Annotated in this window: 187 protein-coding genes, 7 tRNA genes, 3 rRNA genes, 1 other RNA gene and 1 other annotated feature (2 of these 199 cut by a window edge); of the genes, 58 read left to right on the plus strand and 140 right to left on the minus strand. The window is 49.2% G+C overall.

The features are described 5' to 3' along the window. The 19 genes from bamB to trmJ all read right to left on the minus strand — a co-directional run. A protein-coding gene (gene bamB / locus AC51G0_RS15120) for an outer membrane protein assembly factor BamB (protein WP_496299512.1) crosses the window boundary here: on the minus strand, positions 1-635 show its 5' portion. Its footprint begins 523 nt before the window's first position; only the first 635 of its 1,158 coding nucleotides appear in the window; it begins with the start codon at positions 633-635; its stop codon lies off the left edge, out of view. 12 nt (positions 636-647) lie between these two features. Further along, a complete protein-coding gene (locus AC51G0_RS15125; RefSeq protein WP_496299514.1) occupies positions 648-1,259 on the minus strand; it encodes a YfgM family protein in 612 nt (203 codons plus the stop codon). A 13-nt stretch (positions 1,260-1,272) separates the two neighbouring features. Beyond that, a complete protein-coding gene (gene hisS / locus AC51G0_RS15130; RefSeq protein WP_496299516.1) occupies positions 1,273-2,541 on the minus strand; it encodes a histidine--tRNA ligase in 1,269 nt (422 codons plus the stop codon). A 103-nt stretch (positions 2,542-2,644) separates the two neighbouring features. Then, entirely contained in the window at positions 2,645-3,760 is a 1,116-nt protein-coding gene (ispG, locus tag AC51G0_RS15135) for a flavodoxin-dependent (E)-4-hydroxy-3-methylbut-2-enyl-diphosphate synthase (RefSeq protein WP_496299518.1), read from the minus strand. A gap of 14 nt (positions 3,761-3,774) precedes the next feature. Next, positions 3,775-4,764 (minus strand): cytoskeleton protein RodZ, encoded by a 990-nt coding sequence (gene rodZ, locus AC51G0_RS15140; RefSeq protein WP_496299519.1) that lies wholly within the window; start codon positions 4,762-4,764, stop codon positions 3,775-3,777. Next, positions 4,754-5,509, minus strand: coding sequence for a type IV pilus biogenesis/stability protein PilW (gene pilW / locus AC51G0_RS15145; protein WP_496299520.1), 756 nt, complete (start codon positions 5,507-5,509; stop codon positions 4,754-4,756). Before pilW ends, rodZ begins: the two co-directional genes overlap by 11 nt. Before the next feature lie 75 nt (positions 5,510-5,584). Then, complete coding sequence (gene rlmN / locus AC51G0_RS15150) at positions 5,585-6,706, minus strand: dual-specificity RNA methyltransferase RlmN (RefSeq protein ID WP_496299521.1); 1,122 nt, start codon at positions 6,704-6,706, stop codon at positions 5,585-5,587. A gap of 234 nt (positions 6,707-6,940) precedes the next feature. Beyond that, on the minus strand, positions 6,941-7,369 hold the full coding sequence (gene ndk, locus AC51G0_RS15155) for a nucleoside-diphosphate kinase (RefSeq protein ID WP_496299522.1): 429 nt from the start codon (positions 7,367-7,369) through the stop codon (positions 6,941-6,943). An 83-nt stretch (positions 7,370-7,452) separates the two neighbouring features. Further along, a complete protein-coding gene (gene pepB / locus AC51G0_RS15160; RefSeq protein ID WP_496299523.1) occupies positions 7,453-8,730 on the minus strand; it encodes an aminopeptidase PepB in 1,278 nt (425 codons plus the stop codon). Positions 8,731-8,838: 108 nt separating this feature from the next. Then, complete coding sequence (gene pepB / locus AC51G0_RS15165; protein ID WP_496299524.1) at positions 8,839-10,128, minus strand: aminopeptidase PepB; 1,290 nt, start codon at positions 10,126-10,128, stop codon at positions 8,839-8,841. A 425-nt stretch (positions 10,129-10,553) separates the two neighbouring features. Further along, positions 10,554-10,754 (minus strand): Fe-S cluster assembly protein IscX, encoded by a 201-nt coding sequence (gene iscX, locus AC51G0_RS15170; protein ID WP_496299526.1) that lies wholly within the window; start codon positions 10,752-10,754, stop codon positions 10,554-10,556. A gap of 97 nt (positions 10,755-10,851) precedes the next feature. Further along, positions 10,852-11,190, minus strand: coding sequence for an ISC system 2Fe-2S type ferredoxin (gene fdx, locus AC51G0_RS15175; protein WP_128785759.1), 339 nt, complete (start codon positions 11,188-11,190; stop codon positions 10,852-10,854). Positions 11,191-11,192: 2 nt separating this feature from the next. Further along, positions 11,193-13,046 (minus strand): Fe-S protein assembly chaperone HscA, encoded by a 1,854-nt coding sequence (gene hscA, locus AC51G0_RS15180; RefSeq protein WP_496299527.1) that lies wholly within the window; start codon positions 13,044-13,046, stop codon positions 11,193-11,195. A gap of 38 nt (positions 13,047-13,084) precedes the next feature. Continuing rightward, positions 13,085-13,600 (minus strand): co-chaperone HscB, encoded by a 516-nt coding sequence (gene hscB, locus AC51G0_RS15185; RefSeq protein WP_496299528.1) that lies wholly within the window; start codon positions 13,598-13,600, stop codon positions 13,085-13,087. A 78-nt stretch (positions 13,601-13,678) separates the two neighbouring features. Then, positions 13,679-14,002: an iron-sulfur cluster assembly protein IscA gene (gene iscA / locus AC51G0_RS15190; RefSeq protein WP_496299530.1), complete on the minus strand. Its 324-nt coding sequence runs from the start codon at positions 14,000-14,002 to the stop codon at positions 13,679-13,681. Between the two features lie 18 nt (positions 14,003-14,020). Beyond that, a complete protein-coding gene (gene iscU / locus AC51G0_RS15195; protein ID WP_496299531.1) occupies positions 14,021-14,407 on the minus strand; it encodes a Fe-S cluster assembly scaffold IscU in 387 nt (128 codons plus the stop codon). A gap of 34 nt (positions 14,408-14,441) precedes the next feature. Then, positions 14,442-15,656, minus strand: coding sequence for an IscS subfamily cysteine desulfurase (locus AC51G0_RS15200; RefSeq protein WP_496299533.1), 1,215 nt, complete (start codon positions 15,654-15,656; stop codon positions 14,442-14,444). A gap of 31 nt (positions 15,657-15,687) precedes the next feature. Continuing rightward, positions 15,688-16,194: a Fe-S cluster assembly transcriptional regulator IscR gene (gene iscR / locus AC51G0_RS15205; RefSeq protein ID WP_496299534.1), complete on the minus strand. Its 507-nt coding sequence runs from the start codon at positions 16,192-16,194 to the stop codon at positions 15,688-15,690. Between the two features lie 112 nt (positions 16,195-16,306). Further along, a complete protein-coding gene (trmJ, locus tag AC51G0_RS15210) occupies positions 16,307-17,038 on the minus strand; it encodes a tRNA (cytosine(32)/uridine(32)-2'-O)-methyltransferase TrmJ (RefSeq protein ID WP_496301971.1) in 732 nt (243 codons plus the stop codon). Positions 17,039-17,281: 243 nt separating this feature from the next. Between trmJ and suhB the strand changes: the two genes are divergently transcribed. After that, positions 17,282-18,082: an inositol-1-monophosphatase gene (gene suhB / locus AC51G0_RS15215; RefSeq protein WP_496299535.1), complete on the plus strand. Its 801-nt coding sequence runs from the start codon at positions 17,282-17,284 to the stop codon at positions 18,080-18,082. Between the two features lie 334 nt (positions 18,083-18,416). On the opposite strand, the gene secF is transcribed toward suhB, so the two are convergent. The 6 genes from secF to AC51G0_RS15245 form a co-directional block, all read right to left on the minus strand. Then, positions 18,417-19,364: a protein translocase subunit SecF gene (gene secF / locus AC51G0_RS15220; protein ID WP_496299536.1), complete on the minus strand. Its 948-nt coding sequence runs from the start codon at positions 19,362-19,364 to the stop codon at positions 18,417-18,419. A 12-nt stretch (positions 19,365-19,376) separates the two neighbouring features. Continuing rightward, entirely contained in the window at positions 19,377-21,230 is a 1,854-nt protein-coding gene (secD, locus tag AC51G0_RS15225) for a protein translocase subunit SecD (protein WP_496299538.1), read from the minus strand. A gap of 25 nt (positions 21,231-21,255) precedes the next feature. After that, a complete protein-coding gene (gene yajC, locus AC51G0_RS15230) occupies positions 21,256-21,591 on the minus strand; it encodes a preprotein translocase subunit YajC (protein ID WP_496299539.1) in 336 nt (111 codons plus the stop codon). 22 nt (positions 21,592-21,613) lie between these two features. Continuing rightward, entirely contained in the window at positions 21,614-22,741 is a 1,128-nt protein-coding gene (tgt, locus tag AC51G0_RS15235) for a tRNA guanosine(34) transglycosylase Tgt (protein ID WP_496299541.1), read from the minus strand. Positions 22,742-22,994: 253 nt separating this feature from the next. Continuing rightward, positions 22,995-24,047 carry a tRNA preQ1(34) S-adenosylmethionine ribosyltransferase-isomerase QueA gene (gene queA, locus AC51G0_RS15240; RefSeq protein WP_496301972.1) on the minus strand — a complete coding sequence of 351 codons (1,053 nt, stop codon included), beginning with the start codon at positions 24,045-24,047 and terminating at the stop codon, positions 22,995-22,997. A 75-nt stretch (positions 24,048-24,122) separates the two neighbouring features. Then, entirely contained in the window at positions 24,123-25,247 is a 1,125-nt protein-coding gene (locus AC51G0_RS15245) for a S1 family serine peptidase (RefSeq protein WP_496299542.1), read from the minus strand. A gap of 217 nt (positions 25,248-25,464) precedes the next feature. Between AC51G0_RS15245 and AC51G0_RS15250 the strand changes: the two genes are divergently transcribed. Together AC51G0_RS15250 and AC51G0_RS15255 are read left to right on the plus strand one after the other, a co-directional pair. Next, positions 25,465-25,923 (plus strand): CBS domain-containing protein, encoded by a 459-nt coding sequence (locus tag AC51G0_RS15250; protein ID WP_496299543.1) that lies wholly within the window; start codon positions 25,465-25,467, stop codon positions 25,921-25,923. 14 nt (positions 25,924-25,937) lie between these two features. Then, positions 25,938-26,522 carry an acyl carrier protein phosphodiesterase gene (locus tag AC51G0_RS15255; protein ID WP_496299544.1) on the plus strand — a complete coding sequence of 195 codons (585 nt, stop codon included), beginning with the start codon at positions 25,938-25,940 and terminating at the stop codon, positions 26,520-26,522. Positions 26,523-26,709: 187 nt separating this feature from the next. Here AC51G0_RS15255 and aceA read toward each other — a convergent pair whose 3' ends face one another. From aceA to AC51G0_RS15270, 3 genes are all read right to left on the minus strand, one after another. Beyond that, on the minus strand, positions 26,710-28,017 hold the full coding sequence (gene aceA / locus AC51G0_RS15260; RefSeq protein WP_496299546.1) for an isocitrate lyase: 1,308 nt from the start codon (positions 28,015-28,017) through the stop codon (positions 26,710-26,712). A gap of 134 nt (positions 28,018-28,151) precedes the next feature. Continuing rightward, positions 28,152-29,765 carry a malate synthase A gene (aceB, locus tag AC51G0_RS15265; RefSeq protein ID WP_496299548.1) on the minus strand — a complete coding sequence of 538 codons (1,614 nt, stop codon included), beginning with the start codon at positions 29,763-29,765 and terminating at the stop codon, positions 28,152-28,154. 600 nt (positions 29,766-30,365) lie between these two features. Continuing rightward, complete coding sequence (locus AC51G0_RS15270; RefSeq protein WP_496299550.1) at positions 30,366-31,262, minus strand: hydrogen peroxide-inducible genes activator; 897 nt, start codon at positions 31,260-31,262, stop codon at positions 30,366-30,368. 131 nt (positions 31,263-31,393) lie between these two features. On the opposite strand from AC51G0_RS15270, the gene AC51G0_RS15275 reads away from it, so the two are divergent. Continuing rightward, positions 31,394-31,996 (plus strand): peroxiredoxin C, encoded by a 603-nt coding sequence (locus AC51G0_RS15275; RefSeq protein ID WP_265695657.1) that lies wholly within the window; start codon positions 31,394-31,396, stop codon positions 31,994-31,996. Positions 31,997-32,289: 293 nt separating this feature from the next. After that, positions 32,290-33,030: a copper homeostasis protein CutC gene (locus AC51G0_RS15280; protein WP_496299553.1), complete on the plus strand. Its 741-nt coding sequence runs from the start codon at positions 32,290-32,292 to the stop codon at positions 33,028-33,030. Positions 33,031-33,102: 72 nt separating this feature from the next. On the opposite strand, the gene AC51G0_RS15285 is transcribed toward AC51G0_RS15280, so the two are convergent. Then, positions 33,103-34,578, minus strand: a complete 1,476-nt coding sequence (locus AC51G0_RS15285; RefSeq protein ID WP_496299555.1) for an alpha/beta fold hydrolase — start codon at positions 34,576-34,578, stop codon at positions 33,103-33,105. 292 nt (positions 34,579-34,870) lie between these two features. Between AC51G0_RS15285 and ppk2 the strand changes: the two genes are divergently transcribed. Then, complete coding sequence (gene ppk2, locus AC51G0_RS15290; RefSeq protein ID WP_496299557.1) at positions 34,871-35,674, plus strand: polyphosphate kinase 2; 804 nt, start codon at positions 34,871-34,873, stop codon at positions 35,672-35,674. Between the two features lie 76 nt (positions 35,675-35,750). Here ppk2 and phoU read toward each other — a convergent pair whose 3' ends face one another. The 4 genes from phoU to AC51G0_RS15310 are packed head-to-tail and all read right to left on the minus strand — an operon-like array spanning position 35,751 to position 41,198. Further along, positions 35,751-36,461, minus strand: coding sequence for a phosphate signaling complex protein PhoU (gene phoU, locus AC51G0_RS15295; RefSeq protein ID WP_496299558.1), 711 nt, complete (start codon positions 36,459-36,461; stop codon positions 35,751-35,753). A gap of 11 nt (positions 36,462-36,472) precedes the next feature. Continuing rightward, positions 36,473-37,291 (minus strand): phosphate ABC transporter ATP-binding protein PstB, encoded by an 819-nt coding sequence (gene pstB, locus AC51G0_RS15300; RefSeq protein ID WP_496299559.1) that lies wholly within the window; start codon positions 37,289-37,291, stop codon positions 36,473-36,475. Positions 37,292-37,309: 18 nt separating this feature from the next. After that, positions 37,310-38,926: a phosphate ABC transporter permease PstA gene (pstA, locus tag AC51G0_RS15305; protein WP_496299561.1), complete on the minus strand. Its 1,617-nt coding sequence runs from the start codon at positions 38,924-38,926 to the stop codon at positions 37,310-37,312. A 46-nt stretch (positions 38,927-38,972) separates the two neighbouring features. Further along, on the minus strand, positions 38,973-41,198 hold the full coding sequence (locus AC51G0_RS15310; RefSeq protein WP_496299562.1) for an ABC transporter permease subunit: 2,226 nt from the start codon (positions 41,196-41,198) through the stop codon (positions 38,973-38,975). A gap of 262 nt (positions 41,199-41,460) precedes the next feature. On the opposite strand from AC51G0_RS15310, the gene AC51G0_RS15315 reads away from it, so the two are divergent. Genes AC51G0_RS15315 through ppx form a run of 3 tightly spaced genes read left to right on the plus strand, consistent with a single transcriptional unit; the run spans position 41,461 to position 45,600 of the window. After that, positions 41,461-41,964 (plus strand): glycine cleavage system transcriptional repressor, encoded by a 504-nt coding sequence (locus tag AC51G0_RS15315; protein ID WP_496299563.1) that lies wholly within the window; start codon positions 41,461-41,463, stop codon positions 41,962-41,964. A gap of 47 nt (positions 41,965-42,011) precedes the next feature. After that, complete coding sequence (gene ppk1, locus AC51G0_RS15320; protein ID WP_496299565.1) at positions 42,012-44,108, plus strand: polyphosphate kinase 1; 2,097 nt, start codon at positions 42,012-42,014, stop codon at positions 44,106-44,108. Further along, on the plus strand, positions 44,101-45,600 hold the full coding sequence (gene ppx, locus AC51G0_RS15325; protein WP_496299566.1) for an exopolyphosphatase: 1,500 nt from the start codon (positions 44,101-44,103) through the stop codon (positions 45,598-45,600). Before ppk1 ends, ppx begins: the two co-directional genes overlap by 8 nt. Positions 45,601-45,941: 341 nt before the next feature. Here ppx and AC51G0_RS15330 read toward each other — a convergent pair whose 3' ends face one another. The 5 genes from AC51G0_RS15330 to AC51G0_RS15350 form a co-directional block, all read right to left on the minus strand. After that, positions 45,942-46,907 (minus strand): PstS family phosphate ABC transporter substrate-binding protein, encoded by a 966-nt coding sequence (locus AC51G0_RS15330; protein ID WP_496299567.1) that lies wholly within the window; start codon positions 46,905-46,907, stop codon positions 45,942-45,944. A gap of 82 nt (positions 46,908-46,989) precedes the next feature. Continuing rightward, the gene (gene phoR, locus AC51G0_RS15335; protein WP_496299568.1) at positions 46,990-48,294 is read right to left on the minus strand and encodes a phosphate regulon sensor histidine kinase PhoR; all 1,305 of its coding nucleotides are present in this window, start codon (positions 48,292-48,294) and stop codon (positions 46,990-46,992) included. 76 nt (positions 48,295-48,370) lie between these two features. Then, positions 48,371-49,060, minus strand: coding sequence for a phosphate regulon transcriptional regulator PhoB (gene phoB / locus AC51G0_RS15340; RefSeq protein WP_496299569.1), 690 nt, complete (start codon positions 49,058-49,060; stop codon positions 48,371-48,373). Between the two features lie 176 nt (positions 49,061-49,236). Beyond that, positions 49,237-53,007 (minus strand): AAA family ATPase, encoded by a 3,771-nt coding sequence (locus AC51G0_RS15345; protein ID WP_496299571.1) that lies wholly within the window; start codon positions 53,005-53,007, stop codon positions 49,237-49,239. 284 nt (positions 53,008-53,291) lie between these two features. Then, positions 53,292-54,536, minus strand: a complete 1,245-nt coding sequence (locus AC51G0_RS15350) for an exonuclease SbcCD subunit D (RefSeq protein ID WP_496299573.1) — start codon at positions 54,534-54,536, stop codon at positions 53,292-53,294. A 154-nt stretch (positions 54,537-54,690) separates the two neighbouring features. Here AC51G0_RS15350 and rdgC point away from each other — a divergent pair, with 154 nt between their 5' ends. The 3 genes from rdgC to AC51G0_RS15365 all read left to right on the plus strand — a co-directional run bounded on the left by rdgC (position 54,691) and on the right by AC51G0_RS15365 (position 57,495). Then, on the plus strand, positions 54,691-55,602 hold the full coding sequence (gene rdgC / locus AC51G0_RS15355) for a recombination-associated protein RdgC (protein ID WP_496301973.1): 912 nt from the start codon (positions 54,691-54,693) through the stop codon (positions 55,600-55,602). Between the two features lie 238 nt (positions 55,603-55,840). Further along, positions 55,841-57,235, plus strand: a complete 1,395-nt coding sequence (gene trhP / locus AC51G0_RS15360; protein WP_496299574.1) for a prephenate-dependent tRNA uridine(34) hydroxylase TrhP — start codon at positions 55,841-55,843, stop codon at positions 57,233-57,235. Between the two features lie 5 nt (positions 57,236-57,240). After that, entirely contained in the window at positions 57,241-57,495 is a 255-nt protein-coding gene (locus AC51G0_RS15365; protein WP_496299575.1) for a YfhL family 4Fe-4S dicluster ferredoxin, read from the plus strand. Positions 57,496-57,611: 116 nt separating this feature from the next. On the opposite strand, the gene mepA is transcribed toward AC51G0_RS15365, so the two are convergent. From mepA to AC51G0_RS15435, 14 genes are all read right to left on the minus strand, one after another. Next, positions 57,612-58,436, minus strand: a complete 825-nt coding sequence (mepA, locus tag AC51G0_RS15370; RefSeq protein WP_496299576.1) for a penicillin-insensitive murein endopeptidase — start codon at positions 58,434-58,436, stop codon at positions 57,612-57,614. Positions 58,437-58,580: 144 nt separating this feature from the next. Next, a complete protein-coding gene (locus tag AC51G0_RS15375; protein ID WP_496301974.1) occupies positions 58,581-59,561 on the minus strand; it encodes a sugar-binding transcriptional regulator in 981 nt (326 codons plus the stop codon). A 581-nt stretch (positions 59,562-60,142) separates the two neighbouring features. Next, a tRNA-Asp gene (locus tag AC51G0_RS15380) sits at positions 60,143-60,219 on the minus strand. A gap of 14 nt (positions 60,220-60,233) precedes the next feature. Beyond that, positions 60,234-60,349, minus strand: a 5S ribosomal RNA gene (gene rrf, locus AC51G0_RS15385). Between the two features lie 306 nt (positions 60,350-60,655). Further along, positions 60,656-63,547 (minus strand): 23S ribosomal RNA (locus tag AC51G0_RS15390). A 348-nt stretch (positions 63,548-63,895) separates the two neighbouring features. Continuing rightward, positions 63,896-63,971: transfer RNA gene (locus tag AC51G0_RS15395), tRNA-Ala, on the minus strand. 36 nt (positions 63,972-64,007) lie between these two features. Then, positions 64,008-64,083 (minus strand) — tRNA-Val (locus AC51G0_RS15400). A gap of 31 nt (positions 64,084-64,114) precedes the next feature. Continuing rightward, positions 64,115-64,190: transfer RNA gene (locus AC51G0_RS15405), tRNA-Lys, on the minus strand. Position 64,191: 1 nt separating this feature from the next. Continuing rightward, a tRNA-Glu gene (locus AC51G0_RS15410) sits at positions 64,192-64,267 on the minus strand. A gap of 97 nt (positions 64,268-64,364) precedes the next feature. Then, positions 64,365-65,917 (minus strand): 16S ribosomal RNA (locus AC51G0_RS15415). The 16S, 23S and 5S rRNA genes sit together here with 5 tRNA genes alongside, the layout of an rRNA operon. Positions 65,918-66,327: 410 nt before the next feature. After that, complete coding sequence (locus AC51G0_RS15420; RefSeq protein ID WP_496299578.1) at positions 66,328-66,738, minus strand: type IV pilus modification PilV family protein; 411 nt, start codon at positions 66,736-66,738, stop codon at positions 66,328-66,330. Next, positions 66,728-68,011, minus strand: coding sequence for a hypothetical protein (locus AC51G0_RS15425; protein ID WP_496299579.1), 1,284 nt, complete (start codon positions 68,009-68,011; stop codon positions 66,728-66,730). The genes AC51G0_RS15420 and AC51G0_RS15425 overlap by 11 nt, the downstream gene beginning before the upstream one ends. After that, positions 68,011-68,646, minus strand: a complete 636-nt coding sequence (locus AC51G0_RS15430) for a prepilin-type N-terminal cleavage/methylation domain-containing protein (RefSeq protein WP_496299581.1) — start codon at positions 68,644-68,646, stop codon at positions 68,011-68,013. Before AC51G0_RS15430 ends, AC51G0_RS15425 begins: the two co-directional genes overlap by 1 nt. Next, a complete protein-coding gene (locus tag AC51G0_RS15435; RefSeq protein ID WP_496299582.1) occupies positions 68,624-69,211 on the minus strand; it encodes a pilus assembly FimT family protein in 588 nt (195 codons plus the stop codon). The genes AC51G0_RS15430 and AC51G0_RS15435 overlap by 23 nt, the downstream gene beginning before the upstream one ends. Before the next feature lie 73 nt (positions 69,212-69,284). Here AC51G0_RS15435 and AC51G0_RS15440 point away from each other — a divergent pair, with 73 nt between their 5' ends. Then, positions 69,285-69,761, plus strand: coding sequence for a type IV pilin protein (locus tag AC51G0_RS15440; RefSeq protein WP_496299584.1), 477 nt, complete (start codon positions 69,285-69,287; stop codon positions 69,759-69,761). Positions 69,762-69,824: 63 nt separating this feature from the next. On the opposite strand, the gene dnaJ is transcribed toward AC51G0_RS15440, so the two are convergent. The 3 genes from dnaJ to grpE all read right to left on the minus strand — a co-directional run bounded on the left by dnaJ (position 69,825) and on the right by grpE (position 73,810). After that, positions 69,825-70,973 (minus strand): molecular chaperone DnaJ, encoded by a 1,149-nt coding sequence (gene dnaJ, locus AC51G0_RS15445; protein ID WP_496299585.1) that lies wholly within the window; start codon positions 70,971-70,973, stop codon positions 69,825-69,827. Between the two features lie 88 nt (positions 70,974-71,061). Next, entirely contained in the window at positions 71,062-72,981 is a 1,920-nt protein-coding gene (gene dnaK / locus AC51G0_RS15450; RefSeq protein ID WP_496299587.1) for a molecular chaperone DnaK, read from the minus strand. A 208-nt stretch (positions 72,982-73,189) separates the two neighbouring features. Continuing rightward, on the minus strand, positions 73,190-73,810 hold the full coding sequence (grpE, locus tag AC51G0_RS15455) for a nucleotide exchange factor GrpE (RefSeq protein WP_496299589.1): 621 nt from the start codon (positions 73,808-73,810) through the stop codon (positions 73,190-73,192). 196 nt (positions 73,811-74,006) lie between these two features. On the opposite strand from grpE, the gene nadK reads away from it, so the two are divergent. The 3 genes from nadK to bamE all read left to right on the plus strand — a co-directional run bounded on the left by nadK (position 74,007) and on the right by bamE (position 77,495). Further along, entirely contained in the window at positions 74,007-74,888 is an 882-nt protein-coding gene (nadK, locus tag AC51G0_RS15460) for an NAD(+) kinase (protein WP_496299591.1), read from the plus strand. Between the two features lie 178 nt (positions 74,889-75,066). Continuing rightward, entirely contained in the window at positions 75,067-76,734 is a 1,668-nt protein-coding gene (gene recN / locus AC51G0_RS15465; protein ID WP_496299593.1) for a DNA repair protein RecN, read from the plus strand. A gap of 404 nt (positions 76,735-77,138) precedes the next feature. After that, positions 77,139-77,495 (plus strand): outer membrane protein assembly factor BamE, encoded by a 357-nt coding sequence (bamE, locus tag AC51G0_RS15470; protein ID WP_496299595.1) that lies wholly within the window; start codon positions 77,139-77,141, stop codon positions 77,493-77,495. Between the two features lie 68 nt (positions 77,496-77,563). On the opposite strand, the gene AC51G0_RS15475 is transcribed toward bamE, so the two are convergent. Further along, positions 77,564-77,893: an RnfH family protein gene (locus AC51G0_RS15475; protein WP_496299596.1), complete on the minus strand. Its 330-nt coding sequence runs from the start codon at positions 77,891-77,893 to the stop codon at positions 77,564-77,566. Further along, positions 77,883-78,317 carry an SRPBCC family protein gene (locus AC51G0_RS15480; RefSeq protein ID WP_496299597.1) on the minus strand — a complete coding sequence of 145 codons (435 nt, stop codon included), beginning with the start codon at positions 78,315-78,317 and terminating at the stop codon, positions 77,883-77,885. Before AC51G0_RS15480 ends, AC51G0_RS15475 begins: the two co-directional genes overlap by 11 nt. Positions 78,318-78,542: 225 nt before the next feature. On the opposite strand from AC51G0_RS15480, the gene smpB reads away from it, so the two are divergent. The 4 genes from smpB to yjjX all read left to right on the plus strand — a co-directional run bounded on the left by smpB (position 78,543) and on the right by yjjX (position 81,411). Further along, positions 78,543-79,025 (plus strand): SsrA-binding protein SmpB, encoded by a 483-nt coding sequence (gene smpB, locus AC51G0_RS15485; protein WP_496299599.1) that lies wholly within the window; start codon positions 78,543-78,545, stop codon positions 79,023-79,025. Positions 79,026-79,134: 109 nt separating this feature from the next. After that, positions 79,135-79,502, plus strand: a transfer-messenger RNA (tmRNA) gene (ssrA, locus tag AC51G0_RS15490). Between the two features lie 679 nt (positions 79,503-80,181). Next, positions 80,182-80,820 (plus strand): helix-turn-helix domain-containing protein, encoded by a 639-nt coding sequence (locus AC51G0_RS15495; RefSeq protein ID WP_496299600.1) that lies wholly within the window; start codon positions 80,182-80,184, stop codon positions 80,818-80,820. Between the two features lie 69 nt (positions 80,821-80,889). Continuing rightward, positions 80,890-81,411 carry an inosine/xanthosine triphosphatase gene (yjjX, locus tag AC51G0_RS15500; protein WP_496299601.1) on the plus strand — a complete coding sequence of 174 codons (522 nt, stop codon included), beginning with the start codon at positions 80,890-80,892 and terminating at the stop codon, positions 81,409-81,411. 98 nt (positions 81,412-81,509) lie between these two features. Here the strand turns inward: yjjX and trpR are convergent, their stop codons facing one another. Together trpR and sltY are read right to left on the minus strand one after the other, a co-directional pair. Then, the gene (gene trpR / locus AC51G0_RS15505) at positions 81,510-81,824 is read right to left on the minus strand and encodes a trp operon repressor (protein WP_496299603.1); all 315 of its coding nucleotides are present in this window, start codon (positions 81,822-81,824) and stop codon (positions 81,510-81,512) included. A gap of 81 nt (positions 81,825-81,905) precedes the next feature. Further along, entirely contained in the window at positions 81,906-83,837 is a 1,932-nt protein-coding gene (gene sltY / locus AC51G0_RS15510) for a murein transglycosylase (RefSeq protein ID WP_496299604.1), read from the minus strand. Positions 83,838-84,078: 241 nt separating this feature from the next. Between sltY and ettA the strand changes: the two genes are divergently transcribed. From ettA to AC51G0_RS15525, 3 genes are all read left to right on the plus strand, one after another. Next, positions 84,079-85,746, plus strand: a complete 1,668-nt coding sequence (gene ettA, locus AC51G0_RS15515; protein ID WP_496299606.1) for an energy-dependent translational throttle protein EttA — start codon at positions 84,079-84,081, stop codon at positions 85,744-85,746. 180 nt (positions 85,747-85,926) lie between these two features. After that, the gene (locus AC51G0_RS15520) at positions 85,927-86,304 is read left to right on the plus strand and encodes a PilZ domain-containing protein (RefSeq protein ID WP_496299607.1); all 378 of its coding nucleotides are present in this window, start codon (positions 85,927-85,929) and stop codon (positions 86,302-86,304) included. A gap of 12 nt (positions 86,305-86,316) precedes the next feature. Continuing rightward, a complete protein-coding gene (locus tag AC51G0_RS15525; RefSeq protein WP_496299608.1) occupies positions 86,317-87,309 on the plus strand; it encodes a M23 family metallopeptidase in 993 nt (330 codons plus the stop codon). Positions 87,310-87,374: 65 nt separating this feature from the next. Here the strand turns inward: AC51G0_RS15525 and radA are convergent, their stop codons facing one another. Then, positions 87,375-88,763, minus strand: a complete 1,389-nt coding sequence (gene radA, locus AC51G0_RS15530) for a DNA repair protein RadA (protein WP_496299609.1) — start codon at positions 88,761-88,763, stop codon at positions 87,375-87,377. Positions 88,764-88,909: 146 nt separating this feature from the next. Between radA and AC51G0_RS15535 the strand changes: the two genes are divergently transcribed. Continuing rightward, entirely contained in the window at positions 88,910-91,261 is a 2,352-nt protein-coding gene (locus AC51G0_RS15535; protein WP_496299610.1) for a PilZ domain-containing protein, read from the plus strand. An 82-nt stretch (positions 91,262-91,343) separates the two neighbouring features. On the opposite strand, the gene serB is transcribed toward AC51G0_RS15535, so the two are convergent. Beyond that, positions 91,344-92,294, minus strand: coding sequence for a phosphoserine phosphatase (gene serB, locus AC51G0_RS15540; protein WP_496299612.1), 951 nt, complete (start codon positions 92,292-92,294; stop codon positions 91,344-91,346). Positions 92,295-92,422: 128 nt separating this feature from the next. On the opposite strand from serB, the gene AC51G0_RS15545 reads away from it, so the two are divergent. Beyond that, entirely contained in the window at positions 92,423-93,037 is a 615-nt protein-coding gene (locus AC51G0_RS15545) for a YtjB family periplasmic protein (RefSeq protein ID WP_496299613.1), read from the plus strand. Positions 93,038-93,108: 71 nt separating this feature from the next. Here the strand turns inward: AC51G0_RS15545 and deoD are convergent, their stop codons facing one another. The 14 genes from deoD to ubiT all read right to left on the minus strand — a co-directional run bounded on the left by deoD (position 93,109) and on the right by ubiT (position 107,172). Further along, entirely contained in the window at positions 93,109-93,828 is a 720-nt protein-coding gene (deoD, locus tag AC51G0_RS15550) for a purine-nucleoside phosphorylase (protein WP_075762499.1), read from the minus strand. Positions 93,829-93,951: 123 nt separating this feature from the next. Continuing rightward, complete coding sequence (locus tag AC51G0_RS15555) at positions 93,952-95,172, minus strand: phosphopentomutase (protein ID WP_496299615.1); 1,221 nt, start codon at positions 95,170-95,172, stop codon at positions 93,952-93,954. Positions 95,173-95,182: 10 nt separating this feature from the next. Further along, positions 95,183-96,514, minus strand: a complete 1,332-nt coding sequence (gene deoA / locus AC51G0_RS15560; RefSeq protein ID WP_496299616.1) for a thymidine phosphorylase — start codon at positions 96,512-96,514, stop codon at positions 95,183-95,185. A gap of 188 nt (positions 96,515-96,702) precedes the next feature. Continuing rightward, positions 96,703-97,476 (minus strand): deoxyribose-phosphate aldolase, encoded by a 774-nt coding sequence (deoC, locus tag AC51G0_RS15565; RefSeq protein ID WP_496299618.1) that lies wholly within the window; start codon positions 97,474-97,476, stop codon positions 96,703-96,705. 420 nt (positions 97,477-97,896) lie between these two features. Further along, the gene (locus AC51G0_RS15570; protein ID WP_128785253.1) at positions 97,897-98,067 is read right to left on the minus strand and encodes a XapX domain-containing protein; all 171 of its coding nucleotides are present in this window, start codon (positions 98,065-98,067) and stop codon (positions 97,897-97,899) included. 594 nt (positions 98,068-98,661) lie between these two features. Further along, the gene (locus tag AC51G0_RS15575; protein ID WP_496299620.1) at positions 98,662-99,915 is read right to left on the minus strand and encodes a NupC/NupG family nucleoside CNT transporter; all 1,254 of its coding nucleotides are present in this window, start codon (positions 99,913-99,915) and stop codon (positions 98,662-98,664) included. Positions 99,916-100,132: 217 nt separating this feature from the next. After that, a complete protein-coding gene (locus tag AC51G0_RS15580) occupies positions 100,133-100,927 on the minus strand; it encodes a TatD family hydrolase (protein WP_496299621.1) in 795 nt (264 codons plus the stop codon). Between the two features lie 17 nt (positions 100,928-100,944). Beyond that, on the minus strand, positions 100,945-101,127 hold the full coding sequence (locus AC51G0_RS15585; RefSeq protein WP_496299623.1) for a DUF5363 family protein: 183 nt from the start codon (positions 101,125-101,127) through the stop codon (positions 100,945-100,947). Between the two features lie 20 nt (positions 101,128-101,147). Beyond that, on the minus strand, positions 101,148-103,232 hold the full coding sequence (gene glgX / locus AC51G0_RS15590) for a glycogen debranching protein GlgX (RefSeq protein ID WP_496299624.1): 2,085 nt from the start codon (positions 103,230-103,232) through the stop codon (positions 101,148-101,150). Positions 103,233-103,385: 153 nt separating this feature from the next. Beyond that, complete coding sequence (gene prfC, locus AC51G0_RS15595) at positions 103,386-104,966, minus strand: peptide chain release factor 3 (RefSeq protein WP_496299625.1); 1,581 nt, start codon at positions 104,964-104,966, stop codon at positions 103,386-103,388. A gap of 198 nt (positions 104,967-105,164) precedes the next feature. Then, on the minus strand, positions 105,165-105,611 hold the full coding sequence (gene rimI, locus AC51G0_RS15600) for a ribosomal protein S18-alanine N-acetyltransferase (RefSeq protein WP_496299626.1): 447 nt from the start codon (positions 105,609-105,611) through the stop codon (positions 105,165-105,167). Then, positions 105,601-106,002, minus strand: coding sequence for a DNA polymerase III subunit psi (locus AC51G0_RS15605; protein ID WP_496299627.1), 402 nt, complete (start codon positions 106,000-106,002; stop codon positions 105,601-105,603). The genes rimI and AC51G0_RS15605 overlap by 11 nt, the downstream gene beginning before the upstream one ends. Positions 106,003-106,157: 155 nt before the next feature. After that, on the minus strand, positions 106,158-106,661 hold the full coding sequence (locus AC51G0_RS15610) for a GNAT family N-acetyltransferase (protein ID WP_496299628.1): 504 nt from the start codon (positions 106,659-106,661) through the stop codon (positions 106,158-106,160). Next, entirely contained in the window at positions 106,651-107,172 is a 522-nt protein-coding gene (gene ubiT, locus AC51G0_RS15615; protein ID WP_496299629.1) for a ubiquinone anaerobic biosynthesis accessory factor UbiT, read from the minus strand. The genes AC51G0_RS15610 and ubiT overlap by 11 nt, the downstream gene beginning before the upstream one ends. Before the next feature lie 201 nt (positions 107,173-107,373). Here ubiT and AC51G0_RS15620 point away from each other — a divergent pair, with 201 nt between their 5' ends. The 3 genes from AC51G0_RS15620 (at position 107,374) to AC51G0_RS15630 (ending at position 111,436) form a co-directional block, all read left to right on the plus strand. Beyond that, positions 107,374-109,413, plus strand: a complete 2,040-nt coding sequence (locus AC51G0_RS15620) for a sensor domain-containing protein (RefSeq protein ID WP_496299630.1) — start codon at positions 107,374-107,376, stop codon at positions 109,411-109,413. A gap of 140 nt (positions 109,414-109,553) precedes the next feature. Then, a complete protein-coding gene (gene ubiU / locus AC51G0_RS15625) occupies positions 109,554-110,549 on the plus strand; it encodes a ubiquinone anaerobic biosynthesis protein UbiU (protein WP_496299632.1) in 996 nt (331 codons plus the stop codon). Positions 110,550-110,560: 11 nt separating this feature from the next. After that, entirely contained in the window at positions 110,561-111,436 is an 876-nt protein-coding gene (locus AC51G0_RS15630; RefSeq protein WP_496299633.1) for a U32 family peptidase, read from the plus strand. Positions 111,437-111,494: 58 nt separating this feature from the next. Here AC51G0_RS15630 and nlpI read toward each other — a convergent pair whose 3' ends face one another. From nlpI to rlmE, 15 genes are all read right to left on the minus strand, one after another. Next, positions 111,495-112,388 carry a lipoprotein NlpI gene (nlpI, locus tag AC51G0_RS15635; RefSeq protein WP_496299634.1) on the minus strand — a complete coding sequence of 298 codons (894 nt, stop codon included), beginning with the start codon at positions 112,386-112,388 and terminating at the stop codon, positions 111,495-111,497. A 166-nt stretch (positions 112,389-112,554) separates the two neighbouring features. Continuing rightward, the gene (gene pnp / locus AC51G0_RS15640; protein ID WP_496299635.1) at positions 112,555-114,678 is read right to left on the minus strand and encodes a polyribonucleotide nucleotidyltransferase; all 2,124 of its coding nucleotides are present in this window, start codon (positions 114,676-114,678) and stop codon (positions 112,555-112,557) included. Positions 114,679-115,017: 339 nt separating this feature from the next. Further along, positions 115,018-115,287, minus strand: coding sequence for a 30S ribosomal protein S15 (gene rpsO / locus AC51G0_RS15645; protein WP_496299637.1), 270 nt, complete (start codon positions 115,285-115,287; stop codon positions 115,018-115,020). 134 nt (positions 115,288-115,421) lie between these two features. Continuing rightward, positions 115,422-116,366, minus strand: a complete 945-nt coding sequence (gene truB / locus AC51G0_RS15650) for a tRNA pseudouridine(55) synthase TruB (RefSeq protein ID WP_496299639.1) — start codon at positions 116,364-116,366, stop codon at positions 115,422-115,424. Further along, entirely contained in the window at positions 116,366-116,770 is a 405-nt protein-coding gene (gene rbfA, locus AC51G0_RS15655; protein ID WP_496299640.1) for a 30S ribosome-binding factor RbfA, read from the minus strand. The genes truB and rbfA overlap by 1 nt, the downstream gene beginning before the upstream one ends. 111 nt (positions 116,771-116,881) lie before the next feature. After that, positions 116,882-119,641, minus strand: a complete 2,760-nt coding sequence (infB, locus tag AC51G0_RS15660; RefSeq protein WP_496299641.1) for a translation initiation factor IF-2 — start codon at positions 119,639-119,641, stop codon at positions 116,882-116,884. A gap of 25 nt (positions 119,642-119,666) precedes the next feature. Next, entirely contained in the window at positions 119,667-121,154 is a 1,488-nt protein-coding gene (gene nusA / locus AC51G0_RS15665) for a transcription termination factor NusA (RefSeq protein ID WP_496299642.1), read from the minus strand. Between the two features lie 23 nt (positions 121,155-121,177). Beyond that, positions 121,178-121,633 (minus strand): ribosome maturation factor RimP, encoded by a 456-nt coding sequence (gene rimP, locus AC51G0_RS15670; RefSeq protein WP_496299644.1) that lies wholly within the window; start codon positions 121,631-121,633, stop codon positions 121,178-121,180. A 181-nt stretch (positions 121,634-121,814) separates the two neighbouring features. Continuing rightward, a tRNA-Met gene (locus AC51G0_RS15675) sits at positions 121,815-121,891 on the minus strand. Between the two features lie 56 nt (positions 121,892-121,947). Next, positions 121,948-122,032: transfer RNA gene (locus tag AC51G0_RS15680), tRNA-Leu, on the minus strand. 11 nt (positions 122,033-122,043) lie between these two features. After that, complete coding sequence (gene secG / locus AC51G0_RS15685; RefSeq protein WP_496299645.1) at positions 122,044-122,376, minus strand: preprotein translocase subunit SecG; 333 nt, start codon at positions 122,374-122,376, stop codon at positions 122,044-122,046. A gap of 201 nt (positions 122,377-122,577) precedes the next feature. Beyond that, entirely contained in the window at positions 122,578-123,915 is a 1,338-nt protein-coding gene (glmM, locus tag AC51G0_RS15690) for a phosphoglucosamine mutase (protein WP_496299647.1), read from the minus strand. A gap of 71 nt (positions 123,916-123,986) precedes the next feature. Beyond that, positions 123,987-124,823 (minus strand): dihydropteroate synthase, encoded by an 837-nt coding sequence (folP, locus tag AC51G0_RS15695; protein ID WP_496299649.1) that lies wholly within the window; start codon positions 124,821-124,823, stop codon positions 123,987-123,989. 78 nt (positions 124,824-124,901) lie between these two features. Next, positions 124,902-126,854 carry an ATP-dependent zinc metalloprotease FtsH gene (gene ftsH, locus AC51G0_RS15700; RefSeq protein ID WP_496301975.1) on the minus strand — a complete coding sequence of 651 codons (1,953 nt, stop codon included), beginning with the start codon at positions 126,852-126,854 and terminating at the stop codon, positions 124,902-124,904. A gap of 49 nt (positions 126,855-126,903) precedes the next feature. Beyond that, positions 126,904-127,533, minus strand: a complete 630-nt coding sequence (gene rlmE / locus AC51G0_RS15705; protein WP_496299650.1) for a 23S rRNA (uridine(2552)-2'-O)-methyltransferase RlmE — start codon at positions 127,531-127,533, stop codon at positions 126,904-126,906. 140 nt (positions 127,534-127,673) lie between these two features. Between rlmE and yhbY the strand changes: the two genes are divergently transcribed. Then, complete coding sequence (yhbY, locus tag AC51G0_RS15710; protein ID WP_299018866.1) at positions 127,674-127,970, plus strand: ribosome assembly RNA-binding protein YhbY; 297 nt, start codon at positions 127,674-127,676, stop codon at positions 127,968-127,970. Between the two features lie 107 nt (positions 127,971-128,077). On the opposite strand, the gene greA is transcribed toward yhbY, so the two are convergent. Then, the gene (gene greA / locus AC51G0_RS15715; protein WP_496299651.1) at positions 128,078-128,551 is read right to left on the minus strand and encodes a transcription elongation factor GreA; all 474 of its coding nucleotides are present in this window, start codon (positions 128,549-128,551) and stop codon (positions 128,078-128,080) included. A 484-nt stretch (positions 128,552-129,035) separates the two neighbouring features. Between greA and AC51G0_RS15720 the strand changes: the two genes are divergently transcribed. Next, positions 129,036-130,037 (plus strand): porin, encoded by a 1,002-nt coding sequence (locus tag AC51G0_RS15720; protein ID WP_496299652.1) that lies wholly within the window; start codon positions 129,036-129,038, stop codon positions 130,035-130,037. Positions 130,038-130,143: 106 nt separating this feature from the next. Continuing rightward, on the plus strand, positions 130,144-131,553 hold the full coding sequence (gene dacB, locus AC51G0_RS15725; RefSeq protein ID WP_496299653.1) for a serine-type D-Ala-D-Ala carboxypeptidase: 1,410 nt from the start codon (positions 130,144-130,146) through the stop codon (positions 131,551-131,553). Positions 131,554-131,724: 171 nt separating this feature from the next. Here the strand turns inward: dacB and AC51G0_RS15730 are convergent, their stop codons facing one another. The 10 genes from AC51G0_RS15730 to murJ all read right to left on the minus strand — a co-directional run bounded on the left by AC51G0_RS15730 (position 131,725) and on the right by murJ (position 146,513). Beyond that, a complete protein-coding gene (locus AC51G0_RS15730; RefSeq protein WP_496299654.1) occupies positions 131,725-132,579 on the minus strand; it encodes a magnesium transporter in 855 nt (284 codons plus the stop codon). 535 nt (positions 132,580-133,114) lie between these two features. After that, the gene (gene carB / locus AC51G0_RS15735) at positions 133,115-136,339 is read right to left on the minus strand and encodes a carbamoyl-phosphate synthase large subunit (RefSeq protein WP_496299655.1); all 3,225 of its coding nucleotides are present in this window, start codon (positions 136,337-136,339) and stop codon (positions 133,115-133,117) included. Between the two features lie 17 nt (positions 136,340-136,356). Continuing rightward, positions 136,357-137,496 carry a glutamine-hydrolyzing carbamoyl-phosphate synthase small subunit gene (carA, locus tag AC51G0_RS15740; protein ID WP_496299656.1) on the minus strand — a complete coding sequence of 380 codons (1,140 nt, stop codon included), beginning with the start codon at positions 137,494-137,496 and terminating at the stop codon, positions 136,357-136,359. Positions 137,497-138,063: 567 nt separating this feature from the next. Further along, positions 138,064-138,873, minus strand: a complete 810-nt coding sequence (gene dapB, locus AC51G0_RS15745) for a 4-hydroxy-tetrahydrodipicolinate reductase (protein WP_496299657.1) — start codon at positions 138,871-138,873, stop codon at positions 138,064-138,066. Between the two features lie 128 nt (positions 138,874-139,001). Next, positions 139,002-139,943: a 4-hydroxy-3-methylbut-2-enyl diphosphate reductase gene (ispH, locus tag AC51G0_RS15750; RefSeq protein WP_496299658.1), complete on the minus strand. Its 942-nt coding sequence runs from the start codon at positions 139,941-139,943 to the stop codon at positions 139,002-139,004. Between the two features lie 12 nt (positions 139,944-139,955). Beyond that, a complete protein-coding gene (fkpB, locus tag AC51G0_RS15755; RefSeq protein WP_496299660.1) occupies positions 139,956-140,390 on the minus strand; it encodes an FKBP-type peptidyl-prolyl cis-trans isomerase in 435 nt (144 codons plus the stop codon). A gap of 99 nt (positions 140,391-140,489) precedes the next feature. Continuing rightward, positions 140,490-141,020 (minus strand): signal peptidase II, encoded by a 531-nt coding sequence (lspA, locus tag AC51G0_RS15760; RefSeq protein WP_496299661.1) that lies wholly within the window; start codon positions 141,018-141,020, stop codon positions 140,490-140,492. After that, a complete protein-coding gene (gene ileS, locus AC51G0_RS15765; protein WP_496299662.1) occupies positions 141,020-143,866 on the minus strand; it encodes an isoleucine--tRNA ligase in 2,847 nt (948 codons plus the stop codon). The genes lspA and ileS overlap by 1 nt, the downstream gene beginning before the upstream one ends. Continuing rightward, on the minus strand, positions 143,863-144,834 hold the full coding sequence (gene ribF, locus AC51G0_RS15770) for a bifunctional riboflavin kinase/FAD synthetase (protein WP_496299663.1): 972 nt from the start codon (positions 144,832-144,834) through the stop codon (positions 143,863-143,865). The genes ileS and ribF overlap by 4 nt, the downstream gene beginning before the upstream one ends. A 119-nt stretch (positions 144,835-144,953) precedes the next feature. Then, the gene (murJ, locus tag AC51G0_RS15775) at positions 144,954-146,513 is read right to left on the minus strand and encodes a murein biosynthesis integral membrane protein MurJ (protein WP_496299664.1); all 1,560 of its coding nucleotides are present in this window, start codon (positions 146,511-146,513) and stop codon (positions 144,954-144,956) included. Between the two features lie 209 nt (positions 146,514-146,722). Between murJ and rpsT the strand changes: the two genes are divergently transcribed. Next, positions 146,723-146,983 (plus strand): 30S ribosomal protein S20, encoded by a 261-nt coding sequence (gene rpsT / locus AC51G0_RS15780; RefSeq protein WP_128785288.1) that lies wholly within the window; start codon positions 146,723-146,725, stop codon positions 146,981-146,983. A 68-nt stretch (positions 146,984-147,051) separates the two neighbouring features. On the opposite strand, the gene AC51G0_RS15785 is transcribed toward rpsT, so the two are convergent. From AC51G0_RS15785 to nhaA, 4 genes are all read right to left on the minus strand, one after another. Continuing rightward, positions 147,052-147,357: an ArsR/SmtB family transcription factor gene (locus tag AC51G0_RS15785; protein WP_496299667.1), complete on the minus strand. Its 306-nt coding sequence runs from the start codon at positions 147,355-147,357 to the stop codon at positions 147,052-147,054. 107 nt (positions 147,358-147,464) lie between these two features. Then, complete coding sequence (gene nhaR, locus AC51G0_RS15790) at positions 147,465-148,352, minus strand: transcriptional activator NhaR (protein WP_496299668.1); 888 nt, start codon at positions 148,350-148,352, stop codon at positions 147,465-147,467. 114 nt (positions 148,353-148,466) lie between these two features. Further along, positions 148,467-148,742 carry a hypothetical protein gene (locus AC51G0_RS15795; RefSeq protein ID WP_496299669.1) on the minus strand — a complete coding sequence of 92 codons (276 nt, stop codon included), beginning with the start codon at positions 148,740-148,742 and terminating at the stop codon, positions 148,467-148,469. Between the two features lies 1 nt (position 148,743). Beyond that, entirely contained in the window at positions 148,744-149,901 is a 1,158-nt protein-coding gene (gene nhaA / locus AC51G0_RS15800) for a Na+/H+ antiporter NhaA (protein ID WP_496299670.1), read from the minus strand. 484 nt (positions 149,902-150,385) lie between these two features. Between nhaA and AC51G0_RS15805 the strand changes: the two genes are divergently transcribed. Continuing rightward, positions 150,386-151,528, plus strand: coding sequence for a Na/Pi symporter (locus tag AC51G0_RS15805; RefSeq protein ID WP_496299671.1), 1,143 nt, complete (start codon positions 150,386-150,388; stop codon positions 151,526-151,528). Between the two features lie 120 nt (positions 151,529-151,648). Here the strand turns inward: AC51G0_RS15805 and AC51G0_RS15810 are convergent, their stop codons facing one another. From AC51G0_RS15810 to rppH, 5 genes are all read right to left on the minus strand, one after another. Next, positions 151,649-152,500: a thymidylate synthase gene (locus AC51G0_RS15810; protein WP_496301976.1), complete on the minus strand. Its 852-nt coding sequence runs from the start codon at positions 152,498-152,500 to the stop codon at positions 151,649-151,651. Between the two features lie 119 nt (positions 152,501-152,619). Continuing rightward, positions 152,620-153,426 (minus strand): prolipoprotein diacylglyceryl transferase, encoded by an 807-nt coding sequence (lgt, locus tag AC51G0_RS15815; protein ID WP_496299673.1) that lies wholly within the window; start codon positions 153,424-153,426, stop codon positions 152,620-152,622. A 66-nt stretch (positions 153,427-153,492) separates the two neighbouring features. Beyond that, positions 153,493-154,296 carry a sulfite exporter TauE/SafE family protein gene (locus tag AC51G0_RS15820; RefSeq protein ID WP_496299675.1) on the minus strand — a complete coding sequence of 268 codons (804 nt, stop codon included), beginning with the start codon at positions 154,294-154,296 and terminating at the stop codon, positions 153,493-153,495. 6 nt (positions 154,297-154,302) lie between these two features. Then, a complete protein-coding gene (gene ptsP, locus AC51G0_RS15825; protein ID WP_496299676.1) occupies positions 154,303-156,561 on the minus strand; it encodes a phosphoenolpyruvate--protein phosphotransferase in 2,259 nt (752 codons plus the stop codon). A gap of 283 nt (positions 156,562-156,844) precedes the next feature. Then, on the minus strand, positions 156,845-157,366 hold the full coding sequence (rppH, locus tag AC51G0_RS15830; RefSeq protein WP_496299677.1) for an RNA pyrophosphohydrolase: 522 nt from the start codon (positions 157,364-157,366) through the stop codon (positions 156,845-156,847). A gap of 846 nt (positions 157,367-158,212) precedes the next feature. Between rppH and mutH the strand changes: the two genes are divergently transcribed. Continuing rightward, positions 158,213-158,884, plus strand: coding sequence for a DNA mismatch repair endonuclease MutH (mutH, locus tag AC51G0_RS15835; RefSeq protein ID WP_496301978.1), 672 nt, complete (start codon positions 158,213-158,215; stop codon positions 158,882-158,884). On the opposite strand, the gene AC51G0_RS15840 is transcribed toward mutH, so the two are convergent. Then, a complete protein-coding gene (locus AC51G0_RS15840) occupies positions 158,876-159,178 on the minus strand; it encodes a DUF6482 family protein (protein WP_496299679.1) in 303 nt (100 codons plus the stop codon). The two genes, mutH and AC51G0_RS15840, sit on opposite strands and share 9 nt — an antisense overlap. 192 nt (positions 159,179-159,370) lie before the next feature. Here AC51G0_RS15840 and AC51G0_RS15845 point away from each other — a divergent pair, with 192 nt between their 5' ends. After that, the gene (locus tag AC51G0_RS15845; RefSeq protein WP_496299680.1) at positions 159,371-160,405 is read left to right on the plus strand and encodes an NADP(H)-dependent aldo-keto reductase; all 1,035 of its coding nucleotides are present in this window, start codon (positions 159,371-159,373) and stop codon (positions 160,403-160,405) included. A 264-nt stretch (positions 160,406-160,669) separates the two neighbouring features. Here AC51G0_RS15845 and AC51G0_RS15850 read toward each other — a convergent pair whose 3' ends face one another. Together AC51G0_RS15850 and AC51G0_RS15855 are read right to left on the minus strand one after the other, a co-directional pair. After that, positions 160,670-160,915, minus strand: a complete 246-nt coding sequence (locus tag AC51G0_RS15850; RefSeq protein WP_496299682.1) for a YjiS-like domain-containing protein — start codon at positions 160,913-160,915, stop codon at positions 160,670-160,672. A 417-nt stretch (positions 160,916-161,332) separates the two neighbouring features. Then, positions 161,333-162,211, minus strand: coding sequence for a LysR family transcriptional regulator (locus tag AC51G0_RS15855; RefSeq protein WP_496299683.1), 879 nt, complete (start codon positions 162,209-162,211; stop codon positions 161,333-161,335). A 181-nt stretch (positions 162,212-162,392) separates the two neighbouring features. On the opposite strand from AC51G0_RS15855, the gene AC51G0_RS15860 reads away from it, so the two are divergent. Next, positions 162,393-162,821: a PACE efflux transporter gene (locus tag AC51G0_RS15860; protein ID WP_496299684.1), complete on the plus strand. Its 429-nt coding sequence runs from the start codon at positions 162,393-162,395 to the stop codon at positions 162,819-162,821. A gap of 35 nt (positions 162,822-162,856) precedes the next feature. On the opposite strand, the gene AC51G0_RS15865 is transcribed toward AC51G0_RS15860, so the two are convergent. The 8 genes from AC51G0_RS15865 to xerD all read right to left on the minus strand — a co-directional run bounded on the left by AC51G0_RS15865 (position 162,857) and on the right by xerD (position 173,169). After that, a complete protein-coding gene (locus AC51G0_RS15865) occupies positions 162,857-164,194 on the minus strand; it encodes a sigma-54-dependent transcriptional regulator (RefSeq protein WP_496299685.1) in 1,338 nt (445 codons plus the stop codon). Positions 164,195-164,422: 228 nt separating this feature from the next. Then, entirely contained in the window at positions 164,423-165,697 is a 1,275-nt protein-coding gene (locus tag AC51G0_RS15870; RefSeq protein ID WP_496299686.1) for a dicarboxylate/amino acid:cation symporter, read from the minus strand. 420 nt (positions 165,698-166,117) lie between these two features. Next, positions 166,118-166,540 (minus strand): hypothetical protein, encoded by a 423-nt coding sequence (locus AC51G0_RS15875; RefSeq protein WP_496299687.1) that lies wholly within the window; start codon positions 166,538-166,540, stop codon positions 166,118-166,120. Between the two features lie 173 nt (positions 166,541-166,713). Continuing rightward, complete coding sequence (lysS, locus tag AC51G0_RS15880; RefSeq protein ID WP_496299688.1) at positions 166,714-168,219, minus strand: lysine--tRNA ligase; 1,506 nt, start codon at positions 168,217-168,219, stop codon at positions 166,714-166,716. Between the two features lie 32 nt (positions 168,220-168,251). Further along, positions 168,252-169,350 (minus strand): peptide chain release factor 2 gene (gene prfB, locus AC51G0_RS15885; RefSeq protein WP_496299689.1). Its coding sequence is split into 2 segments (ribosomal slippage): positions 168,252-169,274 and positions 169,276-169,350, totalling 1,098 coding nucleotides; the frame shifts between segments, so codons are not numbered across the junction. A gap of 235 nt (positions 169,351-169,585) precedes the next feature. After that, positions 169,586-171,310, minus strand: a complete 1,725-nt coding sequence (gene recJ, locus AC51G0_RS15890) for a single-stranded-DNA-specific exonuclease RecJ (RefSeq protein WP_496299691.1) — start codon at positions 171,308-171,310, stop codon at positions 169,586-169,588. A gap of 119 nt (positions 171,311-171,429) precedes the next feature. Continuing rightward, positions 171,430-172,152, minus strand: a complete 723-nt coding sequence (gene dsbC / locus AC51G0_RS15895) for a bifunctional protein-disulfide isomerase/oxidoreductase DsbC (protein WP_496299693.1) — start codon at positions 172,150-172,152, stop codon at positions 171,430-171,432. Positions 172,153-172,314: 162 nt separating this feature from the next. After that, positions 172,315-173,169 carry a site-specific tyrosine recombinase XerD gene (gene xerD, locus AC51G0_RS15900; RefSeq protein WP_496301979.1) on the minus strand — a complete coding sequence of 285 codons (855 nt, stop codon included), beginning with the start codon at positions 173,167-173,169 and terminating at the stop codon, positions 172,315-172,317. 296 nt (positions 173,170-173,465) lie between these two features. Here xerD and fldB point away from each other — a divergent pair, with 296 nt between their 5' ends. Beyond that, positions 173,466-173,984 carry a flavodoxin FldB gene (gene fldB, locus AC51G0_RS15905; RefSeq protein ID WP_496299694.1) on the plus strand — a complete coding sequence of 173 codons (519 nt, stop codon included), beginning with the start codon at positions 173,466-173,468 and terminating at the stop codon, positions 173,982-173,984. A 66-nt stretch (positions 173,985-174,050) separates the two neighbouring features. Here fldB and brnQ read toward each other — a convergent pair whose 3' ends face one another. Further along, complete coding sequence (gene brnQ / locus AC51G0_RS15910; protein WP_496301980.1) at positions 174,051-175,316, minus strand: branched-chain amino acid transport system II carrier protein; 1,266 nt, start codon at positions 175,314-175,316, stop codon at positions 174,051-174,053. Between the two features lie 440 nt (positions 175,317-175,756). Between brnQ and AC51G0_RS15915 the strand changes: the two genes are divergently transcribed. Next, positions 175,757-176,473 carry a tRNA1(Val) (adenine(37)-N6)-methyltransferase gene (locus AC51G0_RS15915; RefSeq protein ID WP_496301981.1) on the plus strand — a complete coding sequence of 239 codons (717 nt, stop codon included), beginning with the start codon at positions 175,757-175,759 and terminating at the stop codon, positions 176,471-176,473. Positions 176,474-176,656: 183 nt separating this feature from the next. Beyond that, complete coding sequence (gene srmB, locus AC51G0_RS15920; RefSeq protein ID WP_496299695.1) at positions 176,657-177,928, plus strand: ATP-dependent RNA helicase SrmB; 1,272 nt, start codon at positions 176,657-176,659, stop codon at positions 177,926-177,928. A 108-nt stretch (positions 177,929-178,036) separates the two neighbouring features. Here the strand turns inward: srmB and yaaA are convergent, their stop codons facing one another. After that, positions 178,037-178,813 carry a peroxide stress protein YaaA gene (gene yaaA / locus AC51G0_RS15925; RefSeq protein WP_496299696.1) on the minus strand — a complete coding sequence of 259 codons (777 nt, stop codon included), beginning with the start codon at positions 178,811-178,813 and terminating at the stop codon, positions 178,037-178,039. Positions 178,814-178,922: 109 nt separating this feature from the next. After that, positions 178,923-180,353: an alanine/glycine:cation symporter family protein gene (locus AC51G0_RS15930; protein WP_496299697.1), complete on the minus strand. Its 1,431-nt coding sequence runs from the start codon at positions 180,351-180,353 to the stop codon at positions 178,923-178,925. A gap of 532 nt (positions 180,354-180,885) precedes the next feature. Here AC51G0_RS15930 and AC51G0_RS15935 point away from each other — a divergent pair. Next, on the plus strand, positions 180,886-181,068 hold the full coding sequence (locus AC51G0_RS15935) for a DUF3545 family protein (RefSeq protein WP_496299698.1): 183 nt from the start codon (positions 180,886-180,888) through the stop codon (positions 181,066-181,068). 83 nt (positions 181,069-181,151) lie between these two features. Here the strand turns inward: AC51G0_RS15935 and AC51G0_RS15940 are convergent, their stop codons facing one another. From AC51G0_RS15940 to nfo, 4 genes are all read right to left on the minus strand, one after another. Further along, positions 181,152-181,685: a hemerythrin domain-containing protein gene (locus AC51G0_RS15940; RefSeq protein ID WP_496299699.1), complete on the minus strand. Its 534-nt coding sequence runs from the start codon at positions 181,683-181,685 to the stop codon at positions 181,152-181,154. A 123-nt stretch (positions 181,686-181,808) separates the two neighbouring features. Beyond that, positions 181,809-182,489 carry a uracil-DNA glycosylase gene (gene ung, locus AC51G0_RS15945; RefSeq protein ID WP_496299700.1) on the minus strand — a complete coding sequence of 227 codons (681 nt, stop codon included), beginning with the start codon at positions 182,487-182,489 and terminating at the stop codon, positions 181,809-181,811. Between the two features lie 101 nt (positions 182,490-182,590). Beyond that, positions 182,591-182,719 carry a hypothetical protein gene (locus AC51G0_RS15950; protein ID WP_496299701.1) on the minus strand — a complete coding sequence of 43 codons (129 nt, stop codon included), beginning with the start codon at positions 182,717-182,719 and terminating at the stop codon, positions 182,591-182,593. Between the two features lie 199 nt (positions 182,720-182,918). Next, on the minus strand, positions 182,919-183,764 hold the full coding sequence (nfo, locus tag AC51G0_RS15955; RefSeq protein ID WP_496299702.1) for a deoxyribonuclease IV: 846 nt from the start codon (positions 183,762-183,764) through the stop codon (positions 182,919-182,921). 363 nt (positions 183,765-184,127) lie between these two features. On the opposite strand from nfo, the gene grcA reads away from it, so the two are divergent. Further along, complete coding sequence (gene grcA / locus AC51G0_RS15960) at positions 184,128-184,505, plus strand: autonomous glycyl radical cofactor GrcA (protein ID WP_496299703.1); 378 nt, start codon at positions 184,128-184,130, stop codon at positions 184,503-184,505. A gap of 172 nt (positions 184,506-184,677) precedes the next feature. Here grcA and thrC read toward each other — a convergent pair whose 3' ends face one another. Genes thrC through thrA form a run of 3 tightly spaced genes read right to left on the minus strand, consistent with a single transcriptional unit; the run spans position 184,678 to position 189,384 of the window. After that, on the minus strand, positions 184,678-185,964 hold the full coding sequence (thrC, locus tag AC51G0_RS15965) for a threonine synthase (protein ID WP_496299704.1): 1,287 nt from the start codon (positions 185,962-185,964) through the stop codon (positions 184,678-184,680). A gap of 2 nt (positions 185,965-185,966) precedes the next feature. After that, on the minus strand, positions 185,967-186,923 hold the full coding sequence (gene thrB, locus AC51G0_RS15970) for a homoserine kinase (RefSeq protein WP_496299705.1): 957 nt from the start codon (positions 186,921-186,923) through the stop codon (positions 185,967-185,969). 1 nt (position 186,924) lies between these two features. After that, on the minus strand, positions 186,925-189,384 hold the full coding sequence (thrA, locus tag AC51G0_RS15975; protein ID WP_496299706.1) for a bifunctional aspartate kinase/homoserine dehydrogenase I: 2,460 nt from the start codon (positions 189,382-189,384) through the stop codon (positions 186,925-186,927). Between the two features lie 85 nt (positions 189,385-189,469). Then, positions 189,470-189,584, minus strand: a sequence feature (Thr leader region). A gap of 284 nt (positions 189,585-189,868) precedes the next feature. Here thrA and aceK point away from each other — a divergent pair. Together aceK and AC51G0_RS15985 are read left to right on the plus strand one after the other, a co-directional pair. After that, positions 189,869-191,584 carry a bifunctional isocitrate dehydrogenase kinase/phosphatase gene (gene aceK / locus AC51G0_RS15980; protein WP_496299707.1) on the plus strand — a complete coding sequence of 572 codons (1,716 nt, stop codon included), beginning with the start codon at positions 189,869-189,871 and terminating at the stop codon, positions 191,582-191,584. Between the two features lie 180 nt (positions 191,585-191,764). Further along, positions 191,765-192,226, plus strand: a complete 462-nt coding sequence (locus AC51G0_RS15985; RefSeq protein WP_496299708.1) for a hypothetical protein — start codon at positions 191,765-191,767, stop codon at positions 192,224-192,226. A 74-nt stretch (positions 192,227-192,300) separates the two neighbouring features. Here AC51G0_RS15985 and AC51G0_RS15990 read toward each other — a convergent pair whose 3' ends face one another. Then, complete coding sequence (locus tag AC51G0_RS15990; RefSeq protein ID WP_496299709.1) at positions 192,301-192,801, minus strand: putative 4-hydroxy-4-methyl-2-oxoglutarate aldolase; 501 nt, start codon at positions 192,799-192,801, stop codon at positions 192,301-192,303. 36 nt (positions 192,802-192,837) lie between these two features. Continuing rightward, complete coding sequence (locus AC51G0_RS15995) at positions 192,838-193,242, minus strand: DUF3293 domain-containing protein (protein WP_496299710.1); 405 nt, start codon at positions 193,240-193,242, stop codon at positions 192,838-192,840. 394 nt (positions 193,243-193,636) lie between these two features. Between AC51G0_RS15995 and arcA the strand changes: the two genes are divergently transcribed. After that, entirely contained in the window at positions 193,637-194,356 is a 720-nt protein-coding gene (gene arcA, locus AC51G0_RS16000) for a two-component system response regulator ArcA (RefSeq protein WP_496299711.1), read from the plus strand. 63 nt (positions 194,357-194,419) lie between these two features. On the opposite strand, the gene AC51G0_RS16005 is transcribed toward arcA, so the two are convergent. From AC51G0_RS16005 to mnmL, 4 genes are all read right to left on the minus strand, one after another. Next, positions 194,420-195,022, minus strand: a complete 603-nt coding sequence (locus AC51G0_RS16005; protein WP_496299712.1) for a hypothetical protein — start codon at positions 195,020-195,022, stop codon at positions 194,420-194,422. Then, entirely contained in the window at positions 195,019-197,400 is a 2,382-nt protein-coding gene (arcB, locus tag AC51G0_RS16010; RefSeq protein ID WP_496299713.1) for an aerobic respiration two-component sensor histidine kinase ArcB, read from the minus strand. The genes AC51G0_RS16005 and arcB overlap by 4 nt, the downstream gene beginning before the upstream one ends. Positions 197,401-197,548: 148 nt before the next feature. Then, positions 197,549-199,432, minus strand: a complete 1,884-nt coding sequence (locus tag AC51G0_RS16015; protein ID WP_496299714.1) for a GGDEF domain-containing protein — start codon at positions 199,430-199,432, stop codon at positions 197,549-197,551. Positions 199,433-199,571: 139 nt separating this feature from the next. Then, the gene (mnmL, locus tag AC51G0_RS16020; protein ID WP_496299715.1) at positions 199,572-200,504 is read right to left on the minus strand and encodes a tRNA modification radical SAM protein MnmL/YtqA; all 933 of its coding nucleotides are present in this window, start codon (positions 200,502-200,504) and stop codon (positions 199,572-199,574) included. 616 nt (positions 200,505-201,120) lie between these two features. On the opposite strand from mnmL, the gene gltB (AC51G0_RS16025) reads away from it, so the two are divergent. From gltB (AC51G0_RS16025) to AC51G0_RS16060, 8 genes are all read left to right on the plus strand, one after another. Then, the gene (gltB, locus tag AC51G0_RS16025) at positions 201,121-205,668 is read left to right on the plus strand and encodes a glutamate synthase large subunit (protein ID WP_496299716.1); all 4,548 of its coding nucleotides are present in this window, start codon (positions 201,121-201,123) and stop codon (positions 205,666-205,668) included. Next, the gene (locus AC51G0_RS16030) at positions 205,661-207,133 is read left to right on the plus strand and encodes a glutamate synthase subunit beta (protein ID WP_496299717.1); all 1,473 of its coding nucleotides are present in this window, start codon (positions 205,661-205,663) and stop codon (positions 207,131-207,133) included. Before gltB (AC51G0_RS16025) ends, AC51G0_RS16030 begins: the two co-directional genes overlap by 8 nt. A gap of 436 nt (positions 207,134-207,569) precedes the next feature. Next, a complete protein-coding gene (gltB, locus tag AC51G0_RS16035; protein ID WP_496299718.1) occupies positions 207,570-212,033 on the plus strand; it encodes a glutamate synthase large subunit in 4,464 nt (1,487 codons plus the stop codon). A gap of 14 nt (positions 212,034-212,047) precedes the next feature. Further along, the gene (locus tag AC51G0_RS16040) at positions 212,048-213,460 is read left to right on the plus strand and encodes an FAD-dependent oxidoreductase (RefSeq protein ID WP_496299719.1); all 1,413 of its coding nucleotides are present in this window, start codon (positions 212,048-212,050) and stop codon (positions 213,458-213,460) included. Positions 213,461-213,858: 398 nt separating this feature from the next. Further along, complete coding sequence (gene mtnN / locus AC51G0_RS16045) at positions 213,859-214,557, plus strand: 5'-methylthioadenosine/S-adenosylhomocysteine nucleosidase (protein ID WP_496299720.1); 699 nt, start codon at positions 213,859-213,861, stop codon at positions 214,555-214,557. Next, positions 214,557-215,513, plus strand: a complete 957-nt coding sequence (locus tag AC51G0_RS16050) for a cobalamin biosynthesis family protein (RefSeq protein WP_496299721.1) — start codon at positions 214,557-214,559, stop codon at positions 215,511-215,513. Before mtnN ends, AC51G0_RS16050 begins: the two co-directional genes overlap by 1 nt. Next, positions 215,514-216,335, plus strand: coding sequence for a vitamin B12 ABC transporter substrate-binding protein BtuF (gene btuF / locus AC51G0_RS16055; protein ID WP_496299722.1), 822 nt, complete (start codon positions 215,514-215,516; stop codon positions 216,333-216,335). It begins immediately after the preceding gene. Positions 216,336-216,455: 120 nt separating this feature from the next. Beyond that, positions 216,456-217,067, plus strand: coding sequence for a trimeric intracellular cation channel family protein (locus tag AC51G0_RS16060; RefSeq protein ID WP_496299723.1), 612 nt, complete (start codon positions 216,456-216,458; stop codon positions 217,065-217,067). A 272-nt stretch (positions 217,068-217,339) separates the two neighbouring features. Here AC51G0_RS16060 and tyrS read toward each other — a convergent pair whose 3' ends face one another. After that, positions 217,340-218,527, minus strand: a complete 1,188-nt coding sequence (tyrS, locus tag AC51G0_RS16065; protein WP_496299724.1) for a tyrosine--tRNA ligase — start codon at positions 218,525-218,527, stop codon at positions 217,340-217,342. A gap of 129 nt (positions 218,528-218,656) precedes the next feature. On the opposite strand from tyrS, the gene shyC reads away from it, so the two are divergent. Continuing rightward, positions 218,657-219,976 (plus strand): peptidoglycan DD-endopeptidase ShyC, encoded by a 1,320-nt coding sequence (shyC, locus tag AC51G0_RS16070; protein ID WP_496299725.1) that lies wholly within the window; start codon positions 218,657-218,659, stop codon positions 219,974-219,976. 95 nt (positions 219,977-220,071) lie between these two features. On the opposite strand, the gene erpA is transcribed toward shyC, so the two are convergent. Both erpA and clcA read right to left on the minus strand, forming a co-directional pair. Further along, the gene (erpA, locus tag AC51G0_RS16075; protein ID WP_128785343.1) at positions 220,072-220,413 is read right to left on the minus strand and encodes an iron-sulfur cluster insertion protein ErpA; all 342 of its coding nucleotides are present in this window, start codon (positions 220,411-220,413) and stop codon (positions 220,072-220,074) included. Between the two features lie 60 nt (positions 220,414-220,473). Next, complete coding sequence (clcA, locus tag AC51G0_RS16080) at positions 220,474-221,877, minus strand: H(+)/Cl(-) exchange transporter ClcA (protein ID WP_496299726.1); 1,404 nt, start codon at positions 221,875-221,877, stop codon at positions 220,474-220,476. Between the two features lie 254 nt (positions 221,878-222,131). Between clcA and hemL the strand changes: the two genes are divergently transcribed. The 5 genes from hemL to AC51G0_RS16105 all read left to right on the plus strand — a co-directional run. Continuing rightward, entirely contained in the window at positions 222,132-223,430 is a 1,299-nt protein-coding gene (hemL, locus tag AC51G0_RS16085) for a glutamate-1-semialdehyde 2,1-aminomutase (RefSeq protein ID WP_496299727.1), read from the plus strand. Between the two features lie 542 nt (positions 223,431-223,972). Beyond that, a complete protein-coding gene (locus tag AC51G0_RS16090; RefSeq protein WP_496299728.1) occupies positions 223,973-225,058 on the plus strand; it encodes an AI-2E family transporter in 1,086 nt (361 codons plus the stop codon). A 122-nt stretch (positions 225,059-225,180) separates the two neighbouring features. After that, positions 225,181-226,200, plus strand: coding sequence for a 16S rRNA (guanine(1207)-N(2))-methyltransferase RsmC (gene rsmC, locus AC51G0_RS16095; RefSeq protein ID WP_496299729.1), 1,020 nt, complete (start codon positions 225,181-225,183; stop codon positions 226,198-226,200). Between the two features lie 334 nt (positions 226,201-226,534). Then, positions 226,535-229,921: a hybrid sensor histidine kinase/response regulator gene (locus AC51G0_RS16100; RefSeq protein ID WP_496299730.1), complete on the plus strand. Its 3,387-nt coding sequence runs from the start codon at positions 226,535-226,537 to the stop codon at positions 229,919-229,921. A gap of 687 nt (positions 229,922-230,608) precedes the next feature. Further along, positions 230,609-230,686: the 5' portion of an ABC transporter substrate-binding protein gene (locus AC51G0_RS16105; protein ID WP_496299731.1), read on the plus strand. 1,602 nt of this gene lie beyond the right edge of the window; only the first 78 of its 1,680 coding nucleotides appear in the window; its start codon is at positions 230,609-230,611; the stop codon falls past the right edge of the window.

Below are 230,686 nucleotides of genomic sequence, written 5' to 3' on the forward strand. Positions count from 1 at the left end.
AATGCACCAGCAAGTCGACCATTGGCCTGACCCCAGAAGATACCACCGGAAATTGCAACCGGTGAACTGTCACCGCGCAATGTCAGGTTCGGCACCTCGCTGCTGAGCTGCCACTTAGGCTCACCGCTATCAGCGTCCAACGCCTGCAAGATCCCACGGCTGGTATTTACCACTACCAGGCCTTCGTCTACAAGAGGTTTGGCAAGCACTTCACCTTCAACAGTGGTACGCCAAGCTTCCTCACCCGTCTCTTCATCAAGCGCAATGACTTCGGCATTCTCGGAACCAATAAACAACTTGCCGTAAGACAGGGCTATCCCACCTGCCAGCTTCGCCGTCACCTCGGTTTCTAAATCCTGCTCCCAGAGTGTGTTACCCGTTTCTGGATCGAGCGCTTTCACTACCCCATTACGGTCGGCAATAAAAATCTTGCCGTAGCCCACTGCCGGGGTCAGTTTGGAAAAATAATGCCCGACACCATCACCTACAGTCTGAGACCAGTTTTGTACCGGTGAAAAAGAACTCTCTACCTTTGGCAACGGTGCCATCTGAATAGTCTCTTCTTCTCCGGCACAGCCGGCAAGAATGCCGACTGCCAATGCGACGGATACGGCTTGCTTCAACACCTTTTGCATACGTATCAACCTTTACTGCGCCAGATCGTCAAGTTTGATCTGCAGCGCAGGCGATGTGCCCAACTGCTGTGCCTGCACGTAAGCGTCACGCGCAGCTACGACATCACCTTTTTGCAATAACACGTCACCACGTAGCTCGGCGACCTTGGCCTGCCAGCTTTCAGCGGATACCTTGTCCAGCTCAGCCATCGCCAGGTCAAATTTCTGCTGCCCAGCATAGATCCGAGCAAGGCGCGTCTGCGCAACCGGCAAGATCGCTTCGTCCTGGGTATTACCAATCGCCCAGCTTAGCTGTTCGACTGCCGCATCCAACTCACCCAGTTGTACCTGGGCCTTGGCTAGCTGAAGGGCCGCCAACACTGAATATTGGCTGCTTTCATGAGCAGTGATGAAAGCCTGAACATCCGCCACAGCGTCTGTGCTACCGCTTTCCAGACGGGTAATCACCTGAGTATAAGCATCAGATGCCTGCTCTTTGGCTGCCTGCACTTCACCCTGGTAATAACGCCAGCCGTACAGGCCACCCAGACCAATCACAGCGCCTAGAACAACGGCTTTACCGTTCTCTTTCCACCAAGCCTTAATCTGTTCAACCTGTTGCTCTTCTGTGATGTTGACGTCCACTTCCTGTCCTCTCTTAAATCAATTCTGCAAGCTTCGCTGCTACGTCATCCTGTGCCATGGTAGTTTGCTCACCACCACGAAGATCTTTTACAACCACCATATTCTCGGCAACTTCATTCTCACCAAGAACAAGTGCGATAGCAGCACCAACATTGTCGGCACGTTTAAACTGTTTCTTAAAGCTACCACCACCGAAATGGTTCATTACGCGTAGGCCCGGTACTTCTTCACGAAGTTTCTCAGCCAGCTTCATGCCCGCCATCATGGTGCCTTCACCAGCCGTCACCATGTAGACATCAACCGAGCGGCGTACGTCCGTTAGCTCCAAGGTTTCCATCAGCAAGACTAGACGCTCAAGGCCCATCGCGAAACCAACCGCCGGGGTTGCTTTACCACCAAGCTGTTCAACCAGGCCATCATAACGGCCACCAGCACATACCGTGCCCTGGGCACCCAGGCTTTCGGTGATCCACTCAAAAACAGTGCGGTTATAATAATCTAAACCACGTACAAGACGTTCATTTACTTGGTATTCGATGCCAGCAGCGTCTAATAGTTCACATAAACCCGCAAAATGTTGCTTAGATTCTTCATCCAGGTACTCCGACAGTTTAGGTGCATCAGCCAAAATCTCCTGTACCGCAGCATTTTTACTATCAAGAACACGCAGCGGGTTGGTGTGCATGCGACGCTTACAATCGTCATCCAACACATCCATATGCTGTTCAAGAAATGCCACTAACGCTGTGCGGTAATTGGCACGAGCGTCTAAAGAGCCGATTGAATTCAGCTCTAGACGAACATGCTCAAAAATACCCAGCTCACGCCAGAAACGCGCCATCATCATGATCAATTCAGCATCGACATCCGGGCCATTTAAGCCAAACACTTCGACACCAAACTGGTGGAACTGACGGTAGCGACCTTTCTGCGGGCGTTCGTGACGGAACATTGGACCTGTGTACCACAGACGCTGCTCTTGGTTGTACAACAGGCCATTCTGGATTCCCGCACGTACACAACCTGCCGTCCCTTCTGGACGCAGTGTCAGGCTGTCACCATTACGGTCATCGAATGTGTACATTTCCTTTTCGACGACATCCGTCACTTCACCGATTGCACGCTTAAACAAATGCGTTGATTCAACGATCGGCATACGGATTTCATTGTAGCCGTATGCGCTCACTACTTGCTTAATGGTACCTTCCACTTTGTGCCAAAGAGGAGATTGCGTTGGTAGGCAGTCGTTCATGCCTCGAATTGCTTGAATTTGTTTCGCCACGTTTGTTCTCGTTAACCGATGGGGAATTGAATCGAATATATAGGTTCTAGCAGAAATAGTGAACCACGCCCTGATATTCAAAGCGTGGTTCAGGGTTATTTCGCTATTCTTCCGTTACATCAATGCGATTATTGACATCTAACATTGAGGCTTTTGCTCTGATTTTGGTTTCTAGCTGGTCGATAACATTATTGTTATCAAAACGCTCTTTCTGACGGACACCGTCTTCATAGAAAGCACTTTTGCGATTACCGCCAGCAATACCAAGATGGGACACTTCCGCTTCGCCCGGGCCATTGACCACACAGCCAATAACAGAAACATCCATAGGAATAGTAATATCTTCCAGCCGTTGTTCCAGCTCGTTCACCGTCCCAATCACATCAAATTCCTGACGTGAACAGGTTGGGCAGGCAATAAAGTTAATACCGCGGGCGCGAATACGCAGTGATTTGAGGATATCAAAGCCGACTTTGATCTCTTCAACCGGATCCGCCGCCAATGATACTCGTAATGTATCACCGATACCCTCGGACAGCAGCATACCCAGGCCAACTGCTGATTTCACAGAGCCGGCACGCAAGCCCCCCGCTTCGGTGATACCCAGGTGCAATGGCTGCTTTATTTGTGCCGCCAGCTTGCGGTATGACTCGACGGCAAGGAATACGTCTGAGGCTTTGACGCTGACTTTGAACTGATCAAAGTTAAGGCGATCTAAGATATCAACATGGCGCATTGCCGATTCCACCAACGCATCTGGCGTTGGTTCACCGTATTTCTGCTGAATATCTTTTTCCAGCGAACCACCATTAATACCAATACGGATCGGGATGTTCTTATCACGAGCACAGTCAACAACAGAACGAATACGGTTTTCGTTACCAATGTTACCTGGATTAATACGCAAACAATCAACGCCGTATTCCGCCACTTTCAGGGCTATACGGTAATCAAAATGAATATCAGCAACCAACGGAATGTTAACCTGCTGCTTAATCACTTTAAACGCTTCTGCTGCGTCCATGGTGGGTACTGAAACGCGGACGATATCCGCACCGACATTTTCCAATGATTTGATCTGCGCGACAGTAGCTTCAACATCAGTCGTACGCGTGTTGGTCATCGACTGAACAGCAATTGGTGCGCCATCACCAATAGGGACATCCCCGACATAGATCCGGGTAGACTGGCGACGTTTAATTGGAGACTCGTTATGCATTACATTCACTCTGTTTACTGCGGCAGCTTCAATCGGGCTACTTTACCAACCGGGAACTTGCTGAGATCAACCGGTTCACCTTTATAGCTTATTTTAACAACACCTGGCGCACCTAGCACCAGTTTAAATGGCGCGGTGCCATCTAAATTCAGCACATCACCCGATTTCTTGATCCCGGTATCGAGTCGCTTGCCATTGGCGTCACGGATATCCACCCAGCAATCACCGCTGAACGTGATTTTTAAGTCAGATTCGATAACCGCTGTTTCAGCATCTTCTGCGCTTGCACTCGGGGTCTGGAGGGCTGCTAGGCTATCAGCACTGTCGGTTTCCTCAGCCACCAGCTCGGCATCCGGTTCACTGAAGCTATCATCGAAGCTTACACCAGGCTCTACGGGCTCAGAAACAGCGACAACATCCATCGAGCTTGGCTCAACCGCTTCCAATGCAGTTCCTTCTGCTGCCGCACTTATATCCGCAGCTGACAGGTCAGTGCTGATAGCAGTAGCCGTGTTCGCGCCAGCCAGAGATTCATCCAACGGCTGGCTCTGCTGCCCGGCAAGCTCCTGAACCTCAGCTTCAGGCTCCATTTGTAAGCTCTGCCACCACCAAACGCCCGTCAGGCCAATAAAAATAATCGCCAACGCCCAGGTCAGGCGCATAATACGGCTATCATGGGCCTCTCGCTTGGTGCGGCGCGAAAAGCTCTGCATTTCATGTTCCTGGGGCTGAGCATGGCCATGCAGATCCAGCTTAGCCAGCACATCGTCTTCATCCAGGCCGACAAACTTGGCATATGAACGCACATAGCCACGTGTAAACGTGGCCAGCTGTGACTTTTCAAAATGATTGTCTTCGATGTCATTGATCACTGAGAGGCGCAGCCTCAAACGGCTGGCAATATCCTTCTGTGAATAACCAAGCTTCTCACGAGCCTGACGTAGCATATCCCCCGGACGAATGACTTCTTCTGTTGATAGATCTTCGTTCTGTTCAGTATTCATTGGCTAGATATTTTTGATATTGCTGTGAGTTAGGGTACTGGTCTTTAAGCAAGCCTGCATATTTTTCAACCTGAGTCTGGCGTCCTGCACCATGTTCAAGCTGAATCAGAAGCCATAGGCTGTCCGCTTTATACCCGTACCTCTTATTAAATTTAAAAAGCATGACGCGCGCATCTTTCAAATTCTGAGAGTCTATTTCCAGCTGCGCCAGCTGCAACATTGATTTCGGCCGATAAGGATTATAGGCCAAGGTTTTTTCAAAATAATCCTTGGCTTGCTGCTTACCTCCGCTCTTCAGGCTACAAAAAGCGGCATTTTCATAACTGGCCGAAGTCAGGTAATAATAAGGTTGTTTAATGGCTTTCTCGAAAGCAGCGATAGCTTCATCATAACGCTGCTGACTACACAAGAATACACCATAGTTATTCTGAACATCGCCATTTTTTGGCGAGTCGCGCAATGCCTGCCTATACATAGCTTCAGCAGCATCAGGTTCATCGACTTGCTGGTAGTAGTATGCCATTGCGTTTTGGGCCCGATAATATCTCGGGGAATAATCGAGCGCCAGCTCTAGGTTATCACGGGCACGCTGCCATTGCCCGGTTTCCAGATAACTAAGGCCAAGAGATATCCTGGCCTCAGACGCTTCAATATTATCAATTTCGTTCTTATTGCCAGCTTCATCGACTGTGACACAGCCAACTAACAAGCTACACAATAAAGGGTACATCGTCCACCGTACCATATTTTCCCCAAGCCAACGTCCATGTTTTACCAATACCAGGTAAAGCCGTAAGCAACCTGGTATTGATATCTGTAATTAGACTGCTTTTACAGGGATTTGTTCACCCTTTTGTTGCTTGGCTTGTGTCCGTTTCGTGCGGTCAATCACATCGCCGACCAATTGTCCGCATGCAGCATCGATGTCATCACCGCGGGTCTTACGGACTGTCACGGTAAAGTCATACTCCATTAAGGTTTTCATGAAGCGATCGATACGCGAGTTGCTTGGTTTTTTGTATGGCGAACCCGGGTACGGGTTGAACGGGATCAGGTTAATCTTCGCCGGGGTATCTTTCAATACTTCAGCCAGCTGACGAGCATGATCCATATCGTCATTCACATGATCAAGCAGGATGTATTCAACCGTTACCCGGCCGCGGTTAGCATTGGACGAGGCAATATACCGGCGGACAGAGGCCAGGAAGTCATCAATATTCCAGCGGTCATTGACCGGCATGATCTCCGAACGCAGCTCATCGGTCGGTGCGTGCAACGAAATGGCCAGTGCCACATCAATGTTGTCCGTCATCTGATCAAGACCTGAAACAACACCTGACGTCGATACGGTTACGCGACGCTTTGACAGGCCAAAACCAAGGTCATCAAGCATGATCTCCAACGAAGGGATCAAGTTTTTCATATTCAGCAGCGGCTCACCCATCCCCATCATCACCACGTTGGTGATTGGACGACGGCCGGTCTCTTTCTCGATACCGATTTCTTTTGCTGCCCGCCATACCTGGCCGATAATTTCCGATACGCGCAGGTTACGGTTAAAGCCCTGCTGGGCCGTTGAGCAAAATTTACATTCCAGCGCACAACCTACCTGGGAAGAGACACATAGCGTTGCGCGGTCTTCATCCGGGATATACACCGTCTCAACATCCTGATCACCAACACGCATCGCCCACTTGATAGTACCGTCAGAAGAGTGCTGGGCTTCAGATACGTAAGGCGCACGAATTTCAGCAACGCGCTTTAGTTTTTCACGCAGCTTCTTGTTGATGTTTGTCATCTGATCGAAATCGTCACAACCGAAATGATAGATCCACTTCATGATCTGATCAGCACGGAAGGCTTTTTCACCAAGCTCGTCAGCGAAATACTTTCGCAGACCCTTGCGATCGAAATCCAGCAGATTAGTTTTGACTGTTGTCATCGGTTGTTGCCTCACTAAATAATGACTGATTCTGCGCCTTGGCAACCTCAAGTAGGGTGGTTGCATGTAACAGGACAATTCAAGGCGCGAAATTGTACAGTCTTTGCCTGTTGGTTTCCACTTGTTACCTATAGGGATATATTAGCAGGCAGGCTTTCTCGCGCCCGAAAAACAAAACGGGAAGCCAAGGCTTCCCGTTAATAAACTGTTTTGGCTAAATTTTAACCACCGCCTTTACCCACGTGGGCAAATTTCGTCATCGGCAAAGAAATACGCAATTTCACGTGCTGCTGATTCAGGGCTATCTGAGCCATGTACTGAGTTATGGCGCATGCTCAGTGCAAAGTCGGCACGGATGGTACCGCATGCTGCATCTTCCGGATTGGTTTTTCCCATCAGTTCACGGTAACGTGCAATCGCACCTTCACCTTCCAGTACCTGTACCAATACCGGGCCAGATGTCATAAAGGCCACTAGGTCATCAAAAAAGGGTTTGCCTTCATGCTCGGCATAGAAGCCCTGGGCTTTTTCTGCATTCAAGTGCACCATCTTGGCGGCAACAATTTTCAGGCCTGCATTTTCAAAGCGCTGGTAAATCGCACCAATCAGGTTACGCTTCACTGCATCAGGCTTAACGATGGAAAATGTTCTTTCAATTGTCATTATTATTCTTCCTTTTGAATCAGTTCATCAATGTGACGTGAGATCAAGGCAGGCTCGAGCAACTGGCCTGCCCTCACAAAACTCTACAGCAGCAAGGCTGCAATATTGGCAACACCCAGCCCTGTCGCACCGGCAGCCCAGCGGCTGTCTGCGCTATCCCGGAAACACGAGGCCAGATCGAAATGGATCCAGCGACTTGCATCGGTATCGACAAAGCGTGACAGGAAAGCAGCCGCATTGGATGCGCCGCCCATTCCACCGCCTTTCTGCGCCCGGCTGTTCGCCGTATCGGCATAATAAGACGGGCAGTTGGCCTGGTGCCATGTTTCCAACGGTAGCGGCCAGGCTGGCTCATTGACCAGCTCGGACAGCTGCTGCGCTTTTTGCAACAGCTCTTTATCCAAGCCGAACAACGCATTGTAGTCGGTGCCTACCGCCATCATCGCCGCACCGGTTAATGTGGCGGCATCAATGATCAGCGGCGCTTTGGTCTCACTGGCAGCGATCAGGCCATCTGCCAATACCAGACGACCCTCAGCGTCAGTATTGACCACTTCTACCGTCAGTCCATTCTTGTACGTTAACACATCGCCAAGCTTATAGGCGTTACCCGCGACCATGTTTTCTGCGCAACATAAGATCAACTTCACACGTTGGCGCAAACCTTGCTCTATCGCATAACCCAGCGCGGCGGTCACCGTCGCAGCACCGCCCATATCGCACTTCATAGTGACCATGCCGGCACTGGATTTCAGGCTGTAGCCACCTGAGTCAAAGGTAATACCCTTACCCACCAGGCAAGCGGCAACTGGCGCATCGGCCTCGCCCGTCGGGTTAAAGTCCAGAGTTAGCATGACAGGAGGTCGGCTACTAGCACGGCCTACACTGTGGGTTCCGATCCAGCCCTGCTCCAAGAGCTTGTCACCCACCAGTAGCTCATGGCTGATTTTATCGCCTGCAATGGATGACAAAAATTCAATCGCGTCGTTGGCGAGCTTTTCCGGGTACATATCTTCCGGTGTCGCATTGACAACCTGGCGTACCCAGTCGTTACTGTGGCGGCGGGCGTTAAGTAGTTCCAGCTCATCTTCATCAATCGACGCCCACTTCAGCTCAACCGGCTGCATGGTAGCCGCAAAACCGCAATAAAATGCCCACTGGCGCTCATAGCTCCAGCCGTCACCCTCAAGGCTAGCCTGAGCTGCCCCCTGGGATTGCAGCTGGCGAGCGGCCTGCTGAATACGGCGTAGCGGGTAATCACCGCTAAAATGGATCACCGCGCCATCTTCTTGATAAGACAATAGCGCTTTCTCACCCCACGCACCTGCGCTTGGCTCCGCCGAAAGTGTAATCCTTAACATAAACACCCTTTCCGTTTTTCAATGACACATCACCGCAGCGGCTACACGGCGGTGACTCGGTATCAATCAATATAGTGACGTTCTATTACTTATTCTTCATCACAAAGCTTATTCTTCATCACAGAGAATGTTTGCCAGGGTACGTACCCCCATTCCCGTCGCGCCCGCACACCATTTGTCGTTGGCCGATTTACGGTAGGTACCGCTGGCATCAATGTGCATCCAGCCATTCTTGTAGTCTTCAACAAAGTAGGACAGGAATGCGGCTGCGGTACTCGCTCCCGGCATGAAGTCCCCCATCGACACGTTCGACAGATCGGCAAAGTTGGATGGCATCATGCCACGGTGGTGCTCTGCCAGCGGCAATGGCCATAGGCCTTCCAGCTCATCACTGGCAGCCATCAGTGCCTGCTGCGCCAATGCATGGTCAAAGCTGAACAGTGCGTGGTAATCATTACCCAGTGCATTCTTTGCCGAACCGGTCAGTGTTGCACAATCGATGATCACCTCTGGGTTTTGCGAGCTGGCGTAAATCAGGCCGTCAGCCAATACCAAGCGACCTTCGGCATCAGTATTGAGGATCTCAACGGTTTTACCATTTTTATAGGTAATGATATCGCCCAGCTTAAATGCACGGCCAGAAACCATATTTTCGGCGCAGCACAGGATCAGCTTAATACGCTTATTGGTGCCACGGGCAATAGCCAGGGCCAAGCCGCCAGTGGCTAGCGCAGAACCGCCCATATCAGCCTTCATTGCCGTCATACCGGCAGACGGCTTCATGCTGTAGCCGCCTGAGTCAAACGTAATACCTTTGCCTACCAGGCAAGTATGCACAGGGGCATCGGCATCACCTGTCGGGTTATAATCCAGGCGTAACATCGCCGAAGAACGCTCTGAACCACGGCCCACGGTGTGGATACCGTTCCAGCCCTCATCAAGCAAGTCATTACCCTTGATGATTTTATAAGTGACATGCTCAGGTGCCAGCGATTTGATAAATTCACCCGCGCGGGAAGCCAGTTGTGACGGGCGAACAATTTCAGCCGACTGGTTGATAATTTCACGCACCCAGTTTGTCGCTTTCAGGCGAGCCTGAAGCTCGGTTTCTTCTTCCTCGCTCAGCCCGCTCCAGCTGACATCATTACCCGGCTTGGCATTGCGGTGGCCCTGGATAAATGCCCAGATCGCTTCCAGATCCCAGCCATCCCCTGCCAACATGACCTGCTTGATACCTTGTCCATCCAGTTTCCGGCCTGCTCGTTGGATAGCAGCAAGCGGATACTCATCGGTAAGGTGGACTACGGCACCTTCGGACTCGAAAGTCACCAGTGCATTTTTACCCCACTTCTCATCGGCTGCTTCCTGGGATAGAAAAACGAACATATTGGCAGACATGAATTACTCCTTGGGTTCTGCTATTCACATCAATGCATAGGCCATTGCGCTGTGAATACAACTATTAGGGCTCAGCCGTCTTTGAAAACCGACTCATCCCCGGTTTCTGTATCGTGATTGAGTAACAAAGCGATGACATCACTGTTACCATACCTATCAGAAGTTATGGGGGCATAGTCTGGCATTACAAGGGAGTGACTGACTGAATAATAACAATGTAGGCTATTGAGCCTGTGAATTCCCAAAGTTGTGGTTGATCGTATTACGAAAAACCTGATATTTAGAAATTTTTGTTACTGTGCCTTGGTGTCTCAAAATAAACAAGCTGTTTACATCAAGATTAAGAGCAAGATCGTGTTGCAGATGACACTAGTTGAATAGTGTTTGGAGAAGTTACATTAGGGGTGCCAATATCAAGAGATGGATCAATTCACCTCTTCAATCCAGCACATTTGTACCGCTTCTAAAATACGTTCGTTACAGTGTTCAGGATCGTCATCGAAGCCCTCTAGCTCCAAGATCCATTCCCGTAGATCGGTAAACCGAATGGTTGTAGGGTCAACATCTGGGAATTGTTCAGCCAGTTCAATCGCCAACTCTTGCGAGTCAATCCATTTAAAGCCCATAACATTCACCTTTTATCACCCAACGACGGATACTTAATTGTAGCCTGTCTGCCCACATCAGGAACAACGATGAACAGACAGGCCCAGTCCTAGAAACTTAGTGGTTTTCTGAAGCCAGGTTAAGGGTATATTTCGGAATTTCTACCACCAAGTCTTCATCTGCCACGACTGCCTGGCAACCCAGGCGCGACTCAGGCTCAAGCCCCCATGCCTTGTCCAGCATGTCGTCTTCCAGCTCCTCACTCTCTTCCAGTGAGTCAAAACCTTCACGAATGATCACATGACAAGTCGTGCAAGCACAGGATTTTTCGCACGCGTGCTCAATACCAATACCATTTTTCAGCGCAACATCCAGTACTGTTTGACCGCTCTCGGCTTCCAGTACAGCGCCCTCAGGGCAAAGATCTTCGTGGGGTAGTACAACAATTTTAGGCATGCCTAAACCTCATCAATCGATTGACCGGCCAATGCCTGACGAATGGACTGATCCATTCGGCGAGAGGCAAATTCCTGGCTAGCTTTATCTGTTTTTTTAATACCTTCTTCAATCGCACGCGGGTCACTACCCTGGCGCAATTGAACAAGTTCCATCATGACTGCTTCCAGCTCGTCACGCTCTTCTTTTGTCAGCAGCGTATCACCGTCTGCTGCCAGCGCTGTAATTAAGCCTTCCAAGACACGGTCCGCTTCAACCTGTTGCTCAGCCAGGGTACGGGCGTCTTTATCTTCCTGTGCATGAGTCATCGACTCACTGATCATAGTGGCAATCTCATCGTCGGTAAGGCCGTAAGACGGCTTCACCTGAATCGACGACTGAACTTCACTACTTTTCTCCATCGCTGTTACTGATAGCAAGCCATCAGCATCAACCTGGTAGGTGACACGAATATGTGCCGCACCAGCTGCCATTGCAGGAATACCGCGAAGTGTAAAGCGTGCTAGTGAACGGCAGTCGCTTACCATTTCACGCTCACCTTGAACAACATGCACAGACATTGCCGTCTGGCCATCTTTGAAGGTGGTAAATTCCTGGGCTCGGGCAACAGGGATAGTCGTATTGCGAGGAATGATTTTCTCGATCATGCCCCCCATGGTCTCGATACCCAGTGACAGCGGGATAACATCAAGCAACAACATATCCGCGTCCGGCTTGTTACCGGCCAGAATATCGGCCTGGATAGCTGCACCTATGGCAACGACCTGATCCGGATCGATCGATGTCAGCGGCGCCTTACCAAAGTAATTGCCCACCATCTCACGCACCATCGGAACACGAGTCGAGCCACCCACCATTACGGTTTCGATGACTTCGTCAATTTCAATCGCCGCATCTTTGATTGCACGGCGGCATGCCATCAGGGTTTTCTTGACGAGTGGCTGGATCAGCGAATTGAATTGCTCACGGCTAACCGTTCCCTGCCAACCCAGTACATCAATACTTGCTTCGTCAGCATCACTCAAGGCAATTTTGGCATCAGTTGCAGCATCATGCAGTGCACGTGACTGCTGCGGTGTTAACTTGCCGTCGAAGCCTGCTTGCTCGGCAATCCAGCCTGCCAGCAAGTGATCAAAGTCGTCACCGCCCAGCGCAGAATCACCGCCGGTTGCCATCACTTCGAAAACACCCTTCGACAAGCGCAGAATAGATATATCAAACGTACCGCCACCCAGGTCGTAAACCGCGATAACACCTTCCTGGCCAGAGTCCAGGCCATAAGCAATCGCCGCAGCCGTTGGCTCATTGAGCAGGCGCAGTACATTCAAGTTCGCCAGCTTCGCCGCATCTTTGGTACCGGCACGTTGGGCATCGTCAAAATAAGCAGGAACGGTAATGACCACTCCTTCCAGATCGCCACCGAGAGTCTCTTTGGCGCGTTCACTCAGCGATTTTAGGATTTCTGCCGACACCTGAACCGGATTCACTGTCCCGTTACGGGTCACAAGCTGAGGCAGGCCATTATCGGTTGCCTGGTACTGATACGGCAGCTGCGGATAGCGCTGCTGAATATCAGCCAGTGAACGGCCCATCATACGCTTCACGGAAAAAATCGTGTTCTCAGGATCCTGCTGGGCCAGATCTCTGGCGTCTTGGCCAATCAGCACAGCGTCCTCGCCGTAATGCACAATCGACGGCATAATCGACCGGCCCTGCGCATCCTGCAACGTTTCCGGAACGCCGCTGCGAACCGCAGCCACGAGAGAGTTTGTGGTACCCAGATCAATACCCACCGCCAGTTTATGTTGGTGCGGTGCTGCACTTTGACCTGGTTCAGCAATCTGTAACAGTGCCATTATCGTTCCTGTGGAGTTAGTGCTGGAGTCGGGAAAGCTCAGTCGAGCAAAGTCTCTTCAAGACGCTCAACCTCATAACGCAGCTTATCAATAAATTTTAGCTTGCGCACGGCATCGGCCGCTTGGTCCCAGCTTTCATTATTTAATAATTGCTCAAGATCCGTCAGCTGTGATTTATAGAGCGCCGAAGCCTGCTGTTCGAAGTCAAACAGCGCAGTTTCAGGATCACTGGCATCTGGGATTTCTTCAAGAGCTTCACGCAGCTCCATCTGCTGCATTAAAAACTCAGGGTCTTGCAATGTCTTGTGTTCGCCGCGAATGTCCACATGTTTCTCTGATAGCATGTACTCTGCACGAGAAATGGGATTTTTCAGCGTTTGAAAGGCATCGTTAATTTGCGCGGCTTTTTGAACGGACATTAAACGGTCACGTTCCGAAGCGGTCGCGAAATTATCGGGGTGGAAACAACGTTGCAGTTCCCGGAACTGAGTTGAAAGAAGGCCACCATCCAGTTCAAATTGGAAAGGTAGCCCAAATAATTCGAAATGATTCATAATGCGTCTGGTATCTATAAAAGACTAAACCTGATTCCTATGTGTAAGCACAGTAACCAGGTTCAGTTAGAACAGCGATTAGACGTTGAAGCTTTCACCGCAACCACATTCGCTTGAGACGTTCGGGTTGTTGAACTGAAAACCTTCATTTAGCCCTTCTTTGGCAAAATCCAGCTCGGTACCGTCGAGGTAAACAAGGCTCTTAGGATCAATAATGATCTTTACGCCCTTCTGTTCGAATACCTGATCCTCTTCATTCAGTTCATCAACGAACTCAAGGACATAAGCCATTCCTGAACATCCTGAAGTACGGACACCTAAACGCAGGCCGATGCCTTTGCCTCGGTTCTCTAGGAAAGTAGCTACGCGACTTGCTGCCGCTTCAGTAATAGTAATGGCCATACAACAACCCTCAGGAAATTAATTTTCTTCGTGCTTCTTTTTGTAATCGCTAACAGCGGCTTTAATTGCATCTTCTGCAAGAATCGAGCAGTGAACTTTTACCGGCGGCAGTTCAAGCTCTTCAGCAATCGCTGAGTTCTTGATTGAAGCCGCTTCGTCTAAGCTCTTGCCTTTCACCCACTCGGTGATCAGCGAGCTTGATGCGATAGCCGAACCACAACCATACGTTTTGAACTTCGCATCTTCGATGATGCCTTCTTCAGTCACTTTGATCTGAAGTTTCATTACATCGCCACAAGCCGGTGCACCCACCATGCCGCTGCCGATGTTTTTGTCGTTTTTGTCAAATGAGCCCACATTACGCGGGTTCTCATAATGATCGATGACTTTTTCGCTATATGCCATGATATATCTCCTCGAATACGTTATGACCGCAAGGTTAGTGGTGTGCCCACTCGACTGTGTTTAGGTCAACACCTTCTTTATACATATCCCACAACGGAGACATTTCACGTAGTTTTTCAACCGCACCGCGGATTTGCGAGACGGCATAGTCTACTTCTTCTTCCGTCGTGAAGCGACCGAAAGAGAAGCGAATTGAGCTATGTGCCAGTTCATCTTCCAGACCCAGCGCACGCAATACGTACGAAGGCTCCAGGCTTGCTGAAGTACAAGCAGAACCAGAAGAAACCGCAAGATCTTTCAGTGCCATCAGCAGAGATTCACCTTCAACGAAAGCAAAGCTGATGTTTAGGTTATTAGGTAAGCGCTGCTCCAGTGAACCATTGATGGTCATGGCTTCGATGTCTTTGACACCTTCTAGCAGACGGTTACGTAGCGCTAGGGCATGCTGGTAGTCTTTATCCATGTCTTCTTTAGCAACACGGAAAGCTTCACCCATACCTACAATTTGGTGAGTCGCCAGGGTACCGGAACGGAAACCACGTTCGTGGCCACCACCGTGCATCTGTGCTTCTAGGCGAATACGTGGCTTACGACGCACGTAAAGGGCACCGATACCTTTAGGACCATAAATTTTATGCGCAGACAGTGAGATCAGGTCAACTTTCATTTCCTGAACGTCGATTGGTAGCTTGCCGGCAGATTGTGCTGCATCCACGTGGAAAATCACTTTCTTCTCACGGCACATCTCGCCAATGGCCGCGATATCCTGAATCACACCAATTTCATTGTTCACATGCATGATAGAAACCAGTACCGTGTCTTCACGCATGGCATCACGCAGTTTAGCCATGTCAATCAGGCCGTTTGATTCTGGCTCAAGGTAGGTAACTTCATAGCCTTCACGCTCTAGCTGACGGCATGGATCCAGAACTGCTTTGTGCTCTGTTTTACAGGTAATAACATGCTTACCTTTTTTGCCGTAGAAGTGCGCAGCACCTTTGATCGCCAGATTGTCAGATTCCGTTGCGCCTGACGTAAATACGATTTCGCGCGGATCTGCATTTAGCAAATCAGCAACATTTTCACGTGCCGTATCGACTGCTTCCTCTGCCTGCCAACCATAACGGTGAGAACGAGAAGCCGGATTGCCGAAGTTACCATCCATAGTCAGGCATTGCATCATCTTCTCAGCAACACGGGGATCTACTGGGCAAGTAGCGGAATAATCAAAATATATTGGCAGTTTCATCTTCATCTCCGAAAACACGGACGTCTAGTCTCTAGGAGCGAACATCGACACCTATCGTGGCGCTGTCGTGTGTATTATTATTTCCAAATGATGTTTTCTGTCGTTTCTGATCCTGACGACCAGAGATTTCTTGTACATCATTGTCTTTCATCAGCTCGCCAAGAGTGATGTTGTTCAAAAAGCCGCTGATACGGGAGCTCAAGTCATACCACAGGGTATGCGTCAAGCAGCGTACACCACCCTGACAATCCCCTTTTCCATGGCACTTGGTGGCATCAACCGATTCATCAACAGCAGCAATAACCATCCCTACTGCAATGTTGTCCGCATCTTCTCCCAGGCGGTAACCACCACCGGGACCACGAACGCTAGCGACTAGGCCAGCCTTGCGCAGGCGAGAGAAAAGCTGTTCCAAATAAGACAGTGAAATCCCCTGACGCTCTGAAATATCAGCCAGAGGGACAGGACCATCTTGAGAATGCAGGGCCACGTCCAGCATGGCTGTCACTGCGTATCTTCCTTTTGATGTCAATCTCATAACACACCGCTACCCACTAATATGTATGGGAGGAGTGTCGCATACCCGACTAAAACGGTCAAGTATTTACCTGACTGTTTTAGTCAAGCTTTTAACCATACGGTTTATGCGTCTATTTATCTCGGCTTTCTAACGATTTTTCAACTGAGGATAAGATACCTCGCAGAATATTCAGCTCCTGCTGCTCTGGGCGAGCACGGGTAAACAGTCGACGAAGTTTCGCCATCACCATTCCCGGATGTTTCTTATTAATAAATTGGGTCTGCGTAGTCACTTTTTCAAGATGCTCGTAGAACATTTCCAGCTCTTTGGTACGAGGGTATTCTTCTACTTTGGTTTCGCCAGCGTACTTTTGCTGCTCAAGAAAAGCCATGCGGATCTCGTAGCTGACAGTCTGTACAGCCATCGCCAGATTCAGTGAGCTGTAATCAGGGTTAGCCGGAATATACACATGACAATGGCACTTTTGCAGCTCTTCATTGGTCAAGCCAGTACGTTCGCGGCCAAATAAGATGGCTACATTATGCTGGCTAGCTTCTGCAATAGACTTCACACCGCACTCTCGTGGGTCAAGCTGTGGCCACTCCAGCGTACGAGAGCGCGCACTTGAGCCAACCACCAGGCCACAATCGGCAATAGCCTCATCCAGTGTCGAAACAATGGTGGCATTTTCCACAATATCAGCAGCACCTGCCGCCAAGGCGTAAGATTTCTCATCAATTTCACAGGCAGGATCAACCAACACTAAGTTAGTCAGGCCCATGACTTTCATCGCACGGGCTGCCGAGCCGATATTGCCCGGATGAGAGGTACCAATTAAAACAACACTGATTTTATCTAACATGAAGAAGCTATTTTCCGACGAATTCTCAAAGCGAAAGGATTTTAACACACCCATCCTAAAAATGGAGAAAACATGTAAAAACATTATATCTATGACCAGATAATTATACCTTTCAGTACTACTATGTCGGTAATCATGTCGGTAATAGTTACCTCGAGCAAAAAATAACCACTTCCTTTTTGCACTGGCTCTGATATACTCGCCGCCGCTTTTTAGTTCTTTAACATCCGTTGGGAAGATCCTATGCATCCGATGCTTAATATCGCCATTCGCGCTGCGCGAAAGGCTGGTGACCATGTCATTAAATCACTAGAAAAACCTCAAGGCATTGAAGTTGCCAATAAAGGTAATGATGTTGTTACCAACATCGATCATGAAGCTGAAGCTATCATCATCGAAACAATTCTTAAGTCTTACCCTGATCACTGCATCATTGCAGCAGAGTCTGGTACTAAAGAAGGCCGTGACAAAGAGTGTCAGTGGATCATCGACCCAGTGGATGGCACCAAAAACTTCGTTCGTGGTTACCCTCATTACGCTATTTCAATTGCACTACGCATGCGTGGTCGCACTGAAGTTTCTGTAGTTTACGATCCATCTCGTAACGAACTATTCACTGCAACACGTGGTGCAGGCGCTCAGCTTAACAGCCAACGTCTTCGTACTTCTCAACCACGTGATCTAAGCGGCACTATCATTGCTACTAGCCAGCCTTTCTCTGCTAAACAGCACCTAGAAGGTTACATGAAAGTTCAATCAGCAGTCGCTGTTGAGTGTGACGACATGCGTCAATCTGGCTGTACTGCTCTTGACCTTTGCTACCTAGCAGCTGGCCGCGTTGACGGTCTGTTCAAACTAGACCAGAAGCCTTGGCAACTAGCCGCTGGTGAGCTAATTGCACGTGAAGCAGGTGCTATCTGTACTGACTTTACCGGTAACACTAACTACCTGACGTCTGGCAACATCGTTGCTGGTAACGCGCGCGTAGTGAAGCCAATGCTTGCTAAGATCCGTGAACACGGTAACGAAGCAATGGCTAAGTAATCGTTTTTAACGGTTCAAAAATTTGAAAGCCCCGGCAGCAATGCCGGGGCTTTTTTGTATCCGTTTCAGTTACGAGGGGCTAGAGGCGAGTATTGAGACAAGGGTCCTATGGTCCTATGGTCCTATGGTCCTATGGTCCTATGGTCCTATGGTCCTAAGGTCCTAAGGTCCTAGCTCCGAGTCTCGCAAGTAAGTCCAGCTCTGCCTTCCTAAAAACTCGAATCTGATTACTCGATACGTCTTATCCATAGGGCCACAGGACCGCTCTATTCCGCTTATAAAAAAACGGAGCCTTTCGGCTCCGTTTATCATTCAGCAAGAATCCACTCCGCCATTACGGCATCGCATCAAACTCTTCACCTTCTTTGTCTACTTGCGGTGGCATCAGGTGCTCACGGGTAATACCCAGTTTCAGCGCCAGTGCCGAAGCGACGTAGATAGATGAGTAGGTACCGACAGTGATACCGATCAGCAGCGCCGCTGCAAAACCGTGGATCATGCTACCGCCTTTCAGGAACAGGGCGATAACCACAAACAAGGTCGTAGCAGAGGTGATCAGGGTACGGCTCAGCGTCTGGGTAACCGAGTTGTTCATCACCTCGATAGGCCCGCCCTTGCGCATCTTACGGAAGTTTTCACGGATCCGGTCGAAGACAACAATGGTATCGTTGAGCGAGTAACCGACAACAGTCAGCAACGCCGCCACAATCGTCAGATCAATTTCAATCTGAGTAAACGAGAAGATACCAATGGTGATGATAACATCGTGGGTAAGTGCCAGTACGGCACCTGCTGCCAAACGCCATTCAAAGCGCATTGATACATAAAGCAGAATACAGATCAGCGATACCAGGATCGCCAAACCACCCGCTTCAGCCAGCTCGTCACCGACATTCGGACCAACGAACTCAATACGACGCATTTCAACACTCTGGCCGGTACCGACTCTCAGGGCATCGATGATCTGATTGCCCAGCTTCTCACCCTTTGCATCTTCACGAGGCTGCAGACGAACCATGACATCACGGGCCGTACCAAAGTTCTGAACAATGGCATCACCAAAACCTGCACTTTCCAGTGAGTCTCGGATTTTAACCAAATCGGCAGGCTGTTCGAAGCCGACTTCAATCAGCGTACCGCCAGTAAAGTCCAAACCCCAGTTCAGCTTTTGGGTCGTCACCGTACCAATTGCCGCGATAATCATAATCATCGAAAGGATGAATGCCCCTTTCGACCAACGCATAAAGTCGATCACTTTATCCGCTTTCATTATTTGAAACATGTCAGCGTCTCCTTAGATCGACAGCTTGTTAACGCGCTTACCGCCGTAGACAAGGTTAACCATCGCACGGGTACCGACAATCGCCGTAAACATCGACGTCAGGATACCGATAGACAGGGTAACAGCGAAGCCTTTGATAGCACCTGTACCCACAGCAAACAGGATGATTGCGGTGATCAAGGTGGTAATATTGGCATCGGCAATAGTACTGAATGCATTCGCATAACCCTGTTGAATCGCCTGCTGAGGGCTACGCCCTTCACGAAGCTCTTCACGGATACGCTCGAAGATCAGCACGTTGGCATCGACGGCCATACCGACAGTCAGGACAATACCGGCAATGCCTGGCAGGGTCATGGTTGCGCCCGGGATCATCGACATCACACCGATAATCATCACCAGGTTCATCAGCAACGCCATATTGGCGAATAGACCGAATCGGCGGTAGTAGACCAAGGTGAACAGCATGACGGCAATCATGCCCCAGATCATCGCCTGGATACCCATGTCGATGTTCTGCTGACCCATTGACGGACCAATCGTGCGCTCTTCAACAATCGAGATAGGCGCAATCAATGCACCGGCACGCAGCAGCAGTGCCAGGTTGTGTGCTTCAGCCTGCGAGTCGATACCGGTAATACGGAAGTTACGGCCCAGTGCTGTTTGAATAGTGGCCTGGTTAATCACTTCTTCGTGTTTTTCCAGGATCACCTTGCCGTTAGGATCGCGTTCGCCGCTGTCTTTATACTCGGTAAAGACCGTTGCCATCAGCTTGCCCACGTTATTGCGCGAGAAGGCTGTCATCTTGCTGCCACCTTCGCTATCTAGCGAGATGTTTACCTGAGGACGACCATACTCATCAGCACTAGAACTTGCATCAGTAATATGGGAGCCCGACAGAATGATGCGCTTCTTCAGCACAGCTGGACGTTGATCACGGGTGTATTTCACTTCGCTGCCTGGCGGTACACGGCCAGAAGCAGCGGCTGCCAAGTCGGCAGTACTGTCAACTTCACGGAATTCCAGTGTTGCTGTCGCACCCAAAATTTCTTTTGCACGCGCGGTGTCCTGGACGCCTGGCAGTTCAACCACAATACGGTTGGCACCCTGGCGCTGGACCAGTGGCTCTGCTACACCAAGCTCGTTAACACGGTTACGAAGAATCGTGATGTTCTGATCAACCGCATAATTGCGAATTTCCTTCAGACGCGCCTCGGTAAACTGAGCAGAAAGCACAAAACGGCCATTGCTGTCGTTGTCGCTAAACAGCATGTCCGGATGAAGCTTAGCCAGCTCGGTTTTAGCCTGAGCCAACTGCTCGCCATTACGCAGGCGAACCTCTACTGAGCTATCCGTTTTGCTGATCGCACGGTAGCGAATTTTTGCCTCACGCAACTCGGTACGGAAAGTCTCTTCCTGCTGACCCAGCAATTTTTCCATCGCTGCGTCCATGTCTACTTCCATCAAGAAATGCACACCGCCGCGCAGGTCAAGGCCCAGTTTCATTGGGGTTGCGCCGATGGATTCAAGCCAGTCAGGAGTAGAGGCTGCGAGGTTAAGTGCAACAACAAAGTCGTCGCCAAGCTGTTCGTTGAGAATATCGCGGGCACTGATTTGGGTATCAGTATCGTTAAAGCGGACCAGTACAGTACCGTTTTCGAAAGCGACAGATTTATAGGAGAGCTGATTTTGTTTTAAATCTTCGGTGACTGCATCCAGCGTCGACATATCTGCCGAGGCGCCACGCGCCCCGGAGATTTGAATTGCTGGATCTTCACCGTAAACATTGGGAAGTGCGTAAAGCAAACCGATGAGCAGTGTAAACACCACCATCAGGTTCTTCCACAAGGGATAACGGTTTAACACTGCTGTGATCCTTTAGAGCAAAAAATTACAGAGATTTCATTGTGCCTTTCGGCAGCACTGAAGAAACGAAATCTTTCTTGATTGTTACTTCAGTCGTATCATTCAGCGCAATTACGATGTAGTCGTTCTCTTCAGAAACTTTAGTGATTTTACCCACTAGGCCACCGTTGGTTAGCACTTCGTCACCTTTCCCCATGGAAGACATTAGGCTCTTATGATCCTTAACGCGCTTCGCCTGCGGACGGTAAATCATGAAGTAAAAGATAACTGCGAACAGACCCAGCATAATGAAAAGCTGCATACCGCCGCCTTGTGGTGCACCTTCAGCTGCGGCATGTGCCTGAGAAATGAAAAGACTCATTTATTAACGTCCTCGTTTATTGTTAAGCGTTTTTCAACGGTGGAACTTCACGGTCACGACGCGCGTAGAATTCTTCTACAAATGCATCGAAACGATCTTCTTCAATCGCCTTACGGATACTTGCCATCAAACGCTGGTAGTAACGTAAGTTGTGGATTGTGTTAAGGCGCGAACCTAGAATTTCATTACACTTATCCAGGTGATACAGATACGCCTTTGAATAGTTGCGACAAGTGTAACAGTCACAGTGCGGATCGAGAGGGGTTGTATCCGTTTTATGTTTCGCATTACGGATCTTGATCACACCACCGGTCACAAATAGGTGGCCATTACGGGCATTTCGGGTCGGCATCACGCAATCGAACATGTCGATACCGCGGCGAACACCTTCAACCAAGTCTTCTGGTTTACCCACGCCCATTAGGTAACGTGGCTTATCTTCAGGCAATTTAGGGCAGGTATGCTCCAAAATACGATGCATATCTTCTTTTGGTTCGCCAACCGCCAAACCGCCTACAGCATAACCGTCAAAACCAATGTTAGTCAGGCCTTCAACAGAAACATCACGCAAATCTTCATATACACTACCCTGAACAATACCGAATAGTGCATTTTTGTTTTCTTGTTTGTCAAAATGGTTACGGCTACGCTGGGCCCAGCGCAGTGACATTTCCATCGACGTCTTCGCTTCGTCATGTGTTGCCGGGTATGGCGTACACTCATCGAAGATCATTACGATATCAGAACCCAAATCGTACTGGATTTCCATCGACTTCTCAGCGTCCATGAAAATCTTGTCGCCGTTTACCGGGTTGCGGAAATGAACGCCTTCTTCGGTAATTTTACGAATATCACCCAGGCTGAATACCTGGAAGCCACCTGAATCGGTCAGGATAGGTCCTTTCCACTGCATGAAGTCGTGCAGATCACCGTGCATTTTCATCACTTCCTGGCCCGGGCGTAGCCACAGGTGGAAAGTGTTACCAAGGATGATCTGGGCACCGGTATCCTGGACTTCTTCCGGAGTCATCCCTTTAACGGTACCGTAGGTACCTACAGGCATGAATGCTGGTGTTTCAACCGTACCACGTTCAAACTGCAGGCGACCGCGACGAGCACGTCCCTGAGTTTTATCTAATTCAAATTTCACAAAGCCTCCAAAAGCCAGAGAAACAATCTGACGTCAATTCCCTGTTAGGGATTCAAGCACAAAAGGCCATTTGCCTGATGTACGTTTTGCATTTCTCGCCACGCCATAAAGCCTAGCGGAAGAAAATAAAGAGTCATGACAAATCACTATCCGATCTGTCTTCAATATATTGCCGATGCTATAGAGTCGACAAAGGCTGCAATTTTATCAAAAGCAGCCTTAAGAGACACTGACTTAACAACCTAAGTTCAGTTTATTTGTTCTTGCGGGTGATAAACATGGAGTCACCGTAGCTAAAGAAACGGTATTTGTTGTCAACCGCCTGCTGGTAGGCATTCATTGTATGCTCGTAACCAGCAAAGGCACTGACCAGCATGATCAGCGTCGATTCCGGCAGGTGGAAGTTGGTCACCAGTACATCCACCAGCTGGAACTCATAGCCAGGGAAGATGAAGATATCAGTATCGCCGAAGAACGGCTTCAGCTCAGTGCCTTTTTTCACGGCATCCTGAGCGGCACTTTCCAGTGAACGTACTGAGGTCGTACCTACAGCCACCACACGGCCGCCATTGGCTTTGGTTTCGTTGATCGCTGCAACCACCTCTTCCGGCACTTCGACGTGTTCGGCATGCATGTGGTGGTCATCGATGTTATCAACCCGTACAGGCTGGAAGGTTCCAGCGCCGACATGCAGGGTAACGAAGGCAAAATTAGCACCTTTGGCCTTAATCGCCTCGAGGATTTCATCATCAAAATGCAACCCCGCCGTCGGTGCCGCGACCGCCCCCGGCTTGGCGTTGTAGACCGTTTGGTAACGTTCTTTGTCTGCATCTTCATCCGGGCGGTCAATATAAGGCGGCAACGGCATATGGCCAACCTCTTCCAGGATTTCCAGCACCGTCTTGTCGCTGTTAAAACGAATTTCAAACAGTGCATCATGACGTGCTACCATTTCTGCCTGGTAATCATCGTTCTCACCCAGCAGTAACTCATTGCCCGGCTTAGGCGCCTTAGAGGCGCGAACATGCGCCAGGATGCTCTTGTCATCCAGCATACGCTCAACAAGGACTTCCAATTTACCGCCTGACGCCTTGCGGCCAAATATTCGGGCAGGGATCACACGGGTATTATTGAACACCAGCAGATCACCTGGCTGAACCAGATCAAGCACATCTTTAAACCCTTTATGCTGAACCTCACCGGTGTCACCGGTCAGCTGCAGCAAGCGGCTAGCAGTACGCTCGGGTTGTGGATAGCGAGCAATCAGCTCGTCAGGAAGGTCAAAGTGGAAATCAGAAACTTGCATCATTCGGGCCCTAAATTACAGCAGGCAGCTAGTATAGGCTGCCCTACTGCAATATCAAGCAAAGATGATAGCGGATCAAGAACGCGGCAATGCTCTATGAACGATAGAAGTGCCATGTCGTCGCATGTACCCGGCAACCAGCAACAGCCACAAGGCTCCCCAGCCAGTCATGCCGCCGCTATCGCTGCCGTTGGAAGAGCTAGGAACCGCAATACCAGAACCGGCGTCGCCAAAATCACTGTCAAAAGGGTTAACCTCAAACACAGGGACGGCCTGGGTCCGTACCGACATCCCGACCTCACCCTCAATCCAGCCCATGTAGGCAGCCACTTCGGTGTACACTCCCGGCACATCACCAGCACAACCATTACCAAAGCTCACCAACCCGACAAGGCGCAGGCCAAAGTCACTGTCACCTGCGGCCTGCGGGTCTTGCCAGACCAACGGGCCCCCTGAATCGCCGAAACAACTGTCCCGAGCCAGATCCGGTGACACCGAGCCTGCACAAAGAAAAATAGGATAGTCACCGGTGTTAATGTTTGAGCCCCAGTGGGAATCGCAGGTCGTGTCAGGTACGCCGGATAGCAATGTCTGTCTCAACCCTGTAGATCCAGAGTTTGAATCAAGTGGATCTGTGGTGCCCCAACCGGAAACAAGCAAATTCCCAGGCCGTTCGCCATTTGCAACCCATCCGTTTGCAAAGGCGTCATCTGCCTGGTCTTGCGCAGATCGATTGGCCATCTGAATCGGGATAGCAGAGTTTGGCAACGAGCTAGCCAGTTTTAGAAGGGCAATATCATTGGTAAAGCGAGAAGAGTTATAAGAGGGATGAATAACAATTTCACTGACAGAGACTGCATTCAAATTGTTGGCAGAGAAGATACTGGTAATCCCCCCCCAAACTTTAATATTCCCGGCGGTGACAGCCGTTGAGTTATGGCGGAGGCAATGTGCCGCCGTTAACACCAAATCCGCACTGATCACGACACCGCCACAGATGAAGGTGCTCTCCCTCCCCTCTCCGTCGGGAAAGGTCAGGTTCAAATAGGCCTGCCAAGGGATTTCATTGGCGGCGGATTCAATCCCACCGATGATTTTGGCAACCACCGCCTTTTCGCTATCTATTGCTTCTGCAGCAACAGTATGAAACGGTAGCCATACCACCCAATATAACAACAACCTTAACAATAACTTACACATCAAGTCATACCCACATGGAATGTTGTTTATTGATTATATGACACAATCTCACTATTAACCTCACAGATACACATATGAAACATTGTTATAACTTGTGAAATATTTGACTAGGGTCATAGGTAGCGAGGCCAGGATTAGCTACATTCAAAGAGCAAGCTAAGTAAAACCAGTGAGTTGACGATAAATGGATTAATTACTAGTCGCTACGGAGGCTTATATGTTTACTGTCTCAGATATGATGACACCGCACCCGCACACCCTAACCTCTACTCATACTTTGGCCGATGCGAAAAGACTCATGGACGATAAGGGGATCCACCATGTTCCCATTACCGACAAAGATAATCACCTAGTTGGCCTGGTTAGTCAGAGAGATATCCTTTCTGCTCAGGAGTCCAGCCTTGAGCAGATACGTAAATCTAGCTTCATTTCCGCCCTCGATATTCCGCTGGAAAAATGCATGCACCAAAACCTAAGCAGTGTGGAAAGGCATGCCGGACTAAAAGAAGCTGCAACCTACATGCAAAAGCATAAAATTGGCTGTTTGCCTGTTTTGCACCACAATAAACTGGTCGGGATCATTACCGACTCAGACTTTGTGTCTATTGCGATTAACTTACTTGAGATACAGGAGGAAGTGGAGCCGACTGACGAAGGTGACACCAGCCTCTACTAGGGCCATGGGATGGTATGAATTTTCTTGCCCACTTGCACCTTGCCGATCGCTGCCACAGCCATCTGGCGGGAAATTTATTGGCTGATTTTGTCCGCGGTGATCCTTATAACCAATTCACTAAAGTGGTGGCTGATGGGATCAAGCTACATCGATTTGTCGATAGCTATATAGATGCAATGCCAGAGGTGCTGCTCTGCAGGCAGCTATTCTCCACGAGCACGCGGCGGGTCAGTGGTATCGCCTTAGATATTGCCTGGGATCACTTTCTCGCCAAACACTGGCAGCAGTATCATACGCTTCCCCTTGCTGACTTTGTTGAACACGCCAAGCACCAGGTTGACCAATATCAAGAGAACCTGCCTGATAGCTACCGTTTGACAATGTCGCGTATGTGGCAGCAACAGTGGTTATTGCAATACCGCGAACAGCGCACAATTACCACCGCATTGGAAAGAATGGCACTGCGACGCCCCAAGCTATACCAACTGGCAAACTGCCCGGTACTGATTGACAGGCATTACGGAACACTCGAGCAGCAGTTTCAGGCGATTTACCCGCAAATTATCCAGGCCGCGCAAACCTATCGGTCTGGGCAATAATTTTATACCTGGCTTTGGATCCCTTCTAACCTGTTCCCAAACAGCCCTCAAAAAAAAGGAGCGCTAAGCGCTCCCAAGGTCATAACATAGGAAGAAGAGTTTCTCATGTTATGCATCGCATCAATGTTGTAGCAATAACTACGGATAACCCAAAGATAACAACAAATTGCTAGGATAAAGCTAATTATTATGAAAACTGGTCTTCTTCTGTCGAGCCGGTCAGCGCCGTCACAGAAGACTGGCCGCCCTGAATGGTATTGGTCATCTTATCGAAATAACCGGTACCCACTTCCTGCTGGTGAGCAACGAAGGTATAGCCTTTGTCTGCTGCTTCAAACTCAGGACGCTGCACTTTCTCAACATAATGGCGCATACCTTCACCCTGTGCATAAGCATGGGCTAATTCAAACATGTTAAACCACATGTTATGAATACCTGCCAAGGTGATGAACTGGTATTTGTAGCCCATATCTGCCAGCTCCTGCTGGAACTTAGCAATGGTTTCAGAATCCAGGTTCTTCTCCCAGTTAAATGATGGCGAACAGTTGTAAGCCAGCAGCTGATCCGGGTATTGCTCATGGATAGCTTCAGCGAACTTGCGCGCTTCTTCCAGGCACGGTGTCGCCGTTTCACACCAAATCAAATCGGCATATGGTGCATAGGCCAGGCCACGGGCAATCGCCTGGTCAATACCGGCACGCACTCGGTAGAAGCCTTCAGCGCTACGCTCACCGACAATAAAATCTTTGTCATACGGGTCGCAGTCTGAGGTTAGCAAGTCAGCGGCATTGGCATCGGTACGGGCAATAACCAATGTCGTTGTACCGGCCACATCAGCCGCCAAACGGGCTGCCACTAATTTCTGTACGGCTTCCTGGGTTGGTACCAGTACCTTACCGCCCATGTGGCCACATTTTTTCACCGAGGCCAGCTGATCTTCAAAGTGGACACCCGCCGCGCCGGCATCAATCATATTGCGCATTAGCTCATAGGCATTCAGTACCCCACCAAAGCCCGCTTCGGCATCAGCCACTATCGGCAAGAAGTAATCAATACCCTCTTCCGGGTTGCTACCGTTCGACCACTGGATCTGATCGGCGCGGCGGAATGCATTGTTAATACGGCTCACAACGGCTGGTACAGAGTCGACCGGATACAGCGACTGATCGGGGTACATAGTTGATGCTGTATTGTTATCTGCCGCGACCTGCCAACCTGACAGGTAAATCGCTTCAATACCGGCTTTGGCTTGCTGGACCGCCTGACCACCGGTCAACGCGCCCAGGCAATTTACATATCCCTTTTTCGACGAGCCATTGACCAGTTCCCAAAGCTTATCGGCACCACGCTGGGCAATGGTATTGGCCGGCGCAAATGAACCGCGCAGGTTAATGACCTCTTCCGCGGTATAGGTACGCTTTACGTTCTTCCAACGTGGATTCTCTGCCCAATCTTTTTCAATAGCTTCGATTTGTTGCTGGCGAGTCAATGTCATAATGATGTCCCTCGTTTCATTTGGCGATAATCCGTTTAACGTATTCGTTATCGGTAGACTTTCTTTTCTCAGGCTTCTTCAGGCACTGCCAACAACAAAACAAGCAGTTACCTGTTTCTTTTTCTAGTATTCTGTTACTTCAGATATTCATATCCGGACAAGGTCAGGAAGTTCATCAGCTCATCACTGGTCGTTAGCTGCGACATCAGCACCGCCGCTTCCTGGTATTGCCCCTGATTAAATATCTCAGTACCTAACTCCTGTTCCAGTACTGTCATTTCTTCATTCAACATCTGCTCAAATAAGGCTTTAGTCACCACCTCACCATTGCTCAGCGCCTTACCGTGCTTGATCCACTGCCAGATAGAGGCCCGGGAGATTTCTGCTGTCGCGGCATCTTCCATCAGGCCGTAAATTGGCACACAACCATTGCCCGAAATCCAGGCTTCAATGTACTGCACCGCAACACGGATGTTATGGCGCATCCCTTCTTCGGTACGATCCCCGTCGCAAGGAGCCAGCAGCTCTTCCGCCGTAATGGGTGCATCGTCTTCACGGCTGACATCCAACTGGTTCTGGCGATCACCTAAGGTCTCGTCAAAAATGCTCCGGGCCGTATCAGCCAAGCCAGGGTGTGCAACCCAGGTGCCATCATGGCCATTAGTGGCTTCCAGCGACTTATCGGTCTGAATTTTGTTGAGTACCCATGCATTGCGCTCCGGATCTTTCGATGGAATAAAGGCGGCCATTCCCCCCATTGCAAACGCGCCTCGACGGTGGCAAGTGCGAACCAGCAGTCGGGAATAGGCATTCAAAAACGGCTTTTCCATGGTCACAACCTGACGGTCAGGCAAAATCCGATCAGGATGGTTTTTCAGTGTTTTGATATAGCTGAAAATGTAATCCCAGCGCCCGCAGTTCAAGCCGACAATATGATCTTTGAGGCTATAGAGGATCTCATCCATCTCGAAGACTGCCGGCAACGTCTCAATCAGTACCGTGGCCTTAATCGTGCCTCTTGGCAGGCCGAACTCATCTTCGGTAAAGCTAAATACCTCACTCCACCATGCTGCTTCCTGGTAGGCCTGCAGTTTAGGAAGGTAGAAGTAGGGGCCACTGCCTTTTGCCAATAACTGCTTGTAGTTATGGTAAAAGTACAAGGCAAAATCAAATAAAGATCCGGGAATTGGCTCGCCCTGCCACAACAAGTGCTTTTCTGGCAGATGCAGCCCGCGAACCCGGCAAATCAGAACGGCCGGATCATCACTCAGCTGATACGCTTTACCTGTTTCAGGGTTGGTATAAGAAATCGTGCCATTCACTGCATCGCGCAGGTTTCGCTGACCTGCCAGTACTTCGTCCCAAGCCGGTGCAAAGGAATCTTCGAAATCGGCCATGAAGACTTTTACATTGGCATTCAGGGCATTAATCACCATCTTGCGATCAACCGGCCCGGTAATTTCCACCCGGCGATCCTGAAGATCATCAGGGATGTTGCGAATCGTCCAATTACCTTCACGAATATGGGCCGTATCCTCAAGAAAATCGGGTAACCCCCCAGCATCAATAGCCAATTGACGTCGCTCACGAGCAGCCAGCAGCTCTGGGATACGTGAAGCAAAGCGCTGCACTAACTGCTCCACAAACTGAAAGGCTTCTTCATTTAAAATTTCTTTTTGCTGTTCAGTTAATAGTGTTTGCAAAGATAGCTTTACTTCATGGTTAGGTGGAGTCTGTGTATCCGTCATCTTACGCTCCCTTACGGCCTGTAACTTAATCACTACTTTTATCAGCAGTCATTCCAGGGTCATTCAGTTGTTAGTTGTCTTAACGCCTTATTTACGTTGCCGCAACAAATTAACAATTGCAAATATAATCGTTCATAAAAGCAAAACCGCACCGCCACCAAAGCCATAAATAACAATAGCTTACGCAATATAGAGTAATAACTCAAAACACTGAATTAAAACAATTTTCAGGGAAAAGCTCGGTTTTTAGTGCTAAAGAAGAATCCAAGCAAAAATGTAACTAGTTACGTAATTAAATTACACAACTAGAGAATTCAAACCTGCGTGTAAAAAGGCGTTTCAAACACAAGTCGCTATTTATTTGTGATTTATATAGTTGAATAACATACAGTTATGAGTGGGGTTAGAGTGTTTTTTATACAGGGATAGACCAGTTGCTTACTCAATTGGTTTCATTTATTCGCAAAGCGAAACAAAATAAATCTACAAAATACCTATTTTTCAATAAGAAACAGCCCGATTGAAAATATCGAATTAATCTATTGGAGTGGTATAAAGTGCTGACAGAATAGAAAATCTGCCAGCACACTGTTGGAACGACTACAAAAGTCCTTCAACAATCTCGGCAAGGCGGTGGAAGGTACGGCTGCGGCTTGAGGTTGGGCGCCAGACTAGGCCAATTTCCCGGTATGCCTCTTGACCTGGGGGATCAATAACCACTAAATTCTGGTTATCCAGTATTCCATGATCAATCGCCATCTGTGGAATAAAGGTAGTACCCAATCCGTTCGCAACCATTTGAACTAAGGTATGTAGGCTGGTTGCAGTAAACGGGTTGATCTTCTCCTTACTGGTTAACTTGCAGGCAGAAACCGCGTGATCAGTCAGGCAGTGTTCTTTCTCTAGCAAAAATACCGATTCATCCGGTAAGTCAGCGTAACGTAATGGGACATTGACATGTTCAGCCTGGTTTTTACTAATCACCATCTTAAAGGCATCACGCCCAACTAGCTGACTATGCATACCATTAATCTCAACGGGCAAGGCCAGAATAAGTACGTCCATTTCGCCATTGCGCAATGCAGCCAACAAATTGGTGGTCGTATCTTCCCGTAGCAATAAATTCAGGCTCGGGTGCAGGCGGTTCACCTCCTGTACCAAGTCACACAGCAGGAAGGGGGCAATGGTTGGAATACAGCCAACCCTTAGCTGGCCGTCCATACCATCACCAGTACAGTTCGACAGCTCCATCAAGTCTTGGCTTCGGGCGAGCAGTTCTCGGCTTCGGATCACAACGTCTTCACCCATAGAGGTAAACACAAGTGATTTGTTGTCCCGCTCAATAAGCTGGCAGTCAATTAACTCTTCAAGGTTTTGAACCCCCGAGCTCAATGTCGACTGGCTGACGAAACACTTCTTGGCAGCTTCGCCAAAATGCCGGGTTTCAAATAAGGTAACTAAATAATGCAGTTGTTTGAGAGAAGGAAATTTGTTCATCGTATTTTTCGATTACATCAATCTATTTATTCCGCTTTTTTCAATCTAACAGTTTCGCTATAGTTTGTCTCGTCCAAACACGGAGCCAACCGAAAAGGTCGGCGACAACCGAATATTTTAGGAGCACCCAAATGGTACTAGTAGGTCGTCAAGCACCAGATTTTACTGCTGCAGCTGTTCTAGGTAACGGCGAAATCGTTGATAACTTCAACTTTGCAGAGTTTACTAAAGGTAAGAAAGCGGTAGTTTTCTTCTACCCACTAGACTTCACTTTCGTTTGCCCATCTGAGCTAATCGCTTTTGACAAGCGTTTCGAAGATTTCCAGGCAAAAGGTGTTGAAGTGATCGGTGTTTCTATCGATTCTCAGTTCTCTCACAATGCATGGCGTAACACTGCTGTTGAAGACGGCGGTATCGGTCAGGTTAAGTACCCTCTAATCGCTGACGTTAAGCACGAAATCTGCAAAGCGTACGACGTAGAGCACCCAGAAGCAGGCGTTGCTTTCCGTGGTTCTTTCCTAATCGACGAAGACGGCCTTGTACGTCACCAAGTAGTTAACGACCTACCACTAGGCCGTAACATCGATGAAATGCTACGTATGGTTGACGCGCTAAACTTCCACCAGAAGAACGGTGAAGTTTGCCCTGCACAGTGGGAAGAAGGCAAAGCTGGTATGGATGCATCGCCAAAAGGTGTTGCTGACTACCTATCTGAGCACACTGCAGACCTATAATTCTTCTTATTGAAGGATTAACAACACCATGCTCACGGTGTTGAGGCAACAAACGCAATAGCGTAAAGCCAAAGTCAGCCAATAGGCAAAAAAACGATGAGGCCCGGACACACCGGGCCCTTTTTTTATCGACAGTTCCCAAACTTATCGCTTCTCGCTTCTCGCTTCTCGCTTCTCGCTTCTCGCTTCTCGCTTCTCGCTTCTCGCTTCTTAATGATTGTTGATCTGATTAATCCCCCAGCAAGCAAAGATCCACTACACTGCTTTCACCTTCATTAGCCTTGATAACCACAATGAAAATTGATCATATCGAAGTCTGTATCGACAACATCGAGTCACTGCACTATGCGCAGCAAAGTGGCGCAACCCGTATCGAACTCTGCTCATCACTGGCACTTGGCGGTTTGACCCCGAGCATGGGCTTTATGAAACAAGCCGCTAGGCTTTCGGCAATTCCTGTTTATGCCATGATCCGCCCCCGCCAGGGAGATTTCTTATTCTCGGGTGATGAGGTAGAAATCATGCTGGCAGATATTCATGCCGCCAAACAAGCAGGCTTACAAGGTGTGGTCGTAGGTGTGCTCTCCGCCCAAGGCCAAATTGACAGCAATATCTTACGCAGCTTGATGAAGGAGGCTCAGGGATTGGGCGTTACGTTCCACCGAGCTATCGACCAATGTGTCGACCCAATGGCAGCCCTTGACTGCATCATCAACGCTGGCTGCGAGCGGGTACTCACTTCTGGCATGCAGGCCAATGCCCTAGCGGGTGTCGATATGCTGGCTAAAATGGTCAATTACTGTGGCGATAACCTCAGTATCATGGCTGGTGCCGGAGTAACGGCTGAGAATGTGGCTGACATTATCCAAAAGAGTAAAGTAAAAGAAGTTCACCTTTCAGGAAAAAGTACACGCCCAAGCCAAATGGTTCAGTACGCAAACCAGGCCCATATGGGCGATGCCGACATTGATGATTTCAGCATCCCAATCACTTCAGCTGAAAAAATTTCAGCCGTCATACGTACGCTAGCCTAGTGAGTCAACACAATGAAAAAGCCTGCATTTTTGCAGGCTCTACTTTACATTTTCACTTAGCTATCAGTGCAATTACCAACCAATGACATCTTTTGCCGGGTGCGGAGCATCCGCTTCAACCGAAAACAACTTGGTAGTGGCAGATGGCGGCGCATCACAGGTCTGATCGGCAATCTTGCTATCGGGCTCAAGCAGATAGGCCGTTGTATTCTGATCGATACAAGCGATGTTACTGTAACTAAATCCATGATCAGGGTAGTTATTAATGGTTACCACTGACGCTGAAGAACCAAAGCTTGTCGCCATTTCTTCGGCCCATTTATAGGGTGTTGCCGGATCATACTGACCACCGATAATCAGGATCTGCTGGCCGCCCAGCGCCACCTCCATATTCGTTACTGCAGCGATCGGGTCGCGTTGTGCCGACCAGCCTTTGCATAGCTCAGCTGTCTGAGCATAAGTAACAAAACCATACAGAGAAGAAGCACCCATATAGCGAGTTAGCGAGGCATCTATTTCACTCTCGCTGAGTGGGGTTCTCTCATCGGTACAGACCACAGCTTTAAATAGCGCATTTCCCCTGAGATCATCTGCCTGGCTCGAATTACGATAATCATAAGAACTGCTTGATGTGAGCAACAGCTGCCATTTCAGCGTAGCTGCCTTGTCATAATCTAATAAGTCCACCAGGCCACTTTGAATATTCTGCCAGTCGCCCGAGGTCTCTCTCGCAACCGTCAAGTCTAGCGTCGAGATCCCTTCCTCAAGGCTTAGGCTACGGCTATCATTACTGGCCTGATATGATTTGTGAGCAAGCAGAGTGTCGACTATTGTCTGGTAGCGTTGATTTCGGGTTATATTATGGCCTAGGCGGAAGTCTGCAATTTTCTCAAAACCCGCTGTGTTGCCAATCCGGATATCGACATTGTTTGCATCCGTTGGTGACATTGGCGAATCAAGGACAATTGCACGGACCTTGTCAGGGAAGGTGTGTGCATACAATGAACCCAGGCGGGTTCCATAAGAGTATCCCAGAAACGTCAGCTTATCGTCACCAAGATGACTACGCAGCCTATCGATATCTCTTACTATGGTATTACTGCCTAAGTAGGGAGCAACCTGCTGGTAGGTGGCTGTACAGTCACCTGCCACCGCACAATCCGTCAGCTCTTTGGCAAACGCACTCTGCCCGGCACCACGCGGATCAATACCGACAATATCAAAGCGATTCAAAATATCCTGCGGCAAATGAGAAGCAGCCATCGTCCCCGCCCCTTGCACCGCTTCTGCACTCGGGCCGCCAAAGTTAAGGATCAATGCACCAATTCGATTTGATGGATCATGAGCTTTATGCACCCCATAATAAATGTCAACCATCTCACCATTGGGGTCATCGTAATCTTTGGGTGCTTTCATAAAGCTGCACGTCATATTTGCTGGACACGTTTGCGTACCATCAGCCCGGCTATTTGCAAACTTATCATCACTCCCACTGTTACAGCCCACCAATGCAAGACATGTTAACAATCCTGACATTAACCTATACATCTTAATTCCTTTATTCTTGTATTTATTGACTACGTCATAAAGTTACGGGTAAGAATTCTCAACAACGAGCACATCAGACCACATAATAATACATCGTGCAATTACATTTATTTCAAATACCTTCATGGTTAAAAATTTTTACTAAATATTCTCACGAACCCTTTCATCGTTTCCCTTCTCTAGCTCCCATTCGGAAACAATCACGGCAGAGTTAACTCGTCATCACTTTAAATCGGCATTATTATTAAGAAGATGTAAGCAACTATGATACCCCTTAGGAATGGAGTGCGGTATGGCCAATAGTAACCCCGTTAAAAGACTCAAAAAGAAAGATTACGAAAAAGAGCTCGAACGATTACAGGTTGAGTTGGTAAAACTGCAAGAATGGATTAAGCACAGCGGATTAAAGGTTGTTGTCATTTTTGAAGGCCGCGATGCCGCAGGGAAAGGCGGGGTCATCAAACGGATCACCGAAAAGCTAAACCCTAGGGTCTGCCGTATTGTTGCCCTGCCAGCACCGACCGAAAAAGAAAAAACCCAATGGTACTTCCAGCGCTATGCCGCCCACCTCCCTTCTGCTGGCGAGATGGTGCTATTCGACCGCAGCTGGTACAACCGTGCCGGGGTTGAAAAGGTTATGGGGTTTTGCACTGACGAGGAATACGAAGAGTTTCTCCGCTCATGCCCCGAGTTTGAACGCATGCTGCAACGATCCGGGATCATCTTGTTGAAATACTGGTTCTCAGTATCCGACGAAGAGCAAGAAGCACGATTCCTTGAGCGTATTCATACGCCGATAAAACGTTGGAAGTTCAGCCCGATGGATCTTGAATCCCGTGATCGCTGGGCAGAATACTCAGCAGCCAAAGACAAGATGTTTGCCTATACCGATACCAAACAGTGCCCGTGGTGGGTGGTTAATGCCGATGAGAAAAAGAAAGCTCGAATTAACTGTATCTCACATTTGCTTTCTCATATTCCCTATGAGGAAATCCACTACCCACATATCGAGCTTCCTGATGTCAACAAAGAAGGCTATGTAAGGGCTCCGGCTGATAGCCAGACATTTGTACCCAACCTGTTTGCCAAAGAATAACGCAGCCATTAGCTAAAGGCTCACCATCATCAATCCCGGCTTAGCAACATAAGCCGGGATATCACTGAATAGCCCATTACTTCAGAATATTCTCAATTTCTTCCTGACTGGTATGGCGGATATCTTTACCTTTCACAAAGTAGATAATGTATTCGCAGATATTCTGGCACCGATCACCGACTCGTTCAATTGAACGGGCAGACCACATTACCTGGAGCACATTTGGAATAGAGCGTGGATCTTCCATCATATAAGTCATCAGCTGGCGAATAATTGCTTCATATTCGCGGTCAATCCGATCATCTTCCTGATATACCTCAATCGCGGCTTTGACATCCATCCGGGCAAAGGCATCGAGCACCTCATGCAACATCCTGACCGCATGCTGTCCCAAGGCTTCCAGTGAAACCAGCAAGTTGTATTGCTTGTTGGTAAAGTTCTCCAACGCTACCTTGGCAATACTTTCTGCCACATCACCAATACGCTCCAAATCAGTGATGGTCTTGATAATCGCAATGACCAAACGCAAGTCACTGGCCGTCGGCTGTCGCTTGGCAATAATGCGGGTACAGGCTTCATCAATCGCCACTTCCATCGCATTGACCTTGTGGTCATCTTTGATCACCCGCTTAGCCAGCTCGGCATCTTGCTTGTGCATTGCTTTAAGCGCATCGGCGAGCTGCTGCTCCACCAAGCCGCCCATCGCTAACACATGAGTACGGATACTTTCCAGCTCCGCATTAAACTGGCCGGAAATATGGCGACCTAGACTTAAGTTATCTAACATGATCTGATCCCTTAGCCGTATCGGCCAGTAATATAATCTTCAGTACGTTTTTCTTTTGGGGTGGTAAAAATATCATTGGTGTTGGCATATTCCACCAGCTCGCCCATATGCATGAAGGCGGTATTGTCCGACACCCGAGCGGCCTGCTGCATATTATGGGTAACGATAATCACGGTATATTTTGCCTTGAGCTCATTGATCAGCTCTTCAATGGTCAGGGTCGAAATAGGATCCAAGGCCGAGGTCGGCTCATCCAACAGCAGAACTTCAGGCTCAATCGCAATCGCACGAGCGATCACTAAACGTTGCTGCTGCCCCCCTGACAAGCCAAAGGCATTTTCATGTAGGCGATCTTTGACTTCGTCCCACAACGCTGCACCGCGCAGTGAGTTCTCGACCGCATCATCCAGTACCCGGCCATCTTTGATGCCCTGTAGGCGCAAGCCATAAATCACATTCTCATAAATGGACTTAGGAAACGGATTCGGACGCTGGAACACCATACCAACCCGGCGCCGCAAAGAGGCGACATCAACCCTGCTATCATAGATATTGTGTCCATGCAGCATGATCTTGCCTTCAACGGTGCACCCTTCCACCAGCTCATTCATCCGGTTGATACAGCGCAGCAAGGTTGACTTGCCGCAGCCAGACGGGCCGATAAAGGAAGTGACCTGGCCTTTGGCAACCCGCATATTGATATTGAACAGTGCCTGGTGATTACCGTAGTGCAGATCCAGCCCTTCAATCGACATCGCGGTTTGCTCTTCGGGTAACGAGGCTAAATCTATTGGCTGAAATAAGCCCATTGTCGAATTAATTGAAAACATATAAGTTCCTGAGTCCCGTTACTGTTCCAAAGAGCGGTATTTTTCACGTAAGTGGTTTCGAATGCCTATTGCCGTCAGGTTTAGCCCCACAATCACCGTCACCAACAAAAATGAGGTCGCATAGACCAAAGGCCGTGCAGCTTCGACATTCGGGCTTTGAAAACCGACATCATAAATATGATAGCCAAGGTGCATGAACTTGCGGTCCAGGTGCAAGTAGGGGAAATGGCTATCAACGGGCAAAGTCGGTGCCATTTTTACCACCCCAACCAGCATCAACGGCGCAACTTCGCCCGCCGCTCGGGCTACCGCTAGGATCAACCCTGTCATGATCGCCGGGCTGGCCATTGGCAACACGATACGCCACAGTGTTTCTGCCTGAGTGGCCCCGAGCGCCAGCGAGCCATGGCGTACCGAGTTCGGAATTCTCGCCAGGCCTTCCTCCGTAGAGACAATCACCACAGGCAGCGTCAAAATCGCCAATGTTAGGGCTGACCATAAAATACCCGGGGTACCGAAGGTCGGCGCGGGCAGCTGTTCTGAGAAAAAGACATCATCAATGGTGCCGCCAACCATATAGACAAAAAAGCCCAGGCCAAAGACCCCATAAACAATCGACGGCACACCCGCCAGGTTGATCACGGCAACCCGTATCAACTTGGTAAAACTATTCTTTCCTGCATATTCATGCAAATAGATCGCTGCCATCACCCCAAGCGGTGTCACAATCACACTCATCAGCAGTACCATGAATACAGTACCGAAAATTGCCGGGAAAACACCCCCTTCGGTATTCGCCTCTCGGGGATCATCACTGACAAACTTCCCGATCTGGCGCCCCCAATGTACGATCTTTTCAGCAACGGTTAAGTCATTTGGATACCAGATATCCAATATCTGCTCGAGCGGTAATTTGACCGTGGTTCCCAGCATATCACGAACCAGTAGGGCATCTTTTCCCAGTAGCTGACGCAAGCTAAGCAAGCGCTGCTCAATCTGAGCATATTGCTGCTCTAGCTGACGGCGTTGGAGGGCTAACCCCGGCGGCTGATCACCAAGCTGACGCTCTTGCTGACGTAACTGCTCCAGCTGGTGGTTAATCGCTGCAATTTCAGTCTGCTGCAAGGTCTTAATTTCATCTCGGACCTGCTCGGCCGCCAACAGCCCTTGCGGCAAAGCCGTAAGCAACTTGCTCTCACCATCATCAATAAAACTGATTGGATAGCCGTAAAACTTACCGTTTTTGATCCGGTCGATCACCGCAATATTATGCGCCAGCGAACGGCTTTCAATCTGTGTTTCAAGCAGGGTAATAAAATCAAGTTCCACCCGCTCGCGATTGCCCGTCTTGATCAGGTAACGAAGTACCCGCTCATCGTCCATGGCTGACACATCCACGCCAGCTTCAGCTAACTGTTTCACCGATACCGACTTTGTCTCATAGATCTCGCCGATAATGACCTGTTTGTTACCGTTGATATCAACATCAAACTGATACACAGGTGCCGGCCAGAAGTAGCTCAGCCCCTTCCAGCCTATCAATAACAGCAAGCCCAATACGGCAACCAGGCTCAAGCTCACCGCCCCAGCAGTCAGCCATATCCATGGAGAGCCCGATCTAAACCAATTTACCATCACTTAATACGTTTCATTTTATCTAATCTAATAGTGGGTATTCACATTACAGTGAGCTATATTTTTCTCGCAAACGTTGCCGGACAAGCTCTGCTATCGTATTGAAGATGAAAGTAAATACAAACAAAACAAACGCAGCCAGGAACAATACTCGGTAGTGCGAGCTACCGACCTCAGTCTCGGGCATCTCAATGGCTATGGTTGCCGACAAGGTTCGCAACCCCTCGAGTATATTCCAGTCCATAATCGGGGTATTACCGGTCGCCATCAAGACAATCATGGTTTCGCCCACCGCCCGGCCAAGGCCCATCATAATGGCAGAGAAAATTCCCGGGCTGGCTGTTAGCAAAACGACACGGGTCAGCGTCTGCCAGTGCGTCGCCCCCAGAGCCAGTGAACCACTGGTCAGGTGCCCTGGTACCGAGAACACCGCATCTTCCGCAATCGAGAAGATCGTAGGAATAACCGCAAAACCCATCGCAATGCCAACGACCAGTGTATTGCGTTGATCATAACCAATTCCCCATTCATTGGTGAGGTACATACGCATATCACCGGCAAATAGCCACTGCTCAATATACGGGCTTGCTTCAAGACAGCCGTAACCGAGCAGCACAATCATCGGCATCAATAACACAATATGCAACCCATTCGGCATGCGGTACCGCCATTGCCCAGGCAGCAGCGACCAACCAACCCCCATCAACAGCATCATCAGCGGAAACGCTATGATGATCAGTATAATGCCAGGTAGGTACTCCTCTACGATCGGTGCAAGCCAAATGCCCGCCAAAAAGCCTAAGATCACTGTTGGCAAAGCCTCCATGATCTCGACGGTTGGCTTTATCACCCGACGCATTTTTGAAGACATGAAATAGGCCGTATATACCGCCCCAGCCAACGCCATCGGGATCGCGAAAAACATCGCATAAACCGCGGCTTTGAGGGTTCCAAAGACCACAGGAACCAAGCTGAGCTTCGGCTCAAACTCATCGCTGGCGGAAGTCGACTGCCAAACATATTCCGGCTCAGGGTAGCCTTCATACCAAATTTTTTGCCACAGCGATGAAAAGCCGATCTCCGGGTGACGGTTATCAACCTTGTAGAGCTGCCAGCTATCACCATTGACCGCCAGCAAGCGATCAGCTCGGGGAGAAATCGAGAGCCAGTCAGGTACCTCTGAAAATAGCGGCTCGCTGAAGATATGGCCTTTAACCGTAGTGTAATACGCCGATAACGTGCCATCTTGCTGAACGGCAAAAAAACCTTTGCGGGCATACTCAGGTATAAGCTGCGCAACCGGACTCTCTGTTAAAGCAAATCGCCGCGCATTAACCAATGTCCGTTTACCATCACGAAGTACCTCGAACCACTGTGAAACCGAATTGTCACTGGCCGTGATCAGCAGGGAATTGGCCCCTGACATTAGTGTCAGCTGCTGCGGTACGCCTTGAGCCGTACTGACATCAACAACATCACGAATTTTCGAGTGCTCCCCATCAAGTGTGACCACGTAGAGGTTATCACCACTCAAAGCATACAACGTCCGGCCATCCGGTGTCACAGCCAGGGTACTAAGTACATCAGGTAGTCCTTCAATCAAAAACGACTGTGACAGCCACTCTGACACCTGGCCTGGCAAGCCATCCTGATGGCGGAATGTCATCGCCCTCACCCGGTGATCGGCGGTAGTACCCACCACCACGGCACGATCTTCGCGCAGTGACACCGCAAGCTGAGTAATAGGCTGGCCTAGGGGATCAAGCTGAAGCGGGTTCTTCCCAAGAGGGTACGTAATATCAGGGCTTGTATGCTTAGCATTGCCAGAAAACGTGACCCTGAAGGTCGGCTTAAAGACCACAACCTCACCCGACAGCCCACCATAGGCAAACACTTCTTCACGAGGTAATGTACGCGCAAAACTGGCAGGCTTTACCAAAACGCTATGCTGGCTGATCCGCTCTCCGGCATCCTGCTGGGCCAAACTAACGAAAGTTAGGTTGCCCTGCAAAGACAGCCGATAAGCAATATTATTCTGCTCGTTGAGATAAATGGCAGCAGGCTGGTCAGTAAAATTGATAGAAAATGCTTGCTTGGGGGTCACTTTCACCGATGCAAAAATCGGCATAATGACATAAAGCAAATAGAAGAAAATCAGCACTAAAGTAATAAGGACACTAATACCACCAGCGGTCACCCCATAGCGCGCGAGAGTATCTTTTACCCGACGGCCAGGACTGTCTCCCCTCAAAAATGCACTGGCGTCTGCCATTATTACCTCAAAAAATTTATAAGTTTATCAATAATATTTCTTTTAGATGACAATTATATGACAGCCTGTATGGATCAGGCCAATACTCCTTTTTCTTCCCCGGGGCAACCTACTAGAATGACATAAATCTGCAACAAAATATCACTAATCTTAATGATTTATGACCTTATACAGATTTCACTGGCCGTTCTTTCGTTGCACCTGGACAGATAGTGCACATGCTCACATAATGAACAAGCCTACTGCGAAAAAGGAAGTCGTTATGAAGCACCTCGTTATTACTGTTATTGGTAAAGATCGCCCTGGTTTAGTCGAAGCACTCTCCGACACGGTATACCAGAATCACGGCAATTGGCTGGCCAGCAGCCTGAGTAAACTTGCCGGGCAATTTGCCGGGATTTTACAGGTAGAAGTTGCAGATCAATATATCCCGGTATTAAGCCAGGCCCTATCAAAAATTGATGCGTTGCAGATCCATGTTGTCGAAGATGACAGCAAGACTATCCCTGTTACATCACTGCACCACCTCACCGTTACCGGCAATAACCGCCTTGGGATTGTCAAAGAGGTAACAACCAAACTCAACCAGTTAGGGGTCAATATCAACAAGCTCAAAACCGATACCCAAAGTGCACCCAACTGGGGTTACCCTCTTTTCACGGCAAACTTTCAGCTTGAGCTACCTTCGGAGCTTGAAGTGGAGGTTGTTCAAGAAGAGCTGGAGAAACTGGCTGATGATCTCAACATTGATATCGACGACAACTAACTAACCTGAGACACAATTTTAGCCAAGAGCTTATTAGCAGGAATACAATGAGCACGGAATCTCTCTATATTGAAAAAGAATTAAGCTGGCTATCATTTAATGAACGTGTTCTTCAAGAAGCGGCAGACAAATCGGTGCCGCTGATTGAGCGCGTCCGCTTCCTGGGAATTTTTTCCAGCAATACCGATGAATTTTACCAAGTTCGCTTTGCCGATGTGAAACGCCAAATACTGATCAGCCAGGAGCAAGGCGGTGATGACAGCGCCAAGCAACTGCTCAGTAAAATCCAGAGCCGAGTCCTGAAACTCAACCAGGACTTCGATAGCCTCTACAATGAGATTTTGCTGGAAATGGCGCGGCGGCATATCTTCCTGGTCAATGAGCAGCAACTTGATGACCATCAGAAGAGCTGGCTGCGCAAGTACTTCCGCAATGCTATTCTTCCTCACGTTACCCCTATCCTACTCACTGAAGATATCGACCTGCTGGAGTTTCTAAAAGATGAATACTCCTACCTGACGGTCGAGATCCAGCGTGGAGAGAAAAAGGGGTTCGCATTGATCGAGATCCCGACCGATCAGCTACCACGTTTTGTTCAGCTGCCAGAAGCTAAGGGAAAAAGGCGCAAGACACTAATTTTGCTGGATAATATTATCCGTTTTTGCCTCGATGATATCTTCAGCGGCTTTTTCGAATACGATAGCCTGGCTGCCTATTCCATGAAGATGACCCGGGATGCCGAGTATGATCTCAGCCTGGAGGTAGAACACAGCTTGCTAGAGCAAATGTCTGAAGGTTTGAACCAACGCCTTACGGCAATGCCTGTCCGCTTTGTTTATCAGCGGGACATGCCGGGTGACATGATTGACGTGCTTTGCGGGCTGCTGAAAGTCTCCAGCTATGACAGTATTATACCAGGTGGCCGTTACCATAATTTTAAGGATTTTATCGGCTTTCCGAATGTTGGCCGCAGCTATCTGGAAAACAAATCGTTACCACCGATTGATAGCTACCATTTTACTTCTGCCCGCAATGCTTTCGACGCCATTAAGGCGCAGGACATACTGCTGTACTACCCGTACCATACCTTCAATCATATGACCGAGCTGGTTCGCCAGGCCGCCTATGATCCTAAAGTCCGCGGTATCAAAATCAATATCTACCGGGTCGCGAAGAACTCCCGCATCATAGAGTCGATGATCGATGCTGCTAACAATGGTAAGCGGGTCACTGTTGTTGTTGAGCTACAGGCGCGGTTTGATGAAGAGGCGAATATCGTCTGGGCCCGTCGCCTGACCGAAGCCGGTGTGCACGTTGTCTTTGGTGTCCCGGGGTTAAAAATCCACTCCAAGCTATGCCTTATCACCCGCCGAGAAGGCGACAAACTGGTTCGCTACGCCCACCTTGGTACGGGTAACTTCCATGAAAATACCGCGCGAATCTATACCGACTTCTCGCTCATGACCTGTGATGATGAAATCACCAATGAAGTTCGCCAGGTGTTCGGTTACATCGAAAACCCGTATCGTCCGGTAAAATTCAAGCACTTAATTGTCTCGCCACGCAACTCCCGGTCACGCCTGTATGATCTGATAGACCGCGAAATTGCCCATGCCAAGCAAGGCCTGCCATCGGGTATTACACTTAAGGTGAATAATCTGGTCGATAAAGGTTTGATTAACATGCTTTATCAGGCCAGTAGTGCCGGGGTGGCCATCAAGCTGATTGTTCGCGGGATGTGTGCGCTGATCCCTGGCATCAAGGGGATCAGTGAGAATATTACGGCAATCAGTATCGTCGACCGCTTCCTGGAACACCCGCGGGTCGTGGTGTTCGAGAACAACGGGGATCCTGAGGTGATGATCTCGTCTGCCGACTGGATGACCCGTAATATCGACAACCGAATCGAAGTTGGCTGCCCTATCAGGGATCCGGCACTGAAAAAGAAAATTATCGATATCCTTAATATTCAACTGACCGATACGGTCAAAGCACGGGTCATCGATAGAGAGATGAGCAACCAATACGTGCCCCGGGGTAACCGACGTAAGATCCGTTCACAAATTGCGATCTATGATTATCTGAAGCACTCTGAAAAGCAGCTTAGAAAAAAAGCCGAAAAAGCGATGGTTCACCATGATTGAGAATGCACGCCCACGAGAGATTGCAGCGATAGATATAGGCTCGAACAGTTTCCATATGGTCGTTGCCCGAGTTGTCGGACAAAGCCTACAAATTATCAGCCGCCACAAGCAACGCGTTCATCTGGCTTCCGGGCTGGATGAACACCACAACCTCGATCAAGCCGCCATTCAGCGCGGCTTGAATTGTTTGGCGATGTTTGCAGAACGCCTGCAGGGTTTTGACCCAGAAAATGTCCGTATAGCCGCCACCTACACCCTGCGCCAGGCCTTGAATGCCCATGTTTTCCTCAAGCGCGCCGAAGGTATTCTTCCCTATCCTATTGAGATCATTCCGGGCACCGAAGAAGCCCGCCTGATCTACCTCGGCGTCGCCCATACCCAGCCGGAAAATGGCCGCAAGCTGGTCATCGACATCGGTGGTGGTAGTACCGAACTGGTTATTGGCGAAGACTTTGACACCCACTTGCTATACAGCAAACACATGGGGTGTGTCAGCTACAACCAACACTACTTTGCCAAGGGAAAAATCAGCGCAAAGAATATGGCCGCGGCCAAATTAGCCGCGCAGCAGAAGCTGGAAAGCATAGCCAACCAATACCGCAAGCAAGGCTGGCAATATGCGGTTGGCTCATCCGGTACCATCAAGGCTATCCGGGAGGTACTGGTTGGCCAGGGCTATAGTGACGGCAGAATCACGGGTAAGCGCCTGAACCTGCTGACGGATAAAATCCTCAGCTACAAGAGCGCTGAAGAGCTGGATTTACCCGGCTTGAGTGATGACCGTAAACCTGTCTTTGCCGCGGGAGTAGCAATACTCAATGCCGTCTTCAGTTCATTAAAAATTGAGGAGATGACCTTCTCGGATGGTGCACTGCGTGAAGGATTACTGTACGAAATGGAAGACAGGTTCCGCCACAGTGATATCCGTACCCGGACAGCCAGTGCAATGGCGATGCAATACAATGTCGATATGGCCCAGGCGAACCGGGTCAAAGACACCGCTGAATACCTATATAGCCAAATCGAACCTCAGCCAGGGCTGACAAAATCAGAGCTATCGACCCTGCTCAGCTGGGGGGCGTTGCTTCATGAAGCCGGGCTGAGTATCAGCTACCCGGGATTCCACCGTCATTCTGCCTACCTATTACGCTTTAGCACAATGCCGGGGTTCAACCTGGAACAGCAAACCGTGCTCGCCACCTTAGTCCGCTTCCAGCGCAAAGCACTGAAGCTAGATGAGATGCCAGAACTCAGTATCTACAAACGTAAGCACCTGTATCCGCTGATCCGAACCCTGCGTATAGCCGTTGCGCTTAATGGCCAGCGCAGTGAAGATCCCCTGCCGGCGATTACGGTTGAAGCCGATAAAGAAAGCTGGCAGCTCAGCTTGCCCGAGGGCTGGGAAGAGAGCAATAAGTTACTCGCCGCCGATTTACAACAAGAACAAGAGTACTGGGCCAAAGCCGGCTGGCAGCTGGCCATCACCTCTTAACCCTACACCGAAGCTAGCACCAAAAAAGCACAAAGCCGGGTCATCGCCCGGCTTTGTCGTATTATTGTATATACCCAAGCTACTTCAAGATGCAGGATTCAGAGTGATATCAGCATGTCCAGTTCAAGGAAAATGGCGGCAGGAATGGTGGCCCCTTTCGACGTTATTTGACATAGAAATGGGCTTGCTGAATCACTCCCAAAGGGCGAGTTGGCTGGGCTGGTATGCTTTGTTGCTGCTTTTTAACGTAGAGCCACTATGTTTTCAAATCAGCGCCTTGCCTACCAGTCCAGCCATTCTCGCTGAAACGAGCATCTTGAGGTAGTTTGGGTATACAAGTATTACTCACTCAACCCAAGCTTCGCCAAATCCACTGCGACCATCGAGGCAGAAAGCGGCACATAACCATCTTTTTCAACCATATCCTGGCCAAACCGCGACAAAATAAACTTGATGAACTCAGCTTCCAGCGGAGCCATAGGTTGGTTCGGGTGCTTATTAACATAAATATACAGGTAGCGGGCGAGCGGGTAGCTTCCATTTAGCGAGTTTTCAATTGAGGCCTCGACATAATCATCGCCTTCCCTTGCCACCGGTATGGCTCGGATCCCCGTAGTTTTATAGCCGATCCCCGAATAACCAATCGAGTTCAGCGAGCTCGACACTGATTGCACAACAGACGCCGATCCCGGCTGCTCGTTGACATTATTCCTAAAGTCTCCCTGGCATAGGGCACGCTGTTTAAAATAGCCATAAGTTCCCGATACCGAGTTTCGCCCAAACAGCTGGATATCTCGGCTAGCCCAAGTACCCGTCAGGCCAAGCTGCCCCCAGCGGGTAATAGACTCGGTGCCTCCGCAACGCAAAGTACGGGAGTAGATGGCATCCAGCTGGGCAAAGCTGATCCCCTGCAGCGGGTTATCTTCATGGACAAAAACGGCCAGCGCATCAATCGCGACCCTGATCGCTGTCGGCTTGTAACCATACTCATGCTCGAAAGCCTCAACTTCTTTGGCTTTCATCATCCGGCTCATCGGCCCCAGCTGGGCAGTGGCTTCGGTCAATGCCGTTGGAGCCGTCGAAGAGCCAGCCGCCTGTACCTGCACATTCACATTGGGATAGAGGCGATTGAACTCTTCTGACCAATAGGTCATCAGGTTCGCGAACGTATCCGATCCGACCGATGACAGGTTACCTGAAATACCACTGATCTTGTGGTATTGGGCAAGTTCAGTATCGGCAGCAACGGCTCCCCAGCTAGTGATAAGTGCCAGTAAGCATCCCAGTTTACAGAACATACTTGTCATAAGTTACGGTGATCCCTCTTAAGATAGTAAACGGCAAAAGCGGCCCGAGGGCCGCTATCTTCAATGCCAGTTGCTCACCGACTTAGGCAGCTTCAGCCACCAGCCGTTGGGGCAAGGTAAAGGAGAAGGTACTGCCTTCACCGACTACGCTTTCTATTTCCAGCTGTGAGTCATGGTGGCTCAGGGCATGTTTCACGATAGCTAAGCCTAAGCCGCTACCGCCGGTTTCTCGTGAGCGCGCTTTATCAACCCGGTAGAAACGCTCCGTCAGGCGGTGAATATGCTGCGGCTCAATGCCGTCACCACTATCGGTCACTTCCAGCCTTGGGCCTGCGGCCGACAAATACCAACGTACCGACACTTCGGCATTCTTCGGGGTATGCTTCACTGCATTGTAGACCAGGTTCGAAATCGCACTACGCAGCTGATCTTCATCACCCAGTATCTTCAATGAATTGTCGACCTCAAAGGTAAACAAGTGCTCATTCCCACCACTGAGGGAAATCGCTTCTTTTTCAAGGATATCAAGCATTGACGGTACATCAATCGTCTCTTCTAGCTCAATATTCGGGGCTGCCTCAATCTTGGACAGCGTCAACAGCTGCTCAACTAATGAGTTCATGCGCAGCAACTGCTCTGTCATCACACCATGGGCCTTGTCCCACATCGGGCCTGCCAGCATCTCAGGATCTTTCGACATTTCCAGGTAGCCTTGCAGTACCGTCATTGGCGTACGTAGCTCATGGGAGACATTGGCGAAGAAATTGCGGCGCATGCCTTCTAGCTGTTTGACCTGCGAAACATCTCGCACCACCATCAGGTACTCGCCTTCGGTGTAATGCATGATCCGCAGCTCTAGCGTTCGGTCATAATTGAGCGGAGAGGTAATTTCCAGCGGAGTCTCGAAAGATTGCTTGGCTAAATAGCGGACAAAATCCGGGCTGCGCAGCAGGTTGCTGATCGGCTGCCCGGCATCATCCGGCCAGCGGAAACCCAACAAATGCTGAGCCAGTTTGTTGCACCAGACAATATTCCCTTCGCTGCGAAAGACAACAACTGCATCAGGAAGGGATTCCGCACCATTGCGGAAACGGCGGATCAGTGTCGCCAGCTCTTTGCGGCGACGCCGGTTACGCTGCTGCAAACGGTAAATGCCATTGAACAGTGGCTCCCAGCTGCCTGAGCCGGATGGCGGCGTCAAGCTACGCTCTTTCCACAGCCAGTCGGACATTTTCAGCTGATTGTGAAAATGCCAGATCAACTGGATCCAGGTCGCGACCAGTAAAAACCAGGGCATATAACCAAAGACCAGACCCAATCCTATCCAGGGCAAGTAGAAAAAGGCCAGTTCCCAAACCAGCTTTTTCCACGACAGCCGTTCAACCATCTACAACTCCATTTCAACGGAAGCTTCGCTCGCTCCCGTTCTTATTTCAAGCTCAGTGTTATCGATTAAAAACCGGTTACAGCCGGGTTGAGAAACGGTATCCCGCCCCACGTACAGTTTGTACCATCTTGTCATGGCCACCCGTTTCCAATGCTTTTCGCAGACGACGAATATGAACATCGACAGTACGGTCTTCAACGTACACATTGGTCCCCCAGACATTGTTCAACAGCTGTTCGCGGCTATAGACACGCTCTTGGTGCGTCATAAAGAAGTGCAGCATCTTGAACTCAGTCGGCCCCATGTCCAGCGGCTCTTCGTTGGAGGTAACACGGTGAGATACCGGATCCAGCTTCAGGCCATGCGCATCAATGACATCATCTAACGACGTTGGTGATACGCGGCGCATCACCGCCTTCAAACGAGCCATCAGCTCTTTAGGAGAAAAAGGCTTGGTAATGTAATCATCAGCACCGACTTCAAGGCCGCGGACTTTGTCTTCTTCTTCACCACGGGCAGTGAGCATGACGACCGGGATCTGGCGGGTCAGCTCATCACGCTTGAGGTGCTTGATCAGGTTAATCCCAGATCCGCCTGGTAACATCCAGTCTAATAGTATTAGCTCCGGATAAGGTTCGCAGATCTTCTCCAGCGCAGTATCGTAATCTTCGGCCTCAATGGGCTCATAGCCCTTTTGTTCGAGAACAAAACACAACATCTCGCGAATTGGTGCTTCGTCTTCTACAACAAGAATCCGTCTTACCATAGTGATTTATACCTAGTAGTTGTTGTCTGTCGAGCGCCATTATGTGTTCTAATTATGACACTTTTGTGACCCGACGCGATAAAAGCGTAACCATTTGACTATCACTTTAAAATGCAACCAATCCCTTATTGCGCCGCCATGACTCTAATTGTATCAGCCAGTTAGCGCTAAGGGGTTTAACCTCTAATAGAGATCTGGCTTCTGCCTCCACCTTGCGCTTCAACTGCCACCTGTACACCGATCCGCTCGACCATGGTGCCGACATGCGAGATCACCCCGATTTGACGCCCATCAGCCTGCAGGGCATCAAGACAAGCTAAGGCCATCTCCAGGCTATCGGGGTCCAAGGTGCCAAAACCTTCATCAATAAACAGTGAGCCCAGCTGACGGGTATCAGCAGCCAATGACGCCAGTGCCAGGGCAAGTGCGAGCGAGACCAGGAAGCTCTCACCACCAGACAATGATTCCACACTACGTACTTCATCGCCCATATCGTGGTCGATAACCTGCAGGGCCAATGGGCTCCCCGGCACGGGTTGAAGCGCATAACGGGGGGCGAGATCCTGCAGGTGCTCATTGGCCAAGATCACTAGTTGCTGCAGCGTCAGGCCTTGTGCCAATGTACGGAACTTGTTACCGGTCGCCGAGCCGATGAGCTCGCTCATTTGCAGCCAAAGTTCAGTCTGCGCCTGCTGGGCAGCCAGTTGCTGGGTTAATTCACCCGACTGCAGCTCGGCGTTGAGGGCCTGATCTAAACGTTGGCGTTGTTGATAAAACTGCTCATCAAGTGCATCTTTTTGCTGGTTCCAATCCGTGGCCACCTTCGCTTGCTGTGCAATATCATCCGCTATCCCATGATCCTTGAACCAACTGCGTGAAAATGCCGCCAGTTCTTGATGCTCAATCACCGCCTGCTCACGCTCCACCAGCACAGTTTGTGCTGACGATACCCCCTGCTCGATAGCTTTTAACGTTTCACGCTCACGGACTAGCCAAGCGTCACCTTTGCTCAGGCAATCAGTCAGCTGCTGCTCACTCAGCCCCAGTTTGTTTTGCCAATCCAACCAACGCTGAGCCAATGTTTGCTGTTCGCCCAGGGCATCCACTTGTTGCTTTTTCGCACTGTTAAGTTCAGCCTCTGCCGCGGCTTGTGCCTCACCACATTTACGTTGAACGGCCTGTATTTCAGTTAACGTATCTTGCTGGGTATTCAGTACCTGCTTATGTTGGCGTTCTAACTGCTGCAGGTTTTGCTCACCAACGAGAGCTACCCGCTGCTGCCAGATTTTTTGGATCTCTTCCTTCAGCAACTCAGTTTTCTCGCTACCCTCAGAGATTTGTTTCTGGATGTTTTGCAGTGATGTTTCCACCTCGGCAATTTTAGGTGCGAGCTCCGCTAACAGCTTGTCGGTTTCCTGCAAATCCTGCTGATTGGCCGTGTACTGACGGACATCGACATCAAGCAGCTGGAAAAACTGTTCTGAGCCCAACTGTTTCAGTTGTTCAAGCCAGGTATCACTGCCATATTGCTCATTCAGGGCGCAGGCACGTGCCGATAGAATATCTTGCTGGATCGTACTTTGCGCTTCCAGTGATTGCAGCCTCTCTTGCCATTGGGTCGATGCCTGAGCCAAAGCATGCTGCTGCTCTTTAAGCCCGGCCTCTTCCTGCTGAATTTGCTGCAACTGTGTTTGTAGCTGGCGACCTCGCTGGATCTGTTGCTGGCGCTGCTCACCGTTTTGTTGCAGTGCTTTTAATTCACGCTCTGTTTGCTCTACCTCTTGCTGCCATTGCACTAACTGCTGCTCCAGGGTTTGGACATCAGTCTGCAAAGTCAGGGGTTCAGACAGATTTAATGAACCCAATACCGCTTCATATTGGGTATATAGATGTTCAATAGCAGTGTTAAGCTGCTGCCGCTGGTTATTAAAGCCAGCAATTCGTTGCTGATCGTTAGGAATAAGCTGCTGCAGATGACGACGCTCAGCCTCCCCTTCTTGAAGCTGCTTGGCTAGCTCTTCTAACCGCTGCTTTTGAGCCTGCAATAGCCCATCAACAACAGGGATTTCACTGGCATAAGGATGATCGAGAGAGCCACACAGAGGACAAGCATCATCAGGTTGTAGCTCATTTCGGTAATCCTCCAGATTCATCACCGCGCGGCTTTGCTGCAGCATACGCTCAACTTCGTTATGTTGAACCGCCAACGTCCCTAGCTCAGGGGTAAGCGTTGCCAGACGTTGCTCTGATAGCGCAATAGTGCTCTCTAGTTCAGACTGTTCAAGCCGATACTTTTCAGCCTGCCACAGCAACGATACCCACTCTTTGGCACCAGACATAACTTGTCGAAGCACATCTCGGTGTTGCTGCTTTTCCGCATATTGATTGCGCTCTTGAGTTTGCAACTGCTCTAATGCCACAAGATCGAGCTGTTTATTTTGTTCTTCACAGTCCGCTTTCTTTTTCAGTTGTGCTTGTAACTGCTCTTCAATCGTGGCTTGTTGCCGCCCGTGGTTTTGCTGTTCAATCTCTATCTGCTGTTTTTCTTTGCTTAGTTTCGATCGCGAACGATGCGCTGAAAGATATTGCTCAAGGTTATCTTTAACGGAGGCATACTGCTCAGCGACAGCTTTAACATCTTGGTTTTGCTCAAGGATGATCGACAACCGCTGCTGGCGCTGCTGCTGCATCAATTGTTGCTGTTGAACCTGCTGAAGTTGTTGCTGCTGCGTCGCTGCAAAGTCATTTTGTTGCTGCAGCTCTTTTTCCCGCTCACTTAACTGCCCGCGTAAACCATCAGCTTGCTGATCCCACTTCGCGGCATCTTTAAGTTTGGGCTCTAGCTGATCCCATTGCCGCTGGAGTTGGCTCAATGCTTCTTGGGCCGTTGCTGCTCGTAAATCTGCTTCGGCTAACTGCTGTTTCTCTGTTACCAGTGCAGCTTCTGCCTGGGTCAGCGCTTGTACCAATTTTGCCAGCTGTGATTGTGCCTGTTGCAGCAATGAGAAATCACTGTTTGCCGGCTGCGCTTTTTCAATCAGGGCCAACTGTTCATAGCGAGGTTGCGCAGCAACCATTTGCTGCTTGGCTTCCGAGCATTTTACCTGCGCTTCAGCCACACGCTCCGCGATGGCTTTTTCTGTTTTTAGTGTTTGCTGATGCTGCTTAAATTCATTCAGCTGCGCTTCTAGCCGCTGCACCTGCTTTTTAAGCTGCTCAATTTGCTCAATCAGCTGCTGCTTATCTTCATCAGACAGCACGGCAATCTCACCCAGCTTGTCTTGTAATTGAGTCAGCTTTTGTTTTTCTTCTCTTGCACGCTCATAGGCGGCAACAGAAAGACGGCCATAAACTTCACCACCCGTCATTCGCTCAAGCAGGGCGGCACGTTCATCTGCCCCGGCTTTTAAGAAAGCCGCAAACTCTCCCTGCGGCAACATAACCGCGCGGCGAAACTGCTCAAACGACAGTCCGATCAAGCGCTCCATTTCGACCTGTAGCTCTTGCTTTTTCCCAGCAAAGCGCTGGCCGGTTTCCAGGCTTTCCAGCCATTGCTCCGAGGCCTGGATCCGTCCTTCTGCACGGCCTCGGGCCCTGCGAACATGCCAGTGTGCACGCCAATGACTACCGTCATTGGCGATAAAATCCACCTCGGCAAAGCCCTCAGCCTTACCGCGGGACAAAATACTGCGGACATCATTGGCCTTGATCCGGCTAGCATCATCATCGCGGCCAATCTCCGCATCATTTTTCTTGTTCGACTGCAGACGGGGGATCCGATCGAACAATGCCAGGCAGATAGCATCGAGCAGGGTCGACTTACCCGCCCCGGTTTTGCCTGTAATGGCAAATAACCCGGCCTCGCCGAGTCGGCCATGGGCAAAATCAATCTCAAATTTGTGCTGTAAGCTGGCAAGGTTCTCGCCACGTAGCGCTTGGATTTTCATTATTGCTTTTTCTCACTACTAGGGCCTGTTTATCTTTCCTCGCCACACCTGTAGAGACTAAAAAGGTCTTCAAACAAGGCACGAAGAATGAGGTTTAGCCCGCTAAATATGTTCTGAGTAACGCCGTATGAAACCTTTTTAGCCTCTACCCAGAGGGCTGGGGCTATTTTTCCCGATCACTGCGTTGTCGAAATATCAATATAGATAGCTATGATTGAATTCCTCCGCCTTGTCATCGGAAAATATCGCCTCCAGCAGGAAAGGCGATGAAAGGTCAACAGGCCCTATGATTTAGCCACTTCACTGTCTTCAAGCTGGAACAACAAACTCTCAAATGCCGCCGCCATTTCCTCATTCGGCTCGCCGTCATACTTTTTGGCCCAGCTCAACGCAAACACCTGCTGGGGCGACACATCTGACAACCGACGATGGCCCCAATTATCCTGTTGCTCCTGTTGCTGGTAATGCGGGGTGATTTTGGCCAGCCTTACGGCTTTGCCTTCCAGTGCCTGCAGCACTTTTTCGCGCAATAGTGCCTGCGGCTTATCAAGCAGAACATGTACTTCAAGCAGCGGTTGCTGCTCACGGGGGACTTCCTCGGCATCCAGTGCAGCCAGTTCATCCAGCACCTGATCCAATGTCGCCGGCGAGGCAGGTATTTTCAACATGTCCACTACCCGAGGGATCGAAATCGGCTCAATATCAACTACTTGCTCGCCATCAAGTTCAACGACAACCACCTGGTGCTTGTAGCCCCGCTCTGACATCGACAAGGGTAAGGGTGATCCGCTGTAGCGAATATGCTCCTGCTTGGCGACCCGTTGCGCCAAATGCAGGTGACCCAGGGCAACATAGCTAATATCATCGGCAAAAATCGATGCCGGTAACGCATGCTGGTTCCCCCCCAGTACACGGCGTTCCGACATTTCAGACAGCTTTCCTGAAGCCATAAAGGCATGGCCCATCCCGATCAGTGCCTGTTCAGGGTTTCTTTGTTCACGGGCAACCTGGGTCATTTCGGCATACAAGGTTTCAACCCCCTTGATCAGGCGGTCATCACTTTCACTAAGATCTTCCGTACGCAAATCAGCACTGCGCAGGAAAGGCACAGCCAGTACCCAAGCACTCTGTTCACCAGATTTATTCGTCAGCGGCACCAACATCCGCTGATGGTCAAGCTGGCCATCCTGATCACGGTGAATACCACCAACCATATGTAAATCAAACGCTTTTAATAGCTCGTGCGGGGCATCGAGTTTGCTTGGCGAATCATGGTTACCACCAATCATTACCACATCCAACTGAGGCATCGTTTTAGCCAGGCGAGCCATAAAGCGATATAACATTCGCCAGGCACTCGCAGGCGGGTTGGCGGTATCAAAAATATCGCCCGCAACCAGCAGCGCATCGATCTGCTGTTGCTCTAGCGTATCAGCCAGCCAGTCCAGAAAAGCCTGATGTTCATAATCACGGTTATAGCCATGCAGCTGGTGGCCCAAATGCCAGTCGGAGGTATGGAGGATCTTCATTATTGGTGTATATGCCAGTCAGGAAAACTGGAACGATTGTACCCTACAAAATGGTTTTCCCAAGCTGTTCGGCCACAGAAAAATTGCGACAAAGCCAGAGCAATGCAATAAGATTGACAGCCAAATGCACAACCTAGGATTTGTAACTACCATGATGTGGTTTAAAAACATACTGACCTACCGCTTTACCCGAGAGATCGACCTCAACCCTGATCAGATTGAAAAGCAACTGGAAGAGTTCCGCTTTACCCCTTGTGGTAGCCAAGATATCCAAAAGTTTGGTTGGGTACACGCACTCGGTAAACATGGCGATATGTTCACACATGTAGTGGGCGACAATATCCTTGTCTGTGTACGTAAAGAAGAAAAAATGCTGCCAGCATCGGTAATTAAGGAATCCCTTAATGCCAAAGTAGAAATGCAGGAACAAGAGCAGGGTCGTAAGCTGAAAAAAAGCGAAAAAGACACCATCAAAGATGAAATCGTGATGGATTTGCTACCTCGCGCATTCAGCCGTCACTCGCAAACCTACGCGTTGATCATGCCGAAAGAAGGTTTCATCATCGTCGATGCCGGTAGCTACAAAAAAGCGGAAGACTTATTGGCACTATTGCGCAAATCAATTGGCTCTCTACCTGTTGTTCCTGTAACACCAGAAAAACCGGCTGAACTAACCATGACGGAATGGGTGCGTTCAAATACCTCACCAAACGGCTTTACCGTGGGTGAAGAGGCAGAGTTTAAAGCCATCTTAGAAGATGGTGGCGTGATCCGCTGCAAACAGCAAGACCTGAGCTGTGATGAAATTCTTGCGCACATCGAAGCCGATAAACTGGTGACTAAACTGGCAATGAACTGGCAAGACCGTATCGACTTCGTCCTTGAAGCGGATCTTGGCATCAAACGCTTGAAGTTCTCTGATGAAATAAAAGATCAAAATGAAGATATCGACCGCGAAGAGATCGCAGCTCGTATCGATGCCGATTTATCATTGATGTGTGGTGAATTCTCAGCCTTCCTGCCAAATGTATTTGATGTGCTGGGCGGCCTAGAAGCAAAAGAATAAAAATCTGAAGCTAGATTAATAGGGGCGAGTTCCGAGTAGCGAAATAACTCTCCGTCACTGACTTGCCCTTTCTTTGTGCATCCCAACTACCAGCTAGCTACCTTCTCGCCTCCCGATTCACGCTTCCCGCTTCTTTATCATTGCCTTTGCGGTACTGATCACAGTAAAATCCCGCCTCACATCCGTATCCCCTGCAGATACGGCCTGATTTGGAATCAGACACTGGAATATAAGAGCTATGTTTAAACCTGAATTGTTATCGCCTGCCGGCAGCCTGAAAAACATGCGTTATGCATTCGCATACGGCGCTGATGCTGTCTATGCTGGTCAGCCACGTTACAGCCTTCGTGTACGTAACAACGAGTTCAACCACGAAAACCTAAAAATCGGTATCGATGAAGCCCATGCCCAAGGCAAGAAGCTTTACGTGGTCTGTAACATTCAACCACATAACTCGAAGCTTAAAACCTTCATCCGCGATCTGAAGCCAATCGTCGAGATGGGCCCTGATGCCCTGATCATGTCTGATCCTGGCCTTATCATGATGGTACGCGAAAACTTCCCGGAAATGCCAATTCACCTTTCAGTTCAGGCCAATGCTGTTAACTGGGCAACCGTGAAGTTCTGGTCAACCCAGGGCGTTGAGCGTGTGATCCTGTCGCGTGAACTGTCGCTAGAAGAAATCGAAGAGATCCGCGAACACTGCCCAGAGACCGAACTGGAAATCTTCGTTCACGGCGCACTATGCATGGCTTACTCAGGCCGCTGCCTGCTGTCTGGCTACATCAACAAGCGTGATCCGAACCAGGGTACATGTACTAACGCCTGCCGTTGGGAATACAAAACTGAAAAAGCGACTGAAAACGACGCAGGTCAGATTGTTGAGGTACAGGAAGCTTCAACGGTACAAATGCAAGAAGCGGAAGAACGTCCTGACAATACGCTTGGTCTTGGCAAGCCAACTGACGAAGTTGTGCTATTGAGCGAAGCTCATCGCCCTGAAGAAAAAATGGCGGCATTTGAAGACGAGCACGGCACCTACATCATGAACTCCAAAGACCTTCGTGCTATTCAGCACGTTGACCGTCTAACCAAGATGGGCGTTCACTCGCTGAAGATCGAAGGCCGTACCAAATCATTCTACTACTGTGCACGTACTGCGCAGGTTTACCGTAAAGCGATTGATGATGCAGTAGCCGGTAAAGAATTTGACGAAAGCCTGATGGGTACGCTGGAAAGCCTGGCACACCGTGGCTACACCGAAGGCTTCCTTCGCCGTCATACCCATGATGCTTACCAGAACTATGACTATGGCTACTCTATCTCTGACTCCCAGCAGTTCGTTGGTGAATTCACAGGTAAACGCCGTGGCGACCTGGCTGAAATCGAAGTGAAAAACAAATTCATCGTCGGTGACAGCCTTGAAGTTATGACACCGAAAGGTAACGTGATCTTTAACCTTGAGATGATGGAAAACCGTAAATCAGAGTCGATTGATGATGCGAAAGGCAACGGCCACTTCGTCTTTATCCCTGTTCCGCAAGATATGGGTCTGGATTATGGCCTGCTGATGCGTAACCTTAATACTGGTGAAAATACCCGTAACCCACACGCACCAAAAGACGGTAAGTAATCGCTATGGCACTACTTATTACCAGTAAGTGCATCAACTGTGACATGTGTGATCCTGAGTGCCCTAACGAAGCGATCACCATGGGCGCAGAGATCTACGAGATCGATCCGGATCGATGCACCGAATGTAAAGGACATTACGACAAGCCAACTTGTCAGTCAGTTTGTCCTATTACCAACTGCATTATTACTGACCCGGACCATGTTGAGACTGACGACGAACTACTTGAAAAGTTCGTCACCCTACAAGGTCTCGCTTAATTGTCCGAGTGACCAATACAAAAAGCGCCGTAGGGCGCTTTTTTTTGCTTGTTTATACTGGAACCATTCTGGAACTGCCCCAGAACCTACCGGAACTGTCCCAGAACCTACCGGAACTATTTTCTCAAAAGGGCTAAACATTGCTCTGGCGGTTTGGGCGGTTTTTTCTTTGTTTTTACCACTTTCTTTTTGGCCTTTTCCGACTCTGGTTTAGGTTTCCACGAAACGAGTTCTGCTCCGCAGCCATCGCCAATCGGTGGTGCCTGCTGGGGTTTGCAATTATCATCACCTTGCGGGCAATGCAGTCTGACATGGAAATGGTAGTAATGCCCCCACCAAGGGCGCACTTTGCGAAGCCATGCTCTATCAGTCCACTCGCGCGCGCAGAGCTGCTCCTTAATCACCGGGTGGACAAAGATACGGGCAACCCGCTCATCGACTGCAGCCAGCTGTACCAACAGGGATTGTTCTTCGCCCCAGTTTTCCTGATTGATTTTATAATCCTTGATATGAACCATTGGCAATGGCTGCACATCAATCAGCTGCTCCTGGGACAAGGGTCCGTCGGTCAATTTAAGCCAGATATCGGCATCGAGGCCTGTCTGATGGCTGGCATGACCGGAAGAAAACCGGCCACCACGAGGCATAGCAATATCGCCAACCAGAAGCTGACCGAGGTTTAGCTGCCGAACCCCGTTAGAGAGATCATGAAGAAATTGAATCATACTCTGATGGCCATAATAGCGCTCACGGTGCGAGCGCATGACCTGGTAGCCATCACCTTGCAACGGCAAATCCTCACCGCCAGCCAGGCAACCGTTATTATAGGTACCGATGGATTCAGACTTCCCCGTACTTGGCGAGCTTATCTTCTCCCAAGGACTGGCTCCAACAAATTCGATAGGCACCAGCCATAGCAGTATCAACAATAAAAATCTCAATGCTACGCCCCTTATCAATCAACGTTCGAGAAAAATAGCTAGCCCCAAACCATTTAAAAAGCATAGCAACCAATTTTCTACGCGCACAAATAGAAAAGGCTACAAACTTGCAGCCTTTATCACCTATCCACCACAGCCAAACGGCTACTTCATCTGCTGATCCAGATTCAGTATCGTCAGGGCGTTGCTCACACTGGTTGCCAGCACATCCACAATTCCTGAACGCAGGGCACCAAGCAGAGCCAGCGCCTTGCTGTTCTCAGCTGCTGTCACAACCACGGTCGGAATATGGCGTAGCTCTTCCATACTCAGGCCAATCACCCGATCACTCATCATGGTATCGGCTTTCTGGCCCTGACTATCAAAAAAGTCATAACCCGCGATATCACCTACAACGCCTCGACGAATACGGGCTTCGACAATCTCTTGCGGAGTAAACCAGCCTAGCTTGACCATATGGCTGTTCTCGTTCATATCCCCGACACCGACCAGAGCAACATCAGCACGACGGGCACGGTCCAAGGTTTCCTTGACCGTACCGTTTTTCATGAAGGCTTCTTTAACCTTGATGTCTTCGACATAAGCCGGTGCATACAGGGTTTCACTGATCCCGTCATATTTCTTGGCAAGTTGACGACAGATATGGTCAGCATTAATTGCATTCCCCGAGCGATGGGTACCACCAATACCACATACAAAGCGGCACTTACGATGCGGTACTACCCCGACATGATTGGCTATCGTGGCGATATTTCGCCCCTGCCCGACAGTGACAACCATATCATCGGTTAAGGTTGATGCCAGATAGCTAGAGACCAAGCTTGCGACTTGCTGGCGCTGAGTTTCATCATCCGGTTGATCCAATGCAATCAGTGCGCGTTTTAAATTGAACCGCTCTATCAGTTGCTGCTCGAGTTTTTCACTGAACACCGGGTGATACTTGACGGTGATCTCAACCACCCCTTCATCACGTGCCCTGCGTAGTAAGCGGCCAACTTTGGCCCGCGACATCCCAAACTTTTTCGAGATTTCTTCCTGCGTGGCCCCATCCTGATAATAAGCAATGGCAATCTCCGTCAGCAGATCGCTATCAACATGGGTATTGTCATTGGTGGCTACTGTCATCACCTTTCCTTTCATGCTCTGCATGCTTTAACCATTGCGTCTATCTTACCTTGAAGCACTTTATGGTGCGAGCGACATCCCTCTATCGCGGGAGTACGCCATGCTGCAGCCTGAACAAAAGTCATTACCTCTTGGTTTGATATCTGGTAATAAACGGGAAATGTACAGTCATACCAATCTGGATAAGTAGATGGTCGATTTTTCATGTGGAAAAATTGCCAAATACAAGGCGGAAATTGCAGTAACTAGTGGTTCTAATTACAAAATTTTCAACGCAGTAGTTGGTGATTTTAACCATGAAAAATGACCAGATATTTATTTAGGTTGGTATCAGATAGCAATCTAGGGGTAAATCCTTCAGATGTAAAAAAGCCCAAGCCTTTCGTCGGGGACGCCTAGTCTTGGGCTTAGTATAAGTGGCGGAGCGGCTGGGGTCGCGATCGACCGGGACTCGAACCCGCGAATGCCTTCGGCAGCGTGACAGGCCACTGCTTTCAAGGTAAATAGGCTAACCAACTGAACTACCGCTCTTGTACTGACATACAAAAAATCCCCAGCATTTCTGCTAGGGACTTAATGATTGGCGGAGTGGACGGGACTCGAACCCGCGACCCCCGGCGTGACAGGCCGGTATTCTAACCAACTGAACTACCACTCCGCACTAAATTTAAAGCCTGGCGATGTCCTACTCTCACATGGGGAGACCCCACACTACCATCGGCGCTATTACGTTTCACTACTGAGTTCGGCATGGGATCAGGTGGGTCCATAATGCTATGGTCGCCAAGAAAATTCTTTTGAATATATTCCGCTGGCTATAAAGCCCGCTAGCTACGTTAAGTTGCTCTCTCGCTCAGTCATTTAGCAGGCTAAACTCCTTCGCTCGACTCACAACTTGTCTTGCTATCGAACTTTATTCCGGCGCTACCTTAGGTAGGCGGAATATCTTCATAATCTGGAAATATCTGACTTGTTCTCAGCACATCATTCAAGTGTTCGTGGAGTCCATACCTACATGGATGTAGGCAATACTGATAATCGTCTTGGTCCGGCATTCCGGGAACGATTTCAGTGAAAAACCCCTTGGGTGTTGTATGGTTAAGCCTCACGGGCAATTAGTACAGGTTAGCTCAATGCCTCGCAGCACTTACACACCCTGCCTATCTACGTCGTAGTCTCCAACAACCCTTTAGGATACTTAAAGTATCAGGGATGACTCATCTCAGGGCTCGCTTCGCGCTTAGATGCTTTCAGCGCTTATCGATTCCGAACTTAGCTACCGGGCAATGCCACTGGCGTGACAACCCGAACACCAGAGGTTCGTCCACTCCGGTCCTCTCGTACTAGGAGCAGCCCCCTTCAATCATCCAACGCCCACGGCAGATAGGGACCGAACTGTCTCACGACGTTCTAAACCCAGCTCGCGTACCACTTTAAATGGCGAACAGCCATACCCTTGGGACCGACTTCAGCCCCAGGATGTGATGAGCCGACATCGAGGTGCCAAACACCGCCGTCGATATGAACTCTTGGGCGGTATCAGCCTGTTATCCCCGGAGTACCTTTTATCCGTTGAGCGATGGCCCTTCCATTCAGAACCACCGGATCACTATGACCTGCTTTCGCACCTGCTCGAATTGTCATTCTCGCAGTCAAGCGGGCTTATGCCATTGCACTAACCTCACGATGTCCGACCGTGATTAGCCCACCTTCGTGCTCCTCCGTTACTCTTTGGGAGGAGACCGCCCCAGTCAAACTACCCACCAGGCACTGTCCGCACCCCCGATAAGGGGGCGACGTTAGAACATCAACACTACAAGGGTGGTATTTCAAGGACGGCTCCACCATATCTAGCGACATGGTTTCAAAGCCTCCCACCTATCCTACACATGTAGGGTCAATGTTCAGTGCCAAGCTGTAGTAAAGGTTCACGGGGTCTTTCCGTCTAGCCGCGGGTACACAGCATCTTCACTGCGATTTCAATTTCACTGAGTCTCGGGTGGAGACAGCGTGGCCATCATTACGCCATTCGTGCAGGTCGGAACTTACCCGACAAGGAATTTCGCTACCTTAGGACCGTTATAGTTACGGCCGCCGTTTACCGGGGCTTCGATCAAGAGCTTCGACCGAAGTCTAACCCCATCAATTAACCTTCCGGCACCGGGCAGGCGTCACACCGTATACGTCATCTTTCGATTTTGCACAGTGCTGTGTTTTTAATAAACAGTTGCAGCCACCTGGTATCTGCGACTCCCAGTAGCTCCATCCGCAAGGGACTTCACCGCCAGGAGCGTACCTTCTCCCGAAGTTACGGTACCATTTTGCCTAGTTCCTTCACCCGAGTTCTCTCAAGCGCCTTGGTATTCTCTACCTGATCACCTGTGTCGGTTTGGGGTACGATTGCTTACAACCTATCGCTTAGAGGCTTTTCCCGGAAGCATGGCATCAATGACTTCACCGCCGTAGCGGCTCGACATCGGGTCTCAGCCTTAAGTATTCCCGGATTTACCTAAGAATACAGCCTACACCCTTGAACCAGGACAACCGTCGCCTGGCCCACCTAGCCTTCTCCGTCCCCCCATCGCAGTTATAAGCAGTACAGGAATATTAACCTGTTTCCCATCGACTACGCCTTTCGGCCTCGCCTTAGGGGTCGACTTACCCTGCCCCGATTAACGTTGGACAGGAACCCTTGATCTTCCGGCGAGGGAGTTTTTCACTCCCTTTATCGTTACTCATGTCAGCATTCGCACTTCTGATACCTCCAGCAAACCTTACGATTCACCTTCAACGGCTTACAGAACGCTCCCCTACCCAATGCAGTAAACTGCATTGCCGCAGCTTCGGTGTATAGCTTAGCCCCGTTAAATCTTCCGCGCAGGCCGACTCGACCAGTGAGCTATTACGCTTTCTTTAAATGATGGCTGCTTCTAAGCCAACATCCTGGCTGTCTGAGCCTTCCCACATCGTTTCCCACTTAGCTATAACTTTGGGACCTTAGCTGGCGGTCTGGGTTGTTTCCCTCTCCACGACGGACGTTAGCACCCGCCGTGTGTCTCCCGGATAGTACTTACTGGTATTCGGAGTTTGCAAAGGGTTGGTAAGTCGGGATGACCCCCTAGCCTTAACAGTGCTCTACCCCCAGTAGTATTCGTCCGAGGCGCTACCTAAATAGCTTTCGGGGAGAACCAGCTATCTCCAGGTTTGATTGGCCTTTCACCCCTAGCCACAAGTCATCCGCTAATTTTTCAACATTAGTCGGTTCGGTCCTCCAGTAAGTGTTACCTCACCTTCAACCTGCCCATGGCTAGATCACCTGGTTTCGGGTCTAATCCTAGCAACTTATGCGCCCAGTTAAGACTCGGTTTCCCTACGGCTCCCCTATACGGTTAACCTTGCTACTAAAATTAAGTCGCTGACCCATTATACAAAAGGTACGCAGTCACACCACGAAGGTGCTCCTACTGCTTGTACGTACACGGTTTCAGGTTCTATTTCACTCCCCTCACAGGGGTTCTTTTCGCCTTTCCCTCACGGTACTGGTTCACTATCGGTCAGTCAGGAGTATTTAGCCTTGGAGGATGGTCCCCCCATGTTCAGACAGGATATCACGTGTCCCGTCCTACTCGATTTCACTAAAAGCGCGCTGTCGGCTACGGGGCTATCACCCTTTACTGCTGTGCTTTCCAGCACATTCGCCTAACGCTCAACTAGCTTAAGGGCTAATCCGGTTTCGCTCGCCGCTACTGCCGGAATCTCGGTTGATTTCTGTTCCTCGGGGTACTTAGATGTTTCAGTTCCCCCGGTTCGCCTCGCTACGCTATGTATTCACGTAGCGATACTGGCTTATGCCAGTGGGTTTCCCCATTCGGAAATCCCAGTCTCAGGTGGCTTTTACTGCCTAAACTGGGCTTATCGCAAGTTAATACGTCCTTCATCGCCTCTGACTGCCAAGGCATCCACCGTGTACGCTTAGTCACTTAACCATACAACCCCAAGAGGTTTCGTATGTTCAAACAACCAAGGTTTGTGTCTCTCCTTCTCTACATGAAAGAGCAGGGAGACATTGGTTTTTCGCCGGACTCTACACAAGACACTTGAATGTGTTTGCTTGAGAACTCGTTTCATCTCTCGATGAAACATTTAATTCAATCTTACAATACTTCGTAAAATGAATTTACTAGTCAGCTTTCCAGATTGTTAAAGAGCATGTGTTTCGTTATCTTCAAAAAGATAAAAGATCCACTTTCTAAAAACTTTCATCGACACAAAATCGACCCAACGGCAGTATTTCGCCATTGAATCTGCGTTTCGTGCAGAAAATATTTAGAGAGTGGTGGAGCTATGCGGGATCGAACCGCAGACCTCTTCGCTGCCAGCGAAGCGCTCTCCCAGCTGAGCTATAGCCCCATAATGGGTTCTTTTTTCTTTAGATAAAGGAAAAAGTGGTGGGCGATACCGGGCTCGAACCAGTGACCCCCTCCTTGTAAGGGAGGTGCTCTCCCAACTGAGCTAATCGCCCACGATAGTTTTAATTCCTTCGTGAGAAAGAATGGTGGGTCGTGCAGGATTCGAACCTGCGACCAATTGATTAAAAGTCAACTGCTCTACCAACTGAGCTAACGACCCTTGGCGTCCCGTAGGGGAGTCGAACCCCTGTTACCGCCGTGAAAGGGCGGTGTCCTAGGCCTCTAGACGAACGGGACTAAGTGTTTCTATTCAAGTTGTTGGGCAACTTGAATGCTCTCTACATTTCGACCAAGCAATCTGTGTGGACACTGCATAAAACAGCAAGTCTTTAGGTAAGGAGGTGATCCAGCCCCAGGTTCCCCTAGGGCTACCTTGTTACGACTTCACCCCAGTCATGAACCACACCGTGGTAAACGCCCTCCCGAAGGTTAAGCTATCTACTTCTGGTGCAGCCCACTCCCATGGTGTGACGGGCGGTGTGTACAAGGCCCGGGAACGTATTCACCGTAGCATTCTGATCTACGATTACTAGCGATTCCGACTTCATGGAGTCGAGTTGCAGACTCCAATCCGGACTACGACGTACTTTGTGGGATTCGCTCACCATCGCTGGTTGGCAGCCCTCTGTATACGCCATTGTAGCACGTGTGTAGCCCTACTCGTAAGGGCCATGATGACTTGACGTCGTCCCCACCTTCCTCCGGTTTATCACCGGCAGTCTCCCTGGAGTTCCCGCCATTACGCGCTGGCAAACAAGGATAGGGGTTGCGCTCGTTGCGGGACTTAACCCAACATTTCACAACACGAGCTGACGACAGCCATGCAGCACCTGTCTCAGAGTTCCCGAAGGCACGAAACCATCTCTGGTAACTTCTCTGGATGTCAAGAGTAGGTAAGGTTCTTCGCGTTGCATCGAATTAAACCACATGCTCCACCGCTTGTGCGGGCCCCCGTCAATTCATTTGAGTTTTAATCTTGCGACCGTACTCCCCAGGCGGTCTACTTAACGCGTTAGCTCCGAAAGCCACGGCTCAAGGCCACAACCTCCAAGTAGACATCGTTTACGGCGTGGACTACCAGGGTATCTAATCCTGTTTGCTCCCCACGCTTTCGCATCTGAGCGTCAGTCTTTGTCCAGGGGGCCGCCTTCGCCACCGGTATTCCTTCAGATCTCTACGCATTTCACCGCTACACCTGAAATTCTACCCCCCTCTACAAGACTCTAGTCTGCCAGTTCAAAATGCTGTTCCGAGGTTGAGCCCCGGGCTTTCACATCTTGCTTAACAGACCGCCTGCATGCGCTTTACGCCCAGTAATTCCGATTAACGCTCGCACCCTCCGTATTACCGCGGCTGCTGGCACGGAGTTAGCCGGTGCTTCTTCTGTCGCTAACGTCAAGGCATGCAGCTATTAACTACACACCCTTCCTCACGACTGAAAGTACTTTACAACCCGAAGGCCTTCTTCATACACGCGGCATGGCTGCATCAGGGTTTCCCCCATTGTGCAATATTCCCCACTGCTGCCTCCCGTAGGAGTCTGGACCGTGTCTCAGTTCCAGTGTGGCTGATCATCCTCTCAGACCAGCTAGGGATCGTCGCCTTGGTGAGCCGTTACCCCACCAACAAGCTAATCCCACCTGGGCTAATCTTAGCGCGAGAGGCCCGAAGGTCCCCCTCTTTGGCCCGTAGGCATTATGCGGTATTAGCTATCGTTTCCAATAGTTATCCCCCACACTAAGGCATATTCCCAGGCATTACTCACCCGTCCGCCGCTCGCCGCCCAACAAATCCCCCGAAGGTTCAATGTTGTCGCTGCCGCTCGACTTGCATGTGTTAGGCCTGCCGCCAGCGTTCAATCTGAGCCATGATCAAACTCTTCAATTAAAGTTTTGTTGTTTCTTTCGAAACGGCTCAATGAATACTGATTGAGTTTCCATTACTAGAAGCTAGTAACGAGAACTCGAATTGACTGTGCCGCTTTCTTATTTTCACTTTTTAATAAAAAGTGAAACAAAAAAGCAATCGAACTATTTCTAGCTCTTGGTCACTCAGTTCATTGATAAATCTTTTGACTAATCATTTCACGAGTGCCCACACAGATTGCATGGTCAAATTGTTAAAGAACGTTGTTGCCTCAGCTATCTAACGAGTAGTTTGTCGTGACAACGGAAGCGAATTATAGGGAGATATTTGGTAGTTACAACAGTTTTTTGAAGAAAAAACGCCAAGCGGGCAAACTTTAACCAAAATGCGCAAAACTGTATAGAGCGGCATCACAGATAAAGGGGCAACAGTTAATCAAACTCACTATATTTAGAGATAACTGTATCTAAAGCTACTGACTGGTTATTGTTCCATCGATCTGTCCAGCTAACAGTAACATTAACCTTTTTGGTTCCAGCAACTGGAGTATCATCATTTACAGTGACAACTCTAGTTACTGTCGAACCCGCCATTGATAGAGATTCAGTCGAATTAACAATCGCGCTATACAGTATTGTACCTATTGCAGCACTTTGTGAACGTGTTCGAAAATGCTCTAATTTCTCTTCTGCTAAATAGAGGGCATCGATACTACGCAGCGCACTTTCAGATTTCACTTCCATATAGGTTTGCAGTTTTACCAACCCCAAAACACCAATAGACAATACAAGTAACGAGATGAGTACCTCAATGAGGCTAAAGCCTTTAAAGTTAGATGTCATTCCATGATCCCTCAATCCATCGAACTTTCTTAAACTTATTTAAGGGTTTTTCTATCAGATTACGGTTGTACAAAAAATTCATTGCACTTCCAAAAACAGCGTATTGGCCAGGTGCATCCATAACATACCCACCTGATGGCATAAACGCTCCCGATTGATAGTACGATACTTTATCTAACGGCACTGAAGAGTTAATAGGTAAATTTTTATGGGATGCCATATCAGCCCAAATATCAGGATGAGGTGAAAATATAGTATTAAAATGATATATCATTCCTGGAAACTTATGAGCACCACGAACTGATAGTATTCCATCTTGAATCACCAAAATTATCCCATCAATAGATGGTGTATCAGCTATAGCTTGATCAATAACCTTAAATGCATCATCACTTTCATTTAATTCACAAGTTCCATCAACCCAAATAAGATCAAACTTATCTTTTATCGCTCCAGCAATTTTTTCCCCACAATTTACAAGTTTTTTATATTGAACACCTCCAGATAAGGTTGTAACCATAGTGCCATATAACAGCTTAAAGTCTTTACTATCCTTAATATCTTGCCAATTTGATCGAGGAGTAGAAAACACATCTTGAAATGGATCAAAATCAGGATCATATAAAACATCTCGCTTGTCATTACCCAATGTTCCAGACCAGCTTCCAGAGCCTATCGTCGATTGATACCCGGACGCACATGATTGTCCAGCTGGAAAGTCTGTATAAGGTGGCTCAGAACCGATAAAACCTTGGTTGATCAAATGACCAAAAACATCAACGGTTCCTTTAAAGCGTAATATCGTACATTGCCAAGTATTAGTATTCGATATTTTTGTACCTGGATCTGGAGATAATGTATATGATCCACTAAAAAAAATATCAGAACTACTTTTTAACACCCCTGAAGTCCCGCTGCCGCCAGTAACAAAGTTCTTTTTGATAATCTTGACTGCATCATTTACATTTGAATTTGAAGCTAGCAAGTAAGGTCCGACCCCACTAATATCTAAACCAGATAACTGTAAAGGAGTCTTACAATTATCGTCCAATTTTAATTTAGCTTCATTAACATCTTTTAATATCATTACTTGTGTAAAGCCACACTCCACCCCACCTTCAGCCAACCAATGAGCTTTTCTTGCTAAAACTTCATTCTGTGTCCTCTTTATTTGATAAAATAAATTTTTATACGACGCCAGTGAAAACAGTAGCGAAACAACTAACAGCATCACTGTAACTAATAAGGTCGCCATTCCATTTTGACTTTTCATTAATTCCAATTCCTTGCCTTAACGCTTGTCTCAACAGTTTTTGAATAACTGCTATTTTTTAATGATGCCGTTAGACTGATGTTCAATAATGTTGAACTAGCACTGGATGACGCCAATAATGTTGGTGTAACGCTAAAATTAGTTATTGTTATATGAGATAAATCAAGCAATGTCGATGTCTTATTACCACTCCCACAAGTGGCATCCGTTTGCATTACCGCACCTGCTTTAGGAACTGTATCGACACACATTTGAAGTGATTTAGGTGAACCAGTCTTTAAACGAAACTTGACGATACGCCACTTGGCATTCTCATCTTCATAAATATAACTAACAGCATCGTTTGTTGATGGAACAACAAAGGTTGAAGTCGAACCTGATAGCACCAGCGATCCTGTATTATTGGCGTTAAATCCCGCGCGTTGTACATCATTTTTTATCAAACGAATGGCGTCGTTCATACCTTGGGCTAACATCAACTGCTTGGTTCGCTCTGCAGCTAAGTTGTAGCCAGAGAGAAAAACAGCCCCAACAGAACCAAGCACAATCAATCCGAGACTGGATGCAACCAATAATTCAATTAGTGAGAAACCACGCTGCATTACCAAGCGTTTAGCTACATTTTTCATAGCCATAATAGCCTCCGGTTATTCCACAGGTTTTAATTCGGCCAGATACCTGATTAATCAATACCTTCAAATCTTTATTAGCCACGGTATAAAATTGATAAGCGACCTGATTACTCGAGGTAGCCCTCACCGGATCAATGGAATAACTTTTAGAACCTGAAGTGACTGATGTATATACCTTCGAAAAATCCTTTCCATCAAGTAGGAGAATCGCGGCATTCCTTGCCAAGTTACGGCTTGTTACTGTTGTGGTTGCATTGGTGACTGCAATCACCCACTCACCGTCATTTTTGTAAACAGTTTCGTTGCCATCATCCCGAACGAAATGAACTTTCAACTCTTCATTTCTCATCACCGCTTCAGATTTTGCCTGAACCAATAACCACTTTATTTCTGTCGCGAGTCGTTTAACCTTGTTGCTCTCAATTAACGAACTAAAGGAAGGGGCTGCCGCAGTGGCCAGTACCACCATTACAGCGATGACAATCAGCATCTCGAGCAAAGTAAATCCATCAACGCTTTGGCCGTTGTTGCGCATGAAAAGTAATCTGATGAATGTTTCGCGAGCCATTCCCCAATTCCCTTTGCAAACATCGTGACAGTTCAATATCACCTTGATTTATATGCTATCACCACAGCAAGATATGTTTGATTTAATTAGAAAAGTTATCGAGCTAACTCTAAAAAATACGAGATATAAAGAAATGGTGAAACAAAAAGGCGTGACACTAATCGAATTGCTAGTCGCTATCGCCGTGATCGGAATATTGACGACAATCGCCTACCCTTCCTACCAAAACCATCTTAAAAAAGGCCATCGAGCTCAGGCAATGACCGATATGATAAAGATTCAATTAACGCTGGAAGAAGGCTATACCCAAAGTAGCAACTACGACTACAGCATTATCAGTGGCGGGACATGTAGCTTTTGCGAGTCAGACATTAATAGATATAAGCTGGATATTGATTCATCGGGAACGGGAATGAACACCTATAAAATCAAAGCTGTTCCCAAATCAGGAACGGTACAAGCCGATGACAACTGCGGAACGCTTTCCTTAAACGCAGCAGGGATTGGAGAGGCTAAAAAAGACGGGAAATCAGTAAACGGGTGCTGGTAAAGACAATTAACCTACAAAAAAGCCGACTTTCGTCGGCTTTTAATAATCACATATGACAAGCTACTAACCCGTCAAATCATCAAAGAACTTCTTCACACCATCGAAGAAGCCTTCAGATTTTGGCTTGTGCTTCTTTGCAGCTGATCCACCCAGGGTATCTTCCAGCTCTTGCAGAAGTTCTTTCTGACGTGAGCTCAGGTTAACCGGCGTTTCAACCACCAGCTTACAAATCAGATCGCCCACCGTACCACCACGAACAGACTTCACACCTTTAGCACGCATACGGAACATGCGGCCGGTTTGGGTCTCTGACGGTACTTTCAGGTTTACACGGCCATCTAAAGTCGGCACTTCAACTTCGCCACCTAGGGCTGCCATTGTAAAGCTGACCGGTACTTCGCAATATAGGTTGCTACCATCACGCTCGAAGATATGGTGCTGGGCTACGTGAACCTGTACGTACAGATCGCCTGCTGGTGCACCAAATTCACCCGCTTCACCTTCACCAGATAGACGGATACGATCACCCGTATCAACGCCAGCCGGGATCTTCACAGATAGAGTCTTAGTTTCTTCCTTACGGCCTTGGCCGTGACAGGTACCACAAGGCTCTTTGATGATCTTGCCGCGACCATGACAGTGCGGACAAGTCTGCTGTACGGCAAAGAAGCCCTGGCGCATTTGCACTTGGCCTTGACCATGACAGGTGCCACAGGTTGTCGCTGACGTACCTTTCTTAGCACCAGAACCGTCACAGGTATCACAACCAACTAAGGTTGGGACACGGATTTCCTTAGAACAACCACGTACGGCTTCTTCTAAGGTCAGTTCCATGTTGTAGCGCAAATCAGCACCACGTTGCGCACGTTGCTGGCCACCGCGACGACCACCGCCACCACCGAAGATATCGCCGAACACATCGCCGAAAATATCGCCAAAGTCTGCGCCGCCACCGAAGCCGCCACCGCCGCCGCCCATTCCGCCTTGTTCAAAAGCAGCATGGCCATACTGATCGTATGCGGCTTTCTTTTGAGGATCAGTTAAGATCTCATAAGCGGTTTTAACTTCTTTGAATTTTTCTGCAGCCTGATCATCACCCTGATTACGGTCGGGGTGAAACTTCATCGCAAGGCGCTTATAGGCCTTTTTAATATCACGTTCTGACGCGTCACGGCCAACGCCAAGAACTTCGTAAAAGTCACGTTTTGACATACTTAACTGTCACCTGCCTGAATACAACTACGGGCGCAAGAGTACTCCTCTAACGCCCGTGCGAAAATAAGATTATGAATTAACTATCTTATTTTTTATCGTCTTTAACTTCTTCGAACTCAGCGTCAACAACATTTTCGTCTTGTTGAGCTTTCTGCTCGCCTTCACCGGCTTGTGCCTGCTGAGCTTGAGCTTGCTGCTGAGCGATTTCCATTAGCTTCTGAGAAGCTTCGATTAGCGCTTGAACTTTTGCGTCAATCGCTTCTTTATCTTCGCCTTTACGTGCTTCTTCTAGTTCAGAAATAGCGGCTTCGATTTTTTCTTTCTCATCAGCAGGAAGTGCTTCACCCGCTTCTTCGATTTGCTTGCGCGTACCGTGAACTAGCTGGTCAGCTTGGTTACGTGCAGTTACTAACTCTTCGAACTTCTTGTCAGCTTCTTTGTTAGCTTCTGCTTCTTGTACCATTTTCTCGATATCTTCATCGCTCAGGCCGCCAGAAGCTTGGATAGTGATCTTCTGCTCTTTGCCTGTGCTCTTATCTTTTGCAGATACGTGAAGGATACCATCTGCATCAAGATCGAAAGTCACTTCGATTTGAGGCATACCGCGAGGAGCAGCCTGGATACCTTCAAGGTTGAACTGGCCAAGTGACTTGTTGTAGGTCGCTTGCTTACGCTCACCCTGTAGAACGTGGATTGTAACCGCGTTCTGGTTGTCTTCTGCAGTTGAGAATACCTGATTTGCTTTTGTTGGGATCGTGGTGTTCTTCTCGATAAGTTTAGTCATTACGCCACCCATGGTTTCAATACCAAGAGATAGTGGAGTAACGTCTAGTAGAAGAACGTCTTTCACGTCGCCTGCAAGTACGCCGCCCTGAACTGCCGCACCAACAGCAACAGCTTCATCTGGGTTCACGTCTTTACGTGGTTCTTTGCCGAAGAATTCAGTTACTTTAGCCTGAACCATTGGCATACGAGTCTGACCACCAACTAGGATAACGTCAGTGATATCGCCAACAGATAGGTCTGCATCAGCAAGAGCAACTTTTAGCGGCTCAAGAGAACGCTGTACTAGATCTTCAACAAGAGACTCAAGCTTCGCACGAGTCACTTTGATGTTCATGTGCTTAGGACCTGTTGCATCAGCAGTTACGTAAGGTAGGTTTACGTCAGTTTGCTGTGCAGAAGACAGTTCAATTTTCGCTTTTTCAGCCGCTTCTTTAACGCGCTGCATTGCAAGAGGATCGTTCTTAAGGTTGATGCCTTGCTCTTTGTTGAACTCTTCTACCAGGTAGTTGATCATGCGGTTATCGAAATCTTCACCACCAAGGTGTGTATCACCGTTAGTTGCTAGAACTTCAAATGTTTTCTCGCCTTCAACTTCATCGATTTCGATGATTGAGATATCGAACGTACCACCACCAAGGTCGTAAACAGCGATAGTGCGGTCGCCGCCTTGCTTATCAAGACCGTAAGCTAGTGCAGCCGCTGTTGGTTCGTTGATGATACGCTTAACTTCAAGACCTGCGATACGGCCAGCATCTTTTGTTGCCTGACGCTGTGCATCGTTGAAGTAAGCAGGAACAGTGACAACTGCACCAGTTACTTCTTCGCCTAGGAAGTCTTCAGCCGTTTTCTTCATTTTCTTAAGAACTTCAGCAGATACCTGAGGAGCCGCCATTTTCTGGCCTTTTGCTTCTACCCATGCATCGCCGTTATCTGCCTTAACGATTTTGAAAGGCATGATTTCGATATCACGCTGAACTTCTTCGTCTTCAAAACGACGACCGATCAGACGTTTGATAGCGAAAAGCGTGTTTTCAGGGTTTGTTACCGCCTGACGCTTAGCTGGCTGACCAACTAATGTTTCACCATCTTGGGTGTAAGCAACAACAGATGCCGTTGTACGCTCACCCTCTGCATTTTCAACTACGCGTGGTTTTTCACCATCAAGTACTGCTACACAAGAGTTAGTTGTACCCAAGTCAATACCAATGATTTTACCCATCAGGCTTTCTCCGAAATTCGTTTAGTTCTACTTACCAGCTCTACATATGCGAGCAAGCGGTGCGGACTCTACCGCAGAAATTAATTTACGATGTCGTATGACTACTAGATAAGGGCAGTCATTTTGTTTTCAAGGGCAACATCGAAAAAAAATCAAAAAAATAAAAACCCGCGTTTACACCACGGGCTTCTGTTAGCAAAGGACCGACTTACGCCTGGGTATCCACGTTACCTGCAGCCGCCTTAGATACCATTACCATTGCCGGACGTACAACACGGCCGTTAAGCTCGTAACCTTTCTGCATTACCAGCATCACCGTATTTGGCTCATGCTCAGCACTTTCCTGGATCGACATCGCCTGGTGGAACTCAGGGTTGAAAGCTTCGCCAACCGGGTTGATTTGCTTCAGGCCAAACTTCTCGACAGTGTCAGTCATTGTTTTCAGCGTCAGCTCAACACCTTCTAGCATTGGCTTGATCGCTTCATCACTCTTGTCAGACATCTCGATAGCACGTTCCATGTTATCGATAACCGGCAATAGCTCTTCAGCAAACTTGTTCAGGGCGAATTTACGCGCCTTGTCGACTTCTTGCTCGGTACGGCGGCGCATATTTTCAATATCTGCGCGAGCACGCAATACACTGTCTTGCTGGTCTCGTACCTTCGCTTCGCTAGTTAGCAGAGCAGCTTCAAGTTCTGCGATACGCGCAGCCTGAAGCTCTTCTGCAGTCATTTCTACTACTTGTTCCTCAGCAGATTCAGTTTCAGCTGCATCCACAGTGTCTTGCTGCAGCTGTTCGTCCTGTACTTTTTTCTCTTCGTTGCTCATGCTTTCGCTTCTCCGCCAAGATAATATTGTTCGTCGATTGAATGGAAAAAACACACAGGTTCCACCCAGAAAAAACGTTCATGCGCATATTATGGGGATGAAGTTCAATGATTCAAGCCGAGATCGCTCACAAAGCGCGACAAGTATCCAATCCTAGCGCTATACTGGCTCCACTATCATCTGTCGGATCAAGGACATGAAGCGCATTTTTCAGACAATCGCGTTAATTGGTAAACCGAGAAACCCTGACGCCCTGCAAACTCACAAAAGTCTCTATGACTGGTTAGTCACCAAAGGCTATGAAGTCTTGGTGGATCACAGGTTAGCCAACGACCTGGACGTTCCACAATCGTCATTATGCGATCTGCTCACTATTGGTGATAAAGCCGGCCTGGCAATTGTTGTCGGCGGTGATGGGAATATGCTCGGTGCCGCCCGGGTACTTTCTCGCTTTGATGTGGCTGTGATCGGTGTGAACCGCGGCAATCTCGGTTTTCTAACCGACCTTGACCCCGACTCCTTTGACTCAGAGCTCGAGCGGGTATTGGAAGGTGAGTTCATCACCGAGAAACGCTTCCTGCTAGAAGCGGAAGTGCACCGTCACGGACAGATCAAAAGTCGAAACGCGGCATTGAACGAAGCAGTTTTGCACCCTGATAAAATTGCCCATATGATTGAGTTCGAGGTATACATCGACGACACCTTCGCCTTCTCTCAGCGCTCAGACGGCCTGATTATCTCGACCCCAACCGGTTCAACCGCGTACTCGCTTTCAGGCGGCGGCCCGATTCTGTCACCGAGCTTAAATGCGATTTCCTTAGTACCTATGTTCCCGCATACGCTGTCATGCCGGCCGCTAGTTGTTGACGGCAACAGCAGGATCAAGCTTCTGGTGTCACCAACCAATGGCAGCACCCTCGAAGTCAGCTGTGATGGGCAGGTCTCTCTGCCTGTCAGCCCCGGGGACGAAATCCATATTTACCAAAGCCCCGATCAGCTAAAACTGATCCATCCGAAGAACTACAGCTACTACAACGTGCTGCGAGGAAAACTAGGCTGGTCAAGCAAACTGTTCTAATTGCTCCCCTATCCCCTTATTACTAAGCCAGCTTCACGCTGGCTTTTTTATTCCCGCAATTCAAAACCTTAACCAATATCAAAGTTTCTCAAGAAAAACTTCATCCAGCACCTTTACTGTATGTAGATACAGTATATACTGTATGAAAAAACAGGTGTTGATTTAAACAGGTGAACGCATGCTTGCGCATATGACGATCTCTAATTTTGCTATTGTCAAAAACCTTGAATTTGAACTGAAATCGGGAATGACCACCATCACAGGTGAAACCGGTGCGGGTAAATCTATTGCGATCGACGCACTCGGTTTATGTTTAGGAGATCGGGCTGATGCCGGTATGGTTCGGCCGAGTGAAGACAAAGCTGAAATTTCAGCTGCCTTTTCGCTGCAGAACAACCAGGCGGCCCGCCGCTGGCTGGAAGACAATGAATTAGTCGACGGCGAAGAGTGTATCCTGCGCCGGGTGATCACCAAAGAAGGCCGCTCCCGCGGTTTCATCAACGGCAGCCCTGTACCCGCCTCACAGCAAAAGGCCCTCGGTCAGCTTTTGATCAACATTCACGGCCAGCATGCGCATCAACAGTTAATGCGTGCCGAGTACCAACAGCAAATGCTGGATCAATATGCCGGCCACCATCTATTGATGGAGAAAACCCGCAAGGCTTATCAAATCTGGCGTCAGGCCAACAATGAACTAAAGCGCCTGACACAGAACCGGGAAGAAAATGAAGCCCAGAAACAGCTAACCCAATACCAGGTCAAAGAGCTCAATGAACTGGCGTTGGCTGAAAGTGAGTTTGCCGAGATCGAAGAAGAGCATAAACGCCTGTCAAACAGCGGAGAGCTTGCCGTATCAAGTCAGACAGCCCTTTCTGTCCTGTATGACAGCGATGAAGGCAACGCCCTGCAGCTACTTCAGATGGCCAGCCAGCAAGTAATTAGCCTTGGCGAAATGGACAGCAACCTCAGTGCTATTCCACAAATGCTCGATGAAGCCATTATCCAGGTTCAGGAAGCGAGCCAGGAGCTTCGCTGCTATCTGGATAACCTTGACATGGATCCACAGCGCCTGATCTATCTTGAAGAGCGCCTGGCCAAGATCATGTCCCTGGCCCGCAAGCATTATGTAATGCCAGACGAGCTATACCAAAAGCACCAAGATCTACTAAAAGAGCTCGATGAGCTTGACTGCAGCGACGAGCGCCTGGAAGAGATGGCCGAGCAGGTAGAAGTCCAGCGCCAAAAGTTCCTGGCCAGTGCCGAAAAGCTCAGCAAGAGCCGCCAGCGTTATGCCAAAGAGCTGGATAAGAAAATTTCCGACAGTATGCACCAACTAAGCATGGAGCACGGTATTTTCAAAATTGATATCCAAAGCGATGCCGATGGTATGCTCAGCCCGCTAGGCTTTGACAACATAACTTTCTTGGTCTCCACCAACCCAGGCCAACCACTCCAGCCTTTGGGCAAAGTGGCATCAGGGGGTGAGCTATCTCGTATTTCTCTGGCAATTCAGGTTATCACGGCCCAAAAAGTGGAAACACCAAGCTTGATTTTCGATGAAGTCGATGTCGGGATCAGTGGGCCGACTGCAGCCATTGTCGGAAAGATGCTACGCACCTTAGGAGAATCAACCCAGGTAATGTGTGTCACCCACTTGCCTCAGGTTGCGGGTTGTGGTCACCAGCAAATGTTCGTAGCCAAGAAATCAACCAAAGGCCAGACAGAAACCAACATGTACCCGCTTAATGAAGAGGCCCGCGTTTCCGAGCTGGCACGCCTGCTAGGTGGTAGTGAAATTACTGAAAGAACCCTGGCCAATGCAAAAGAACTGCTGTTTGCGGCCTAATACCAAATAGAATAACAATCTGACCTATCAGCGAAAATGCAAAGATTCAGATACACGGCGCTTGATTGAAGGTGTATTAATATCCATCAAAATCAAGCAACACAGTAGCTGAGACTTTGCAACTCGCCCTTCGGGAGCGTCCCAGCCGCTCGATAGCTTCCCCAAATTGTTTTGATGTAGAACCACTATATCTTCATCAATTTAGGTTGCTCTCAAACGGCTGGATACGCTCTGATTGGCTCAGATTGCTGTTCTGTTTGGTATTTATGGAATAAACTTAATCCGTGATGCAACTATTTAGCTAGCTCACAGTCTCAATTACAGTTTTTTTCTTAACCGCTTTTTTACTTCTGCTCAGAGCTTGTTTATCATCGCAGCAGTAAAAGCGAATTTGCCGGGATGCTATGAGTTGGAAAAACATTGCTGCACTAACACTAGCGGTAAGCCTGTTAGGTGGCTGTTCAGTCGTTGAACGACTGGTCTATCGAATCGATATCAACCAGGGTAACTACCTTGATCAAAATGATATCAATACCCTTCGCTACGGTATGAACAAAGAGCAGGTGAGCTATGTTCTGGGATCACCGATGTTGGTTGAGCCCGAATATCCAAATACCTGGTACTATGTCTATTACCACAAGCCAGGGCACGATGAGCCGGTTCAGAAAAACTTAGTCTTAACCTTTGATGCTCAGAACCAGCTAACTGGCCTGTCAGGGGATTACCAGTCAGGTCCAAATTTTATGGACCCAATTAACTGATACCCATAAAAAAGCTCGCAGATGCGAGCTTTTTTATTTATTCCAATTCTATCCACACAGCTATGCCGCTAGGCTTTTTGCGCCACTTTTGCTTCCAAGGCTTCCTGCTTGGCTTGTTCAGCACGCTTACGGCGGATCTCTTTGGGATCAGCTAGCAACGGGCGGTAAATTTCAATCCTGTCACCATCTCGGACTGTGGCATTGAGCTTCACATTGCGACTGTAAACACCGACCTTATTTTTCTTCAGGTCAATTTCCGGGTACATCTCCAGCACACCAGACTGTTCAATAATTTCATGCACCTGGGTATCAGGCGTGATCGCCAGTTTAATCACTCGCTGGGCCTGAGGCAGCGCATACACCACCTCAACATGGATCAACTTGTCTTCAGAAGTCATAGATCTCTCTGGCTCTTTGGGTAAACGCACTCACCATATTGCTGGTTAGATCACGGAACACCTTACCAAAAGCCGCTTCCACCAGCCCATTGGTAAATTCAAAATCCAGCTTTAGCTCGACCTTACATGCTTCGGCATCCAGCTCGGTAAAGTGCCATCCGCCAACGAGTCGCTGGAAAGGTCCTTCTACCAACTGCATGTCGATTTTATTCACGCCGACCAATTGATTACGGGTGACGAAGGTTTTCTTTATACCAGCTTTGGAAACATCAACAGATGCCATCATATGCTCATCAGAACTTTCTAATATTTTGGTCCCTGAACAGCCCGGCAAAAAAGCAGGGTAAGACTCAACATCATTAACAAGTTCAAACATTTTCTGCGCACTAAACGGAACCAGTGCTGAGCGACTAATCTGAGGCATAGTTTCTCCTTTACCCATCATAAGTGCCTCTACTCGCAAGTATTTACCAACATAAATACCAAAACCTATGAGAAGAGGTTGGCCAATGATACCATTACTCGGCGATCAGCCAAAATTTGTGCAAATTTGTTCGCTTGAGGTTAACAAAATACTCAGCGACATTTGCACTTCGACCAAGTGATAATCTCATCAGCTTGGGACAGCAACAGATAGAAACGAGTAATTATGGCAAAGAAAAAACCAAGCAAGCCAGGTAGCAATACCATTGCGAAAAACAAAACAGCCCGACATGAATTTGCGATCCAAGATGAATACGAAGCAGGCCTTGAACTACAAGGCTGGGAAGTCAAAGCTATTCGTTCTGGCAAAGTGAATATCTCTGAAAGCTATGTCTTTCTACGAAATGGCGAAGCCTTCATTTCAGGCATGACCATTACACCGCTCAATGCTGCGTCTACCCATGTCGTGGCCGATCCGACCCGCACCCGTAAGCTACTGCTAAACCGTCGCGAAATCGACAAGCTAACGGGAGCCGTAAACCGTGAAGGCCAGACCATCGTTGCCTTATCTATGTATTGGAAGGCATCATGGGTTAAACTAAAAGTAGGTACAGCTCGCGGTAAGAAGCTTCATGATAAACGTGCAGATTCTAAGAGCCGTGACTGGGAACGTGACAAGCAGCGAATCATGAAGCACAGCGCGAGATAGATTCAATGCACGCTAAGTGATGGATTTTTATTCAGTTCTACGTCTAGAAAGGTTAATTCCGTTGACGGGACAGTTTAATATGCTACTATCCATCTCGTAACAAAACTCTGGGGCTGATTCAGGATTCGACAGGATTGTGAAGGCTTGTGGAGCATGCCGTGGGGCGGTTGGCCACGTAAAAAGCCGCAAAAAAATAGTCGCAAACGACGAAAACTACGCACTAGCAGCTTAATAACCTGCTAGAGCACTTCTACCCTAGCTTCCGCTTGTAAGACGGGGAATCATAGAAGTTCAAACCCAAACGAGATAGCGAGGGAAGCTTTGACTAGAGAGCTGAACCGCGAAATAGAATTCTGGTTAGCTATTAAGTGGCGTGTCTATTCGCAGCCTGGTAGTGAATTTAAAGATAGACTAAGCATGTAGCGCCTATGGTTGGATTGATTTTGGACGCGGGTTCAAATCCCGCCAGCTCCACCAAACGTTTGGAAAGGCCGCCGATTTATCGGCGGCCTTTTTGTTTATGCACTACCCAATATGCCGCTTCAGCATCACACATATAACTAATTGGAGATAAAAAATACCGCTATAATGGCTAATACATCAGGGCTAGCTGCACTCTGTTTGTACATCAACCAACCCTTCGCAACTCCAGTATACCCAGGCAGCATTTCACGCTGTATTCCTGGCCAAACAAAATATTACCGCTCACCTTATATAAAGCTAACAATACCAAACCGAGAAGATTTATACCCTCCACTTGTGAACCACGCATCTCAACAACAACCAAATAACCGTTAGCATGACTAATCCTTTGTTATGATGAGAACATATTTATCAATAAAAAATAAATACATTTCAAAACAGTTATTTAGTCTTTAATAGTGTATTAGCTCTACAGCACTCTTCTAGATAGAAAAAAAATGCCCTGACAATAGTTGATCTTGCTTCCAGTTTAATTCTTAATCAAAATCTTATTTCGCTTTCAGAATTTTGTTCCATTTTTTACCCATCACTACAAATAGGTATATTCCTTTAACGAAATCAATCGCACTTTTTATGCTTCATAGCTTCCTTAAAAACCGTTATCAGTAAAATAGTTTATGACTTTTAAGAATGCCTTTTGCATTTAACTACTGTGAGCAGGAAGCTAGAGATTATGGAATATTTAGAGAGAATTAAGCGCTTAGCCAAAATCCAGGGGATCAGCCAGAAACAACTTGGCGAAGCTCTAGACCTTCAACAAGGGACTATGAGCCGCAAGCTTTCCGGCAAATACGGTATCGAAGTACGTGAACTTGAAAAAATCGCGCAGACACTGAGTACTTCAATTAGCTACCTTCTTACCGGGCAAATTGATACGGGTACCCAAGCTACGACGGCCATTTCAAGCGAATCGGCTCAGGGCTCAACCAGTACCTACATCCCTATCATTCACCGTAAAGATTTCATCTCCTATAGCCAAGGTGGCTCGGTGGATGTTGTTAGCAAACGAGCGATCCCACAGCACCTTGATCGTGAAGAATGCCTGGGGCTGCTGGTCGACAACGAAAACATCGCACATTGCGCACCGGTGGGTAGCTATGCCCTGGCGACACGCCAGGCCTCATACCGTCCGAAGCAACCTGTTTTTGCCTCGGTACGTGGCAGCGAGCCTGACTTTTACCACATGACACAACTGGCTGACGGCGTTGTGTTCTCAACCTCCCAGCCTGATTTTCCTAACTTATTTGTGAACAACGACGAGTTCCAGATTCACGGGTATATCATTCAGTCTGACTGGGCATACGACCGCTAAACTTTTGTATCATGGTTTGCGTGACTTCATGCTGGCAAACCGTAAAATAGCTGGGGTGGAGGTAATCGTATGTCATCAGTTATCGTCGCCTCAGCGAACCCTGCCAAAATATCTGCAGTCGCTGAGGCTTTTTCAGCCGCATTTCCAGAACAAACATTCTCTTTCGAGGGGATCAGTGTCGCCAGTGAGGTTCGCGATCAGCCAATGTGCGCTGACGAAACCTTGACCGGTGCCCGCAACCGGATCACGAACGCCCGCCATCAATGGCCTGGTGCTGACTATTACGTCAGTATTGAAGCCGGTATCGACGGTCAATTCACTTTTGCCTGGATGGTAATAGAGAACGCGACTCAGCGAGGTGAAGCACGTTCTGCCTCATTGCCGTTGCCACCGACAGCTCTGGAAAAGGTTCATCAAGGCATCGAGCTGGGAGATGTCATGGACGAGATGTTCAACCAGCGCAACGTCAAACAACAAGGCGGGGCGATTGCCATGTTAACCAACCATAAGCTCAGCCGCAGCTCGGTTTACCAGCAGGCATTGATCTTGGCTTTGATCCCGTTTATGAATCAGGCGCTATTTCCGGCTTGATAGAAAATGGGGATTGGGCACAAATAAAAAACCCTGCCGATTATGGCAGGGTTGCTTTATTTCAACGAATCAGTACACATGTACCTAAAACCGTTCGCCTACTTGATACTTTGTTGCTGCAGCAATTCCGCCAACCAAGCTTTCGTTGCTTCATCATGATGCTTCAACTCATTTGACCCGCGGGTAATTGTCGCAACACCGACACCTAACAACTCACTGATCTTACGCTGGCTTCGCTCACCATTTAATAGCTCATAAAAAATATTAACCCTGGAGAGCAAGACAGTTCGCTCGTCCGGCGTCAGTAGCAACTTCAGCAAGGTATCATCTTTTTGCTCAGTCGCAGCCTGACGCAAAATATCAATCACCTGCTGCCAGTCAGTAAATTCTGGTGTTTCTGGAGTGGAAGACATTTAAACCTCATCAATGAGTACAGTTCTCTGCCCGGATTCTATCGTGTTCTTGGTGCACAACCAAGCAGCGGCGCTGCAACCTCAATACTTTGTCTCTAGTTCATTCGATTTCAGCAGCGGATTCTTTTTACCTGTCAGATCACCATAATAGACTTCAAACATCAAAATGTTCTGCACATATCCCCGGGTTTCGGTAAACGGAATCGCTTCTATAAACTCATAAACATCTAGTTGACCATCCGTTTCCTGTCGCCAGCGCTTTACCCGGCTCGGACCTGCGTTGTAAGCCGCAAACGCAAAGATACGGTTGTTATCGTAGCGCTCCAGCATCATCTTCAGGTACCCGCTTCCCAGGCGAATATTAACTCCGGGATCAAACAGGCTTTTCTTGCCTTTATAGTTACGTCCCAATTTTTTCGCGGTCTCTTTCGCTGTGGCAGGCATAAGCTGCATCAGGCCGCGGGCGCCAACAGGCGATACGGCCTCGGCATTGAGTGCACTTTCCTGGCGGGCCAGTGCCATCATGGTCGTTGCCGGTAAGCCACGTTTCTTGCTGAAAAAGTCAAACCACCATTTATGGGCGATGGGGAAACGCAATTCGACATAGTCCCACAGCTGTCCTGAAATCGTCGCCTGTACCGCGAGGTGGTGCCATTTGTTGGCCGCGGCATAAGTTGCCAGCATGACAACCTCATCATTATCCATACCATCAAGTAGGTAATGCCATTCACGGTTGGCCGCAAAAAGTTTCTCTAGGGCAATCAACTCCTTGATACGCTTTAGTGTCTTTCCATACTCTTTGGTCAGAGCCTTTGATGCACTGGGACTCTTGACAGGATAAACGACAGGCTTACCCAGTACCGTCGCCGCCGCCGCACTGTAGAAATCCCGCTGACCAAGGATCGAACGGTAAAGCTCCTTGGCAGCTTTGTCCTTGCCCTGCTTGGCCAACAAGTTGGCCTGCCAGAATGTCCAGCGAGTGGTCTCCCTTGCCTGCTGTGGCAGGCGTGCTATCCAGTGTGCTGTTGCTGTCCAGTCTGCCTCTCGGATTGTTACCCGGATCCGACGTTCCAGCAGCTTAACATTTCGGCTAGTTGCCAGTTTATTATCTCGCCAGCTGAGTAACTTCTTGTCATCGGTCGAAAACAGCCGGCTGGTGGTATAGTCAGCGAGCTTCTGCCGTTTATCCTTGGAAAAATGCTGGCCGTCCATGGTGCGCTGGTATTGCTTGACCGCCTCTTTGACATCATCCCTAACCAATCGCTTATAGGCTAATACCGTCAGGCTTTGGTTAAATGGAGTAACTTTGCTGCGCTTAGCAAAGCTTGCCACCAATTCAGGGCTGTCATACAGATCCAATACGGCTTTCCCCCCAGCCTTTCCACTGCCGGAAAGCTGCTTGTTCAGGTATTTGAGCCGATTTCGGTTTCCTTCTTCGAAGACCAGCAACATCCGATCAAGGATCAGGGTATTGCTTTTCTGGCCTGCCTTCTGCCATTTGGTTAACAAGGGATCACAGGCATCACTCAATGACTTGCCTGTCAGCCATAAAGACTCAGCCCCCTGCCAAGCCACCTCGGTATTGCCCAACTTGCTTTGAGCATAGTAATAATGGCACTTCAGTACCTCCCCGCGGGGTGGCATCGGCTGTACCTCAACAAAGTTTTGCCAACGCTCGGTATCGGCCAGGTATTCAAGATAGCGGGATTGGATGGTGGTACTAAATGGCAGGCTCTTGTATTCAGTAATAAAGGCTTCTACCTGTGCCGGTGTCTTCTTAAACAACAGGCGAGAAAAAGCACGATAGTCGAGATAAGGACTGAGGGGATAATCATCCAGCTTAGCACGCAGCTGGCGATACGCTTTATCATTGTCCTCTTCCAATGCAACACCAGCTTGCTCGTACCATTCACGTTGCTGCTCTAACGAGGCGGCCAGGCAAACCGGCCCGGCTAGTATACTTGCTGTTATTATGGCAACCGAGCATGCCTTACGGATAAAATAGCAAATCACAACACAATCCTATTCTGGCCCCTGCATGGTTCCAGTCGATACATTCAGCCAACAACTATGCCTTTAATTGCATTTCCTGCCTAGCGCTGTTTCATGACATCAGATCAGCGAGTGATAACAGCATCCAAGATCAGACTGGTATTTATTCATCTTAAACGCTAATTATGAACAATGCTGTTAAACTTATGTCCAGAACAGGTAAAATACCCCCCTCCCTTTAGATTAGAGATTGCAAACGGATATGGCTGAATACGTCTATACCATGTCGCGCGTGGGCAAAATTGTTCCGCCTAAGCGCCAAATTCTGAAAGATATTTCCCTTAGCTTTTTCCCTGGCGCCAAGATTGGTGTTTTAGGCTTGAATGGTTCCGGTAAATCAAGCCTGCTTCGCATCATGGCAGGGATCGATACCGATATCGAAGGTGAAGCCCGTCCACAGGCTGGCCTTAAAGTGGGCTACCTGCCCCAGGAACCAGTGCTGGATGAAGAGAAAACCGTCCGTGAGGTGGTTGAAGAAGCCGTCTCTGACGTGAAAGAGGCACTCACTCGCCTTGATGCAGTTTATGCCGCTTACGCCGAGCCTGATGCTGATTTCGATGTACTGGCAAAAGAGCAAGGCGAGCTAGAAGCCTTGATTGAAACTAAAGACGGTCATAACCTTGAGATGCAGCTGGAGCGTGCCGCTGATGCGCTGCGCCTGCCTGAATGGGATGCACCGGTCAAATTATTGTCTGGTGGTGAACGCCGCCGTGTGGCAATTTGCCGCCTGCTACTCGACAAGCCAGACATGCTGCTGCTTGACGAACCGACAAACCACCTGGATGCAGAGTCTGTGGCTTGGCTCGAGCACTTCCTGGTTGACTACAGCGGTACTGTTGTGGCGATTACCCACGACCGCTACTTCCTTGATAACGCAGCTGGCTGGATCCTGGAGCTTGACCGTGGTGAAGGTATTCCATGGGAAGGTAACTACACCTCTTGGCTTGAGCAGAAAGATGCCCGTCTGAAGCAAGAAGCGTCACAAGAAAAAGCTCGCCAGAAAACCATCGAGAAAGAGCTTGAGTGGGTTCGCCAGAATCCTAAAGGCCGTCAGGCGAAATCGAAAGCGCGTATGGCTCGCTTCGAGGAACTTAACACCAGCGATCACCAAAAACGTAATGAGACTAACGAACTGTTCATCCCGCCGGGTGAGCGTTTAGGTGACAAGGTTGTTGAAGTGAAGAACCTGACCAAATCATTTGGTGACCGTGTTCTGATTGATGACCTGTCCTTTAGCATGCCTAAAGGTGCGATTGTCGGTATTATCGGTCCAAACGGTGCGGGTAAATCTACCTTATTTAAGATGCTAAGTGGTACCGAGCAGCCAGACTCAGGAACTGTTGAACTGGGTGAAACAGTCAGCCTGGCGTCAGTTGATCAGTTCCGCGACAGCATGAACGACAACAATACGGTGTACCAGGAGATTTCTGAAGGGGCGGATATCATCCGCATCAACAACTTCGAAATCCAGGCCCGTGCTTACGTCTCTCGCTTTAACTTCAAGGGTAGCGATCAGCAGAAGCGCATCGGCGATCTGTCTGGTGGTGAGCGTAACCGTGTTCACCTGGCCAAGCTGCTTAAAGCTGGCGGTAACGTACTGCTACTCGATGAGCCTACCAATGACCTGGACGTGGAAACACTGCGAGCGCTTGAAGAAGCACTGCTAGAGTTCCCGGGCTGTGCAATGGTGATCTCGCACGACCGTTGGTTCCTTGACCGTGTGGCGACCCATATCCTGGACTACCGTGACGAAGGTCAGGTTAGCTTCTTCGAAGGTAACTATACCGAGTACACTGACTGGCTGAAAAAGACACTTGGTGCCCAGGCTGCAGAGCCTCACCGTATCAAGTACAAGCGTATTGCCAAGTAAGGTATCGCCCTTTTTCATCAAAGGGCTGCTCATGCAGCCCTTTTTATTGTCATTTCATCACGTTTGGGATCATTTCAACTAATATCACTGCTGGACTAGCACATTTTTGTGATCCGATTCCTGGAGAAATATCGCATTTCTCATTACACTTAAGTGACTAAAAAACCAAAAAGTATTGTTATGGCTGAACGACGTCACTTTATCCGTATCCTCTACCGGACTCCTGCAAAGCTACAACAGGCGCAGGAAGTATGGTCTGCGGAAGTCCGTGATCTTTCGTTACAGGGAATTTTACTGACCTGCCCACCTGACTGGACTCCCAGCCAGGACAAGCGCTATTCCGTCAGCTTCTGCCTGCATGACAGTGAGATCGAACTGAATATGGATACTCAGTTAGTGCATCACGACAGCGACTACCTACGAATGCAGATCCTCCATATCGATATCGAAAGCGCCAGCCACCTAAAACGCCTAGTCGAACTGAATATCGGCACGGATGAACTATTACATCGAGAACTAGAACAACTGGCTGATTTAAAAAAGCACCTTAACGAGTAGTAGTCATTTACCATGTCGGAAAATATCTGTCTCTCGGTCTCAGACCACCGAGGTACCTCTCATTATTTGATCAACCGCTTTAAGAAACGCTACCTGGCCTTGTCCATGAGCCTCTTGCTGGCCGTCATTACGGCGGGCAGCTACAGTGTCTATAACCTATACCAACAAAATCTTTTTTCTAGCCAAAAGCTTAACCTGCTAAACATTCAGACAAAGCAACTCACAGCTTCCCTGTCTGAAGAAAATGCAGCCAACCAGGCCCTTACCCTGGAGCTAGCGGCAAAAAAAGCAGCACTCAATATGCTGACTCGACGTATCGACGATGTCGAAACCATACTCGGCCTGCAAACCGGCGACGGCGACGACCTTCCGCTGGAGCAGCGGGTCGACAGTGCTGCAATCAGTTCTGCGGTCAGGGGAACCTTGTTCCGTTTGCTCCCCAATGGTAGCCCAACACCCGGTATTCGAATGTCATCCGGTTTTGGTACCCGGATCCACCCGGTTACCGGCAAGCGCAAACGTCACCGCGGGCTCGACTTTGCCGCCAATACCGGTACGCCCATCTATGCGCCAGCTGACGGGGTGATTGAAGTCATCCGGCCTAGCAGCAAAGGATCGGGCAACTTTTTAAAGCTGAACCACTCGCTGGGGTTTGCCACCACCTACTCTCATATGAAGAAGTTCAATGTCAAACGCGGTAAGTTTGTTCGCAAGGGGGATCTCATCGGTTGGTCAGGCAATACCGGTTTGTCCACAGGGCCGCATTTGCATTACGAAATTCGTTTCCTTGGACGCGCGCTCAACCCGCGCCCGTTTGTGGAATGGACACCTGATAACTTTGACTCGCTGTTTGAAAAAGAAAAAACGGTGCAGTGGGCTTCCCTGCTGGAGATGATCAATAACGTTGTCTCAATGCAGGTACAGCTAACCCATGTACCGCAGCCGTTACTGCCAATTGACACGGCAAGCAACCAACCGCTAGCCACTGTACAGCGCAAGCTTTGAGACTAACCAGAAGTTAGCCTAAAACAAAAAACGAGAGCCAAGCTCTCGTTTTTTATCACAACTCGCTACATGGCAACCCGCTCAAAAGCCGTTAATGCTTCTTGCAAGTCTTCCACCGCAATGATCTCAATTCCATTCACCTTACGGCTGGCATTGGCTTTTGGCACAATGGCGCGAGTAAAGCCCTGTTTGGCAGCCTCTCGGATCCGTTCAATCCCGTTGGCAGCCGGACGAATATCGGCATTTAGGCCTATCTCACCGAATACCAGTACATCCTGCGGGATCGGCGCATTCTTGAAGCTTGAAAAAATGGCCAGCAACACCGCAAGATCAGCGGAAGTTTCCTCAATCTTAATCCCACCGACACAGTTAACAAAGATATCCATGTCAGAAAGCATTACTCCGCCATGACGCGCCAATACTGCAATCGACATAGCCAAACGGTTTGAATCGTAACCGACGGTCAGACGGCGAGGGTTTTCCGTAACGGAGTTATTGCATAGTGCCTGCACTTCCACCAGCAAAGGTCGGGTCCCTTCCCATAATGTGGTGCACACCGATCCGGCATGGTTCTTGTCGGAGCGGCTTAAGAAGATTGCCGATGGGTTTTTGACCTGCTTCATACCCGTTTCCGTCATCGCAAAGAAACACGATTCGGAGTCGGCACCAAAGCGGTTTTTCGAGGTCCGTAGTACCCGGAACTTTTCATCCGACGTCGATGACAAGGCAAACAGGCCGTCAACGATATGGATCAGCTGCATCGGACCGGCCACATTGGAGTCTTTGTTAATATGGCCAACAATCACAAACGTCACCCCTTCGGTCTTGGCAAAGCGGGTCAGGGCTGCAGCCGACTCTTTCACCTGGCTTGGGCTGCCCGCTGCCGACTCATTGTGGGCAACGGTCATGGTCTGGATCGAGTCAATAATCACAAACTCAGCTTTTTGCTGGGTAATATGATTCAGCACCTGCTCTACCGATGTTTCTGCTACTACATGGATCTTATCGATATTCGGCGTACTGAGACGGATGGCTCGCTGGGAGATCTGATGGATAGATTCTTCACCCGAGACATACAAGGCCGACTTGCCTGCCGCCACTGCCCCAATACTCTGTAACAGCAGCGTCGACTTACCCGCGCCAGGATCACCACAGAGCAATAAGACAGAGCCTGGTACAATACCACTGCCCAGTACCCGGTCGAGCTCGGAAATCCCGGAGCTAAAGCGAGGCAGATCTTTGCTTTCAACTTCAGACAGCTTCTGGATTTTAGTTGCCGCCCCCGCATAGCTGCTCGTCGCGGCCTGTACACCGCTACCGATCGCAGAGCGGGTTTTCGGGATAGTAAACTCAGTAATTGTGTTCCAGGCAGCACAGGCGCTACACTGCCCCTGCCAACGAGGAAAATCCGCACCACATTCGCTGCACACATAGGCACGCTTTGTTTTGGCCATGTTTCACCTTAACTCTTGATCACCAGCACACTATTTGCCTATGGAATACCACAACTGGTACTTCCAGCAATAAAACCTGATGACAAACTAAACTTTTGCTGCAAAATGCAGATAATAAACTACGGACTAATGTATCAGAAAAAGCTATGTTGCTGGACGACTATAAAGGATTGATAGAACAACTCATCCCTGTCTATGACAGTGAAGACTTTGACGACGTCTTTCAAATGATGACCCTAGAAGCCAATGGCCCTACCCGGCTCCAAATAAAAATGGAGCTAAACCGGATCATGGCACCTTGTCATCAGCTCGTTGATCTTCGCGGCCGGGTAAAGGGAGAATGTCGCCCGTACGAATTGAACGGCCTGAAGCACTGGCTTGATGACGTAGCGATCAATACCTACCACAAGCGGATTAAAGTGTTTGGCGGGAAATACCGGGTTGGGCTCTACGAAGCCCTGATGAATACCCGTAACAACTTCCGGGTACTTCATCATCAGCAAAAACTGGAAACAAAAAAAGAAGAAGCCCCACAACGCGATACCCAGTTCGATGCCAACCTGATCCGTTTTGGCCACTACCTGACCCGTGGCGAGAACCGCCTTCAGCTCACGACTCAAGTTAACCTGGCATTGCCTTTCAACCAGTCCGTCCATGGCATTACTTCTGATCTCTCTTATTCCGGTGCCAAATTTAAAGTCCCTTCAGCCTTTAAATACAGCCTGGGCCAGACTATTGTTGCCAAATTTCCGAAAATGGCAGAAAACTTCAATGATCCCCGGTTAAACCAAGGTACCGAATACCGGATCCTGGGTATTGACGACAACAAGGAAAACGACAGCTTTAAATGGTTGCGGCTAAAAGCCATCGGCGATAACTGTGCAATAAGGGAAGCTATCGATCGTAGCCAGCAAATTACCCAGCACCGTACCCGACGAAACCATGAAGACAAAGTCATCCAGGTTCGAACTAAAGGTTACGAGCACTGCTTTCTCAAGCACACAACCAGCATGCCGCTGTTCTTTGCCGGAAACGAATTAAAATATTGCCTGCTAACAAACCATAACCGCCATATATGGGACGGCTGGCACGATGAAAGGAACCAACCCGTCATCAATCACCTGCTTTCCAAAGATCGAATGGCAACCCTTGGCAAAGCCGGTCTCAAGCAATGCAGCACACTGATCTATAGCTTCTCTCATGAGCACGATGGAAAAAGCTATTTCTACTCAGCAGCCCTGCCTGAAATGACGATGGAACAGCGCCACCTGTTTTGGCATGTTGGTGCCGTAAGGCACAGCTGGCGAGTCACCCGCCTGACGGTACATCCTATCGGCGAAGAAGATTTACAGCGATTGCAGGATATTGCCCCGGAGATGTTTGATCAGCTCAGCAAGCTTACCCATATCGGGGTCTTGCAGGATCTGAGTAATGAACACGCCCAGCAAGACTACCGCCTGCCGATGAAACCCAAATTGCCAGGCAAGACACTGCAGGTATTCCGTCATCAGCGAAACCCGGTTTCGACAGCCAAAGCGATCTACTTTGATCCTAAACCTCAGCGAAGTGAGTCGCGTTTTAAATTCAAGACCCCGATTGAGCTGCATCATCCTGACTTTCCGGCGATAGCCGGCATCACTCTGGATTTCTCTATCCGCGGGCTGAACCTTAACCTCAAGCGACCTTTGCCGATCAAGCGCGGTGATGAGGTCACGATTAAGTTTGTTGAGTTACAAAAGCTTGATAAGCGAGCCTCGCTTAGCCAGATGCCGTATAAAGTTGTGAGGGTAAGCCCGGACTTTACCAATATCCAGCTAACCACCAGCAGTGGTGACAGTGCTTTGAAGGGAGAGCAGTTTTTACGTCGCCTGATCCAGCACAACGAGAGCAAATTTAAAGTATTGGAAGAAATTCTGCCAACAGGCGAACTATTACTGGCGATGCATCAGATGTTGCTGACTCGCCTCAACACCATTCCTTACTTCACGGAAAAAGTCGACCATAAAATCAAGGTCAAAGCGATTGGCTGTAACTTCCCCATGCCGCCCTTGCCTAAACTATTCAACCAAGTCGCCGGGGGAAAAGATTTTTCACTCGAGCCCATCTTTAAAAACAGGCTCAAGCGGATGCTGGCTGAAACCATGCGCCCGGTTGAGATCCGCCAGCCTTATATCCATGAAATGTACCTGTGGATCGAGAAGAAAGGCGGCAGCATTACCCGGCTAGAGAGCAAGCTCTTAGATGAGTTTGACAGCATTGATGAACGGGTCAATTTCATCAAAGGTGCCAAGGAAAAAGGAGAGTTCATGGCGGTTCGAGTGACTGCTGTGCCTGTATTGAACCCAATGACGGCTTTAACTGGCATTGAACTCGGAGAACTGGCTCGCATGGCACTACACCGTGCACGGGCGCTGGAAGTGGAGTTTAACTCGCTGATCGGTTGTGGCGAAATGTACGATATTACCGATGAGGTATTGGTGCGGTTGGAGATTGGGTAGCCCCTAGAGCCTTGTTTTCCTAGTGCCTAGGAACCGCTCTTCCTAGGCACCAGGTTCCAGGAACCCGCCCCTGCTTCTTCCCCTACCAGCTAATCCCCTGCGGCATCAGTGACGCCGACAGAATACACATCACACCACCGAGGTCCGCATAGCGGATCACACTTGGCGCTTCCGCTTCTACCTTGGGTTTGGCATGGTAGGCGACACCCAGCCCAGCGGCTTTAAGCATCAGCAAATCATTAGCACCATCACCGACAGCAACGGTATTATGCATTGCAACCTCATACTGCTCAGCTAGTTCACCTAAAATATCCGCTTTCACCTGGGCATCAACCACATCACCCACTACCTTGCCAGTAAGCTTACCGTCCACAATCTCTAGGGTATTCGACTGGGCATGGTCTAGGTTGAGCGCTTCTTTCAGGTAATCGGAAAAGTAGGTAAACCCTCCTGAGGCTATCGCCACCTTCCAGCCATAGTGATGAAGTGTCTTCACCAACTCCCGCAGCTCCGGCATCATTGGTAATGTCGATCGTACGCTCTCCAGAATAGCCTCATCAGCACCTGACAGTGCCGCAACCCGCTGGCGTAAACTCTGTTCAAAGTCGAGCTCGCCCTGCATCGCCCGCTCAGTCACTTCGGCGACCTGATCGCCAACTCCAGCCAACACCGCAATCTCATCAATACATTCAATATCAATGGCCGTGGAGTCCATATCCATCACGACAAGCCCTGGTTCAGACAGATCTGGCAACTCATTGGTACAGACAAAATCAAGCTGATAGCGGATCAATACCCCTTCTAACAAACTTGAAAGTTTATTGCGGATCAGCAGCGCATCATACGATCCCACCTTCCATGCTGCGACTACCACCAGTTCATCACCGGCATAGTTACCTATATCAGTAATAAGCTCAGGTGTGATCTGCCGACCATAAACCAGTACGTTAGCTTGCTTTCGCGCCAAGTTAGAGGCTGAAATGATGTCAGGAAAACGCTGCTGGAGCGAAGTATGTTTTTTAACAGTTAGCACGTTTGCACATCCATGTTTAAGATTGATAATAATAATCCACTGCTAACAAAGTACCCTATTGCAATTTATTAGGGCAAGCCCCAATATGGCTTTCGTGCATTTCGGCTTTGATTCCAATATACGTTGATATGATGATACTCAAAAAAACGCGGTTACAACGAACATGGCAATTTCTCGTACTTATTATCTGCTTAGGCGGATTAATTGCCATGCTGGAATATGGTTCGGATTTAAATATTCGCAGCTATCGCGCACTCAGCGAACAAACCCAGTCACTATCACGCATTGTCGTTCGGCAAGCAGCATCTACTGCTGCCAAAGATGTCCTCGATAAAAACCAGGACAAACTTCAGGCATTGATCCAACAGCTCTCCGACGAGCCACTGATCCTTGATGCCAGCATTTATGATCTGGAAGGTATCTCGATTGCCAAAACAGAAGAAGCGATGCCATTAGAGCAGGTAACCGGTATTTCAACCCCCTTATCAGTCGCCAGCTTTGGTCGCCAGCAAATTGTTGAGCCGATTATGGCAGAGGGTCAGGTAGTTGGCTTTATCCGTATTACCTTAGAACACGGCAAGCTACTCGAGAATGCAGCCAGTCAGATTGAATACATGACCAATACTATCCGTGGGTTGATCCTGGCAGCATTGTTTATTGGCTTCCTGCTCGCCTATACCTTCGGTCGCCGTAAAGATATCTGGCACTTCCCGTTCTTGCTGACATCGAATGCGAAAGACTAGGTTCCTGGATGAAGACATAAAAAAAGACGGCCGAAGCCGTCTTTTTTCGCTTGTTATACTAGCGCGTGTGCTTATTCAGCATCACCTAGTAGAACAGATTCCAGTGCGATTTCCATCATGTCGTTGAACGTCAGCTGACGTTCTTCAGATGTAGTCGCTTCACCACGTAGGATGTGGTCAGAAACAGTACAGATAGTCAGTGCTTTAGCACCGAACTCTGCTGCCAGGCCGTAGATACCCGCAGCTTCCATCTCAACACCAACGATGCCGTATTTCTTCATTGTCTGGAAGAAATCGAAATCTGGGTTGTAGAATAGGTCTGCAGAGAAGATGTTACCGACTTTAACGTCGATACCTTTCGCTTTCGCTGCTTCTACTGCGTTTTGCACCATGCCGTAATCAGCCAGTGCTGCAAAATCGTGATCGCCGAAACGAATACGGTTAACTTTAGAGTCAGTCGACGCGCCCATACCGATCACAACATCACGTAGGTTTACATCGTCACGTACCGCACCACAGCTACCAACGCGGATGATTTTCTTCACGCCGAAGTCTTTAACCAGTTCAGTCGCGTAGATTGAGCATGAAGGAATACCCATACCGTGACCCATTACAGAGATCTTACGGCCTTTGTATGTACCTGTGTAACCGTACATGTTACGAACATTACAGACTTCTTTTGCATCATCTAAGAATGTTTCAGCAATATACTTGGCACGTAGCGGGTCACCCGGCATCAGAACTACGTCTGCGAAATCACCCATTTCTGCATTAATATGAGGAGTAGCCATCGTTATTTCCTTACATTTATCCGTTGGATTGATTCTATCCAACATCAATTATCAAATCGAAAGGTGCTGTTTCGAACTATAGAAACTATAGAACGAAACAGCGACAGGGATACATTTACGTGATTACAGGAATGACTTACCGTATTCCATATCCGTTGTTCCGAAGTACTCAGCCAGGCTCTGGCCGATATCGGCAAACGTCTCACGGCGGCCTAGCGAACCAGCTTTCACTTTAGGGCCGGTAACCAATACAGGGATGTGCTCGCGTGTATGGTCGGTACCTTCCCAAGTTGGATCGCAGCCGTGGTCGGCAGTCAGGATCAATACATCATCTTCCTGAAGCAGCTCTAGGATCTCTGGTAGTCGCTTATCAAAGTACTCCAGGGCCGCAGCGTAACCTGCAACATCACGGCGGTGGCCGTAGGCTGAGTCAAAATCAACGAAGTTAGTGAACACAAGTGTGTTGTCACCCGCTTCTTTGATCTGCTCAAGTGTTGCTTCGAACAGCGCAGGAATACCGGTAGCTTTCACTTTCTTAGTGATACCACAGCCTGCATAGATATCAGAGATCTTACCGATAGACACAACATCACCGCCTTTCTCGTCAACCAGCTTTTGCAACACTGTCGTTGCTGGTGGCTCAACAGAAAGGTCACGACGGTTACCGGTACGCTCGAACTGACCTTTGCCAGCGCCAGTGAACGGGCGAGCAATCACTCGGCCGATGTTGTACTCTTCTAGCTCTTCGCGAGCAATCTGGCAAAGCTCCATCAGGTTATCTAGACCGAATGTCTCTTCGTGACAGGCAATCTGGAATACAGAATCCGCTGAAGTGTAGAAGATTGGCTTGCCGGTTTTCATGTGTTCTTCACCCAGGTCATCTAGCACCTGAGTACCTGATGCGTGGCAGTTACCCAAGAAACCTGGCAGGCCGGCACGCTCAAGAATGCGATCGGTCAACTCTTTCGGGAAGCTGTTTGAGTGATCGGTAAAGTATCCCCAATCAAACAGTACGGGTACACCCGCCATCTCCCAGTGACCTGACGGAGTATCCTTGCCTGAAGACAGCTCTTTGGCATGGCCATACGCGCCAGTGATTTCAGCAGCCGCGTCCAGACCTTCAGGGAAAGTACCTGATGACTCTTCACACGCCTTACCCAGGCCTAGTTTGTTTAGGTTAGGTAGGCGAAGCGGGCCGCTACGATCGCCATTGTCAGCTTCGCCACGGGCACACTGCTCGGCAATATGGCCAAGGGTGTTTGAACCTACATCGCCGAAGTCAACGGCATCTTCTGTGGCACCGATACCGAAAGAATCAAGAACCAGGATAATTGAACGTTTCATTTTGACTCCATTAAACATCTTCAGGGCGAACGCGACGGTAAACCTCAGGGGTCGGCTCTGGCTTCTGCTCTGAAATCGTGATGTTCTCACGAACAGCCTTCGCAGCTTCTTCCCATTGCGCTTCGGTACGAGCATGAATAACAGCTAGAGGGGTATCAGCATTCACTTCAGTACCCAGTGCAACCATATCGCTCAGACCAACTGCATAGTCGATAGTGTCAGTTGCAACACGACGACCGCCGCCCATACCTACAACCGCCATACCCAGACCGCGAGTATCCATCGCATATGCATAACCTGTGGTCTCTGCATAAACAGGTTTCACGATTTCTGCTTTGTCTAGGTAGTTGTCGTAGTTTTCCATGAAATCTACCGGGCCACCAAGACCTGCAACCATCTTACCGAAACACGCTGCTGCTTTACCGTTATCCAGTACTTCCTGCAGTTTCGCGTTCGCTTGTTCCAAATCAGTAGCCAAGCCACTGTTTACAAGCATTTCGGCACACAATGCCATGGTCACGGCAAATAAGCGAGGGTTACGGTATTCACCGGTCAGGAACTGAACGGCTTCACGCACTTCCAGTGCATTACCCGCAGTAGAAGCCAGTACCTGGTTCATGTCTGTTAGCAGAGCTGTGGTCTTAGTGCCAGCGCCGTTGGCAACAGCAACAATCGATTTTGCCAGCTCTTCTGACGCTTCGTAAGTCGGCATGAATGCACCAGAACCTACTTTCACGTCCATCACTAGCGAACCTAGGCCTGCAGCCAGTTTCTTCGACAGGATGGAAGCGGTGATCAGCGAAATGTTATCAACCGTTGCGGTTACATCACGGGTTGCGTATACACGCTTATCCGCAGGAGCAAGATCACCAGTCTGGCCGATAATCGCCACGCCAGCGTCTTTAGTCACCTGACCAAATACTTCGTTGGTTGGCGTGATGTTATAGCCAGGAATAGACTCTAGCTTATCCAGCGTACCGCCAGTGTGGCCTAGGCCTCGGCCTGAGATCATTGGTACGTAGCCACCGCATGCTGCCACCATAGGGCCAAGCATTAGCGAGGTTACGTCACCGACACCACCGGTTGAGTGCTTATCTACAATCGGGCCATCAAAGTTCATGTGGCTCCAGTCGATAACCATGCCTGAATCACGCATTGCACAGGTCAGTGCGACACGCTCGTCCATGGTCATATCGTTGAAGTAGATAGCCATTGCAAATGCCGCGATCTGGCCTTCAGATACGGTATCTTTGGCGATGCCTTGGATAAAGAAATTAATTTCGTCTGCAGATAGCTCGATGTTGTCGCGTTTTTTTCTAATGATTTCTTGTGGTAAATACATGGTATTCCCCAATCAGATAAAGTGTAGGGCAGATGACAATTTACCTTGCGAAGTTATTCACTTAGCACCGCAGTATGATTCTCAGCCGCACAGGTGCCGCTCGCGCCGCAGCTGGGCAAGAACCAAACAGTAAATAGTCACGGGTAAAATAAATAAGGTGGCAATAAATGCCACCTTATAAGATGCGATTAGTAGCCGCCTTCAGCAGCTTTTTCGCCTTCACCTAGAGTGTGAAGTAGGTTAGCTAGTAGGCTCGATGCACCAAAACGGTAGTGCATGTTGTCAGCCCACTCGGCACCGTGGATGCTGTCAGCCATATCTAGGTATTGCTGTGCATCTTCTGCGGTACGAACGCCACCTGCAGGCTTGAAGCCAACAGTTTTCGCTACGCCCATCTCTTTGATCACGTTCAGCATGATCTCAGCGTATTCTGGCGTGGCGTTAACAGGTACTTTACCCGTAGATGTTTTGATGAAATCTGCACCCGCTTTGATTGAAATCTCAGATGCTTTTTTGATCAGCTCTTCTGTTTTCAGCTCACCAGTTTCGATGATCACTTTCAGCAAAATGTCACCACATGCTTCTTTACACTGCTTAACCAGCTCGAAGCCAACTTCTTCGTTACCAGCCATTAGGGCACGGTATGGGAATACTACGTCTACTTCATCAGCGCCGTAGGCTACAGCAGCTTTAGTTTCAGCTACCGCAATCTCGATGTCGTCGTTACCGTGTGGGAAGTTAGTAACAGTTGCAATACGGACTTCTGGTGTACCTTGCTCACGCAGCTGCTTTTTAGCAGCAGGAATGAAACGTGGGTAGATACATACTGCTGCTGTGTTACCTACAGCGGTTTTAGCGTTCTTACACAACTCGATCACTTTCGCGTCAGTGTCGTCGTCGTTCAGAGTGGTAAGATCCATTAGTTTAAGTGCACGTAGTGCAGCAGCTTTTAAATCGCTCATGACTATCTCCAGTCCAGTTATTTTCTACCAAGCTTATAGAAACTGTTCCATACGCTTGACGGCAATCTGTTGCTATACCGTCAAACGGCCCGCTTACAGCGAACAGTTAGATGAGCGGACTTGGTTCCTTGAAGACTCAGGGAAACAATGCGAGATTGCCCACCTGATTGATATCCTTTTCACCGCGCAAGATGCTCAGGTAACCTGAGCACTTGCAAGTCGTGCCGTCCAGCAAACCGTGACAGTACTTCCATCACGACGGGGAAACGCTGAAACAGCAATCGTCAGTTAATGATGGTGCTCACGTATAATACCAAGCTCCGATACAGCTCACCATCAAAGTCGTGTTTCCAGTGGTGGATAATGTGTTTACCGCAAGAAAAAACTGTAAACAATTGTTATTACTTAAATAATCATTACTCAAGTAAAGAAACGTTCCACGATCCACTGATAAGCAATCCCCCCTGCATACACTCCAAAAATTCCCATCACTCCGGACAGAACAGGTGGTGCAGGTATCGGCAGTTTTATTGCTGAAAATAAGACCCCAACAATGAATCCTGCCATCAGCGCCAGTATGACTTCACTCATAACGTTTCTCTCTGTCTTTACAGCACAAAGAAAAGTGTAGCCTGCTGGTTCTGAGGTGTCGCTTGTAACGTAGAATGATGGTAGCAAAGGAAGATCACAGAAACCGGAGCGCAATCGATTTTATGATACAAAATTTGAGCTTGTTGCAGAGTTTTTACTGGATCTGTTGATCGGGTGTGAGGGGCTGGATGCTAGCTCCTAAAACCAAGGGGAAGTGTCGAAGGGCTAGTGGCGAGAGCCGAGTTATTATTACTTAGACCTATGGTCCTATGGTCCTATGGTCCTATGCTCCTATGCTCCTATGCTCCTATGCTCCTATGCTCCTATGCTCCTATGCTCCTATGCTCCTATGCTCCTATGCTCCTATGCTCCTATGCTCCTATGCTCCTGCAAGTAGATTTTGCTCTAGTTAAGAACCAAGCTCTTCTGTTTTTTTCGTTACTCAAATCTAGTTACTCGAAAGAACTTATCCATAGGGCCCCACGGCCACAGCCACTCTTTCTCGGAACTAGAACTTAGGTTCGTGAACCTAAAAAACAAACAAAAACGCCACAGCTAGGCTGTGGCGTTTTTTTATATTGAACCTGTCTGTAATTATAGGGACAAGAACAGACCTGCAATTGTTGCAGACATTAGGTTAGATAGCGTACCAGCTGCTACAGCTTTCATACCGAAGCGAGCGATGTCGTGACGACGACTTGGTGCTAGACCACCCAGACCACCTAGTAGGATTGCTACAGAAGAAAGGTTAGCAAAACCACATAGTGCGAATGAAATGATAGCTTTAGTTTTCTCAGAAAGAACAACTTCAGCGGCTTCACCTAGGTATGGTGCAAAGTTCAGGTAAGCAACGAATTCGTTCACAATCAGTTTCTGACCGATGAAAGAACCAGCGACAGTTGCTTCTTCCCATGGCACACCGATTAGGAATGCAAGAGGAGAGAACACATAACCAAGGATAAGTTCTAGTGTCAGCTCAGGCATACCGAACCAACCACCAACACCACCTAGTAGGCCGTTGATTAGTGCAATAAGACCGATGAATGCTAGTAGCATTGCGCCAACGTTTAGCGCTAGCTGCATACCAGAAGATGCACCCGCAGCAGCTGCATCGATGACGTTAGCAGGTTTCTCATCTGCATCAGTATCACCAGCAAGTTGCTCGATTGGCTCTTCAGTTTCAGGCTTGATGATCTTAGCGAATAGTAGACCACCAGGGGCTGCCATGAATGATGCCGCGATTAGGTACTCTAGAGGAACACCCATTGATGCATAACCCGCTAGTACACCACCAGCAACAGATGCAAGGCCACCACACATTACTGCAAACAGCTCAGATTGAGTCATTTTTGGTACGAACGGACGGATAACCAGTGGAGCTTCCGTTTGACCAACGAAAATGTTAGCTGTCGCAGACATTGATTCCGCACGAGAAGTACCTAGTGCTTTTTGTAGACCACCACCCAGTGCGTTGATGACAACCTGCATCACGCCCAAGTAGTAAAGTACACTAATCAATGCAGAGAAGAATACGATAACAGGTAGTACACGCAGGGCGAATACGAAACCGCCACCACCGAATACTTCAAACATTTTATCTGACGTCAAACCACCAAACAGGAAGTTAATACCGTCATTACCGTAGCCAATTACATTAGCTACACCTTGAGACATGCCGTACAGCACGTCACGACCTACAGGTACATATAGTACAAATGCACCTAACAAAAATTGGATGGCAAATGCACCACCAACAGTACGTAAATTAATAGCTTTACGGTTATCAGATAATAGAACAGCTAGCGTTAGCAGTACTACGATCCCAACCAGGCTCATAAACACGCTCATAGTTTATGGCTTCCCTTTAGTTAAGTTTGGCGTCTCGACAATTCGGCTCATTAAGAGTCCGGCGGCATTATACTAACGCGGCGACCGATAAAGTAATGCCGTCATCACACTTTCCAAGGAAAGGGAGTGAAAGTTTAATCACAAACGTGACATAAATCACAAAGGAAAAAGCAGCTCACGCAACCGATTCGCGCAATCGTTTTTTTATCGATCTAGATCACATCGAAAGTTGAAAAAGTTCAGCTGTGGTTAAGCTCGTCGCTTTCTCAATTTCCGACTCGGATTCCTCTCTGAGATCAACTAATGATTGCATAATATTGCATAACCTATCAGGGCGATTAGGTTGCCCCTGATAACCAGCAACAGGCATATCTGGTGCATCGGTCTCCAGCATCAACGCTGCCAATGGCAGTGCTGCTATTGTATTGCGAGTTTTATTGGCGCGGCGATATGTAATCGTTCCACCTACACCAATTTTGATACCTTGATCGATGATCTGATTGGCTTGTGAGAGGCTGCCACTGAAACCATGGTAAACACCACCAGCAATCGGTGAATTTTGTCTCAAAGCTCTCAGTAGCTCCGGAAAGGCTTTTCGGCAATGAAGGATGACAGGTAAACCGTAGTGGTTTGCCAGCTTCAGCTGTGCCGTCAGCAATTCAAGCTGTTGATCCCTATTGGCACCCGCAATGGCAAAGTCTAACCCACATTCGCCAATCGCAACGCATTTAGGATCTTTTTTTTCACTTCCTCCGATGACCTCTTCCAGTTGCGCAGTCAACAAGGACAAGGCTTCCCGGCTATGTTCCTGGTTGAAGAACGGATGCAGGCCGAGGGCATAGTATAAATTACCGTACTGCTGGCAGAGAGCCCGGACCGCCAGCCAGTTACGTTCGCCAACAGAAGGAACAACAATCTTGCCGATCCCGGCGCTTCGGGCTAGCTCAAGGTAATAGGCAGGGTCTGAGGCAAAGGGTTCAAAATCAAAATGACAATGACTGTCAATCAGCATAATTACTCTCGCTATGCTTAGCGTTGTTCTGGCTTTTTACACACATTCTGTTGAAGATGTGCAGCCCGTAGAGACGGGTGACGAGCATCGTCTTCATCGTATCGTACAGGTGCACAGCAGCGGCGGTTTTCCGGGATAAACCCCATTTTCTCACACCACTGATCGTACTTGGCGATCCCTTTCTTTAGCCATCTCAGCATCGACGTCCCCTACCTAATGATTAACTAGTTGATTTCGCAATCATGACGATCATACTACGTCCTGTCGCCAAAATGGTATCGTGCACAAACTTTGGCGCCTGCTCGATAGTATAGATGTCACGGGGGCTTTGCTCTGCGGTATTGACCAGCATATGCCAATCTCTGCTCTCTCGGTTCGGCAAAGTGAACACCAGCGGATCCCAATAGGCATTGCAGATAATATAGAGCTCATCTTCGCTGATGGGGTGGATCACTGTCGATGCCAGAGAGTGGCCATGTTCTGACCAATCAGGCTGATTAGGCTGAAGGCCATGCCAGTTGATCCCGACGTTCTCAAGTACCGAGCTCAGTGACATATGCATATTCCAGTCGATCGTTGGCTCAGTCCGCCGAATTTGGTTCATCAGTGTCACAAACCGCAGCATGTCGGCATGTTTATCGACTAGACGCCAATCAAACCAACTGATCTCATTATCCTGGCAATAGGCATTGTTATTGCCCCGCTGGGTACGTCGAACCTCATCCCCCATAGATATCATCGGTGTTCCCAGTGACAACAGAAGCGTCGCCAGCATGTTTTTGCACTGGCGGTTTCGCAAGGCCTCAACCTCAGCAATATCAGTTGGCCCTTCCACGCCATAATTATTCGACAGATTATGATTATCACCGTCGCGGTTGGCTTCGCCGTTATCCCAGTTACGCTTTTCGCTATAACTCACCAAGTCATTGAGGGTAAAGCCATCGTGGGCACAAATGAAGTTCACCGAGCGGTGCGGCGAATGACGGTCGCTACAGTAAATGTCGGGCGATCCCAAGGTCCGGGACGCAAAGCGGCTAATACAACCACTATCTCCACGCCAAAAAGCCCGCACATCATCACGAAACTTCCCGTTCCATTCATTCCAGCGATCGCCAATAAATGACCCGACCTGGTAAAGGCCGGCAGCGTCCCAGGCCTCGGCAAAGATTTTGGTACTGCTCAGGATCGGATCCGAGTCAATAGACCATAACAAGGGCGGCTCTTTCATTGGGTTCCCAAGGCTGTCTCTTGCCAGCACGGAAGCAAGATCGAAACGAAAGCCATCTACCCGCATTTCAGTCACCCAGAAGTGCAGGGCGTCAATGATCATCCGCCGCAAGACACTGTGATTGGCATTACAGGTATTACCGCAACCGCTGTAATTCGCATACTGGCCATTTTTCTTATCCACAATGTAGTAGGCACCATTTTGCAATCCCTTGAAACAAAACGTCGGGCCGCCCTCGCCACCTTCTGCCGTATGGTTGAAAACCACATCCAGGATCACTTCAATGCCCGCTCTGTGCAGCTCTCTTACCAAGGTTTTGAATTCGGTAATCGCCGCTAGCGGATCTTTTCCGACGCTGTAACCGGCATGAACGGCAAAAAAATTAATCGGGCTATAACCCCAATAGTTTTGCCTGCCTTCTGGCGCATCATCAACATCAAACTGCTGGATTGGCATCAGTTCAACCGCCGTTACTCCCAGCGATTTAAGGTATGGGATCTTTTCGATAACACCGGCAAACGTCCCCCGTTTTGCCACTTCGACACCCGATGTCGGGTGTTTGGTAAATCCCCCGACATGCATTTCATAAATCACGGTATCGGTCATTGAATGGCGCGGAGCCTGCGTGCCCTGCCAGTCAAAGGCTCTCTGATCAACCACGACGCTTTTCATCCCGCTACTCATATTTGAGCCGGGACCAATCGCTTTCTCACGGCGGTAATGGCGACCAAAGCAGATCGCCTGACTGTAGGGGTCGATGAGAATTTTTTCTTTATCAAAGCGCAGCCCGGATCCGGGCTTCCAGGGACCATCAACCTGAAAAGCATAGACCTGGCCATGGCCGATATTCGCGACAAACAAGAACCAGTAATGCCCCCGCTTATGATGCAAAGGATCAAGCTCAAACGAGAGAAATGGACTTGTGGCATCTTGGCTGCCAAACAGGTGTAATACCACCCGGGTGGCATCTTTGGAGTAAAGGCTAAAATTCACCCCCTGCTCTTTGATCGTGGCACCCAGCGGGTAAGGTTCCCCTGGCCAGGAGTAAACATCTTTGCCAGCAGCTAATTCCATCATCCTTCCCCTTTCGATACGCAACATAGGGAATATTAGACCGGAGAAGATATATTGAAAGAGAGCCATGTCTGATCCGTAAAAAAGCATAAAAAAAGCCGCCACAATTGTGACGGCTTCTTACTTTTGGGCGGGCGTTCAGTCCATTAGACTCAATTAGTGCTCGCGGGTTGCTCGGAAATCGATATCCGGGAAACGCTCTTTAGCCAAATTCAGGTTAACCATTGTTGGCGCAACATAACTAAGGTTATCACCGCCATCCAACGCCAGGTTCTGCTGGTTTTTGCGCTTGAACTCTTCCAGTTTCTTTGTATCACCACACTCAACCCAGCGCGCTGTTGCAACATTAACGCCTTCGTAGATAGCTTCTACGTTGTACTCGGCTTTCAAACGCGCAACAACCACATCAAACTGAAGTACACCTACCGCACCAACGATCAAGTCGTTGTTTTGCAGCGGGCGGAATACCTGTACCGCACCTTCTTCAGATAGCTGAACCAGACCTTTAAGCAACTGTTTCTGCTTCAGTGGATCTTTCAGGCGAATACGACGGAACAGTTCTGGTGCAAAGTTTGGAATACCGGCGAACTTCAAGTTTTCACCCTGGGTAAAGGTGTCACCAATCTGAATCGTACCGTGGTTATGTAGGCCAATGATGTCACCTGCATAAGCCTTTTCCGCACGAGCACGGTCACCAGCCATGAAGGTTACCGCATCGGAAATACTCACGTTTTTACCCGTACGGACATGGTTCATTTTCATGCCTTGGTTGTAAGTACCCGATACAATGCGCATAAAGGCAATACGGTCACGGTGCTTCGGATCCATATTTGCCTGGATCTTGAACACGAAACCTGAGAATTTCTCTTCCGTCGCCTCGACATCACGCTCGTTAGCCTTACGCGGCAACGGTGCCGGAGCCCACTTGGTCAGGCCATCAAGCATATGGTCAACACCGAAGTTACCCAGTGCGGTACCAAAGAACACTGGCGTTAGCTCGCCACTTAAGAATAACTCCTGGTCGAACTCGTGCGATGCACCAATAACCAATTCCAGCTCTTCACGAAGCTGCTCGGCCAGTACATCACCAATCGCTTCATCAAGCTCTGGATTTTCCAGGCCTTTGATAATGCGCTGTTCTTGAATCGTGTGGCCCTGGCCAGTGCTGTACAGGATCGATTCGTCGCGGTGGATGTGATAAACACCCTTGAATTCTTTACCACAGCCGATCGGCCATGATACTGGCGCACACGCCATGTTCAGTTCAGTTTCGACTTCATCGAGCAATTCCATCGGATCGCGGATATCACGGTCCAATTTGTTCATGAAGGTCACGATCGGCGTATCACGCAGACGGGTTACTTCCATCAGCTTACGAGTACGATCCTCGACACCCTTCGCGGCATCGATCACCATCAGACATGAATCCACCGCTGTTAGCGTGCGGTAGGTATCTTCCGAGAAGTCTTCGTGTCCCGGGGTATCGAGCAGGTTTACCAGGCAGTCGTTGTACGGGAACTGCATTACCGAGGTGGTGACCGAGATCCCACGCTCTTTCTCCATTTCCATCCAGTCTGACTTGGCATGCTGGTTGGAGCCACGGCCTTTAACCGTACCGGCTTTCTGGATCGCGTTTCCGAATAACAGTACTTTTTCGGTGATGGTTGTTTTACCCGCATCCGGGTGAGAAATGATCGCAAACGTACGACGTTTGTTCACTTCAGGTAGAAAAGACATAAGCGTTGATAATCCTGTGAGAGATTTCAATAATCGAGCAACAGCCCATCAGATCATCTGCAATGGGCTGCCAGGCTCCTAAATGGGTACCTAACTAGGTTCCGTCACCAGCACAGCGTGATCGTGGGAGCCTTAAAGATGGCGGAATTATACGCAAACTCCGCAGAAAGAAACAGCAGTAAGCCGCAGGCAGAGCGGCTACATGATCAGATACGTCATGATCAGCGCATCCTCACGCCCGGTTTCAGCCGGGTAATAGCCAACCCGACGGTTTATCTCATTGAAGCCAAGTGCTTCATATAACTGATAGGCCCGGGTGTTACTGGCTCTAACTTCTAACCAGATCTCTTCGGCATTTATCGCCGATAGCTGGTCAATAAAGCCTTCTAGCAAAAGTTTGCCATACCCCCTGCCCTGACAGGCTGGATCGACAGCAATATTCAGCAATGTCGCCTCTCCGGCTACATTCTGGCCAAAGCAATAACCAACGAGCTTACCGTCAACCTCTAGGATAAAGTTTGCGGCAATCTTACTCGGTGCTTTACGGATCATCGACTCCGCCCAAGGAAACGCATGGGCGGCCTGCTCGATGCGCCAAACATCGTCGAGATGATGTGGCGCCAGGGAAACAATTTTATGAGTCATAGGAACAAATCTGTTGCCATAAGGCTTTTTTACTTGCTGGGTTAGTATGCATTTGTTTTAGTGATACTGATGTCAGCAGCTGGCATCCCGCAGGATGTGCTACTTGGCACCCGGCCAACCAGCACCAGGTCAAATGATGCTCCCTGATCTGATCCAGCGCCTGAGGCGGTAATAGCAAGGCCTGTTCGGGGCTGAGCTTCATACTCTTCAGGATCCGGCCAAATAACCAGCTGTCATGATCATCCAGCTCGTCTGGACAGACAAACAGCAGCTTACAGCTCTCTGGAAGGTCAATCACAGGTACCTGCATATCAGGGAAGAATGACGGCTTTCTTACCTGCCAGTAAGTTAGGCCCATCTCCTGCAATACCTGTATATCTCTCTGGTTCATCGTATTACCATTTTCAGTCTGGTGGCATCACTTCGGCAGGCGATCCTACCAGATCCTGGCGCTAAAATAGAGCCGTCTCAGCCTGAATAATTATCTGGCCCCATAAAAAATACCACCTTCAGGTGGTATTTTCGTCATTCAATCACAGCGTACAGTTACATGTCTGAGAATTCAGCACTGTACTCCACCAGCCCGTTTTTTCCATCCAGGCTGCCAGGGATCAGCTCCAGCACCATAAATGCCTCATCAGGCACCGGCCAGCTACATTTCAACCCATGCTCGGAAGCTTTTACAAAACCAACCTTCGGATAGTAATCGCTATGGCCCAACACAACAGTCACCGGGTAGCCGAACTCTGCCAGTATGCTTTTCGCCTCTTCCATCAGCGCTAGGCCTATGCCCTGGCGTTGGTATTCAGCCTTCACTGCCAAAGGCGCCAGCCCCTGCCAGTTATCATCTTGCCCATCGACCGTCACCGGGCTGAAGAACAGGTGTCCGATCAGCTCACCTTCATCGCTGCATGCCACCAAAGATAAAGTCCGGTTGCCATTTTCCCGCAGCTTCATCACCAGGTTTGCTTCCGCCTCGGTATCAAAGACGGCTTTCAGCAAGTGGTCGATAGGAAGGATATCCGCCGGCGCTTCGGTTCTAATGAGCATTCATAACCTCTTTATCAGCAATCATGTCCTGCATCCCTTTCTGGATGAAGTCTGCTGATTGCTGCAAAACAAATTTAACGGGTGCCGGAAGCGAGTCCAGATCGATACTGTCCATCAGGTTCTTCACTTCCAACCCTAACTCGGTATCGCCTTCGATACGAAGGCGACGCTGGAAGAAGAGTGTATCAGGATCTTCCTTGCGTGCGGCAATTAATACCAAATCATTACATTCCCCGCTGAAACTCACATCTTCCTGTTCAGCGTGTTCCGAGACGACCAGTTGCTCATCTTGGTAGCTGATATACCAGCACAAGCCAAGATCCCTCACTTCTACTTTCAGCCAGCGATCCTCCAAAAACTCGAAATCACCATCTTCCAGTGCTTCTTTGAACACCATGGCCAGGCCATCAAGCATGACTTTTTTCTGAATTGCAAAAGGGGTCAGTTTGGCTGGCACGCGGATCAGTGCCGGGCCATGCTGCACCATGTGCTTTCGTAGTTGAGCAATCACTGTTTGTTTTCCTGTCTCTGTCGCAATTATTGACTGATTGTATGGCAATTAAGGGGGGGCTTTTTATGCCTTGAGTCAAAAAAAACGTTTCTGTGGGCGCAAAGTTTGGAATTACAGCTTTATCACGGGTTATAGTACGAAGCACTTATTAAACGGCTCCACCCTGCCGGAGTCCAATGCATACGGATATACGCACCTTCAATGCCGACTGAGCAACTCAACTACTGGTTCCCGCTGCTGACCGATAACAGTCCTTTTCTGTTTGCAGTGATAGACCCGAATCATAACTACCTGGTCGTCAACAACCGCTATTGTGAAGTCAGCGGCCTTGAGCGCGAAGAATTGGTAGGTCGGAATGACAGAGATATTCTCGGCCAGGCATTCTACGACTCCCTGCGCCCCTATTACGAGCGGGCATTCAATGGCGAATCTGTCGAAGGCGAGGTCGTTCTCAATGACAACCGCCACGATACCAGCATGCATTTCAGCCTGGCCCCGCTTCGTGACAATATAGGTAATGTTTCCTATATTGTCTTGCATTCCGCCGACACGTCAGAACGCCAGGTGCTGGTAAACTCGCTACAGGAACTTGAACACCAACTCACCCAGCTCAATGAATTGATCACCGATGGCAGCTGTATCGTCGAAGGGGATATCATTATCTCTGCGAACCAAACCGCGGCTAACCTACTGGGCTTTGAATCCCCGCGAGATCTCATCGGCGAGGAGCTAGGACGCCTGCTAATCGACAACAGCAGTCAGCGTATTCTGGGGGAGCAAATCAACCAGCTGGGCAAAAGTGAACAGCGTCAATGCCAAACCAGCCCGCGATGCAGAACTGACAAGGCGTTACAGGTATCGGCCTCCGATATCACCTTGCTGGGATCGCCAGCCAAACTTATCCTGTTGCAAGATGCATCCGAGCGCATTGTACAGCAGGGTCAGGTTGAGCAGCTGGTTCACACCGACCCACTGACTGGGCTATACAACCGTCACGGTTTCAGCCGTCGCCTGGAACAACTGATCAACAATGAAAGCCCCTTGGTCATGATCTATTTGGATATTGATAACTTTAAAAATATCAATGATTCACTTGGCCATCACATCGGAGATCGGGTGCTGCAGGAAATTTCCCAGCGCCTACGCCGCCTGCTACCGGAGACCGCGATTATCGGCCACCTGAGCGGTGACGAATTTGCCATCATCCTACCGGAACCGGAGCATGACCGAACCGGCGAGCTGATCTCGCAACAGATCATTGCCCTTATCAACCAGCCGTTTGACCTACACCACTTCAGCAAGCACCTGGCCTGCTCGATAGGCATGGTTAGCTATCCTGGTGATGGCAATGATGCCCGAATCCTACTGCAAAATGCTGATACGGCCATGTATGAAGCGAAAAACCGCGGCCGTAACCGACTGGTTAAGTTCAGCGAAGAGATGAACAAAGAAGCGCGGATGCAGCTATGGCTGGAAATCGAATTACAGAAAGCCCTACAGCAGAACGGGCTTGAGGTCTGGTACCAACCCAAAGTCAATGCCCGCGATTTTGCCATCGAAGGTGCAGAAGCCCTGGTGCGCTGGAAGCACCCGGTAGAAGGGTACATCAGCCCTGCCCAGTTCATCCCGGTAGCAGAGCGTTCCGGTCTGATTGAGCAGCTTGGGCAAGTAGTGATGAAAGAAGTGTTCACCACGGTTCGAAAATGGAAGCAACAGGGCCTATTAACCGGCCGGGTTGCCATCAACCTCTCGCCACAACAGTTTGGCAATCCTAACCTGATCAATTTCGTCGACAAACTCAAGAAGGCAACTGGTGTTAACCCCAAAGACATCACATTTGAGCTGACCGAAAGTGCTGTGATGAGTGATGGGGAACATACAATCCAGATGCTCAATGCCATCAAGAGACAAGGGTTTGCCCTCTCGATTGATGACTTCGGTACCGGGTATTCATCACTGTCTTACCTGGCCCGCTTTCCGCTTGATGAACTTAAGATTGACCGGGCATTTATCAAAGATATCGAAACCATTCCCAAGCAGGTGACGCTGATCGAAAACATCATCAACCTGGGCAAGGCGCTGAGTATGAGTATCGTGGCCGAAGGGGTCGAGACCCGCCAGCAGGCAACCTTGCTGTCTAACTTGAACTGCGACTATATTCAGGGCTTCCATTTCTACAAGCCACTACCTAAAAATGAGCTTGATGCCATTTTACTCAAGCACAGCCGCCACAAGGATTAGCCTAAGGCAATAATCGCTATAAATGTGAACAAAAAGTTGCCTTAAATCAACAAAACCTGCCTGATATCAAAACAAGGGGGCATCAAGCCCCCTAGTATTTGCGCCATTACTTTCATTCCCACACTGGTAGATATAATAATATGGAGCTACTTTGCCCCGCCGGTAACCTTCCGGCGCTGAAAACTGCCATTGATAACGGCGCGGATGCGGTGTACATCGGCTTTAAGGACGACACCAATGCCCGCCATTTTGCAGGCTTAAACTTTACAGGTCGTAAACTAGAGAAAGCCGTGCAGTATGTGAAAGATCATAACCGAAAGCTGCATGTGGCACTGAATACCTTTGCTCATCCGGACGGTTTCGAGCGTTGGAAAAAAGCCGTCGACAATGCGGCTGCGATGGGGGTCGATGCCCTGATTGTGGCCGATATTGCCGTACTGGATTACGCGGCAACCACATACCCGGATCTTGAGCTGCACCTATCAGTACAGGCTTCGGCAACTAACACTGCCGCAATTGATTTCTACAAGCAGAACTTCAATGTCCAGCGCGTGGTCCTGCCTCGTGTCTTGTCGATCCACCAAGTCAAGCAGCTGGCCCGCAATACCGACATGCAACTGGAAGTCTTTGCATTCGGTAGCCTGTGTATCATGTCTGAAGGCCGTTGCTACCTGTCTTCCTACATGACAGGCGAATCACCGAATACCGTGGGCGCATGCTCACCCGCCAAGTATGTTCGCTGGCAGGAAACCCCACAAGGGCTGGAATCACGCCTCAATGACGTACTGATCGACCGCTACGAGGCGGGAGAAAATGCCGGTTACCCGACATTGTGCAAAGGACGCTTCGAGGTTGACGGCAAACGCTACCATGCCCTGGAAGAGCCAACCAGCCTTAACACCCTGGAGATCTTGCCAGAGCTGTTCAAGGCCAATATTGCCTCAGTAAAAATTGAAGGTCGCCAGCGCAGCCCTGCCTATGTGGAGCAGGTCACCCGTACCTGGCGGGCGGCTATCGACCGCTACCTGGCTGATCCGGAAGGCTACCATGTCGAACCGGCATGGAGTGCCTGCCTGGGTAACGTATCAGAAGGCAAGCAGACCACTCTCGGCGCTTACCACCGTAAATGGCAATAAAGGAGAACACTATGAAATACTCACTAGGCCCGCTCCTTTACTTCTGGTCAAAGCCTGATGTCGAAGCCTTCTACCAGCAGGCCAAAGACGCCAATACCGATATTATCTACCTGGGTGAGACGGTATGTTCAAAGCGCCGTGAAATGCGGCCTGCCCACTGGATTGATATCGCCAAAGAGATCTCGGCAACCGGCAAGCAGGTGGTCCTGTCGACCATGGCACTGCTAGAAGCACCAAGTGAAGTCAATGTAATGAAAAAGTACATTGATAACGGTGACTTCATCGTCGAAGCCAATGATGTCTCGGCCATTCAGATGGCGTACGAGAAAGGCATTCCATTTGTCGTTGGCCCGGCCGTCAACTGCTACAACGCCCAAACCCTGAACCTATTTTTGAAAAAAGGCATGGTCCGCTGGTGTATGCCTGTTGAACTGTCACGGGAATGGCTGCAAAACGTGGTAAACGAGTGCGAAAAAATGGGTATTCGAGATCAGTTTGAAACTGAAGTCTTCAGCTATGGCTACCTGCCACTGGCCTACTCGGCACGTTGCTTCACCGCCCGTGCCGAAGACCGAGCCAAGGACGACTGCGAAACCTGCTGCATCAAGTACCCGACCGGGATCACCGTCAACAGCCAGGAAGCGCAGAAAGTCTTTACCCTGAACGGTATCCAGACCCAGTCTGGCTACTGCTACAACTTGATCAATGATCTCAAGGGTATGGAGAACTTAGTCGATGTCGTGCGCCTAAGTCCGCTAGACACCGGTACCCTGTCGCTCGTGGATACATTCCGCAGCAATGAGCAAGGCGGTACTCAGCATAAGCTGGAAGGCGGTCACCAATGCAATGGTTATTGGCATAACCTGGCAGGCTTGGATATCGTATAACTATCAGTAATGAATAAAAAAAGCCGCGTACGCGGCTTTTTTTCTATTTCACTCAGCGTTATCCGGCTTCAGTCGGCTGCTCGATATTTGCTTCTGCCATCAAACGGCTCAGCTCCAACAGCGAAAAGCGGTGCTCGACAAACTCATACACATTGCCTGCCAACGCTAACTTATACAGCAATAATGCAGACTGGAAGTCCTTGTTATAGTGGTACACCTTGGCCATATAAAAGTACGCTTCGGTCAAGCGCTGGGCCAACATGTCATTATCTTCACTTTCAGTAGTGATCTGGCCTAGGAACTCACCTTCTGTGATCTCCCCCAAATACAACCGGGCAATCTGCCACCCCCAGTCCTGCTTGTCACTCACGTTATAACGTTGCTGCAGTTTATCTTTGGCTGTTTCTGGATCCCTTTCCAAATCAACCAAGTACAGCCAGATCACCCGGTAGGGATCATTGACGTTCTGCTGGTAGTGGGCAATCAGATCTTCATGGGCTAACTCATAACGCCCGCCGTAGTACAAGGCTATTCCGCGGTTACGCTGGGCAAACGGATGGCGAAGGTTTAGCTCGAGTGTCGAATCAAACGCTTCATAGGCAGCATCAAAATGGGCACTCTGGGTAAAATACACCCCGAGAATATTAAATACATCGGGCTGATCCGGCTTAAGCGATAATGACTGGTTGAAATCAAGACGGGCAAGATCACGCAGGCCAATGCTGTCATGCAGTAAGCCGCGTTCGTAATAGACTTGCGCCAGGGTGTTGTTATCAAGGTCATTACGCTTAAGTAGCTGATCAATACGTGCCAGCTGGATTTGCTGCTGGATAGTTGGCTGGAAAGGCACCGCCATCGGGGGGTGGGCCCAGTTCGACTGAGGGGCTGTGGTACAGCCGGCCAACATCATAATCATCGCAATGCATGCGATTTTTAACCTGTTTGCAATCAATGCAATTCTCCCTGAGGTGAATACAAACTGACGAGTCTTCTACTAGCTTATACCATCAATGCGAAGAAAGCGGCTATCGTTCAAGGTTCAATAGACACCTAAGTAACTCATGGGTATAAAAAAGGGGCTTAACAGCCCCTTTATAACATGCTTTTTAAAGAAAGACTTAAGCTTCTGGCTTTTCGTCTTTAGCCGCTGCTGGAGCTTGCTCAGCAACTGCTTCTTTCATGCTTAGGCGAATACGGCCCTGACGGTCAATTTCAAGTACTTTAACCTGAACTTCCTGACCCATCTGTAGGTGATCAGCCACTTTCTCGATACGCTCTTGAGCGATTTGAGAAATGTGTACTAGACCTTCCTTCGTACCGATAACAGATACAAACGCACCGAAATCAACGATACGCATTACTTTACCCGTATAGATACGGCCAACTTCAACATCAGCAGTGATTTCTTCGATACGACGGATTGCTTCTTTCGCAGCAGTACCTTCTGTCGCAGCAATCTTAACGGTACCATCGTCTTCGATTTCGATTGTTGTACCAGTTTCTTCCGTTAGAGCACGGATAACTGCACCACCTTTACCGATAACGTCTTTGATCTTCTCAGGGTTGATCTTCAGCGTATGAATACGAGGAGCAAACTCAGAGATATCATCACGGTGAGTACCGATTGCATCGTCCATCACGCTAAGGATGTGCTTACGCGCGCCTTTAGCTTGGTTTAGAGCGATCTGCATGATCTCTTTAGTAATACCTTCGATTTTGATATCCATCTGCAGTGCAGTGATACCGTCGTCAGTACCGGCAACTTTAAAGTCCATGTCACCAAGGTGGTCTTCGTCACCTAGGATGTCAGAAAGAACAACGAAGTCGTCGCCTTCTTTAACAAGACCCATCGCGATACCCGCAACAGATGCTTTGATTGGCACACCAGCATCCATAAGAGCCAGAGACGTACCACATACAGAAGCCATTGAAGATGAACCGTTAGATTCAGTGATTTCCGATACAACACGTACTGTGTATGGGAATTCATCAACAGATGGCATAACTGCAGCAATACCACGCTTAGCCAGTTTACCGTGGCCGATTTCACGACGCTTAGGCGAACCAACAAAACCAGTTTCACCTACACAGTATGGAGGGAAGTTGTAGTGCAGAAGGAAGTGATCTTTCTTCTCACCCATGATGCTATCGATGATTTGTGCATCGCGTTGTGTACCTAGTGTTGCAGTTACAAGCGCCTGAGTTTCACCACGAGTGAACAGAGAAGAACCGTGTGTACGAGGAAGCACACCGGTACGTACGTCTAGCGCACGAACCATGTCTTTTTCACGGCCGTCGATACGTGGGTTGCCAGCGATGATGCGGCTACGTACAACGTTTTTCTCTAGAGAACTAAGCATACCGCGGATTTCGCGCTCATCTAGTTCTTCGTTTTCGCCAAGAAGCGCTTCAACAACTTCATTCTTGATTGCGCCAACTTGATCGTAACGTGCCATCTTCTCAGTGATCTGGTACGCGTCAGATAGGCGTGCTTCAGCTTTCTCAGCAACAAGTGCCTTCAGCTCAGTGTTAACTGCTGGTGCAGTCCAGTCCCATGCAGGAGTGGCTACTTCAGCGGCAAACTCGTTGATAGCATTGATAACAACTTGCTGCTGATCGTGACCGTAAACGACCGCTTGTAGCATCTGCTCTTCAGATAGGCGGTCAGCTTCTGACTCAACCATAAGAACGGCGTCTTGAGTACCAGAAACAACTAGGTCTAGACGGCTTTCTTCTAGCTCAGTGTTGCTTGGGTTTAGAACGAATTGATCGTTAACGTAACCAACACGTGCAGCACCGATAGGACCGTTGAACGGTAGGCCTGAAATTGCAAGCGCCGCAGACGTTGCGATCATCGTGATCATGTCTGGGTTTACGTCTGGGTTAATAGAAACCACAGTTGCAATAACTTGCACTTCGTTTTTGAATGCATCTGGGAATAGCGGACGGATTGGACGGTCAATCAGGCGTGCAGTCAGTGTTTCGCCTTCAGAAGGACGACCTTCACGCTTGAAGAAACCACCAGGGATTTTACCTGCCGCGTACGTACGCTCTTGGTAGTTAACTGTTAGTGGGAAGAAGTCCTGGCCTTCAACAGCCGCTTTCTTACCAACAACAGATACGAATACAGATGTATCGTTCATGCTAGCCATAACAGCTGCAGTTGCCTGACGAGCCATAACACCAGTTTCAAGGGTAACCGTGTGGTTACCGTACTGGAAAGTCTTTACGATAGGATTCACGTGAATTTCCTTAAATTTAATCCGCTTTCTATTTGCGTCGTTAAGTATATCTGACACAAGGAAAAGCGTCATGTAATGAAAGACACTTTACGGTGATTTCACGTATCGCGACTAATGAAAATTCTCACGGAGAAGAAGAACTGTCATTAGCCGCGACCTGAAGGTCGACGAAAACGACTCGCGAACTCACGGTGTAATAATGTCAGTGATAGCTCATCAATAACTCGCTACAGGAACATTCAATCAGCAATGACTATGCCGCAATCGGATGAAGCGGTAGAAAGGGTTATCAATGAACAAAAAGAAAGGAGCCATAAGGCTCCTTTCTCAAAAGCAATCTTAGCGGCGTAGGCCTAGACGCTTGATTAGGTCTTGGTAGCGATCTAGGTTCTTACCTTTAAGGTAATCTAGAAGCTTACGACGACGAGAAACCATACGTAGCAGACCGCGACGGCTGTGGTGGTCGTGTTTGTGGTTAGCAAAGTGACCTTGAAGGTGGTTGATTTGTGCTGTTAGCAGGGCAACCTGAACTTCAGGAGAACCAGTATCGTTTTCGCACTGTGCGTATTCTGCAACGATTGTTGCTTTAGTTTCTGCATTCAGAGACATAACTCATTCCTAATACAAAATGTTTCTAATTTGTGCCAGCCAATCTCTGATTCAGCCGGCACCCGAGCCGCGAATTATACGTGGAGCCAACCGCGACTACAAGGGCAGAATCAAATTAAAGGAAGGCTTCGCCCTTAGTCTTGCTTGTTCGCCATCACGCGCTTCGGTGCCAGCATACCTTCTTGGTCAATAACACCAACGCCGATGAACTCACGTTGCTCGCCCACAGTAATACGAACCAGGGTCCCCGTTTCAGGAACACGACCGGCTTGAACCGGATTACCGTTTAGAATGTATACTGCCAACGCAGGCAATATGTTCACTTCCGGCAAGTCCTGTACCGCACTATCTGTCGGCAGCAGTAGCGGATCAAGTAATTCGCTTGGGGAGATTTCCTGCTCATTGGCTTGATCAAGCAATACCTGTAACTGCTCCAACGTCACAACACGTTCCATTGGATAGTTAGACACGCCTGTACGGCGCAGGTAAGTCACGTGCGCGCCACAACCTAGCATTTCACCCAGATCATCAACAATAGTACGGATGTAAGTACCTTTCGATACATGCAGCTCCATCTCTACTTCGTTGTTGTCAAAGCGAAGCAGATCGACAGAGAACACCGTGATCTTGCGTGACTCTCGAGGTACCTCGATCCCTTCACGGGCATACTCATAGAGTTTACGCCCTTGGTATTTCAGTGCTGAGTACATAGACGGAATTTGATCCGTTGTACCGCGAAACTTGGCGATGCAACGTTCCAGCTGACCACGATCAACTTTCACTTCACGAGTTTCGACCACTTCGCCGTCTGAATCCGAGGTATCGGTACGCTCACCCAACTTCGCAATGACACGATAGCGCTTGTCTGAATCGAGTAGAAACTGAGAAAACTTCGTCGCTTCACCAAAACAGATTGGCAGCATACCGGTAGCCAGAGGATCCAGCGCACCGGTATGACCCGCTTTTTGCGCAAAAAAGATACGCTTTACTTTCTGCAGCGCATCATTCGAGCTAAGCCCGGTTGGTTTGTCGAGTAGAATAACCCCGTCAACTGGACGACCCTTACGACGACGAGCCATTACTTATCCTCACCTTCTTCTGCGTCATCTTCATCAACGCGACGCTCGTTGTCATCACGTACTGCGTTAGAAACAAGGTTAGAAATACGCATACCTTCAGTCAGAGACTTATCAAAGATAAACGTTAGTTCTGGTGTCACACGCAGGCGGATTTGCTTCCCAAGTAGTGAGCGGATGTACGGTGCCATCTCACGTAATACTTCAAGGCTGCCTTCAGGCGTTTGCTCACCGATCGTTAGAAAGGTTACGTAAACTTTTGCGTACCCCATATCACGAGATACTTCAACACTTGAAATGGTTGTCATGCCCACGCGTGGGTCTTTTAGTTCGCGTTGCAAGATAACAGCAAGTTCTTTCTGTAACTGCTGAGCAACACGTTGAGTTCGACTGAATTCTTTAGCCATTTATTCTATCTCTCTAAAAAGAGGGCTCTCTTTAACAAGAATGCTCTGTTGAAAGAATGGGGAGCCGAAGCTCCCCATTGGATTGTATCTAAAAATCAACTACTTTGATGATTAGTCCAGAGTACGTTGAATTTCAACAATCTCATAAACTTCGATCTGGTCACCAACGCGAACATCATTGTAGTTCTTAACGCCGATACCACACTCGTAGCCATTCTTGACTTCAGCCACATCATCTTTGAAGCGACGTAGTGATTCTAGCTCACCTTCGTAGATAACAACATTATCACGTAGAACGCGGATAGGGTTGCTACGCTTGATGTTACCTTCGGTAACCATACAACCAGCGATTGCGCCAATTTTAGGTGACTTGAACACATCACGAACTTCAGCAAGACCAATGATTTCCTGACGGAATTCAGGAGCAAGCATACCGCCCATTGCTGACTTAACTTCATCAATCAATTGGTAGATGATTGAGTAGTAGCGTAGATCTAGGTTTTCATTCTCAATCATACGACGAGCTGGAACATCAGCACGAACGTTGAAACCAAGAATAATAGCGTTAGATGCTGCTGCAAGTACTGCATCAGTTTCTGTGATACCGCCAACACCAGAACCAACAACGTTCACTTTCACTTCATCTGTAGACAGTTTCAGTAGTGAATCAGCAATCGCTTCGATAGAACCCTGTACATCAGCTTTCAGTACTACGTTCAGTTCAGCAACGTCACCTGCAGTCATGTTAGAGAACATGTTTTCAAGTTTCGCTTTCTGCTGGCGTGCTAGTTTAACATCGCGGAATTTACCTTGACGGTAAAGCGCAACTTCACGTGCTTTACGCTCATCACGTACAACAGTTGCTTCGTCACCAGAGGCAGGTACACCTGAAAGGCCAAGGATCTCTACCGGAATAGAAGGACCCGCAGAGTCGATGTCTTGACCTAGCTCATCGCGCATTGCACGAACACGGCCGTGCTCTAGACCACAAAGAACAATATCGCCCTTACGTAGCGTACCAGACTGAACTAGAACAGTTGCAACTGGACCACGACCTTTATCAAGGCGAGATTCAACAACAACACCGCTCGCCATACCTTCTTTAACTGCTGTCAGCTCAAGAATTTCAGACTGAAGCAAGATAGCTTCTAGCAAGCCGTCAATGTTAGTACCTTGTTTCGCAGAGATGTGAACAAACATGTTCTCACCGCCCCACTCTTCAGGGATAACATCGTACTGAGCCAGCTCGTTCTTAACGTTGTCTGGGTTAGCGTCTTCTTTATCGATCTTGTTCACAGCAACAATCAGAGGTACACCGGCCGCTTTTGCGTGCTGGATTGCTTCAATTGTCTGTGGCATCACGCCATCATCTGCCGCTACAACTAGAACAACGATATCTGTCGCTTGAGCACCACGAGCACGCATAGCAGTAAACGCGGCGTGTCCCGGAGTATCAAGGAAAGTGATCATACCGTTGCCAGTTTCAACGTGGTATGCACCGATATGCTGCGTAATACCACCGGCTTCGCCTGAAGCAACGTGCGCTTTACGAATGTAATCAAGCGTTGATGTTTTACCATGGTCAACGTGACCCATGATTGTTACAACAGGTGCACGAGATTCAGTAGCTGCATTCTCGTCACGATCAGACATGATCGCTTCTTCCAGTTCATTCTCCTTACGAAGAATAACTTTGTGACCCATTTCTTCCGCAACCAGCTGCGCTGTTTCTTGGTCGATTACCTGGTTAATGGTAACCATAGCGCCCATTTTCATCATCGCTTTGATGATTTCGGTCGCTTTCACTGACATTTTGTTTGCCAGTTCAGAAACAACAATGGTTTCACCGATTACAACATCAGATTTAGCAACTGTTGCTGTCTTATCAAAGCCATGTTGCATTGATGACGGTGCGTTAACCTGTGGTTTCTTCTTGCCACGGCCACGCTGGTTACGTCCGCCACGACCTTTATTACGGTCATCAGCTTTAGCTGCTGGCTTTTTCTTCTTACGACGACCGCCTTCTTCTTTACGATCTTGCTCATCTTCCGCAGCGCGGGCATGAGTTGACGTCGTAACGTGGTAATCTGTTTTTTCCATACTTGTTGTAGCCTGATCAGGTTTTGACCAGTTTTTCTCGTTTTGTTCTGCCATTTTGCGTGCCTCTTCTAGCTGGCGCTGACTCTCTTCTTCGGCTTTACGCTTGGCTTCCTCTTCCCGGCGACGTTGTAGCGCCTCAGCATCATTTTTAGCCTGTTGGTCAGCGACGGCGCGTTTAGCTTTTTCTTCAGCTAAGCGCTTGTCCTCAGCGTCACGATCCGGCTTATCCTCAGCGTCACGTTTAGCCTTGTGTTCTGCATCTTGTTTAGCTTTTTCTTCAGCTAAACGCGTATCTTCAGCTAAACGCTTTGCTGCTTCATCAGCTTCACGTTTTGCCTGCTGTTCCGCTTCACTCTTGGCAGCCTCTTCAGCTGCATGTTTAACGGCTTCTTCAGTTTCACGCTGAGCAACATCTTCTGCTTGGCGCTTTGCTTCTTCTGCTAAGCGCTGCTCTTCTTCAAGCGCAGAACGTTTAACGTAGGTGCGCTTTTTACGCACCTCTACTTGAACACTTTTATTCTTGCCGCCAGAACCCGAGACACTCAGTGTGCTACGAGTCTTGCGCTGCAGAGTAAGGCGTGTAGGAGCCTCGCCAGTACTGCTGTCACCACCATGTTCTTTCTTAAGGTGAGATAGCAAAGACTGTTTTTCCTGTTGGCTTACGCTTTCTTCAGCTTTCTTGCTGATACCAGCATCGGCAAACTGTTGAAGCAAACGATCAATCGGAGTACCAATTTCCTCGGCTAATGCTTTAACTGTAACCTCTGACATGCTGCTCCTCCCTTGCTTTTAAAATTTACGCTTCGTCGCTGAACCAGCAAATATTACGCGCAGCCATAATCAGCTCACCCGCTTTAGCTTCGTCCATGCCTTCGATGTCGGTCAGGTCATCTGTGCCCTGATCCGCCAGATCTTCAAGCGTGCTTACACCCTTCGCAGCCAGTTTGAACGCCATTTCGCGCTCAAGGCCGTCAAGGCCAAGCAGGTCATCAGCAGGTTCTACACCTTCAAAAGACTCTTCTTGAGCAAGAGCAAGCGTTGTCAGCGCTTCTTTAGCACGGTTACGAAGTTCGTCGACCATATCTTCATCAAGACCGTCAACGCCCATTAGTTCATTAACTGGTACGTAAGCGATTTCTTCAAGTGTTGTGAAACCTTCTTCAACCAGTACAGTTGCGAAGTCTTCATCAATATCAAGATGCTTAGTAAACACCTCAATAGATTCCTGTGCTTCTTCCTGATGCTTTTTCTGCAGGTCTTCTACAGTCATTACATTCAGTTCCCAGCCTGTAAGCTGAGAGGCCAGACGCACGTTCTGGCCACTACGGCCGATTGCCTGAGCAAGGTTATCCTTCTCAACAGCAATGTCCATAGTGTGGTTATCTTCATCCACGATGATAGAGCTAACTTCTGCCGGCGCCATAGCGTTGATAACATATTGTGCTGGGTTCTCGTCCCAAAGCACGATATCGATACGCTCACCGCCGAGTTCACCAGAAACCGCCTGAACACGTGCGCCACGCATACCAACACAAGCACCCACAGGGTCAATACGCTTATCGTTGGTTTTAACTGCAATTTTCGCACGAGAGCCTGGATCGCGAGCCGCGCCCATCAGTTCAATCAGCTCTTCACCAATTTCCGGCACTTCGATGCGGAATAGCTCAGTTAGCATCTCTGCCTTAGAGCGTGTCATGAACAACTGGAAACCACGCGCTTCAGGGCGTACGGCGTAAAGCAGGCCGCGAACACGGTCACCCGGACGGAAGTTTTCACGCGGTAGCTGATCATCACGCTGGATAACCGCTTCAGCGTTGTTACCCAGGTCAATGATAACAGCATCACGGTTTACTTTTTTAACAACACCAGTGATTAACTCACCTTCGTTGTCAATAAACTGTTCTACAATTTGAGCACGCTCAGCTTCACGTACTTTCTGTACGATAACCTGCTTCGCTGTCTGGGTCGTGATACGGTCAAACGTTACAGACTCAATCTCATCTTCCACGTAACCGTCAAGCTCGATAGTTTCATCATCGAACTGAGCCGCTTCCAACGTGATTTCAAGGGTAGGCTGAGTGACTTCCTCAACAGCCTTCCAGCGACGGAAAGTTTCAAACTCACCGGTTTTGCGATCGATAGCTACACGAACTTCGATCTCTGCTTCGTGTTTTTTCTTCGTCGCTGTTGCTAGTGCGATCTCAAGAGCTTCGAAAATACGCTCACGAGGAACTGCTTTTTCGTTGGATACCGCTTCAACGACAGCCAAGATTTCTTTGTTCATTTCTAATGCCCCAATTTTAGCGGTTAGAATTTTGGAACCAGGTTGGCCTTGGAAATATTGCTCAGCGCAAACGTTTCTTCATTGCCATCAACTTTCACAGTGACCAGCTCGCCTTCAACAGCAATGATGTCACCTTTCCACTTACGGCGATTGTCCATCGCCATTTTTAATACCAGGCTGACCTCGTGGCCAATAAATTGCTGGTAATGTGCAGCTTTGAATAGCGGCCTTTCAAGACCAGGGGAAGATACCTCCAGGTTGTAAGCCACAGTAATAGGATCTTCTACATCCATTACCGCACTGATTTGGCGGCTAGCCTCGGCACAGTCATCAACAAAAATACCGTTCTCATGATCGATGAAAACACGCAGTGTTGAGTGCTCGCCTGCACGGATAAATTCCAAACCGACTAATTCATAGCCCAAAGCCGTTACCGGCGCTTCAAGCAGTTCGGTTAATTGCATCTCTAAAGCTGTCAAAACAACCCCCTGGAAACAAAAAAAGGGCACTAAAGCCCAGTAGATACCTGAATGGTCATTTTTCAGATAATAAAAAACCCCGAATTACGGGGTTTTTTATCACTGGACCCTGATTGCCACAGCGCTTGGCTATGACAGAAAAAACAAACTTCCTTAATAGAATAGTCGCTTTTTCGGAAAGTGGTTGCGGGGGCTGGATTTGAACCAACGACCTTCGGGTTATGAGCCCGACGAGCTACCAAGCTGCTCCACCCCGCGTCCGTAATCTGAGCCAATTATATCGCTCAGATGTTACTCTTTCAAGTAACGAATAATGGTGCCGAGAAGGGGACTTGAACCCCTACACCTTGCGGCACTAGCACCTCATGCTAGCGTGTCTACCAATTTCACCATCTCGGCTAAATCTTTAATTACTGAGGAATGTCACTGTTAACGGGTGCACTCTCAGTTTTTTCTACAACTTGCTCAGTCACTGGAGCGCTTAGCTCATCCCAGCCACTGGTTTCCTTCGCTTGCTTAGCACTAATGTTGCCAAGAACAAGACTGATTGCAAAGAAAACAGTTGCACAAACTGCAGTCATTCGGGTCAGGAAGTTTCCAGAGCCGCTTGCGCCGAACAGGGTTCCTGATGCGCCAGCTCCAAATGAAGCTCCCATATCTGCGCCTTTACCTTGTTGAACCAAAACCAGGCCAATAACACCAAGCGCAGCCAACAGATAAATCACAAGTAGAATTTCGTACATGGGTTCCACCTATGGTTAAATTGTTGTGCCGGCTTTGCTGAAGCAGTGCCAGCGCGCCCCCTTCAATTAAGGAGCGAGTGAATACTAGCGAAACCCTAAACCTGTGACAAGTAAAATTTCACCAAAAAGCTATAACAGTGAATTACTTGACCAAGTTTTAAACAAAGCCGACTATAAAAACACCTTTTCTGGCGTATCCAATCAGCAGTTATCTTTAACTGCCTGAGCAATAGCCAAAGCAGATTCTTTAACTAAATCAGCATCTTCACCTTCAACCATTACGCGGATCAAAGGTTCGGTACCCGATTTACGTAAAAGTACACGGCCACTATCACCCAGTTTAGCTTCAACGGCAGCCTGTGCAGACAATACCGCATCTGATTCCAGCGGATTAGAATCACCCGAGAAACGCACATTCTCCAGTACCTGTGGGAACATGATCATGCCATCAGAAAGTTCTTTCAGTGACATCTTGCTACCAACAATCGATGCCATCACCTGCAGGCCAGCCACAATACCGTCGCCTGTCGTGACTTTATCGAGCATAATTACATGGCCGGAGTTCTCGGCACCAATCAGCCAGTTGTGCTTTTTCAGCTCTTCCATCACGTAGCGGTCGCCAACTTTGGCACGGACAAATGGAATCCCCAGGTTCTTTAATGCCACTTCCATACCCAGGTTAGTCATCAGGGTACCGACAACTCCACCTTTCAGCTCGCCGCGGCGAAGGGCATCACGGGCTATGATATAAGCAATCTGGTCACCATCAATCTTATTACCTTCTTCATCTACCATGATCACACGGTCGCCGTCACCATCAAGAGCAATACCAAAATCTGCTTTTTCTTCTAGTACCTTGGCCTGCAGTGCTGCAACGTCTGTCGCCCCCACTTTGTCATTGATGTTGGTACCGTTTGGCTCGCACCCCATAGTGATCACGTTTGCGCCTAGCTCATTAAACACATTAGGGGCAATGTGGTAGGTTGCGCCGTGAGCACAGTCAACCACGATCTTATAGTCTGCCAGGCTCAATTCAGATGGGAATGTACCTTTGCAGAACTCAATATAACGACCTGCCGCATCACCGATACGGTGCGCCTTGCCCAACATAGCGGATTCGACGCAAGTCAGCGGCTTATTCATCTCTTCTTCAATGGCCAGTTCAATCTCATCCGGTAACTTGGTACCTTCTGAGGAGAAGAACTTAATTCCGTTATCGTAATACGGATTATGCGAAGCTGAAATTACAATACCGGCTTCAGCGCGGAAAGTCCGAGTCAGGTATGCAACAGCAGGCGTGGGCATTGGGCCTGTGAATGCAGCCTGCAGGCCAGCCGCCGCCAAGCCAGCTTCCAGAGCTGACTCCAGCATATAGCCAGAAATTCGGGTATCTTTACCAATGATCACTTTTTTTGTGCCCTGCTTAGACAGTACGCGACCAGCCGCCCAGCCCAGTTTCAGCACAAAATCAGGGGTGATTGGCGCTTGCCCAACCAAACCGCGAATACCATCGGTACCAAAGAACTTACGTTCAGCCATTTTCAGCTCCTAGCAATTAATAATTCTTTTTCTGCTGTATCCCAAGCAAAGCAATCACCGAAAACTTTTGGTTATTGCTTCGTTTGGGATAACGTCATTCGACACACTTTTAAGACATCTACGGTTTCTTGTGCATCATGAACACGAATAATCTGAGCGCCCTTCATAGCGGCAATCGCCGCACATGCCAGGCTTCCAGCCAAACATTCGGCAGGTTTTTTATCAAGTAACTTAAATATCATTGATTTACGTGACATGCCTACCAGCAGAGGTAAACCAAATTGATGAAATTTATCCAAATGTGCGAGCAGCTGGTAGTTATGTTCCAGGGATTTGCCGAAACCATAACCGGGATCCAGCAATAACTGCTCACGACGAATACCTGCCTGCTCGCAGGCCGTTATTCGCTCTGCCAAAAAGTCACTGATATCGGTGATCACATCTTCATATTTTGGCTGGGCCTGCATTGTACGCGGTTGACCTTGCATATGCATTAAACAAATCGGCACCCCGGCCTGCGCCGCGGCCTCTAATGCCCCGGGATCTTGCAGCGCCCGGACATCATTAATTAAATCTGCCCCGGCGCCAACGGCCTCGGTCATTACCTGGGCTTTGCTGGTATCGATGGAGATCCAGCAATCAAACCGCTGGCGAATCGCTTCAATCACCGGTACGACTCGCTCAAGCTCATCGGCGAGCAGGACATCGGCCGCACCCGGACGAGTCGACTCGCCACCAATATCAATAATACTTGTTCCAGCCGCCAGCATCGCCTCAACATGATAGAGCGCATTATCAAGGCGGTTGAATTTCCCCCCGTCAGAAAACGAGTCCGGGGTAACATTGAGGATCCCCATCACATGGGAGTAAGAAAGATCGAGCGTTTTATCTTTACTGGTCAGAATCATTGCGGTGTCCATTTATTACCAACCACTGCATAAAAAAAACCCCGAGACAGCTCGGGGTTTTATTTTCAAGAACAACGATTACGCTTGTGGCTTATCGTCTTCTTTATTTTCAGTCTTCGGTGCTTCTGCATTGTCAGACGCTGGCTTTTCTTCAGCCGGAGCTTCAGTCTCTTTCTCAGCATCAGAGGCCTTTAACGTATCGCCTTCGTCAGTCCAGCCTTTCGGTGCACGGATTTCAGCTTTACGGGCCATCAGATCGTCGATCTGGCCTGCATCGATTGTCTCATACTTCATCAATGCATCTTTCATCGCATGCATGATATCCATATTCTGACTCAGAATTTCACGCGCTCGCTCGTAGTTACGATCAACCAACGCTCGAACTTCAGTATCAATGGCACGGGCTGTTTCGTCAGACATATGTTTAGTCTGTGTTACAGATCGGCCAAGGAATACTTCACCTTCGTCTTCAGCGTACAGCAGCGGACCTAGCTTGTCAGAGAAGCCCCACTGGGTCACCATCTTGCGTGCAATATCAGTCGCACGTTCGATATCATTCGATGCCCCTGTTGATACTTTCTCTACGCCGTAGATAAGCTCTTCTGCCAAACGGCCACCGTAAAGGCTAGAAATCATTGATTCCAGGAATTCACGCGAATGGCTGACACGGTCTTGCTCAGGCAAGTACATTGTCACACCCAATGCGCGGCCACGAGGAATAATAGAGACCTTGTAGACCGGATCATGATCAGGAACCAGGCGACCAATAATGGCGTGGCCTGCTTCATGGTATGCCGTAGACTCTTTCTGCTCATCCGTCATCACCATGGACTTGCGCTCGGCACCCATCATGATTTTGTCTTTCGCCAGCTCGAATTCCACCATAGATACCACGCGCTTGTTACCACGCGCAGCAAACAAGGCAGCTTCGTTAACCAGGTTAGCCAGGTCAGCACCTGAGAAGCCTGGTGTACCACGGGCGATCAATGACGGTTTCACGTCACCATCTAGCGGCACTTTACGCATGTGGACTTTCAGGATCTGTTCACGGCCGCGAACATCCGGAAGGCCAACAACCACCTGACGGTCGAATCGACCAGGTCGAAGCAACGCTGGGTCCAGTACATCCGGGCGGTTCGTTGCAGCAATAACGATAATACCTTCATTGCCTTCGAAACCATCCATTTCAACCAGCATCTGGTTCAAGGTCTGTTCACGTTCATCGTGACCACCACCCACACCAGCACCACGCTGACGGCCGACGGCATCGATTTCATCAATGAAGATGATACAAGGCGCAGCTTTCTTCGCCTGCTCGAACATGTCACGGACACGGGATGCACCCACACCAACGAACATTTCTACGAAGTCAGAACCAGAAATCGTGAAGAACGGTACTTTCGCTTCACCGGCAATCGCTTTTGCCAGCAAGGTCTTACCGGTACCAGGAGGACCAACCATCAAGACACCCGTTGGGATCTTACCACCCAACTTCTGGAAGCGGCTCGGATCACGCAGGTAATCCACCAGCTCCTTCACGTCTTCTTTCGCTTCGTCACAACCTGCAACGTCGCTAAAAGTCGTTTTGATCTGATCTTCACTCATCATGCGGGCTTTAGATTTACCGAACGACATGGCACCTTTGCCACCGCCGCCCTGCATCTGGCGCATGAAGAAAATCCAAACACCAATAAGAAGCAGCATTGGGAACCATGAAATGAAGATTGAAGCCAGCAGGCTTGGCTCTTCAGGAGGTGTACCCATCACCTTCACATTAGCGTTAATGAGGTCGTCTAATAACTTTTGGTCGTTGTAGACAGGCAGATAAGTGACGTATCGCGTGTTATCACGTTTGTATACGGTGATTTCACGATCATTGAATCGCGCTTCCCTTATCTGATCCTGACCGATTTCACGGACAAAGGTTGTATAGTCGACTTGACGGCCAGCACTATCACCGGGCCCGAAACTCTGAAATACAGACATCAGAACCACAGCGATGACCAACCACAAAATCAAGTTTTTTGCCATGTCACTCAAGGTGTTAACCTCGCGATAACTTAAAGATGAATTTAGGGTACTACAGTTTGTAACCTGTAGCTACAATATAGACCTCACGAGAGCGATCTCGTGATGAATCCGGTTTACGAATTTTGACCACTTTGAACATGCTACGTACGTCAGCCAGGTACTGGTCAAAGCCTTCACCTTGGAAAACTTTTACCGCAAAGCTGCCATTCGGCGCAAGTACTTGCCTACACATATCTAATGCTAGTTCAACAAGATACATTGCTCTAGGTTGATCTGCCGCCTGGTTGCCACTCATGTTAGGTGCCATATCTGAAAGAACCACATCAACCATATCTGGCTGAATACGTTCAAGCAGTGCATCTAACACAGCCTCCTCACGGAAGTCACCCTGCAAGAAGCTCACTCCCGGCAAGGAATCCATAGACAAGATGTCACAGGCAATAACCTGTCCATCGTCACCTACCACTTCAGCGGCATACTGCGACCAGCCTCCCGGTGCCGCCCCCAGGTCAACAACAGTCATCCCGGGTTTTAGCAACTTATCCTTATTTTGAATCTCTTCTATTTTAAAGATAGCGCGAGAACGGTAGCCTTTCTTCTGGGCTTCCTGAACATATTTATCATCAAAATGTTCTTTCAGCCAACGTCCGGAGCTACCCGATTGTTTTTTTCGACTCATGATTTACCTAATGAGTTAGCGTACTTATAAAGTATACTCGACCACTTTGCAGTGACGTATACTAAACAAATTAGTCTTCTAGACTAGATGGCGTTAGAATACCCCGTTTTCAACCCTTGTTATCAAAAAATAGAGTCATCATGAATCTAAGCACCAAACAGAAGCAATACCTAAAAGGCCTTGCTCACAACCTAAAACCTGTTGTCCTTATGGGTGCAAACGGTCTGACTGAAGCGGTTCTGGCCGAAATCGAACTCGCGCTTGACCACCATGAACTTATCAAAGTTAAGGTCGCTGCCGAAGAGCGTGAAACTAAAGTTTTGATCGTGGATGCTATTATTCGCGAAACTAAAGCTGAAAAAGTACAGGTTATCGGTAAGACGCTAGTGCTTTACCGCCCAAGCGAAGAGCGCAAAATCGAGCTTCCTCGCAAATAAAAAAGGCCGCCGACGCGGCCTTTTTTACACCGGGATAATGGCATGGAACGCCACTATTTGCTGCCAGCCGTTACATTCACTAACAATAAAACCGCTTCTACTGCCAGTTAAAGGTATTCAACTTCCGCAATTTCGAATTCTTTTTGACCACCAGGAGTGGTAATGACCACTTCATCCTCCTGCATTTTGCCGATCAGGCCGCGTGCAATCGGTGAGTTGACAGAAATTCGGCCAGCCTTAATATCAGCCTCATCATCACCAACAATCTGGTACTGAACTTCATCTTCGGTATCAACGTCAATCAGCGTCACCGTCACACCAAAAATCACCTTACCGGTGTTTTCCATCTTGGTCACGTCGATCACCTGAGCCACAGAGAGCTTGTACTCAATATCACGGATCTGCGCTTCACAGATCCCCTGCTCTTCACGTGCGGCATGGTACTCTGCGTTTTCCTTCAGATCACCCAGCTCACGTGCTTCACCAATCGCCTGAGAGATAATAGGGCGACGCTTCATTAACGTTTCCAGTTCATCGCGCAGCAGTTTCTCGCCGCGCACTGTCATTGGAACCTTATCCATAACTTACTTACCTCAAAGCCCTTTCAGTGCCTAGCACTTTTTTGAGCAAAAAAAAGCTAGCCCAGCACTATCGCTGAACCAACATCGTTAATAGGGAACAGAATTCATTTTAAACAAAGATGAGCAAGAGATCACCCTGGATACTATCTCAAGCTATTTAAGACTTTTCTTACTACAGGAACATAATGAATATTAATGTGTAATTGGTCACAAATATAACCAATATTACAAAATAAGTACCACATAAAAATCTCAATCAACTTCTAAAGACAACTAAAAGTTCACTTCTGCCACGAACTTTCCATCCTGAACGTAACCACCTGAAAGGCATCAATATTAATAACCAAAAAACACCAAAAAGTATTCCCAGAAAGTATTTTTCAGTTTTTTTTACTAACGATTGACGTCCAAATACCAGTAAAAAGAACACCATGCATTTAGCACTCTCATGCATACAACAAAATAATTCCAAAAGGATTCGACAATGAACAAGAAACTGATTGCTTTGGCAGTAGCAGCAGCATCCATCTCTGGCGCAGCAACCGCTGCAGAAGTTTACTCTGACGAAGCTTCTAGCCTAGCAGTAGGTGGTCGTTTTGAAGCTCGTATGGTGATGGCAGATAACGACGCTGGCGACAGCAAAGTTAGTGATGCAACTCGTGTACGTGTAAACATCGCTGGTAAAACAGATATCACTGAAGACATCTACGGTATCGGTTTCTGGGAAGGCGAATATACAGACGGTAACGAAGTCAACAACCGTCACCTAAACGCTGGTATCGGCGGTGAGTTCGGCCAGGTTCGTTACGGTAAAACTGACGGCTCTCTGGGCATGCTAACAGATTTCACTGATATCATGTCTTTCCACGGTAACGAAGCAGGTAACAAGCTAGCTGCTGCAGACCGTACAAGCAACAACCTTGCTTACGTTGGCTCTTTCGACCTGGACGGCAATAACCTGACCGTTAAAGCTAACTACGTGTTCACTGGCGAAAACGAAAACGATGCTGGCAATACTTACGATGTTGACGGTTACTCTGTGGCAGCAATGTACGCAATGGACATGGGCCTAGCATTCGGCGCAGGTTACGGCGAGCAAGACGGTCAAGCTGCTCTAAACACTGAAACAGGTAAGCAGGCATTCGGTGCTATCTCTTACACCTTCGGTGACTTCTACCTTGCAGGTCTATACCAGGATGCAGAAAACACTGAAGTACACGGTGCAAATATCGAAGAATCTCAGGGCTACGAATTAGCAGCTGCTTACACCATGGGCAAAACTGTATTCATCGCGACATACAACTACCTAGAAGACTCAGACAACAACGTAGATCTGCGCGACTCTATCGCTGTTGACGCAACTCACTACTTCAACAAGAACTTCCGTACTTACGCATCTTACAAGTTCAACAACCTGGACAAGAAAGACGTAGGCTCAGCGGCTGCTTCTGACGAGTTCGTTCTAGGTGCACGTTACGACTTCTAATCCTGGTTGGATTACTAGCGTTACATGCTAATAAAGGCGCAGATCTTCGGGTCAGCGCCTTTTTGCTATAAGATACTTTCACTACTTTCTTATGGTCTTTTACTTGATGTTCCGTGCTCTTCCCATATTGCTTGGCCTACTGCTTAGCCAGCCAGCACTTGCCAGCTTTTCCCCCCAGCCAGCTATCGGCCAATTACCCAGCGGTCACGATGCTGCCCTGGTTGTTATCAATCCGGCAACGGGCAATGTGCTTTATTCCCAACGCGAAAACCAGCTCCAGGCCCCCGCCAGCACCCAGAAACTGATCACGGCGCTGGCTGCCAAGCTCTACCTCGGCGATGGCTTTCACTTTACTACCGACCTAGAAGTTGACCAGCAAGATATCATTATCCGTTTTAGCGGCGACCCGACCCTATCTCGCCAGCAGCTGGCTACCCTGCTTGCACAACTAAAAAAACATAAACGCGCCACCATTAAGGGCAATATTATCCTTAACGGTTCAGTATTTAGCGGCTACGAGCGCGCACCGGGCTGGCCTTGGGATATTCTCGGTGTCTGCTACAGTGCGCCATCAAGCAGCATTTCACTGGAGCACAACTGCGTACAGGGCGCGCTGTATAGCAATAAAGCCCTGGGCCAAACTACCCGAGCCAATGTGCCAGCCCACCAGCCGATTTCCGTCACTAGCGATGCCCTCATTGTCAGTAAGGAGCAACAAAAAGCCCGTTACTGCGATCTGACACTGAACGCGGCCCCAGGCAACAACTACCGGATAAGCGGGTGCTTACAGCAGCGAAAACAGCCCCTGCCTTTGAACTTCGCTGTGCAAGATACCGTTGACTATACAGCCGCGGTTATTCGCAATGAGCTAAGGCGAGCCGGGATCCGCTTTGACGGCGAGATCGTGCGAGACGACAAGGCCAGCGGCAAACGTATTGCCCGCCATACTTCCAAGCCACTGAACGAGCTGCTTGATACCATGGTCAAAGAGTCGGACAACCTGATTGCAGACAACCTGACAAAGACCATGGGCCAGCGCTATTTCAACCAGCCGGGCACCTTCAACAACGGGGTGGCGGCTATCAAAGCTATCTTAAGTGAGAAAGCGGGCATTGATTTAAGTAAAGCAGTATTAGTCGACGGTTCCGGGCTATCGCGCAACAACCGCCTGACAGCTAGTCAAATGATGGAAGTAGTTACTTACCTCTACCAGCATGACAAACAGCTAAACTTGCTGACCACACTACCTATTAGCGGGCAAAGCGGCACCCTGCGCTATCGCCAGAGCATCCGCCACCAGCCTCTGCAAGGCAACATTGTGGCCAAGAGCGGCTCGCTGTTTGGAACCTATAACCTTGCCGGTGTCATCAAGGCAAAATCAGGCCAAGAGCTGCTGTTTGTTCAGTTTGTAACCAACTACCACCCGCAAGAGCCTGCCGAGGATGCGCCGAAAGTCGACCCACCGATCATACGGTTTGAGCGGGCACTGTATCGGGCGTTGTACGAGGGTTTCTAGAGGCGAGAAACGAGTAGCAAGAGGATCCAATTCGGCACTTGTTACGGGTACTATGGCTCTATAGGCTGATGTAAAAAGCGGAATACTCAAGTACTCCGCTCTTCCATAGGACCACAGGGCCGCTCTTCTCGCTTTTTCTAGGAACAAGGAACCAGGATCTCGTCCCTTATTTTAAGCTAATCCCAACATCCAATTCACCGTGGTGAAGTAAATCATCATCCCGGTAATATCGACTACCGATGCCAGCACCGGACTCACCAATACGGCCGGATCAAGCCGGCAGGCGCGGGCAATCATCGGTAACACACCGCCAACCGTCGTAGAGAGTACCACCTGCAAGGAAATTGCCATCCCGATCGCCAGGGCGATATCATGCAAGTTCATGCCAATTGGCAAGGCTGTGCTGTCACTAAACATCATCACCCTGCCGACAATCACCGCGGCCAATACCACTGCAATCACAATCGCCACCCGAAACTCTTTCCACAATACGGCAGCCCAGTCACGGCACCGTATCTCTTCCATGGCCAGTGCCCGCACCACCAGGGTGGCCGCCTGGGAACCGGTATTGCCCCCTGCCGCGGCAATAACTGGCATATAGATCGCCAGCAATACCAGCTGGCTCAGGGTGTCTTCATAATGGGAAATGATCAGTCCCGAGACAATGCCTAGCAGTGCTAATCCGACGATCCAGCCAATACGTTCGCGGACATGGCTAAATACACTGTTTTTCAGGTAGTGTCCGGCAGGCTCTGCCTCTGAGCAAATCAACCCAAGTCCATTGGCCAAGTGACGCATACGGACTTGTTCATCCATCTCATCCAACAGATCTAGCAAGGTCTGGACATGACGAAGCGGACATTCATGTAATACCGCAATGGCTTCAGAAATAGGCATTTTTGCCAGCAGTTTAGCCTGCTCGTCAATACCGTATTTTAGAAATGCATTGCGTACAGCCAGAACATCGTTCTGAGCCAGATTTTCTGTTGCAGTTACAGCCTGAGCTGCAAAGTTCATTACCGCCATGGCGAATCTCCCGATTGGCTATGCCCGTCCGCAGGGACGAAGCATGGGTAACGACCACCTGAATGGGGCTATACACCAGAGAGAACGTGCTAGAAACTACCGACGCATGACTACAAAATAGTACGTATATGCCGACAGCTAAAAGCCTGTCATTCACTGCTAAATTAGCGACATTCTATATTGAGAATTAGGCAAGAAAACCGGGGAATGGTTTGTCAAAAAAGAGGTATCAAAGAAGAGAAGATACAATAGACATACTATTCCGAACCCTGGGCGGGATCGGAACTACAGGAGACCGACACCGCTAGCGGGTTTGATTTTCCACCTTAATACTCGGGGGATGGTCGGTATCGTTCATTTAAGTCTCCAAAAAAATTTATCGCTTATGCGACGCAGCCAATTGTACGCAATTCAGTTTCCAGTTCAAGCGGTAAACGCAGCTAATTTAACACAAAGTATTACTGATGGATTTTTCTTGATAAAAACAAAACAGCCCGCACTAAGCGGGCTGTTTGATGCTATCGAATACCGACAATTAAGCGTTGTTTAAACGCGCATGTAGCTCTTGAACTGACGTCACCTTGTTACGGTCATCTGCTGTCCATGCCATGCACGTTGCAAAGGCCGCATTCAGTGTTGTGGTGTAATTCACTTTCTCAGCCAGAGCGCCGCGACGAAGCACCTTCGAGTCTTCAATTGCCTGACGGCCTTCGGCGGTATTTACGATATAGGAGTACTCATTGTTCTTGATACGGTCAAGAATATGAGGACGGCCTTCGTGTACCTTGTTCACCAAGCGAGGGTTGATGCCTGCTTCACCCAGCACAACCGCTGTACCGTGGGTAGCATCCAGCTCGTAGCCTTGTTTTACCAGCTTAGAAGCCAGATCAACCACACGCTGCTTGTCGTTTCCGCGAACTGACAGCAGTGCACGGCCTTTCGCCTGCTTCTCTTTACCGCAACCAAGCTCCGCTTTAGCAAATGCTTCTGCGAAAGTATCACCGACACCCATTACCTCACCGGTAGAGCGCATTTCAGGCCCCAATAATGGGTCAACACCCGGGAACTTGTTAAATGGCAGAACCACTTCTTTGACGGAGTAATAAGGTGGAATGATCTCTTTGGTAAAGCCCTGAGACTCTAGAGATTGCCCCGCCATGACTCGAGCAGCAATTTTCGCCAGTGGTGCACCCGTTGCTTTCGATACGAACGGAACTGTACGCGCGGCACGTGGGTTCACCTCAATCAGGTAAACTTCGTTATCCTTAACTGCGAACTGGGTATTCATCAAGCCGCGAACACCTAGCTCAAACGCTAGTTTCTCAACTTGTTGACGCATCACATCTTGGATTTCTTTACTTAGCGTATAAGCAGGCAGTGAACATGCTGAGTCACCAGAGTGAACACCCGCTTGCTCGATGTGCTCCATAATACCGCCGATTACCACACGCTCACCATCACAAATCGCATCGACGTCAACTTCAACCGCGTCGTCAAGGAAACGGTCAAGCAACACTGGTGATTCGTTAGACACACTTACCGCTTCGTTAAAGTAACGACGCAGATCGCTTTCATCGTATACGATTTCCATCGCACGGCCACCCAATACATAAGACGGACGAACAACCAGTGGGAAACCAATTTCTTTCGACTTCTCAACGGCCTGTTCCATCGTCGTCACGGTGGCATTTTCAGGTTGCAATAGGTCTAGACGCTCAACGGCGGCTTGGAATCGCTCACGGTCTTCTGCGCGGTCAATGGCATCAGGGCTAGTACCAATAATTGGCACACCTGCCGCTTCTAGGGCACGTGCGAGTTTCAGTGGCGTTTGACCACCGTACTGTACGATGACACCTTTCGGCTTCTCAACACGGGCAATCGCCAGTACATCTTCCAATGTCACAGGTTCGAAGTACAAACGGTCTGATGTGTCATAATCGGTAGAAACCGTCTCAGGGTTACAGTTAACCATGATGGTCTCGTACCCGTCTTCACGTAACGCTAGCGAGGCGTGAACACAGCAGTAATCGAATTCGATACCCTGGCCGATACGGTTTGGACCGCCGCCCAAGATCATGATCTTGTCTTTTTCGGTAGGGTTAGCCTCACACTCTTCATCATACGATGAGTACATGTAAGCCGTATCTGAAGAAAACTCCGCCGCACAAGTATCCACACGCTTATATACCGGATGAATATCATGCTGGTCACGTAGTTTGCGGATTTCGCTCTGTGCTACACCCAGCAGTTTCGCCAGACGCTCATCAGAGAAGCCTTTGCGCTTCAGTTGACGCAGCTCTGCTGCGTGAAGGCCAGCAAAACCATTGTCTTTAACTTGCTGCTCAGTCTTAACGATATCTTCAATCTGAACCAGGAACCAACGGTCAACATTGGTTAGGTTGAATACGCCATCGACAGACATACCGGCACGGAATGCATCGGCGATATACCAGATACGCTCTGCACCCGGCTCCTTCAGCTCATGGCGAATTTGCGTCAAGGCATCTGGCGCATCCAAATCAACCATTTCATCAAAACCTGTTGCGCCGACTTCTAGGCCACGTAGTGCTTTGTGTAATGATTCCTGCTGGTTACGACCAATCGCCATTACTTCACCCACAGACTTCATCTGGGTAGTTAGACGGTCGTTGGCACCGGCAAATTTTTCGAAGTTAAAGCGAGGGATCTTAGTCACAACGTAGTCGATGGTTGGCTCGAACGATGCGGGTGTTGCGCCACCCGTGATGTCATTCATCAGCTCATCGAGAGTGAAACCAATCGCTAGTTTTGCTGCAATTTTAGCAATCGGGAAACCCGTTGCTTTTGATGCGAGCGCAGAAGAGCGTGAGACACGCGGGTTCATCTCGATGATAACCATACGGCCATCTTTCGGGTTGATACCAAACTGAACGTTTGAGCCACCGGTTTCTACGCCAATTTCACGCAGTACCGCTAGCGATGCATTACGCATCAACTGGTATTCTTTGTCTGTCAGTGTTTGAGCTGGTGCAACCGTGATTGAGTCACCGGTATGGACACCCATGGCATCGAAGTTTTCAATCGCACACACGATAATACAGTTGTCGTTCTTGTCACGAACCACCTCCATCTCATACTCTTTCCAACCGATTAGCGACTCATCGATAAGCAGCTCATTGGTTGGCGACAGATCAAGGCCGCGAGAGCAGATTTCTTCAAATTCTTCTTTGTTATAGGCGATACCGCCACCAGTCCCCCCCATCGTGAAAGATGGGCGAATGATACAAGGGAAGCCAACCATATCGAGAACCTTATGAGCCTCTTCCATGGTTTTCGCGGTATCGGCACGCGGACATTCAAGACCGATAGATTTCATTGCTTTATCAAAGCGTGAACGGTCTTCCGCTTTATCAATCGCATCCGCCGTTGCACCAATCATTTCGACATTGAACTCTTTCAGCACGCCGTGCTTTTCAAGATCCAATGCACAGTTTAGTGCTGTCTGACCGCCCATCGTCGGCAATACTGCATCTGGACGTTCTTTTTCAATGATCTTACGTACAACTTCCCAGTGGATTGGCTCGATGTAAGTCGCATCCGCCATATCAGGGTCAGTCATGATTGTTGCCGGGTTAGAGTTGACTAGAATAACTCGGTAACCTTCTTCGCGCAGGGCTTTACAGGCTTGCGCACCCGAATAGTCAAACTCACACGCCTGACCGATAACAATCGGGCCAGCACCTAGAATCAGAACACTTTTAATGTCAGTACGTTTTGGCATTTCTTACTACTCCCGGCTTAGGCGCTGTGCTTCTTGATTAATTCGATAAAGTGATCAAATAGTGGTGCTGCATCATGTGGACCCGGGCTCGCTTCTGGGTGGCCCTGGAAACTGAATGCAGGCTTGTCGGTACGATGGATACCTTGAAGTGAGCCATCAAACAGGGATTTGTGCGTTGCACGTAGATTGTCAGGCAGTGTGGCTTCATCAGCGGCAAAACCGTGGTTCTGGCTGGTGATCATCACTACATCGCGGTCAATATCTTTAACCGGGTGGTTAGCGCCGTGGTGACCAAACTTCATTTTTACTGTTTGAGCGCCACTTGCTAGTGCAAGGATCTGGTGACCAAGGCAGATACCAAAGATTGGTAGGCCTTTGTCTAGGAATGCTTTTGTCGCTTCAATGGCGTAAGTACATGGTTCTGGGTCACCAGGGCCATTCGACAGGAAAACACCATCCGGGTTCAGCGCCAATACGTCTTCAGCCGACGTCTGGGCAGGAACAACCGTCAAGCGACAGCCACGGTCAACCAGCATACGCAGGATATTGCGTTTAGCACCGAAGTCATAAGCGACGACATGGTATGGCAGCTCGCTATCATCTTTCGCTTCAGGCAAACCATTTTCCAGTGTCCATGAACCTTGCTTCCACTGGTAGGTTTCTGCCGTTGTCACTTCTTTCGCCAGATCCATGCCTTTCAGGCCCGGGAATTCTTTGGCTTTTGCCAACGCCAATGCTTCATCCAGGTTGTCACCCGCCATGATGCAGCCATTCTGCGCCCCTTTTTCACGCAAAATACGCGTTAGCTTACGCGTATCAATGTCGGCGATACCGACAATGTTTTGTGATTTAAGGTAGTCAGAAAGGGAAAGTTCATTACGGAAGTTTGAAGCTAGCAGGGGAAGATCACGAATTACCAGGCCTTGCGCGTGGATTGAGGAGGATTCTTCGTCTTCGGAATTCGTTCCGGTGTTGCCAATATGGGGATAGGTAAGAGTCACAATCTGTTGTGAATAAGAGGGGTCAGTGAGAATTTCCTGATACCCCGTCATCGAGGTGTTAAAAACAACTTCACCAACGGCCGAACCATCTGCCCCAATGGACACGCCGCGGAACACTGTCCCATCTTCAAGGACTAACAGCGCAGATTTGCTCAAGACAACCTCCAAAAAAAATAATAATGCAATTAAAACAGATAAACTTGCAATTACCCATTCCATACAAAGTCAAAAAGCGAGTCAAGCTGAATTTTGACAAATTCCGCGCAGTCTAGAGATCACAGCGTATACTGTCAAGAAATCAGCAAAAATAAATTCGCCTTTTATCCATCTTACACCACAAACACAGCAAAAGCGCAAAAAGAACAAGCTTTCCCTACTTTTCATAAACTACAAATGACACCCGATCTCATTTTATCGTTTGCCTAATCACACCCCCAAGCGATAGCAACAAACTGAAACAAAAAAACGAAAAACACCAAACAAAAGGTGTAATTTTAAAGGTGACAGCACCACAAAAGGCTCAAGCACACAAAATCAACAGTAAAGACAGGTATCAGGAAAGAAAATGTAAGTAATGAAAAAACAGAGATAAAATCGAAAGTAGAAGTCACTGTTTATGCACTTATGAAAACAAAGTGCATATAAAGCCGCCTTCTCAGGAGCTAGCACATGCTAAATCTGAGAAGGCAGCCAAACGGGCAGGCCGCAAGACTGGCTGGCTAGTTATAATTCATCCAGCCCAAGTACATCATGCATGGTATAAAAACCTGGCGTCTTATCATTCAGCCAGGCTGCCGCACGTACCGCACCATTGGCAAAAGTCATCCGGTCAGTTGCTTTATGAGTGATTTCCACCCGCTCGCCAATATCAGCAAACATTGCGGTATGCTCACCGACAATGTCACCAGCGCGGATCGTTGCAAAACCGATTTCATCACGGCTGCGCTCCCCGGTGATCCCTTCCCGGGCATAAACGGCAACATCACTGAGTTTGTTACCCATTGCCCCCGCAATTGCTTCACCCATCCCAATCGCCGTTCCCGACGGGGCATCAACCTTATGACGGTGGTGCGCTTCAATCACCTCGATGTCGCAGTAATCACCCATCACCTTGGCCGCTTTCTCCAGCAGTTTAAATACCAGATTGACCCCTACACTGTAGTTTGGTGCCATAACAACCGGAATTTGCTCTGCTGCTTTGTCAATTAACACGCGCTCTTCATCACTAAAGCCCGTTGTCCCGATGACAATTTTCTTACCGTGCTGCTGGCAGAATGCAATGTTCGCCAGGGTGGCAACCGGCGCGGTAAAATCAATCAGTACATCAAAATCATCTTTCGCTGCCACTAAATCATCAACTATTGTGACAGACAGGACGCCCACGCCAGCCAACTCACCGGCATCGGCACCGACTAATGTCGAACCGCTTCGTTCTGTGGCAGCGCCAAGTGATGCCTGCTCTGAAAGGTGTGTCGCTTTAAGCAGCTGACGGCCCATACGTCCTGCTGCGCCAGCAATCGCAATTCTTACCATTGCGCTATTTCTCCCTGGTTCTGTATCTTGTTGGATTGGTATTGCTTCAATGTAGCCTTTTGGTGAATATAAAAAAAGCCCCAGCATTCGCTGAGGCTTCAATTTCGGTGCAATTAAACGTCAGCTACTTACACATTTTTCACTTGTAGTTCGCGAGGCACTTCGAAGAACATATTTTCTTCACGGCCTGTCAGCTCTTCAACCTCTGCGCCGCTCAGTTGCTGAATACGGGCAATGATCTGATTAACCAACTCTTCCGGAGCTGATGCCCCCGCAGTAACCCCTACGTTGTTTTTTCCTTCAAGCCAGACTGGCTGTACGTCTTCCGGGCAATCGGTCAAAAATCCTGGGGTACCCAGCTTTTCTGCCAGCTCACGCAAACGGTTTGAGTTCGAGGAGTTCTTCGAGCCCACCACAATCATCACGTCAACCGCCTGCGCCATTTCACGTACGGCATCTTGACGGTTCTGCGTCGCGTAGCAAATATCATCTTTGCGTGGCCCCTGAATATCCGGGAATACCTCACGCAATTTATCGATCACATCGGCTGTCTCATCAACCGACAAGGTAGTCTGGCTGACATAGTGCAGGTTTGTCGGGTCTTTGACCTCTAGCTTGTCGACATCTTCCGGCTTCTCAACCAGATACATGCCGCCCGCTTCGCTGGCATACTGCCCCATGGTTCCTTCCACTTCAGGGTGGCCAGCATGGCCGATCAACACCACTTCCATATTGCGGCGGCTTGCGCGAGCCACTTCCATATGCACCTTGGTAACCAATGGGCAGGTCGCATCAAATACCGTCAGCTGGCGGGCTTTCGCTTCATTGCGCACCGCCTGCGACACACCGTGAGCAGAGAAAATCACAATATTGTCATCAGGCACTTCGTGCAGCTCTTCGACAAAAATAGCACCACGCTGCTTGAGTCCCTCGACGACAAAGCGGTTATGAACCACTTCATGGCGGACATAAATGGGCGGTTGATACATCTCCAGTGCACGCTCAACAATACTGATGGCACGGTCAACGCCGGCACAAAAGCCGCGAGGATTGGCTAGTAAGATTTTCATTGCTAACAGCTCTTAGTTTTCTATGGTCACAACGTCGACATCAAAAGTGACGCGTTGTCCCGCTAGAGGGTGATTGAAGTCAACAGTCACCGAGTCACCGACAACTTCAGTAATAATTCCTGGGATATCATTTCCATCAGGGCCAGCAAAGGCAATGATGGTTCCCACTTCAGCTGGTGCATCTGCGCCAAACTTGGTCAAATCAACATGGTGAATGTTATCAGGGTTAGAGTTGCCAAAGGCATCTTCAGGCTCCAGTACAAAACTGCTCTGCTCGCCTGCCGCTAATCCCAATAGGCATTTTTCAAAGTTATCCGTCAGGCTACCGTCGCCCATCCGAAATTTTGCCGGCTTTCCCATTGCCTGGGTTGAATCTGCTACCGAGCCATCTTCCAGCTTAATGGCAAAGTGCATCAGAACTTCACTGTTTTCCGTAATTACCGACATGTAGGGTCCTTTTGAATGTTGTATTTATTGCACCCATTTAACAACAAAGCGCCGCCCGTATCAACGGACAGCGCTCAGGGTTATAACATGTCACCGCTTTTAGCGGTTAACTGGTTGTTTCTTCTTGTCGGTAATAAAACCTTCCAAAATAATCAATCCAGCACCGATACAAATAGCGGTATCTGCGATATTAAATGCCGGCCAATGATAAGTACCGACATAAAAATCGAGAAAATCGACCACGAAGCCATGAAACAGACGGTCAAATAAATTGCCGAGTGCACCACCAATGATCAAGGCATAGGCGCTATTGGCCAGCTTGTGTGATGCTGGCGCTCGACGCATCCAGTACACCAGCAGGCCACAGACACCCAACGCAATCGCCGTAAATAACCAGCGCTGCCAACCTCCTGCATCACTCAAAAAGCTGAATGCCGCACCGTAGTTATGGACATAAAGCAAATTAAAAAATGGCAGCAGTTCAATACGGTTAGGCCAACCGTATTCCATGGTGTTCATCACCAATAACTTACTACCAATATCAATGATGAACACCAGAGCCGCCAGCCATAGCCAGCGTACTCCCGATTGTTTCAGCGATAGCCCTTGTTTAGGCGATAACTTGGTCATTAGGCAAACTTACGCTCTTCGCCTTCGCCGTCGATGTTGCTAACACAACGGCCACAGACTTCTTCATGGCCTTCGATTGTGCCGACATCAGCAACATGGTGCCAACAACGGTCACACTTCGCGGCTTCAGACGCATTAACGGTAACAAACAGGCCTTCAACATCAGTGTCCTGAGCGCCTTCCGGCTTGCTGTCGGCAACCACAACTTCTGCTTTAGAGGTTAACAGAACAAAACGCAGTTCGTCTTCCAGCTTGTTCAGCTTCGCAGCCAGTGCTTCATTGGCATGCAGAGTGATTTCAGCCTGCAGCGCACCGCCGATCACTTTATCTTTACGTGCACCTTCAAGCAATTTGTTCACGGCACCACGTACTTGCTGGATTTCAGCCCAGAACTCGTTGCTTAGCTCTTCACCTTCAGCAAGGCCAAACAGGCCATCGAACCAGTCGCCAGTGAATACAAACTTATCACGCTGGCCTGGCATTTCATTCCAGATTTCATCCGCAGTGAACGACATAATCGGAGCCATCCAGCGAACCAGTGCTTCAACGATGTAGTACAGCGCCGTCTGACAGCTACGCTGTGCATGGCCACCACTCTTCGCGGTGTACTGACGGTCTTTGATCACATCAAGATAGAATGAACCCATCTCAATAGAACAGAATTGCATCAGGCGCTGAGTAACAGTATGCAGGTTGTACTCGTCATACGCCTTGATGATTTCTTCCTGTGCCGCCATTGCACGACCCACTGCCCAGCGGTCAAGTGCAACCATCTCTTCCGGTGCAACAAGATCTGTTTCCGGGTTGAAGCCACTTAGGTTAGCCAAGAAGAAACGAGCTGTATTACGGATACGACGGTAAGCATCGGCAGAACGCTTCAGGATTTCATCAGAAACCGCAACTTCACCGGTGTAGTCCGTTGAGGCAACCCACAAACGCAGGATATCAGCACCCAGTTTATTGGTGACATCTTTCGGCGCAACAACGTTACCGACCGATTTAGACATCTTACGGCCCTGGCCATCAACCACGAAGCCGTGGGTCAGTACTTGGTTGTAAGGCGCTTTGCCTTTCATCGCTACCGATGAGATCAGTGAAGACTGGAACCAACCACGGTGCTGATCCGAACCTTCTAGGTAAAGATCAGCTGCATTACCGTTATATTCTTCGCGGCTGTCTACGACAGAGAAGTGAGTCACACCGGAGTCGAACCATACGTCCAGGGTATCGAGTACCTTCTCGTAGTTTGCCGCATCTTCTTCACCCATCAGTTCAGCAGGATCCAGATCCCACCAAGCCTGAATACCTTTTTCTTCAACCAGTTTCGCGACTTGTTCAATCAGCGCTGGTGAGTTCGGGTGAAGATCTTGAGTTTCTTTATGAACGAACAGTGCAATTGGCACACCCCAGGTACGCTGGCGCGAAATACACCACTCAGGGCGACCTTCAACCATACCTTCGATACGGCTCTGCCCCCACTCCGGCATCCACTGTACTTTTTTAATTTCTTCTAGTGCTTTTGCACGTAGCCCCGCCTGATCCATCGATACGAACCACTGCGGTGTCGCACGGAAGATGATCGGCGTTTTGTGACGCCAGCAATGCGGGTAGCTGTGCTCATAAGCATGGTGATGCAGAAGTGCACCGTGCTCTTTCAGCGTTTCAACTACAGCATCATTGGCTTTAAATACGTGCTGGCCTGCAAACAGCTCTGTATCCGGCAGGTAAACACCATTACTGCCGACAGGGTTAGCCACTTCAAGGCCGTACTTTTGACCAACAACGAAGTCTTCCTGACCATGGCCCGGTGCTGTGTGAACACAGCCAGTACCTGATTCAGTGGTTACGTGATCGCCCAGAATTGCGGGTACATCAAAGCTATAGAACGGGTGGTTAAAGCGCATCAGCTCCAACTCGGCACCTTTACAGAAACCAAGGTTGTGGAAATGCTCGATACCCGCACGATCCATCACCTCTTTGGCTAGCTCGGCAGCCACAATCAGGCGCTGAGGAGGCAGTTCGCTTTCAGAGCCGCCTTCAGTTTGGATCAGGACATATTCCAGATCGTCACGGATAGCTACTGCGCGGTTTGCTGGCAGTGTCCAAGGTGTTGTGGTCCAGATAACAATCGAAACATCACCCTGGCCTTCATGGCCTTCTGCACAACCAAACTTAGCAATCACAGCCGCTTCGTCGATGGCTTTGAATTTCACATCGATAGATGGCGATACTTTATCTTTGTATTCAACTTCTGCTTCTGCCAGTGCCGATCCACAGTCAGTACACCAGTGAACAGGCTTGAAACCTTTCAGTAGGTGGCCTTGATCCGCAATTTTACCCAGAGAGCGAATGATGTTCGCTTCTGTTGCAAAATCCATTGTGCGGTACGGCTTATCCCACTCACCTAGTACACCCAGGCGGATGAAGCTTTCTTTCTGACCTTCTACCTGGCCAGCCGCATAGGTGCGGCACTTCTCACGAAATTCAGCCGCCGTCACTTTGTGACCCGGTTTGCCGACTTTCTTCTCTACCATCAGTTCGATTGGCAGGCCGTGGCAGTCCCAGCCAGGAATATAAGGTGCATCAAAGCCAGAAAGAGTCTTTGACTTAATAATAATGTCTTTAAGAATCTTGTTTAGTGCGTGACCAATGTGAATATCACCGTTGGCATAGGGAGGGCCATCGTGTAATACAAAGGATTTTTTACCCTTCTTGGCTTTACGGATCTCACCGTAAAGATCTTCATCATACCAACGCTTAAGCATTGCAGGCTCACGGTTAGCTAGATTGCCTCGCATCGGAAACCCTGTTTCAGGCAGGTTCAGGGTATCTTTATAGTCGCTCATTGATTCTCGATTCCGTTACTTGGGCGAAGTGGGACATTATTACGCTCAGACAGCCACACCCGTGCTGTTTGAGCATCACGCTCTATTTGCGCTTTGAGCGCATCAAATGATTCAAATTTAATTTCGTCACGCAGCTTATGGTGCAGCACAACTTCAATCTGACGTCCGTAGAGATCAGACTTAAAATCAAACAGGTGTACTTCAAGTTGTTGCCGTACACCATTTACCGTTGGCCGATGACCAACATTGGCAACTCCCGGTATAGGAGTACCATCGACACCGAATACCTCTACCGCATAGACACCGGACACCGGTGATACACGGCGCTTCAGAGGTACATTCGCGGTCGGAAAACCGATTGTGCGGCCGAGTTTACGACCATGGGATACCCGCCCGCTAATACTATACGGGCGACCGAGCATGGACTCAGCCTGCTGCAAGTCATCGCTTGCCAAGGCCTGACGAATTGCCGTACTGCTGACTCGCTGCTCTAACACACAAAAGCTCTGAGTACTGACAACCGTAAAACCAAACTCTTTTCCGGCTGCTACCAGCATAGCAAAATCCCCGCTACGGCCTTTGCCGAAGCGAAAATCATCACCGACAACCAGAAACTTAACACCCAATTGCTCTACCAACAAGCGGCGAACAAAGTCTTGCGCCGACATATGGGCAAAATGGGTATTAAAATTGACACAAAGCAAACGTTCAACGCCTACTTGCTTCAGCTGCAAGTACTTATCGCGAAAGCGAGTCAGCCTTGCTGGCGCCTTGTCACCCGCGAATAATTCCATAGGCTGTGGCTCAAAGCTCATCACCGTTGCCGGCCACCCGAGTGCCCGCGCTTTCGCCAGCACCTGACGCAACACCGCCTGATGACCTAAGTGAACACCATCAAAATTACCAATCGTCAACACGCTACCGTGATGCTCTGGCTTGATATTATGTATACCCCGGATTAATTCCATGCGCCGCTTTAATTTTCGCAGAGTGAAAAACTGACGGATTATATACTACTCTGAGCCCATCATACCAATCTGAATCTGATTCTGACTATGCAATCTCATTTATCAGGACCCAGAACAACTTAACCCTCGACTTTAAGATGGTGCAGGCGAATACCCAGCACCAGCACAGTCATCAGATAAGCCACCGCCCCGACAGCAATCAACCCAGCCAGCCACAGTATCCGGTAGCTCAGTGACCAGGCCAGCCACTGACCCATGGCCGGGAGCAGCCATAGTAAGGCCGCAACCATCACCGCTCCAGCCAACGCCAGGCGCAGCACAAACAGCAGGGTTGTCTTTGATACCTTGTAAACCTCTGCGCGGTGCAGGCCACGGTAGAGCAAGGCGGCATTGACCAACGCAGACAGTGCTGTAGCCATTGCCAGGCCGATATAGCCATATAAGTAAGCAAATATGGCGTTAAACACCATATTGGTCAGCATAGCGATAATGCCATAACGCACTGGGGTTTTGGTATCCTGACGGGCGTAATAACCCGGTGCCAGTACCTTGATTAGCATAAAGTTAAGTAAGCCGGATGCATAGGCCAGCAATGACAGCGAAGCTTGCTCGACATCCGCTGGCGAGAATTCACCACGCATAAACAGTACCATTAGCATCGGCTTGGCCAGTACCATTAGCCCCAACATGGCCGGAATACCCAGCAGCAGCACCATCCGTACCCCCCAGTCCATGGTGTGGGCAAAATGCTCATTGCTTTGCTCAACATGCTTGCGCGACAAGGCCGGCAAAATGACCGTCGCAATCGCAATACCGAACAGGCCAAGCGGAAACTCCAGCAAGCGGTCCGAGTAGTACAGCCAGCTGATCGAGCCGGTCATCAAAAAGCTCGCGATAAAGGTATCAAACAACAAGTTGATCTGGCTGACTGACACCCCAAACAATGCAGGGATCATCAAGGTGCGGATTTTTGTCACTCCAGGATCGTTCCAACCCCATTGCGGTTTTACCAACATTCCCTCTTTATATAGGAACGGTATCTGGAACAAAAACTGGATCAAGCCGCCGATAAAGACCCCGATAGCCAGGCCGATTTCCGGTTGCTCTAAGTGTGGAGCGACAAACCAGGCACAGCCAATAATCGCCACATTGAGAAACACCGGGGTAAACGAAGACACCGCAAATTTACCCAGCGTATTGAGGATCGCCCCCGACAGCGCAACAAACGTGATGAACCATAAATAAGGAAAGGTAATTTTCAGCAGCAGGCTAGCCAGTTCAAATTTCGGAGCCGACGGCCCATCATTTAACCAGTCGATAAACCAGCCCGCACCGAACAGCGCGGTCACCACCCCGGAACCGAGTACACCAAACAGGGTGACAATAGACACGAGAACCCCCAGCGTACCGGACGCCCGTGCAATCAGCTGACGGGTCTTATCTATATCTTCTGAGGCATGGCATTCGGTCAGCACCGGTACAAACGCCTGGGAGAAAGCTCCCTCGGCAAAAAGCCGGCGTAAAAAATTAGGAATTTTGTTGGCAAAGAAGAAAACATCGGCCGCTGCCCCCGCTCCCATTAGGTTAGCCACCACCACATCTCGCACCAAACCCAGCACCCGAGAGACCAAAGTCATAGTGCTGACTATCAGTCCAGAGCGCAAAAGACGCTTACTCACAAAAAAAACCTCATAAAGATAGCCCAGAAAGGTGACTTACAGGGCGAAAAGCTGGTAAAATCTGCCGCCATATTAACCGTGTTAATCCGCAAGTGCCAACTCTGTTGGTTAGGCGGTTATTTGCACAAATCATTTGACAATCTTTGGTTTTGCAGGCATAGTCCTCGGCCTTAAATTGTCACCGTACCAAGAATTTGGGAGTTACACCCTTGGCAAATATCAAATCTGCTAAGAAACGTGCTATCACTTCTGAGAAACGTCGCCAGCACAATGCTAGCCGTCGTTCAATGATGCGCACTTTCTTCAAAAAAGTTATTACTGCTATCGAAGCTGGCAATAAAGAAGCTGCTTCTCAGGCGTTCGCTGAAATGCAACCTGTTATGGATCGTATGGCTACTAAAGGCCTGATCCACAAAAACAAGGCTGCACGTCATAAAGCACGTCTAGCTGCGAAAATCAAAGCTCTTTAATTGAGAGTTGCGATTTAGCATTAAAAAAACCGGCTTTCGCCGGTTTTTTTATGCCTGAAAAATGAAGGTTATGCTTCCTCTGCCCCACAGTACATTTTATGAAGCAGCTGAATCATGGCCCGGACTTCTTCGCTCTTTAAACGGTAGTAAACCGTTTGAGCGACTTTTCTGGTATCTACCAGCCCGTCACGCCTTAGCCATGCCAAATGCTGAGATAATGCAGACTGACTCAAACCCAGCTTTTCGCTCATCATCCCAACCGACATTTCCCCTTCGAGCAAATAGCACAGAATAAATAAACGTCGTTCATTCGCCATGGCTTTCAGTAATGCTACGGCCTTGGGGGCATTTTGCTCCATTTGCTGCAGTTCCATACTTCCACCATTTATAAATTTAAGTTAATGCTAATGTACTTAATTTAATCAGGGTTTTCTAGCCATCCGTGTTGAATTTTCGTGTTGAAAGCCAAAAAAGCGCAACACTATTTAAACAACTTCCCAAAATCCGCCTCGCAGATCTTCTTTACCGCCGGGTGCATAATCATCCGCTCGGCAAAAATCACGTAATACTCTTCCTTAATTTCCTTCACCCGCTTCACTTCACGGATCGTATTGGACTCTTCGATTTCAACTGCATAGATAGAAGGCGCAACAAACATTGACTCATGATAAGAACCAAACGCTTTCATCAAGGCCGCATCGTCAAACTCGCCAAGAATGTTCGGGGTGATCCCCTGCTGATCAAACCAATGGTGCAACTTGCGCCCCATTGCCGTACGACGGCCCGGTACCAGCAATTTGTAATCTTCAATACAAGCGGGGAAATTCACTACTTTGTCCGAGGCAGAACAAAAGAAGCTCATGGTCGATTCGCCTAGCTTTTTACTATACAGCCCCGGGCTTTGTGTTGAGTCAACCGGGCAGTCGGAGAGGATCATATCCAGTTTGTGCTGAGACAGCTGCTCGAGCAACATCTCATGGGTAGACTCATAGCAGCGCAAGTGGATCCGCTCATCTTCTGGTACCCCCTCCAGCAGCACCTTGCTGACCAGCCGCTTCGATAGCGCATCCGCAACCCCGACCTCAAGCAGCTGATTTTCCCGTTGGGTATAGTTAATGATATCTAGCATCTCATAACTCAGGTCAAACATCTTGTCAGCATATTTAAATACCAATTGCCCCAACTCGGTTGGCTCAATATTGCGCCCGACCCGTTTGGTCAACTTGCCTTTCAGCCGCTCTTCCAATGCCCGGATCTGGCCCGTTACCGTTTGGGGAGCAAGAAACAACGCATCTGCCGCTTTGGTAACAGAGCCTTGTTTGCAAACCATCCAGAAATAATAGAGGTGGTTGTAATTTAGATGAGACATCCTGTTTTGCTAACTTCCCAGATATAAAAAACCCCAGACGCGCAGCTTACGCTGTGCCTCCGGGGTCTTCAATAGTTATCATTAAGGGAATGATCTGTCAGAGAAGCATCTTTGTCAGTTTGTTGACTGAGTCGACTTTTTCTCTAGCTGAACCGTTTTACGGTAACGCTCTCCTACACGCTGCTCCAGGGCGCGGGAGCGGAAATCATCTTTCTGCTCGAGCATTGCCGTAGTATCAACGCTAGCCTTACCGTGGCTAAGGCCGGCCAGGTAGGCCTGACAAACTTCCGTATTCATATTATTGATGCAGCTGTCATACTCAGAATATTCAGACGCCGTGATGGCGGCTGAAGATACCAGTAATGCAACGCTTAGAAGATAACGCTTCATATTAAGCCTCCATTTTGGGCAGGGCACGGCTCAGTAAGAAATAACCCAACACCGCAGATACCGTTGACCCCAACAAAATCCCCAGACGCGAGTAAGTGCTGAAGTCTTCTGGTGCGCCGACAAAAGCCAGCGACGAAATAAAGATAGACATCGTAAAGCCAATACCACACAACACAGATACGGCAAAGATGTGCGTAAAACCAATACCATCCGGTAACTTCGCCATACCACTTCTCACTGCTAGGTAACTGGCCGTAAAGATCCCCAGCGGTTTACCGATAAGCAAGCCAAGAGCGATACCCAGTGGCAGCATGGATGTCAGGCTAGATACCGATACACCTTCCAGTGAGATACCGGCATTGGCAAAGGCAAACAACGGCAGAATCAAGAACGCGACATAGGGATGCAGAGCATGCTCGAGGTGCTTGAGTGGTGAGTGTTTTTCAGAGCAGCCATTTTCACCCGAGAGCGGTATAGCAAAGCCAAGTACAACCCCGGCTAGCGTGGCATGCACCCCAGACTTCAGCACGCTAAACCATAAGATAAGGCCAACGACTAAATACCAGGACAGCTTAGTCACATTTCTGGCATTCATTACAAACAGTGCCGTCGTTGCTGCAAATGCCACTGCCAATGCCAGCGTTGATAAGTCACTACTGTAAAACAGAGCAATGATCACAATAACGCCAAGGTCATCAATGATAGCCAAAGCAAGCAAAAAAGCTTTCAAGGCAACCGGAACACGGCTACCCAATAGCGCCATAACACCTAGCGCAAATGCAATATCTGTCGCGGCAGGGATCGCCCAGCCTTTAACCGCCATCGGATCGGCAAAGTTAAAAGCCACATACACCAATGCCGGTGCAAGCATGCCACCTACCGCGGCAATTGCCGGGAAGATAGCTTTCTCTTTGGTATTGAGCGCACCCTCAATCAGCTCTCGCTTCACTTCCAGGCCGATCAACAAAAAGAAGACCGCCATCAGGCCGTCGTTGATCCAGTGTGAAACTGACAGGCCGGCAACATAAGAATGCAGCGTACCGTTATAGAGCGGCTCCAATGGCGAGTTCGCGGTCATCATTGCGATCGCGGCTGCGATAATCAAAACAATACCGCCAGAGGACTCTAATTTGAGAAAATTACGAATTGCATCGGTCATCGACCGTAACTCCTTTGCATGAAACAAATATCACAACGAATGTGTAAATTTAGTTTAGTCGTCACACTCCTAATGTGAGAAATCGTTTGTTTAGAGATAAAACATCGGAAAAACCGAGCAATTTGACTGGTTACTGAGTAATATCCGCACAATAAATATTGGACAGTCATAAAGCGTCATATTAAGTACTGCCTAATCACTCAATAACTGGAAAAATCCGCTCTTTTTAGCCAATAAAATAGTAAAAGATCCCGACTCAAACCATCTTTGCAATCAATGCAAATACCCCACTAAAAACAACATCTTAAATATGATGGTAAAGTAATAATTACACTTTAAATTGGCCTAGCTGCTCGCAAATTGAGCACAAATTTACTTTATGACAGCCAGTGTCATATTTCTGAAATATTCGATCTCTACCATCGCCACCAGATTTCAAAAATATGAAACCCAAACGACATATTCCTGTCATGGAGAAATGATTATGACTACCCAAGCCACTACTGCTGAGCCAATGAACAGCTCTATGCGCTGGGTCCGCTGGGCAAACCTGGCGTTCATGCTTTACGTTCTACTTGTTGCTGTCTCTATGGTCAGCAGCGGCTTTAAATGGTCGGTAGGTGAACAAGCTAAAACGCTGTTTGAATTTGCTTCCCACCCGGTTGCCGGTCTGATGATTGGTCTGGTGGCGACATCGCTGATTCAATCGTCCAGTACGGTTACTTCCATTATTGTTGGCCTTGTGGCTGGTGGTCTGCCTGTTGAGACGGCGATCCCAATGGTTATGGGTGCTAACATCGGTACGACGGTAACCAACACCCTAGTAAGCCTGGGTCACGCTCGCTGCAAAGAAGAATTCCGCCGCGCATTTGCAAGTGCAACTGTCCACGACTTCTTCAACCTGCTGGCTGTTACTATCTTCCTTCCGCTGGAAATGATGTTTGGCCTGCTAGCAAAAGTGTCTTCATGGTTGGTTTCTCCTATGATGGGTGCTGGCGATATGAGCATGAAGGGACTGAACTTCATGAAGCCACTAACTAAGCCTGCTGTCGAAGTGGTTAAAGGCCCGCTGGAAGCAATGGGCAATATGGGCGGTGTGGTTCTAATCTTTATCGGTATTGCTCTTATCTTCGTTGCCATTACGGCAATGGGTAAGCTGATGCGTAGCCTAATGGTTGGCCGTGCCCGCGAAATCCTGAAAAGTGCCATTGGCCGCGGTCCGCTCCACGGCATTGCATCAGGTACAGTTGTTACGGTTCTGGTTCAGTCTTCTTCAACGACAACTAGCCTGATGGTTCCGCTAGTAGGTACTGGTGTTCTGAAAGTACGTGATGTCTACCCATTTACCCTGGGCGCAAACATCGGCACCTGTATCACAGCACTGCTGGCAGCAACGGCAATCTCTGGCGACAACGCTGTATTTGCTCTGCAAATTGCACTGGTACACCTAACGTTCAACGTAATGGCGACACTGTTTATCTTCGGTATCCCTTTCCTACGTGAACTACCTCTGAAGGCTGCATTCGCCCTGAGCGAGCTTGCAACCAAGAACAAAGCGGCAGTTGCTGGTTACCTGGGCCTTGTATTTATCGCTATCCCTGGCTCAATCCTGGCGTTTACAGCGTGATACAGCCAACTACCTAAAATGAAAAAGCCCCGCAGTGCGGGGCTTTTTTTCGTTCTGAGTAAGGGGTTGCGACAACAAATATTTCAGAGCTGGAATATTTCGTTACTCAGAGCAACAGTTTTATACAGAAAAAGGGTACTTGATCGGTTCGTGGTGCTGGTAACCCACCACGTCAAAATCATCCATTGTCACCCAGGTTTCCAAATCTTCCAGGCTCTTGATTGCCGGGTTAATAATCAACTGTGGTGAGTCAAACGGCTCGCGTTTAAGCTGAACATCACGCATCAGCGCCAGTTGATCTTCATAGATATGGGCATTGATAATTTTATGGTAAGCCTGGCCCGGTTTCTTACCTGTGATCTGCGCCATCAGTGCAAGCAGGGTATAAACCTGGATCTGGTTAAAGTTAAGGCCTAGCGGTACATCACAAGAGCGCTGGTAACTGGTGAGATATAAGGTATCTCCCAGTAACGAAAACGTATGGGTATGCATGCAAGGACGCAAACACCCCATATCAAACTCGCCCGGGTTATAAAACGTCAGAATTTCACCGCGATCATCAATTCCCCGGGTTAAATCATCAACAATTTTGCGCAGCTGATCGATGGTCGAACCATCCGGCTTCTGCCAGCTTCGCCCCTGCACGCCGTACACTCGGCCCATGTCATCATGGCCTTTACGGTGCGGATTATTAAGCCAGGCTTCATTATCATTGGCATTCATATCCCAGGTTTTGGTACCTAGGGTGCGAAAATCTGCAGCGTTGTCGTAGCCTCGAATATAGCCCAGCAATTCTGCAATCGCCGCTTTCCAGAAGCTCTTACGCGTCGTGATCAGTGGGAATTGGTTATTTGCCACATCATAAGTCAGATCAGCATTAACAACGGTAAGGCACCGCTTGCCGGTTCGCTCATTTTCAATCCAAACACCGTCATCAACAATCCGCTGACAGAGCTCCAAATATTGTTTCATCATCCCACCCGTTTATATCTGAGCTGTACCAGTAAGGTACACATTGCGCCTGATTTTATCAGAATACAAAAAAGGCAGCACCTTGAAGGTGCTGCCTTGATAATTCAACGCCTCTAGGGCTAGGCCGTCTTATTGCTTGGCTGAGTTTTATACGCCCAGAGCATCAGCAGCAGGCCACCGATAACCATCGGCAACGACAAGATCTGCCCCATACTGATCCAGCCACCAAACAGCCCCAAATGCGCGTCCGGTTCGCGGAAGTACTCGATGATAAAGCGGAAGCTGCCGTAGCCAAGCAGGAACAGACCCGATGCAGCACCCGCAGGACGCGGCTTGCGAATAAAGATATTGAGAATAATTAGCAAGACCAAGCCTTCGAGGAAAAACTCGTAGAGCTGCGACGGGTGCCGTGGTAGCGGCCCGCCGGTCGGGAAGACCATCGCCCACGGCACATCTGTGGTACGTCCCCACAGTTCGCCATTAATAAAGTTACCCAGACGTCCTACACCCAACCCAAACGGTACCAACGGGGCCACAAAATCAGCCACGTTGAAAAAAGTCCGCCCCTGTTTATGTGCGTACCAGAACATCGCGGTGATCACCCCCAGCAAACCGCCGTGGAACGACATGCCGCCAGTCCAGACTTTGAACAAATAGAGCGGATTGGCCAAAAACAAGTCGAAGTTATAAAAGAGCACATAACCAATACGCCCACCCAGAACAACCCCGAGGAAACCGGCAAACAGCAAGTCACTGACCTGCTCACGAGTCCAACCGCTGCCCGGCTTGTCTGCCCGGCGGTTTGCCAGCCACATGGCAAAAACAAAACCCATTAGGTACATCAGCCCATACCAGCGAATTGCCAGCGGACCAATCTCAATCAAAATTGGATCTATGTTTGGAAACGTCAAATAACCTTGGCTCATTCAATCAATCTCAGAAAATAGGGCAAGTTCTAGGTTCAAGTACTACTGACTCACCGCTTTAAGCAATTATCCCAAAAACATCTTCGCGCTGATAAACAGCAAGAAGACAGCAAATATCTTTTTCAATGTCATAGTCGGCAAACGGCTGACCAATGCGGCCCCATAGCGGGTTGTTACCATTGACGTCATCACAATACCAGCCAGCGCTGGCAGGTAAACATAACCAATGCTCATCGCTGGCAGGGTCTCGTCGCCTACACCTGCGGCAATGAAGCCAACCATACCGGCAACTGCAATTAAAGCCCCCGATAACGACGCACTACCAATGGCTCGGTGCATTTCAACACCATGCCTATTGAGGTACGGCACCGTCAAGGAGCCTCCACCAATGCCAGCCAAACTCGATACAACCCCAATCACCCCGCCACTACATACCGTCGCCATCGGACCCGGCAGTGATCGTTGGCTAGTGGTACGCATCGAAACCAGCATTTGTAGTGCCAGTAACAGTACTATTACGGCAAATATTCTCGGTAGCAATTCCGAGGGTACCAACTCGGCAATAACACTGCCACCTAAGCCACCGATGACCACGCCAGGAGCCAGTGACTTCACAATCGAGAAATCCACATTGCCCAGCTTGATATGGTTTCGGGCAGACGAGCCAGAGGTCAGTACAATACTGGCGAGAGATGTCGCCAGCGCAATATGCATCACTAATCCATTCTCAATGCCCGCCTGTGGTAACAGCCAGGCCAGAGCCGGAACCACCAGCAAACCACCGCCAATACCCAGCAACCCCGCCAGCAAGCCGACACAGCTTCCTAGCGCGAGACACATGGCAAATAGCCATAACACGTTATCTATCATTTTAACCTACTGCTTACCTGCACGGATAAATCCGCCTAATCCGCGCTCGTCAACGAACTCGGTTGTTTTACTGCGCACATCATCAGCGAATGTCGCCTGCAAAGCAAATCGACTCAGCTGCTCCATCTCACTGACCGAAATATGGCGCAAAATATACTTAATCCTGGCGACATTACGGGTATTCATACTCAATGAGCGGTATCCCATTCCAACAAGCAGTAGCGCGCCAACCGGATCACCGGCTAACTCACCACAGACACTGACCGGAATATTCAATACCCTGCCAGTATCGATAATATGCTTCAGCGCATGGAGTACCGCCGGGTGTAATGCATCATAGACACTCGCAACCCGGGAATTGTTCCGATCAACTGCCAGTAAATATTGGGTCAAGTCGTTACTGCCGACAGAAATAAAATCGACTTTTCCTTTCAGTGCCTGCAGCTGGTATAAAATTGATGGCACCTCAATCATGATCCCAAGCCTTGGCCGCTTCAGCACCTGTCCGTGTTCTTTGGCATATTTCGCCACTTCTCTATAGGCGCGGTCAATCAAGGCTTTCGATTCGTCAAGCTCGCCAATACCGGATATCATTGGCAATAAAATATCCATATTATCCAGCCCGATGCTAGCTTTGAGCATCGCCCGGACCTGGATCAGAAAAATTTCAGGGTGATCAAGGGTAAAACGTATCCCCCGCCAACCAAGGAAGGGGTTGTCTTCTTCAATGGTCAGATACGGCAAAGGCTTGTCACCACCGACATCCAAGGTCCGCATCACCACCTGTTTATCGCGGTAGGTCGATAGAATAGCCCGGTACTGCAACGTCTGCTCTTCTTCCGAAGGAAAGCTGCGTTGCAATAAAAATGGCACTTCTGTTCGATAGAGCCCGACCCCATCAACCCCCTGGTTCACAGCAATACTGGTGTCGGCACTTAGCCCGGCATTAAGGTGGATATGAACGCGCTGGTTATCCTGCGTGTAAGAGGCCTTTCCTAGCTCCCCTTCCACCGTTTGTGTCAGCTCATTCTCTTCCTTAAGCAGACGATTATACTCGGCGAGCACATGCCGGTTAGGGTTGATCAGGAAGTCCCCCCGGTATCCGTCGACGATCACCTGACAGTTGTGAACCTTCTCTGGAATAAAGTCGACGCCCATAATAGCAGGCAAACCCAGGGCCCTTGACAGGATAGCGGCATGAGAGTTCGCAGCCCCTTCCTGCGCGACAACCGCAGCCAGCTTATCCCTGGGAATGCTGGCCAGCATGGCAGCCGTCAATTCGCGGGTCAGCAAGACAACCGGCTCATCCCACTGATGCTCGACCACATCGTCGTTATGAAGAAAAAACAGCAGACGCTGGCCCAGCTCACGAATATCCTGTGCCCGCTCTTTGAGGTAATCATCTTTCATGTTGGCAAAGCGATCGGAGTAGGCTTCGACAACCTGGCGAATTGCCCATTCAGCCTGATCGCCACCCGCAATCTTGGCAAACAGATCCTTTCGCAGCATTGGATCATTGAGTAGGTGGCTGAACAGATCAAAAATCGCCAGCGTTTCTTTGTGCAGCTCGCTGTCGAAACGCTTTCGCAAACGACGGAATTCCGCGCTCGCCAATTCAATCGCAATGCTTAGTCTTTCCTGCTCCGCTTCAAGATCTAAGCAGGATGCCGGCAACACCTGCTCCAGCCGCGGTTGGTTATCATCCCACCAGGCACGGGCCACGGCCACCCCGGTAGAAGCGGCTGACCCAATCAGGTGCAGGCCATCACGTTGATCAGGCCACATCCCCTGCGCTTTCGCATGGGCTAAGATCACCGCTAGCTGGGCAGCCAGCGTCACCATGAAAGACTCTTCACTTTCATCAAATTCGCGCCGTTGGCGCTGCTGAATGACCAGCACACCCAAGACCTGACGCTGGTGAATAATAGGGGTACCAAAGAATGAGCCGAAAGACTCTTCACCAATACCGGGAAGGTGTTTGAAATGAGGGTGATGGCAAGCATCCGCGACATTGATTGGCTCAGCACGGCTACCCACCAAGCCCACCAGGCCTTCATCAAAGGCTAGCTCTATCTGGTAATGGGGCTTTGTCAGTCCCTGTGTTGCCATCAAGGTATATTGCCGGCGCTGATGATCGGCAATATAGACAGAGCAACATTCTGTTTTCATTGCCCGGCAGGTGCTGACAACAAGCTGATCGAGCGCCTCAATTAACGTTGGAGCGCTTGCGACTTTCTCAACAATCTCTCTAAGCTGCGTCAGCATAATAAACCCAAGGGTCTGTTGACCTTTCAGCGCCACACCTGTAGAGACTAAAAAGGCCTTCAGGCAAGACACGAAGAATGCGGTTTAGCCCGCTAAATAAGTTCTGAGTAACGCAGAATGAAGTCTTTTTAGCCTCTCCCCGAAGGGCTGGGGCTATTTTCCCCGCTAACTGCGTTGTCGGAATGTCAATATAGATAGCTATGATTGAACACCTCCGTCTTGTTATCGTAATAAATCGCCTCCAGCAGGAAAGGCGATGAAAGGTCAACAGACCCTTGTTGAATTATCCTCGCTTGCCTCTGCGCTTCACCTTGCGCTCTTTTCTTTCCTTGAATGGCATAGCCATCGCTGCAAACTCTTTTAGCGCCCGTCGATACACATCACGCTTAAAAGACACGACCTGGCGAACAGGGTACCAATAACTCACCCAGCGCCAACCATCAAACTCAGGCGTGCTGCCACGCTGCATATTCACCTTTGACTCATCACATTCCAGGCTGAGCAAAAACCACTTTTGCTTCTGCCCGATACAAACAGGTTTAGAGTCCCACCTTACAAGACGTTTAGGTAATTTATAACGAAGCCAGTGTCGGCTTGACGCTAAAATTCGGACATCTTTTTTAGTAAGCCCTACTTCCTCATACAGCTCCCGGTACATGGCCTGCTCTGGGGTTTCCCCTTCGTCAATGCCGCCTTGCGGAAACTGCCAGGAATGTTGTCCATATCGTCGAGCCCAGAATACTTGGCCATGGCTATTACAGATCACGATCCCTACATTAGGGCGGTATCCATCGCCATCAATCACTGGACGACCTCAAGTATAAATCTCTATTAACAGTGATTTTTTCACAGACGATGCAACGGGTAAACAAACATTCTAATTAATAACCGTTTTTTCCTACTTAGCACTCAGTTTCTGGATAACTTTAACCATTTGGCCAATTTATAAACAGGAAAATGAGACCCACGCCACATTTATACACGCTTTCTGTGGATAGATTTGTGAAGAAGCTCAATTACAGCACTACTTAAGCTTTTACGAGCTTAAAAGCAATCACTCACAAACACTCACAACATAGATTAAAACTAAATAAAAACAATAAATTGAATTATCACACAAAAAGGAAAATCGTATTTATGTAAAGATCATTACCTGATGAAAAACGGATCGGTTAAAGATCAACCAATAGTCGCTTTATCCACATCAAACCGCCTTGCCCGCTGCTTTCTTACCCACCAATATGTTCAAAATCCCCACAAACACCTGGATAAATAACCAGATAGTGATAAATTAAAATAATTACCCAAATATCCTGTGGATATCTTTGTGAAAGATCCTTACATTCTTCTTGTATAACCCAAACTTTCGCTCGCCAGGCCTGGTTCAGCCATTACCCAATAACAACAAAAATACATTAAAATCAAAACCTTACAACTAGCATCAATACAGTTTACCATTGATCTTTATACTACCCGCCCTGGGATCGTGTGATTTTCGACCATTTTAGCGATATACCATCATTGAATCATTTCATCTTGTCGGGCATTTCCGCTCTTCAGATCTTCTTCCATACTATTATCAGCATAGAAGTGCTGTGGTAGTATGCCCGGTTCCAGCGACTATTCGCATGATAATGGCTCTCTAATTGATATGCGTCCAACGCCCCAGACTGAACAAGAACTCCTAAGCCGAGCCCATGATCTGGCAGGCCTTACGCTAGGTGAACTAGCCCAACAAGCTGGCCTTATTACACCTCCGGATCTGAAACGAGACAAAGGCTGGGTGGGACAGTTACTGGAATGGCATCTCGGTGCAACCGCAGGGAGCAAACCTGTCCCTGATTTCACCGAGCTGGGCATCGAACTGAAAACGATCCCGATTGGCTACAACGGCAAGCCGCTAGAAACGACCTTTGTCTGTGTTGCACCGCTTATTGGCCTTCAGGGCCTTAGTTGGGAGAACAGCCATATCCGCCATAAACTGGCCAGGGTATTATGGATCCCCGTCGAAGGAGAGCGGGATATTCCCCTGGCAGATCGCCATGTCGGCTCCCCTTTGCTATGGAGCCCATCTGCCGATGAAGAACAACGGTTACGCAGGGACTGGGAAGAGTTGATGGATATGATCGTACTCGGGCAGGTCGAACAAATCACGGCACGCCATGGTGAAATCCTGCAGCTACGTCCAAAAGCAGCAAACAGCAAGGCACTGACCGAAGCTTATGGTGCCAATGGCCAGCCGATCAAAACTCTGCCTCGCGGCTTTTACTTGAAAACCCACTTTACCGCAGAGCTGCTAGAGCGCTATTTCATATTACAGTGAGATCGTCATATCTTCCTGGCAGTCTGACATCTTGCCATCCGGAGAAAACTCATCATAGGGATCCGTGACACGTAATATTACCGATGTGATCCCCAACGGACGAAGCAAATCTTTCACCTGCTCGATAGACTGAAAACGAACCATTTCGTCATTATCATCTTTTAGGGGCTCAAGCTGATGCTTAAACTCGACTTCCATTAAATAGTCTGAGCAACCAGCATAGCTGGTCACAATGCATTTAGGGACTTTGCCATCATCCACTTTAAGCCAATGCTTCAACTGCGATAGTTTCATTACATCTCCTTGTATCCTGACTGCAAGTTAATCATTTATTTTGCTCTGCCAGTGTATAACTATGTGTCACGTTATCTATATCAGCAAGATGTAATTGATAAATTAATAACTATTTCGGTTCTGATTGCCACCTTCTCAGCCTTCCAAAGACAGGTTATATTCAAAAGATAGCAACCAGTCCAAGGAGGGCTAATGGAATACCATAAACTCCCCCATTCCTCGCTAGAAGTCAGTAAAATTTGCCTCGGTACCATGACCTTCGGCGAGCAGAACAGCGAAACGGAAGCGCATAACCAACTAGATTTTGCTTTTGAACGCGGTGTAAACTTTATCGATACCGCAGAGATGTACCCAGTTCCGCCCAAACCCGGCACCCAAGGGCTTACCGAAAGCTATATTGGCAGCTGGCTAAAAAAATCCGGCAAGCGCGATAAAGTGATCCTGGCCACCAAGGTAGCAGGCCCGAGAGGCCTCCCCTATATCCGTGAAAATATCGCCTTGGATCGACGCAATATTCACGATGCCATAGAAACCAGCCTCAACCGTCTACAAACCGATTATATCGATCTCTACCAGCTCCACTGGCCTCAGCGGGAAACCAACTGCTTTGGCAGCCTTAACTACCAATACACAGAAGACCACTCCGGTGTGACGATCACCGATAGCCTGGAAGCACTGGCTGAATTAGTCCGGGCCGGTAAAATCCGCTATATCGGGCTGTCTAACGAAACGCCGTGGGGGGTGATGTCATTTCTTCGCCTGGCAGAGAAGCACGATCTTCCCCGTGTGGTCAGCATTCAAAACCCGTACAATCTGCTTAACCGTAGTTTTGAGGTTGGCTTGTCTGAAATCAGCCATCATGAAGGGGTGGAATTGCTCGCTTATTCCCCACTGGCTTTCGGTACCCTAAGCGGCAAGTACCTCAATGGAGCTCGGCCGGAAGGTGCCCGCTGCACCCTGTTTGAACGATTCTCGCGTTACTTCAATCCGCAAGGTGTTGCTGCTACTCAGGCCTATATCGATATTGCCAACAGGCACGGGCTGGATCCTGCCAAAATGGCACTCGCCTTCGTCAACCAGCGTCCCTTTGTCGCCTCCAATATCATTGGGGCGACAACCCTTGAGCAGCTAGACGCCAATATAGACAGTATCAATCTCACGCTTGGCAGCGAAGTGCTGGCCGATCTGGAAGAGGTGGGGATCACCTATTCCAATCCTTGCCCATAAGTGCGGAACCGGGCCTAGCCGCATAAAAAAGCCCCCGTCAAACGGGGGCCCAAAAAACATTAGCTCAACCAACGTAGGTAGACACCGATGTTGATATCTTTCAACGGTATCGGATCTCCCCTTCGCTCTCGAGACGAGTTCCGTGGCAAAGCGTTATAATTGGTTACAACGCCTGTCAACGCTCAGATTGAGCCTGCGGCCTGGTTTCAGGCCTGCTCCGGTCATCGCGCCTTACTCATCGCGTTTAAGAGTAAGGCGCTGTCATTATGTCACGAGTCGCGATTTATACCCTCGTCTCAGATGACGTACCATGCGGCCGGCCTTGTCTGATCCAAGGTAGTTTTCAACACGGTGATCTTTACCTACCCCGATATCCTGCAGCAGGTGCTCAGAGAGCTGAGGCAGGTGAATACGGATCCGGCGGTGTTCCCGACGCCAGGTGGCGTCTTCACGATGAACATCAAGACGAATTAACAAAACGGCGATACGTAAATAGACTGATTGGCGCATAATAGTGCTCTCCATTAGATAGATTATCGGAGGGACACAGATACTGCCGTTTCAAGCTGATAACTTAACTAGCCGCGGCAGGTATCCGCGGCCCATTTACACAGCGGATTGCTGTTATTGGTTGGTGTGCTTCAAGACATCACCAGCAGGACGCAGACATTTCAACATACTGATAGTCATCATGTTTTCCTCCTGGTAATAAATAAGAAAAGGGATAAAGTTGGGTTAATTTTAACCAGCCAAACGAATAAAACAAGCATATATTAGCACCTGAATGCATAAAACCACTTTATGCTAGCTTTGTTATTTTAGGTGCCCAGATCCCCCATAAACTGACCCGACGCGGTTAAAAATGCAGCATAAACCAACAATCATAAAATGGCATGCAAAATAAAATTATCTTTCTATCTCAGTCGATTACAATTTAATTGCTTTTAATAGCAGCAACAGTTCCTGTGCTGCCTGGCCCAGTGGTTGCTGGGTAGACCAGGCAATATCGACGCCCTGTTGCCAAGGCTGGGTTTCAAACTCAAGCGCCAAGCGCGTCAAGCTCCCTGACTCTATGACATCCCTGACCATTTCGGCAGGCAAGGCTGTCCAGCCAATACCGCTACTGACCAACTGCATGGCTGATATCGCATTTTCAGTTCGCCAAACGGCATCGGCAACCCGCCACCTTTGTTGATCCTGACCGTAGCGCCCCGTTAGCAAGATCTGTCTCTGTTGCTGCAGATCCTGCCAGGTCGGCTGCGCCACTTGTGCCAATGGGTGGCTTGCAGAAGCAATACACCACATTTCCAAGGTGCCCAGCCCATAAACTTCAAAACCGGGTTGCAGCAATTCAAGCTGGAGCATAACGGCAATTTGTGCCCGCCCTTCCGCCACTAGCTTCAGCACATCACCTTCCCCTGCACTGAGGATCTCAACCTCAACCTGAGGGAAACGCAATTCGAACAACTTCAGCTGATCTGCCATCGCCTGGGTCATTGCCATCGACTCCACCACTAAGGTAACTTTCTGCTCGATCCCCATCTGATAACTATCTGCAGCGGCCAGCAAAATACCGCACTCGTCCAAGATACGCTTCGCCTTGACCATCAACGCCGTACCATGAACAGTCAGAACGGGAGTTCGGCCGCATCGCTCAAAAAGGGCTAAATTTAAATCAGCCTCCAGGTTAGCCACCGCGGTACTCACCACCGATTGCGCCTTGCCCAACCGCCTGGCCCCGGCCGAAAATGATCCGGCCTCGGCGGCAGCTACAAAAGCCTCAAGCTGCTCAATCGAAAATCGCACTGATACTTCTCCTCGCTTCTTGCTTCTTGCTTCTTGCTTCTTGCTTCTTGCTTCTTGCTTCCCAAGATGGCCTATCTGTTTTAGCGATAGCACCTAACTTAATAGTATCAATAATTTCGTTAGAATAAGCCCCATCAACAAGCTTTACTTGATCACCATATCAACCATAGAGAAAACCATTATGCGTTCAACCTTAGATCGAATTCGTCATGCCATCGGTTTTGAACTGATCGCCCTTGTCTGTATCGTATTGCTCCTGAGCCAGCTCTTCGGTTTCGATGCGCATAAAATTGGCACGCTTGGAGTTGCCTTCTCCCTCTTTGCTACTGGCTGGAACTTTGCCTACAACTTGCTATTTGATAAGGCAATGATGAAATACACCGGCCAGCTCGAAAAACAAGTCAAGCACCGGGTCGTTCATGCTCTTGTGTTTGAGATCAGCCTATTATGGTTCACCCTGCCTGTTATTGCCTGGTGGCTGAACATCAGCTTGGTCGATGCCTTTATCATGGATATCGGACTGGTTGTTTTCTACCTGTTCTACACCTATGGGTACAATCTGGCCTATGACAAGATCTTTCCCTTGCCAGTCAGTGCCGCATCGGCCTAAAAAAAGCGCCTCAGGGCGCTTTTTTTTACTGACAATCAGCTTTGCCGGTATGGCCGGGGAGGCGGCACCAAGTCATGTTTGTTCAGCAGGCGATACATCGTCGCCCGCGACACGCCAAGCTCACGGGCGGCCGCTGAAATTTGTCCTTTGTTATTTTCCAGCACTGTCAGCAACGCACTGCGTTCCGACTCTTCTCGGATCTTCTTCAGGCTCTGCTTATCATCGTTCATACGGGGCAGGTCAAGATGATCGGCTTCAATAGTTTTACTTTCTGTCAGCAAAATAGCCCGCTTAAGCTGACTGATCAGCTCACGGACATTGCCCGGCCACGGGTAACTCAACAGCAGCTTTTTTGCCTCTTCCGACAAGGTCTTTGCCATACTGTTGTACTGACGGGAAAATTTCAGCAGCAAGTACTCAGCCAATAGCAATATGTCCTCTCCCCGCTCACGCAGCGCAGGTACTGCCAACCCGAGTACATTTAGCCGATAGTACAGATCTTCGCGAATTTTCCCCTCGGCCAACAGCTCTTCCAGCGGATAGCGGGTTGATACGACCAAACGAAGATCTGACTGAACCTGACGGCCACATACTGTAGTAAAACAGCCATCCTGTAAAAAACGCAGTAGCTCTTGCTGCCGCTCATCACTAAGCATTGATATTTCATCAAGAAACAACACCCCCTTATCGGCAGCCGCAAAACAGCAGCGGCAGGATTCGGCTTGGTTACCCTCATCGATTAGCCAGGAGGCATTGACCGCTTCGCAGCTTATACCGACAAAGGCTGCCTTGGCTCTGGTTGACGCCTGGTGGATTGCCTGAGCAACCAGCTCTTTCCCTGTACCAATCTCCCCCTGCACAAACACCGGCATATCTGCTGCAGCCATACGTTTTACCTGATGGCGCAGTTTCTTCATTGCCGCGGTATTGCCTTGCAAACCGTGTTGGCCAAACTGTCCAAGCTCGGGCCATACCTTTCGCTCCAATTGCAGCATACCTAGCTGATGGCCAATGGTTTTCAGTAGCTGGGACTCCGGCACAGGCGAGGTAAAATAGTCGATACAGAAGTTCACAATAAACTGACAGATCGCCTCGGTATTAAGCTGCTCCTCACGTACCAATGCCAGCCAGCGAGCTTGCTTATTACGGTTGACCACCCCAGCAATACCATTGAGGCTGAAATTGTCCTGGGTAAGGTCGACAACACCAATGCAGGGGCCAACTTCCAGTAACAGTGATTCAGCAGTACGAAGATCATAGCAGCGATAGCAGCGCCATCCCGCCTGTTCTAATGTCGTTATCCAGGGTATGTCATTGCCCCCTAGAACGATTAATGTTCCCAGGGCTGAAGCGCGCTTCAATTCTGTCTTCATCCTTCACCGCCTTTCCATCTGCCAGTACTCAAACATCTCACCCGGTTGCTAACGACCTCGGCGTATTGTTGCAAAAGCCATTCCTTATTTGATGATAAGTCGCTCGCTTAAAATGATGCAACTTGTTTACTATTATAATTAATATCTTGGTAAGGGTTTCACATTATTTATCGTGCCAAAACGCAAAAAGCGCCCGAAGGCGCTTTTAAATCATCATCTTAGTGTGAATTAACTCACTGTTACTGTCTCGGCTGGAGCGTCGCTCTCTTCTACACCAATCTCATTTTCGCTTTTCGCTACAATGGTATTGACTGCTGTATCACCGACTACGTTAGAGCTGGTACAGAACATATCATTGATACGGTCAACCGCGGCTACAATCGCCAGGCCTTCTGGTGGCAGGCCTAGTTGGTGAAGCAAGACACCGACCATCACAACACCGCCACCTGGAACACCACCGGCACCGATAGACAGTAGCAAGATAGTCAGGCCTAGGGTGAATAGGTCAGCGCTGTTGATTGGCTGGCCAAAAGCGTTAGCGACAAAGATAGTTGCCAGTGCGATGTAGATAGACACACCTGACATGTTCATGGTCGCACCTAACGGTACACCGAAACCTGCAACTGACTTCGACACACCAATCTTATCCGTCAGGGTACGCATTGTAACTGGAATAGTTGCGTTCGAGCTTGCTGTTGATAGCGAGAACAGGATCTGCTCACGGGTATGGCGTAGGAACTGAGAAGGTTTGATACCCGTTGTCAGGCCTACCATCATTGGATAGAAGAAGAAAATCCAGAATACCAGCATCGCAACAACCAGCGCGACATAACCTGCTACCGACATCAGCGTGTTAGCATCTAAGGTTGCACCTAGCTGAACCATCAGGGCAAATACACCGAATGGTGCCAGGCTCATCACCAGGCCAACCAGCTTCATCATGATTTCGTTTGCCATCTTGAATGTCTTGATGGCAGGGCCACCACGGCTATCAAGTGCCTGAATTGCAAGACCTGTCAGAATCGCCATGAAGATAATCTGCAGCATATCTCCACTTGCAAAAGCTTGTACTGGGTTGCTTGGTACGATGTTAACAATCAGTGAGAAAATATCAGGGGTTTCAGTCGTTGTCAGTGTAACAGTTTCTGATACCGTACCGGCGAGGTTCGCGTCAGCGCCTGGCTGGAAAATCATCCCAACCGTCAGTGCTGCGGTGATCGCAATGATGGTATTAATAATGTAAAGACCAAAGGTTTTACCACCCAATCGACCAAATGCCGTGATGTCTTTCAGATCAACGATACCGCAAACAATCGAGACATAAACTAATGGCACGACCAATAACTTGATCAGTGATACGAACATACCGCCAGCACCTTCTGCCAGGCCAAGTACATAGGTATCCATCAATGTAACGCCGTTAAACAGGTACTGAATCGCGGTACCTAATATCAGACCAGCAAATAGGCCTGCGAATATCTTTCCTGATAGCGATTTCTTCATCGTCCATCTCCAGTAGGTTGTGCTTGTTTAAGTTTCGCTTACTTCCTGTTCCCACTGTTCCTCGTGGGTTGGGCGACATTTTACACAGATGAATCCGACTGAAAAGAACAATTTTTACAATTTAACTACAAACAGCACACAAAATTAAACACTGTTAGATCAGACAAATCACAGAACAACAAACTAAAACATATATAAATCTGTAACTTATCGACAGGGGAAATAGAACAATATTCGCAGAATATCGTTCTGTTTATGAGGGCAAAAATTACTGGTAATGTGAATTTAATCACACACAATAATCCACTATAGGAATAAAAGAGGAATAATTTCCACTATTGGAAATTACGGTAGGGAGCAGGAATAGTCCATCAACTCTTGGCAACACCATCTCGTTGCCAAGAGCAAAGGTGAATAAATTTAGCTTTCGATTGAGTGGGTTAACTTCTGACAGGTATCTTGGGTTACAACATCGGTCACAAAACCACGACCACCTGAATACCAATAGCGTACTCCCAGCCCCTGATCAATCACAGGACCAAATTTCTCACATACATATGGAAACATCTCTTTCTGTGCTTCAAACTTATTGGAACCCCACTCCCAGCGGGGATTAGGCAAACGAAACACTATCGTCAGCAACGACTTCTCTTCATCAAACTGGAAAGTCTGGACGCCACCGCGAAAAGGCGTGGAAGGCAAATCATTAAGTTCATTTAGCTTCGCTTTATATTCAGCGGGCAAGCTTCCCAAATAATCAGAGGGTGGCGGCGTCAGCTTGGTTGACATACAACCTGACAGTAAAACAGTTGCAATGGCCAATGACGCAATACGGTACTTCATTGTAATCCCTTCTCTTGTTGTTATTCACGGGCGAATTGCCCCCCCCCCAGCAATAATACATCACTCAAATGCAACAAGAGACACCAATAGAAATTAAACCATTGATTAGAATCACAAAACAAAAAGCCACCCGATGGGTGGCTTTTAAAGATGGTGTGATACCTTAATAGGTATTAGCCATTTTGAGGACGCATTGCCGGGAACAGGATCACGTCACGAATCGTGTGCGTGTTGGTAAACAGCATCACCAGACGGTCGATACCGATACCCTGACCTGCCGTTGGCGGTAGGCCGTGCTCAAGCGCTGTGATGTAATCAGCATCGTAGTACATGGCTTCGTCATCACCGGCATCTTTCGCATTAACCTGTGCTTTGAATCGCTCGTCCTGATCCTGTGCATCGTTAAGCTCAGAGAAGCCATTGGCCACTTCACGGCCACCGATGAAGAACTCAAAGCGATCTGTAATGAACGGATTATCATCATTACGACGTGCCAGTGGAGAGATGTCCGCAGGGTATTCTGTGATGAAAGTCGGCTGGATTAGCTGCGGCTCAGCCGTTTCACCGAAGACTTCTTCCAGTAGCTGGCCACAAGTCCAGAAGCTTTCAATCGCGATGCTCAAAGACTCAGCCAGGTTACGCATGAAGTCGATGTTGCGAACATCGTCATAGGTCATTTGCTGAATAGTCGCATTGTCTGGGTTGTACTGCTTAATCGCATCCAGCATGCTAAGGCGCGGATAAGGACCAGCAAACTCTACAACTTCATCGCCGTATGGCATGCTTGAAGAGCCAAGTACGTCAGTCGCGATCTTGGTAAGCATTTCTTCCGTCAGATCCATCAGATCGTTGTAATCTGCATACGCCATGTAGAATTCCATCATGGTGAATTCAGGGTTATGACGAGGCGATAGACCTTCGTTACGGAAGTTACGGTTAATTTCAAATACACGCTCGAAGCCACCAACAACTAGGCGCTTCAGGTATAGCTCAGGCGCAACACGCAGGAACATTTCGATATCTAGCGCGTTGTGATGAGTGATGAACGGACGTGCTGTCGCACCACCCGGGATCACGTGCATCATCGGCGTTTCGACTTCCATGAAGTCTTTTTCTACCATGAAGTTGCGGATTGCAGAAACGACTTTAGAGCGGATCACAAACGCTTTACGAGAATCGTCATTCACAATCAGATCAACGTAACGCTGGCGGTAGCGCATTTCCTGATCAGTCAGGCCGTGGAATTTCTCTGGCAGAGGACGTAGTGCTTTGGTCAGCAACTCGTACTCGCTCATGTTCACGTAAAGATCACCTTTACCTGACTTATGAAGCTCACCCTTCACACCGATGATGTCACCGATATCCAGGCCAGAATATTTTTCTTTTAGGTCTTTTTGAACATCTTTGGCTGCATAAGCTTGAATACGGCCAGATACGTCTTGAATCGCCAGGAAAGGACCGCGCTTAGCCATTACACGGCCAGCGATAGCAACGACGTTGCCCGCTTCTTCCAGCTCTTCTTTTGACATTTCGCCGTATTTAGCCTGCAGGTCTGCCGCTAGGCTGTCGCGACGGAAATCATTCGGGTGGCCATTTGCTTTACAGTTCTCGCGGATCATATCCAGTTTCGCGCGACGCTCGGCAATCAGCTTATTCTCATCTTGTAATTGATCAGTCATGGGGTAACCTTTAAATTTTTAACCGAATTCGGTTACAGACCTGATTTCAGGCTAGCTTCAATAAAACGGTCTAAATCGCCGTCAAGTACCGCTTGGGTGTTACGATTTTCCACCCCGGTACGTAAATCTTTAATTCGGGAGTCATCCAGTACGTAGGAACGGATCTGGCTGCCCCAACCAATATCAGACTTCAAGTCTTCACTGGCTTGCTTCTCAGCATTTTGTTTTTGCATCTCAAGCTCAAACAGTTTCGCTTTCAACTGTTTCATCGCCTGATCTTTGTTCTTGTGCTGAGAACGGTCATTCTGACACTGCACCACGGTATTGGTAGGTAGGTGAGTAATACGTACCGCAGATTCGGTGGTGTTAACGTGCTGACCACCCGCGCCCGAAGCTCGGTATACGTCAATACGTAAATCAGAAGGATTAATATCGATATCAATGTTGTCATCAACTTCCGGATAAATAAACGCAGAAGCAAATGAGGTATGACGGCGACCACCGGAGTCAAACGGTGATTTACGCACTAAACGGTGAACACCCGTTTCGGTACGTAGCCAGCCATACGCGTACTCACCACTGATACGAACAGTTGCTGACTTCAAGCCAGCCACATCGCCTTCAGAGACTTCGATTACTTCAGTCTTAAAGCCTTTCGCATCAGCCCAACGTAAGTACATACGTAGCATCATTGATGTCCAGTCCTGGGCTTCTGTACCGCCCGAACCTGCTTGTAGATCGATATAACAATCAGATTCGTCATGATCACCCGCGAACATACGGCGGAATTCAAGCTTCGCAAGCTTGGCTTCCAGCTCTGCCAGTTCAGGCTCTATCTCATCAAACGTTTCTTGATCGTCTTCTTCAATCGCCAGCTCAAGTAAACCTTCAACGTCTTCTACGCCTTGGTCTAACTGATCGATTGTATCAACCACCGCTTCTAATGCTGCGCGTTCTTTACCCAGAGCTTGAGCACGTTCTGGCTCGTTCCATACATCTGGTTGCTCTAGCTCTGCATTTACCTCTTCTAGACGCTCTTTCTTAGCATCATAGTCAAAGGTACCCCCTAAGGATATCAGTACGTGCTGACACATCCTCAAGTCGGTTTTTAATAGGATTAATCTCGAACATTGCCACTCTTCATAGCTGAAATGGACGTAACCGGAGGATTCTATCGAATTGTTGATAGAATATACAGAGGGGAAGAAAGGTTATCGGTGAATTTATTTTTTAAACCCGATCACAGAAACAGTGTCGTCACCATCTTGAAATAATCTGTTTACTCTCTCTAGCATGAGAAAAAGCGTGATCTTGATCGCCGCGGCAGAGTCTCAACGACCCTGCCTTGAGCTTTCATGACTATTGGCTATAGCGCTTCGATATGCTCGACCATCAGCTGAGCACTGCTATTTCCCCTAAATTCATTGACATCCAAGCGGTACACTAACTGAACCTGTTGCACCGAGGCATCCGGCCAACGGCGAATATCAATGTTAAAGGCAATCCCGTCAATCACGCTGCCCCCGGCAATCGGCTCCAGCATCATTTTAAGGTGCTTGCCGCCCACCAGCTTCTGGTGCAACAGGCGGAATCTACCGTCAAACATAGGCTCGGGAAATTGCTGTCCCCAAGGCCCCCCCGAGCGCAGCAGTTCGGCCGTTTGCAAATTCAGCTCATAACTGTCCAGCTCACCATCGGTTAGCAAAACACCTTTGAGCGCATCTTCATCCAGCTCCTTGCGCACCGCCTGATCAAAGGCCTGGCTGAATGCCGCCAGTTTGTCTTCTGGGATAGTCAAACCCGCCGCCATGGCGTGGCCACCGAATTTTAAAATCATTCCTGGGTTTTGGGTATCGATGAGATCTAGCACATCGCGCATATGCAGGCCAGGAATGGAACGGCAAGAGCCTTTGATTTCTCCCTTGCCGGCATCGGCAAACGCAATCACCGGACGGTGGTATAGCTCTTTGATCCGAGAAGCCAAAATACCAATCACCCCCTGGTGCCAGTCACGCTGGAACAGTGCCAGGCCATAGGGCATGTCTTGCTGGTTAAACTTGAGGCGCTCGCAGATAGCCAGGGCCTCTTCTTTCATTCCATGCTCGATTTCTTTCCGGGTCTGGTTCAGTGCATCCAGCTCCGATGCCATCCGCCGGGCAGCCTGGATATTATCGCAAAGCAGCAGCTCGACGCCGAACGACATATCATCAAGGCGCCCTGCAGCATTGATCCGCGGCCCGAGAGCAAAACCTAAGTCGCTTGAAACCAGCCGCGCCGGATCGCGATTGGCGACTTCAACCAGTGCCTGGATCCCCGGCCGGCACTTACCCGCACGAATACGCTGCAGCCCCTGGTGAACCAGAATACGGTTATTGCCATCTAGCGCAACGACATCGGCAACGGTCCCCAGAGCCACTAAATCCAGCAACTCAGCCAGATTAGGCTCCGCAATTCCCTGCTGGTTAAACCAACCGTTTTGGCGCAGCTCCGCCCGCAATGCCAGCATCAGGTAAAACGCCACCCCGACCCCACAAAGAGACTTGGACGGGAAACCGCATTCATGAAGATTGGGATTCACGATGGCATCGGCTTGCGGCAGCTCATTCCCCGGCAAATGATGGTCGGTGACCAATACCTGCATCCCCTTGGCTTTCGCTGCGGCAACCCCGGAAATAGACGATACGCCATTATCCACCGTCATTATCAGTTCGGCACCACGCTCCTCAGCCTGATCGACCACTTCCGGGCTCAGGCCATAACCATCCTCAAAACGATTCGGAACCAGGTAATCGACATTGCGACAGCCCAGCATTTTAAGCGCCAGCACCGACAGCGCAGAGCTGGTCGCCCCGTCAGCATCAAAATCACCAACGATGATGATCCGCTGGTTATCCGCCAATGCCGACACCAGTAACTGCACGGCAGGCTCAATGCCATAGAGCTGGTTGAACCCCAGTAAACCGCGGGCACCACGCTCAAGATCAGCATCACCAGCCAAGCCCCGGCTGGCATAAATCCGCTTCAACAACGGATGGATAGCATCGGAAAAGCCAGTAATATCGGCAGATGGTCGGCGTTTTATTTCAATCATAACAAGGCTAAGTCCGGGCTGGATTCTGAAGGTCTAGGCATTATAGGCGTTCTGCCCAATAGAAAAAACCCGGATCCGATCACTCGAATTCGGGTTTCAATAACAATGAGACGATGTTGTTAGCTTCGGCTATCAAGCATTTTGCGTAGCATACCGGCAGGCTGGTAACCCGGCAGCATGGTACCATCTTCCAGTATCATGGCAGGCGTACCGCTGACACCCATCGCCACACCGAGCTGGTAGTGCTTGCGGACAAGATCTTCACGCTGGGTGATGCCGCTGACATTAAACTCGCCACTTTTCGCCTCATTCATGGCCTTCGCCGTATCTTTCGCTCCCCAGATAGCACTCATCTCGGCAAAGTTACGTGAGCGTTCACCACCACGAGGGAAAGCCAGGTAACGGATAGTAATACCGGCATCGTTGTAGGCCTGCATCTCGCTATGCAGCTTGCGGCAATAACCACAGCTGGTATCGGTGAATACGGTCACAACGTACTTCTCGTCTTTGGCCGGATAGACGATCATCTCGCCTTCCATCCCCGCCAGCTTAGCCTTGTTCAGCTTGGCCATTTTCTGCTCCGTCAGGTTGACGGGCTGGGCACCATCGTTCTGGTATAGCTGGCCAGCAAGGAAATAGTTACCGTCGTCAGAAACGTAAACAATACCACGGTCTGTTACCACTTCATTCAAACCAGAAAGCGGAGACGGTGTAATCGAGACCGGAGCTAACCCCAATCCACTGAGTTTCGTCTTGATTGCAGCATCATCAGGCTTAGCCGCTGCTGTAAAAGCAGTAAGTGCCACAGCAGTTGCAAGTATCGTACGGCCAAAAAAGTGCATTCGACTATTTCCTTTCAGCAATAATATGGATAACTAGTAAGACCCTTAAGAGTCCGAAAAACTTTCATAGTTCAATTAATAATAGGTTCTTTCAGTATAACCAAGCCTATCAATAAGCAACCAGTATATCGCATTGTAACGGTTTGGCCCTGAGACACCAAATCAAGCCCTTGGATGATGCGTTTCGTGCAGCTGCTTGAGCCGCTCTGTCGCCACATGGGTATAAATTTGCGTGGTAGACAAATCACTGTGGCCCAACAACATCTGGACCACCCGCAGATCAGCCCCATAGTTAAGCAAATGAGTCGCGAAAGCGTGCCGCATGACATGGGGAGAAAGCTTGTCTGAGTCAATACCGGCCAACACGGCATAGTGTTTGATCCGGTGCCAGAAAGTCTGCCGTGTCATTTGCTTGGCACGCTTGCTTGGAAACACGACATCTGAACTTTTCTCGCCCAGCAGCTGCGGGCGCCCGGTTTCAAGAAACTGTTCAATCCAGTCGACGGCATTTTCTCCCATCGGAACCAACCGCTCCTTGTCTCCTTTACCGGTAACCCGTACCACCCCCTGGCGCAGACTGACATTCTCCATGGTCAGGCTAACCAGCTCAGTGACCCGCAATCCCGTTGCATAGAGCAGCTCCAGCATCGCCTTGTCTCGCAGCTCAATAGGATCATTGGGATCCGGCGCATCCAGCAGGGCATCAACCTGCTCTTCACTGATATCTTTCGGCAGGCGTTTGGGCAGCTTCGGGCTGACTAACATTGCACTTGGATCATCCTCCCGAATTTTCTCCCGGTTCAGGTACTGGTATAGCCGCCGGATTGCCGAGACCATGCGAGCCCGGGAGGTCTGCATATAATCAGCATCAAACAGCCACTGCTGATAACGCTGCAAATCGTCCACGGAGGCGCTGTCCAGGCTGAGTTTCTCCTGTTCGAGCCAGCGACACAGTTTATTTAAATCATTGCGATACGAAGTTAAGGTATTTTCAGACAACCCTCGCTCCATCCACATAGCATCGAGAAACCGCTCAATGATCACTTCGTCGTTTTCCACCACAACCTCTAACCAATCGACTAATCCATCGCATTAACACATGGATAAATACACAGTAGTTTTGTCATGGTAGTCTATTTATCAGCAAAAGTAACTGGCCATTTCACTGTCAAATTCCCCCACCACTTTTATGACAACATTCACTTTACCCAGCTCCAGCGTCATCTTGCGGCACACAGAATTAGTCAACAGCCGCCAACCTAGGTAAAATCCCCAGCTATTGTTCTAATGCACAAACCTACTGGACTAGCAGCATGAAAATTGGCTTATTCTACGGCTCAACCACCTGTTACACCGAAATGGCAGCAGAGAAAATCCGTGACTGTATCGGCGCAGAGCTGGTCGAACTGCACAACATCAAAGAAGCAGATATCAGCACAATGAATAACTTCGATATGCTGATCCTCGGGATCTCGACATGGGATTTTGGTGAGCTGCAGGAGGACTGGGAAGCCGTATGGGAACAGCTGGACGGACTCTCGCTAAAAGGGAAAACTGTCGCCCTGTTTGGCCTTGGCGATCAGGAAGGCTATACCGAATGGTTCCTCGATGCGATGGGCATGCTGCATGACAAACTACTGCCGACAGGTGCACACTTTGTTGGTTACTGGCCTAACGAAGGCTATGAGTTCGAAGCTTCAAAGGCTTTGACCGAAGACCAGAACTTCTTTGTCGGCCTGGCACTGGATGAAGACAGCCAATATGAATTTAGCGATGATCGTATCACCCAATGGTGCGAACAAATCCTGACCGAGTACAGCGAAACGCTATAATATTTTGCTTCAGATATAAAAACGGGATGCCATGGCACCCCGTTTTTGTTGACTGTCGATCAGCGATTAAGCAGTCTGAATTTCCTGCTGCTCGGCTTTGCCACCGACAAAGCGGGAGACAACCAGTGCCGCGAAGGTCGGCAGTACCCATGCCATACCGAAGTCAAACAGTGGCAGTACATTCAGCGCTGACATGTCGATACCCATGAACTTGGCGGCATCAATCAGGCTAAAGATAAACGATACCAGCAGTACAATACGGTAAGCGGCACGCGGGTTTGGCATCCACTGGCGCACAAAGGTCAGAACAACCAAGGCAACAGCAACCGGGTATAGCGCAAACAGAACCGGAATCGACAGTGCGATCAGCTGGCTCAGGCCAACATTGGCAATTACGGCACACACCACAGCCAGGATAACCGCCCACTTTTCGTAAGACAGCTTAGTCAGAGAGCTGAAGTAATCAGAACACGCACTGATCAGGCCAATAGCTGTTGTCAGACACGCTAGCAATACGATAGTTGACAGGATCATCTGACCAACAGGGCCAAATAGCGCCTGAACATAAACAGCCAGGATAGCACCGCCGTTATCGGCACCAGCCGCGACAACCGAACTGGTTGCGCCAAGGTAAAAGAGTGAGATATACACAAATGCCAGACCGGCAGCGGCAATCACACCAGCATAAATCAGATAAGTACAAGTCGCTTTCTCGTCAGTCACGCCTTTCTTGCGGATAACATCAACAATCAGCATACCGAACATCAGCGCCGCAAACGTATCCATGGTGTTGTAACCTTCAAGGAAACCTTTGGTGAACGCCATGTCAACATAATCGCCCTGGGCTGCCAGGATCTCACCCTGCGGGTTAACAAACACCGCGATAGCCAGTACCGCCAGCACGACAAACAGAGCCGGAGTCAGGAATTTACCAATCATGTCGATCAGCTTGCCACGAGACCAGGCAAAGAACAGGGCAACGGCAAAGAAAGCAACGGAGAAAATGGTCAGGCTTGCCTGGCCAGCATCAGTAATGAAAGGCTTAACTGCCATTTCGTAAGCCACAAGACCTGTACGCGGTGCTGCAAAAGCGGGACCAATAATAATGAAGATCAGCACAGCCATCAGGGTCGCCACTTTCGGTGGCAAGTCGCGAGTCAGACCACTCCAGCCACCACCCGCAACAGCGACGGCAATAATACCGATCAGCGGTAGGCCCACTGCGGTAGAGAGGAAACCGAACATCGCCGGGAGTAGGTTTTCACCTGCGGATAAACCTGCCTGAGGTGGAAAAATGATATTTCCCGCCCCTAAGAAAAACGCGAAGGTCATAAAACCTAACGCCAGTATGTCTGTAATCTTGAGTGTTTTATTCAAACTGCACCTTCCACTCGTTATCTGTCTGTATGATGTGTTTACGATATTAGAATTATTTGTCACAAATACTTACTGCTAAATGTGACATATATCGCAGCATAATGAAGAAAAAGAGAACAATAAGCAACCACCCAGTGATAAACACCATAATCTTTGGCTTGGCAACCAAAAAACCAGCACAACACACCAAATTTAGAACCCCAACAAACACATAAAACCAATAAATCAGGCTTATTAAAAAGATAAAAAATAGCATCAATATCTATTCAACAACAAATTAACAAAATTAAAATATTCTGAAGTCTAAAACTAACTGGCTATAATGCTGTTCTAATGACGCTGGTAGCCGAATTGCACGGCCATAGGGCGTTGATGTTGAACCTGACGGAGATATGATGGCAAAAGGGTTTACTTTCAAAGAGTTCCATATTGATGATTTCGGCTGCGGTATGCCAGTCAGTACCGATGGGGTATTACTGGGAACTTGGGCGGAATTAGTTGAACATGGCCAGATCCTAGATATTGGTACCGGCAGCGGGCTATTGGCATTGATTGCCGCCCAGCGCACTGCTGAGGCCGCTCCCCCTGTTGTGGCGGTCGAGATTGATCATGCAGCGGCTAAGGCTGCCGGCCACAACTTCGCACAATCACCCTGGCCTGATCGCCTGCAATGCATTGAGCAAAATATTGAAAGCTGGGCAGCCCAGCAAGCCGCCGGGGCCTTTGGTACTATCGTCTGCAATCCGCCTTATTTTAATTCAGGCTTGCAGGCTGGCTGCCAGGCTCGGGCAACGGCTCGCCATACCGACAGCCTGACCCACCAAAAACTACTGGCTACGATCCGGCACTTGCTCTGTGAAACAGGCACCGCCAGCCTGATCCTGCCCGAGTACGAAGGTCGGCAGTTGATCAAGCTGGCTCCAGCTTTTCAACTTTTCTGCCGTAAACTGTGCGAAGTACGCAGTACAGAGAAAAAACCTGTCAGCCGTTTACTAATCGCACTTTCTCCGCTACCAGGTGGCATGCACACCGAACAGCTGTCCATCCATCACCAAGGACAATATTCTGAGTCATTCTCAGCACTGACCCGTGATTTTTACCTTAAGCTTTGAGCACATACCGGGGGCAGAGTGTCGCAAGATGACTTAATCACGAAGTTTTTATACTTTAATCGGTGATACTTGCGGCAATTGTCTCTATAATGCCGCCCCTTATATCAATGCCTCTCGTCATTATCTCATACTAAATTGAGAGTAATGACTGGCGTTAGTCTTATTCCCGAGGAGAGATGACTGGTGAGAGACTTTTCCGAATTAGAGTTAGATAGCGAGCTGTTACAAGCGATTGAAGAGGTCGGCTATGACCGCCCGACCGTTGTTCAGGCCCAGGCTATCCCTCATGCCCTGGACGGTAGAGATGTTCTGGCTTCCGCTCCAACTGGTACCGGAAAAACTGCCGCTTTTCTTCTGCCAATGCTTCAGCACCTGCAAGACTTTCCGCGTAAAAGGCCGGGGCCTGCGCGTGTTTTGGTGTTAACACCAACCCGCGAGCTAGCCATTCAGGTGGCAGATCAGGCCCGTGCACTGGCGAAGTTTACCAACCAGAAAATCTTCACGATTACTGGTGGTATCTCGTATGACGAGCATGCTGAGCTGCTAGGTAAAACACAGGATATCGTTGTGGCAACACCGGGCCGTCTGATGGAATACATCGAAGCGGAACGCTTTGACTGTCGTGCTATTGAATGCCTGATCCTGGATGAAGCAGACCGCATGCTGGATATGGGCTTTACCAAAGTTGTTGAGCGCATCAATAAAGAATGCCGTTGGCGCCGCCAGAGCCTGCTGTTCTCTGCAACGCTGGAAGGTAAGGGTGTACGTGAATTTTCAGAGACTATTCTAACTGAGCCTGTAGAAGTCAATTCAGAGCCTTCACGCCGTGAACGCAAGAAGATCCACCAACTGTACCTGCGTTGTGATGATATGAACCACAAGCTGGCCTTGTTGGAAAACATCCTGAATCATCAGGCTGAGCGCAGTATTGTGTTCATCAAAACACGTGAGCGCCTCGGTGCCCTACGTGATCAGCTTGCAGCGATGAATATCAAATGTAGCTGGATCCAAGGTGAAATGGCGCAGGTATCACGTAACAATGCGATCGCACGTTTCCGCGACGGTGAAGTCAACGTGTTACTTGCGACCGACGTTGCGGCTCGTGGTATCGATTTACCGGATGTTAGCCATGTGATTAACTTCGATATGCCACGTACTTCAGATGTCTACCTACACCGGATCGGCCGAACCGCTCGTGCAGGCAAAAAAGGGACTGCAATCTCGCTCATCGAAGCACACGATCAACCAATGATCGAGCGTGTGGGTAGATACATGAAAGAAGAAGTGCCTGAGCGCTTTATCAGCGGATTACGACCAGTTAGCAAAAAGTCGAAAACCGTTAAGAAGAAAAAAGTAAAAGTCGACAAGAAGCTCAAAGCGGCCAAAGTGAAGAAAGCGGCAAAGAAGAAAAACAAAGCGGCACCGCAAAAGCCAAGTAGCAAAAAAGACGCATAAGCCTTCTTAGACGTCACTCATCAACAACAAAGGCAGGGGATGACCCTGCCTTTTATTTACCTACAAACCTATTTCGTAACCACTGCCGTGCACTTTATCAAGGTTGAGTTACTTTTGTTCTTCGCGCTTGAAGACTAGTTCCTTGTCCGTCGATTCTGCCGGGACAAAATAGTATCCCGCCACATCAAACTGCTTCAGGACTTCTACTGAATCAACTTTATTATCAAGGATATAGCGAGCCATCAAGCCTCGGGCTTTCTTGGCATAGAAACTAATAACCTTGTAATTACCATTCTTGCAGTCTTTGAATACTGGCGTGATCAGCTGTGCATCAAGCTTCTTCGGTTTTACCGATTTGAAGTACTCGTTCGAAGCCAAGTTGACCAGGATCTTATCGCCCTGCTCTGCCAAGGCGGCATTCAGTTTGTCGGTGATAATATCGCCCCAGAACTGATACAGGTTGGTACCACGCGGATTGGCAAGCTTAGTACCCATTTCCAGGCGGTATGGTTGCATTAAATCCAGAGGTCTCAACAAGCCATAGAGGCCAGATAACATACGAAGATGCTTTTGCGCATAAGCAAAGCCCTCCTCAGCCAGGGTTTCCGCAGCCAGGCCGGTATAGACATCGCCCTTAAAGGCCAAAATAGCCTGGCGGGCATTCTCAATGGTAAATTCCGGTTGCCACTCAGCAAAACGTGCGGCATTCAATCCGGCGATTTTGTCACTGACCTTCATCAAACTGGCAATGTCCATCGGAGTCAGTTCACGGCACACCTCAATAAGCTCAGCCGAATGATCGGTCAGCTCAGGCTGGGTATAGGTCTGTGTTGCCAGAGGCGATTCATAATCAAGTGTTTTTGCTGGAGAAACCACAATTAACATAAGGCTTTATTCCCATTAAGGCTAACTGATCGAAAGATTAACACCGATGCAAAAAAAAACCACGCGATAGTCGCGTGGCTTTGGTTATTTTTCTGATAGGCTGAGTCAATCAACGCTTGTCAGACTGATCCCAGATCCCTTCTTCAAGCTGAGCATGCAGCTCTGGGTAATCGTTACTGTCGAAGGTTGGTACCTTCCCCCGCGACAGCTGCTTGTTATAATCCTGGGCCAGTTTCACCACTGTGCCCGATAACAATACAATGGCAATCAGGTTGATGATCGCCATCATCCCCATCGATACGTCCGCCATTGCCCACACCGTCGGGAGATCCGCTATTGCACCAAACATCACCATACCCAATACAACGATCCTGAATACCGTCAGGCCCGCTTTATGGTTATGCTCGAGGAAGATCAGGTTGGTCTCGGCGTAGGAGTAATTGGCTACTAGCGAGGTAAAGGCAAAAAAGAAAATGGCCACCGCAATAAATATTGCGCCCCAGCCCCCCACTTGCGAGCTCAACGCACGCTGGGTCAACTCGATACCGGTAATTTCGCCATGCGGCACATATTCACCAGACATCAAGATAATCGCAACCGTTGCTGAGCAGATCACTATGGTATCCATAAACACCCCCAGCATCTGCACATAACCCTGAGACGCAGGGTGTGGCGGGTAAGGCGTCGCTGATGCCGCCGCATTGGGCGCTGAGCCCATACCGGCCTCATTGGAGAACAGGCCACGCTTCAGGCCATTGATCATGCCTTGGGCAATTGAGTAACCTAGCGCCCCTGATGCAGCTTCTTCCAAACCAAACGCACTACGGAAGATCATCAGTAACACATCCGGCAGCTTGCCAATATTGGTAAACATAATGAACAGTGCCAGTACGAGATAACACAGTGCCATTGCCGGAACCAAGATCTCAGCAGTACGAGCTATCGCCCGCAGGCCACCAAAAATAATCACGCCGGTCATGAACACCAGTGCCACCCCGACATACGTCGGGTTCCAGCCAAAGGCTACGTTCATCGCCAGGGTGATGGAGTTGGCCTGTACCGAGTTGAAAACCAAACCAAATGCGATGATCAGGAAAATAGAGAACACGACACCCATCCAGCGCATTCCCAAACCTTTTTCCATATAATAAGCCGGCCCACCTCGGTAGTTACCGTCGTCATCTCGGGTCTTGTACAGCTGTGCCAATGCACTCTCGGCAAAGGCCGTTGCCATTCCCAACATGGCAATTAGCCACATCCAGAAAATGGCACCTGGCCCCCCTAGGGTTAGCGCCACCGCGACCCCGGCCATATTGCCGGTACCCACCCGGGCAGCCAGGCTGGTACACAGCGCCTGGAAAGACGAAATACCGGCCTTATCTGACTTTCGGCTGTTCCTCATCACGCTGAACATATGGCCAAAATGCCGGAACTGAATAAACCCCAGTCGGTAGGTAAAAAAAACACCTACCCCGATAAGCAGGTAAATGAGCACGGAGCCCCACAACAGATCGTTTAAAAAATTAATCTGACTTGACACGTCTACCCCTCGAAAATTTTCAAAAAATGACCGTACCCAGTACTTTTTCTATTAGCACTGAATAAAATCAAAATAATAGGGTTGCTTACTAACAACCTTAGTCGTTCTTTTTTATGTGGTAAATGACAGGTACAAAACCAGCCCAAATCAATGGGTATGCTGTACCTGAATGCAGCAGATTTGTGTTGTATCACTGCAGATGGCGCATGATCATGCAGGGATATCAGCTAAAAATCAATATGCCCAATCGGAATGCAAGGGTGAGAATGGCAGCGCCCGGCCTTAACCATGAGAATAGGTAACAGACATCATTAGCCTCTGCCTGCATAGTTATTTATATTCTTTAAAATTCAACCTTCTAACAGCAGCAAATCAGCTGTTACTGTTCGCTTTTTAACCACGCGTAAGCTAGTTGCGAGTGAACGCACATAAAAGATTCATAAATAGATAACAAATGCGAAACACATCAATTTTATTTTAATTCCCGATATGATATTTAACTAAAGACTAATCTGTAAGAAAGAGGTGCTCTATGGACAGCTATGCATTCGATGACATTCTTGCAACAGATACACCACGCCGTGGTGCCCGTAGCAAGCCAGTTAAGCGCAAGTGGCGGGAAATTGAAGCTCTAAAGGACAGGCAAAGACTTCGTAAAGAGTTGGAAGATATTGATATGTTCAGGGATTACCCTGATGACATAGATATCAGCTAGTTTTACACACGGCTAAGCAAAACGCCGGCTGATGCCGGCGTTTTTTTGTCTAGTGCGCTCTCGGTGCACATCGGTTATTTAAGCTAAGTCGTCAAACGGGCAGCCAAATGCCGGTATCGCTCGGACACCTTGTCACCGAATAGGGGATCGCACTCACACTCTTTATACTCCGCAGATATGGCTATCCAGTCCTCGGCCGTAAATGTACGGCGAATTAAAGGCAGAATGTGTTTTTCTTCAAATTCCAAATGTGCTTTTTGTCTTGCGACAAACGTATTAAGCTTTTCAGCGAAGACATCAAGAGGGATCACTGCATCCATCAGGATCATATCCACAGCATCGGAAAACTCATGGGTTAACTTGGCCAGTTCAATATGTTCAGCTTCCAGGCTTTGCATTTCGCCACAACTTGCATAATGCGACTGATAATAACGATACAGCAGGTCTTCTTTCGGATGGTGACAGCACTCAGCGTGCTTTTGCAAATATTCAACAATATCTTTGATCAAGCAATAATTCACAGGCTGACCATTCTGAATCGCAACCAGCTTCTGCTGCAATATGTTCAGCAGCCGGTTGATATAGCCATGTTCAGTGTGAATACTTTCCAACATCATAGCTCCCTCCCAGACAATTCTTCCTTAAACCTTGTTTTGAGTGTAAGCCGAGCTAGACAAAACTGCTTTGATCCTGATTATTTATCTTTCAAATAAGTTACAAAAAAATCACATTCGCACCAATTAGACACAATCTTCTAACTTCCAATCTATTGCTGGCTTATTCATCTGGTCCAATAACATATTAGCCTGCGAGAAATGTTTACAACCAAAGAATCCACGATAAGCGGATAATGGAGAAGGATGAGCTGACTTCAGGATGTAGTGCTTGTCACCATCGATCTTCTTCCCTTTTTTCTGGGCATGCGCGCCCCAGAGCAGAAAGATCACGCCCTCTAGATGTCGGTCCAATGCTTCAATCACCCGATCAGTGAAGGTTTCCCAGCCGATCTTGGCATGCGAATGTGCCCTGCCCTGCTCGACAGTCAACACTGTATTTAGCAGCAGAACGCCCTGCTCGGCCCAGTGCTGAAGGTAACCATGCTGGGGAATATCAAAACCTGGGATATCAGTGGCCAGCTCTTTGTACATATTAGCCAGGGAAGGTGGCGTCTTAACCCCAGGGCGCACAGAAAAGCTCAAGCCGTGTGCTTGATCCGGGCCGTGGTAGGGGTCTTGCCCCAGAATCACGACCTTAACATCTTTAAATGGTGTGGTATCAAAAGCGCTGAACACGTCTTGCTCTGGTGGGTAGATCACTTTTCCTGCCGCGCGCTCGGCAGCAACGAACTGCTCAATATGTTGAAAATAGGGCTGCTTTTGCTCCTGGTGAATGATCTCCTGCCAGGTCACTGCTTGGCTCATGATTTGCTCCTGATACTAAATTCAACCGCTCATTCTAGTCGCCTTACCTCAAGAAGAAAACACAACCAGCCTATCAGGAGCAATCATCTTCTCATCATGCTCTACTTTTGTTCAGGATGGTGATGCTGCTGAGTGGGCGTCCGCCAATGACCACGCCCCTGGATCGGACGGTTGGCCTGAGGAAAGCGCATTGCAAAGCCAATACATAAAATCATCATGTCAGTGTTCATAGAAGCCTCCGAAACCTGTCTTTACACAGAAAATAAATCTCACATAGAGCTATGAAAGATTAATGCCAGAAACTCAGACACCTCAAAACCATTAAAAATCAAAGAGATAAGATCACACCGTGCAATTTTAGCCAACAAAAAAGCACTCATTTCAAGCAGTTGCCCTAAATGAGTGCTATCAAAATACGCCGTATATGGCTTATTCAGGCACAAAGGAGCGCAGTGTATTGATCTCCTGCTGCCAAATGTCAGGGTTAATGGTTTCCAATACCAACGGGATGTCATCAAAACGTTTATCCTGCATCAGGAAACGGAAACAATCCCAGCCAATCTCTCCTTCACCCAGACTATGGTGGCGGTCAATCCGGCTACCCAGTGCGCCTTTAGAGTCATTCAGGTGCATCCCCCTCAAATACTCCATCCCCACCACCTGGTCAAACTCGGTAAATGTCGCTTCGGTCGCCATCTCACTACGCAAATCATAACCTGCAGCAAATGTATGGCAGGTATCGATACAGATCCCGACCCGAGTCTTGTCCTCAACCTGCTCAATAATTTCAGCCAGGTGTTCAAACCGCCAGCCTAGGTTGCTGCCCTGGCCGGCTGTATTCTCGATCACAGCAATAACACCAGGCACTTCCTGATGAGCCAGGTTGATGGACTCGGCTATCAATGCCAAACATTCTCGCTCTGAGATTTTCTTTAAGTGGCTACCCGGGTGGAAATTAAGCAAGGTCAACCCCAGCTGCCGACAGCGCTGCATTTCATCAATAAACGCATTACGTGATTTTTCAAGCTTCTCTGTTTCGGGTGCGCCCAGATTAATCAGGTACGAGTCATGGGGTAAAATGGCCTCCGGAGAGAAGCCATATTGCTGGCAGCGGGCTTTGAACGCCTTGATCACATCTTCCTCGAGCGGCTTGGCCATCCACTGACGTTGGTTTTTGGTAAACAGTGCAAATGCATTCGCACCGATCTTGGCTGCATTTTCCGGAGCTTTGAATACTCCGCCCGCGGCTGACACATGCGCCCCAATTAACTTCATTTTTCTACCTTCTGCTACAACGTTGCTCTCAGTGTTCACGCGTTATTTTCAAACGAATGACACAACAAAATGATCAGATACAGGCCACATTATCACGACGAATAATGGATATACATCACCAAAAATGTTGTAAATTTACTACAAATGATCAATTCAAATATTTTTTAAATTATAAAATACACATAAAAAGCCAGGTAATATAAGAGTTAATTGACCTAGCTCAAAAAAACAACCGCATTACATTTGAGGTTTTTTGTTGTTACTTGATCTAAATCAATACCAATTTATGACTGGCGGGGTATATAATACGCAGCTCGACACAAAAATCGAAAAAATTAACGACATCCTTCGGAGGAGTAAGTCATGATCACAGGTATTCAAATCACTAAAGCGGCAAACGACGATCTACTGAATTCTATCTGGCTACTAGACAGCGATAACAATGAAGCGCGTTGCGTAAGTGCAAAAGCAGGTTTCGACGCTGATCAAGTTGTTGCGACTTCTGATCTGGGCGACATCGAGTACCGCGAACTGCCAATCGAAGCACCAGCAAAAATCGAAGGCGGTCAGCACCTGAACGTTAATGTTCTTAAGCGTGAAACTCTGGAAGACGCAGCTAAGCACCCAGAAAAGTACCCACAGCTAACAATCCGTGTATCTGGTTATGCGGTACGTTTCAACTCTCTAACAATAGAGCAGCAGCGCGACGTTATCGCTCGTACTTTTACCAACAGCCTATAATCACCTGCTGTTAAGTAAACTGCATTCTAAAAACGGCATTTCTGATGCCGTTTTTTTATATCTGTCACTAACTAGTGACAGATACAAAAAAAACGCCAACCAGAAAGCAGCTAACTTGCTCTCTGACTGACGCCTTTTCTCTTGCTATGTCGGCAAATTTAAATCAAAGCAATTAGCCCTGAACGCTACGAAGTACCGCCTTTAGCTGTTCAAAGTCATTGTCACGCTCTAGCGACAGCAGCTCCATTGCATTGTGCTTAGCCAATGGTGCCGGCAGGTCGATATCCTTCTCCAGGATCTCATCTACCACTTCCTTAAACTTCGCAGGATGCGCTGTGCAAAGGAACATACCGGTTTCACCCTCTTCAAGTTGCTCGGTCAGGATACGGTAGGCAATCGCACCATGCGGCTCGCACAGGTAGCCTTCGCTATCCATCTGGCGCAGGGTTTCTGCCGTCTGATCATCAGTGACCGCACCATAGCCCAGCTCGCCAAGCCCCCAGCCTTTTAGCTTGCACAGTTCTTCGATTCGCGGCCAGTTGTTTGGCTGGCTCACATCCATCGCGTTGGAAATAGTCGCCACGGTTGGCTCTGGTGCCCATTGGCCGTTTTCCAGGTAGCGTGGCACAGTATCATTGACGTTGGTTGCGGCAATAAAGCGTTTCACTGGCAGCCCTAGTGATTTTGCCAGCAGCCCTGCGGTTAGGTTGCCAAAATTACCGCTTGGTACGGCAATCACTAAGTTTTCACGCTCAGCTTTTGACAGTTGGGCAACCGCTTCGAAGTAGTAGCAAATTTGGGCCATCAGGCGGCTGATGTTAATAGAGTTAGCCGAGTTCAGGCCAATCTCCTGGCGTAGTGCTTCATCATCAAATGCCTGCTTCACCAATGCCTGGCAGTCATCAAATGTCCCGTTGACAGCAACCGTGCTGATGTTGCCGCCCAAGGTACAAAACAGCTTTTCCTGTAACGGGCTGATCTTGCCTTTCGGATACAAAATCACCACTTTGATGTTATCCATACCGTAAAAAGCATGGGCGACGGCGGCACCGGTATCACCCGATGTCGCGGTAAGAATAGTGATTTTGCCATCGCTATCTGTGACCGCGGCCAGTGACTGGGCCATAAAGCGGCCGCCAAAATCCTTAAAGGCCAGTGTCGGGCCGTGGAAAAGCTCGAGGGCATATACCCCGTCTTTCACCTTGGCAACAGGGGCCGGGAACTGGAATGCATTGCTTACCATCTGGTCAACGGTTTCTGCCGCAAGCTCTTCACCGATGAATGCCGAGAGGATCTTACTGCTGCGGCTGACAAAATCCATCTCAAGCAGTGCATCAACATCACCCAGTTCCGGTAACTCTGACGGGAAGAATAATCCCTGGTTACGTCCAAGGCCCTGGCGAACGGCCTGGCCAAACGAAACCTGTTCCTGATGTTCTTTTAGGTTATACAACTTCATTGTTATAGCTCACTTCCTGTTACTTTTGATCCCTGCTCATCGAGGCGACAAACGTGGACGAATCCTTCATCATTCTGAACATAATGCTCTTCGAGCCAACGTGCAATACGTTTGGCCACTTCAATGTCATTGCAGACACTGAACATGGTCGGGCCCGAGCCAGATATACCACTCGCCAGTGCCCCGGCTTCCAGCGCATACTGCCGCGCCTCGGCAAACCCAGGCAATAATCTTTCACGGTACGGTTCTGCCACCACATCTTTAATCATTGTGGCTGCCAGCTCAGGTTGTTGCGAGTGGCACGCATGAATAAATCCGCCCAGATAACGGCCGTGGGCAATCACATCCTGGCGGCGGTACTGCGAAGGCAGGATCGCGCGCGCCTCAGCGGTCGGCACCTTGATTCCAGGATAGGCCATCACCCAGTACCACTCGTCAAAGCAAGGCACCGACTGGCTAATGATCCCCAGCTCTTCCACCATGAACTGCAAGCCACCCAAATAGCATGGCGCCACATTATCATAGTGCAGGCTGCCGGAAATCTCCGCTTCCATCTCGCCCATCAAAGCCAGCAGCTCTGTCTCGTTCAGCGCCATATCATGAAAACGATTGAGTGCATCCAATGCAGCAACAATCGAACAGGCGCTGGAGCCGAGCCCTGAACCAATCGGCATATTTTTCTCAAGCGTCATGGCAACAGGCTTAAGCACCAGCCCTTTCTTGTCCAGCTCGCGGGCATATACCTGCCAGCAGCGGTAGACAATATTCTCTTCAGCAACCTGCGGCAATTTCGCGACAAAACTCCCCACACAGCTTAATGAAAACGGCTGCTCGCCAGCCGCAACCCTTACCCGATCGCCGAGCAAGGTGCCATCGATCGGCGACACTGCTGCCCCCAGCACGTCAAAACCGACACTCACATTGCCAATCGATGCTGGCGCATAAACTACAACACTCATTTTAGACTCCTAGCTTCCAGCCTAATGTACGCATCAGATCGGCAAACACACCGGCGGCTGTAACTTCAGTACCGGCACCGTAGCCGCGCAGTACCAAAGGAATTGGTTGATAGTAACGGCTATAGAATGCCAGGGCATTTTCACCGTCTTTGATTTTAAACATCGGATCGTCTGGGTTAACGGCTGCAATCTTCACCGCACACTTGCCGTTATCAATCTCCCCGACATAACGCAGTACTTTATCTTCTTTTGCAGCTTGTGCCGAGAGCTGCTTGAAGTACTCATCCGCCTCAGGCAGACGAGCCATGAAATCATCCACCGAACCTTCTGCATCGAACCTTGGCGGTAGGGCTTGTTCAACCACTACATCATCCAGCTCTAATGCAAGTCCCGATTCTCTAGCCAAGATCAATAGTTTGCGCGCCACATCCATACCGGACAAATCATCACGCGGATCCGGCTCAGTAAAGCCGTTATTGCGCGCTACAGTGGTCGCTTCGCTAAAGCTCATTCCCTCATCAAGCTTACCGAAGATAAACGACATTGAACCAGACAAAATGCCAGAGAAGCGCTCCAATTCATCACCTGCCGCCATCAGATTCTGCAAGTTTTCGATAACAGGCAGGCCGGCACCCACTGTAGTGTCATACATGAACTTACGGCGAGTTGAACGTGCTGCCTGACGCAACTGATGGTAGTAGGCCATACTGGCAGTATTGGCTTTCTTGTTCGGGGTGATCACGTGGAAACCAGCCGCCAGGAAGTCAGCATACTGCTCGGCAATCCCTTGATCAGAAGTACAGTCAATAATCACCGGGTTGATGATGTGGTGACGCTGCACCAGCTGGATCATCCGGGCGAGGCTTAGTGGCTCGCTGACCTGTCCCATTAAATCGCGCCAGTTGTCTAGCGGCAGGCCATTGCTATCCAGCAACAAACCACGACTATTGGCCAGGCCGCACACCCGGATCACAATACCATTGTCAGCCAGTTTCTCCTGCTGGCGACATACCTGGTCAACAAGCTCGCCACCAACACCGCCCACACCAATAACAAACACATCAAGGAAGTGCTTACTGTTAAACAAGTTTTCATGGCAGGCTTTCACGGCCTCGGACACTTTTTCAACCGGGATAACCGCTGAAATTGCTCGCTCTGATGAGCCCTGGGCAATCGCAATAATGTTCACATCCACTTCCGCCAGCGAGGTAAAGAAGCGGGAGGCAATACCGCGAGATGTCCGCATACCATCACCGACTAAGGTAACAATGGCCGAGTTATCAAGGAACTCAACCGGCTCCAGCAGACCTTCTTTCAGCTCCAGCTCAAAGCTATTTTGCAGCGCTTGCTGAGCAACGGCTTTGTCTTCACTTTCAATGCAGAAGCTGATGCTGTACTCCGACGATGACTGGGTGATCAGTACAACCGATACCTTTGCTGCTGACATCGCGCCAAAAACACGTGCCGCCATCCCGACCATACCTTTCATTCCCGGGCCGGAAATGTTGACCATAGTGAGATCTTTGAGGGTCGTGATCCCTTTAATATCAAGTTTATCTTCGCCAGTATCTAGGCCAATCAGGGTTCCAGCCCCTTGTGGGTTAAAGCTGTTTTTAATCAGGCAGGGAATGTGGAACTGGGCAATCGGGGCAATGGTTTTCGGGTGCAGCACCGATGCGCCAAAATAAGACAGCTCCATGGCCTCTTGATAGCTAAGAGATTTGAGCAGTCGTGCATCTGGAACCAGGCGAGGATCGCAGTTATAGACACCATCAACATCAGTCCAAATTTCACAGCATTCAGCACGCAGGCACGCCGCCAATACTGCCGCTGAATAATCGGAACCATTTCGTCCCAGAGTAACCAACTCTCCTTTATCATTACCGGCGGTAAAGCCCGGCATGATATTCACATGGCCTTCAGGTAGTGGATCTTGTTTGAAATTATTGGTCGATACTTCGATATCAACATGCGCTTCCAGAAAGTCACCGTGTGCCAGCAGGCGCTCGACAGGGTTAATCAGGCTAGATGGCTGCCCCTTGGCTTCCAGCATCGCTTTCATCGCAACAATAGATAGGCGCTCACCTTTGCTGATCACTTTGGCATAGACGTTATCAGGGCACAGGCCCAGTAGCTTCATACCATGGACATATTGCCTAAGCTGACCGAGCGAACTGGCTAGTTTGGCATCAAGCAGTGCTTTATCAAACTTTGGCTCCAGCGCCAGCAGGCCTGCAAACAAATCATTAAATACGGCTTCCAAATCGGCAAGCTGCAGTTCTGCCTCCCCGGTCTTGACAGTGCTTTCAATCACCGACACCAATTTATTGGTCACTTTGCCCGGTGCTGAAAGTACTACAGACACCTCGCCCTGCTGGGCATTATTGGCAATAATATCTGCTGCCCGTGAAAAACGGTCCGCATCTGCCAGTGATGAGCCACCAAACTTTAATACTCGCATTCCCTACTCCCGACTTCCTTGATTCACTGACGACCTAACTGCATAACTAGCGCTGGTGTGAGTAAACATCTTCAAATAAAAAGGTTAAAAAAAAGCCCGCACTTTTTTGAGTGCGGGCTTTTTTCTCAATTCTTATGCGTATCAGCCCGCCCCAACACGCATGGTGCCGGTAATAATGGTGGTGGTAATATTGCTGATCGCTGTAAACATAATAGCCTTAGGTTTAGCCAATATTCTGTATTACTTAACGTTTACCTTAATACGCTGACTGAGTCAATAAAGTTTTTGCTTTTCTTGTATAAGCTGCTACCAATCTGGACATCAATCACCCACCCTTTCTATGCTTTAAAAGAATAAAAACAGGCAATAGATTGAAGTTAAGCGCGCAGCGTTGCATAGTAGAGTTAATGATGAATAATAATTAGCCAGTTTTAAGACAGTAGGCATAGAAAAGCTGGCTACATTTAATTCGGAGGGATCCCGAATGGCAGCAGTAATGGAACAGCTCGTAGCCCATACAATTTTGCAAGGTTTTGATGCCATGTACGGCCGATTCCTGGATGTCACCGCTGGCGCCCAGGAGCGTTTTGAAAGCCAAAATTGGCCCGCCGTGCACCAAGCTCTCAAGAAACGGATCAGCTTTTATGATCACCATGTCGGCCTGGTGACTAGCCAGATCCAGATCATGCTCGGCGAGCGGTATGCCAACCGTACCTTTCTTATGGCAGTAAAATCGGCCTATGAAGATTTGCTGCTCGACTATCCCCGCTATGAAATCGCGGAAAGTTTTTTCAACTCTGTCTATTGCCGAATTTTCGAGCACCGCAATATCAACCGGGATAAGCTGTTTGTTCACAGCTCACAAGAAGGGCGGATCCCAACTTACCCCACATCGCTAACCCGTATCTATAACACCGGTGGCGGACTCAAGAGCGTACTGAAAAGAATGCTGGATGACACGCCATTTACCGTGGGCTGGGAAGACAAAAACCGAGATATCGACCTCATCGTCCAGCGGCTGCAACATGATCTCGGCACCGAGCTTGGCAATACTCCGGTCATCGAAATCATCCGTGAGCCTTTTTTCCGTAACAAGGCCGCCTACCTGATTGGCCGGATCCATCTCAAGGATAACCGCGCTGTGCCACTGGTGCTGCCAGTGCTCAATAACAGCAGCAAGCAACTCTATATTGATGCCTGCCTGTGCCATGTCGACAACGTCAGTATCATCTTTGGCTTTGCCCGCTCTTACTTTATGGTATATGCCCCAGCACCCGCTGCACTGGTGCGTTTTCTGGCTGAGTTGATCCCTAATAAGACCAATGCTGAACTCTATACTGCTATTGGTTGCCAAAAGCATGGCAAAACCGAGCTATACCGCGAGTTCTTGCATCACCTGGAACACTCCGGCGATCAGTTTATTTCGGCGCCGGGGATCAAAGGAATGGTCATGTCGGTGTTCACCCTGCCTTCGTATGACTTCGTATTCAAGATCATCAAAGACAAATTTGCACCGCAAAAAGATATCAGCCATTCAACCGTAAAAGAGAAGTACAAGCTGGTTAAGGAGCATGACCGCGTGGGCCGGATGGCCGATACCCAGGAATACCGCAACTTTTCTTTCGAGCGCCACCGTTTCAGTGATGAATTGCTGGAAGAATTGCTGGAGGTCGCCCCTTCGATCATCAAGGTCACCGATGATCAGATCATTATCAAGCACCTTTATACCGAGCGGCGAATGATCCCGTTCAATATCTATATCGAGCAGGCTAATGAGCAGGATCTGCGCCATGCCGTCGATGAATATGGCAAAGCGATCAAACAGCTGGCGGCGGCTAATATCTTTCCTGGTGATATGCTATTTAAAAACTTCGGGGTTACCCGCCATAAGCGTGTGGTGTTCTATGACTACGATGAAATCAGCTATATGACCGAAATGAACTTTCGCAAAATCCCGCCCCCTCGTTATCCGGAGGATGAGATGGCGGCCGAGCCATGGTACAGCGTGGGGGTCAACGATGTTTTCCCTGAAGAATTTCGGACCTTCTTGTTGATCAATCCTACCGTCAGAGCATTGTTCAATGAACTACACAGTGACTTGTTTGATGCCAGTTACTGGCAGCAGCTACAACAGAATATTACCAATGGCCGGTATGAAGATGTATACCCTTATAACAACAAGCACCGACTGCGAAAATAGACTTAGCGCTGGATCTGAATGTTACGCCTTGGGTTAAGGTTAATGTTGCATATCTCATTCAGCCATTTCTAATGTATCAATAATAAGAATTCTATCCTATTATTGAAAATGCTGACTATGATCAGATAACAATTACAAATAATATATCAACAATAACAGTGCAACAGGGAAGGTGGCGCAATGAAGCAATTGCTGATCACGATTGCCCTGCTGGTAGTGGCTTTACCAACAACAGCAGCAGAAAAAGGGCTTTTTAACCTGATAGAGCAGGATGGATCATCATCCGGCTGGTTTATGTCGTCGCAATCAAAAAGTGCCGAACAGTTTGATGTCTGGCAAATTGACAGCGGCTACGCCTACGCATTAAGCGATAATACCGAGCTTTATCTCAGCACCCGCCTAAAAACAGGCAATCAATCCCAGGCAGCCACTCGGGGGCTGCTATCCGGCGTGAAATACAGTCTTTCATCTAAAATTAGCCTGAAAAGTGCGTTAACCTCGGAAACGGTAGAACGCGACACGGTGATGGGCGTTGAAGTGTCGAGCCAATATGAAGTCACCGATCGGGTTAACCTCCATGCCACAGTTGACTATGAGGCACTGGAGCAACTCTATCAACTGGGCATCGGGTTCCGTTTCTAAGCCCGATCATTGTTCTAAACTCAACGAATACAAACAACACCACATTGTTTATATTCGTTGGCACCTCCTAACACTTAACTCGTTTCTAGAACTGAAAGATCCAGCCGCTTCTGGCTCAGCAAAATGCCGTTGAGATCGGCATATAACATATCTCCTGGGTAGACCATCGTATGGGCCACGGTCAGGGTCACATTGCGATCACCCGTCTGCCTTTTGTCCGTTTTAAACGGGCAGGCCGCCAGGGCCTTTACCCCGATATCAATGGTTGCCAGGGTGCCGATATCACGTGCCGCCCCGTTGATCACGATCCCTTCCCAGTGATTCTTCTGTGCCAGTTTTGCCAGCTGATCGCCAAGCAGTGCAAGGCGACAGGAGCCATGGCCGTCAATAAACAATACCTTGCCAGTACCATCTTCAGACACAATATCTCGCACTAGGCTGTTATCCTCAAAGCAGCGCAGCGTAACGACTTCACCGTAAAATATGTTCCTGCCACCATAATCATGTACCGCCAGAGGCAGCCAGCGAACATCCTGTCCATAGTGATCACACAAATCGGGTAGTAAATCTATCATCACAAACTCCTTTGTCTTCATGGCAAGTGCGCACCTCTACTCAGTGTAGAAAAAGTCTTTGATTTCACCCAATTTTATTGTTGTGACATTATCCATTAGGGCAGGAACCAGATACAGTTGCCCCCACTCTATCCAGTAGAACGCATTCTGTTCCCAGCGGCGCGCCAGCTGGTCAGCTTGTTCCAAAGAGAGCGCTACCGCAAAGCCCGGCTCTTGCCAACTCCCGTCCGGGGCACTACTTGTCACCGTTTGTAGCCCATTTGTCACATTTTGGAGCTCACTTTTCAGTAATTCGTTCCGTTTTAAGTTGTCAGACTTATTAAGAACAATGCTTCTGGGATTAAATGCTGTTAGAATTGCAAAGCAGGGGTAAACGGGGTGTTGCTCGGCTTTGAATAAAATAGCCTGGTAGCTACACCATAACGAGATGTGTTCACACATTTTCAGTTTTACCTTAGGTGCGACGTATTATTTTGTAGCTAATGTTAAACAAACTGAAGATTAGCAAGACCATTCAGTCTGTTTGATATAAATCAAGAAAGCTCCAAAAAGCAGCCACGAAACAAAGCCGCAATATTGTTAGCGAGCTGTTAAGTGCATACAATCGTCGCCATCCCACGGAGATTGTAGCCAATGCCCCTTATTTTCGGGCTTCTTCAGCAATAGTCATGACATATCATCTTGCTGAATAACGGATGGCGTACCAGACAGGCTGCTATATCAGCTTAATAAAATGTATTTTGTCTAATACTTTGCCTGTATGTGAATTTTTTTTATAGAATTTAACTATTCTGTTTTTGACCAGATTCCGTTTTTAGAAATTTAGGTACTGCCAATGCAAACCCCTCACATTCTAATTGTAGAAGACGAGCACGTAACACGTAATACCCTGAAAAGCATCTTTGAAGCCGAGGGTTATACTGTATTTGAAGCCAACGACGGTGCTGAGATGCACCAAATGCTTTCCGAGCACCCGGTTCACTTAGTGATCATGGATATCAACCTGCCAGGCAAAAATGGCCTGCTGCTAGCACGTGAGCTTCGCGAGCAAGGCGATATGGCACTGATGTTCCTAACCGGCCGTGACAACGAAGTTGATAAGATCCTGGGCCTTGAAATTGGTGCTGATGATTACATCACCAAACCATTCAACCCACGTGAACTGACTATCCGTGCTCGCAACCTGCTGACCCGTGCGATGAACCAAGGCCTGCCAACCGAAGATAAAAGATTGGTTGAGCGTTACGAATTTAACGGCTGGTCGCTTGAAATCAACAGCCGCTCCCTGGTTAGCCCAAGCGGTGATCAGTTCAAGCTGCCGCGTTCTGAATTCCGTGCCCTGCTTCACTTCTGTGAAAACCCAGGCAAAATCCAGACCCGTGCCGAGCTACTGAAGAAGATGACAGGCCGTGAGCTGAAGCCACATGACCGTACTGTTGACGTTACGATCCGTCGTATCCGTAAGCACTTCGAGTCTGTCGCCGATACACCTGAGATCATTGCGACCATTCACGGTGAAGGCTACCGCTTCTGCGGAGACCTGGGCGAAGAGTAATTCTTTACCCATCCGATCAAAAAAGGCTCCTTCCGGAGCCTTTTTTATTTTCTGGCAACGAGCTTAGAACACCTCGGCAAGCACGACATCATGCTGTACGAGGGTGTGTTCTTGACCTCCATGCATAATGTTTACTGCTATATTGACCTTACTGCCAGGCTTCCATTCAGGACCGCCACGTAGCGCTACTTCAAGGCTCAACTCGCCTTCGGCACGTACTTCTAGATCGTCCGTCACCAGCCACTGCTTATCCTCGTGATCCAGCAATACCTGGGTGATTTCAATCCCTGTCGGCAGCGCTTGCATATCCGTCGACTGAAGCTTCACCGAGGCATGCAGCTTATAGGCAGGTTTGGTACCGTCGTCCCCTATCACCGGCATGCTATTTAGCCATAGCTCGCTGCTGAGGTTAACAACCACCCCTGCAACTGTCAGCTCTGTCGGTGACTGCCAGATGTCTGCCGCCAATGAAACTTGGGGCTCAGCTTCTGGCTCAAGCGTTTCCGGCACCACCTCCTCGGCTGGTATATCTGTCTCTTCAGCGACAGGTGATTGAACCTCTGCCTCTGCGGGTGGTTCAGCATCAGTCACAGATGGTTTTTCAGGCTCGGAACAAGCGACCAGCAGCAGACAGCTTGCAGCCAGCGAAATAGTTCTTAACGTCATGATGATTTCTCCTGCATGGCTAACCAGCCTTTAAGCACAGTCAGATCATTCTGGTAACCATCTTTAATTTCATCGACCCAGTCATTGATGTTTTCCCACCAGGCCGGCAACTCGGGCGACTGCGCTTTCTGGGCAACCTGCTGGATATGTTTCAGCCCGATAGACCCGGCAGCCCCTTTAATTTTATGTGCCTCAAATTTGATACCGTCTTTATCCTTGGCGGTCATATTGGAATCAAGGATCTCAATATACTCCGGCATTTTTTCCTCAAACATGGCAATGCTTTCATAGACGGGCTTGGTACCGACAATTTCAACATAGGAGCTCAGCATCTCGAGATCCAATAGCTGGTTAACCATATCCTCACTCAGGCCATTACTATCTTGTTCTTGCTCTTGCTCCGGGAACAGATCATCCATTTCCTCATCCTCATCAAGTGGGCAAGTCAGCACCAAGCGCTGGATCACATCGGTGATCGCCTTCACACTAAGCGGCTTGCTGAGCGCATCATCCATGCCCTTTTCTAGGTATTCCTCCTTGTCCTTGATCACGTTGGCCGTCAGCGCCACCAGGGCAGGTAGGTAGTCATACTTCTCTCGCAGTATTCTGGCAATATCAAAGCCGGACATGTCAGGTAGCTGAATATCAAGCAATACCAAATCATAGGCCTCAGGATCAAACTTCTCCAGCGCTTCATCACCCCGCATCGCAATCGTCACCTCGTGCCCGAGGGTTTCCAGCAGTGCCTTGGCTACAGTGATATTCAACTCAATATCTTCAACCATAAAAATATTCAGGCTGGCTTGTGGTACCGCAGGCATCACCTCTTCTTCTTCCACTTTTTCCACCAGCGGAACACAGATGGTGACGGTAAAGGTACTGCCCTCACCCACTTCAGAAGAAACGGTAATATCCCCCCCCATCATCTGGACCAGCTGCCGCGATACCGCCAAACCAATACCGGTTCCCACAGCATGCAGATTGTCACTGCCTTCCTTGACCTGATAATACATGGCGAAAATTTTATCTAGCTCGGATTCAGGAATACCGATCCCGCTGTCTTCAACCTCGAAGGTGATCTCTGCTTGCTGCTCATGGATATCACAACTGACAGACAGCACCACACCACCCTCTTTAGTAAATTTGGTCGCATTGCTCACAAGGTTCCATAACACCTGCCGCAGACGGGTACTGTCGACTTCAATACAGCCAGGTAAGTCTGTGAGGCGTTCTAGATCAAAGCGTAGCCCTTTCTGCTCCGCCATCAGACCTGAGATGTTTTCCATCTCTACTACAAACTCTTCAAAATCGAGCGGTTTTGGCAATAATTCCAGACGGCGGCGATCGGATTTATCCATATCGATAATGTCATTGAAAATATTACCCAGGGTGATCGCACTAACATGAATAGTGCGCATATAGCCGCGCTGCTCTTTGTTAAGGCGAGTTTCCAGCAACATCCGGCTCAGCCCGACAATACCGTTAAGCGGCGTTCTCAGCTCATGGCTGATAGTGGAAATAAAGGCTGTCTTATCTCGGCTGGCTTTCTCTTGCGCATCCTGGTACTGCTTGCGCTCGGTAATATCACGGCCAAAGCCCATCAGCCCCAGACGGCGGCCATCCCGGCTATAGAAAGGGACTTTACGCAGCTCAAAGATAGCCTTGCGACCATCCGGATACTCCAGCCACTGCTCGTAGGTAAGCGATACGCTCTGGTTAAAGACCTGCTGATCCGTCTCGGAAATTTTGCTCGCCACTTCCTCGCTGTAAACATCCCAGGGGGTCAACCCCACCAGCTGTTTCTCTGTTCTGTCGGTCAGCTCTTCCATCGCTCGGTTACAGCCGGAAAACTGACCTTTTTCATTACGGTAGTAGATCAAATCCGGCGACGCATCGAGAAATGATTTCAGTAGCGCACTCTGCTCTGCTAGCTCAAGCTGGGCATTTTCCCGCTGATAGACTTCATTTTCTAAATCCTGCATCGCAACCTGGCGGGCTTCCTCTGCTTTTTCCCGCTCTTCAATTTCCTGGTTGAGCTGGGAAATATTTTCCTGCAGCTGCTTATTAAGCAGCATATCGCGCGAACGCATTTCTTCCAGTTTGGTCACTAACTTAGACAAACGCTGACGTGAGTCCTCAAGCTGGTCGACCACCACCGACAGAAAATACACCGCCCACGGCGTGATCAGCAGGCCGAAAAATACCGAGCGTACAATATCGATATTATGCACTTCTCCCTGCAACACCAAGGTCACCCCAACCTGTACCACAACAGCCAGGGCCACCAAGGCCAGCGCTAACAGCAAACTGAACCTGACGATGCCAAGCTTGACCAGCAAGTCAACATAGAATTGAGCCAGCACTTTGATTTGTCTCATTATTTATTCCTACCAATGAAAGGCTATTACCATGATAATCGCCCCGGGCCCAGAACCAAAGGATAAGCCCCACAGATATATCATTTGTCCTGATATAACAAAGCCTGCTAACGCAGGCTTCGATACAGAAACAGAGTTGTTGTTCTCGTTAAAAGTCGTCGATGTCTGACATAGACATCGTACAGTTACGCCCCGCCGCCTTGGCTTTATACAACGCAATGTCTGCCATTTCGACCAATTCGCCATAATCCTGGGTCGGTAACGGAGTGACGGTTGCGATCCCAAGGCTAACAGTCAGCTTGGTATCGACATCAGAAAACATATGGGTGATCCCTTTTTCCGCCAGATGCCGGTGTACCTTCGCCGCAATCACTTCACCGCCTTTCATATCGGTGCTAGGCAGCAAAAATGCAAACTCTTCACCACCATAGCGTGCAACCTCATCGGTCTCGCGTTTCACAACGCTGCGGAACACTTTTGCGACTTCACGCAGGGCAAAGTCCCCTTGCTGATGGCCATAGTTATCATTAAAGGCTTTGAAGTTATCGATATCACACAGGATCAAGGTCAGTGGTTTTTGCTCCCGGATATGGCCATGCCAAAGCTTACGCAGTTGCTCATCGAAGCTACGCCGGTTGGCGACTTTGGTCAGGCTGTCGATAAAGCTCAGCTCCTGCAGCTCCATGATGGCATCGGCCAGTTGCTGCTCTGCCATCTTGCGCTCCGTTACATCACGGGCCATGACCAAGACCCCTGCCATACCATCGGTCGGATCACGGTAGGGAGACTTCACCACTTCATACCAGATCGGCGTACCATCTTCCAAAATGACATAATCATCGGTCTTGAGTGCTACCCCATCCCTTATCACCTGCTGATCGGTTTCTTGGAATATTTCCCATTTATCAGGCTCGAGCACCTCAGAGGCCGCTTTACCGAGCAGTTCTTCCTGCCGGAAACCCAGGGATCGGGCAAATGGTTCATTACAGCCGACATAAATACCGTGTTCATTGTAGAGGCCAATCGGGTCTGTACTGGCATTTAAGATAGTATCGAGCAACGTATTGCGCTGGGCCAACGCTTGCTCGGTGATCTCGCGTTTCTCAATTTCCTGCTTCAGGCTTTCCTGCATTTCGTGCCAGTCAGTCACATCATGGCTAATACTGAGTGTGCCTATCGCTTCACCGTTATCGTCAATCAGCAAGGTTTTATTGGTTTCCAATAATCGGCTGGAACCATCAGGTGCGGTCGTCCAGGTATGCATAGAGTTATTGCTTGAATGAACACTGTCATCATCCACCACCCCTTCGGCAACCCGTCCACGCCAGAAACGCTCGAACGCTTTGTTGGTACCAATGATTTGACCGGCTTTATCCTGAAAGTAAACCAGTTCGGATAATGAATTCAGTACTTGCTGGAACACCCGCTGCTCTTGCTCCAACTTTGCCGGAGAGGCGGGTTGTTGCGGAGGTTTGACAATAAACAATAGCCAGGCTGACTGCCATTTATAGCGTACCGGCTGGCCAGATACGGTGAGTTTTAGCATTCGCCCCCGGGCAAAATGCAACTCCTCACTCACATTGTGAAAACCACGCTGAAAAGAAAATGGGCGCAAAAAATCAAACATCATCTGCGGGCTGATTTCATCAGGATACAGGTAGCGGCTATCAAGCTTGCGGATCCCAAGCAACTCGCGACAGCTTTTATTGCCATAGAGCAAAGTACCGTCTTTTCTTTTGACGATAGCGACAGCCAATGGCATATGGGTCAGAGAGGCATGAAGTTTACGAAAAGAAGAGGAGTCGAGATGGTGCAGTGTCAAAACCATCAGCCCACCGCCGACAACGACCATCATGGCCACCAGGGTGAATACCAGGATTGGGTTATTCAGGCTCTCGACAGCTTCTGCTGCACGCCCCGGAAGCGGGCTGAACAGGCAAGCGATAGTGAATAAAAGGTGAGCGGACACTCGAGCACGGGTCCGAGTTGTTTCCCGGCAGGGCTTCCGTATGGTTTCCCAATTGGATTTCATAGAGATATCCCGAAGGCCAGCGGTCCAAAATCGGCGTTTATGGCCACTGGCTGAACTAAAGCAATGACTAACAGCATGCATTATTTTCGAATGATTACTTATTATACTCCCGCTAATCTATCATATTTCTGGTGAAATCCTATATAACGGGCCGATAAATAAATGACTGGTCCAAGGCACTTCCCTGGGCTCCGAATTGATCGAGGTTACGGCCAATTTCCGTCATCGCCAGCCAGCGGTTCTCGCACCAGGTAGGCGCCAGCAAGGTTGGACGCCGGGCGCTTGCTGATACCCGGTGGTAAACGACATCAGGAGGGGTTAAGCGAATCATCTCAGAGGCAATGTCTGCATAATCGTCCAGGCTTAGCGCCTCCAAACGTTCAGCCTTCCATGCTTGGCCCATTTTGCTGCCTTCCACAATATGTAACGGATGAAGTTTAATGCCATCAACACCCACTTCGACAATTCGCTTGATCGTATCTAAATTATCTTCTTTGGTATCACCCGGCAAGCCGACAATCAGGTGGGTACACACTTTAATACCTAACGCACGTGCACGCTTAGTGATCTGTTCATAGCATGCAAAGTCATGGCCACGGTTAATACGCTTTAACGTTTTTTCGTTGGCGGTTTGTAACCCAAGTTCAAGCCAAATTTCATAACCTTGTTCGCAGTAACTTGCAAGTAATTCTAAAACCGCATCAGGCACACAATCCGGACGGGTGCCCACACATAGCCCAACAATATCAGCCGACTGTAACGCTTCTTCGTACATGCTTTTTAGCAGCTGCACCTCAGCATATGTATTGGTATATGCCTGAAAGTATGCCAAGTAGCGCTTTGCTCTATCTGTCTGTGCAGCACGCTGTGCCAGCTGCTGGCTAATCGGTAAGTACTGTGCCTTTTCATCCGCAAAGGAAGCAACATTACAAAAAGTACAACCGCCACGACCAATCGTGCCATCACGGTTTGGGCAGCTGAACCCGCCATGCAAGGTGAGCTTATGCACCTTCTCTCCATAGCGGCGCTGTAAATCCTGTCCAAATGTATTGACTAGTTCGTGCAACTGCATCTTGTCACCTGAGTGGTAAAGTAAAAAAAGCAGCGCAGACTAACACCAAACAAGCTCCCAAAGTTTGTGCCAAAACAAGAAATATCGCTTAACTCTCCCCCCTTGTTGTAGCCCCTTATACCGTGTTGACAAAAAACAACAAAACCAAATCAAAGCCCGGCAATTAACCATAAAATAAAAGCGGTTAACTAAAAAATGCTCACTAGCTATATTCATAACGAGAACCATTACCGAATAAACAATCAATTAATGGGGCTATAAATTCATATAGCTAACAATTTTATACTCGGAGGGGGCTATTTTTGTTGGTAATTAACAAATCAAAATTGTAGGATAGTTACAGCTGTGTGCAATTTATGAACAATAAATGTGACGATTTCACCCCTAAAAATAGTGATTTATGTCACCACCTCTAAGTAGTCGTAGAACTTTTGCAAACCAGAACAAAGGTGCTACAGAATTTAGTTTGCTTATGATTTGAAACATCATCCCACAGCAAACACACATTTCGCCGGCTGGACAGGAGTCCATTTGATGTCGGTCGCAATGAAAAAAACAAATTAGGGATAACTCAGGCCTCTGGATTGAAGCCTGTTGAAACTGGAAGGAAGTATCTATGACAGATCAAGAGCTTAATGCTCAGGGACTCTACGTGCCTGAATTGGAGCACGATGCCTGTGGTATCGGCTTTGTGGCCCACCTGAAGAACCGTAAATCCCATGAAATTGTAACCCAAGCCCTTGATATGCTTGCGCGGATGGAACACCGTGGCGGCCAGGGTTGCGATCCATGTAGTGGTGACGGTGCCGGTATTCTGCTGCAGAAACCCCATGAGTTTCTACTGGAAGAGACCGTCAAACAGGGCATTAAACTACCGTCGTTTGATCAGTACGGTGTGGGTGTGGTGCTATTCCCTAAAGACGAGCACAAACGCCAGCAATGTCGCGATATTTTAGAACGAAATGCAAAACGCCTGGATCTTGAAGTCATTGGCTACCGTGTATTGCCTGTCGACAATTCAATGATCGGGGAAGATCCCCTCAGCACCGAACCACAGTTTGAACACGTCTTTATTACCGGCGGTGCAAACTTGGATCCTGCGGTTCTCGAGCGTAAGCTGTACGTACTGCGTAACTACACCGTTCGGGTCTGCCTAGAAAGTATCTCCAATATTGGCGATGACTTCTATATCAACTCATTGTCGTATAAGACCTTGGTTTATAAAGGTCAGCTAACTACTGAGCAGGTGCCTCAGTACTTCCTCGATCTGCAAAATCCGACCATGGTAACGGCACTGGCGCTGGTTCACTCTCGCTTCTCAACCAATACCTTCCCGAGATGGCGCCTGGCCCAGCCTTTCCGCTACATCGCCCACAACGGTGAAATCAACACCGTGCGCGGTAACCTGAACTGGATGAAGGCCCGCGAGGCGATCCTTGAGTCTGAGCTGTTCAGTCAGCAAGAAATCGACATGCTGCTTCCAATCTGCCAGGAAGGCAGTTCGGATTCATCGAACTTCGACATGGCGCTAGAGCTGCTGGTGTTGTCTGGCCGTAGCCTGCCACACGCCCTGATGATGCTGATCCCTGAAGCATGGCAAGAAAACAAGAACATGGATCCAAAACGCCGTGCGTTCTACCAGTACCACGCGAATGTCATGGAACCGTGGGATGGCCCGGCATCGGTATGTTTCACCGATGGTGTCCAGGTGGGTGCAACCCTTGACCGTAACGGCCTGCGCCCTTCGCGCTATACCGTGACCAAAGATGACTTCCTGGTGATGGCATCAGAATCTGGCGTAGTTGAAATTGAACCTGAGAACGTCCAGTTCCGTGGCCGCCTGCAACCAGGCCGTATCTTTGTCGCCGATCTAGAACAAGGCCGCATCATCTCTGACGAAGAAGTCAAAGACAGCATTGCAACAGCGCAGCCTTATGAGCAGTGGGTGAAAGACAACCTGCTAACGCTAAAGGCGCTGCCTGAAGCCGATAACATGCACCACCAGCCAACGCCTGAGCGCCTGCTTCATCACCAGCAAGCCTTTGGAATGAGCTCGGAAGAAGTGAACGAGATCATTGTCCCACTGGCGAAAACTGGTTACGAGCCACTTAGCGCCATGGGTGCCGACTGGCCGCTTGCGATTCTTTCGCACCAGTCACAGCACTTATCAAACTACTTCAAGCAGCTGTTTGCCCAGGTCACCAACCCACCGATCGATCCGATCCGTGAGCGTATGGTCATGTCTCTAAACACTTACCTAGGTAAAGATCAGAACCTGCTGACCGAAACGCCTGAGCACTGCCAGAAGGTAGAGTTGGAATCACCCGTTCTATCCAATGCCGAGCTTGAAAAACTCCGTGCTATCGATAAAGAGCACTTGCAAGCCAAAACGCTGGACATTGTATTCCGCGCCAACGGCGAGCAAGGCAAGCTTGAGCGTGCACTTAAACGTATCTGCCAATACTCGGAAGATGCCGTACTAGATGGCTACTCAATCATCATTCTGACTGACCGTGCGGTTAACTCCAACCATGCCGCTATTCCAGCGATGCTGGCAGTCGGTGCGGTTCACCACCATCTGATCCGCAAAGGCCTGCGTGCTAAGTGTGACATCATCGTCGAAACCGGTGATGCCCGTGAAACCCACCACTTTGCTACCCTGGTCGGTTATGGTGCCAACGCAGTTAACCCGTACCTGGTGACAGAAACCCTGGTTGACCTGCAGAAGAAGCGCAAGCTAGACCCTGAGCTGTCAACCGAGGAGCTGTTCAATAACTACCGTAAAGGTGTCAATGGCGGCCTGCTTAAGATCTTCTCGAAAATGGGGATCTCGACCCTGCAGTCCTACCATGGTGCCCAGATCTTCGAAGCACTGGGGATCAGTAAAGCCGTGGTAGATAAGTACTTCACCGGTACGGTTTCTCGTATCCAGGGTTTGACTATCGATGATATCGCCCAAGAAGTGCTCGTTCGTCACCGTGTCGGTTACCCGACCCGTGAAATACCAATTCAAATGCTGGATGTCGGTGGTGTCTACCAGTGGAAACAACGTGGTGAAAAACACCTGTTTAACCCTGAGACAATTTCACTGCTGCAACAGTCAACCCGCGGCAAAGATTACAACCAATTCAAAGAGTACTGCCACGCGGTAGACTCGCAGGGTGACAATGCAGCAACGCTGCGTAGCCAGCTTGAATTCATTAAGAATCCAGCGGGTGCAATTCCTCTTGCTGACGTTGAGCCAATTGAGAGCATCCTGAAGCGTTTTGCAACGGGTGCCATGAGCTTTGGTTCTATCTCTTACGAAGCACACTCAACCCTGGCTGTGGCGATGAACCGCATCGGCGCAAAATCTAACTCGGGTGAAGGTGGTGAAGATCCAACGCGTTTCGAGAAGAAAGACAACGGGGACTGGGAACGCTCTGCTATCAAGCAGGTGGCTTCAGGTCGCTTCGGTGTAACCTCTTACTACCTGACTAACTCTGAAGAAATTCAGATCAAGATGGCACAGGGTGCGAAGCCTGGTGAGGGTGGTCAGCTACCTGGCGATAAAGTCGATGACTGGATCGGTGCAACTCGTCACTCTACCCCTGGGGTCGGCCTGATTTCACCACCACCACACCACGACATTTACTCTATCGAAGATTTGGCCCAGCTGATCTACGATCTGAAAAATGCCAACCGTGCCGGCCGCGTTAACGTGAAGCTGGTATCGGAAGCCGGTGTCGGTACGATTGCCTCCGGTGTTGCCAAAGCAAAAGCAGACGTGGTTCTGATTGCCGGTTTTGACGGTGGTACTGGTGCCTCTCCGATGTCATCGATTCGCCACACCGGCCTGCCTTGGGAACTAGGCCTTGCCGAAACTCACCAGACCCTACTGAAGAACGGTTTGCGTAACCGTATCGTTGTACAATCTGATGGTCAGATGAAGACACCTCGCGACCTTGCCGTTGCAACCCTGCTGGGTGCCGAGGAATGGGGCGTAGCTACGGCGGCACTGGTAGTTGAAGGCTGTATCATGATGCGTAAGTGTCATAAAAACACCTGCCCTGTTGGTATCGCAACCCAGAACAAGACCCTGCGTGAACGCTTTGATGGCCGTGTAGACGACGTTGTTACCTTCTTCCAGTACATGGCTGAAGGCCTACGTGAAGTGATGGCCGAGCTGGGCTTCCGCACCATCGATGAGATGGTCGGTCAGTCTCACAAACTGAAAATCCGTGAAGATATCGGCCACTGGAAGTACAAGAACCTTGATTTGAGCCCAGTGCTATTTAACGAGCCTGCGCGCGAAGAAGACGGTATCTACAACCAGCGTGAACAAGATCATAACCTGGAAAATGTCCTTGACCGCAAGCTGATTGACATTGCAGCGCCTGCCCTTTACGAAGGCAAGCCAGTCGATGCCGAGTTTGACATCATCAACACTGACCGCAGTGCCGGTACTATGCTGTCGAACGAGATCTCAAAGATTTACAAAGACAAAGGCTTACCTCAGCCAATGAACGTGAAGTTCAAAGGTTCAGCAGGCCAGAGTTTCGGCGCATTCCTGACCAAGGGCGTGAAGTTCGAAGTTGAAGGCGATGCCAACGACTACTGGGGCAAGGGTCTTTCCGGCGGTACGCTGGTACTGTACCCGGATGCAAACTCGGACATTGTTCCTGAAGATAACATCGTGGTCGGTAACGTTTGTTTCTACGGCGCGACATCCGGAGAGTCTTACATTCGCGGCCTGGCTGGTGAACGTTTCTGTGTTCGTAACTCAGGCGCGAAAGTGGTTGTTGAAGGTGTTGGTGACCACGGCTGTGAATACATGACTGGTGGTGTTGCGGTTATCCTTGGCCAGACTGGACGTAACTTCGCTGCCGGTATGAGTGGCGGTGTCGCCTATGTCTGGGATCAGTTTGAAGATTTCGAAACCAAGCTAAACCCAGAACTTGTCGACCTGGATCCGATTGAGCAAGAAGACAAAGACTTGCTACAAGACATGCTAACCAAGCACGTAGAGCTAACGGGTAGTACAGTGGCGCAGACTTTCCTTTCCAACTTCGAGACGAACCTGCAGAAGATGGTGAAAGTGATGCCAAGGGATTACAAAGCTGTACTGCAAAAGCGTAAAGCGGAAGCAGCAAACAAGGAAGAGTTGGAGGCCGTAAATGGGTAAGCCTACTGGATTTTTAGAATTTGGCCGTGAACTGCCACAAAAGCTGGAACCAAGTGTTCGTATCCAGGACAACAAAGAGTTTGTCCTTAACGAAGAGTTTGGTGACAAGATCAATACACAGGCGTCACGCTGCATGGACTGCGGTGTGCCCTTCTGTCACAACTCATGCCCGATTGGCAACATCATTCCTGAATTCAATGATGCGGTTTTTCGTGATAGCTGGGAAGAGGCATGGAACATCCTAAGCTCGACCAATAACTTCCCGGAATTTACCGGTCGTGTCTGCCCGTCCCCTTGTGAAAGTGGCTGTGTATTGGGTATTAACCAAGACCCAATCACGATTTGTAATATCGAGAAAACCATTGTCGAAACCGCGTACCGTGAAGGTTATGCCAAGCCAAAAACACCACGTTCGCGTACCGGCAAAACCGTTGCGATCATCGGCTCGGGCCCTTCAGGGCTTGCGGCTGCCGAGCAGTTAAACAGTGCTGGCCATTGCGTGACAGTGTTTGAGCGCGATGAAAAAGTGGGTGGACTACTGCGCTTCGGTATCCCTGATTTTAAATTAGGCATGGATGTCATCGACCGTAAAATCAACTTAATGGCAGACGCTGGCGTTAAGTTTGAGGTCAACGCACATGTCGGCGTAAACATTAACGCCCAGCAATTGCGCCAGGACTTTGATGTTGTCTTGCTAACTGGTGGCTCGACCGTTCCGCGTAACCTGCCGATCCCGGGCCGTGAGCTAAAAGGCGTTCACTTTGCCATGGAATTCCTGGCGCAGAACAACCGCCGTGCCAACGATATGGATCTGAAGACCGAAGAAATTCATGCCAAAGATAAGCACGTTGTGGTTATCGGTGGCGGTGATACCGGATCTGACTGTGTCGGTACCTCGAACCGCCATGGCGCAGCAAGCATTACTCAGGTGGAAATCATGCCGATCCCACCGGAGAAACGCCCAGCCAACCAACCTTGGCCGTCTTATCCAATGATCATGAAAACATCGACTTCTCACGAAGAAGGGTGTGAGCGCCATTGGAATATTCTGACCAAAGAGTTCATCGGTGATGAAGCAGGTAACGTGAAAGCGTTGCGTATTGCCGATATTCAGTGGCAAGAAGCAAAACCAGGCGAACGCCCGGGCTTTGAAGAAGTGGCTGGCTCAGAGCGTATCATTCCATGTGATTTGGCCTTCTTGGCAATGGGTTTCTTGCATCCGGAGCCAACAGGTGTGATTGCCCAGCTTGATGTGAAGCTCGATGAACGCGGTAACGTGGCAACCGACGGTTTTGCCACTAGCCAGAAAGGTGTTTTCGCAGCAGGTGATATGCGTACCGGCCAGTCTCTGGTTGTCCGCTGTATCAATGAAGGCCGTGAATCAGCCCGTGAAATTGATGACTACCTGATGGGTAATTCCAACCTGGAAGCAAAAGCCAATTCACTTATGCTTTCTAAAGCCTGATTTCATTCACTTTATACTAATTTACAAGCCAGCTCCTAGGAGCTGGCTTTTTTTATGGTCTACCACCCCCAGTAACTCCTCAGGCCGCAATCAGCGAGCCGCTTCCCTGCTACACTTTATTCACCAGCAATTTCATTTTGCAACACCCCAGCAAAGCAGGCTTTTTACTACAGAAAGTTCCAGCTTTTCAGACAGTTCCGGAGCCTGTTCGGATACAGTTAAATGTAAAAACAATGTTTCAACAGCGCCAAAAAAGTCACAATACCAATGCTTTATGCAGAATATCGGTCGTAATTTCAGGTTTTAAACCGTCCTGTGATGGAAATTTGACCTTTTTGTAAATTATCGTTAACTTCAAATATTAATGGCGATCAGGGAGATTGCCATAAATATGCAGTAATACTGCTCAAACGAGCAGAAGCAAGGGAGAATTGCAATGACACTGTATGACCCAACGCTGGAAAAAGATAACTGTGGTTTTGGCCTTATCGCCCATATTGAAGGGGAAACCAGCCACAAACTTGTCCGTACAGCTATATCCGCATTGGATCGTATGACCCACCGTGGTGGTATTGCCGCGGACGGCAAGACCGGCGATGGTTGCGGTCTGCTAATGAAAAAACCGGAAGGTTACTACCGCATTGTGGCCGAGGAAGCGGGCTGGAAGCTCGCCCGTGAATTTGCCATGGGCATGATTTTCTTAAGCCAGGATCCGGTCAGGGCCGAACAGGCCCGTACCATCATCAATGAAGAGCTGGCAAAAGAAACGCTCTCCCTGGCTGGCTGGCGTGAAGTCCCGGTCAACCCCCAGGTACTCGGCCCGATTGCCACCGAATCGCTGCCCCAGATTGAGCAAGTTTTTGTCAATGCCCCGGCAGGCTGGAAGCCCCGTGATGTCGATCGCCGCCTGTATATTGCCCGCCGCCGCATTGAAAAACGCATTAGTGACGATCCTGATTTCTATATCTGCAGCCTATCTACCCAGGTGACTGTCTATAAAGGGCTGTGCATGCCGGCTGATTTGCCGAAGTTTTACCTGGATCTGGGCGATCTTCGCCTGGAATCATCAATTTGCCTGTTCCACCAGCGCTTTTCAACCAATACCCAGCCACGCTGGCCGCTGGCCCAGCCATTCCGCTACCTGGCCCACAATGGTGAGATCAACACCATTGCCGGAAACCGCCAGTGGGCAAGGGCGCGGGCCTATAAGTTTTCCTCACCGCTGCTACCGGATTTGCAAACGGTGGCCCCTTTTGTCAATGAAACCGGATCAGACTCATCCAGCCTGGATAATATGCTGGAGCTCTTCCTGTCCGGCGGTATGGATCTCTTTCGTGCCATGCGTATGCTGGTTCCGCCTGCATGGCAAAACCACCCGGACATGGATCCGGAACTACGCGCTTTCTACGATTTCAACACCATGCACATGGAGCCCTGGGACGGACCGGCCGGTATCGTAATGTCCGATGGCCGTTACGCAGCCTGTAACCTCGACCGAAATGGCCTGCGCCCAGCCCGCTACGTGATCACTAAAGACAAGCTGATCACCTTGGCTTCCGAAGTCGGGATCTGGGATTACGCGCCCGACGAAGTGGCAGAGAAAGGCCGGGTAGGCCCCGGCGAGCTGCTGGTGATCGATACCAAGTTCAACAAAATCTGGCACTCCGCTGATATCGACAGCGAGCTGATGAGCCGCCATCCGTATAAAGAATGGATGGACAGCCACGTAAAACGCCTAGTGCCGTTTGAGCAGCTGAGCGAGGATCAGGTCGGCACCCGCTCACTGGATGATGGCGAACTCCAAACCTACCAGAAACTGTTTGGCGTCAATAACGAAGAACTGGATCAGGTTCTGCGGGTTGTCGGTGAAAACGGCCAGGAAGCCACTGGCTCGATGGGTGATGATGCCCCGGTGGCCGTACTGTCATCGAAAGAGCGGGCGGTTACCGACTACTTCCGCCAGATGTTTGCCCAAGTCACCAACCCGCCCATTGATCCCTTGCGGGAAAAACATGTCATGTCACTGGCTACCTGCATCGGGCGTGAGATGAACGTATTCTGCGAGACTGACGGCCATGCCCACCGGGTCGCCTTTAGCTCGCCGGTATTGATGTACTCGGATCTGGTTCAGCTACTGGAGCTCGACAACCAGTACTACCGCAACAGCATCATTGATATTAACTACGATCCAAGTGAAAAGGATCTCAAGCAAGCCATTATCGACATCTGCGATCAAGCGGAGCGTTTAGTCCGTAACGGTACGGTTCTAGTGGTACTCTCAGATCGCGGGATCGATAAAGACAAGCTCCCGATCCCTGCCGCCATGGCCGTCGGCGCGGTACAGACTCGCCTGGTTGCCACCAACCTGCGCTGCGATGCGAATATCGTCGCTGAAACGGCCACCGCCCGCGACCCTCACCAGTTTGCCGTCCTACTTGGCTTCGGTGCAACCGCGGTGTACCCGTACCTGGCCTATGAGTCACTCGGAAAACTGATCGACAGCGGTGCGATCAGCAAGCCGTACTGTGACGTTATGATTAATTTCCGCAACGGCATGAACAAAGGCCTGTATAAAATCATGTCGAAGATGGGGATCTCGACCATTGCCTCTTATCGCTGCTCGAAACTGTTTGAAGCAGTCGGGCTGAGTGACGAAGTCGTCGAACTGTGTTTCCAGGGCGTTTCCAGCCGGATTGCCGGGGCGGACTTTGACGATTTCCAACAGGATCTATTTAACTTGTCCCGCCGCGCCTGGCTCAAGCGAAAACCTATCGAACATGGCGGGCTGCTGAAATATGTCCACGGCGGCGAATTCCACGCCTATAACCCAGATGTCGTTGATACGCTACAGAAAGCGGTAAAATCCGGTGATTACCAAGACTACTTAGCCTTTGCCAAGCAAGTCAATGAACGCCCGGTCGCAGCGCTCCGTGACTTGTTGAAATTAAAAGAATCCGAGAACCCAATTGATATCGACAATGTCGAGGCAGCAACAGAGCTGTACAAACGCTTTGATTCGGCAGCCATGTCTATTGGCGCCCTGAGTCCGGAAGCACACGAGGCGCTGGCGATTGCCATGAACCGCCTGGGTGGTTACTCCAACTCTGGTGAAGGAGGTGAAGATCCGCGCCGCTTTGGCAACGAGCGAAACTCTCGAATCAAGCAGGTGGCCTCCGGCCGCTTTGGTGTCACCCCCCACTACCTGGCCAATGCTGATGTCATCCAGATCAAGGTTGCCCAAGGTGCTAAACCGGGTGAAGGTGGCCAACTACCCGGCCATAAGGTGACCACTGAAATTGCCAAGCTACGTTTTGCCGTACCCGGTGTAACGCTGATTTCCCCGCCACCACACCACGACATCTATTCGATTGAAGATCTGGCGCAGCTGATCTTCGATTTAAAAGAAATCAATCCCAAAGCCATGGTATCAGTTAAGCTGGTATCGGAGCCCGGTGTCGGTACCATTGCCACCGGTGTCGCCAAGGCCTACGCTGATCTGATCACCATTTCCGGCTATGACGGCGGTACTGGTGCCAGCCCGCTCACCTCCGTGAAATACGCAGGAAGCCCTTGGGAGCTTGGCTTGGCCGAAACCCAGCAGGCACTGGTCGCGAATGGCCTGCGCCATAAAATCCGCCTGCAAGTCGATGGCGGTTTGAAAACCGGTCTCGATGTAATAAAAGCGGCAATCCTGGGGGCAGAGAGTTTCGGCTTCGGTACGGCGCCGATGGTCGCCCTGGGTTGTAAGTACCTCCGGATCTGCCACCTTAATAACTGTGCAACCGGCGTGGCCACCCAAGATGAAAAACTGCGCCGCGACTTCTTCAAAGGCCTGCCCGAGCAGGTAATGAGCTACTTTGTCGGCCTGGGGCAGGAAGTCCGAGAGCTGCTGGCACAGCTTGGGGTCGAGAAATTAACCGACTTAATCGGTCGTACCGATTTACTTGACGTGCTGAAAGGCTTTACCTCCAAGCAGAGCAAACTAGAACTCGATGGCCTGCTGCATGCACCGACACCGGTTGCAGGCAAGACGCTCTATTGCAGCGAGCCCAATACTCCGTTTGATACTGCCGAGCTGAGCAACACCTTGTTCGAAGAGGCATTGCCAGCAATCAAAAGCCGTAGCGGCGCAGACTTATACCATGACATCCGTAATACCGATCGTTCAATTGGTGCCCGTTTGTCCGGTGAGATAGCCTTGCGTTATGGCAACCAAGGGATGGCAGCCCAACCGATTAACCTCCACTTATCCGGAACGGCAGGTCAGTCATTCGGGGTATGGAACGCAGGCGGGCTCAACCTTCACCTCACCGGTGATGCCAACGACTACGTCGGCAAAGGCATGACCGGCGGTAAAATTTCCATCCGCCCACCCGTAGGCTCGGCCTTCAAGTCAAACGAGGCGACCATTGTCGGCAACACCTGCCTGTACGGCGCGACGGGCGGCAAGCTCTTTGCAGCCGGTACGGCAGGCGAGCGTTTCGCAGTGCGTAACTCGGGCACCATTGCCGTCGTTGAAGGTGCTGGTGACAACGCCTGTGAATACATGACAGGCGGTATTGTCGCGATCCTCGGCAAAACTGGCGTTAACTTTGGTGCCGGTATGACTGGCGGTTTTGCCTATATCCTCGATGAAAACGGTGACTTCGCTGGCCGGGTCAACCCTGAGCTGATCGAAGCCTTGCCTTTGGGTGGTTTGAAGATCCACCAGGAACACCTACGTGGCCTGATCAACCACCACCTTGAGGAAACTGGCTCAAGCCGCGCCCAGGAAATCCTGGCCGATTTTGATCAGTGGATCCCCAAATTCTACCTGGCAAAGCCAAAGTCTGCCGACGTGAATACCCTCTTGGGTCACCAAAGCCGTTCTGCCGCTGAACTACGTGTTCAAGCACAATAAGGGAGGGAAACCGTATGAGCCAGAACATATACCAATTTATCGATGTCGCACGCGTTGATCCGGCGAAAAAGCCGCTCAACATCCGTAAAATCGAATTCGTGGAAATCTACGAGCCCTTTACCCAGCAGCAGGCTGGCGCACAAGCCGATCGCTGCCTAGGTTGTGGTAACCCTTATTGCGAATGGAAATGCCCGGTCCATAACTACATTCCGCAGTGGCTCAAGCTGGCCAATGAAGGCCGGATCATCGAGGCTGCCGAACTGTCGCACCAAACCAACACCCTGCCAGAGGTCTGCGGCCGGGTGTGCCCCCAGGACAGGCTTTGCGAGGGATCCTGTACCCTCAACGAAGATTTCGGGGCCGTCACCATCGGTAATGTTGAAAAATACATTACCGACAAGGCCTTTAAAATGGGCTGGAAGCCAGACATGTCCGATGTCGAGTGGACGGATAAAAAAGTCGCCATCATAGGTGCTGGCCCTGCTGGTCTGTCATGTGCCGATATTTTGGTGCGTAACGGGGTCAAGCCCGTGGTGTTTGACCGTTACCCGGAAATTGGCGGCCTGCTGACCTTCGGCATTCCTTCTTTCAAGCTGGAAAAAGAGGTAATGGTCAACCGCCGTAAGATCTTTACTGAAATGGGCGTAGAATTCCGCCTCAATACCGAGGTCGGCAAAGACATCCAGATGGAGCAGCTACTCAGTGGGTTTGATGCCGTATTCCTCGGTGTCGGTACCTACAAAAACATGCGGGCGGGACTGGAAAACGAAGATGCCCAAGGCGTTTATGACGCGCTGCCATTCTTAGTATCCAATGCCTACCGGGTGATGGGGATCGACAGCGATGCTGACTTTCAGGATATGAAAGGGAAACGTGTTGTGGTGCTCGGAGGGGGAGATACTGCGATGGACTGTGTTCGTACCTCTATCCGCCACAGCGCCAAAGAAGTGATCTGTGCCTATCGCCGCGATGCCGCTAATATGCCTGGTTCCAAACGTGAATTTAAAAATGCCCGCGAAGAAGGGGTTAATTTCATGTTCAACTTGCAGCCTCTGAGTATCAACATTAATGATCAGGGCCAGGTGACGGGCATTAACGTTGTCAAAACAGAATTAGGGGCACCCGATGAAGCAGGGCGTCGCCACCCAGAGCTTGTCGAAGACAGTGAACATGTACTGGATGCCGATGCCGTGATCATGGCCTTTGGTTTCCAACCCCATGCCATGCCTTGGTTGGAAAACTATAATGTCGAACTGGATCAGCGGGGCCGAATTAAAGCGCCGTCAGAAGGGGCTTTCCAGTTCCAAACCAGCAATGCCAAAATCTTTGCTGGCGGTGACGCGGTACGAGGCTCTGATCTGGTAGTAACAGCCATTGATGAAGGCCGTAAGGCAGCAGAAGGGATCCTCGATTACCTCGACGTGTAACCCTGCATTCAACGGACAATACAAAAGCGGAAGTGGCTTTCACAGCCATTCCCGCTATTTATACCCAAACCACTTCAATATGCAGAATTCAGCGAGAATTCAGAGACTTTTAGGCAAGGCGGCCATATGAATGAATAGTTACTTTATTTCGAATAGGGCCAACACAGAATAAAAGCCTCTGAAACTCGCCCTCGGGAGCCCCTCTGGCAACTCACTTCATCGCAAAATGTACTGGAAAGGGAACACCATTCCTCAGTACATTTCACTTGAATTGAATTTCCAGAGGCCGCTCTGAATCTCGCATCTTGAAGTGGTTTGGGTATATTTGTTCATGTTACAATTCTCCCCACATTCACTCCCGCCCGGGAGTATCGATTTACCTACAAGAGAACACATTGATGAAAATCGGCATTATTGGTGCGATGGAACAAGAAGTTGCCATCCTTAAAGCGCAACTGGCTAACAGCGAAACTCACAACAAAGCGGGCTGTACGTTCTATACCGGTACACTAAATGGTGCTGATGTTGTCTTGCTGCAATCAGGTATCGGTAAAGTGGCAGCCGCTGTCGGTACTGCCGTCCTGCTTGAAGTGTTCCAGCCAGATGTCGTACTAAACACCGGATCTGCAGGCGGTTTCGATTCCAGCCTGAACCTGGGCGATGTGGTGATCTCTACCGAAGTGCGTTACCACGATGCCGACGTTACCGCTTTTGGCTACGAAATCGGCCAGATGGCCCAGCAGCCAGCGGCTTTCATTTCTGATGAAAAACTGATGGATACCGCTGAGCAAGCACTGGCGACGATGGGCGACATGCACGCTGTGCGCGGCCTAATTTGTACTGGCGATGCTTTCGTATGCTCTGCAGAAAAACAAACATTCATTCGTGACAACTTCCCTTCTGTTGTTGCCGTTGAAATGGAAGCAGCCGCTATCGCTCAGGCATGTCACCAGTTCGAAGTTCCATTTGTTGTGGTTCGTGCAATTTCTGACGTGGCCGACAAAGAGTCGCCAATGAGCTTCGAAGAATTCCTGCCACTGGCTGCGAAAAGCTCATCAGTCATGGTGGCGAAAATGGTTGAGCTGCTTAACCAATAATGACAGAGACTCTGGCGGTTTTGCTTGATAACAGCTCCCTGCTGGTCTTGTGGGGAGCGTTAGCCATACATTGGCTGCTCCCTATCCCTGCTCAGCTCCAGCCGTTACACATCTGGCAACAGCTGGCCGTGCTGATCGCCGATAAAGTCAACAAACCCGACGAGTCCCGTAAACAGCAACTGTTGTCAGGCAGCCTGGCCTGGTCACTGATGTGGCTGACAGTTCTGATCCTGCTCATAGCCCTCTACCAGCTGGTATGGATTGAGAGTATTTTCCAGCTTGTCCTACTGTGGCTGGCACTAGACTGGCGAAATACCGCCAAGTTCAGCAAGCGCTTTATTCGCGCCTACAGCCGGGAAGACAAAGCCTATTGTCGCCAGCTGCTGGAAGCGCCGCTGAACCGGGAGACCCGCAACCTTTCCCTGCTTGGCCTTGGCAAGGCAGGAGCAGAAACACAGCTGCTTGCTTATGGGCGCTTAGTCGCCGGTGTGTTGTTTTGGTATGCGCTAACGGGTGGTATTGGAGCCCTGATGTACCGGCTGGCTGTCAGCCTGGCCCGGGTCTGGTCCCCTAGCCGCCAGCACTACCAAACCTTTGGCTTGCCAGCTGTTCGTATCCTCGCCGTTCTTGATATTATCCCACTGCGCATTTTTGCCCTGCTGTTCTGTATCGGCCATAACGGGAAGATGGCCCTCCAGGGTATTATCCGCCAAGGTGAAAACTGGCTACTTCCTGGGCCGGGTTGGTTGCTGGCCGCGACAGGCCATAAGCTATCCCTGTCTCTCGGTGGCCCGGCTATCTATGGCAATTGTAAGATGGAACGTCCACGGTTGGGGGGAAAGATCGCACCCGCCGCTTTTCACCTGGCACAAATCAACAAAATCGCGAACAACCGCCTGCTGGTCTGGGTGGCTGTACAAAGCGTGCTTATCTTTATTTTTCAAGGAGCCTTCTAAGTGCGTCTGGCTTATCTCTGGCTATTGCTTATTTCTTCAGTGTCCTTCGCCGCCCCTGCTCAGCGCGTGATCAGCCTGTCACCACACACAACCGAACTGGCCTATGCCGCAGGGCTCGGCAAACAACTGATCGCCGCCAGTGATTACAGTGACTACCCAGAGGCGGCCAAGTCACTCGAGCGGGTGGCCAATTACCGCGGGATCAAACTGGAGCGTATTGTTGCCCTGAAACCCGATCTAATCCTGGGCTGGAAAGGCGGTAATCCACCCCGCGAAATGGCCAAACTGGAACAGCTTGGATTTACGATTTATTACTCGAACCCGCTTGAGCTGGAAGATATCCCCCAGTCAATCGAGGCATTAGGGCAATATTCCGCCCAGCCAGAACAGGCCCGGCAGGTCGCGCAGGAGTTTCGCCTCACCTTGAACACCCTGAAAGCCAAATACCACGACCAGCGCCCAGTACGTTATTTCTACCAGCTCAGCGCGTCTCCTATCATCACGGTTGCCAACAAGAGCTGGCCTAGCCAGGTCTTTGCCCTTTGTGGCGGGCAGAATATCTTTGCCGACAGCCCGGCCGCCTACCCGCAGGTCTCTGAGGAGCAGGTTGTGGTTCGCCAGCCAGAAGTTATTTTTGGTACGCCCCATGCGGGCACCGAAACCAGTGTCTGGCAGAAGTGGCAGGGTAAGCTGCCTGCAATCGATAACCATCATATCTTTACCCTGCAGGCAGACTGGCTAAACCGGCCAACACCCCGCACAATCAAAGCCGTGGAGCAGGTCTGTGACCGCCTCAATCAGGTCAGAAAAGACAGCCTGTAACAGGCTGTCAACAATCATTGTGAATAGGCTCACAAAGCCACTGCAGCAAGTTGTACCGCTTTCATTTCGTCGTACAATCTCAGCCGATGTCACTTCACTTCAGAGCTAACAGGTACAGACATGCTTATCTATATTCTCGATATGTTCGGCACCGCCGTCTTTGCCGCATCGGGTGTACTACTGGCGGGCCGTCTTCGCATGGATCCATTTGGCATTGTTGTGCTTGCCAGTGTAACGGCGATTGGTGGCGGGACGATCCGGGATATGGCCCTCGGGGCAACACCGGTTTTCTGGATCACCGATACCGCCTATCTATGGGTGATCTTTATTACCTGTCTTATCGCTATGCTGGCTATTCGCAAACCCAAGCAAATGCCGTGGTACTTCCTGCCTGTTGCCGATGCCATCGGCTTGGCAGTCTTCGTCGCCATCGGTGTCGAAAAAGCGCTCCGCTTTGGTGCCTCCCCGATGGTTGCCGTGATAATGGGTGTAATGACAGGCTGTGGAGGCGGGGTGATCCGCGATATATTAGCCCGTGAAATCCCAATGGTATTGCGGACGGAAGTCTACGCCACCGCCTGTATTCTAGGGGGGATCGTCCATACTACGGCGCTGATGATGCAGGTAGACTCCTCAGTGGCAACCCTCGGTGGTGTAGTAACGACCCTGACAATCCGCCTGGCAGCTATCCGCTGGCACCTTTCATTGCCGACCTTTGCCCCGCGACAATGACCCCAAACTAAACGAACCAGTTGGTTTCGTTTCAACTAATAGCAAGGAGCCGCCAATCTGGCGGCTTTTTTGATCGCCCCGCCCTCATGGCACAAGCGCATCTACTTCTGGGATGAAGACGGTATCGAGTGGGAGTAGCCCCAGTACCTGAGCCAAGAGCCTAGCCAGCGTAACGACTACACCCGATAACGAAACCAAGCATCAGGGAGCGGTTTGCCGCCATAAAAAAAGGCGCCCGAGGCGCCTTTTTTATCATGAATATCTTTGCAAGATCACTTCAGGGTAACACGGGCAAACTTACGCTTGCCAACCTGGTACACCGCCGTACCGGCTGCAGGTACTAGCTTGGTATCTTCGATCTTGTCGCCATCAATCTTTGCGGCGCCCTGGCGGACCATGCGCATAGCATCTGACGTCGAGTTAACCAGACCGGCATCTTTCAGCAGGTTACCAATGGCAATGCCTGCTTCGAATTCAAATTCAGGCATCTCATCAGGCATCGCACCTTTCTGGAAGCGGTTGATGAATTCTTGCTCGGCGGCTTCCGCGTCAGCTTCGGAGTGGAAACGAGCAATGATTTCTTTCGCCAGCAGGATTTTGATATCACGCGGGTTTTTGCCATTCGCCATATCTTGCTTGAACTGGTCGATTTCTTCGATCGGACGGAAAGACAGCAGCTCATAGTAATTCCACATCAAGTCGTCAGAGATCGACATGATTTTACCGAACATTTCATTGGGTACATCAGCCACACCGATGTAGTTGTGTGCTGACTTGGACATCTTCTTCACGCCGTCCAGGCCAACCAGCAACGGCATTGTCAGAACAATCTGAGGCTTCTGGCCGTTCGCTTTTTGCAGCTCACGTCCCATCAGCAGGTTGAACTTCTGGTCGGTACCGCCCAGCTCAACATCTGTTTCCATTGCGACTGAGTCATAGCCCTGTAGCAGCGGGTACATGAACTCATGAATTGCGATAGGACGACCTTCGTTATAACGCTTCTTGAAGTCATCACGTTCCAGCATACGTGCTACGGTCTGGTTTGCCGCCAGGCGGATCATGCCTTCTGCACCCAACTCAGACAACCACGACGAGTTAAACTCAATCTTGGTTTTCGCAGGATCGAGGATCTTAAATACCTGCTCTTTATAAGTTTCAGCGTTTGCCAGTACGTCTTCACGAGTCAGCGGCGGACGGGTGGTGTTCTTACCTGTCGGATCACCCACCATACCGGTAAAGTCACCAATCAAGAACGTCACTTCGTGTCCCAATTCCTGGAAAGTACGTAACTTGTTAAGAATGACGGTGTGGCCAAGGTGAATATCCGGCGCTGTTGGATCGGCACCCAGCTTAATTCGCAAAGGACGGTTTTCTTTTAACTTAGCAATCAGCTCTTCTTCAGGTATCAGCTCGTCGACACCACGCTTAATTTCAGCTAAAGCTTGTTCAATGCTGGCCATTCTTGTTCGCTCCCACAGAATTGGCAAAAAAGTTATAATCGACCATCTTACTTGAATAGCGATGTTTTTTGAAACCAGTTAGACTAAGCGTTGTCTTATTTTTCCCTTTTACGCAAAAAAAACCAATCAATGCTAGTATCGAAACTTCTCCGGCTGCCAAGGATGCACCAAATACTGATCACGCTACTCAGTGCTATTGTGGTACTGCTGATCCTGCTACCGGGCTCAGGAAACAGTAGCCACCCGGATCGCAAGTTTGAAATCGGTAAAGCATACCCGCTTGATATCGACTTCGAGGCCAATCAGCTCCGGCCGCTGGCAAAAGACGAAAAGCCAATCATCCCGGAACTGAAATGGAAAGAGCATACGGTAAAATCCGGTGAAAGCCTGGCAGTTGTGTTCGACAAGGTCGGCCTGTCTCCGGGCGCACTATACCGGCTGGTCAATGCCGACGAGGGCACCAAGAGCCTAACCCGGCTGCGTCCTGGCGATATTCTGAAGTTTGGCTTTGACGAGAACAACAAGCTAGTTCAGCTGATCCAGCCCAAAAGCGCTACCGACACCCTGGTGATCACCAGTGCCGGTGATACCTACCACTCCAGTCAAGAAACCAAACCCGTTGATACCCAGCTTAATTTTGCCCAGGCTATTATTACATCTAGTTTTTGGAATGCCGCAGACAAGGCCGGTTTGACCGCCAACCAGATTATGGAAATCGCCGGGATCTTCGGCTGGGATATCGACTTTGCCCTCGATATCCGCCAGGGCGACAGCTTCTCTGTACTGTTCGAAGAGCGTTTTGTCGAAGGGGAGCCTATCGGCCGCGGTAATATTCTGGCCGCCACCTTCACCAACATGGGGGAAACCTTCACGGCAGTACGCAGCGAAGAGGGCAAATATTTTGATCAGGAAGGCCGGGCAATGCGTAAAGCATTCCTGCGCTCGCCGATTAACTTCCGCTATGTCAGCTCCAACTTCAACCCTCGCCGCTTACATCCGGTAACCGGACGCGTCAAAGCACACCGCGGAACAGACTATGTTGCTCCCGTCGGTACTCCTATCTGGGCGGCTGGCGATGGTGTGGTGATGAAATCGGGCTATAACAAATATAACGGTAACTACGTATTCATTCGCCATAGCTCTACCTACATCACCAAGTACCTGCATATGACCAAGCGTAAGGTGAAAACCGGGCAACGGGTGAAGCAGGGGCAGACTGTCGGAACATTGGGCAGTACCGGCCGGGTCACCGGTGCCCACCTGCATTATGAGTTCCTAGTCAATGGTGTCCATAAAAATCCACGTACCGTGAAACTGCCTCAGGCACAATCCCTGAAAGGTGCCGAGAAAACCCAGTTTAAGAAACACGCCAGCAAACGCTTGAGCCAGCTGAACCAGTTCAGTCAGTTTATTGCCGATAACAGCCCATTAGTGAATAACCGAGGCTAACCGCAACTGTTTCTCCACCCACAAAAAAGCCGTCACTCAGTGACGGCTTTTTTATTATCTTTCTGCCTTGGGCGTTAAAACGCCGAAGTCAGTATTTATACGCTGAATGATGCCCCACAACCACAGGTTGTCGTAGCATTAGGGTTATTCACAAAGAAACGCGAACCTTCCAGGCCTTCGGTATAGTCGACCGTGCCGCCAATTAGGTACTGCAGGCTCATCGGATCAACCACCAGCGTCACACCGCTGTTTTCGATTGTGGTATCACCATCATTCACTTTTTCATCGAAGGTAAAACCATACTGGAAACCACTACATCCACCACCGGTGATGTAAACGCGCAGTTTCAGCTCTGGGTTTTCTTCCTCGGCGATTAGCGCTTTCACTTTATTCGCTGCAACATCAGAAAAATTCAGCGGTAAATTGGCATCGCTCATTAAAAACCTCTCAAACACATGCGGTAATTGATCCGATTATCTAATACCTGACTATCTCGTTCAAGTATTGACCACTTCAGACTGCTCTCTTTGGGCTATTTTTTCCTTTTCCATCTTACGACGCAAGAGCTGGGAGTAAATTGGCTGCCCCCCCAAAACCTGGGCCAGCATGGTTGCCCCCAGAGTAGTAATGATCAATGGCAGGATCAGGTGATAGTTATTGGTCATCTCTATCACCAGCAAGATCCCGGTGATCGGCGCCCTCACCGTCGCCGCAAACAGTGCCCCCATCCCGGCAATCGCGAACATTCCCGGCTCAATGCCGAGATCAGGAAAGGCCAACTGGGCAACCGAGCCGAAGAAGGTACCAAATAGCGTGCCGAGTGCCAGCATCGGGGCAAAGATCCCGCCAGGAGCCCCGGAGCCAAAGCATAACAAGGTGGTAGCGACCCGGGCCAGAAATAGGATCAGCAGCAGGCTGATGCTGTACTCACCATGGGTTGCACTCGGGATCAGCGTGATCCCCCCGCCGGTCAGTTCCGGCAAGTAAAGCAGCAGCAAGCCAAAGCAGCCACCTAGCAACGTACCCGTCAGTATGTAGCGCTTGCGTTCGTTGCGGTGGATGCGATCAAATACATCCTGCGCCATAGTCACCAGTCGATTGAAAATCACTCCAAAGACACCGAAAAACATCCCCAGCAACAAAAACAGCCATAGGGATTTCAATACCGGGGCATCATATTGCGGCATAGTGATCACCGCATGCTGCCCCTGGATACTGCGAAAAACAATATTGGCCACGATGGCTGAGATCAGCACACACTTAATGGAAATTAAACTGTAGCGAAACTGTGGGCGCATTTCCTCTACCACAAACATTATCCCGGCCAACGGCGCATTGAAGGCCGCCGCAAGACCACCAGCAGCGCCGGAAGCCAACAGGGCATGGCGCCCTTCTTTATCCTTGAGCCGGAAAATATCGGACACCATCCGGCCAATATTTCCGCCCATCTGTACCGATGGCCCTTCCCGGCCCAGTACCATCCCGGAGCCCAACGCCCCCAAACCACCAATAAATTTTACCGGTAGCACCCGCCACCAGCGTACCGGGCGAATATCATCCATCGCCCCTTCTATTTCAGGGATCCCAGAGCCCGCCGCTTCAGGTGCAAAGCGATGTACCAGGTAGTAACCGATAAATGCCAATAGTGCACTGATCAAAAAGGCGGCCAACCATAGCGGCAAGACACTGCTAATAACATCACGAAGCCACTCTGTTCGTTGCTCCGACACCCAATGAACCGTAATTTCAAACAAGGTAGCAATCAGGCCGGCTGCGAGGCCAACCAACGCCGAGAGAAACAACACCGATACCGGTGTTTTATCACGAGAGAGAAAACGCCGAACAAGTCCGCTAGGTTGCAGACGCTCAGGCGCAGGGGTGCCTTGGGTGTTATCAGTCATTAGTCAGCCGTATCTTTGAGTAGATTGCCCCGGAAAGGACAGACAGGAAGGACGAAACTCGTCAGCGGTAAGAGTAGCGGACTGCATCCTTTTTTTACACAGCCAATGTTGAAAACTAGCTTTCCATCAGTGCCAAAACCCCACCGGGATCTGGCCGGGCGCACATTCCTTCAATTCTCTCGCCAAGTTCCTGGAATTTTAGGTACAATGCCGACACTTTAAATCAGGTATTATTTGAAAAATAGGACATCACAATGAGCAAGTCAGCTGATTTATTTGCTAAAGCACAAGAGACGATCCCTGGCGGTGTTAACTCACCAGTTCGCGCATTTGCCGGTGTCGGCGGCAGCCCACTCTTTATCGAGCGAGCTGACGGCGCATACATCTTTGATGCTGATGGTAAAGCGTATATCGACTATGTCGGCTCTTGGGGTCCTATGATTCTGGGTCATAACCACGTAGCTATCCGTGATGCTGTGATCAACGCCGCGCAGCAAGGGCTAAGCTTCGGCGCGCCAACCGAAATGGAAGTGACCATGGCGGAGTTGGTTTCCAAGCTGGTACCGTCAATGGAAATGGTACGCATGGTAAGCTCTGGTACCGAAGCGACCATGAGTGCTATCCGCCTTGCCCGTGGTTTTACCAACCGTGACAAAATCATCAAGTTCGAAGGCTGCTACCATGGCCATGCTGACTGCCTATTGGTAAAAGCCGGCTCTGGCGCGCTGACACTGGGCCAGCCAAGCTCGCCGGGTGTACCGGCTGATTTTGCCAAGCATACCCTGACATGTACCTATAACGATCTTGATTCTGTCCGTGAAGCGTTTGCAGAACATCCGGAAGAAGTGGCGTGTATTATCGTTGAGCCTGTTGCCGGCAACATGAACTGCATTCCACCAGTTCCTGGCTTCCTGGAAGGCCTGCGTGAGATCTGTGACGAATTCGGTGCGCTATTGATCCTGGATGAAGTAATGACAGGCTTCCGCGTCTCTGAAGGCGGTGCTCAGGGCTATTACAATATCAAACCTGATCTAACCACACTGGGCAAGGTCATCGGTGGCGGTATGCCAGTCGGCGCATTCGGTGGCCGCCGCGATGTCATGCAATATATCGCACCAACTGGTCCTGTCTACCAGGCAGGAACACTATCTGGTAACCCGGTCGCCATGGCAGCCGGCCACGCCTGCCTGAGTGTCTTGACCAAAGAAGGCAACGAGAAGCGCCTGGCAAACTCCACCAAGCGTCTGGCTGAAGGCTTCAAGAGCTTAGCTGACAAGCACGGCATCGCCCTTCAGACCAACCAGGTTGGTGCGATGTTCGGTTTCTTCTTTACCGATCAGCAAAGCGTAACTTGCTTCGACGATGTCACAAAATGCGATATCGAGCGCTTTAAACGTTTCTTCAACCTGATGCTGAAAAAAGGCATTTACCTGGCTCCTTCTGCCTATGAAGCCTGCTTTACTTCCCTGGCACACGGCGATAAAGAAATCGAAGCGACCCTGGATGCTGCAGACTTTGCCTTTGCTACCCTAGCTGAAGAAGCAAAAGCATAAGCTTTAATAAGCCAATCCACTGATAGTAACGCCACTCATTGAGTGGCGTTTTTTTACTGCCAGAAAAAGACAGCAAGCACCGCTAGTGCCAGCAATATCCATGCTGCCAACGGAACTTTACGCTTTTTTTTCGTCTCGCAATCACAACACCCCATAGCAGTGAGTACCTCGATAGCTAATAAAATAATTGATTTATAATACCAAACTAAATAATTATCTGGCCTATCAGCGAGATTGAAATGGCTCAGAGACAAGGCGCTTGATTGTAGATGTATTCATATCCATCAAAATCAAGCAACGCAGTAGCTGAGCCATAGCAACTCGCCCTTAGGGAGCATTCCAGTCGCTCGATTTCAGCTCCAAATTGCTTCAATGTAGAACCACTATATCTTCACCAATTTGGTTTGATCTCAAACGATTGGCATTGCTCTGATTGGCTCAAATAATTGTTCAGTTTGGTATGAACGATTGCTACTTACGCAAGCGGATGCAATTATAAACGACGCTCGGTTCAGTGTTAACAAACAGGAAGGATAATCACAGTGCCCAAACCCTTTAAAGCCGAATCACGTCACTGGATGCTGATGGCTGCCCTGGCGCTTGCCGCCTATGCCAGCTACCGTCTGGTAGAGCCTTATCTAGGGCCGATCGTAATGGCCTTTATCATTTCCCTGCTCTATTACCCGCTGCATGCCAGGATTGAGGCTAAAATACCACGCCAGCCCAATTCGGCAGCAATGGTTTCCTGTACCTTGCTGACCTTTATCATTGTGATCCCGGTACTGATCGTATTTAGTTCCATCGTTCATCAGGGATCAACCTTTTCCAAGGAAAGCTACGCCTGGCTAACCGCCGGCGGTGCCAAGGAAGTCCTGTCACATCCCTTTACCGTCAAGGTTCTAGCGCTTATCGACGAGTACTCACCTTTCGAGCCGCTTGATGCCCAGGCAGTGGTACAGAAAGTTGCTGCCGCAGCATCCAAGTTTGGCGCCCAGCTACTCAATATCAGTGCCAAGCTGCTGGGGGATGTCACCAATTTTGTGATCAGCTTTATGCTGATGCTATTTGTCCTGTTCTTTTTGCTGCGGGACCATAAAAAAATGGTGTACGCCCTGCGCCATGTGATCCCGCTGTCTCGCAGCCAGGAAGATGCCGTACTGACAGAAGTGCAGCAGGTGGCAAAATCTGCGGTACTGGGGTCGTTCCTGACCGCTCTTGCCCAAGGGTTCGCCGGCGGATTTGCCATGTGGTTAGCCGGCTTTCCCGGGCTATTTTGGGGCTCGATGATGGCGTTTGCCTCATTTATTCCGGTATTCGGTACCGCGCTGATCTGGCTACCGGCCGCCATCTATCTGCTGCTGGTCAACCAATGGGAGTGGGCGCTGTTTCTGGTTGCCTGGGGCATTATCGTCGTTGGCTCCATCGACAATATTCTCAGGCCGCTGCTGATGCAGGGTAACTCGAGCATGAATACCCTGCTGATCTTCTTTTCTATCTTGGGCGGCTTGCACCTGTTCGGCCTGATTGGCCTGATTTACGGCCCGATTATTTTTGCCGTCACCCTGGTACTGTTCAAGCTCTACGAAGTCGAATTCAAGGACTTTTTGGATCACCAGGACCAGAACTAACCGTCACTCACCTTCTCGCAACTACAAAGCCGCCCCCAGGCGGCTTTGTTCATCTTTTCATACACAGTGATTTATGGAACAATTCGCGCCCTTACTCCATGTAATGCTAAACTGAGGCCATTATGTCTTATACTGCTGCAAGCCAGGTTGTTGCCCGCCAGCTTGAGTTTTTTGAAAATCGAAAAGTCCTAGTCGTCGGTGAACTCTCTGACTCATTTCCACTTGAGCTAACGCAGGTTGCCAAGTCAGTGGCAGTATTTACCACCAACTATAGCTATCACTGCAGCATGGACCGCCACAGCCAGATCCAGTCCTATTTTGGTGCCGAGCTAGCCGAGGACGCCGATATCGACATGATCCTGCTGTACTGGCCAAAAGCCAAGGCTGAAGCGGAATACCTGTTGGCAATGATGCTGGCGAAGTTTGGCCCGCAGACTGAAATTTGCATCGTGGGTGAAAACCGCAGCGGTGTACGCAGCGCCGAGAAACTCTTCAAGCCCTATGGCCCACTGACCAAATATGACTCGGCCCGCCGCTGCAGCTTCTACTGGGGGCGCTGTGATAACACAGCTCCCACCTTTGAGCTCAGCAGCTGGTTCCGTAGCTACCCGATCAAGGTGGCAGGCACGGAATTGACAATCCGCTCTCTGCCGGGGGTATTTAGCCATGGTGAATTCGACAAAGGATCAGAATTACTGCTAGACACCCTGCCTGCACTACGTGGGAAAGTGCTTGATTTCGGTTGTGGCGCTGGCGTGATTGGCGCGGTTATGAAAACCAACAATCCAGATATCGAGCTAGAGCTGGCTGATATCAGCGCCCTGGCCATCGAATCAGCCCGTGAGACATTTAAGGTCAATAATTTAGAAGCCAAGTTTACCGCAACAGATGTCTATGCTGCCTTAGAAGCGCCATACGACTACCTGATCAGTAACCCGCCATTCCATGCCGGCCTGAAAACCTTCTATACAGCAACAGAAGACTTTATTGCCCAGGCACCGGGCTACCTCGCCCCCGAAGGCCAGCTAATCATCGTTGCCAACAGCTTCCTGCGCTACCCTCCTTTGATTGAAGCTAGCCTAGGCAGTTGCGAGACGGTTGCCAAGACCAATAAATTCAATATTTACGCTGCAAAAAAATAACCCTTCAGGGCTGAGCAAACACTCAGCCCCATCACTCCCAGCTCCGTAAAAAACGCCAATCTCCCTCAATTAGTGCCAATTCTACCCTTTGCCCTCGTTAACATTGTCAATAATGTGTGTCGGCACACGCTTCCTGAACCACTTACTTGATCGCAAAAAAAAACTTAGTATAACTGGAAATCTTGGTGTTTTTTGCCTCTCTAGCAAGCCTCTATATTGTGGCCATCACGCTAAAAACGTCAAAAATCGCCCCATGATCAACCAGGCTGAATGGCAATCAATCGTACGTTGAATTTTACCCCTCGTTTCCAATAGGTTAATTTCAGGCACAGGAATGCAGAAGACTACCCGTTTCAAACGCCTCCAGCATACGCTTATGCTGGCTTTTCTCGTACTCAGCATTACCCCGCTGACACTATCGTCCCTTTTTTTTCTCAACTCCCATACCAATGATCTCACCTGGCAGAGTACCAACCACCTGGCCTCACTATTAGAAAATAAGCAAAAACAACTCAATAGCTACTTTTCAGCCAGAGAGTCAGAGGTACAAAGTTTTGCCCGCTCAGAGCTGGCTAATGCCAGTGGTGGGCGATTTTATGGTTTAGTGGGAGCCTACCATCAATTGGGAGATATCTCAGTACTCGCCAAAGGCGTAGATAATGGCCGCTTTTTTACCGAAACACTGATCACCAAACCCCATAACAGCACTGATAATGGCAGTTACCTGGGCCATGAGCGCTACCGCCTGATGCATAAACGCTATAACTGGGCGTATGACGAATACCTCAAGCGTTCTAACTTCAGTGACATTCTGCTCGTTGATATCAAAGGCAACGTGGTGTATTCCGCCACTAACCCCGATATGTTCAGTCTAAACCTGATTACTGACGACACCCCTTTTCCGGCCTTAAGACACACATTTTCCACTATCAAGAAAAAGACACAGCAGCATCAGAGCAAGCCGGATCAGGTACCCGTTGCCTTTACCGACTTCACCGCCGCTCCCTCGGAGGAAGAAAACGCCGCCTGGTTTGCAGCACCGATCATTCAGCAGGGCTACCTCCATAGCTATGTTTTCTTCAAGCTAGGAAACCAATCAATTAGCGAGTTTATCGCCGATAGTGGCAGTAACTCCACCCATGTACAGACCTTACTGGTGGGCAGTGATCACCTATCGCGCCTGCCTAGTGGCGAAATGCTTCCGCAGGATCTCTCGAGCCCGAGTATCGAAAGTGCGCTGGGCGGTCATAGCGGTGTGGGGAGCTTTCTTAATTTCAACCAGATCCCGGTACTGAGCGCTTTTACTCAGATTGATGTCCTGGGCAATCCATGGGCACTGGTCGTCGAGTTGCCCGAAGAGGAAGCCTTTGCCCGGATCCGCCAGCTTGAGAAAATCTTTGCGGTGGCAATGATCACTGCCATTATCCTGGTGATCATCGCGTCGCACTGGTTATCCAACTCCATAACGGCCCCCTTGCTGCGGTTAACCTGGGCGGCCGAGCGGGTTTCTGCCGGTGATATGGAGCAAAAAATCACCAGCACCGAGCGGAGTGACGAGATTGGCCGCCTTGCCGTGAGCTTTGCCAGAATGCAACGCTCGATCCGTGAAAAAATCGCCCTGATCCGTAAGCAAAACACCGAACTAGAACAAAACCTACAGGTGATACAGCAGCAAAATGATGATTTGCAAACCGCTGATAAGCTCAAGGATGACTTTCTTGCCACCACATCACATGAACTGCGTACCCCACTGCATGGCATGGTGGGCATTGCCGAGTCGTTGCTAGCCGGGGCGAGTGGCCCTGTTCAGCACACCCAGCGGCGACAGCTTGAAATGATGATTAACAGTGGCCAGCGCCTGACCAACCTGGTAGATGACCTGCTCGATTACCACAAAATGCGCTACGGGGATCTGGATATCAACAAACAAGCCGTCGACCTGGCTTGTGCCGTTCGGCTAGTACTGGAGTTATCCAGCCACCTGCTTGGCAGCAAGCCTGTTCGGATCATCAATCAAATCCCGGATGATCTGCCGCCGGTACTCGGTGATGAGCAGCGCCTTGAACAAGTTTTGTATAACCTCGTCGGCAATGCGATTAAATACACCTCGGAAGGTAAGATTATCCTCTCCGCCACCATCTTGGAGAGCCAGATCCGTATCCAGGTCGTTGATACCGGGCAAGGGATCCCGCCCGAGCAGCTCGAACATATTTTTGAGCCCCTGATCCAGGCCAATGTCAACTCCGCCCACTACCGCCAGGGATCAGGGCTGGGCCTGTCCATCAGCCGCCAGCTCATCGAGTTAATGGGAGGCAGGCTGTATGTCAGCAGCCAGCCCATGGTCGGCGCAACATTTAGCTTCACCCTTAACCTGGCATCACCAGAAGATATTGCTGACAGCCAGCTGGCCAGCCGAAGCAACCACTTCCAGGTCCCTTCTTCAGATACAACATTTTGCGAAACAGAAAGCATACCGGAAAACCCTGATGGCGAATTGCTTCTGGTTGTCGATGATGAGCCCGTCAACCTACAGGTACTGAATAACTTCCTTCGCCTCGAGGGCTACCGGGTCATCACCGCTGACAGTGGCCCGCAAGCATTAAAACTACTGGAAACCCAACAACCTGCACTTATACTGCTCGACATCATGATGCCAGAAATGTCTGGCTACGAGGTTTGCCAGCATCTGCGCAAGCAGTATTCATTGCTTGAGCTACCGATCATTATGCTATCCGCCCTCGGGCAGGTACAAGACCGAGTCAAAGGCTTTGAATCCGGTGCCAATGACTACCTGACAAAACCGTTTAACAAAGAGGAGCTGACAGCACGGATCGGCGCCCATATCAAAGCCGGGCAAACAGAAATCCAACGCCAGAGAAACCTGGCGCTGAAACAGGAAATTGAACGCAGGGAGCAGGTCGAAGCAGGCCTGCTAGAGGCACAGACCCGCCTGCTTGGGCTACTGGAGTCCACCAGCGAAGCGATTCTCTGTGTCCAGGGCGGAGGCCGTATCCGTTATGCCAACAGTGCCGCTGGCAAACTCTTTCATCGCGCCCCGGAGCAGCTGGAACGCCATAGCATCGATGACATTCTCGCCACTCACCTACCCAAGGACATAACTAGCAGCCATCACTTCAATGGCACTCTGCTCTATCGTATCGGTGATGAACTCACTGCCCTAGATACCGACGTGATCAACCTTCCGGAAGAATCCGGCCTGCAGCGAATGTTTGTTTTTGATAATAACGGCCCAGCAACCGAGCATCGAGTTAAGGTACTAGAAAGCGCCGTTGATGTTTTGTCCGGTTTTGCTTTTGACGGCGACAAGGGGTGCTTACAACAATTGCGTGAATTGGGTGGCGAGTTTACCCGACTGGCCGACAAGCTGGATAACAGCGGCCAGAATAAAGCCGATTCTGTACGAGAGCTGCTGGTTGAAGTCATGAAAGCAACACTGAAGCTTTGGGAACAGTCAACGCAGAAAACAAAGTTTGAACTGGCAGAAGAAAGTGGTTTATGGCGGGTCTACCTCGATCGCAGTACCCTGCAAACCCGTACGCTGGACAAATACCTGCACCTTGAAACGCTGCCCAAAACCCCGCGCTGGCGAACCGTACTCAATACCATCGATTTTGTACTTGAGCGCTGCCAGCCCTCCATCCCCGAGCGCAATGATATTGAGGCGATGAAGGACAAGCTCCAGCACTTAATCGGCCAGTAAAACTGCGATTAACCAACACCCAGCCAGCCCGCTCATGCGGGCTTTTTTTTCGCCTACCACCGCCCATTGGGCGCCATCACATGGCATTAGCCAGCATCATCCTAGTCCGTTTATTTCCGGACATAAAACAGTCTTTTTTACCGCGAAATAAAGCCTCTACACACACAATAACATCGCTCAAATTTACGACGTATTGAGTAATAGAAGCCGTTATATTGCCACTTCCGGAAATAGATTTTGGTTTATGAGAAGCCAATCACAACAAATCAGACCTTGAAATTTTCCGCAGGGAATTAACCTCAACCATCGGCACGCGTTACATCACAGAATAAATCAACAACACAAAACCCACCATAAACAAAGCCCAAAACAGAAAGTAAGCACTAACAATAATAATGAAACAAAGACTGAGAAACGTGAGGGTTAGCACAAGAAATGATAGCGACTCAGCAACACTAGAACAGGAAATTAACGTTTTTTACAGCAATAGCGGGGGTTTTGACGTTTTTAACGGGCTTTCAGATTGACGATCATGTCAATCAGGGTTTTCCTTAAGGCACTTAGAGCCTACACGGCCATTCGACCAGAGTTACATTACTGACTCTATCGGAGTGGGCTCGAAAGAGGCCCTTCGGGGCGTTCATTTTCCATAAGTGAAACAACTAAGCAATAGAGTAAGGAACAGCTATGCTTGCCAATATTAAGAAAACCAAGTTAGCGCTAGCAGTGATCGCTGCAGCTTCGACAATGCTGATGGCACCGGTC

The sequence above is a fragment of the Photobacterium sp. HL06 genome, assembly GCF_059552575.1.

Coding starts and splice junctions, on each gene's coding strand:
- ispG (WP_496299518.1), bottom strand. CDS start 3,760: ATGCATAACGAGTCTCCAATTAAACGTCGCCAGTCTACCCGGATCTAT.
- rodZ (WP_496299519.1), bottom strand. CDS start 4,764: ATGAATACTGAACAGAACGAAGATCTATCAACAGAAGAAGTCATTCGT.
- pilW (WP_496299520.1), bottom strand. CDS start 5,509: ATGGTACGGTGGACGATGTACCCTTTATTGTGTAGCTTGTTAGTTGGC.
- rlmN (WP_496299521.1), bottom strand. CDS start 6,706: ATGACAACAGTCAAAACTAATCTGCTGGATTTCGATCGCAAGGGTCTG.
- ndk (WP_496299522.1), bottom strand. CDS start 7,369: ATGACAATTGAAAGAACATTTTCCATCGTTAAGCCTGATGCAGTGAAG.
- pepB (WP_496299523.1), bottom strand. CDS start 8,730: ATGTTAAGGATTACACTTTCGGCGGAGCCAAGCGCAGGTGCGTGGGGT.
- pepB (WP_496299524.1), bottom strand. CDS start 10,128: ATGTCTGCCAATATGTTCGTTTTTCTATCCCAGGAAGCAGCCGATGAG.
- iscX (WP_496299526.1), bottom strand. CDS start 10,754: ATGGGCTTTAAATGGATTGACTCGCAAGAGTTGGCGATTGAACTGGCT.
- fdx (WP_128785759.1), bottom strand. CDS start 11,190: ATGCCTAAAATTGTTGTACTACCCCACGAAGATCTTTGCCCTGAGGGC.
- hscA (WP_496299527.1), bottom strand. CDS start 13,046: ATGGCACTGTTACAGATTGCTGAACCAGGTCAAAGTGCAGCACCGCAC.
- hscB (WP_496299528.1), bottom strand. CDS start 13,600: ATGAATCATTTCGAATTATTTGGGCTACCTTTCCAATTTGAACTGGAT.
- iscA (WP_496299530.1), bottom strand. CDS start 14,002: ATGGCCATTACTATTACTGAAGCGGCAGCAAGTCGCGTAGCTACTTTC.
- iscU (WP_496299531.1), bottom strand. CDS start 14,407: ATGGCATATAGCGAAAAAGTCATCGATCATTATGAGAACCCGCGTAAT.
- AC51G0_RS15200 (WP_496299533.1), bottom strand. CDS start 15,656: ATGAAACTGCCAATATATTTTGATTATTCCGCTACTTGCCCAGTAGAT.
- iscR (WP_496299534.1), bottom strand. CDS start 16,194: ATGAGATTGACATCAAAAGGAAGATACGCAGTGACAGCCATGCTGGAC.
- trmJ (WP_496301971.1), bottom strand. CDS start 17,038: ATGTTAGATAAAATCAGTGTTGTTTTAATTGGTACCTCTCATCCGGGC.
- suhB (WP_496299535.1), top strand. CDS start 17,282: ATGCATCCGATGCTTAATATCGCCATTCGCGCTGCGCGAAAGGCTGGT.
- secF (WP_496299536.1), bottom strand. CDS start 19,364: ATGTTTCAAATAATGAAAGCGGATAAAGTGATCGACTTTATGCGTTGG.
- yajC (WP_496299539.1), bottom strand. CDS start 21,591: ATGAGTCTTTTCATTTCTCAGGCACATGCCGCAGCTGAAGGTGCACCA.
- queA (WP_496301972.1), bottom strand. CDS start 24,047: ATGCAAGTTTCTGATTTCCACTTTGACCTTCCTGACGAGCTGATTGCT.
- AC51G0_RS15245 (WP_496299542.1), bottom strand. CDS start 25,247: ATGTGTAAGTTATTGTTAAGGTTGTTGTTATATTGGGTGGTATGGCTA.
- AC51G0_RS15250 (WP_496299543.1), top strand. CDS start 25,465: ATGTTTACTGTCTCAGATATGATGACACCGCACCCGCACACCCTAACC.
- AC51G0_RS15255 (WP_496299544.1), top strand. CDS start 25,938: ATGAATTTTCTTGCCCACTTGCACCTTGCCGATCGCTGCCACAGCCAT.
- aceA (WP_496299546.1), bottom strand. CDS start 28,017: ATGACATTGACTCGCCAGCAACAAATCGAAGCTATTGAAAAAGATTGG.
- aceB (WP_496299548.1), bottom strand. CDS start 29,765: ATGACGGATACACAGACTCCACCTAACCATGAAGTAAAGCTATCTTTG.
- AC51G0_RS15270 (WP_496299550.1), bottom strand. CDS start 31,262: ATGAACAAATTTCCTTCTCTCAAACAACTGCATTATTTAGTTACCTTA.
- AC51G0_RS15275 (WP_265695657.1), top strand. CDS start 31,394: ATGGTACTAGTAGGTCGTCAAGCACCAGATTTTACTGCTGCAGCTGTT.
- AC51G0_RS15280 (WP_496299553.1), top strand. CDS start 32,290: ATGAAAATTGATCATATCGAAGTCTGTATCGACAACATCGAGTCACTG.
- AC51G0_RS15285 (WP_496299555.1), bottom strand. CDS start 34,578: ATGTATAGGTTAATGTCAGGATTGTTAACATGTCTTGCATTGGTGGGC.
- ppk2 (WP_496299557.1), top strand. CDS start 34,871: ATGGCCAATAGTAACCCCGTTAAAAGACTCAAAAAGAAAGATTACGAA.
- phoU (WP_496299558.1), bottom strand. CDS start 36,461: ATGTTAGATAACTTAAGTCTAGGTCGCCATATTTCCGGCCAGTTTAAT.
- pstB (WP_496299559.1), bottom strand. CDS start 37,291: ATGTTTTCAATTAATTCGACAATGGGCTTATTTCAGCCAATAGATTTA.
- pstA (WP_496299561.1), bottom strand. CDS start 38,926: ATGGTAAATTGGTTTAGATCGGGCTCTCCATGGATATGGCTGACTGCT.
- AC51G0_RS15310 (WP_496299562.1), bottom strand. CDS start 41,198: ATGGCAGACGCCAGTGCATTTTTGAGGGGAGACAGTCCTGGCCGTCGG.
- AC51G0_RS15315 (WP_496299563.1), top strand. CDS start 41,461: ATGAAGCACCTCGTTATTACTGTTATTGGTAAAGATCGCCCTGGTTTA.
- ppk1 (WP_496299565.1), top strand. CDS start 42,012: ATGAGCACGGAATCTCTCTATATTGAAAAAGAATTAAGCTGGCTATCA.
- ppx (WP_496299566.1), top strand. CDS start 44,101: ATGATTGAGAATGCACGCCCACGAGAGATTGCAGCGATAGATATAGGC.
- AC51G0_RS15330 (WP_496299567.1), bottom strand. CDS start 46,907: ATGACAAGTATGTTCTGTAAACTGGGATGCTTACTGGCACTTATCACT.
- phoR (WP_496299568.1), bottom strand. CDS start 48,294: ATGGTTGAACGGCTGTCGTGGAAAAAGCTGGTTTGGGAACTGGCCTTT.
- phoB (WP_496299569.1), bottom strand. CDS start 49,060: ATGGTAAGACGGATTCTTGTTGTAGAAGACGAAGCACCAATTCGCGAG.
- AC51G0_RS15345 (WP_496299571.1), bottom strand. CDS start 53,007: ATGAAAATCCAAGCGCTACGTGGCGAGAACCTTGCCAGCTTACAGCAC.
- AC51G0_RS15350 (WP_496299573.1), bottom strand. CDS start 54,536: ATGAAGATCCTCCATACCTCCGACTGGCATTTGGGCCACCAGCTGCAT.
- rdgC (WP_496301973.1), top strand. CDS start 54,691: ATGTGGTTTAAAAACATACTGACCTACCGCTTTACCCGAGAGATCGAC.
- trhP (WP_496299574.1), top strand. CDS start 55,841: ATGTTTAAACCTGAATTGTTATCGCCTGCCGGCAGCCTGAAAAACATG.
- AC51G0_RS15365 (WP_496299575.1), top strand. CDS start 57,241: ATGGCACTACTTATTACCAGTAAGTGCATCAACTGTGACATGTGTGAT.
- AC51G0_RS15375 (WP_496301974.1), bottom strand. CDS start 59,561: ATGACAGTAGCCACCAATGACAATACCCATGTTGATAGCGATCTGCTG.
- AC51G0_RS15420 (WP_496299578.1), bottom strand. CDS start 66,738: ATGACATCTAACTTTAAAGGCTTTAGCCTCATTGAGGTACTCATCTCG.
- AC51G0_RS15425 (WP_496299579.1), bottom strand. CDS start 68,011: ATGAAAAGTCAAAATGGAATGGCGACCTTATTAGTTACAGTGATGCTG.
- AC51G0_RS15430 (WP_496299581.1), bottom strand. CDS start 68,646: ATGGCTATGAAAAATGTAGCTAAACGCTTGGTAATGCAGCGTGGTTTC.
- AC51G0_RS15435 (WP_496299582.1), bottom strand. CDS start 69,211: ATGGCTCGCGAAACATTCATCAGATTACTTTTCATGCGCAACAACGGC.
- AC51G0_RS15440 (WP_496299584.1), top strand. CDS start 69,285: ATGTTTGATTTAATTAGAAAAGTTATCGAGCTAACTCTAAAAAATACG.
- dnaJ (WP_496299585.1), bottom strand. CDS start 70,973: ATGTCAAAACGTGACTTTTACGAAGTTCTTGGCGTTGGCCGTGACGCG.
- dnaK (WP_496299587.1), bottom strand. CDS start 72,981: ATGGGTAAAATCATTGGTATTGACTTGGGTACAACTAACTCTTGTGTA.
- grpE (WP_496299589.1), bottom strand. CDS start 73,810: ATGAGCAACGAAGAGAAAAAAGTACAGGACGAACAGCTGCAGCAAGAC.
- nadK (WP_496299591.1), top strand. CDS start 74,007: ATGAAGCGCATTTTTCAGACAATCGCGTTAATTGGTAAACCGAGAAAC.
- recN (WP_496299593.1), top strand. CDS start 75,067: ATGCTTGCGCATATGACGATCTCTAATTTTGCTATTGTCAAAAACCTT.
- bamE (WP_496299595.1), top strand. CDS start 77,139: ATGAGTTGGAAAAACATTGCTGCACTAACACTAGCGGTAAGCCTGTTA.
- AC51G0_RS15475 (WP_496299596.1), bottom strand. CDS start 77,893: ATGACTTCTGAAGACAAGTTGATCCATGTTGAGGTGGTGTATGCGCTG.
- AC51G0_RS15480 (WP_496299597.1), bottom strand. CDS start 78,317: ATGCCTCAGATTAGTCGCTCAGCACTGGTTCCGTTTAGTGCGCAGAAA.
- smpB (WP_496299599.1), top strand. CDS start 78,543: ATGGCAAAGAAAAAACCAAGCAAGCCAGGTAGCAATACCATTGCGAAA.
- AC51G0_RS15495 (WP_496299600.1), top strand. CDS start 80,182: ATGGAATATTTAGAGAGAATTAAGCGCTTAGCCAAAATCCAGGGGATC.
- yjjX (WP_496299601.1), top strand. CDS start 80,890: ATGTCATCAGTTATCGTCGCCTCAGCGAACCCTGCCAAAATATCTGCA.
- trpR (WP_496299603.1), bottom strand. CDS start 81,824: ATGTCTTCCACTCCAGAAACACCAGAATTTACTGACTGGCAGCAGGTG.
- ettA (WP_496299606.1), top strand. CDS start 84,079: ATGGCTGAATACGTCTATACCATGTCGCGCGTGGGCAAAATTGTTCCG.
- AC51G0_RS15520 (WP_496299607.1), top strand. CDS start 85,927: ATGGCTGAACGACGTCACTTTATCCGTATCCTCTACCGGACTCCTGCA.
- AC51G0_RS15525 (WP_496299608.1), top strand. CDS start 86,317: ATGTCGGAAAATATCTGTCTCTCGGTCTCAGACCACCGAGGTACCTCT.
- radA (WP_496299609.1), bottom strand. CDS start 88,763: ATGGCCAAAACAAAGCGTGCCTATGTGTGCAGCGAATGTGGTGCGGAT.
- AC51G0_RS15535 (WP_496299610.1), top strand. CDS start 88,910: ATGTTGCTGGACGACTATAAAGGATTGATAGAACAACTCATCCCTGTC.
- AC51G0_RS15545 (WP_496299613.1), top strand. CDS start 92,423: ATGATGATACTCAAAAAAACGCGGTTACAACGAACATGGCAATTTCTC.
- deoD (WP_075762499.1), bottom strand. CDS start 93,828: ATGGCTACTCCTCATATTAATGCAGAAATGGGTGATTTCGCAGACGTA.
- AC51G0_RS15555 (WP_496299615.1), bottom strand. CDS start 95,172: ATGAAACGTTCAATTATCCTGGTTCTTGATTCTTTCGGTATCGGTGCC.
- deoA (WP_496299616.1), bottom strand. CDS start 96,514: ATGTATTTACCACAAGAAATCATTAGAAAAAAACGCGACAACATCGAG.
- deoC (WP_496299618.1), bottom strand. CDS start 97,476: ATGAGCGATTTAAAAGCTGCTGCACTACGTGCACTTAAACTAATGGAT.
- AC51G0_RS15570 (WP_128785253.1), bottom strand. CDS start 98,067: ATGAGTGAAGTCATACTGGCGCTGATGGCAGGATTCATTGTTGGGGTC.
- AC51G0_RS15575 (WP_496299620.1), bottom strand. CDS start 99,915: ATGAGCGTGTTTATGAGCCTGGTTGGGATCGTAGTACTGCTAACGCTA.
- AC51G0_RS15580 (WP_496299621.1), bottom strand. CDS start 100,927: ATGCTGATTGACAGTCATTGTCATTTTGATTTTGAACCCTTTGCCTCA.
- AC51G0_RS15585 (WP_496299623.1), bottom strand. CDS start 101,127: ATGCTGAGATGGCTAAAGAAAGGGATCGCCAAGTACGATCAGTGGTGT.
- glgX (WP_496299624.1), bottom strand. CDS start 103,232: ATGATGGAATTAGCTGCTGGCAAAGATGTTTACTCCTGGCCAGGGGAA.
- prfC (WP_496299625.1), bottom strand. CDS start 104,966: ATGTCTTTTCTACCTGAAGTGAACAAACGTCGTACGTTTGCGATCATT.
- rimI (WP_496299626.1), bottom strand. CDS start 105,611: ATGACTCATAAAATTGTTTCCCTGGCGCCACATCATCTCGACGATGTT.
- AC51G0_RS15605 (WP_496299627.1), bottom strand. CDS start 106,002: ATGAACCAGAGAGATATACAGGTATTGCAGGAGATGGGCCTAACTTAC.
- AC51G0_RS15610 (WP_496299628.1), bottom strand. CDS start 106,661: ATGCTCATTAGAACCGAAGCGCCGGCGGATATCCTTCCTATCGACCAC.
- AC51G0_RS15620 (WP_496299630.1), top strand. CDS start 107,374: ATGCCGACTGAGCAACTCAACTACTGGTTCCCGCTGCTGACCGATAAC.
- ubiU (WP_496299632.1), top strand. CDS start 109,554: ATGGAGCTACTTTGCCCCGCCGGTAACCTTCCGGCGCTGAAAACTGCC.
- AC51G0_RS15630 (WP_496299633.1), top strand. CDS start 110,561: ATGAAATACTCACTAGGCCCGCTCCTTTACTTCTGGTCAAAGCCTGAT.
- rpsO (WP_496299637.1), bottom strand. CDS start 115,287: ATGTCTCTGAATGCAGAAACTAAAGCAACAATCGTTGCAGAATACGCA.
- truB (WP_496299639.1), bottom strand. CDS start 116,366: ATGGCTCGTCGTCGTAAGGGTCGTCCAGTTGACGGGGTTATTCTACTC.
- rbfA (WP_496299640.1), bottom strand. CDS start 116,770: ATGGCTAAAGAATTCAGTCGAACTCAACGTGTTGCTCAGCAGTTACAG.
- infB (WP_496299641.1), bottom strand. CDS start 119,641: ATGTCAGAGGTTACAGTTAAAGCATTAGCCGAGGAAATTGGTACTCCG.
- nusA (WP_496299642.1), bottom strand. CDS start 121,154: ATGAACAAAGAAATCTTGGCTGTCGTTGAAGCGGTATCCAACGAAAAA.
- secG (WP_496299645.1), bottom strand. CDS start 122,376: ATGTACGAAATTCTACTTGTGATTTATCTGTTGGCTGCGCTTGGTGTT.
- glmM (WP_496299647.1), bottom strand. CDS start 123,915: ATGGCTGAACGTAAGTTCTTTGGTACCGATGGTATTCGCGGTTTGGTT.
- folP (WP_496299649.1), bottom strand. CDS start 124,823: ATGATTCTGACCAGTAAAGATAAAACGCTCGATCTTTCTTACTCCCAT.
- ftsH (WP_496301975.1), bottom strand. CDS start 126,854: ATGGCAAAAAACTTGATTTTGTGGTTGGTCATCGCTGTGGTTCTGATG.
- rlmE (WP_496299650.1), bottom strand. CDS start 127,533: ATGAGTCGAAAAAAACAATCGGGTAGCTCCGGACGTTGGCTGAAAGAA.
- yhbY (WP_299018866.1), top strand. CDS start 127,674: ATGAATCTAAGCACCAAACAGAAGCAATACCTAAAAGGCCTTGCTCAC.
- greA (WP_496299651.1), bottom strand. CDS start 128,551: ATGGATAAGGTTCCAATGACAGTGCGCGGCGAGAAACTGCTGCGCGAT.
- AC51G0_RS15720 (WP_496299652.1), top strand. CDS start 129,036: ATGAACAAGAAACTGATTGCTTTGGCAGTAGCAGCAGCATCCATCTCT.
- dacB (WP_496299653.1), top strand. CDS start 130,144: ATGTTCCGTGCTCTTCCCATATTGCTTGGCCTACTGCTTAGCCAGCCA.
- AC51G0_RS15730 (WP_496299654.1), bottom strand. CDS start 132,579: ATGGCGGTAATGAACTTTGCAGCTCAGGCTGTAACTGCAACAGAAAAT.
- carB (WP_496299655.1), bottom strand. CDS start 136,339: ATGCCAAAACGTACTGACATTAAAAGTGTTCTGATTCTAGGTGCTGGC.
- dapB (WP_496299657.1), bottom strand. CDS start 138,873: ATGGTAAGAATTGCGATTGCTGGCGCAGCAGGACGTATGGGCCGTCAG.
- ispH (WP_496299658.1), bottom strand. CDS start 139,943: ATGAAAATCTTACTAGCCAATCCTCGCGGCTTTTGTGCCGGCGTTGAC.
- fkpB (WP_496299660.1), bottom strand. CDS start 140,390: ATGTCGGTAATTACGGAAAACAGTGAAGTTCTGATGCACTTTGCCATT.
- lspA (WP_496299661.1), bottom strand. CDS start 141,020: ATGACCAAGTTATCGCCTAAACAAGGGCTATCGCTGAAACAATCGGGA.
- ileS (WP_496299662.1), bottom strand. CDS start 143,866: ATGAGCGACTATAAAGATACCCTGAACCTGCCTGAAACAGGGTTTCCG.
- ribF (WP_496299663.1), bottom strand. CDS start 144,834: ATGGAATTAATCCGGGGTATACATAATATCAAGCCAGAGCATCACGGT.
- AC51G0_RS15785 (WP_496299667.1), bottom strand. CDS start 147,357: ATGGAACTGCAGCAAATGGAGCAAAATGCCCCCAAGGCCGTAGCATTA.
- nhaR (WP_496299668.1), bottom strand. CDS start 148,352: ATGTCTCATCTAAATTACAACCACCTCTATTATTTCTGGATGGTTTGC.
- AC51G0_RS15795 (WP_496299669.1), bottom strand. CDS start 148,742: ATGAAGCGTTATCTTCTAAGCGTTGCATTACTGGTATCTTCAGCCGCC.
- nhaA (WP_496299670.1), bottom strand. CDS start 149,901: ATGACCGATGCAATTCGTAATTTTCTCAAATTAGAGTCCTCTGGCGGT.
- AC51G0_RS15805 (WP_496299671.1), top strand. CDS start 150,386: ATGACTACCCAAGCCACTACTGCTGAGCCAATGAACAGCTCTATGCGC.
- AC51G0_RS15810 (WP_496301976.1), bottom strand. CDS start 152,500: ATGAAACAATATTTGGAGCTCTGTCAGCGGATTGTTGATGACGGTGTT.
- lgt (WP_496299673.1), bottom strand. CDS start 153,426: ATGAGCCAAGGTTATTTGACGTTTCCAAACATAGATCCAATTTTGATT.
- AC51G0_RS15820 (WP_496299675.1), bottom strand. CDS start 154,296: ATGATAGATAACGTGTTATGGCTATTTGCCATGTGTCTCGCGCTAGGA.
- ptsP (WP_496299676.1), bottom strand. CDS start 156,561: ATGCTGACGCAGCTTAGAGAGATTGTTGAGAAAGTCGCAAGCGCTCCA.
- mutH (WP_496301978.1), top strand. CDS start 158,213: ATGCGTCCAACGCCCCAGACTGAACAAGAACTCCTAAGCCGAGCCCAT.
- AC51G0_RS15840 (WP_496299679.1), bottom strand. CDS start 159,178: ATGAAACTATCGCAGTTGAAGCATTGGCTTAAAGTGGATGATGGCAAA.
- AC51G0_RS15845 (WP_496299680.1), top strand. CDS start 159,371: ATGGAATACCATAAACTCCCCCATTCCTCGCTAGAAGTCAGTAAAATT.
- AC51G0_RS15850 (WP_496299682.1), bottom strand. CDS start 160,915: ATGCGCCAATCAGTCTATTTACGTATCGCCGTTTTGTTAATTCGTCTT.
- AC51G0_RS15860 (WP_496299684.1), top strand. CDS start 162,393: ATGCGTTCAACCTTAGATCGAATTCGTCATGCCATCGGTTTTGAACTG.
- AC51G0_RS15865 (WP_496299685.1), bottom strand. CDS start 164,194: ATGAAGACAGAATTGAAGCGCGCTTCAGCCCTGGGAACATTAATCGTT.
- AC51G0_RS15870 (WP_496299686.1), bottom strand. CDS start 165,697: ATGAAGAAATCGCTATCAGGAAAGATATTCGCAGGCCTATTTGCTGGT.
- AC51G0_RS15875 (WP_496299687.1), bottom strand. CDS start 166,540: ATGAAGTACCGTATTGCGTCATTGGCCATTGCAACTGTTTTACTGTCA.
- lysS (WP_496299688.1), bottom strand. CDS start 168,219: ATGACTGATCAATTACAAGATGAGAATAAGCTGATTGCCGAGCGTCGC.
- recJ (WP_496299691.1), bottom strand. CDS start 171,310: ATGATTGAAATAAAACGCCGACCATCTGCCGATATTACTGGCTTTTCC.
- dsbC (WP_496299693.1), bottom strand. CDS start 172,152: ATGCACTTTTTTGGCCGTACGATACTTGCAACTGCTGTGGCACTTACT.
- xerD (WP_496301979.1), bottom strand. CDS start 173,169: ATGTGGATGGAGCGAGGGTTGTCTGAAAATACCTTAACTTCGTATCGC.
- fldB (WP_496299694.1), top strand. CDS start 173,466: ATGAAAATTGGCTTATTCTACGGCTCAACCACCTGTTACACCGAAATG.
- brnQ (WP_496301980.1), bottom strand. CDS start 175,316: ATGACCTTCGCGTTTTTCTTAGGGGCGGGAAATATCATTTTTCCACCT.
- AC51G0_RS15915 (WP_496301981.1), top strand. CDS start 175,757: ATGGCAAAAGGGTTTACTTTCAAAGAGTTCCATATTGATGATTTCGGC.
- yaaA (WP_496299696.1), bottom strand. CDS start 178,813: ATGTTAATTGTGGTTTCTCCAGCAAAAACACTTGATTATGAATCGCCT.
- AC51G0_RS15935 (WP_496299698.1), top strand. CDS start 180,886: ATGGACAGCTATGCATTCGATGACATTCTTGCAACAGATACACCACGC.
- AC51G0_RS15940 (WP_496299699.1), bottom strand. CDS start 181,685: ATGATGTTGGAAAGTATTCACACTGAACATGGCTATATCAACCGGCTG.
- ung (WP_496299700.1), bottom strand. CDS start 182,489: ATGAGCCAAGCAGTGACCTGGCAGGAGATCATTCACCAGGAGCAAAAG.
- AC51G0_RS15950 (WP_496299701.1), bottom strand. CDS start 182,719: ATGAACACTGACATGATGATTTTATGTATTGGCTTTGCAATGCGCTTT.
- nfo (WP_496299702.1), bottom strand. CDS start 183,764: ATGAAGTTAATTGGGGCGCATGTGTCAGCCGCGGGCGGAGTATTCAAA.
- grcA (WP_496299703.1), top strand. CDS start 184,128: ATGATCACAGGTATTCAAATCACTAAAGCGGCAAACGACGATCTACTG.
- thrC (WP_496299704.1), bottom strand. CDS start 185,964: ATGAAGTTGTATAACCTAAAAGAACATCAGGAACAGGTTTCGTTTGGC.
- thrB (WP_496299705.1), bottom strand. CDS start 186,923: ATGAGTGTTGTAGTTTATGCGCCAGCATCGATTGGCAATGTGAGTGTC.
- thrA (WP_496299706.1), bottom strand. CDS start 189,384: ATGCGAGTATTAAAGTTTGGTGGCTCATCACTGGCAGATGCGGACCGT.
- aceK (WP_496299707.1), top strand. CDS start 189,869: ATGGCAGCAGTAATGGAACAGCTCGTAGCCCATACAATTTTGCAAGGT.
- AC51G0_RS15985 (WP_496299708.1), top strand. CDS start 191,765: ATGAAGCAATTGCTGATCACGATTGCCCTGCTGGTAGTGGCTTTACCA.
- AC51G0_RS15990 (WP_496299709.1), bottom strand. CDS start 192,801: ATGATAGATTTACTACCCGATTTGTGTGATCACTATGGACAGGATGTT.
- AC51G0_RS15995 (WP_496299710.1), bottom strand. CDS start 193,242: ATGTGTGAACACATCTCGTTATGGTGTAGCTACCAGGCTATTTTATTC.
- arcA (WP_496299711.1), top strand. CDS start 193,637: ATGCAAACCCCTCACATTCTAATTGTAGAAGACGAGCACGTAACACGT.
- AC51G0_RS16005 (WP_496299712.1), bottom strand. CDS start 195,022: ATGACGTTAAGAACTATTTCGCTGGCTGCAAGCTGTCTGCTGCTGGTC.
- arcB (WP_496299713.1), bottom strand. CDS start 197,400: ATGAGACAAATCAAAGTGCTGGCTCAATTCTATGTTGACTTGCTGGTC.
- AC51G0_RS16015 (WP_496299714.1), bottom strand. CDS start 199,432: ATGAAATCCAATTGGGAAACCATACGGAAGCCCTGCCGGGAAACAACT.
- mnmL (WP_496299715.1), bottom strand. CDS start 200,504: ATGCAGTTGCACGAACTAGTCAATACATTTGGACAGGATTTACAGCGC.
- gltB (WP_496299716.1), top strand. CDS start 201,121: ATGACAGATCAAGAGCTTAATGCTCAGGGACTCTACGTGCCTGAATTG.
- AC51G0_RS16030 (WP_496299717.1), top strand. CDS start 205,661: ATGGGTAAGCCTACTGGATTTTTAGAATTTGGCCGTGAACTGCCACAA.
- gltB (WP_496299718.1), top strand. CDS start 207,570: ATGACACTGTATGACCCAACGCTGGAAAAAGATAACTGTGGTTTTGGC.
- AC51G0_RS16040 (WP_496299719.1), top strand. CDS start 212,048: ATGAGCCAGAACATATACCAATTTATCGATGTCGCACGCGTTGATCCG.
- mtnN (WP_496299720.1), top strand. CDS start 213,859: ATGAAAATCGGCATTATTGGTGCGATGGAACAAGAAGTTGCCATCCTT.
- AC51G0_RS16050 (WP_496299721.1), top strand. CDS start 214,557: ATGACAGAGACTCTGGCGGTTTTGCTTGATAACAGCTCCCTGCTGGTC.
- AC51G0_RS16060 (WP_496299723.1), top strand. CDS start 216,456: ATGCTTATCTATATTCTCGATATGTTCGGCACCGCCGTCTTTGCCGCA.
- tyrS (WP_496299724.1), bottom strand. CDS start 218,527: ATGGCCAGCATTGAACAAGCTTTAGCTGAAATTAAGCGTGGTGTCGAC.
- shyC (WP_496299725.1), top strand. CDS start 218,657: ATGCTAGTATCGAAACTTCTCCGGCTGCCAAGGATGCACCAAATACTG.
- erpA (WP_128785343.1), bottom strand. CDS start 220,413: ATGAGCGATGCCAATTTACCGCTGAATTTTTCTGATGTTGCAGCGAAT.
- clcA (WP_496299726.1), bottom strand. CDS start 221,877: ATGACTGATAACACCCAAGGCACCCCTGCGCCTGAGCGTCTGCAACCT.
- hemL (WP_496299727.1), top strand. CDS start 222,132: ATGAGCAAGTCAGCTGATTTATTTGCTAAAGCACAAGAGACGATCCCT.
- rsmC (WP_496299729.1), top strand. CDS start 225,181: ATGTCTTATACTGCTGCAAGCCAGGTTGTTGCCCGCCAGCTTGAGTTT.
- AC51G0_RS16100 (WP_496299730.1), top strand. CDS start 226,535: ATGCAGAAGACTACCCGTTTCAAACGCCTCCAGCATACGCTTATGCTG.